This is a genomic window from Streptomyces sp. NBC_00259 (genome assembly GCF_036181745.1).
GTDB lineage: Bacteria > Actinomycetota > Actinomycetes > Streptomycetales > Streptomycetaceae > Streptomyces > Streptomyces pratisoli.
Window position 1 is genome coordinate 2,915,489 of the sequence record NZ_CP108080.1, and the last position, 230,686, is coordinate 3,146,174.

Consider the following 230,686-nt stretch of genomic DNA (forward strand, 5'->3'; position numbering starts at 1 on the left):
GTCCTCCCCCGCGCACCGGCGTTCCGCGGACCAAAGGATGTGGGGTGATCCGCGCGCGGCAGCGCGTCACAAGTGACGACATTCGACCGGAGTTGGCGGAGAAAAGACAGACCTTGACTTGAACACAGCAACTGCACTATGCAGGAGCGCAGTTCCGGATATCGGACGCGCCACTCACGCGCGGCCCGGGAGGTCACAGGCGTCCCGGGCGAGCCTCCCAGGCCCCCCGCCGGCCGGTCAACAGGCGCACCGGCCGGACCGGTTGGCGAGACGAGTGACTCCATGCGCCCCCAGTGCACCGGTACCGTGGGTTAGGTCACGCTTACTACCGGTTCCGCTCGGGCATCCACCGTCGTAGGGTCGCCGGAGAGTGCGACCCGTTGCGACACACCACCGACATCGATGCTCCGAGGGACGGAAACCGTCATGCCGCGTCCGACTGCCGCACAGCTCGCCTACGGTTCGGCCACCGTCGTCATCTCGACCGTCGCCATGCTCCTCCTCTCCCGTACGACGACGGGGATCGGCGTCGCGGTCATCGGGGTCGCCGCGCTCGCCCTGGGCCTGCTCGTCGCCGTGACCGTGCCCGCGCCCGCGAAGGCCGGGACGACGGCGAGGGCGGCACGCACGGTCCAGGTGAACCGTACGGCCGCCCTCGCGGATCACGCCCTGCCCGGGGACACCCCCGCCGGATCCTCCGCCCGGCTGCCGGTCGCCCACGCGGGCGCCGAGCCCCGCGTCGGCCAGCACTCACTGCGCCGCTGACACCACCACCGTCTTGGCCGCCTTGTCGTGCAGACCCTGCTTGTACGGCTTGTCCACCAGGATCATGATCGCCAGGATCAGCGGCCACAGGCACGGGCAGCAGATCAGCTGCGGCAGCCAGAGCACGGCGGCCCGCATGAGGGAAGCGCCGGTGTCCGGCGTGCTGCCGTCATTGAGCATCGCCACGCGCATCTTCATCAGCTTCTTGCCGATGGTCCGGCCGGAGCTGCGCACCATCAGGGTGTCGTACCCGACGAAGGCCACGATCGAGATGAGCTGGAACACCCACTGAACGCCGGTGTTCGCGCCCGTGACGAACTCGTCGAAGTCGCCGCCCCTGGTCCCCACCCGGTCGTAGATCCCGAACGGGATGCCGATGAGCGCGAGCGGGATGGTGACGATCAGCCAGTCGATGAAGCGCGCGAGGAACCGCTTCGGGGTGTCCGCGAGGGGCGGCATCCCGTGGAGCGGATCGCTCCCCCCGTACGGATCGCCGCCGTAGGCGTGCGCATCGTACGGCGGAGGCGGGGCGCCGCCGCCGTACGGTGAGCCGTAGGGGGAGCCGGCCCCGGGCGGTGGCGTGCCGTACGGGCCCTCACCCGGCGGCGGCCCGCCGGGCGGTGGCTGCGCGCCCGGCGGTGGACCACCCGGCGGCATGGGCTCCTGAGGCCCCTGCGGCTCCTGGGGCCTCTTGCGGAACGGGTCGTCCTCGGGCGGCGGAGGTCCGGGCGGCTGATCGTTGCTCATGGGGGCCAGTGCACCCCGCCGGACCGGGCCCCGCAACGGCTCGCATGCCGTTCGGGGGACGACGGGACCGTCAGGGCCGACGGGACCTGAAGGACCGAGCGGTCCGGCCACCGGGAACCGGCGGGCCGGACGTCAGCCGGCGACGAACGTGCGCGCCGCCTTGTCGTGCCAGCACTGCCGCCACGGGCGGTCGAAGACACACCACAGCACGTTCACGACGCCGATGAGCAGCACGCCGAGTACCCCGTGCACCAGCCAGCGGCGCAGCGCGCCGGCGAACGACGGGGGCGCGTGCGACTCGATGTCCCGCACCTCCAGGCCCAGCAGCTTCTTGCCGAGCGTACGGCCCCACTTGGCGGTCGGCAGTGCCTCGTACAGCGTGCCGAGCACCAGGAGCGCGGCCAGCACGATGCCGAACTGGGTGGCGGTCGTCCCGTCGAGGAGCCAGACGGTGACCGTCTCGCCGGACATCTTCGCCGCCTGGATCTTGCCGTCGATGTGCGTCAGCGCCTTGGAGACGAACGGGAAGGACACGGCGCCGACGAGGGCGCCCAGCACGACGGTGTCGATCAGCCGTGCCACGAGGCGCTTGCCGAGACCGGCCGGGCGGGCCGAGGCCTGCGCGCGGGCGGCCAGCAGGAACGGGTCGTCGACCGGCGGCTTCCACGGAACGACCGGCGGCTCCTCGGCCTGCGCCTGCGCCAGCTGGTGCACCTGCTGGGCCCAGGACGCGGCCCCGCCGCCGACTCCGGCGGACAGGGGCTGCTGCCCGAGCTGCTGCTGGTGCTGCTGCTCTTGCTGCGTCTGCTGTTGCTGTTGTTGCTGCTGCTGTTGCTGCTGTGCGGGGACCTGCGGCTGCGGTGCCTGCTGCGGCTGAGCCGTGGGCTGTGCCTGCTGCCCGGCAGGCTGCTGCGTCTGCGGGCGCGGCGTCATCGTACGGATCGTCATGGTGCCCTCGGCGGGCGGCGTACCGCCCTGGGAGCGGACCGTGGCGCCGCCTTCCGAGCCGGTCTGCGGGAGCGCCTGCTCGTCCGCGGCTCCGCCGACGCTGCGTACACCGGGCAGGGCACCACCGGTCGGGTCCCCGGCGCCGGCCGCCGGCCGTCCGGGCTCGCGGTCGAACCGGACGCCGGAGGGCGCCGCGCCCTCGGCCGCGCCGGCCGTGCGCGGGTCCCGCACCGCGGCGGCGGGCCGGTCCCACGCCTGGCCGGGGACGGGGGCCGAGGTGTCCGCGCCGGTGCCCTGCGCGCCGCCCGCATAGGGGTCCTGGTCGGCAGAGCCCCAGGAGACACGGCGGTCGCGGTCGCCGCCGAACCCGGTCTGGCGGGAGGCGTCGGCCTGCCAGGCGGTGGAAGGCTCGGGGCGGGCCCCGGCGGCCGGGTCCGGATCCTCGTCCAGGAAGACGGGGCCGGTCTCCTCGACCGAGGGGACGGCAGGGGCGGGCGGTGTGGCGGCCGGGGCCGCGGTCGCGGTGGCCGAGGGCGGTGACGACGGCATCGCCTCACCGTCCTTGGGCGCCGGACGGCTCGTACCCGGCACCCAGGCGGTTCCGTTCCAGTACCGGACGTAACCGGGGATGGACGGGTCGGGGTAGTAGCCGGGCGTGGGGCTGCCGTCGCCGGTTGCCGGGGTTGGGGCGCTCATCACCGTGGTCCCGTATCTCCTGGAAGGCATCGAGGTTCGTCGAGGACATCGACTCAAGGGTCCACATCTATCAGACCCTCGCACCGCCCTGGGCCCGTCCCGCCTTAAGGACCACTTTCCGGTACCGCTGTGCCCCACCACCACGGCCGTGTGCCGAGTCACTGAGAAGTTGTTGCCCGAAGTCGCGTAATGGATGGCGGGGATGGCGCTCTCTCCCTGCGTGGCCCGCTCCAGGGCCCCGTACCAGGAAAGGAAGACGCACTCTCATGCACACCGTGGTGGAACGCGAGCTGGAGCTCAAGCTGGTCCTGTCGCCGGAGCGCAGCGTCCCCGTGCCGGCCAGGCTCGGCTATCGCACGGAGGACCCGTACGCCGTGCACATCACCTTTCACATCGGTTCCGAGCACCCCGTGCACTGGACCTTCGCCCGCGAGCTGCTGGTCGAGGGGATCTTCCGGCCGTGCGGGCACGGAGATGTCCGTATCTGGCCGACCAAGGTGGACCGGCGCAGCGTCATTCTGATAGCGCTGTCGTCGCCGGACGGCGAGGCCCTGCTGGAGGCGCCCTCCGCGCAGGTGTCCGCATGGCTGGAGCGGACACTGCGGGTCGTGCCCCCGGGATCCGAGCGGGAGCACCTCGGGATCGACGAGGAACTGGCCGAACTCCTCGCGCCGACCCCGGCGGACGATCTGTATCTGAGCGACCGGTGGCTCTCGGACGAATCGACGGACGGTGAGGCGTAGGCGGGCGGGCCCGTGACCGGGTGGTCACACGTAGGTATGGGTGATGAACTCGATGGAGTGGCCGTCGGGGTCGTCGATGTAGACCCCGCGGCCGCCGAAGTGATGATTGATCCGCTGCGGCTCGGCGTGCATGGGGTCGGCCCAGTACGCGAGCTCCCGCTCCTTTATCCGGCCGAAGATCTCGTCGAACTCCTCCTCGGAGACGAGGAAGGCCAGATGCTGGGACACGATCGCCGAGTCCGTCTGCCCGTCGAGGTAGTCGAGCGTGACCCCGTTGGCGAGCGGGACGCCGGCGAACGGGCCGAAGGGCTTCGGCTCCGGCGCGCCGATCAGCTCGGTGAGGAAGCGGGCCGAGGCGAACCGGTCGCTGCTGTGGACGATGGTGTGGTCAAGACGTGCGGGCACGGCTCCTCCTTCTTCATCGTGTGCTTTCACGCTATGCGGGGAGCCGTGTCCGTACCATCCGGCTTTGGTCCTGGTCCTGAAGACCTAGAACAGTTTGCCCGGGTTGAGGATGCCGAGCGGGTCGAAGGTCTGCTTGATGCCGCGCTGCAACTCGATGCCCACAGGACCGAGTTCGCGGGCGAGCCACTCCTTCTTCAGTACGCCCACGCCGTGTTCGCCGGTGATCGTGCCGCCGAGCTCCAGGCCGAGGGCCATGATCTCGTCGAACGACTCGCGGGCACGCCGGGATTCGTCGGGGTCGGCGTGGTCGAAGCAGACGACGGGGTGGGTGTTGCCGTCCCCCGCGTGCGCGCAGACACCGATGGTGAGGTCGTACTTCTCCGCGATGGCCGCGGTGCCGTCGAGCATCGCGCCCAGCCTGGACCGCGGTACGCAGACGTCGTCGATCATCGTCGCGGTCTTCACGGCCTCCAGGGCGGTGAGCGAGAGCCGGCGCGCCTGGAGCAGCATCTCGGACTCGGCGGCGTCCTCGGCGGGGACGACCTGGGTGGCTCCCGCCGCCGTGCACAGTTCGCCGACGGCGGCCAGGTCGGGGGCTGGGTCGGGGGTGTCGAAGGCGGCCAGCAGCAGCGCTTCGGTGGTGTCCGGGAGGCCCATCTGCGCCATCGTGTTGACGGCCCTGATGGTCGTACGGTCCATGATCTCCAGGAGCGAGGGCGTGTGCCCGCGCTCCATGATCGCGCAGACGGCTTCGCAGGCGGTGGCGGCCGAGGGGAACTCGGCGGCGAGGACGAGCTGCTGCGGGGGCTTGGGCCGGAGCGCGAGGACCGCTTTGACAACGATGCCGAGGCTGCCTTCCGAGCCGACGAAGAGACGGGTGAGGTCGTAGCCGGCGACGCCCTTGGCCGTGCGGCGGCCGGTGCTGAGAAGCCGGCCGTCGGCCAGGACGACTTCGAGGCCGAGGACGTACTCGGCGGTGACGCCGTACTTGACGCAGCACAGCCCGCCGGAGGCGGTGCCGATGTTGCCGCCGATGGTGCACATCTCCCAGCTGGACGGGTCCGGCGGGTAGTACAGACCGTGCTCGCCCACGGCGCGTGACAGCACGGCGTTGATGACGCCGGGCTCGACGACCGCGATCCGGTCCACCGGGCTGATCTCCAGGATGCGGTCCATCTTGGTCAGCGAGAGGACGATGCAGCCGTCCGAGGCGTTGGCGGCCCCCGACAGCCCGGTGCGGGCGCCCTGGGGCACGACGGGGACGCGCAGTGCGGTCGCGGTCCGCATGACGTGCTGGACCTGCTCGACCGTGCGCGGCAGTACGACGACGGCGGGAGTGCCCGCGTCGCAGAAGCTCGCCATGTCATTGGCGTAGGAGGCCGTGACGTCGGGATCAATGATCAGGGCTTCGGCCGGCAGGCCCTCGCGGAGCCGTGAGAGGAGATCGTCCATGATCCCAGATTCGCACCGGGGGCCATCGGTGTGAACCCGTCTGCGATCCGCGTCGCTCCGCCGGGTGTGCTCTTCGTATGGATCGACGGTTGGCGCACAGTGATCGCCATGACGCCGCGATACGCGCCCAATGTCAGGAATGCCGCGATTGCCTCGGTGGTCGCCGGGGCACTGGCCGCCGCGATCGTTCTCTTCGGCCCGGCCACGGACGACGGTCCGCCGCCGCCCTCACCGGGCCCCGAGGCCCGGGCGATGCTCGCGGGTGGCCCGGGGGCGCCGCTGTCGCCGATGGAGCTGTCGGCGCTGATCAAGGGCCAGGAGAGGCGGCTGCAACGGTACCCGGACGACCATGTCTCCTGGGCGGTGCTCGGCTCGGCGTACGTGGCGCAGGCGTCGATGCTCGGTGACCGTTCGGACTACCGGAGGGCGGAGAAGGCCCTGAAGCGGTCGCTGGGGACGCTGCCGGGCGAGAAGGGCAACGCCGACGCGCAGCTGGGGATGGCGGCGCTGGCCAACGCGCGGCGGGACTTCGCCACGGCCAAGCGGTGGGGCGAGAGCGTCAAGGCCCGGTCGCCCGAGCAGTGGACGGCGTATCCGGTGCTGATCGACGCGTACAGCGGGCTCGGCTCGTACGCTGCGGCCGCGAAGGCCCTGCTGACACTGGAGAAACTGCGGCCGCGCACCGTCCAGACCCTGCTGCGGGCCGCGCAGGTGCACCGCGACCGCGGCCGGCTCGATGACGCCGAGGCGATGACGGACGAGGCGACGGCGCTCGCCCACGGCAGGGCGGAGAAGGCTGCCGCCCTGCACCGGCTGGGCGAGCTGGCGTGGGACCGGGGCGAGCCGGCCGCCGCGGTGGCGAACTTCGACGCGGCGCTGCAGCTGGAGCCCGGCCACCATCCCTCGCTCGCCGGGCGTGCGCGGGCGCTGGCGGCGCTGGGGCGTACGGACGACGCGTTCCGCGACTACCGGGCGGCGATCGAACGGGCGCCGCTGCCGCAGTACGCGCTGGAGGCGGGCGAGCTGTACCAGTCACTGGGGCTCACCGGGGAGTCACGAGCGCACTTCGAGAAGCTGCGCAGGCTGGTGGCCAAGGCCCGGAAGCTGGGGGTGAGCGATGAGCTGACGCTCGCCCGGTACGAGGCGGACCACGGCCTGGCCAAGGCGGCGGTGCAGCGGCTCGCCCAGGAGTGGAAGCGCGGGCACCGCAGCGTGTACGTGGCGGACGCCCTCGGGTGGGCGCTGTTCCGGGCGGGACGGGCCGAGGAGGGGCTGAAGTACGTGAAGCGGGCCACGGCGTTGGGGCTGCGGAACGCGCTGTTCACGTACCACCAGGGCGAGATCGAGCGCTCGCTCGGCAAGGACGGCCCGGCCCGCCGGCATCTGCGGGAGGCGCTGCGCCTCAACCCGTACTTCTCGCCGCTGCTCGTGGCCCCGGCGAAGCGGGCCGTCTCGGCACTCGGCAACCCGCCGCCGGGCGGCCCGGTGGACGTCGAGGGCGAGCCCTGGACGGACGAGCCGCTTCCGGAGGAGGAGGACGAGGAGACGACGGAGGAGGAAGGGGACGAGGAGCCGTCGGAAGGGCCGTCGCGAGAGGCGAGCGGGGCAGCGGACGAGGAGGACGAGCCGTCCAGGAGCGCTTCGGACTCCCCGTCCCCGTCGTCCTTGTCGGCCGTGCCCTCGTCCTCGTCCTCGTCAGGGTCCCGGTCAGGCGGCTGACGCGCCGCCCCGGCCCCTCACAGCACGGCCGTCCCGATGAGCGCGTCGCGCCGGACCAGCCCCGCGAGGGCGGCCTCGTCGAGATGTTCCGTTCCGGCGGGCCGCATGGGGAGCACCAGGTAGCGGGTCTCCGAGGTGGAGTCCCAGACCGTGATGCGGGTGGTGTCCGGGAGGCGGACGCCGAACTCCTCCAGGACCGCGCGCGGTTCGCGGACGACGCGGGAGCGGTAGGCCTCGCTCTTGTACCAGCCGGGGGACGGGCCCAGCAGCCGTACGGGGTAGCACGAGCAGAGCGTGCAGACGACGACGTTGTGCGTGTCGGGGGTGTTCTCGACGACGCGCAGCCGCTGCGGCTGGACGCCGCCGGCGGAGTAGCCGAGCTCGGCGACGGCGGAGGTGCCGTCGGCGAGGAGCCTGGCCCGGAAGTCCGGGTCGGTCCAGGCCCGGGCGACGATCTTCGCGCCGTTCACCGGCGACGCGCCCGACAGGAACGCGTCGAGGGCCTCGTCGAGTGCGGTGTCCGCGATGAGGCCGCGGTCCTCCAGGAGGGTTTCGAGACGCCGTACCCGTCGGGAGATCTCGGCGTCGGTGTGCTGACCGGTCATGACTGGTCGTCCTCCAGATAGCTCTCGAACAGGTCGAGGACCACGTGGTGGTCGCCCTCGCCCCACAGCTCACGGGCCGCGAAACGCACCGCGTAGACCTGCTCCAGCGGGGCGTCGCCGCGCCCCTGGGCGTTCCGGTCGGCCAGGAGCGCGCGGCCCTCGGGTTCGACGACGGTCCCGCGCTTGCCCCGGGCGTACCGCGGCAGCCGGGTGTGGTGCGTCGGATCGTGGTGCACGGTGCGCACCCGCGCCCCGGCCCGGAAGGGGTCAGTCATCGAGCTCGCCCGCCTCGATCACGCCCTTGCGCTCCAGGAGCGTACGGATCGCGAAGAACCAGCGTTCGTAGTACGACGCCGCGAGGTATTCGGCCGGCGCCATGGACTCGATCGCGTCGCGGAACTCGTCGAGGTTGTAGACCTTGCCCGCGATCAGCGTGCAGTTGAGCGCGAAGACCCGGGCCTCCCAGTCGGCATGGAAGGGCTCGCTCTCGTCCGCGGTGTCGATGGGCCCGAAGCCCTGCATTCCGCCGACGTCGTTGATCCTGGCCATACGACGACGATATCCCCGTACGGCAACGCCGCGCGGCCCCACGGTTCAGGGCCGTGGGGCCGCGGGCGGACCGGACCGGAGCCGGTGCGGTGTACAGGTTTCAACCGGTGCTGCTTACAGGTTTCCGCGCTTCTCCTGCTCGCGCTCGATCGCCTCGAAGAGCGCCTTGAAGTTGCCCTTGCCGAAGCCCATCGACCCGTGCCGCTCGATGATCTCGAAGAAGACGGTCGGCCGGTCCTGGACCGGCTTGGTGAAGATCTGCAGCAGATAGCCGTCCTCGTCGCGGTCCGCGAGGATCTTCAGCTCACGCAGGGTCTCGATCGGCACCCGTGTGTCGCCGACCCACTCGCCGAGCGTGTCGTAGTACGAGTCCGGCGTGTCCAGGAAGCGCACCCCGGCCGCGCGCATGGTGCGCACGGTGGCGACGATGTCGTTCGTGGCGAGCGCGATGTGCTGGACGCCGGCGCCGCCGTAGAACTCCAGGTACTCGTCGATCTGCGACTTCTTCTTCGCGATCGCCGGCTCGTTGATCGGGAACTTCACCTTCAGCGTGCCGTCCGCGACGACCTTCGACATCAGCGCCGAGTACTCGGTCGCGATGTCGTCGCCGACGAACTCCTTCATGTTGGTGAAGCCCATGACCTTGTTGTAGAAGGCCACCCACTCGTTCATCCTGCCGAGTTCGACATTGCCGACGCAGTGGTCGATGGCCTGGAAGGTCCGCTTGGCCGGGGGCTCGACGATCGGGTCGGCGGCGACGAAGCCGGGCAGGTACGGGCCGTCGTAACCGGACCGGTCCACGAGGGTGTGGCGGGTCTTGCCGTACGTGGCGATGGCGGCGAGGACGACGGTGCCGTGCTCGTCCTTGACCTCGTACGGCTCCTCGATGCCGCGGGCGCCGTGCTCGGTCGCGTAGGCGTAGGCGGCGCGGGCGTCCGGCACCTCGATGGCCAGGTCGACGACGCCGTCGCCGTGCTCGGCGACGTGCTCGGCCAGGAAGCGGCCCCGGTCGGTGGCCTGCTTGATGACGGAGGTGAACACGAAGCGGGCGGCGCCGTTGGTGAGGACGTACGAGGCGGTCTCACGGCTGCCGGTCTCGGGGCCCGCGTAGGCGACGAGCTTCATGCCGAAGGCCGTGGAGTAGTAGTGCGCGGCCTGCTTGGCATTGCCGACGGCGAAGACGACCGCGTCCATTCCCTTCACCGGGAAGAGGTCGGCCTGCCGGGCGGTGTCGGGGGTGTGTCCCAGGGTCTCAGTCATGGCGGCAGACTCCCGCCGATCCACAAGCTGCGCAATAGTTTGTGTATCGGCTGGGCAATGTGCTCGGTCGCAGTCCGATTTGTTCGGGCGATCTGTACAGGATGACTACTGGGGAGGCTGCTGTGGCGATCGATCATCTGGACGGCCGGCTCATCGTGCTGCTCGCACGGGAGCCGAGGATCGGGGTGCTGGAGGCCTCCCGCAGGCTCGGGGTGGCGCGCGGCACCGTCCAGGCGCGGCTGGACCGGCTTCAGTCGAACGGAGTCATCCGCGGATTCGGGCCCGACGTCGACCCGTCGGCCCTCGGCTATCCCGTCACCGCGTTCGCGACGCTGGAGATCAAGCAGGGTCAAGGCGCCGACGTACGAGCCCACTTGGCCTCCGTCCCCGAGGTGCTGGAGCTGCACACGACGACGGGTCACGGCGACATGCTCTGCCGGCTCGTCGCCCGCTCCAACGCCGACCTTCAGCGGGTGATCGACCGGGTTGTCGGTTTTGATGGCATCGTGCGGGCGTCGACGGCGATCGTGATGGAGAACCCCGTGCCCCTGCGGATCATCCCGCTGGTGGAACAGGCCGCGCAGGACGCCGGCTGACGCGAGCAGGGACCGAGGTGACGGCGGATGAGCTTCTGGGAGTACCTGGTCACGGCCCACCAGCAGCTGCTCACCGACACCTACCAGCACGCCAGCGTCGTCTTCCAGTGCATGGTGATCGCCACCGTGCTGGGCGTCCTGATCGGCCTGGTCACGTACCACAGCGGCTGGGGCGGGAATCTCGCCATGACCACGACGGCGATGATCCTCACCATCCCCTCGCTCGCCCTGATCGGTCTGCTGATCCCGGTGGTGGGCCTGGGCGTGCCGCCGACCGTGATCACGCTGACGCTGTACGGGCTGCTGCCCATCGTCCGCAACTCGATCGTCGGGCTGCGGGGCGTGGACCCCTCGCTGGTGGACGCGGCCAAGGGCATCGGGATGTCCCCCATGGGCCGACTGCTGCGGATCGAGCTGCCGCTCGCGTGGCCGCCCATCCTCACCGGCATCAGGGTCTCCACCCAGATGCTGATGGGCATCGCCGCGATCGCCGCGTACGCCTCGGGGCCGGGGCTCGGCAACGAGATCTTCCGCGGGATCGCCTCGCTGGGCAGCGCCAACGCGCTGAACCAGGTGCTCGCGGGCACGCTCGGCATCGTCATCCTCGCCCTGCTCTTCGACGCCGCGTACGTCGGGCTCGGCAGGCTCACCATTGCGAGGGGGATCCGTGCCTGAGTCCTCCGGAGCCGCGATCGAGCTGCACGAGCTGACCAAGCGCTACCCGGGCAACCCCAACCCGGCCGTCGACAACGTCTCGATGGAGATCAAGGCCGGTGAGACGGTCATCTTCGTCGGGCCCTCGGGCTGCGGGAAGTCCACCACACTGAAGATGATCAACCGGCTGATCGAGCCGACGTCCGGACGGATCAGGATCGGCGACGAGGACGTCACCGACATGGACCCGGTGAAGCTGCGCCGCAACATCGGGTACGCGATCCAGGCCTCGGGCCTCTTCCCGCACATGACGGTCGCGGAGAACATCGCCCTCGTACCGAAGATGGCCGGCTGGTCGAAGCCGAGGGTGCGGGAGCGGGTCGAGGAGATGCTCGATCTGGTGGGGCTCGATCCGCGCGAGTTCCACGGGCGCTATCCGCGGCAGCTGTCGGGCGGGCAGCAGCAGCGGGTGGGCGTGGCACGGGCGCTCGCGGCCGATCCGCCCGTGCTGCTGATGGACGAGCCGTTCGGGGCCGTCGACCCGATCACCCGGGACCACCTCCAGGACGAGCTGATCCGGCTGCAGCACGAACTGCACAAGACGATCGTGTTCGTCACCCACGACTTCGACGAGGCGATCAAACTCGGCGACCGGATCGCGGTGCTGCGGGAACGCTCGCACATCGCCCAGTTCGACACCCCGGAGGCGATCCTCACCAACCCGGCCGACGACTTCGTCTCCGGGTTCGTGGGCGCGGGAGCCGCCTTGAAACGGCTCAATCTGACCCGGGTACGGGACGTCGAGGTGGCGGACTTCCCGACGGTCGGCGTGGACGACCCGCTCCAGTCGATCTTCAACAAGCTGCGGCTGAGCACCCACAACGAGCTGCTGATGCTGGACCGGCGCGGCCGGCCGTACAAATGGCTGCGGCGCGGCGACCTGATGCGGGCCAAGGGTTCACTGGCGCGCGCGGGCCAGCTGGTGCACGACACCGTCACCCGGGACGCCACGCTGCACGACGCGCTGGAGGCGGTGCTCATCGACAGCGGCGGGCGGGTCGCGGTGACCGGCCGGCGCGGCGAGTACATCGGCGTCGTCGACATGGAGACGCTGATGAACTCGGTGCACGAGATGCTGGAGGCGGACCGGCTGGCCGCCATCGAGCACCAGCACCAGCTGGAGGAGCTGCGCCACCACAGGACCGAGCAGGAGCTGGAGGGTGGTGGGTGAGCACGTGAACACCGCGTCCCCCGAGCGCCCTCCCGGAGAGCACGACGTCAAGGGCCATGCCTTCCGCGACGAGGAGGAGGAGCCGGCACCGCCGCCGCGGGTGCCCGCGCGCCGGATCACCTGGCGCAAGCTGGTGGTGATGCCGGCCGTCCTCGTCCTCGTGCTGCTGGCCACGTATCTGTGGATCAGCAACGTCCAGCTCGACACGATCGCCCAGAACTCCCTGGCCGGCGGCAACGTACCGCTCCGCACCTGGCAGAGCGTCAAGCTCACCGCGATCTCCACCTTCTGGGTGCTGATCATCGCCATTCCCCTGGGCATCGCGCTGACCAGGCCCGGACTCTCCCGGGCCGCACCGCTGTTCACCGCGCTCGCCAACATCGGCCAGGCGACCCCGGCGATCGGGCTGCTCGCGCTGCTGGTGATCTGGCTGGGCATCGGCCCGTCCACCGCGATCATCGGCATGGTCGTCTACGCCGTGCTGCCGGTGCTCGCCAACACGGTGGCCGGTCTGAAGGCGATCGATCCCCAGCTGGTGGAGGCCTCGCGCGGGATCGGCATGTCCGCGGCGGGGACGCTGACCAGGGTCGAACTTCCGCTGGCCGTACCGCTGATCCTCGCGGGGGTGCGGACGGCGCTCGTGCTGAACGTGGGCACGTCGACGCTGGCCACGTTCGTCGGTGGCGGGGGCCTCGGCGACCTCATCACCTCGGGGATCCAGACCCAGCGGATGCCGGTGCTGATCCTCGGCTCGGTGCTGACGGTGGCCCTCGCCCTGCTGGTGGACTGGCTGGCCTCGCTGGTCGAGCTGATGCTGACGCCACGCGGACTGGAGGCGGGCTAGATGCGCGGGCGCGGACGGTCGCTGCGGACCGCGCTGGCCGGCTGCGCGCTGCTGCTGCTGGCCGCGCCGGCGGGACTCGCGGGCTGCGGGCTCAAGAGCGGTTCGCCGCTGGTGGACGACGTGAAGCCGGGATCGGTCGGCCAGGGGCAGCCGCTCAAGGGCGCCTCGCTGACGGTCACGTCGAAGAACTTCAGCGAGAACATCATCCTGGGCTCGATGATCGGGCTGATCTTCAAGGCGGCGGGCGCGGAGGTCCTGGACCGTACGAACCTGCCGGGGTCGATCAGCGCGCGCGAGGCGATCGTCAACGGCGACGCGGACGCGATGTACGACTACACGGGCACGGCCTGGATCACGTACCTGGGCCATCAGGAGCCGATCGTGGACCCGTACCAGCAGTGGCTGGCGGTACGTGACGCGGACCGCGGGCACGGCGTCGTCTGGCTGCCCGCCTCCACCCTCGACAACACCTACGCGCTGGCGATCAGTCAGAAGAACAACGCGAAGTACGGGCTGAAGACGCTGTCCGACGTGGCGGCCCTGTCGCACAAGGACCCGTCGGCGGTGACGCTCTGCGTGGAGAACGAGTTCGCCTCGCGCGAGGACGGACTGCCGGGCATGGAGAAGGCGTACGGCATGAACATCCCGGCCGCCAACATCCGGAAGATGGACGCCGGGATCATCTACACCCAGGTGTCGGCGTCGGATTCATGCCTGCTCGGCGAGGTGTACACGACCGACGGCCGGATCAAGGCGATGAACCTGATCACCCTGGAGGACGACAAGCACTTCTTCCCCAACTACAACGCGGCGCCGGTGCTGCACCGGGCGACGTACGAGAAGTACCCCGACATCGCGAAGCTGCTGGACCCGCTCAGCAAGAAGCTCAACACCGAGGTCGCGCAGGACCTCAACGCGAAGGTGGACGTGGCGGGGCAGGATCCGCACACGGTGGCGAAGGAGTGGCTGATCCAGGAGGGGTTCATCAAGGAGGGCTGAGCGTGAGGGACACGTCCCCGGACCCGCGAGTCAGCACTGCGGGACCTGTCCGACCGGGAGTCAGCACTGCGGGACCTGTCCGACCGCGAGTCAGCACTGCGGGACCTGTCCGCCCTTCTCCAGCGCCCTGAGCGAGGACACCGCGTCCTTCAGCTCCGTGACCGGGATCAGCCGCAGCCCGTCGGGGAGTTCGGCCTCGGCGGCGTCGCACTCGGCCTTCGGGACCAGGAACACGGTCGCTCCGTCGCGGGCCGCGGCCTGGGTCTTCAGGGCCACACCGCCGACCGCGCCCACCTTGCCGTCGGCGTCGATCGTTCCCGTACCGGCGACGGTGCGGCCGCCGGTGAGATCGCCGCCCGCGCCGTCGCCGTCGAGCTTGTCCACGATGCCGAGCGAGAAGAGCAGCCCGGCGCTGGGGCCGCCCACGTCGGCGAGGTTCAGGCCGACCTTCACGGTGTCCGGGTCCTTCTTGAGGTAGCCCAGGGCAGCCTGCACCGCGCTGTTCTGGGACTTCACCATCTCCGCGGTGTTGTGCTTCTCGATCTGCTCGTCGGACTGCCCGGAGGGGTAGACGACGTCGTGCGGGAGCACGGCGCGGTCGGCACGGATCCACGCGTCCAGGACGTCCCCGAAGTCGACGTCGACCGACGGCCCGGTCGCCACGATCGTCGTCATCCGCAGCTGTCCGTCGGTCTTCCGCACGGGCGCCCCGGAGATCGTGATCACCGGTTTCCCCTTGTCCGCCCCCAGCACATTGGTGGTCTGCCCGGGCTGGGCCACGGTGAACGGCAGCGGCGCGAGACCCGCGACCGCGAGCAGCGCGACGACCGGCACGGCGCAGACGGCGAGAGCCCAGGGGCGCGAGAGACGAGAGAGGCGTGAGAACACGGTGTCAATGTATCGGTCCGCCCGGGAGGCCAGGACCGGGGTCACGCGTGGGGGTCGCGGGCGAGGATCACGGGCGGGGATCACGGGCGAGGGTCACGGGCGGGGGGAGCCTTCGTGGGTCAGAGGGGAGCCTTCGTGGGTCAGCGGAGGGCGTCCGCGACCTCGCGGGCCGCGTCGACGACGCGGGGGCCCACGCGTTCCGGCACGGAGTCGGCCAGCATGACGACACCGACGCTGCCCTCTATGCCGGTCACGCCGATCAGCGGTGCGGCCGCGCCGCTCGCGCCCGCCTCGAGTTCGCCGTGGGTGAGGGTGTACGCGGGCTCGGTCAGACCGCCCTGCCGGGCGGCGAGGATGGCCTTGCCCGCGGCGCCGCGGTCCAGCGGGTGGCGGAACCCGGCCCGGTACGCCACGTGGTAGTCCGTCCAGGTCGGCTCCACGACCGCGACCGCGAGCGCCTCCGCGCCGTCGACCAGCGTCAGATGGGCCGTCGCGCCGATGTCCTCGGCGAGCGAACGCAGCGCGGGCAGCGCCGCCTCCCGTACGAGCGGATGCACCTGCCGTCCGAGGCGGAGCACGCCGAGCCCGACCCTGGCCCGGCCACCCAGGTCACGGCGGACCAGGGCGTGCTGCTCCAGGGTGGCGAGCAGACGGTAGACGACGGTCCGGTTGACGCCGAGCCGGTTGGACAACTCGGTGACGGTGAGCCCGTGGTCGGTGTCGGCGAGCAGCTTGAGGACACGCAGTCCCCGGTCGAGCGTCTGGGAGGTCTCCGCGGTCACGACGCCCTCTCCTTCGAGGTGAGTGACGGCGACGCTCTCAGGAGGCCAGCGGCACCGGTCCCATCGGCGACGCACGGAGAGGCCGCCGGCAGGCCATGGCACACCGGCTGCGCTCCGCGGCGGCGCTGCCACGGGGCGTTTCATTGCGGTGGAATTTAGCGACCTGGTCCGCTCAGCGGAAGACCTCGTCCAGAATCCGGGCGTCACGGGCGCGAGGCACCCGCCATCGGGATGCATGTCCGGACGACAGGCGATCTGGGCCGATACGTACCTCTTCAGCCTCTGCCGAAGAGGTGTTCCTGGACCGGTCGGTACGGCGGGAAGGCCGGTACGGAAGCACCGGTACCGGTAGGTAGGGCGAGAAGGCACCTGGGCGCGGGCGGCCCGCGCTCAGGGTCTGACGGGCCGTGGGCTCAGGATCTGGCGGGCCGTCAGCTCACGCCGCGTCAGGCGCTCAGCGCATGCGCGTGGCCCACTCCTGCACCTTCTTGATCCGCTCCCGGATCTGCCCCGCCGTCGCCTCCGCGCTCGGCGGCCCTCCGCAGACGCGCCGCAGCTCGGTGTGGATCACGCCGTGCGGCTTGCCGCTCTGATGGACGTATGCGCCGACCATCGTGTTCAGCTGCTTCCTCAGCTCCAGCAGCTCCTTGTGCGAGACCACCGGACGCCGCTCCGCGGGCAGCTCCAGCAGGTCCGCCTCCTCGTCCGGCTTCTTGCGGCTGTGCGCGATCTGACGCGCCTGCCGCTTCTGGAGGAGCATCTGCACCTGGTCCGGTTCCAGCAGCCCGGGGATGCCGAGGTAGTCCTGCTCCTCCTCGCTGCCCGGGTGCGCCTGCATGCCGAACTCGGCGCCGTTGTACATCACCCGGTCGAAGACGGCGTCGGACTCCAGCGCCTCGAAGGGCAGCATGTCCTGTTCGCCGGTGTCCTCGTCCTCCTGCTTGTTCGCCTCGTCCATCTCCTTCTCGGACTCGGCGTAGGGGTCCTCCTCCCCCTCCTTCTTCGGCCGGTCGAGCACATGATCACGCTCGACCTCCATCTCGTTCGCGAAGCCGAGCAGCATCGGGATCGTCGGCAGGAACACGGACGCGGTCTCGCCGCGCCGCCTCGACCGTACGAAACGGCCCACCGCCTGGGCGAAGAAGAGCGGCGTCGAGATGGTCGTGGCGTACACGCCCACCGAGAGCCGCGGGACGTCGACGCCTTCGGACACCATCCGGACGGCGACCATCCAGCGGTCCTCGTTCTCGCTGAACTCGTCGATCCGCTTCGACGCGCCCGCGTCGTCGGACAGCACGACGGTCGCCTTCGTGCCGGTGATCTCCCGGATGAGCTTGGCGTACGAGCGCGCCGAGTCCTGGTCGGAGGCGATGACGAGGCCGCCCGCGTCCGGAATGGCCTTCCTGACCTCGGTCAGCCGCTGGTCGGCGGCGCGCAGCACGTTCGGCATCCAGTCGCCGCGCGGGTCGAGCGCGGTCCGCCACGCCTGCGAGATCGCGTCCTTGGTCATCGGCTCGCCGAGCCGCGCGGCGATCTCGTCCCCGGCCTTGGTGCGCCAGCGCATGTTGCCGCTGTAGGACAGGAAGATCACGGGCCGGACGACGCCGTCGCCGAGGGCGTTCCCGTAGCCGTACGTGTAGTCGGCGGAGGACCGCCGGATCCCGTCGTTGCCCTCCTCGTACGTGACGAAGGGGATGGGGTTCGTGTCGGAGCGGAAGGGCGTACCGGTGAGCGCGAGCCGACGCGTGGCCGGTTCGAACGCCTCCAGGCACGCCTCGCCCCACGACTTGGAGTCACCGGCGTGGTGGATCTCGTCGAGGATGACGAGGGTCTTGCGCTGCTCGCTGCGGTTGCGGTGCAGCATCGGACGTACGCCGACACCGGCGTACGTGACGGCGACGCCGTCGTACTCCTTGCTCAGCGGACCGGCGCTGTAGTCCGGATCCAGCTTGATGCCTATCCGCGCCGCCGCGGCGGCCCACTGCTTCTTCAGATGCTCGGTCGGCGCGACCACGGTGATCTGCTGCACGACATGGTGGTGCAGCAGCCAGGACGCGAGGGTCAGCGCGAACGTCGTCTTGCCGGCCCCGGGGGTCGCGACCGCGAGGAAGTCACGGGGCTGCTCCTGGATGTACTTCTCCATCGCGCCCTGCTGCCAGGCGCGCAGCTTGCCGGCCGTACCCCAGGGGGCCCGGCCGGGAAAGGCAGGTGAGAGGTGGTGGGAGGCGGTAGTAGTCACGGTCTCCGGTTCGAGGCAGGGGCTACGGCGTTACGTACGACAACCGGGCCACCCTACCGGTGCGACCGCTCCGGGACGGGCGTCATCGGGCCATGGCGGACGGGGTTGAGACCCGGCTCACAGCCCGCGCCGTCGGCTCACAGCGTGCGCAGTACCGCCCGGCTCACAGCGTGCGCAGCACCGCCCGACTCACAGCGTGCGCAGTACCGCCCGGCTCACAGCGTGCGCAGCACCGCCCGACTCACAGCGTGCGCAGTACCGCCCGGCTCACAGCGTGCGCAGCACCGCCCCGATCGTCGCCGGATCGGTCAGCTCGCCCGCGGCCACGGAGACGACCAGGTCGTACGCCCGGTCCTGGTCGATGCCCGCGGGATCGGAGCCGTTGAGGGCGAGGAAGACGGCGGTCGACAGCCAGGCCGTGCGCTTGTTGCCGTCGACGAACGGGTGGTTCGCGGCGATGGCGTGCAGCAGCGCGCCGGCCTGCTCGTACAGGTCCGGGTACGCGGCGACTCCGTACATCCGCGAGCGCGGCCGGTGCACCGCGGACTCCAGCAGACCGCCCGCGCGCAGCTCCGGCGGATGACCGCCGAAGGCGATCCGGGCGATGCCGGTCACCTCGCTCACGGTGAGATGACGCGTCTGGGTGGTGGTCTGGTGGGTCATTCGCCGAGCCTCCTCAGCAGCCCCGCGTGCTGCTGCGCCAACCGTCCGGCCAGCGCCTCCAGCCGGTCGTTCTGCACCCGCAGATAGTGGTGCACCGCATCGTGCGCGAGCTCCTCCGCGGCCCGGTCCTGTGCGTCCGCGAGATCGTGCAGCGCGTCGCGTTCGGCGTCGGTGAGGATGATCGTGAGCTCATGCATGGCCCGATGCTAAGCGCGCCCCCGCCGCACCGCGCGGCGAATTCCACGCGATCCGCGCTACGCCGGACGGCGGGCGTGGAGGCGGGTCGCGACCCACGCGCCGAGCAGCGCCACGACCGCCATGGGCAGGAACACGGCGGTGAAGGCGGCCGGGTGCGCACCGTCCGCGCCCGCCGCCATGTGCGCGCCCGCCGCACCGCCGCCGAGCGCCGCGAAGGCCGCGCCGCCCGCGGCCAGCAGGAGGACGTTCGACAGGCCGTCGGAGATCTGGAGGGCGGCGGAGTTGGCGCCCGCCGCCTCGGGTGCCGACAGCTTCAGCAGCAGAACACTGGTCGACGAGATGACCAGGCCCATGCCAAAGCAGCCCCAGCCCCATGCGGCGGCGACGATCCACACCGGCACGGACGCGATCAGCACGCTCGGCGCGGCCGCGATCGCCGCCGCCACGAGCACCATCCCGGCCACCATCAGCCGCTCCCGGTACGGCTCCACGCCCGGCCGGGACTGGACGAACGACCCCAGCGCCCAGGTCGCCCCGCCCACCGCGAGCGACATTCCCGCGAGCGTCGGCGACAGCCCGCGCTGGGTGACCAGCATCAGCGGTACGAAGGACTCGGCCGCGATGAACGATCCGGCGGCCACACCGCGCAGCAGGACCACCGACGGCAGCCCGCGCGCGGAACGCAGCGTCCCGGGCGGCAGCAGGCCGAGCGCGGAGGGCACCAGGAGCGCGGCGCCCGCCATGGCCGGGACCAGCGACAGCGGCCTGAGGTCCTGGCCCGCGTACTGCAGCAGGCCCGCGCCCAGCGAGATCCCGAGCGCCAGCCGGATCCTGCGCCGGTCGAACGCCGCGACCGGCGCCGCCGGGTCCAGCGGCCCGGACGCCCGCTGCCGTATCGCGGGCAGCGCGAGCGCGAGCGGTACGACGACCAGGGCCGGGATGCCGATGAACACCCAGCGCCAGCCGAGCTGTTCGGTGACCGTCCCGGAGGCGAGCGGCCCCACGACGGACGGGACCACCCAGCTCGCGGCGAACGCCGCCATGATCGTCGGCCGCATCCGCTCCGAGTAGGCCCGGCCGACGACGACGTACAACGCGACGATCACCAGCCCGCCGCCCAGCCCCTGGACGGCCCGGCCGCCGATGAACTGCCACATCGAGGTGGCGGCCCCGGACAGCAGCAGCCCGGCCCCGAAGCAGGTGATCCCGGCGGTCAGCGGCCCGAGCGGCCCGCTGCGGTCGGCCCACTGCCCCGACAGCACCATCCCGAACAGACTGGTGGTGAAGTACGCGGAGAAGGCGAACGCGTACAGCGGCACCCCGTCCAGCTCCCGCGCGGCCACGGGCATCGCGGTCCCGACGGCGGTCGCCTCGAACGCGATCAGCAGCACGACGGACACGATCCCGATGCTGAGCGCACGGTGACTGCGCCCGAGGACACCACCTCGGTCATCGAGGTCGGCGTCTCTGCCGGCGGTGTCATCGGTGTCATCGGTGTCGCGTGCGTCGAGGGCGGCCATGCGCCCCAGGGTAAGGGGCATCGTTTCGACTCGCCCCTGTCGCAGGACGGGGCTCGTCCTCATCCCTTGGTCCTAGTCCGCCGCCCCGCCACAGACCGCCGGCGCTCCGCCGCAGACCGCCGGCGCCCCGACCGTGAACGGCGTATGGCAGTCGTATTGCGGCCCCGCCGAAGTCCTTGAGCGCCGCTCGGCCCCGCCCGTAAGTTCGACGCATCGAGAAGCACACGACCGTGTGCCCGAGTGGTTCAGGGGCTCGCCTGCAAAGCGAGTTACGTGGGTTCGAATCCCGCCACGGTCTCCACTGCCTTCAGCAGGCAGAGCGAGTGGGCGGCACCCCGGAGGGTGCCGCCCTTTTGGTCGTCCGTCTCAGTCTCCGTCTCGTCCCCGTCTCAGCTGCGACCACGCGCTGCGGGAATGACGGGAAGCCGGACCGTGACGAGGAGACCGCCGGCGGGGCGGGGGGCGAGGTCGAGGGTCCCGTCGTGGGCGCGGACGATGCTGTGCACGATGGCCAGGCCGAGGCCGACGCCTGCGTGCTCGTCGGTGCGTACGCGTTCCGTTCCGCGCTGGAAGGGTTCGGTGAGGGTCGGGACCAGTTCCGGTGGGAGCCGACGGCCCGTGTTCTCGACCCGCAGCACGCTCGTGTCGCCGTGCGCCTCGGTGTGGACCGTCACGGTGCCGCCGGCGGGGAGGTTGTGGACGACGGCGTTCTGGACGAGGTTCGTCACCATCCGCAGCAGGAGCTCCGCGGAGCCGCTGGTCCGGGCCGCCCCGCCGGTGACGTCGAGCGAGATCCGGCGCTGTTCGGCGAGGGGCAGCAGCGTTTCGGCGGCTTCCTCGGCGATGAGGGAGAGGTCGACGCTCTCGCGGGTGAAGTGTCCGCGCTCGCCGCGGCTGAGCAGCAGCAGGGCCTCGGTGAGGTCGATCGCCCGCGTATTGACAGCGTGCAGGCGTTCGATGAGTTCGCCCCGGTCCCGCGTGGGGTCCTTGCGGGCGACGTCGAGGAGGGTGCGCGAGATCGCCAGCGGGGTGCGCAGTTCGTGGGAGGCGTTCGCGGCGAACCTCTGCTGCTCGGCGACGTGGGACTCGAGTTGTCGGAGCATCGAGTCGAACGCGTCGGAGAGTTCACGGAATTCGTCCTGGCGGCCCTTCATGCGGATCCGGTGGGACAGCGACCCGTTCCCGGCCATCCGTGCCGCATCCGTGATCTGTGTGAGGGGTGCGAGCATCCGGCCGGCGAGGATCCAACCTCCCAGGACGCCGAACACGAGCAGGCAGACCATCGCCACGGCCGCGGCGGGGGCGAAGGTGCGCACCAGGAGGTAGCGGTTGGGCGCGATCCCGAGAAGGCCCCGGGGGTTGTCGGGTACGTAGCGCAGCAGGAACACCCACACCACGGCCAGCAGGAGAGCGCCGGCGACGGCGAGGAACCCGGCATAGCTGAGGGTGAGTTTCATGCGGGCGCTGAGCCCCGGGCGTCTAGGCACGCGTAGAGCCGGGGTCGGTGGTGTCCCTGGCGGGGCCGGTGGTGTCCGTGCCGAGGCCGGTGGTGTCCGTACCGGTGTCGATCCGATAGCCGACGCCGGGCACCGTCGCGATGATCCATGGCTCGCCGAGCCGTTTGCGCAGTGCGGAGACGGTGATGCGCACGGCGTTGGTGAGGGGGTCGGCGTTCACGTCCCAGGCCCGTTCCAGCAGCTCTTCGGCACTGACGACCCCACCCTCGGCGGCGACGAGGACTTCCAGCACGGCGAACTGTTTGCGGGTGAGCGCGACGTAGCGTCCGTCGCGGAAGACCTCCCGGCGGAAGGGGTCGAGCCGCAGGCCCGCGATCTCCCGGACCGGGGGCCGGGCGTACGCGCGTCTGCGGTCGAGCGCCCTCAGCCGCAGGACGAGCTCCCGCAGCTCGAACGGTTTGGTGAGGTAGTCGTCGGCGCCGAGCCCGAACCCGGAAGCCTTGTCGTCGATCCGGTCGGCGGCGGTGAGCATGAGGATCGGCATGCCGCTGCCGGAGGCGACGATGCGCCGGGCGACCTCGTCGCCGGAGGGACCGGGGATGTCGCGGTCGAGGACCGCGAGGTCGTAGGAGTGGACGCTGAGCAGTTCCAGGGCGGAGTCGCCGTCACCGGCGATGTCGGCGGCGATCGCCTCCAGCCGCAGACCGTCACGGACGGCCTCGGCCAGGTAGGGCTCGTCCTCCACGATCAGTACGCGCATGTCCGAAGCCTAAGCAGCACTGCGTATCGCCGACGTATGCGAAGACCTGCACACACCGGACCCGCGACTCAGCCTGCCGGTGCCGGTGCCGGTGCCGGCGCGGGGCGCGGCCGGTCCGACGGCGCATCCGCCGTACTGCGCCACCAGCGGCGCGACGCCAGCGCGGCCAGGACGGCGCCGGCGGCGTTGACCAGTACGTCGTCCACGGAGGACACCCGGTCCAGCCGCAGGACGTACTGTGCGGTTTCGACCAGGACCGAGCAGCCCGCCCCGAGCGCCAGGATCCGCGGCACGGACGCCGCCGCCCGGAAGCGCATCGGGGCGAAGAACCCCAGCGCCGCGAAGACCAGCAGGTTGCCGACGATCCCGAGCGGCCCCATCGTGACCAGGTCCCGCAGCGGCACCAGGCTCAGCCGGGCGGGGACGGTACCGGCCCCGGCGCCCGGCATCATGGTCATCCACACGAACGGCACGGTCCCGTGGACCATGCCCACCTCGGCCAGCGACATCCGCCACGCCCATGTGACGCCGGCGGCACGCCGACGGCGCGCCAGAGCCCACACCACCAGCACGGCCAACGGCAGCGCGACCAGCGTCATGAGCACCACACCGTTGAACGTGTCGAAGCAGCCGTGCCACCGCCCGGCCATGCACCTCGGAGCGGACATCATGAGCGGCCGCCGCACGACGAACACGGCGCTCGCCAAGCCGAGGATCGCCAGGCCGAGGATCACGATCCTGCGCGTACGGCGGGGCGGCGCCGACGGGGACGCGTAGTGGTTCATGCCCTCATTGGAGACGGAGGCCCGTTGCGGTGGCGTATGCGATTTTCGATACACCCGCGATACACGGAGCCTCCGGCGGGCCTTCTCCACGGCCGGGTCGTCGTAGCCGGACATGCGCCGGCTCAGCGGGGCTCTTCCTGCTGCAGAACGGGACCGTGACGGCGGTGTCGGGCTGCGTCGCGTAGAGCTTAGTGGTAGCGGGGCCAGTTCGCCTCGGCGACCTGTGGAGCAGTCTTCGGAAGGTTGGTGTCGTTGGTGCAACCCGCCTGGCCCGCGACCTTGTGGGCGACCTCCAGGACCATGTCGAGGCCCACTTGGCGGGCCTGCTTCGCGGTGAGACGAGCGGAGTCCATCGGGTACGCCAGGACGTCCACCCTTACGTACTTGTCGTTCCGGATGTGTTCCGGAGCGTCCTTCGGCTGATCCACATCGCACCGGAAGTAGAGCCGGTTCGTGGCCCGCAGGTAGTAGGCGTGCACCCCAGCGTCGAACGTCTTCGCCTTGTCACCGCGGAGGGCGCCGGCAGCCTGGAAGTCGTTCGCCTTGGGAGGATCGCTGTCCCAACTGAGGTTCAGCGACAGCACTGTGTCCACCCCGCCGTCGCCCTGAGCCTCGTAACCGCAGTGGCTCGGCCAGTGATCCTTGATCACCTCGTAAGAGGACTTCCTGGGGATCAACTCCTTGCCCGGCCCGAGCAGCTTCTGCAACGACTCCCGGCTCGGCGTACCGTCCCAACACGGCTTCGCGGGTGCGCTCAGCGGCTTGGCCTCATTCTCGCCGCCGCCCGCCCAGAGCCACACTCCTACACCCGCGGCCGCGAGAACCAATGCCCCGACGAGAACAAGGATCTTGCTCCATGCGGATTTCATCGTCGCCATGCTCTACTCCGGAGGTTTGCGCTGGTAGAAGTCTTTCGCTTCTCTGTGCATCTGTTCGCCGTGGTCGTAGCCCGCCTCGGTCTGAGTGTGCACAGTCCCGCGCAGATCCCTATCGTTGACACCTGCCGGGCTACCGGCCACGGACAGGCCGTTGAGCGCCTGCTCGGTGGCGTTCCGCCGGCTGTCGAACGACGACTTGCCGGCGTCGTCCGCCGTCTGGGCCGCGGTGTTGCGCTCCGCCCCCTCGACCACCTCGCCGACCACCATCTCGGTGACGCCGTTGATGATCTCCCCCGCCACGGGAACCCGCTCGGTGGCCAGGCCGACCGTCGAGCCGAAGACCGAGTTGAACATGTCGGCACGCTTCTGCAGCTGTTCGTTGTAGTCCTTGTCGCTCAACTGCCCGGCAGTGACGATCTCGTCGTGCCGCGCGCCGCCCAGGATGCCTTCGACGGTTCCCGTGCCGTAGGCGACGTTCTGCAGGTTCACGGCCGGCGTGCCGGAGAACCTGTCCGGGTGCTTCACGACGTCGTTCATCAATGTCGCCGAATAGTTCTCCGCCCCGAGGGTCGCCTCTGCGTACGACTCCGGGTTCCGGCCCAGCACGTCCAGGAACTCGACGGTCGCCATGGCGTCGAAATTCTGCGGATGCCCGTACAGGTCCGCGAAGGTATCGCCCTGCCGCAGCGTGTTGTTGATCTCCGGCATGTACTCGCCCGCCATGCGCCCCATGCTGTCGGCCATCTTGTCGTCCATCAGCTTGGGGTCCCCCGCCAGCGAGTTGACCACCTTCTCCATGATGGCCAGGCGCTCCGGCGTGTGCTCCGGGTGCGGGGAGACCGGTCCGTGGTCGAACGGCATGCCCGTCGTCGCCGCCTCCAGCGCGTGCCCGAGCGCGTCCTTGCCGAACACCTTGTCCTCGCCCGCGGTCATCGGTGAGGTCGCGTCGGGGATCCAGGTGCGGGCGCCCTCGCCCTTGCCGTCGGAGCCCATGCCCATCAGGTAGTCGAGGTTGGTCATGCGCTCGCCGGGGCCCGCGACGTTCGCCTGCAGGAAGGCGGTGGAGGCGTCGGGGTTGCGGCCGTACGCCTCCAGGAGGCCCGTGAGCGGATCCCAGCCGCCTCCGCCGGTCGCGTCGGCGTTGAGGCCGAAGCCCTCCATGCCCGCGTAGCTGCCGTCCGGGCGGGACCAGGCGCCGCCGTCCATCTCCCGCTCGTACGCGATCATGTCGTTGCCGACCTTGTCGAGAAAGTCCTTCTCGTACGTGCCGTGGCGCAGCAGGGTGCCGAGGACCTGGTAGCCCTTGGGCTCGATGCGGTTGCCCAGCATCTCCAGGTCGAGGTTGCTGCGCCCCAGCTTCATCAGCTCCTGGGTGTACTCGTCGCCGAGCTTCGGCTGCGCGGTGGCGAGGGCGACGCCCATGCTGTCCTGGATGCTGCGCGCGAGCTGGAGCTGTGTGCCGCCCTCGGCGGTGCCGTCGAGGGAGATCTGAGCCTGGAACCTGAGGGCGCCCTCGGGGCCGAGGTCGCGGTAGAGCTTGGTGGCGAAGGGCTGGTCGTCGGCGTTGTACCTGAGGATCGTGCGGAGCTCCTTGAGCTCCTCCTCCGACAGTTCCTTGCCCTCCTTGTAGAGCTTCAGGCTCTTCTGGGCGAGTTCGGCGGCGCGCTCCTCCTGGGCCGCGTCGAGCGAGTCGTAGTTCGTGTGCCCGAAGTTGTTCGGGTCGTTGCCGTGCGACTTGCCGAGCGCCCGCGACACGGAGGCGTCGATCTCCGTCGCGTGCCCGATCAGCCCGGTCACGCGGTCGGCCAGGGCCTGGGCCGCGCCCTTCTCTGCGTCAGTGCGGTCGCCGGAGTCGCCCCGTACGCGCGGGAAGAACCAGCGGACGGCTCCGCCGCCGATGTCCTCGATCCGGCAGCCGAGATTGGCCGCGTCCGTGCCGACCGCGGTCTGCACCTTCTTCTGGATGCCGACGAGTTCGGTGTGGGCGTCCTCAAGAAGCTGGTACGTCGTCTGGGCCTGCGCCTGCGCGTCGGCGAACTCCTTCTTCGTCTTGCGGACGAAGTCACGGGTCACCGTGGCGTTGTCACCGCGCCAGCGCGCACGCTCCGACTTGGCGTACATGCCGCTGTCTGCGCTGCTCGCCAGCTTCTTGAGGTTGTCGGCGGCCTTCTTCCAGTCCGCGACGGCCGTGCCCAGCTTGCCGAGATCGACCTCGACGAGGTCTGTGAGAGTGAGGCTGCCCACCGCTGTACCCCTGTTCCGCCCGTTTCCCCGCGTTTACTTGAAGTACTCGTTGATCTTCGACCAGGACTCCGCGCTGCCGTCCCGGTGCCGCAGCGAAGCGGCGATCTGCGCGTCGTCGTTCGCGTGCTGCGCCTTGCTGTAGTCGAGGTGGTTGGAGATGTGCGCGCAGGCCTGCAGCAGGGTCTTCAGGGAGGTGTCCCACACGCTCAAGGCGGTTCCGAGGGCCGGGCCCAGGGCGAAGTGGTTCCGTGAGAGCTCCGAAGAGGCCTGCATCGTCGACCCCGCCCCGCTCTTGTCCGCCCCCATCCCGGCGAGGTCCGCCCCTTTGCTCAGCTCGCCGTGCAGAATGAACGCCTCGTGCCCGACGGCTCCCAGGTCGTCCTGGTTCACGACGAGCCCGCCCGGACCAGAACCGCCCGTACCGGAACCGCCGGTGCCAGAACCGCCCGGATCCGCGGGCACCTGATTGAGCTGCATGCCGGTCGGCTGTCTCTCGCCCGCCGCGCTCTTGAGCTGCTCCCACTCGTCCCAGGCCATGAAGGTTCCTTCCCCCGTGTGTCCCGTCGTCCGGGCACACTGCGATCGAACCTAGTGAACGGCTTCACACACTCGCAAGAGCTATCGGTGATGTCACGTTCACCTGGCCGCTCCCAGCACGGTCGACACGGGTCGACGATCCCAACTCCCGTTCACCGTCCCGGAGTTCAGGCGGAGGAGGCCACCGCCGCCTGGGGCCGGATCGGGAGGCGGTTGACCGGGCGGCCCGTTGCCGCGCGGACCGCGGAGGCGACGGCGGCCGGGGAGGTGACGACCGGGACCGCGCTGGCGGCCTTGGCGCCGAAGGGGGCCACCACGTCACGTTCCTCGATGAGCTTGACGATGCGGACGTCCGGGGCGTCGAGGGCCGTCGGCAGGGCGTAGCCCGTGAGGTCGGGGTGGCGGACGAGGCCGCGGGCGGTGCGGAGGTTCTCGGTGAGGGCGGCGCCGACGCCCTGGGTGACGCCCGCTTCGATGCGGGTGGCGAGCTGGGCGGGGTTGAGGACGCGGCCGACGTCCTGGGCCACGGCCATCTCGACGACGCGTACGGAGCCGAGTTCGATGTCGACGTCGACGACCGCGCGGATCGCGCAGAAGGCGAGGCCGACGAAGGCGTCGCCCTGGCCGTGGTCGTCGAGGGGCTCGGTGGGGTGGGGGCGGCACTGGGCGGTGGCCCAGAGTTCCTTGCCGTCCATGGCCTCGGTGACCGTCGTGGAGAGGACGCCGTCGTACGACGTGATCTTGCCGTCGGTGATCTGGAGCAGTTCGGTGGACATGCCGAACTTGTGGGCCAGGGGCTGCAGGAGCTGGGTGCGGACCATCTTGGCCGCGCGCTCGACCGCGCCGCCGGAGACCCAGGTGTGCCGGCCGTGGGCGGCCGGGCCGGCCGGGGGCTGGTCGGTGTCGACGGAGGCGACGTGGACCTCGTCGATGCCGAGGGTCTCCTGCACGATCTGGCGGGCCAGGGTGGCGAAGCCCTGTCCGGTCTCGACGGCCGCGCAGATGACCGTGGCGATGCCGTCCTGGACCTTCACGGTGGCCGTGGAGACCTCGTCGGCGCCTTCCGCGCCGAGCATGTGGACCATGCCGAGGGCGTAGCCGACGCCGCGCCGCACCGCGCCGGGCTCGCCGGCGCCCTCGGGTCCGCCGGGCAGCAGCCAGGCCTCCTCGGGGGTGTCCATCGGCAGCGTGGGCAGCGGGAAGTCGCGGACGGCCTGGAGGAGTTCGGCGACCGGGGCGGGGCAGGTCACGGTCTGGCCGGTGGGGAGGATGTCGCCGGTCGCGAGGACGTTGCGGAGACGGATCTCCGTGGGGTCCAGACCCAGTTTCGCGGCCAGCTTGTCCATCTGGGCCTCGTACGCCGCGCACACCTGCAGCGCCCCCTCTCCGCGCACATGGCCGGAGGGCGGGTTGTTGGTGCGGACGGCCCAGCCCTCGATGAAGGCGTGGGGGACGACGTACGGGCCGCAGGCGAAGGCGACGGCGGCGGCGAGGGACTCTGAGGAGGCGTCGGCGTACGCGCCCGCGTCCAGCAGGATCTGCGCCTCCACCTTGACCAGCTTGCCCTCGGCGTCCGCGTGGTGGCGGTAGCGCAGCAGGGTGGGGTGGCGGTGGGCGTGGCCGAGGAAGGACTCCTCGCGGGTGGCGGCGAGCTTGACCGGGCAGCCGGTCTTCAGGGCCAGCAGGCCGAGCGGGATCTGGAAGCCCGGGTCCTCGCGGTCGCCGGTCGCGCCGGGGACGCCGGTGACGACGACCTTGACGCGTTCCTGGTCCAGGCCGAAGCAGGCGGCGGCCAGGTCGCGGTCGGTGTGCGGGTCGGTGGAGGCGGTGTAGAGCTCGACGCCGCCGTCGGGGCGCGGCACGGCGAGGCCGGCCTCGGCGCCGATGGGCGCCGGGTCCTGGCGGCCGATGCGGTAGAGCCCCTCGACGACGGTCTCTCCGCTCGCCTCCGGGTCGCCGAAGCTCAGCGGGATGTGGCGGATCAGATTGCCGTCGGGGTGGAGCGGCTCGGCGGCGAAGGCCTTCTCGGGGTCGGTGACCGGTTCGAGGACCTCGTACTCGACCGAGATCGCCGCCGCGGCGAGCCGGGCCGTGTCCGGGTGGTCCGCGGCGACCGCCGCGATGGCCTCCCCGTGGTGGCGCACGACGTCGGAGGCGAAGACGGGGCGGTCGGCGATCCGGCGCCCGTAGGCGGCGTCGCCCGGCACGTCGGCGTGGGTGATGACGGCCCGTACGCCGGGCATCTCGGCCGCGGCGGAGGTGTCGATCGCCGTGATACGGGCATGAGGGTGCGGGGAGCGCAGGATCGCCGCCCACAGCAGCCCCTCGGCCCAGAGGTCCGAGGCGTACGGGAAGGTGCCCTCGGTCTTGGCGCGGGCGTCGGCCGGGGGAAGGGATGCACCGAGGCCGTGAGCGGGCAGTTCCTGCTGGGGACCGTCGACCGCCGGGGCCGCGATGGCCGCGTCGTTGCTCACACCATGCCTCCGTCGTGCGGGTGGGGCTGCACACTACCGGCGCCGGGGGGTGCCTGGTGAGGGATGCGGGCCCCTTCATGGATCCCCTCGTGGGTCCCGTCATGGGCACCGTCGCGGTTCCCCCCGCGGGCCTCTTCGACGGCCTCGGCCGCCGCCGCGGCGCTCGCCTCGCGCTCGGCGACGACCTCATTCACGGCGTCGATGACGCCGCGGTAGCCGGAGCAGCGGCAGAGGTTCCCGCAGAGCGCCTGACGGGTCTCGAGCTCCGTCGGGGCGTGGTTGCCCGCCAGCAGATCGTGGACGGTCATGGCCATGCCGGGGATGCAGAAGCCGCACTGGACGGCTCCGCACTTGGCGAGGGCGCGCTGGACGTCGGACGGTTCGCCGTCGGCGGCCAGGCCCTCGACCGTACGGACCTCGGAGCCGGCCGCCGTGGCCGCGGGCACCAGGCAGGAGGCCACGAGCCGGCCGTCGACCTGGACGTTGCACGCGCCGCACTCGCCCTGCGAGCAGCCGTCCTTGGCGCCGGCGAGGCCGAGGCGCTCGCGCAGCACGTACAGGAGCGATTCGCCGATCCAGGCGTCCGTGACGGGGCGGTCGGCGCCGTTCACGCGCAGGATGTACGAGCTGTGGGGGTGTTCGTCGCTCTGGGCCCCGGAGGGTTCGGCGGAGGTGTCCGCGCCTTCGTCGGCCACCGCGCCCGCGTCGGGCACCACGGCTTCCGCGGACACCGACTCCACCGACTCCGCGTGCTCCACGGGATCGGTCGGCCGGGTGGCCTCAGAGGTGTCGGGCCTGGGCTCCCCGGAGCGGGCGTCGGGTACGGCCGGCTCGCCCTGCTGCTCGGGAGCGGGTACGGCGTCACCTCCGACAGGCCGCTGCGTCGCCCAGGGCGCGGGCGCACCGCCGGGCAGGGTCGCCGGGTACGACACCTCGGGCACCGGCTCGGGCAGCGGAGTACCGGCGGCGGGCGTGCCGTCCGGGGTCGTGGCCCAGGGGGCCGCCGCGCCGCCCGGCAGGGTGGCCGGCGGGGTGCCGCCGCCCCACTGGGACGCGAGGGCGGACGTGGTGAACTCGCCCGATTCCTCCGGGATGTCCCCTTGGGCGACCGGAATCGTCCACTGCCCCGTGAGGTCGCTCCCCGCTTCCGGGGACGGTTCCGCGGGGCCCGCCGACGGGTCCACGGCTTCCGGGAACGTCCACTGGCCCGTGGCCCGCGGATCGTGGGCTCGGGGATCGTGGGCTCGGGGATCGTGGGCTCGGGGATCGTGGGCTCGGGGATCGTGGGCTCGGGGATCGTGAACGCGCGGGTCGTGGGAGGCCTGCGGCGCCCCCTGCTGCGACACGGTCCAGGCGCCCGTCGCCGCCGGATCGGCCGCCGCCTCGGGCGTCACGGGCGGGATCTGCGGCGGCACGTACCCGTGCCCGGGGGCGGCGAGCGGAATGTCCATCTCGGCCTCGGGCGGCAGCTGGACGAACGCCGTGGCCTCGGCGTCGTACTCGCCGCCCTGCGGGATCGGCTGCCAGCCGCCGCCGTGCGGGGCGCGGTTGCGCGACGTGTTCTCTTCGGAGCTCATGACAGCGCCCTCCCCAGTGCTCGTCGGGCCAGCGCGGCGACCACCCGCCGCAGATGCAGGACGGCCGGCGGCAGCTGCTCCTCGCCCTGCGGGTCCGGGATGCAGGCGGCCGCCACGTACTCGCCGAACGCCGCCAGCGCCTCCGGGGCGAGCCCGCGCTCACCGTCCCAGTCGATCAGCGAGGCGATCCAGCGCTCCGCCTCCAGCGGGCGCAGCGGCATGGGGGCGATCGCGCCGACCGCGCAACGCACGCCGCGCCGCGCCGGGTCGAGGACGACGGCGACCGCAGCCGTGGCCCGGCCGGGGCCGGTGCGCCCGGTGGCCTTGAGGAACACCTGCGGGGCGTGCAGCAGCGGTACGCGGACGAAGCCGATCAGCTCGGCGGGGCCGAGCATCTCGCGGCCGGCGAGCAGATGGGAGACGGGGATCTCCCTCGTCGCGCCGCCGGGTCCCGCGATCACCAGGTCCGCCTCCAGGGCGGCCAGTACGGGCAGGGTGTCTCCGGTGGGGGCGGCGGTGACGATGTTGCCGCCGAGCGTGCCGGCGTTACGGATCTGCGGGGGCCCGGCGGCGCGCGCGGACGCGGCGAGCGCGGGGATGAGCGCGGCGAAGTCGGGACGGCCCATCCGGGCGTGGGTGAGGCCGGCGCCGAGGAGCGCGTGCCCGTCCTGGTACTGCCAGCCGCGGATCTCGCTGATACGGCCGAGTCCGACGAGGCCCGCGGGCCGCAGTCGGCCCTTGTTGACGGCCGCCATCAGGTCCGTACCACCGGCGACCGGCACGGCGGCGGGCATGGCGGTGAGCGCCGCCACGGCCTCGTCGAGCGAGGCCGGCAGCGTCACGGACTGCGCCGTCTGCGGTGCGTGCGTGGTCAACCCAGCTGCCCCTTCCCGGTGTCCCGGCTGTCCGCCTGTGTTGCCGTACCGTACGTGCTCACAGCCCGGACGTGGCAACTCTGGCACATCTTCCGAGCGGTCCGACGCGAGGGTCCGCGAAGGACGCATCCGCCCCGGACCTCCCCGGGCAAGAGAAATGCCCGTTTTGATACGGCATTGCCGTCACATGCGGATTGCCGGTTCAAGGCATTCCTTGTACGACTTTTTCCCCGTGGCCCACCACGGTCCCAGGGACTCGCACACGGGACACCCCGTTGAGGCAGGGCTCACACGTTTGGGGGCGCCCCCTCGATCTGGCGTCCGAGCACACCCGGTCGCTTCTGCCACGGCAACGGGCCGCCGGGCGGCCGGTAGCCGACACCGAGCGCGTCAAGGCGCCGGTAGTGGGCGGACATTCGCCGCTCGAAGTCCGCGACGTCACGGTCGGCGGGCGCGGGCAGCGCGGACCAGGCGACCTCGGCGAAGGCGGCGAGACGCGGGAAGGTCTGGTAGTCGACGCGGGAGCGGTCCTGCATCACCTCGGTCCAGACATTGGCCTGGGTGCCGAGGACGTGCGCGGCCTCGGGAGTGCCGGCCAGCTCCGGCGGAACGGGTTCGAAGCGGTAGACGTCCTCCAGGGTGCGCACGTACCCGATGGGCATGGGCTCGTCCTCGCCGGGCGCCTGGCGGTGGTCGAGATAGACCTGCTGCTCGGGGCACATGACGACGTCGTGCCCCGCGCGGGCGGCGGCGATCCCGCCGGCGTAGCCGCGCCAGGACGACACCGCCGCGCCGTCGGCGAGACCGCCTTCGAGGATCTCGTCCCAGCCGATGAGGCGGCGGCCGCGGGCACTCAGCCAGCTGTCGAAGTGGCGGATGAACCAGGACTGCAGCTCGTCCTCGTCGGCGAGGCCCAGTTCCTCGATGCGGGCCTGGGCGGTGGGCGAGACCTTCCACTGGTCCTTGAGGCACTCGTCGCCGCCGATGTGGACGAAGGGCGAGACGGTGGCGGGGAAGAGGTCGAGGATCTCCTCGAAGACCCCTTCGTAGAAGCGGAGGACGGCGTCGGTGGGGGCGAGGACGTTCGGGTTGATGCCCCAGTCGTCCCAGACGGAAAGGGCGGTCGTGTCGACGACGTCGGTGTTGCCCAGTTCCGGATACGCGGCGATGGCGGCCTGCGAGTGGCCGGGGATGTCGATCTCCGGGACGACGGAGATGTGCCGCTCGGCGGCGTAGGCGACGATTTCGCGGATGTCGTCCTGCGTGTAGTAACCGCCGTGCGGATTCTCGTCCCAGCGGTCCGACGCCCGGTGCCCCCATCTCGTACGCGAACGCCAGGCGCCGACCTCGGTGAGGCGGGGAGAGCGCTTGATCTCGACGCGCCAGCCCTGGTCGTCGGTCAGGTGGAAGTGGAACACGTTGAGTTTGTGGGCGGCCAGGAGATCGAGGTAGCGCAGGACGTCGTCCTTGGGGAGGAAGTGCCGGGCGACGTCGAGCATGAGACCGCGCCAGCGGAAGCGGGGCGCGTCCTCGACGAACGTTCCGGGCACGACCCAGCGCCGGCCGGCGGCGACCGGGGCGCGGCGGAAGGCGTCCGGGCCGAGCAGCTGCCGCAGCGTCTGAACGCCCCGGAAGACCCCGGCGGCTCCCCCGCCGTGCACGGTGACGCCGTTGCCGTCGACGCCCAGCCGGTAGCCCTCGGGGCCCAGGTGACCGGCCTCGTCCGGTTGGACACGCAGCCGAATCGTCGTGCCGTCCTCGCCGGACCCGGCCTCCAGCGGCAGTCCGGTGGCGGCGCCGAGAGTGCCGCGCAGCCAGCGCGCGGCCCCCTCCGTCCCGGGGCCGGCGTCCACGACGGTCGCCCCGTCGAGAACGAAGTCGCCCGCCTCCGGTACGGAACGCACGGTGTTCGGAGCGGGGATCAGTTCATCGAAGGTCATGACGTCAGTCCTTCACCGCTCCGCCCAGCCCGGAAACCAGACGTCGCTGTACGAGGACGAAGAAGACGAGTACCGGAATCGTCATCACGGTCGACGCCGCCATGATCCCGCCCCAGTCGTTCTCGTCCGGTTTGAAGAACACCAGCAGTGCCATCGGCAGCGTGGACTGCGAGGTGTCGCTGATGATGAAGGACTTCGCGAACAGGAAGTCGTTCCAGGTCGAGATGAACGAGAAGACGCTCGTCGCCACGAGGCCCGGGAACACCAGCGGGAACAGGATCTGCCACAGGAAGCGGGTCCGGCTCGCACCGTCGATGCAGGCGGCCTCCTCCAGTGCCTCCGGGACCGCCTTGACGAATCCCCGCAGCATCCAGATCGCGAACGGCAGCGAGAAGGCGATGTGCGGAAGGATCAGCGCCCCGAGGGTGTTGAGCTGACCGAAGTCCCGCATCAGGAAGAACAGCGGGATGGTGAGCGCCTCGATCGGCACCATCTGTGCGACGAGGAACATGATCAGCAGGGTGGTACGGAACCGGAAGCGGAACCGGGTCACGGCGGTCGCCGCGAGAAACGCGATCAGCGCGGAGGCGATCACGACGGCACCCGCCACGAAGAGGCTGTTGAGGAAGTACCGGCCGAATTCCTGCTGTTCGAAGACGCGGCGGAAGGAGTCGAGGGACGGGGAGAGGGTCCAGGGGCGTGCCTCGGTGGACTGGATCTCACCTGCGGGTTTGAAGGCGGAGAGGACCATCCAGTAGAGCGGGAAGGCCACTACGGCGGCCACGACCAGGGCGGTCGCCTCGGCCGCGAGCCGCCATGGCCTGCGGATGCGGACGCGGATACGCGTGGAGAGCGCGCTCACAGTTCCTCCCCCTGGCGGCGCAGCAACCGCAGATAGACCAGCGTGACCGCGAGCAGGATCAGCAGCATCACGACGCCGATCGCCGAGCCGAGGCTGTACTGCGAGGACGCGAAGGCCTTTTGGTAGGCGTAGACGTTGAGGACGAGATTCTGGCCGGCGATTCCGCCGCCGTTCGTCATGACGTAGATCTGGGTGAAGACCTTGAAGTCCCAGATGATGGACTGGATGGTCACCACGACGAGGATCGGCCGGAGCATCGGCGCCATGACGGAGCGCCAGATCCGCCACTGCGAGGCGCCGTCGAGCGAGGCCGCTTCGAGTACCTCGCCCGGGATGGCCTTGATGCCGGCGTAGACGGTCACCATCACGAACGGGAACGAGCACCAGACGACCTCGAACAGGACGAGGGCGAAGGCGCTGTAGCGGCCGTACGTCCAGGAGAGGTCGCCGAGCCCGAGGACCTTGTTGACCGGGCCGAAGTCCGGGTCGAAGAGGAAGACCCAGACCGTCGAACCGGTGACGGCGGGCGTCGCCCAGGCACCGAGCGCGGCGAGCATCAGCGCGAGCCGCGGCACGGCGCGGATCCGGGTGAGCAGTACGGCGAGGGCACACCCGACGGCGAGGGTGGCGACGACGCAGGCCGCGGCGAAGACGACGGTGGCGAGGAGGACCTGCCAGAACTGTCCGTCGCGGAACAGGGCTCTGTAGTTGCCCAGGCCCTGGAAGGAGGTGGGCTCGCCGCCGCTGACCTGTGCCTGGGTGTACTCCAGGAACGAGATGAGCCCGAGCTGGTAGATCGGGTAGACGAGCAGCCCGCCCAGCACGACGAGCGCGGGCGCGAGATAGATCCACGGGGTCGGGCCCCCCTGGCGCCCCGGTGCCCCCGGCCGCCGGGCACCGCGGGCGGAGCGGGGGCCGGGGGGTGCGGACTCCGGCCGCTCCTTCGTCCCGCCGGGGACGACCGACGCCTCGCCGGCCGAGCTCGCGGACGCGGGAGAGCCGGGTGGGGCGGGCTCCGGCCGCGGGGCCGACGTCTCGTCGGCCGGGCTCGTGGACGGTCCGGCGGGCGTTGCCGGTTCCGGCCGTGGGCCGGGCACGGCCCCGCTGTGCGGGCCGGCGGGCACGCCCCCCGGCGTACGGTTCGTCATTCGCTCAGCCCGCGGACGCGAACGCCGCGTCCATCTTCTTCGCCGCGTCGTCCGAGGCCGATGCCACGTTCTTCTTGCCGCTGACGATCTCCTGGAACATCGTCGGCAGGACCAGCGACGCGTCGATCTGGCCCCAGCCGGGAGAGGCCGGGACGAACTTGGTGTCGCCGGCGAGCGTGTCGATGAACGGCTTCACGAAGGGCTCCTTCGTCGCCGCCTGTGCCCGGACGTCCGTGTACGTCGGGAGGAAGCCCATCGCGTCGAAGAGCTTGCCCTGCGTCTCCTTGCCGGTGAGGGACTTCATCAGCTCGACCGCCAGCGTGCGGTGCGAACTGCTCTTGAGCACGCCGATGTTGTTGCCGCCCGCGAAGGCCGGGGCGATGGACCCGGCGGTGACGCCCGGCAGCGGGACGACCGCGTACTTGCCCTTCACCGTGCCCGCCTCGACCGCCGCGTGGCTGAAGTCGCCGCCGATCGCCATCGCCGCCTTCCCGGAGGCGAAGGCCGTCACCGTCGCGTTGCCGCCCATCGACGCGCACTTCGCGGCCGGGCAGTTGTCGTCGCCGAAGAGCGAGGTGTAGGACTCGATGCCCTTGCGCGCCGCCGGGCTGTTGACGGCCGCCTTGTACGTGCCGCCGCTCTCCGTCGCCAGTTCGCCGCCGTTCGCCCAGAGGAAGGGCATCGCGCCGTACGTGTACGCCCCGCCGACGGCGATCCCGTACAGCTCCGGCTTCGCCTTGTGGACCTTCTTCGCGGTGGAGAGGAGTTCCGCCTGGGTCTTGGGGGGCTGGATGCCGAGGTCCTTGAAGACGTCGGTGCGGTAGTACAGGGCGCGGACACCGACGAAGAGCGGGGCGCCGTACACCTTTCCGTCCACCGTGACCGACTGCTTCGCGGTCGGGTCGGTGTCCTTCGCCTCCGCCCAGGCGCCGAACTCCTCGCTGATGTCGGCGAGGCCGCCGTCCTTGACGTACCCGGCGGTGTCCGTGTTGCCGTACTCGATCAGATCGGGCGCGCTCGCGGGGTCGTTGAACGCCGCCTTGATCCGCTGGGCGCGGGTGTCGACGGGGATGTACTCGACCTCGACCTTCGCGTCCTTGTGCGTGGCGCGGAAGGAGGCGACCGCCGCGTCGACGACCTGCTCCTTCGGCTTGTTGCTGACCTCCTGGAAGAGCCAGACACGCAGCGTGCCGCTCTTCTCGTCGGTCTTGGCGCTGTTGTCGGAGGTCTGCGGGGCGCACGCGGTGGCGGTGAGGCCGGCCAGGGCAAGTGCGGTGACCGGGGCGGCTATTCGGGCAGGAAGCTTCACAGTGGGGTCCCCTCCGACAGCGTTGCAACATACGCAACGTTCGTTTCGTACTGCACAACAGGCAGGAGGTTAGGGCGACCCCAACAGCCCGACAAGAGGTCTCAACCACTCTGTGACCAGTGGACGCACTCCGTGCAACGCGAACGGCCCCTCGGGGCGCGCTCAAGCGCGCCCCGAGGGGCCGTACTCCGACGGAAGGACCCGCCTACTTCTTGTCCTTGCCGCTCTTGTCCTTGTCCTTGTCCCCGCCGGCGCCCATGGACTCGTAGATCTCCTTGCACATCGGGCAGACCGGGTACTTCTTGGGGTCGCGCCCCGGCACCCAGACCTTGCCGCACAGTGCCACCACGGGAGTGCCGTCGAGGGCGCTCGCCATGATCTTGTCCTTCTGGACGTAATGGGCGAAGCGCTCGTGGTCGCCGTCGCCGTGCGACACCTGGGGTGTCGGCTCCACGAGGGTGCCCGTACCTGCCCCGCGCTCGGGCTCGAGAGTGCTCATAGGTGCCAAGGGTACTCAAGCCCCGCCGATTCAGTTCAGCGACGGGTCGTCCGGATACGTGGCCACCATCGCGAGCTCGTTGCGCTGCCGGCGCAGCACCGACCGCCACAGCGACTCGGGCTGCGGCGAGGACACGTCACCGGGCTCCGACTCGACCACGTACCAGGCCCCCTCCGTCAGCTCGTCCTCCAGCTGACCGGGGCCCCAGCCCGCGTATCCCGCGAAGATCCGCAGCGAGCCGAGGGCGGCCGCGAGCAGCTCGGGCGGCGCCTCCAGGTCGACGAGCCCGATCGCCCCGTGCACCCGCCGCCAGCCGAGCGGGCCCTCGTCACCGGGGATGACGGCGAGCCCGAGCGCCGAGTCGAGCGAGACGGGACCGCCCTGGAAGACCACACCCGGCTCGCCGGCCAGCCGCGCCCAGGGCTCCAGGATGTCGCCCACGCCGACCGGGGTGGGCCGGTTGAGGACCACGCCGAGGGAACCCTCCTCGTCATGGTCGAGCAGGAGCACCACCGCGCGGTCGAAGTTCGGGTCCGCAAGGGCCGGAGTGGCGACGAGCAGCCGCCCTGTGAGGGAGGACACCTCGGTCATGCGACACATGATCCCGCATCTTCGCCCTCCAGGGGGAGCAGGCGTCCGAGTGCGAGCCGACGCAGCTCAGGGCGCACCGCGGCAGCGGGAGCGCGCGCCCGTGCGGACAAGGCGGACGGTCACCCTCCGCAGGCGCACCGAAACGGTGCGTATTGTGCCGAATTCATTACACCTGTGGGGTGCCCTTGGCCTTACGACACAGGGGTAGGTGGGCCTTAACCTTTTCTCTGGCCCCCTGCCCGCCCTCCCCCTCGCTCCGCTGGGGGGACCCTCCGGAACGCGAGATTCATGACCGGCACAGACGATGTACTGCTTGTCCACGGCGGAACCCCGCTGGAGGGCGAGATCCGCGTCCGCGGCGCCAAGAACCTGGTGCCGAAGGCTATGGTCGCCGCGCTGCTCGGCAGCGAGCCGAGCCGACTGCGCAATGTGCCCGACATCCGCGACGTGCGGGTGGTGCGCGGGCTGCTGCAGCTGCACGGTGTGACGGTGCGACCGGGTGACGAGCCCGGCGAGCTGGTGCTCGACCCGACGCACGTCGAGAGCGCCAACGTCGCCGACATCGATGCCCACGCGGGTTCCTCGCGGATCCCGATCCTGTTCTGCGGCCCGCTGCTGCACCGGCTCGGCCACGCCTTCATCCCCGGTCTGGGCGGCTGCGACATCGGCGGCCGGCCGATCGACTTCCACTTCGACGTGCTCCGACAGTTCGGCGCGAAGATCGAGAAGCGGGCGGACGGGCAGTACCTGGAGGCTCCGCAGAGGCTTCGCGGTTGCAAGATCCGGCTGCCGTACCCGTCCGTGGGCTCCACCGAGCAGGTGCTGCTGACGGCGGTGCTGGCGGAGGGCGTCACGGAGCTGTCGAACGCGGCGGTGGAGCCGGAGATCGAGGACCTCATCTGCGTACTGCAGAAGATGGGCGCGATCATTTCCATGGACACCGACCGGACGATCCGGATCACCGGTGTCGACCGCCTCGGCGGCTACACCCACCGGGCGCTCCCGGACCGGCTGGAGGCCGCGTCCTGGGCGTCGGCCGCGCTCGCGACCGAGGGCAACATCTATGTGCGCGGTGCTCAGCAGCGCTCGATGATGACCTTCCTGAACACGTACCGCAAGGTCGGCGGCGCCTTCGAGATCGACGACGAGGGCATCCGCTTCTGGCACCCGGGCGGCTCGCTCAACGCCATCGCGCTGGAGACGGACGTGCACCCCGGCTTCCAGACCGACTGGCAGCAGCCGCTGGTGGTGGCGCTCACGCAGGCGGCGGGGCTTTCGATCGTCCACGAGACGGTGTACGAGTCGCGCCTCGGCTTCACGTCCGCGCTCAACCAGATGGGTGCGCACATCCAGCTGTACCGGGAGTGCCTGGGCGGCTCGGACTGCCGCTTCGGCCAGCGGAACTTCCTGCACTCGGCCGTCGTGTCCGGCCCGACGAAGCTCCAGGGCGCCGATCTGGTGATTCCCGACCTGCGCGGCGGCTTCTCGTACCTGATCGCGGCGCTGGCGGCGCAGGGGACGTCCCGGGTGCACGGGATCGAGCTGATCAACCGTGGCTACGAGAACTTCATGGAGAAGCTCGTCGAGCTGGGCGCGAAGGTCGAGCTGCCCCGCGGCGCGATCGTCTGACGCCTCCCGCACGCAGCGACGTGGGCCCACCGGACACCGTCCGGTGGGCCCACGCGTATGAGGATCGCCCCGCGTCGGCCCGTACCGGCCCGTACCGGCCCGTACCGGCCTCAGGACTCCACGGCGGCCTCAGAACACCACAGCGACCTCAGGACACCACAAGGGCGGTGCACCCCGTACGGGGTGCACCGCCCTTGAGTGCAGGGGCTTACTTGCCCTTGGCGGCTTCCTTGAGCTTGGAGCCCGCGGAGACCTTCACGCTGTAGCCGGCCGGGATCTGGATCGGGTCGCCGGTCTGCGGGTTACGAGCGGTGCGAGCGGCACGGTGGGTGCGCTCGAAGGTCAGGAAACCGGGGATGGTGACCTTCTCGTCGCCCTTGGCGACGATCTCGCCGACGGTCTCGGCGAGAGCGGCCAGCACAGCGTCGGCGTCCTTGCGGGTCACCTCGGCACGGTCGGCCAGCGCGGCCACCAGCTCACTGCGGTTCATGTTCTTACTCCCGTGTTCTTCTTGCTTGTGAGGCGTGCCACGCGGCGGAAGCCGCATGTCGGGTACAGCGAAGCCGATGCTGCCAGGGCCCTCGGACAATCCCCGGACCCGGGTCTGCCGTCAGACCCTCGCGCCCAATTGAGCATCCTGCCCCCACCAGCGGCGGGAAAGCCAATCCGGCACCCTCCGGAGTCACACGAAAAGCGCCACAGGCTCGTTCCGGTGACGTTCCGTCGACTCCGTGCGGACTCCACGGAGCCGACGCGACTCGGACAGAGCCTGCCGGCCCTACGGAGCCAACGCGGCCCTGGGGCCTGATGGAGCCGTGCGGCCGTCGCGGGCTCATGGTCCGCCACCCTAAGGGCGCTTTCCTGACCCCGCGACTCGCGACGCGCCGTGCTCAGCCGGACACCGCCGCGCCCGCGGCCTTCGCGGCGTCCCGAACCGCTCCCGCGACCGCTCCCGCGACCTTGTCGTTGAAGACGGACGGGATGATGTAGTTCGGGTTGAGCTCGGCCTCGGTGACGACGTCCGCCAGGGCGGTGGCCGCGGCGAGCATCATCTCCGTGTTCACCGTACGGGACTGTGCGTCCAGGAGCCCGCGGAAGACGCCCGGGAAGACCAGCACGTTGTTGATCTGGTTCGGGAAGTCGGAGCGGCCGGTGGCGACAACTGCCGCCGTCTGGCGGGCGATTGCCGGGTCCACCTCGGGGTCGGGGTTCGCAAGCGCGAACACGATGGCGCCGTCGGCCATCGCCGCGACGTCCTCCGCGCCCAGCACGTTCGGCGCGGAGACACCGATGAAGACGTCGGCGCCCCGGACCGCCTCCTTCAGCGTGCCGGTGACGCCCTCGGGGTTGGTGTTGTCGGCGATCCAGCGCAGCGGCGTGCCGGGCGCGGCATCGACCAGGTCCTCGCGGTCGGCGTGCACGACGCCGTGGATGTCGGCGACGACGGCGTGCTTCACACCCGCCGCGATGAGCAGCTTCAGGATGGCCGTACCGGCCGCCCCGGCGCCCGACATGACGACCCGTACGTCCCCAACCGCCTTGCCCACCACGCGCAGTGCGTTGGTGAGGGCGGCGAGCACGACGATCGCGGTGCCGTGCTGGTCGTCGTGGAAGACGGGGATGTCGAGGGCCTCGCGCAGCCGCGCCTCGATCTCGAAGCAGCGGGGCGCGGAGATGTCCTCGAGGTTGATGCCGGCGAAGCCGGGGGCGATCGCCTTGACGATCTCGACGATCGCGTCGGTGTCCTGGGTGTCCAGACACAGCGGCCAGGCGTCGATGCCCGCGAAGCGCTTGAAGAGGGCCGCCTTGCCCTCCATGACGGGCAGGGCGGCCTTCGGGCCGATGTTGCCGAGGCCGAGGACGGCCGAGCCGTCCGTCACGACTGCGACGGAGTTGCGCTTGATGGTGAGGCGGCGGGCGTCCTCGGGGTTCTCGGCGATCGCCATGCAGACGCGCGCCACACCCGGCGTGTAGATCATGGAGAGATCGTCACGGTTGCGGATGGGGTGCTTGGACTGCATCTCGATCTTGCCGCCGAGGTGCATGAGGAACGTACGGTCGGAGACCTTGCCGAGGACGACGCCCTCGATGCCGCTCAGCTTCTCGACGATCTCGTCGGCGTGGGTGGTGGAGGTCGCCGCGATGGTGACGTCGATACGAAGCTTCTCGTGGCCGGAAGCAGTGACGTCGAGGCCGGAGACCGAGCCGCCGGAGGACTCCACGGCCGTGGTGAGCTGCGAGACGGCGGTTCCGCTCGCGGGCACCTCCAGCCGGACCGTCATCGAGTACGAGACGCTGGGCGCCGTTGCCATGGCCGAGTTCCTCTGCTTTCCCTAGCTTCATTGCTGCATCGCCCGGCGGGGGCCGGGCGGGGCCATCCGATGGTCGCACCTACCAGCGAGTAGCAGGTAATACTGGTCGTTTTGGTTTCGGAAAACCTTTTCCACCATACGAGAACCCTCAACGAAACAGAAGAGGATCACGGGAAACAGAAGAGGTCCGCGTCACTCACGGCGACGCGGACCTCTTCCTGATGCGTTTGAGCGACACCGACCCGCCATGCTCGCCTCGCGGCAAGTGGTCCCTCTGAGGGACGAAGGTTGGGCCCGGGGGCTTGGATCGAGCCGGTGTCACAGACAGGCTAACAAAGACTCCCAGAAGGTGATTCCCTCTGCGCCGAGTTGACCCCCGAACGGCTCCGCGACGCCCGCGGCGCGGACGCCGCGGGCGTCATCACCGGCGCCGCGGCTCAGTCCCTGAGCAGGTCCGGGACCCCGTCCGCGTCCGGTTCGTCACGCTTGCCCGACACCACGGTCAGCTGCTGGGTGGCGCGGGTCAGCGCCACGTACAGCACCCTCAGGCCGGCCGGGGACTCGTCGGCGATTTCCGCGGGCGAGACGACCACGGTCGCGTCGTACTCCAGCCCCTTGGCCTCCAGCGAACCGAGAGCCACCGCCCGGTCACCGAGGCCGGCGAGCCAGCGCGCGGCCTCCTCGCGCCGGTTCATCGCGACCACGACGCCCACGGTGCCGTCGACCTCGTCCAGGAGCCGCTCGGCCTCCTGCCGTACGGTCCGCTCCAGATCGTCGCGGGCGACGGTGAAGCGGGGCGTGAGGCCGGTCGAGCGAACGGCGCGCGGGGCCTCCATCCCGGGCATCGCGAGGGCCAGCACCCGCGCGGCGAGCTCGGCGATCTCGGAGGGGTTGCGGTAGTTGACGGTGAGGTCGAAGCGGCGGCGCGGCCGGGTGCCGAGGGCCTCGTCGCGGGCCTCGGCCGCCTCGTCCGGGTCCGACCAGGAGGACTGCGCCGGGTCGCCCACGACCGTCCAGGTGGCGTGCCGGCCGCGACGGCCGACCATGCGCCACTGCATGGGCGTGAGGTCCTGGGCCTCGTCGACGATGACATGGGCGTACTCGGTGCGCTCCTCCGCCAGCCGCTCGGCCCGCTCGCGCTGGGTCTCCTCGCGCTGCGGCATCAGCTCCTCCAGACCGGTGAGCTGGTCCAGCGGATCGAGTTCGCGCCTCCTCCTGGGGCGGGCCGGGACGCCGAGCAGGGACTGCAGCTCGTCCAGGATCGCCACGTCGTGCACGGAGTACGCCTCGCGTCTCAGACTGCGGGCGAGTCTGCGCACCTCGCCGGGGTTGAGGATGCGCCGCGCCCAGCGGCCGAGCCGCCGCTCGTCGGCCATCGCGGCGAGCACACCGCGCGGCGTCAGCTCGGGCCACCAGGCGTCCAGGAACGCCAGGAACGTGTCCTCGGAGGTGATGTCCTCGTCGAAGGACGCCCGCAGCTCGGCGGCGAGCTCCGGGTCCGTGTGCCGCGTCCCGGCGCCGGACCGCGCGTACAGCGCGTCCAGCAGCAGCCGGCGGGCGCGCGGCCGCAGCAGATTCACCGGCGCGGTGCCGCCCAGCACGTTGTGGCGGATGCGCCGCAGCTCCTCGGCCTCCAGCTCCAGGCGCCGCCCGAAGGCCACGACCCGCAGCCGGTCGGGGGCGCTGCCCAGTTCGAGCGCTCCCCGCGCCGCCTTGCGCAGCACCTTCAGCATCCGCGAGGAGCCCTTGACGCGGGCGACCGCCGGATCGTCGTACGTCGTCGCCTCCACGCCGTCCACCAGGGAGCCGACCGCGCGGATCGCGACCTGGCCCTCCTCACCCAGCGAGGGCAGCACGCCCTCGGTGTACGCCACGAGCAGCGGGGTCGGCGAGACGACGAGGATGCCGCCCGCGTACCGCCGCCGGTCCTGGTAGAGGAGATACGCGGCGCGGTGCAGCGCGACCGCCGTCTTGCCCGTGCCGGGGCCGCCGGCGACCTCGGTGACGGAGGCGGCGGGGGCCCGGATGACCAGGTCCTGCTCGGCCTGGATGGAGGCCACGATGTCCCGCATGGTGTGGCTGCGGGCCTGGCCGAGCGCGGCCATCAGCGCGCCGTCGCCGATGACGGGCAGCTCGGCGCCGCCGAGACGCGCGGTCAGTTCGGGGCGCATGAGGTCGTCCTCGACGCCGAGGACCTTGCGGCCCTTGGAGCGGATGACCCGTCGGCGTACGACACGGCCCGGGTCGACCGGCGTGGAGCGGTAGAAGGGCGCGGCGGCCGGGGCCCGCCAGTCGATGACCAGCGGCGCGTAGTCGGAGTCGAGGACTCCGATACGGCCGATGTGCAGCGTCTCGGCGATGTCGGCGTACTGCCCGGACTCGTCGGTCCGTACGGCGTCCTCGGCCGGCTCGACCGAGGTGTAGGCGCCGTCGGGCCCCTTCTTGCCGTGCTTGCCGCGCAGCAGGTCGATGCGGCCGAAGAGGAAGTCCTCGAACTCGCTGTTGAGCCGATTGAGGTGGATCCCGGCCCGGAACACCTGGGCGTCGCGCTCGGCGAGCGCGCCGGGTGTGCCGACCTGGCCGCGTTTGGCGGCGTCGTTCATCAGGAACTCCGCCTCGTGGATCTTCTCCTCGAGCCTGCGGTACACCTGGTCCAGATGTTCCTGTTCGACACCGATCTCGCGGTCCCGGACCGTGTCGACAGCGGCTTCCTGCGCGGCCACCGAGGCCCCCTTCTGACGTGCACTGGGCAGCCGTCAACCGTACGCGAAGGGGGCCGGTCTGTCAGGCGGCGGGACCGGCGTCGTGGCTCAGGCCTCGGCGCCGACCTCCACCAGACGCTTTCCGTCGAAGGTACGGACCTCGAAGTGATCGATCTCGTTGCGGTCCATGGCGGCTCCGCCGTGGACGTACAGCGGGTTCTTCGCCATCTTGTGCGTGCTGTCCGGGATGCCGTAACCCCACTTCGGGACCGACCAGGACGTGACGACCTCTTCCTCACCGGTCTTGGAGACGGCGACGAGGCTGCACTTCAGCGGGCCCTTGACGTTCTTGAGCTCCAGGACCGTGTGGGTGCCCCAGGCCTTCTTCTCCATGCCGACGGTGGCGCTGACCTTGGTGATCGCGTCCGTGGCCTGGACCTTCTCCTCCATGTGGTTGAAGAAGGCGTCCTCGGCGGGGCTGGTGGGGTGAGGTGCCGCGACATTGCCCGCCGTGGCGTCGTCCTGGGTGACGACCACCGCGACGGCCGGACCGCCGATGATCAGGACCGCCGACGCCGCGATCATGTACATGCTGCGGCGGCGCTTCCGGGACCGTTTGACCGCGACCTCGTCGACGAGCCGGTTCAGCAGCTGCGGGCTCGGCGCCGTCGGGATCGAGCCGAACGAACCGGCCTGTCCTGCCGAAGCCGCCGGCCGGGGCGGGGGCTCCATGATCCTGCTGTCGAACGGCAGGACATTCGGCTGCGGGGGCACGGCCGGGCGGGCCGGGGCCTCCGCGAGCATCGCCAGCATCGGCTCCATGCCCGAGAACTCCTCGAGGTGGGCGGCACAGATGTCGCAGCCCGCGAGATGCGCCTCGAAGGCGGTGGCTTCCGCGTCGTCCAGAATGCCGAGGACGTACGCCCCGGCGGTTTCATGGACCGAGCCCTCTTCGGACTGTCCGAACTGTCCGAACTGGTCCTGCCTGTTCATGCCGTGACCCCCCTCTCCTCCAGAGCGAGCTTCATGGAACGCAGTGCGTAGAAAACACGGGACCGGACGGTCCCACTGGGTATGCCGAGTGTCTCGGCCGCCTCATTGACCGTACGCCCCTTGAAATACGTCTCGACGAGTACTTCCCTGTGCGCAGGGGTCAAATCATCGAGCGCATCGGATAGCGTCATCAGCCACAACGCCTTGTCGATCTCGTCCTCCGCGGGCATGACCTCCAGCGGCGACGGATCGACCTCCTGCGGCCGGGCCTGCCGGCTGCGGTGACCGTCGATGACGATGCGCCTTGCGACCGTCACCAGCCAGGGTCGGACAGAGCCGGTGGCCCGATTGAGCTGACCGGCGTTCTTCCAGGCACGGATGAGCGTCTCCTGAACCACGTCCTCGGCTCGCTGGCGGTCGCCGGCGACGAGGCGCAGTACGTAGGCAAGGAGGGGGCCGGCGTGCTCCTGATACAGCGCGCGCATCAGTTCCTCGTCCGGGACGGAGGTGCTGGTGCGCGACGAGTCGGCGCGATGCCGGGCCCTGCCTGAACGGTCATCGGCCACGGCGGCATCCTTGCGCACCTGAACCTCCCGGTCGAGACCTTGTCTGATGTGTGGCTGCTTGTCTGTCCTCCATCACTACGGAAGAGCCCGCCGATCCACTCAACGCGAGCGGAAAAACTTTTCAAGATCTTTTACGGGGTGGTCCCCGGGCCTGCCTCCGGACGGGAACCGGACCCCGGTTGAGCCGCCGTCAGACCCGGGCGACGGCGGTCCTGCGGCGGTGCCTGGCGACCCGCTCCCGGTTCCCGCAGACCTCGCTCGCGCACCAGCGGCGGCGCCGCCCACGGGAGGTGTCGAGGTAGACGCGGCGGCAGTTGTCGCCCTCGCAGCGGCGCAGCCGGGCGCGGGCGACGGGGTCGGTGAGCAGTTCCACGGCGTCCCGGGCGACGGCGGCGAGCAGCGCGGCGCATTCGGGGCGGGCGAGCGGGGCGCGGACGAGGATGCCCTCGTCGTCGCGTACGGCTGTGACGGCGGGCGGGGCGGAGTCGGCGGCGAACGCGTTCAGCCGCGCGAGAGCGGGGCCCGCGGCGCCGGGCCCGGCCGGTCCGTGGTCGATCTCCGCGTCGACCAGGCCCGCCACACAGTCGCGGAGTTCGAGGAACGGCGCGACCCAGTGCCCGGTCACCGGGCCCAACGGCGTCCCGGGTGGCAGCAGTCCGGCCGCCACCAGCCAACGCCCGAGCCCCTCCGGCCCGTCCGGCGCCACTGCCACGAGATCCAGGCAGACGCGCCCGGAATCGAACCGCCACTCGTACGAGCCGTTGCCCATGACTTCAGGGTGCCCGTGCGAAGGCCCCGCGGGAACCCCTCCTGCGGGGCCGGGGCGCCGGTCGTCCCGAAACGTGCGCCGTCGCTCACGCGTCCGCGTACTTCGTGTCCACCGCCGGGTCCAGTGCCAGGCGGTAGCCGCGCTTCACGACCGTCTGGATGAGGTTCGGGGCGCCGAGGGCCGTACGGAGGCGGGCCATTGCCGTCTCGACGGCGTGCTCGTCACGGCCCGTGCCGGGGAGGGCGCGAAGGAGGTCGGCACGGGAGACCACCCAGCCGGGGCGGCGGGCAAGGGTGTTCAGAAGCGACATTCCGGCCGGTGGGACGGGGCGGACGTCGCCGTCGACGAGGACCGCGTGGCCACGGATCTCCACCCGGCGCCCCGCGACCGGCAAGGTCCTGGCCCGCGAGGGCAGTTCGACACAGAGCAGCTGGACGAGCGGGCCGAGGCGGAAGCGCTCCGGCTGGACGGTGTCGAGACCGCGGCTCTGCAGCGGTACGGCCGTGACCGGCCCCACGCAGGCCGGCAGGACGTCGTGCCCGAGCGCGTCGAGGAGTTCCGGGAGCAGCCCGCGGGCCTCGGCGCGCGAGAAGAGCGATGCCGCGGCCGGCGCGCTCGTGAACGTCACCGCGTCCAGCGACCGCGCCACCGTGGCGTCGAGCAGCCGGTCCAGCGGACCGAGGTCCTCCGGCGGCATCCACCGGTACACGGGTACGACCACGACCTCCGCGCCCCCGGCCCGCAGGGCCTCCACGAAGCCGGGCAGCGGCTCGCCGTGCAGTTGCAGCGCCACCCGCCGGCCCGCGACGCCCTCACCGAGGAGCCGGTCGAGCACCTCGGCCATCGACTCGGACGTCGGCGACCACTCCTCGGTCAGCCCGGCGGCCCGGATCGCGCCCTTCACCTTCGGCCCGCGGGCGAGGAGTTCCACGCCGCGCAGACAGGCGAGCAGTTCCTCGCCGCAGCCCCAGCCGTCCGCCGCCTCCACCCAGCCGCGAAAGCCGATCGCGGTCGTGGCGACCACCACGTCCGGCGCGTGGTCGATGAGTTCCTTCGTGGCGGCGAGCAACTCGCCGTCGTCCGCCAGCGGCACGATCCGCAGCGCGGGGGCGTGCAGCACCGTCGCGCCGCGGCGTCGCAGCAGCGCTCCCAGTTCGTCGGCGCGCCGGGCCGCCGTGACACCGACCGTGAAGCCCGAGAGCGGGGCGACCGCCGGAGCGACGTGCTGTTCGTGGTACATGCCGGCCGAGCCTGGCAAGGGAGCGTGACAGGCTCGGTTCGGCTGCGTTTCCCCGTGGTTACGAGGCACTCCGGCTCACACCTCGGCGTAGCTGAGCTGCGGCTTCGTCTCGGCTGTGGCGGTCGGCACACGGCCGGCCACCGGTCGGCGAAGGTATACCGCCCAGGTGACCACGAAGCACACCCCGTAGCAGGCGAGGAAGGCGACGAACGCGCCCGTCCCCGTCCCGGCCGTCAGGAACGACTGCCGGAAGGCGAGGTTGATGGCGAGCCCGCCGAGCGCGCCCACCGCACCGATCAGCCCCATCGACGCCCCGGAGAGCCTGCGCCCGTACGTCTCCGCCGCCTCGCCCGTCATGCCCTTGGCCAGTGCCTTGGCCTGGAAGATGCCGGGGATCATCTTGTACGTGGAGCCGTTGCCGAGCCCGGTGAGGACGAACAGGGCGATGAAGCCGACGAGGAACACGGGCAGCGACGCGGCCATGGACGCGTACACCACGACCCCCGTCGCCCCGGCCATCGCGGCGAACGTCCACAGCGTGATCCTGGCCCCGCCGAAGCGGTCCGCGAGCGATCCGCCGACCGGCCTGATGAGCGAGCCGAGCAGCGGCCCGACGAAGGTCAACGACGCGGCCTGCAGCGGGGTGCGTCCGAACTGGGTCTGCAGCACGAGTCCGAAGGCGAAGCTGTAGCCGATGAAGGACCCGAACGTCCCGATGTAGAGGAACGCCATGATCCAGGTGTGGGCGTCCTTCACCGCCTCCTTCGCGGCGCCGGTGTCGTTCTTCACGGGCGCCAGGTTGTCCATGAACAGCGCGGCGCACAGCGCGGCGATCGCGATCAGCGGGATGTAGAGGCCGAGCACGAGCCTCGGGTGCGCGGCCCCGGCCGTCCCGATGACGAGCAGTCCGACGAGCTGCACCACGGGGACGCCGATGTTCCCGCCGCCCGCGTTGAGCCCGAGCGCCCAGCCCTTCTTCCGCAGCGGGAAGAAGGAGTTGATGTTGGTCATGGAGGAGGCGAAGTTGCCGCCGCCGACCCCGGTCAGGGCCGCGACCGCCAGGAAGGTCCCGTACGACGTGCCCGGCTCCATCACCACATAGGCGGCGCCGGTCGGCACCAGCAGCATCAGGGCGCTGAAGACGGTCCAGTTGCGGCCGCCGAAGCGGGCCACCGCGAAGGTGTACGGCACCCGGATCACGGCCCCGACCAGGGTCGCGGTCCCGATCAGGAAGAACTTCCCGGCCGGGTCGACCCCGTACTCGGGCCCCATGAACAGGACCATCACGGACCACAGGGTCCAGATGGAGAACCCGATGTGCTCGGACAGCACGGAGAAGACGAGATTGCGCCGGGCGATCCTCTCCCCCTCCTCCTTCCAGAAGGTCTCGTCCTCCGGGTCCCACCGTTCGATCCACCTGCCGGCCATGGCGCGCCTCCACTGCTGCTCCGGGTAGTGGATCCGACGCTAGGGACGGCGGGTTTCACCCCCGTGGCGCGAGGTGACCGGTGCGCAACCTTGCTCTCACCCGGGGCTCAGGCGCGGTGTGAGCGCCGCTTTCCGCGCCGGGCGCCGCTCTCCTGCCGGGCACCGTTCGGCCACAGCCGGGGGCGCCGCTTGGCGGCGACGTCCTCGGCCCACCCGAAGAGCACGATGCACACGGCGATCAGGGCCCAGGTGAGGAGCAGCACCGGCACCCAGCTGTCGAGCAGCCACTCGGCGTGCTCTTCCAGGAAGCCGATGTCCCACAACTGGTCCCACATGGTGCTCGCCACGAGGATGCACACGTTGCTCCACAGATAGACCGTGACGGCCCGCGAGTTGAGCAGGGTGACCGTGCTGTCCCAGCCGCGCAGTCTCGGCGGCCACTCGGACCACGAGGGGCTGATGTGCAGGAGCAGCAGCACCGATCCGAAGGACCAGAGGGCCTGTGCCGGCGGGATGCTGTCGAGGTCGAAGTCCGTACGGAAGCCCTGGCGCAGTGCCCACCACAGGCCGACGGCCATGATCACGGGCGCGACGGACGGCACGACGTAGCGCGGCAGTCTGCGCAGCAGCCCCTCCTGGTGGGCCATGCCGAGGATCCAGCAGGCTCCGAAGGTGCTGAAGTCGGTGAGCGCGGAGTCGATCCGTTCGGGCAGCGAGACGTACCCGGCGGTGAGGACGGCGGACAGCGCGAGCGGTGCGAGCAGCGTCGGCCAGGGCACCTTCCGCAGGGCCCACAGCAGCAGCGGCGACAGCATGACGTACCAGAGGTACGCCCTGATGTACCAGAGCGGGCCCGCGAGGTCCTCGGCCCAGGACCGGCCGAGGAGGCCGGGGACGCCCGCGAGCTCCCCGGCGAACGGCGGGTCGCTGACCGGCACGATCCAGAACAGCAGATGGGTCCACCACCAGCCCGGGTGCCCCTCGGAGTCGGGTCCCCAGCCCTGGAGCACCATGCCGGTCACACCGACCGCGCCCAGCACCCACAGCGGTGGCAGCAGCCGTCTCATCCGGCCACGGATCACCTGGACCGCCGGCCGCTTGAGGGAGCGCGCCATCAGGCTGCCGGCGAGCGCGAACATCACGCCCATGGACGGGAAGACGAGCGGCAGCCAGGCCCAGCCGACCAGGTGGTAGAGGACGACCCGGAAGAGCGCGAGCGCGCGCAGCAGGTCGAAGTACCGGTCGCGGCCCTGCGCGGCGGACCCGGGCGCGGCGTCGGCCTCCGGCCTGCGGTGCCGTGCCTGTTCGAACGTGGTCGTCGCGACGGTCATGCGACCGGCCACCGTTCTTCACTGGCCTTCCGCGGGCTCGGTATCGAGCCGGGCGCCTCCACCGCTCCCGTACGGCGCAGCTTCTGCCAGCGGAGCCGGCCGCCGGTGAGGGCGGTGATCCACGACTGCAGCAGCACGACGTACATGAGCTGCCGGTACAGCAGTTGCTGGAGGGGCAGCGAGATCAGATGCACCATGCGTTCCTTGTCGAGCCGGAACGCGTACGCGGCGCACACGGCCTGGATGGCGAGCACGGCGAGCCAGGCGACGATGGTCTTCTGGGTCGGCCCGAAGACCAGCCCGTACAGCAGGAAGACGTCGATCAGCGGGGCGAGCAGCGGGAACAGCACCATGAAGAGCGAGACCAGCGGCAGGCCGACCCGGCCGAAGCGGCCGGAGGGGCCGCTCTCGATCACGGCGTGGCGGTGCTTCCAGATCGCCTGCATCGTGCCGTACGACCAGCGGTAGCGCTGGGACCACAGCTGCTGGACGGACTCCGGGGCCTCGGTCCAGGCGCGGGCCCGCTCCGCGTAGACGACGCGCCAGCCGTCGCGGTGCATCGCCATGGTGATGTCGGTGTCCTCGGCGAGGGTGTCCTCGCTCATGCCGCCGACCCGTTCGAGGGCCTGGCGGCGGAAGGCGCCGACCGCGCCCGGGATGGTCGGCATGCAGCGCAGCACGTCGTACATCCGGCGGTCCAGGTTGAAGCCCATCACGTACTCGATGTGCTGCCAGGCGCCGATGAGCGTGTCCCGGTTGCCGACCTTGGCGTTGCCCGCGACCGCGCCGACCCGTGGGTCGCCGAAGGGCTGCACCAGTTCGCGGACGGTGGACGGCTCGAAGACGGTGTCGCCGTCCATCATCACGATCAGGTCGTGACGGGCGTTGCGGATACCGTTGTTGAGGGCTTCCGGTTTGCCCGAGTTGACCTGCCGGACGACCCGGACGTTGGGCAGCCACATGTCGTCGACGAGGTCGGCGGTGCCGTCCGTGGAGCCGTCGTCGATGACGATGACCTCGATCGGATGGTCGCTCTCCATCAGAGAGCGCACCGTGTTCTCGATGCACTCCTTCTCGTTGTACGCGGGAACCAGCACCGTCACGGGCTCCGTGACGGCCGGGCCCCAGCGGAAGCGGCGGCGGCGCACCTTGCGGGCGTGTCCGAAGGAGAGCACCAGCATGAGGCCGAAGCGGGCGAGGACGAGCCCGCCGATCAGGGCGAGGCCGACGGTCAGCACCGAGGTCGTCTCCTCCGAGACGGCGACGGCCGCGACCCACGCCTTGCCCTTCCACAGCTCCGGACCGGTGACGGGGGTGTGCGCGGTGGGCGCCCCGAGAGCCTCGGTGAGGTGGGTGAACCGGTAGCCGCGCTGCTTCATGTCGGGCAGGAAGCGGTCGAGGGCGGCCACGGTCTGGGAGCGGTCGCCGCCGGAGTCGTGCATCAGCACGATGGAGCCCTTGGTGCCCTGGGGCGTCGCGCGCTTGATGATCGCGTCGACGCCGGGGCGCTTCCAGTCCTCGCTGTCCGTGTCGTTGAAGGCGGTGATGTAGCCGCGGCTGCCGATGTACTCGGTGACCGGCCAGGACTTGTCGTCCAGGGCGTCCGAGAACGAGGAGTACGGCGGCCGGAAGAGCGAGGTGCGGATGCCGGCGGCGCCGGCGAGCGCGAGCTGGTTCTGGGAGAGCTCCCAGTCGATACGGCTCTGCGTCTGGAGCGCCAGATCGGGGTGGTTGAAGGTGTGCAGCCCGATCTCGTGGCCCTCGGCGACCATCCGCTCGACCAGTTCGGGGTGGCGGGAGGCCATCGTGCCGGTCACGAAGAAGACGGCGTGCGCGTCGTACTCCTTCAGTTTGTCGAGGACCTTCGGCGTCCAGACCGGGTCGGGTCCGTCGTCGAAGGTCAGCACCAGGTTCTTGTCCGGTATCCGCAGCGCCTCGGGCGCGCCGGGGACGCGGGCGTCGATGACCGGGCCGCCGCCCAGGATCTGCTCGGGCACCTGGCCGCTGGAGGCCGGGGGGCGTACGCGATGGTCGGCGAGGATCTCGCTGTGCACGTACCCGCGCAGCATGAGCATCGCGAGCAGCGCGACGAGGAAGAGCGAGGGCAGCAGATAGCGCATGGGCATTCTGCGCCGCACGGCGGACCTCTTACCGGCTGCCTGCCGGGCGGTCCGTCTGTCGGAGGAGGCCATCTAGAGTGCGCCTTCCGCTGCGAGCTGCCGGCTTCCCTGCTCCATCGCCTGGCCCACCGGCTGGCCGGAGGGCTCCGTCGACGCCGAGGTGCTCGGCGAGGGATCGGGATCGTCCGGCGTCGGCTCCTCGCCGCCGGAACCTCCGCTGCCCGAGCCGCCCGCCGGCAGGGACGGGCTGGGCTTCGGGTCGGGCGACGTGCCGACGGGGCCACCGGCGCCGCCGGTGCTGACCTGCGCACTGGTGCCCGGATCGGCCGAGGGACTGGGCTGCAGCCCGCCGCCGGCCGGGTCGCCGGCCGCGCCGCTGGGCTGCTGCGGCAGGGCGGCCGGGGTGTCGCTGGGAGACGGGCCGCCGGCGGCGTCCGCGGGAGCGGCCGGGTCGGACGGCGCGTCGGTGGGACCGGGGGTCACCCCGGCGGAATCGTCCTTGTCGTCCGCGACGCCGGGGATGAGCAGCGACGGCGCATCCGAGTTGCCGCCGATGAGGGCGACGACGAGGGTCACGGCGTATCCGGCACAGATCAGTGCCAGGACCCAGCCGACGCGCCGGAACTTCTTGCTCCGACGTCCGCTCTCGTCCACGAACACCGGCCCGTCGGAGCCCTCTTGAGGGGGCGGCTCGGTAGCCCTGAGTTCCGAGAGCTGACGGCCGAGACCGTCGAGCTGAACGGTGACTTCATTGGGCTCATGGGTATGCCCTATACGGGAGTTTTCTCGCCAATTTTCCACTGCTGTACGCACTTCCCCCACTGAACGGAGAGGAGGGAGCGCAGGCGAGACCGGACGCTTGCCGTCGGACCGGGCCCCCTAAACCCGGACCGAGCGCCCCCAACCACGTTGCACCCGGACCATGAATGTAGCGCACACCGTCGACGGGCGGCCCGGCTATCGGCAGTTGCTCCCCATGAGTGACCGGTCGGTTTCGGGCAGCCAGCTACCTGCGGGGATTTTCAGCCAATCTTCAGCTGTGGCGAGTTGCGCCGCCGCCGTGCGCAGGGCGTCCAGACCGGGATGCGTGATGCCCCGGCGCCACACCAACGAGATGGGCGACAACGGTACGGGGTCGACCAGCGGGCGTACGACCATCCCCGGCACCGTCAGGAACTCCGTGCTCGCCAGCACCGACCACCCCTGTTTGCGCACCACACGGACGAACTCCTCCTGCCCGGCGATCTCCGGGAAGGGGTCGGCCATGACGATGCCGCGGCCCGTGAAGAGCCGGGCGGCCAGGTCCGTCCACTCGGCGGTGGCCGCGTTGCCCGCGCCCGCGTAGAGGGTCTCGCCCGCCAGGGCGTCCAGCGGCACCTCCGTCAGCGATGCGAGCGGATGGTCGTCCCGCAGCAGTACGGCCATGCGTTCGTACCGCACAGGCTGATGAGCCAGATCGGCGCGGAGCGACGGATCGAGCCCGGCCACTCTGCCGCAGGACACATCGAGCCGCCCTGCGACCATCTCCGCGGCCGCGCCGGTGAGACCGCTGAGGTAGCGGGCGACGAACTCCAGGCCGGGGGCGGCCTGCCGGACGTGGTTCAGCACCCGGTAGGCCGTCCCCACCGGCGCGCCGACATCGAAGAGCAGCGGCCGGTCCGTCTCCGCGAAGGCCGCGGCGAGCGCGTCCTGGGCGTCGAGGATCCGGCGCGCGTGCGGCAGCAGCCGTTCGCCGTCGGCCGTGAGCGTCACCTGCCGGGTGGTCCTTACGAACAGCTCGGTGCCCAACTCCCGCTCCAGCCGACGGATGTCACGGCTGAGCGCCTGCTGGGCCACGTACAGCCGGGCGGCGGCGCGGGTGAAGTGCAGCTCGGCGGCGACGGCGGCGAAGGCGCGGAGCAGCCGGGGTTCGAGGTCCTGGGGCACGCACGAGAATTTACAACAGAGGTGTGTCAATGGGCTCCGAACAGGTGTTGGACCGCTGTGGGTGCGCGCGGCGAGCCTTGGTCCATGCCGCAATCGACCTCACCACGGATGACCACGTCGGGCGGGACGCTGGTCCTGGCCCCCGCACACCAGGAGCCCGGATCCGGGCGCCCGCCGGGCCCGTACGCCCGCCTCTTCCACATCCCCGGCGCCCGCGCCTTCACCGCGGGGAACCTCATCGCCCGTCTTCCCATGGGCATGTTCAGCGTGAGCGCCGTGATCATGATCGCCGGGGAGCGCGGCTCGTACGCCCTCGCCGGGGCCGTCACCGCGACCGGGCTGGCCGCGACCGCCGTCGTCGCCCCCTGGACCGCGCGGCTCGTCGACCGGTACGGCCAGGCCCGGGTCGCCGTCCCCGCGACCGTGCTCGCGGTGCTCGGCTCGCTCGCGCTGCTGCTGTGCGTCCGGCACGGGGCGCCGGACTGGACGCTGTTCGCCGCGTACGCCGCGACCGCCACCACCCCCAACACGGGCGGGATGTCTCGGGCCCGCTGGGCCCATCTGCTGAAGGACGACCCCGCGGCCCGGCACACCGCGAACTCCTTCGAGCAGGCCGCCGACGAGCTGTGTTTCATGCTGGGCCCGGTGCTCGCGGCCGTGCTCTGCGCGGCGTTCTTCCCGGAGGCCGGCACGCTGGCCGGTGCGGCGCTGCTGCTGACGGGGGTGCTGCTGTTCGCGGCCCAGCGCTCCACCGAGCCGCCGGTCTCCTCCCGCGCGTCCCGGGGACGCTCCCCGCTGCGCACCCCCACAATGGCCGCGATGCTCGCCGTCTTCCTGGCCACCGGCGCGGTCTTCGGCTCGATGGAGGTCGTCACCATCGCCTACGCGGACGGCCCGGAGGCCGGTGTCGTGCTGGCCCTGCAGGCCGCCGGATCCTGCCTGGCGGGCCTCGCGTACGGCAGGGCCCACCGCACCGCCCGGCTGCGCACCTGTCTGGCCGCGATGACGGCCCTGATGACCCTGCCGTTCCTGGCGGCGACCATCACGGGCTCCCTGCTCGCCGTCGCGGGCGCCCTGCTGGTCGCGGGCATGGCGACGGCCCCGACGATGGTGACGGGCATGACCACGATCCAGCGCCTCACCCCCGAGGGCCGGCTGAACGAGGGCATGACCCTGGCCGTCACCGCACTGCTCGGCGGCATCGCGGCGGGCTCGGCGACGGGCGGCTGGACGGTCGAGCACGCGGGCCCGGCCCTCGGCTACGCGATCCCGGCCGCCGCGGCGGGCCTGGCGCTGCTGCTGTCGCTGGTGCCGGCCCGGGTGGGGGCAGGCATGACGAAGGCCCGGCTGTCGTGACAGCCGGGCCTTCGCCCACATGGGGTTTCGGTGATCCCGGGGCATGCCCCGGGGTCTCCGGTGGTGGAGATGGCGGGAATCGAACCCGCGTCCAACGGTGCGGAATCAGGGCTTCTCCGTGTGCAGTCCGCTGCGATTTTCTCGGCCCCGGAGATCACGCGGACAAGTCTCCGACGGGCTCAGTCACTGTTTGATTTCCCTCCAGGCCCCGTGACCGGGTCTAGAGGTTTAGTTCCCTAGCTGATGCCAGGATCCGGGTCGGGAACAGCCCCGGGCTGACACTTCGCAAGTCGCTACTTAGGCAGCGAGGGCGAAGGAATCGCGCTTGGTATTGGCGATTATTGGTTGCGACATATGGTTTACGAGATCATTGCCGCTTCCTCGACACGCTTCCCCTGCTTCGACAGCCGTTGTCGAAACCGATCATCCCCATGTTGTGTTTTCAATCGTGCGTGCCCCCTCTGGGAGGGCAAGTGCCATCGTACGTGACGGACGCACGCGCGTGCCAGCCTATTACCCCGGACGCAGGGGCAGGTCAGGCGCGCTGGCGGCGGCGGACCGCCGACATCGCGCGGTCCGTCTCGCGGCGGTCCTGCTTCTCCCGCAGGGTCTGACGCTTGTCGTACTCCTTCTTGCCCTTGGCGAGCGCGATCTCCACCTTGGCCCGGCCGTCCTTGAAGTACAGCGCCAGGGGCACGATCGTGTGGCCGGTCTCCTGGGACTTGGACTCCAGCTTGTCGATCTCCTCCCGGTGCATGAGGAGCTTCCGCTTGCGCCGGGCGCTGTGGTTGGTCCAGGTGCCCTGGCTGTACTCCGGTACGTGCACGTTGTGCAGCCAGGCCTCGTGGTCGTCGATCTGGACGAACCCGTCCGCGAGCGACGCCCGCCCCTGGCGCAGCGACTTCACCTCGGTGCCCATCAGCACGAGCCCGCACTCGTAGGTGTCGAGGATGTGGTAGTCGTGCCGCGCCTTCTTGTTCTGCGCGATCAGCTTGCGCCCTTTTTCCTTAGCCATAGTGCGGCCATTTTCGCACTACGACCCGGTGCCGAGGCCACTCAATACTGTCTGGGCCCGTTCCTCGGCCCGCCCGCTCACCGCGAGGTCCGGTGTGATGCCCCGACCGTCGACGTCATGCCCCGACGGGGTGCGGTAGTGACCGACGGTGAGCTCCGCCACGGAGCCGTCGGGCAGCCGCTCCGGCATCTGCACCGAGCCCTTGCCGAAGGTGCGCGCACCCACCGTGATCGCGCGGCCACGGTCCTTGAGGGCGCCGGTGACCAGCTCGGCCGCGCTCATCGTGCCGCCGTCGACCAGGGCCACGACGGGCCGCTCGGTGTCCCCGCCCGGCCGTGCGTACAGGGCCTTCTGCTCCCCGCGCACGTCGTACGTGGCGACCAGTCCGCCGTCCAGGAAGGCGGAGGCCGTGGTCACGGCCTCGGAGACCAGTCCGCCACTGTTGCCCCGCAGGTCCAGCAGGACCCCGGCGCCCGCCGGGGCCGCCTGCACCGCCTGCCTCACCCGCTCTCCGGTGCCCTTGGTGAAGGCGGCGACCTTGATCATCACTGCCGGGCCGGCGAGGTCACGTACGGTGACGACCTCGGTGGCGAGCCGGGCCCTGCGCACGGTCTCGTTCCAGGCGCGGTCGCCGCGCTGCAGCCCCAGCACGACGGACGAGCCGGTCGTGGCGCCCTTGCCGTCGCCGCGCAGCAGCGCGACGACCTCGCTGACCGGGCGGCCGTCTATGGCGGCGCCGTCGATGGTCCGCAGCTGGTCGCCGGGCCGGATGCCGGCCCTGTCGGCGGGCCCGCCGCGCTGCACCCGGGACACCTCGGCCCGGCCGTCCGCGCCGCGCTTCGCCCACAGCCCGACGCCCGTGTACGAGCCGTCGAGGGCACGCTCGAACTCCTCGTACTCACTCGCGTCGTACACGGCGCCCCAGCGGTCCCCGCTGCGGCTCACGACCTCCTCGGCCGCCTTGGCGCCGGACTTGCCGTCGGCCATGGCCTCGGCGGCGGCCCGGGCGACCTCGTCGCGGTCGACGGTCGCGGCCGCCGCGCGCACCCGGGGCGCGGCCGGCTCGTCCTCCCCCCGGGGCAGCAGCCCGGTGGCGGAGGCGGTGGCGAGGACGCCCGCGAACACCAAGGTGAGGGCCGCCCCGTGGCGGAGTCCACGGGACATCATGGGTGGTTCGGGGCCCAACATGGCGCCCACTCTAGGACAAGCGAAGGGCGCCGTAGGGCTGTTGACCCGTACGGCGCCCGGGGCGCTCGTCACACCTTCAGGTACTTGCGCAATGCGATGAAAGCGGCCAAGGAGGGCATCAGCAGCCCGATCACCAGGACCAGGGGAAGTACCGCTATCACGGCGTCCCAGCCGATGAAGTTGACCAACGGCATCTTCTCTGCCAGCGCGAGACCGCCGTCGACGAGGAAGTACCGGCCGATCAGCAGCAGCACACAGGCGACCGCGCCACCCAGCAGACCGGCGAAGGCGGCCTCCATGATGAACGGCATCTGGATGTAGAAGCTGGACGCGCCGACGAGCCGCATGATGCCCGTCTCACGCCGACGGCTGAACGCCGAGACGCGCACCGTGTTGACGATCAGCATCAGCGCGATGACCAGCATGAGTCCCATGATGAAGAGCGCGGCGATGTTCATGCCCCGCATCATGTTGAACAGGTTCTCCAGGATGCCGCGCTGGTCCTGGACGGACTGCACCCCGTCACGACCGGCGAAGGCGGTCGCCACGACCTGGTACTTCTCCGGATCCTTCAGCTTGACCCGGAACGACTCCTGCATCTGGTCCGGCGTGATCACCGTGGCGATGGCGGTGTCGCTGTACTGCTCGCGGTAGTGCTTGTAGGCCTCGTCGGCCGACTCGTGATGGACCTTCTCGACGATGTCCATCTTGCCGAGATCGGCCTCGATCTCTTCCTTCTGCTGCGCGGTGACAGCGCCCTTCGAGCACTTGTCGTCCGTCTCCGCGTCGTTCTTGTTGCAGAGGTAGATGGAGACGTTGACCTTGTCGTACCAGAAGTCCTTCATCGTGCTGACCTGTTCACGCATGAGCAGGGCGCCACCGAAGAGGGCGAGCGACAGGGCCACGGAGACGATGACCGCGAAGGTCATCGTCAGATTGCGGCGGAGACCGACTCCGATCTCCGACAGTACGAACTGGGCGCGCATGGCGAGTGTTTCAGCCTTTCCTGTGCCTGCCTGTAGCTGCTGCCTGTGCGCCGGGCGGCTGCCGAGAGCCGGCCGCCCGGCGCCCGGCCGCTCAGTGCTGGTAGCCGTAGACGCCGCGCGCCTGGTCGCGTACGAGCCGGCCCTGTTCGAGCTCGATGACGCGCTTGCGCATCTGGTCGACGATGTTCTGGTCGTGGGTCGCCATCACCACCGTGGTGCCGGTCCTGTTGATCCGGTCCAGCAGCTTCATGATGCCGACGGAGGTCTGCGGGTCGAGGTTTCCGGTCGGCTCGTCCGCGATCAGCAGCATCGGGCGGTTGACGAACGCACGGGCGATCGCCACACGCTGCTGCTCACCACCGGACAGCTCACCGGGCATCCGGTCCTCCTTGCCGCCGAGACCGACGAGGTCGAGGACCTGGGGAACCGCCTTGCGGATCTCGCCGCGCGGCTTGCCGATGACCTCCTGCGCGAAGGCCACGTTCTCGGCGACGGTCTTGTTGGGCAGCAGACGGAAGTCCTGGAAGACGGTTCCGAGCTGCCGGCGCATCTGCGGCACCTTCCAGTTGGACAGGCGCGCGAGGTCCTTGCCCAGGACGTGCACCATGCCATGGCTGGCGCGCTCCTCGCGCAGGAGCAGCCGCAGGAAGGTCGACTTGCCGGAACCGGACGAGCCCACGAGGAAGACGAACTCCCCCTTCTCGATCTCCAGGGAGACGTCACGCAGGGCTGGGCGGTTCTGCTTGGGATAGCTCTTGGAGACGTTGTCGAATCGGATCACGGGTGCACCACGGTCGGCCGGGAGTATGTGTGCGTGACCTTACGCGAATGGGCATGGCGCGTGCAGTCGCCGCCCGGAGTTGCGCAATTTGTCCGATTGGCGTTCGGCTCGTAAGCCTCTCGGAACGGGCGTAATCCGACGGGGCGCGCCGAAACGCGCGAGAACTGGCACAGTGGTATCGGGAACGGATGCGTTTCCTGGAGCGTTGCGCGGAGAGAACGGACTGTGCCGGCGACTCCGCCGCGCGGGAGGAGGAGAGCGCATGACCTATGACCGACTGGTGTGCGCCAACTGCGCGGCTCCGGTCGCCCAGGGCCGCTGTCCCGTCTGCCGGGCGAATCGCGAGCGCCTGCAGCAGGAGGGCCCCTTCGCGGGCCTGAACCCGGCGATGCTGGTGGCACTGCTGGTGGTCCTCGTGGCGGCGCTGGCGCTGCTGGCGCACCAGACCGCGTAGGTCCGAGCGATCCGGCCTGGATTCCCGCACGAACGGAGCACAAGGGCCCGGGATGCCGTGAGGCAGCCCGGGCCCTTGTCACATGCTGTTACGCGCTGATCACACCGCGGCGCGGCCGCCGCCGACGAGGCGCGGCAGCATCCGGAAGCCGATACCACCGGCGATCATCGTCGCGGCACCGAGCAGCAGGAACGTGGTCTCGGCGGCGCCGGTCTCAGCCAGCTCCTCCTTGGCCTGACCCTGCTCGACCGGCTTCGAGCCGGCGGCGTCGGTGTCCGTGTTGTCGGCGCACTCGGCACCGTCGACGTCGACGGTGCAACCACCGGCGTCGCCGCCGGTCGATCCACCGGTCGAACCGCCGGTCGCCGCGGCGCCACCGGTGGTGGAGCCACCCTGGTCGCCGCCGGTGTTGCCACCGTTGCCGTTGCCGTTGTTGCCGTTACCGCCGGTGTTGCCACCGTTGCCGTTGCCGCCGTTGTTGCCGTTACCGCCGGTGGTCGTGGTGCCACCGTCGGTCGTGGTGCCACCGTCGGTCGTGGTCCCGCCGTCGGTCGTCGTGCCACCGTCGGTCGTCGTGCCACCGTCCGTGGTGGTCCCGCCGTCGGTCGTGGTGCCACCGTCGGTCGTGGTGCCACCGTCCGTGGTGGTCCCGCCGTCGGTCGTGGTGCCACCGTCGGTCGTGGTCCCGCCGTCGGTCGTGGTGCCACCGTCCGTGGTGGTCCCGCCGTCCGTGGTCGTGCCACCATCGGTCGAGCCAAGGATGGTGGTGCCACCATCGTCCTCGCCCTCACGGATCCCGAGGCCGACATCGACCCCGTTCTCGTCGACCTCGGCGCTCGCGCTGACGCCGCCAACACCAACATCAATACCGACGGCCTGGGCGGCGCCCGCGGCGGTCAGGGACGCGCCGGCGACGATCACCGCGCTGGCGGCTATCCGCACGACGCGAACACGCGTCTTCTTGGTCATCTGCTGCTACCCCCAGTAGCTAATTCGTCTGTAGTGCAGCGTCCGGGGCTGCAGCCACCGAGGGTCGCGCTTCCGCTTGCCCCGTTGCTCACACGCGCCCCATAGATACGCATGCCGCGCGCCAGCCTTCCCACTTTCCACGGACACGTCAAGGTCGTTGCGCGTGCGATGCCCGAAATAAGGGCAGTTGACCGAGGTACGGGCATGCAACTGTGACGTAAACCCGGAACTGGCGCCCCACCAGCGGCAGTTCCCTTGTCGACAAAGCGAGCTGGCACCCGGCATTCCGCTTGCGTCAGCGAATCGACAAGGGCTGTCGTCGCGCTCCGCAAAGCCTCCATGGACCGGAGACCTACGTGACTCCGCACTTCCTCTGGGCGTCGATCTGATCGCGCGTCATGACCTTGCCCTCCCACGTCACGTACTCATCGTCGGCGAGTTGAGCACCCCGCACCTCGGCGAGATCGATGGGACTGTCGCGCGCATCCTCGGCATGGCCATCCACGACCACTTGGGCATCGACGAAGAACTCGTCAGGCAGTCGGCCGACGAGGGGCTTCTCCACGTCCGTGAAGCTCCGGGCGCTTCCTATGAAGAACACGCCGTCCCTCACCTCGGCGGAGGCGGGACGCCTGGCACTCCACTTCGTCTCGAAGAAGTCGTCGACTCCGTCGGCCTGCCCCTCTCCTTCGGAACTCACGTAAACGGTGGCGCCGACCACCTCTTCGGACGGGCACCTCGGGTAGGAGATCACCACTTCCCCGCCCTCCAACCGGGCACCAAAATCCGGCGGGTCGGGCGCTTGCAGCGTGCACGCCGAGACCTCGACTGCCATGGCCAACGCGCAGGCCGTCGGTACCGCGCCGTCTCGCCTCAACGAGAACCCCCATCCGCACAACTGGGGCATCTTCGTGCTTTTTCTCGCACCGCGACCGCCCCACCCGGAAAGGCATCCTTGTGCATCTCGCCCAGCACTTCACCCCGGAAGGCCGGATCGTTGGGCGACTGAGACCGCGCCGGGCCGAGCACGCGAACGGCGCCGGACCCCGAAGGGCCCGGCGCCGTCGTGTGCGCGAAATGCGGGTTACTTCTCCTGCTGCTTGCGCCAGCGGATGCCCGCCTCGAGGAAGCCGTCGATCTCGCCGTCCAGCACCGACTGCGGGTTGCCGACCTCGAACTCCGTACGGAGGTCCTTGACCATCTGGTACGGGTGGAGGACGTACGAACGCATCTGGTTGCCCCAGGAGCTGCCGCCGTCGCCCTTGAGGGCGTCCATCCTGGCCCGCTCCTCCTGGCGCTGACGCTCCAGGAGCTTCGCCTGGAGGACGTTCATCGCGCTCGCCTTGTTCTGGATCTGGGAGCGCTCGTTCTGGCAGGAGACCACGATGCCGGTCGGAACGTGGGTGATACGGACCGCGGAGTCCGTCGTGTTGACACCCTGGCCGCCCGGGCCCGACGCGCGGTAGACGTCCACACGCAGATCGGACTCGTCGATCTCGACGTGGTCGGACTGCTCGACGACCGGGAGGATCTCGACGCCCGCGAAGGACGTCTGGCGACGGCCCTGGTTGTCGAAGGGGGAGATGCGGACCAGGCGGTGCGTGCCCTGCTCCACCGAGAGCGTGCCGTAGGCGTACGGCGCCTTGACGACGAAGGTGGTCGACTTGATGCCGGCCTCCTCCGCGTACGACGTCTCGTAGATCTCCGTGCCGTAGCCGTGCCGCTCGGCCCAGCGCAGATACATGCGCTGGAGCTGCTCGGCGAAGTCGGCGGCGTCGACGCCACCGGCCTCGGCCCGGATGTTGACCAGCGCCTCGCGCTCGTCGTACTCGCCGGAGAGGAGGGTGCGGACCTCCATCTCGTCCAGCGCCTTCCGGACGGACTGCAGCTCGGCCTCGGCCTCGACGCGGGTGTCCGGGTCGTCCTCGGCCTCGGCGAGCTCGAAGAGCACTTCGAGGTCGTCGATCCGCCCGCGCAGCGCCTCCGCCTTGCGGACCTCGGCCTGCAGGTGCGAGAGCTTGCTGGTGATCTTCTGCGCCGCCTCGGGGTCGTCCCACAGGGACGGCGCGGCCGCCTGCTCCTCGAGCACGGCGATGTCTGCCCTCAGCCTGTCGAGGTCCAGGACGGCCTCGATCGACCCCATGGTCGAGGAGAGGGACTTCAGCTCTTCGGATACATCGACGACTGCCACGCGTCCAAGGGTAACGGCATCACGCGACACGCCCTCGCGCCTGTGGACGACCAGGAGGGCACCGAGGGGTGCCCGGAGGGCTCCCAGGGAGCTCCTAGGGCTGTGCGGGGGCCGACTGCTTGGAGTCCTGGGGCGGTACGGAGCCGTCGTCGCCGCTCGTCGCGAGCCAGCCGCCGACGCCCACCGCCGCGGCCAGTACCAGACCCGCGACACCGAACGTGATGCGGCGTCTGCGGACCGCGTCGGCCTTGTGGCGGGCCGAGCCGGGGCGGCGCTGGCCGGGGCTGCGCGGGGCGCGGGCCGTGCCGCGCGCGCCGCCCGCGAGCTCGTCGGGGCCCGGGACGCGCATGGAGGTGTGGGTGTCCCGGTTGGAGTCCGTGGCGGAGCCGCGGACTAGCGGGACGGCGCCGCGGCGGCGCGGTTCCTCGGGCAGCGTGGCGTACTCGGGCTCCTCGTACGCCTCCGAGGTCTCCCCGGCGTCCGGCTCGTCCACGTCGAGCGGGGGCAGCCCCGCGAGCAGCGGCAGCAGGTCGTGCAGCCGGGCGGCGAGTTCGGAGGCGCGCAGCCGGGACGCGGGCGCCTTGGCCAGGCACTGGACGATCAGCTGCCACAGCTCGTCCGGGATGCCGGGGAGCGGGACGACGGTCTCGGTGACATGGCGGCGCAGTACGGCGCCGGGGTGGCCGCCGCCGAACGGGGTGAAGCCGGCGAGCAGCTCGTACAGCACCGTCGCGAGGGCGTAGATGTCGACGGCGGCGCGCGGCGGGAGGCCCTCGACGATCTCCGGGGCCAGGTAGTCCGGCGTACCGATGATCTTGGTGGCCCGGGTGCGGCGCGGCGTGTCGATCAGCTTGGCGACGCCGAAGTCGGTCAGCAGGGCCGGGTGGGCTCCGCCGGGGCCGAGCGGGCCCTCCATGTCCAGGAGGATGTTCTCCGGCTTGACGTCGCGGTGGACGACGCCGGCGGCATGGGCCGCGGCGAGTCCCTCGGCGACATCCGCGACGACCGCGACGGCGGCCTCGGGGGCGAGCCGGCGCTCGCGGTCGAGGCGGGTGCGCAGGTCGGTGCCGCGGACCAGGTCCATGACCAGGGCGAGGTCGTTGCCGTCCACGACGAGGTCACGGACGCCGACGACCCGGGGGTGGTCGAGTCCGAGGAGGGCCGTGCGCTCCTGGACGAAACGTCCGACCAGTTCCTGGTCGGAGGCGAGGTCCTCGCGCAACAGCTTGATGGCGACGGGGCCTTCCGGCCCTTCTCCGAGCCACACAGTGCCCGCGCTGCCCCGGCCCAGGATCTGGTGGGCCGAGTACCGGCTGCCGATATTCCGTGCCAAGACTGCTCCCTCAGCGGCTGGCGTTGCGCATCAAACTACGCGGCTGTCGGGGTGCCTCGTGCCCCGGATGGCGCCAACCGTCACTTCTGCGGGGCTTTTTCCCCCGCAGAAGTCGACATAACGACAGAGTGATCGCCCGTGGTGGGCGATCGGCTCCTACTGACCCGTGCCGGTACCGGCACCCGCACCGGTTCCGGTACCCGGGTCGGGGGTGCTGCCACCGATCTCCGAGATCCAGTTGCTCACGCTCGACACCGCGTCGCCGATGGCCTGCCAGTAGCTCTTGCCCTGGGCGATCCAGTCCTGGAGCGGCGTCAGCTCCCAGACCAGCCAGCCCGCGACGAACAGCAGGACCAGCGTGAAGAGACAGCCCTTGAGGCAGCCGAGACCCGGAATCCGCATCCGGTTGGCGCTCCGCTGCCGCGGCTCGCGCTGCGGACGCGGCGCCGGCTGCTGGGGCGGCGGCTGCGGCGGGGCGTACTGCTGGCGCTGGGGCGGCTGGGGCGCGTACTGCTGCTGCTGCGGCGGTGCGTACGGCTGGGGCTGGCGTCCCTGCGGCGGCTGCTGACGCTGCTGGGGGTGGGGCTGCTGGTACGGAGCCTGCGGCGCCGGCCGGCGCTGCGGACGGCGCCGCAGCGGGTCCTGGCCAGGGTCGAGGTACTGCACCTGCGTCTGCTCGTTGCGGTCGCGGGCCGCCTGCAGCTGGGACTGCCACGGGTGCGGGCCCTCGGGCTGCGGCTGACCGTCCGGACGCGGCGGTACGGGCGGCATGACCGCGGTCGGGTCGGCGGCGCCGGGGCCGGGGCCGCCGGACTGCTGCATCACGCTGGTCGCCGCGTTCGGGTCGTAGCCGCCGATGCCCGCGCCCGCACCGTACGAGGTGGCGCCGCTCGGCAGCACCTGGGTGGGGTCGGCCGCGCCGGGCATGCCGGGAACGGTGGCGGGCGACGGATCGGGCGCGAGGAGCGCGCCGACGCCCTCCGCCGCCTCGATCTGCGCGGGCGTGGAGTGGACCCCGATGCCGGCGGCGACGACACGCAGGCCGCGGGCGAGGTTCTCGGCGCTCGGCCGGTCGCTCGGCTCCTTGCGCAGACAGCGCTCGATGACCGTCCACAGCGGGCCGGGGACGGTCGAGGGGCGGCGGGGCTCCTCGCTGAGGTGCCGGTGGAGCACTTCGAGTGCGGTACCGCCGGCGAACGGCGGACGGCCGGTGACCAGCTCGTACAGCATGATCCCGGCGCCGTAGACATCGACGGCCGAGGTCTGCGGACGGCCCTCGGCGGACTCGGGCGCGACATAGGCGGGGGTGCCGACGAACTCGTGCGTACGGGTCAGGCCCGGGGAGTCGGCGAGGCGCGCGATACCGAAGTCGGTGAGCATCGGGTGCATCTCGCCGTCGCGCTCGGCCAGCAGCACGTTGGCGGGCTTGAGGTCGCGGTGGACCACGCCGTCGGCGTGGCTGGCGGCGAGCGCATCCGCGATCTGGGCGGTGAGGAGGGAGGCCGCGACCGGGCTGAAGGGCCCGTTGTCCCGGATGTAGCGGTGCAGGTCGGGGCCGTCGACGAGATCCATGACGAGGGCGAGGACGTCGCCCTCGACGACCAGGTCGCGGGTGCGCACGATGTTCGGGTGAGTGAGGCGGAGCAGGACGGACCGCTCGCGCAGGAAGCGCATCACGATGTCCGCGTCGTTCGCGAGCTCCTCCTTGAGGACCTTGATCGCGACGGTCTCGCCGGGCTGGCCGGGCACGGCTGCCTCGGCGCCCGCGGTCTCACGCTGGCGGGCTCGCCAGACGGTGCCCGTGGCGCCGCGCCCGAGCGGCTCCTCGAGCAGGTATTTGCTGCCTACCGGCCGCACGTCATGCGCTCCCTGCTGATCGTGTCGGATCGTCGTTCGGTCGTCGTTTCCGGTGATGGTCGTCGTGGTCGTCCCGGTGGTCCCGTCTCCGGTACATGGTTGGGCCCGCGCGGGTGTCCGACCCACTGTAGTGCCGCCGATCGGGTCACCGGGCTGACCTCCGGACTGGCCGGTAAGACGTTCTCGGCGGGCCGATGGTTGCCGAACTGCCGTGCGGTGGGCGGCGGTGACGATCCCAACCAGGAACTTTTACGTCCAGAGCCGACCATTCAAGATCACTTCTTGCCGGGCCCCGGGCGCGTTGTCGGCGGCGGATGCGAGGATGCCTCCAGCACGGAGTTGTGGGGTCGGGAGAGCCCTGCGGCCGTGCCGACCTGCCGGGTGGGGGGAATCACAGGGCGGCTCCCCTGCCGGGCACCCCGCGCAGAAGGGACCGCTGACGGCGATGCAGATCCGGCTGACCGTCCTCGCGCCGCGCAGCGGCCAGTCCACGCAGGGCGCCGAGCGCGCCTGCGACGTGCTCGTCACCGCCCCCGCGGGCACGGCGCTGGCGGCGGTCGCCTCCGGGCTGGCCGCGGCCGTGTCGGGCCCCGACGCGCCACCGTCCGGGACCGTCGTGCTCTATGCGGGCCGGGAGCGGCTCGACGCCCAGCGGTGCGCGCTGGGCGAGCCGCCGCTCGTGGACGGCGCCGTGCTGTCGCTCCAGGCGCCCGGCGAGGACGAGACGGCCGACGCCGAGGGGGCCGCGCGTACGCAGCTCCAGGTCGTCGCGGGTCCGGACGCGGGCGGGGTCCATCTGCTGCACGACGGCCGTATCAGGATCGGGCGCGCGGCGGAGGCGGATGTTCCGCTCGATGATCCGGATGTCTCGCGGCTGCACTGTGAGGTGACGGTCGCGGAGGACGGCGCGGTCACGGTGGCGGACCTCGGCTCGACGAACGGCACGACGCTGGACGGCGCCGAGGTCGGCCCGCGGCCGGTGCGGCTCGCCCCCGGCGCGCTGCTCCGTATCGGTGAGTCGACCCTCCGGCTGGCCACCTCGCCTCCGGCTCTTGCCGACCGCCCGGCGACGACCCCGGACGGGGAGGGCCATCTGCGGGTGCGCCGCCCCTCCCCCGAGCCCGACGACGACCACATCCGCCAGGCGGGCCGGATCCCGTCCTGGGCCCGCGAGCGCGAGGCGGCCGAGCGCGGTGCGACGGCGCCCGGCGGCGCTCCCGCCCGGCCCGGCGACGACACCCCGGCCCATGGCCGTGCGGACGCGTACGGCCATGAGGCCCGCGGAGGCCACGGCGGCGTGGCCGCTCCCGGCCACCATGCTGCGTCCGGCGGCGGTGCGGGTTCCGACGGCGGTACGGGTTCCGGCGGCGCCCAGCAGGCCCGTGGCACCACTACCCACGGAAGCGGAACGGGCCACGGCGTCGGGCACCCGGGCGGTGCGCCCGGTGGCCGGAGCACCCCCGGCACTCCCTGCCGGACCCTGGACGCGCCCGCACCCCGGCGCAGCGCGCCCGGCGGCAGCGACGAGCCCCGGAGCGGCACCCGCCCGGTCGCACCCGACGGACAGAGCGCCCCCGGCACCCCCGGCCGGACCCCGGGCGTCCCCGCACCCCGACCCGGCGGCACATCCCACGGCAGCGACGAGACCCGGAGCAGCACCCGACCGGCGGCACCCGGTGGACAGAGCGCCCCCGGCGGCGAGGCCGGTGGACGGAGCGGGAGCGACCAGGGCGGTGCCGGTATGCGGCGCAGGCGCGGGATAGGGGCCTGGGCCCGGCGGCTCGCCGGCGGGCGGGACGAGGCCGATGGCGCCGAGGCGGCCGGCGGACGGCCGATGGCCGCCTCCACGCCGCCCGCCGTGGAGACCTGGCCCGATCCCGCCACCGTACTGCTCACCGCGCTCGGCCCGGGGCCCCGGCTGTGGGAGCGGGAGCCCGGCCATCCCGAGGCCCTCGTCGTCCGGCTCGGCACGGTCGACCGGGCGGAGACACCCGCCGTCCCCGTCACGGTGGGGCTGCGCGAGGCCGGGTCGCTCGGGCTCGCGGGACCGCGACCGCGGCTCGTCGGGCTCGCCCGGTCCGTCGTCGCGCAGCTCGCCGCGCTGCACTCGCCCGCGGACCTGGAGATCGTGCTGATCAGCACGGACCGGGCCAGACCGCTGGAGGAGCGCAAGCACACATGGGGCTGGCTCGGCTGGCTGCCGCATCTGCGGCCCGCGCACGGCCAGGACTGCCGGCTCCTCCTCGCCTACGACCGGGACCAGGCGGCCGCCAGGACCGCCGAGCTGACCCGGCGGCTGGACGACGGTCCGCTCGGGCCGGGCTGGCCGAGCGCCGAGCGCCGCGCGGTCGAGCAGGCGGCGGCCCGGTACGCGGGGCCGCGGACGCTCGTCGTCCTCGACGGCGATCCCGGTTCCGCCACGCTGCGCGAGACCACGGCGCGGCTCGCCGGGGCCGGAGCTGCCGCCGGTGTCCATGTCGTCTGTCTTGCCGAGACCCCGCCCGCCTCCCCGCTCTCCCCGGTGGCGGCGACGTACGAGGAGGCCTGCGCGGCGTCGCTGGCCTTCCGGGAGTGCGGCGCGGTCGGGCTGCTCAGCGGCGATGTGGCCACGGCGCTGCGGCTGCTGCGTACGGCGGCGGGACAGCCCGCCGGCCATGGCACGGTCGCCGCGGTCGACGCGGTGTCCGCGGCCTGGGCCGAGCGGTTCGGCCGGGCGCTCGCACCGCTGCGCTCGGACGGGGACGCGCACGCGTCGTACGGCCGGGTGGTGACGGCTCCGCTGCCGCAGTCGGCTCGGCTGCTGGACGAGCTGGGTCTGGCCCGGGCCACCCCTGCCTCGCTGATGGCCCGGTGGGCGTCCGCCGCGGACGGTACGGGCGTGCTGGGCGCGGGACCGGGTGGCCCGGTCGCCGTCGACCTCGCCGCGGACGGCCCGCATCTGCTGATCGAGGGCCCTGCGGGCAGCGGTCGTACGGAGCTGCTCCGCGCGATCGCCGCGTCGCTGGCCGCGGGAGGCCGGCCGGACCGGCTCGGGCTGCTGCTGGTCGACGGCGCGGGCGGAGAGCGCGGAGAGGGCCTCGCGGCGCTGACCGAACTCCCGCATGTCACCGAGCATCTGGTCGCCTCGGACCCGGTACGGATGCGGGAGTTCGCCCAGGCGCTCGGCGCGGAGCTGAAGCGGCGGGCCGAGCTGCTCGGCCGGGAGAGCTTCACGGATCGGCACACACGGCGCGAGGTCTCCGAGCGGCTCGTCGGGCAGCGCCCGACGAGCCCCGCCGAGTCCCGCCCGGACTCACTCCCCTCACCTCGCCAGGAGTCGGTTCCTGCGCCCCGCCAAGAGTCACGGGGCGATTCCCGCGACGAACCACGCGGCGATTCACGGGGCGATTCCCGCGGCGATCTGGACTCGCCGACCGGCGGCACGCTCAGGCTCCGCCCCGCGGCCGCGCGTGCCCAGGCGGAGGCACACGCGCCGCTGCCACGGCTCGTCGTCCTCGTCGACGACTACGACGCGCTGGTCGCACCGGCGCTCGGCAGCCCGGGACGGCCCGCGGCCGGTTCCGTCGTCCGGGCTCTGGAGGCGGTGGCCAGGGACGGCGAGCGGCTCGGTGTCCATCTGGTCGCCACGTCCGCCCGGCCCGACCGCACGGCGGACACGGAACTGGCGCACAGCGCACGGCTGAGGGTCGTCCTGGACGCGCCGCCCGTCTCCGCCGGCCCGGACGACCCGGCCCCGGGGCGCGGCAGGCTCGGGCATCCGGACGGCCGGGTGACGCCGTTCCAGGGCGGCCGGGTGACGGGCCGTATTCCGCGTACGGCGACCCTGCGGCCCACGGTGGTGGAGCTGGCGTGGGAGCGGATGGGCGATCCACCGGCCCGTCGGCCCGTGCGCGAGCTGGGCAACGGTCCGACGGATCTTGCCCTGCTGGCCAGCGCCCTGGACCGCGCCGCCCGCTCGGTCGACGCCGCCCCGCTCCCGCCCCTGACACCGGCGCGCCCCTGACACCGGCCCGTCCCTGACCCGCCGGGACCGGGGCGGGGCCCTGACCGGACGCGCCAAGGCAGGCCCCCGACCGGAGCGGCCCCGGCGCGGCAGCGCAGGGCCCCTGACCGTGCCCCGAGCCCACCCACGTACCTGACGCAACGTCACGACCCCATCACGATCACCCAGTTGACAGTGAAGGCGGTATTGCCTCGCCCCTCCCCCGGGCGTAGACCTGATCGCACGGGACGGGAGCGGCGTTGCCTTACGTCACGGCTTCGCCCTCCGCACGCGCGGAAGAGACGGGGCAGTGATGCGCACAACACGCAAAGCTCGTACGGCTCGCGGCACCACCGTCGTGGCGCTCGCCGCGCTGGGCGCGCTCGCCCTCGCGGGCTGCGGCGACGACGGCAAGGCCGGCGACGGAGGCGCGGCGGACGCGACGAAGGGCACGGAGTCCGCACAGACGGTCCGGCTGCCGAAGCTGGACGGTCAGAAGATCGAGGTGGCCGCGGTCTGGACGGGCCCCGAGCAGGAGAACTTCACCAAGGTTCTCAAGGAGTTCGAGAAGCGCACCGGAGCGACGGTCACGTTCGTTCCCGCGCAGGACCCGATCGTGAACTTCCTCGGAACGAAGATCGCCGGCGGCAGCCCGCCCGATGTCGCGATGCTGCCCCAGGTCGGTGCCGTCGAGCAGGCCGTGGCGCAGAAGTGGGCCAAGCCCCTGGGCCCGGAGGCCAAGGCCGAGCTCGCCAAGAACTACGGCAAGGGCTGGCAGGACCTCGGCTCCGTCGACGGCACCCCGTACGGCGTGTACTTCAAGGCCGCCAACAAGTCCCTCGTCTGGTACAACACGGCGGTCTTCGAGAACGCCGGTGTCGCCGAGCCCAAGACCTGGAAGGACTTCCTGAAGACGGCGGAGACCATCTCGGCGTCCGGCGTCACTCCGGTCTCGGTCGGCGGCGCGGACGGCTGGACGCTCACCGACTGGTTCGAGAACGTGTATCTCTCGCAGGCCGGGCCGGAGAAGTACGACCAGCTCGCCAAGCACGAGATCAAGTGGACAGACCCGTCCGTCAAGCAGGCCCTGACGACCCTCGCCGAGCTGTTCGGCAAACCCGATCTGATCGCGGGCGGCGCGGACGGGGCCCTGCAGACGGAGTTCCCCAAGTCCGTCACCCAGACCTTCACCGGCGGCGACCAGCCCAAGGGCGCGATGGTGTTCGAGGGCGACTTCGTCTCCGTCAACATCGCCCAGACCGAGGCGAAGGTCGGTACGGACGCGAAGGTGTTCCCGTTCCCGGCGGTCGGCGCCGAACCGCCGGTGGTGACCGGTGGCGACGCGGCGGTGGCCCTGAAGGACTCCAAGGGCGCACAGGCGCTGCTGACCTTCCTCGCCTCGCCGGACGCGGCGAGGATCTGGGCCGAGTCCGGCGGCTTCATCTCCCCGAACAAGTCCCTGGATGTCGCCGCGTACCCGAACGACGTCCAGCGCGACATCGCCAAGGCGCTCATCGCCGCGGGCGACGACTTCCGCTTCGACATGTCGGACCAGATGCCGCAGTCGTTCGGCGGCACCCCCGGCAAGGGCGAGTGGAAGGCGCTCCAGGACTTCCTGAAGAACCCGAAGGACGTCGCCGGCACCCAGCAGCGGCTGGAGGCCGACGCGGCCAAGGCGTACAAGAGCTGACGCCGCCATGACGTCCCCCGAGACGTCCACCGGAGCGGCGGAGGGCACCAGCGCGCCCGCCGCCGCCGGGGGCGTACGCAAGAGCGTGACCGGAACGAAGGGCCTGGTGGCGGCCGGCTTTCTGCTGCCCGCACTGGTGCTGCTCGGCGCGCTCGTGGTCTACCCGATCGGGTACTCGCTGTACCGGTCCTTCTTCGACCGGTCCGGCAGCGGCTTCGCCGGATTCGACAACTACGTGGAGATCTTCACCGACGACACCATCTTCACCGCGGTCAAGAACAACGCGATCTGGGTGGTCGTGGCACCGGCCGTCGCGACGGCGCTCGGGCTGATGTTCGCGGTGCTGACGGAGCGGGTGCGCTGGGGCACGGCGTTCAAGCTGATCGTCTTCATGCCGATGGCGATCTCGATGCTCGCCGCGGGCATCATCTTCCGGCTGGTGTACGAGCAGGACCCGGAGCGCGGTGTCGCCAACGCGGTCTGGGTGGGGGTGCACGACACGTTCTCCGAGTCGGCGGGCTTCCCCAAGGCGCGGCCCCTGCCCGCGCATCCGCTGAAACCGGCCGGCGGCGGGGCGTTCGTCACCGAGCAGCCGGTCACGGCGGGCAGCCCGGTCGAGCTGCCGCTCGTCGGCGTACCGGCCGACACGATGCCGTCCGACGCCCGCCCGGCGAAGGCCGCACCACCGGACGACGGCCGGATCACCGGCACCGCCTGGCTCGACTTCACCCGGGGCGGCGGCGGGACGGTGAACGCCATCGACGCCAAGGAGCTGGGGCTCAAGGGCCTCGAGGTCGAGGCGGTCAAGGACGGCAAGGTGGTCGCCACGGCCACCGCGGCCGCCGACGGGACCTTCTCGCTCCCGAAGGAGGCCGACGGCGCCGTGCTGCGGCTCCCCGACAGCAACTTCCGGGAGCCGTACAACGGGGTCGACTGGCTGGGTCCTTCGCTGGTGACCCCGGCCATCATCGGCAGTTACGTGTGGATGTGGGCGGGCTTCGCGATGGTGCTGATCGCCGCGGGCCTCGCGGCCGTGCCGCGTGAACTCCTCGAAGCGGCACGGGTGGACGGTGCCAACGAGTGGCAGGTCTTCCGGAAGGTGACCGTTCCGCTGCTCGCGCCGGTCCTCGCGGTCGTCCTCGTCACGCTGATGATCAACGTACTGAAGATCTTCGACCTGGTGTTCATCATCGCGCCCGGCTCGGCGCAGGACGACGCGAACGTCCTGGCGCTCCAGCTGTACCGCTCGTCGTTCGGCACGGACGCGGACCTGGGTGTGGGCAGTGCCATCGCCGTCCTTCTCCTGCTCCTGGTGATCCCGGTGATGGCGTTCAACATCCGCCGGATGCGAAGGGAGTCACGCCGATGACGACGTCCGACGGCGTGGTGAAGGCGAAGCCGTCGCTCGCGGCCCGGATCGCCGCCCGCACCGGCGGCGGGGCGATGCGGGTCCTCCTCGTGCTGGTCGGGCTGTTCTGGCTGATGCCGACGATCGGGCTGCTGCTGTCCTCGCTGCGCTCGCCCACCGACATCAACGCGAGCGGCTGGTGGAAGGTGTTCACCGCACCCGCGCAGCTCACCACCGCGAACTACTCCCGGCTGCTCGAGAACGACACGATCACCGGCTCACTGCTGTCCACGGTCGCGATCACCGTGCCGGCGACGGTCCTGGTCGTCGTGATCGGCTCGCTCGCCGGATACGCCTTCGCCTGGATGGAGTTCCCGGGCCGCGACTGGTGGTTCCTGGCCGTGGTCGGGCTGCTCGTCGTACCCGTACAGGTCGCGCTCGTCCCGGTGTCGAAGCTGTTCGGGAGCATCGGGCTCTTCGAGACGACGGCCGGTGTGGTGGTCTTCCATGTCGCCTTCGGCCTGCCCTTCGCGATCTTCCTCCTCCGGAACTTCTTCGCGGAGATCCCCAGGGAGCTGCTGGAGGCGGCGCGGCTGGACGGCGCGGGCGAGATCCGGCTGTTCACCCGGGTCGTGCTGCCGCTCGGCGGGCCGGCGATCGCCTCGCTCGGCATCTTCCAGTTCCTCTGGGTCTGGAACGACATGCTGATCGCGCTGATCTTCGCGGACTCTCAGTCGCCGCCGATCACGGTCGCGCTCCAGCAGCAGGTACGGCAGTTCGGGAACAACATCGACGTCCTGGCACCCGGTGCGTTCGTGTCGATGGTGATCCCGCTCGCCGTGTTCTTCGCGTTCCAGCGACAGTTCGTGTCCGGGGTGATGGCAGGCGCCGTGAAGTAGCACGGACCGCCTCATTCCGGCGGCGCGAGGCCCGTCCGCACGACCCGATGCCCGTACACATGATCGACTTCGCGGTCGTGTGTACGGGCTCTTTCACGGCCGCCTCCGGGGCAACATCCGCTCCACACCCGACCGCAAACCCCCCGACACCTTCGGCCACTACGACCGGGGCATGGCCTTCGCCGACCCCAGAGAGAAGACTCCGATGTCGCAGACGAGTGCACAGGTGCAGTCCCCCGCCGAGGCCGCGGCGCCCACCGGGGAGGAGCTGCCCAGGCCCACCCGGTTCGACGATGTGAAGGGGTGGTTCCGGCCGGTCGACCAGCTGCTCTTCGACTGGTTCCTGACCCATCAGCGCGACCAGGGCCACGCGGGTGATCTGCTCGAACTCGGTGCGTACATGGGCAAGAGCGCGATCTTCGTGGGCTCGTACCGGCGGGAGGGCGAGGAGTTCACCGTCTGCGACCTGTGGGACTCGCCCGCTCCGGACGACTCCAACAGCGCCGAGATGGACCGCTCGTACTCGACGCTCACCCGCCGCGCGTTCGAGGTCAACTACCTCTCCTTCCACGAGGAGCTGCCGACCCTCGTCCAGGCGCCGACGTCGGTGATCTCCTCGCGGGTACGGACGGGCAGCTGCCGCTTCGTCCACATCGACGCCTCGCATCTGTACGAGCACGTCCACGGCGACATCGAGGCCGCGGAGCAGCTCCTCACGCCCGAGGGCATCGTGGTCTTCGACGACTTCCGGGCCGAGCACTGCCCCGGCGTCGCGGCGGCCGTGTGGGGCGCGGTCGCGACCGTACGGCTGCGGCCGATCTGTATCACCGGCACCAAGATGTACGCGACCTGGGGCGACGCGGAGAAGGTGCGCGAGACGCTGCTCGGCTGGCTGGAGACGCGGACGGACATGTGGCACGGGGTCGAGGAGGTGGCGGGGGCGCCCATGATCCGGATCGACGGCAGGAAGGCGAAGGCGCCGGCGCACCCGCGCTCCCGCCACGAGGCGAAGGCGACCGCTCCCGAGGCTGCCCCCGCACCTGCCGCTGCCACCGCGCAGGCTTCGGCCTCCGCTCCCGCCTCCGCCGGAGCGGTACGAGGACGGCGCGCCCCGCGCACCCGCAAGCTCGTCCGTGACCTGCTGCCGCCGCTGCTGACCCGCGCCCTGGTGCGCGCGTTCCGCTAGGCCCGCCTAGGGGCGGGGAGTGCGGCGCAGCCCGACCGGGGCCACGGCGACGACGAGTCCGCGGGTGCCGTCGGGGGCCACGTTCAGCCGGTACGGCCGCAGGCCCCGCAGCCCGTGGGCCCGGCGGGGCGGGGCCCCGGGCGCCACGGTGGCGGGGTGCTCGGTGCCGACGAGCGCGGTGTGCAGCCCGACCCTTGTCCGGCCGGGCGGAAAGGCGTCGGCGGGGATCTGTACCTCGATCTCCGTACCGGCGCCGTCCGCGGCGGGCCGCAGCAGGATGCGGCCGGTCTCCGGGCAGCCCGTGAGCCGGACGGGGGCCACGTCGAGGGCCGCGAGGCCGGGCAGCGGGGTGCGGGCGGTGACGACGAGGGTGTGGCGGGCGGGGCCGGTGCGCCGCCAGTCCGCGGAGACGAGGTCGGTGCGCAGCGGCGGTACGCCGTGCCCGGCCTCGTAGCGGATCACCGAGTCCAGCCCGGCCGGGTCACCCGCGCGTACGTAGGACAGCCGGAGCCGCAGTCCCGGCCGCAGCCGGGCGAGCACGGCGTCGCTGAGATGGTCGGCGACCAGTCTGCGCAGTCCGGCGAACACGCGGCGCCGCACCGGCTCCGACGCCGAGAGGAGGGCGGGGCCGGTCAGCAGGTCGGCCTCCTCGGCGAAGTGGCGGTGGTGGAATCCGTCACGGAGCGGGCCGGGTGGCGTGAAGCGGGCGGTGACGGCCATCACCGCTGCCGTCCCGCGCAACACGTCCTCGATCCCGATGCCCTCGCCGGTGTAGGGCCCAAGGCCGCGTCCGGGTCGGGTGCGGGGCACGGTGCGGGGCCCGATGTCGGGTCCGGTGCGGGGCCCGATGTCGCGCCCGGGTCCGGGCCCGGGTCGGGTGCGGGTGCTGGGCGCGCCGCCGCCCGGTTCGCCGCCGAAGCGGTAGTCGTAGTCGGCCAGCACGGAGATGCCCTGCGACAGGAAGAGCGCTTCGAGGGTGAACGCCTGCTCCGCCAGGCCGGCCGGGATGTCCTCCGCGAACCGCAGCCCGTGGCGCGCGATCGGCTCACGCCGGAACAGCTTGGTGCTGGACAGCTCCCAGGACAGCCCGGGGGTGCCGAGCGGCACCCCGTGCCGGGTTCGCCCGAACACGGTGCTGTCCGAGCCGACGGCCTTGGCATAGACGACGTCGGCACCGCGGCTGTCCGCCGCGTCGACGAGCCGGGCCAGCGCCTCCCGCCCGAGGAAGTCACCCGCGTCGAGGAAGAACAGATAGCGGCCGCGGGCACGTTCCAGGGCCTGGTTGACGGTGCCGGAGCGGCCGACGGAGAACCGTTCCGGCAGCCGACTGCCGCCGTCGTCGGCGACGAACACCTCGACGCGGTCCTCCCCGATGGTCTGGCCCGCGAGCGCGTCCAGACACCGGATGAGCAGCGAAGCCGCCGCGCGGACCGTGACGACGACGGTGACGTCGGGAACACCGACCGGGTCGCCCGGGTCGCCCGGGTCATCGAGGTCGTACGGAACGACCGGGATGCCTGCCGTGCTCGATGAGCTCATGGCGTGCCTTCCACTCACCCGCGGGCTCTCCGCGCCCGCCCGAGACGGCAACGACCTTCCACCGGCGCGGGCTACGCACCGGTGAAGCGCGTTCACCCATCCGGCTGAACGCGCACCGGCCGGCCGCCGTCGGCCGCGCCGCCGTCGGTCACGGGTGAGCGCCGCCAGTCGCAGTCCGCCGCCAGCCGTCAGCCGCGGCCCGACGTCAGTCGCGGGTGAGCGCCGCCACCGCCGAGGCCGCCAGGTCGTCCAGATAGCCCTTCGGCAGGCCGCTGCGCACGACCACGAGCCGCCAGTACAACGGGCCGATGATCAGGTCCAGGGCGCGGTCCGGGTCGGCCGTCTCCGGGAGTTCACCGCGGGCGACCGCGTCGCGGACCACGAGCGCGGCCACGCCCTGCTGGCTGTCGAGCAGGGCGGCCTTGATCGCGTCCGCGATCTCCGGATGGCGGGCGGCCTCGACCAGCAGGTCGGGGATGACCTGCGAGGCGACGGGGTGACGCAGGGCGTGCGAGGCGACTTCGAGAAGCGCGCGGACGTCCCCGTACAGCGAACCGGTGGCGGGCGCCGGCAGGCCCTTCGCGGCGAAGGCCGAGACCAGGTCGAGGACGAGCGAGAGCTTGGACTTCCAACGCCGGTAGACCGCGGTCTTGCCGACGCCGGCGCGACGGGCGATGCCCTCGATCGACATCCGCGCGAAACCGACCGCCGCCAGTTCCTCGAAGACGGCGACGCGGATCGCTTCGGTCACGTCCTCCCGGAGCACTGCGGCTCCCGCGGGGGCGCGTCGTGGGGTTCGGGGGTCCGTGGGCATGCCGAGGAGCATACCCGTGACGACGAGACGGTTGCGTTGCGACGTAGATCCGCCCTACTCTCCCCGTAGCGACGATACGGGTCCGTCCCAACGCCAGCGTTCCATCGACCACCCCCGGCGAAAGCGAGCGAGTGACCAGCGTGAGCAGCCAGACGATCACCCCGCCCACACCGCCGCCGGTGGAAGACCTCGGCGCGCTGGCCGCCCGCCACGGCCTGACCGTGAGCGGAGCGCGACCGCCCCTCGGCGCGTACGTCGGACAGCTGTGGTCCCGCCGCCACTTCATCACCGCGTTCGCGACCGCCCGGCTGACCTCGCAGTACAGCCAGGCGAAGCTCGGCCAGGTCTGGCAGCTGATGACGCCGCTGCTGAACGCGGCGGTCTACTACTTCATCTTCGGGATCCTGCTCGACACCGCCCGTCACGTCCCGGACTTCGTCCCGTTCCTGGTGACGGGCGTGTTCATCTGGACGTTCACGGCCAACTCGATCACCGCCGGCACCCGCGCGATCTCGGGCAACATCGGGCTCGTACGGGCCCTGCACTTCCCGCGCGCCGCCCTTCCCATCGGCCTCGCCCTGCAACAGCTCCAGCAGCTGCTGTTCTCCCTGGGCGCACTGGTCGTGATCCTGATGTGCTTCGGGGAGTTCCCGAAGGCGTCCTGGCTGCTGGCGATCCCCGCCCTGGCGCTCCAGGCGGTCTTCAGCACGGGCATCTCGATGGTCGTCGCCCGCCTCGCCGCGGCCACGCCGGACATCGCCCAGCTGATGCCCTTCCTGCTGCGCACCTGGATGTACGTGTCCGGGGTGATGTGGAGCATCCCGGTGGTGCTCAAGAAGGCGGAGCTGCCGCACGCCGTGGTCCTGGCGCTGCAGTGCAACCCGGTCGCCGTCTACATCGACCTCGTGCGCTTCGCGCTCATCGACAGCTACACCTCGGCCCAGCTGCCGCCGCACGTGTGGGCGGTCGCCCTCGGCTGGGCCGTGCTCTTCGGGGTGGGCGGATTCCTGTACTTCTGGAAGGCGGAGGAGCAGTACGGCCGTGGCTGAGACAACGACAACGATCCCGACGACAGCGACAGCGACAGCGACCGGGACCGGGACCGGGACCGGGACCGGGACAGCGGAAGCGACCGAACGGACGCCGACCGTCGTGGTCGACGACGTCCACATCACCTACAAGGTCAACGGCGCGAAGACCGGCCGCGGCGCCGCCACGGCGGCACTCAGCCGCATCCTGTCGCGCAGGTCCGACAAGAGCGGCGGCGGTCGCGAGGTCCACGCGGTCAAGGGCGTCAGCTTCGCCGCGTACAAGGGTGAGGCGATCGGGCTGATCGGCTCCAACGGCTCGGGCAAGTCCACCCTGCTGAAGGCGGTCGCGGGCCTGCTCCCGACGGCCAAGGGCAGGATCTACACCCATGGCCAGCCCTCCCTGCTCGGCGTCAACGCGGCGCTCATGGGCGATCTGACCGGCGAGCGCAACGTGATCCTCGGCGGGCTCGCGATGGGCATGACCCGCGAGGAGATCAGCGAGCGCTACCAGGAGATCGTCGACTTCTCCGGGATCAACGAGAAGGGCGACTTCATCTCCCTGCCGATGCGGACCTACTCCTCCGGCATGGGGGCCCGGCTCCGCTTCTCCATCGCCGCCGCCAAGAGCCATGACGTCCTGCTCATCGACGAAGCGCTGGCGACGGGCGACGCGAGGTTCCAGCGGCGCAGCCAGGAGCGGATCGCCGAGCTGCGCAAGGAGGCCGGCACGGTCTTCCTGGTCAGCCACAGCAACTCCGCGATCACGACGACCTGCGACCGCGCGCTCTGGCTGGAGTCCGGGACGCTGCGGATGGACGGTCCGGCGAGGGACGTCGTGGCGGCGTACGAGGCCTTCACCAAGAAGAAATAGCGAACGGAAGAGAACGGAAGAAATAGCGGGAAAGAGGCACAAAACAGACTAGGGTGCGGGTCGATGACGACCCCGCAGGCCCGCACCCTCGTCACGGCAGGCTCCCGCGTCGCCGTACTCCCCCTCCTCGCTCTCGGCGCCGTCTGGGCCGCGACCCGTCTCGGAATGCTCGTCCTGCTCGTACGGGACGACATCGGCTTCGGAGGCGTCTCCCGCGAGGTCTACCTCACCTACGCGCACTGGTACGGGGAGCTCACCCGGGGCACCTTCCCGGTGGACGACCCGACCTGGCAGTACCCGCCCGGCGCCGGGGCGTTGTTCCTCGCTCCCGCTCTCGTCCCGGCGCTGACCTACTTCCAGGCCTTCGTGGCGCTGGCGCTGCTCGCCGACGCCGCCGTCACCGTGGCCCTCGCCCGGGCCGGCGGCATCCGCGGCGGCGGGGTCTGGATGTGGACGGGCGGCCTGCCGCTGCTGCTGCACATCCCGTTCGCCCGCTACGACGTCCAGGTCACCGCTCTCGCCGTCCTCGCGCTCCTCTCGCTGCACCGCCGCCCCTGGCTCGGCGGCGTACTCGCCGGACTCGGCGCGACGGTCAAGCTCTGGCCCGCCCTCGCACTGCTGGGCACGCCCCGGGGCCACAGCACCCGGGCAGCGTGGGCGTCGGCGGCGGGCGCCGTCCTCGCGCTGCTCGCCGTCCTCTCACTCGGCCTCTCCCACCCGCTGGACTTCCTGCGTCAGCAGGGCGGCCGCGGCATCCAGATCGAGTCACTGGGCGGCACCGCGCTCGCCCTGATCCGGCTGTCCGGCGGGGAGGGCCGGGTCGAATTCCGTTACGGCGCCTTCGAGTTCACCGGCCCCCATGTGGCGGCCGTGGCCGGCGTGTCCTTCCTGCTCACCGCGGCCGCCCTGGTCTTCCTGCTGCTGTGGCGGGTGCGGGCGAAACGCTGGACCACGGCCACGCCGTTCGACGCCGCGCTCTGCGCCGTCCTCCTCCTCACCGTCACCAGCCGCGTCATCAGCCCGCAGTACCTGATCTGGCTGCTCGGCCTGGCCGCGGTCTGCCTCACCTCCCCGCACACCGGCCAGCGGCCCGTCGCACTCCTGCTGCTGCCCGCGGCGGCCTTGAGTTCCCTCGCCTACCCGTTGCTGTACGACGACGTCATCGCGGTCACCCCGCTCGGCTGCGCGGTCGTCCTCGTACGGAACGCTCTGCTGCTCACCGCGGCGCTGCTGTCGGCGCGCAGGCTGTGGACGGCCACGACATGACGAGGGCGGGGGGCGCCCACCATGGTGGTGGGCGCCCCCCGCGCGTCTCGGAGCCGCGTCCGTCGTCGAGACGACCGTCGCGTCAGCCGTGGGTGACAGCCGTCGCGTCAGCCGTGGTGACGGCCGTCGCGTCAGCTGTGCGTACGCAGCAGCTGGCGCATCGTCCGCATCGCGACCGAAAGGTTGGCCAGGTCGAAGGTGTCCGACCCCTGGATCTCCTCCAGAGTCGTCCGCGCCCGGCCCAGGATCGCCGCGTTCTTCTCCTCCCACGCCTTGAAGCGCTGCTCCGGCGTCGAGGCGCCGTTGCCGACCGACAGCACGTCCGCGGTGAGCGCGGCGTGCGCGGCGTACAGGTCCTCGCGGATGGAGGCGCGGGCCATGGACTGCCAGCGGTCGGCCCGCGGCAGTTCGATGATCCGGTCCATCAGTTCGGTGATCCGCAGCCGGTCGGCCAGGTCGTAGTAGATCTCGGCGACGGACAGCGCGTCCTTGTCCGTACGGTCCGCGATCGCGACGATGTCCAGCGTCGGGAAGGCGGACGAGAATCCGGCGACCCGCGTGGCCAGGTCCTCCGGGACGCCCGCGGCCATGAACTTCTCCAGCAGGCCCTGGTACCACTCCAGGTCGGCACCGCGGAGCATCTTCGGCAGCTCGGCCCACACCTGCTCGACCCGGGTCGAGAAGAACCCGATCGTCTCCGTCAGCTCCAGCGGCTGCGGCCGGTTGCCGAGCAGCCAGCGGGTGCCGCGCTCGACGAGCCGGCGCGAGTGCAGTCGCATACGGGTCTGGACGTCGGCGTTGACCTCGTTGTCGAGCGCCTCGACGGCGTCCCACACCTCGCCGAGACCGAAGATCGCGCGGGCCGCGGTCTGCGCCCTGACGATCTCCTCGATCGACGCCCCGGTCTCTTCGCGGAGCCGGTGCAGGAACGTCGAACCACCGGTGTTGACGGTGTCGTTGACCAGGACGGTCGTGACGATCTCGCGGCGCAGCGCGTGTCCGTCGACCGCCTCGGTGAAGTTCTCCCGCAGCGGCTTCGGGAAGTACGCGTGCAGCAGCCCGCGCAGATACGGGTCGTCCGGCAGCGAGGTCCCGATCAGCTCGTCCGCCACCGTGATCTTGGTGTAGGCGAGCAGCACGGCCAGCTCGGGCTGCGACAGGCCGTGCCGGTTGTTGAGCAGTTCACGGATCTGCCGGTCGTTCGGCAGGAACTCCAGCGCCCGGTCCAGCGCGCCCTCGCGGCCCAGCCTGCGCATGAAGCGCTGGTGGGCGTGGAGGAGGCTCGGCGACTGGGCGACGGCGTTGGCCAGGGCCACGTTCTGCGCGTAGTTGTTGCGCAGCACCAGCCGGCCGACCTCGTCGGTCATCTCGGCGAGCAGCTTGTTGCGCTGCTTGACGGTCATGTCGCCCTCGGTGACGAGGCCGTTCAGCAGGATCTTGATGTTCACCTCGTGGTCGGAGGTGTCCACGCCCGCGCTGTTGTCGATGGCGTCGGTGTTGATCCTGCCGCCGTCCCGGGCGAACTCGATACGGCCCAGCTGGGTCAGGCCCAGGTTGCCGCCCTCGCCGACGACCTTGACCCGCAGCTCGTTGCCGTTGACGCGGATGGCGTCGTTCGCCTTGTCGCCGACGTCGGCGTTCGACTCGGTCGACGCCTTGACGTACGTACCGATACCGCCGTTCCACAGCAGGTCCACCGGAGCCTGCAGGATCGCCTTCATCAGCTCGGCGGGAGTCAGCTTCGTGACCCCCGGCTCGATGCCGAGAGCCTCGCGCACATGGGCGTTGACGGGGATCGACTTGGCGGTCCTCGGGTGGATGCCGCCGCCCGGGGACAGCAGCTCCGTGTTGTAGTCCGCCCACGACGAACGGGGCAGCTCGAAGAGCCGGCGGCGCTCGGCGTACGAGACGGCCGCGTCGGGCTCCGGGTCGATGAAGATGTGACGGTGGTCGAAGGCCGCGACCAGCCGGATGTGCTCGGAGAGCAGCATGCCGTTGCCGAACACGTCACCCGACATGTCGCCGACACCGACCGTGGTGAAGTCCTGGGTCTGGGTGTCGTGGCCGAGCTCGCGGAAGTGCCGCTTCACGGACTCCCAGGCGCCGCGGGCCGTGATGCCCATGCCCTTGTGGTCGTAACCGGCGGAGCCGCCGGAGGCGAAGGCGTCGCCGAGCCAGAAGTTGTAGGAGATCGCGACGTCGTTGGCGATGTCGGAGAACGTCGCCGTGCCCTTGTCGGCGGCGACGACGAGGTAGGTGTCGTCCTCGTCGTGGCGCACCACGTCGTGCGGCGGCACGACCTCGCCGCCCACCAGGTTGTCGGTGATGTCGAGCAGCGCCGAGATGAAGGTCTTGTAGCAGGAGATGCCCTCCGCCAGCCACGCGTCACGGTCCACGGACGGGTCCGGGAGCTGCTTGGCGACGAATCCGCCCTTGGCGCCGACCGGCACGATGACGGTGTTCTTCACCATCTGTGCCTTGACCAGGCCGAGGATCTCCGTACGGAAGTCCTCACGCCGGTCGGACCAGCGCAGACCACCGCGCGCGACCTTGCCGAAGCGCAGGTGCACGCCCTCGACCCGCGGCGAGTACACCCAGATCTCGTACGCCGGGCGCGGGGCCGGCAGATCCGGGATGGCTTGCGGGTCGAACTTCATCGACACGTAGCCGTGCCACTGTCCGCCCTCCGCCTCCTGGAAGAAGTTCGTCCGGAGGGTGGCCTTGATGACGGTGAGGAAGGAGCGCAGGATCCGGTCCTCGTCGAGCGAGGCGACCTGGTCCAGGGCGGCGTCCAGCTCCTCCAGCAGGGCGTCGGTCAGCTCGGTGCCGGCGCGCTGGCGGTCCGGCGCCATCCGGGCCTCGAAGAGGTTGATCAGCAGCCGGGTGGTGTGGACGTTGTTGAGGAGGGTGTCCTCCATGTAGTCCTGGCTGAAGGTCGATCCGGCCTGCCGCAGGTACTTCGCGTACGCGCGCAGCACCATGGCCTCGCGCCAGGTGAGCCCGGCCCGGAGCACCAGCGAGTTGAACGTGTCGTTCTCCGCGGCGCCGGTCCACACGGCGGAGAAGGCCGCCTGGAAACGCTCACGGGCATCGTCGCCGAAGTACTCCCCGCCGTTGCCCGTGGTGGCCGGCACCCGCAGACCGAAGTCGTAGACCCAGGCGTGCGTACGGTCCGTGCAGCGCAGCTCGTACGGCCGCTCGTCGATGACCTCGACGCCGAGCCGGTTGAGGACGGGCAGCACGGAGGAGAGGGAGACCTGCTCCCCGAAGCGGTAGATCTTGAAGCGGCGCTCACCGGGAAGGGCGCCCACCGGCTCGTAGAGGGAGAGCGAGAAGTCCTTGCCGGACTCGGTGAGCTGCTCCAGGTGGACCAGGTCGGCGACCGCCGCACGCGGCGAGTGGTCGGCCTTGTAGCCCTCCGGGAAGGCGTTGGCGTACTTGCGCAGCAGCTCGGCGGCGCGCTCCTCGCCCATCTCGGCGTTGAGCGCCTCGGCGAATCCGTCGGCCCAGGACCGGGCGGCCTCCGCCAGCCGGGCCTCCAGGCGCTCCTTGTCGGCGTCGGTGAGGTGCGTCAGCTCGGTACCGGACGGGACACGGACGACGAAGTGGAGGCGGGTGAGCACGGACTCGGTGCTCATCAGGGTGAAGTCGACGCTGGTGCCGCCGAGCTCCTCCTTGAGGATGCCGGTCAGCCGCTCACGGACGGTCGTGTTGAAGCGGTCGCGCGGCAGGTAGACGAGGGCCGAGTAGTACCGGCCGTACTCCTCCTGGCGCAGGTACAGCCGCAGCCGGCGGCGCTCCTGCAGGTACAGGACGCTCGTCGCGATCGACCGGAGCTCGTCGACGGGCGTCTGGAACAGCTCGTCGCGCGGGTACGTCTCCAGGATCTGGAGGAGGTCACGGCCGTCGTGGCTGTGGGGCGAGAAGCCGGCGCCTTCGAGGACCTCCGCGACCTTGCGGCGGATCACCGGGACACGGCGCACGGACTCGGTGTACGCGGCCGAGGAGAACAGGCCCAGGAAGCGACGCTCACCGACGACGTTGCCCTCGGCGTCGAACTTCTTCACGCCGACGTAGTCGAGGTAGCTCGGGCGGTGCACGGTGGCGCGGCTGTTGGCCTTGGTGAGGATCAGCAGCTTGTGCTCGCGCGCCTTGGCGCGGGCGTCCGCGGGCAGCCGGTTGAACGAGGGGCTCACGGGGTGGCCGTGCGCGTCGTCGCCGGTGTGGTGCGGGTCGGAGCGGAGGATGCCGAGACCGGTGCCGGGGACCGCGGCCAGCGCGTCGCCGTCGACCAGGTTGTACTCGCGGTAGCCGAGGAAGGTGAAGTGGTCGTCGGACAGCCAGCGCAGCAGCTCGCGGGCCTCGCCGACCTCGTCCTCGCTGAGATCGTCGGCGACGGGCTCGCCGGGCAGCTCGTCGGCGATGCGCAGCGCCGCGTCGCGCATCTTCTCCCAGTCCTCGACGGCCTCGCGGACGTCGGACAGCACGCTCAGCAGGTCGGAGGTGATCTGCTTCAGATCGGAGCGGTCGGTCTCGCGGTCGATCTCGACATGGATCCAGGACTCGACGAGGGCGTCGTGCGGCAGCTTGGCGCCGTTCGGCTCGCCGCAGAGCACCTCGATCAGCTTGCCGGTGACATCACGGCGCACGACGATCTGCGGGTGGATCACGACGTGGATGCCGCGGCCCTGGCGGGACAGCTCGTTGGTGACGGAGTCGACGAGGAAGGGCATGTCGTCGGTGACGACCTCGACGACGGAGTGGCTGGACGTCCAGCCGTTCTCCTCGACGGTCGGGGTGTGCACCCGGACGTTGGCCGTGCCCTGCGGACGGTTCTCGGCGAGACGGTAGTGCGAGACGGCTGCGCCGTAGACGTCGACGGGGTCGCGGTCGGCGAGGTCCTCGGGGGCGGTGTGCAGGTAGTAGCGCTGGAGGAACGCGAGGAGGTGGCCCTGGTCAGGACGCTCCCCGCCGTCGGACCCAGTCGGAAGTTGCCCCCCGCCCGGGCTGTGCTCAGCTACCCGAGCGGCCCTTTCGAGCAGCTCGGCCTTGGCTTCGTCCAGCTTGGTCTGCATGTCCTCTGGCTCCTGTCGCGCGCCGTTGCGTGACGTAGGGGGAAAAGATGGCACGACGCCACGACGCGGAGTGTCCGGTCGGGGTCGGCGTCATGCCTGGGTGAGAGAAGTCCGGACCGTGACCGGCCCGTGCGGGCCGGTGGCCCGGAAGGTGACCGCAGCGCGGTCCACGCGCTCTTCGCGCTCCGTGCGGGCCGGTCCGTCCTCGAAAGGACCCGACCTCGCGGGGAAGATCAGCTCGCACCCGGCCGCTGTGGCGTACCGGGCGCAGTCCCCCAGCTACCGCTGGGCGGGGCCCGCAGGAGGCACCGCTGCCCCCTCGGCGTATCGCGCTGATCACGGGTCAAGGCTATCGCCCCGCACCCCTGACCCGTCATGAGCCGTATGTGTACAAAAGCGGGGCCGGAAGTTTGACAGTCTGGACAGCGACACGTTGGCCTCTTGGCAAATCGGCGTCGGGGAGGCAGGTTGACGGTGGGACCGAAGCCCGACAAATCGATACAGCCGTATCGATACAGCCATATCGATACAGGGGAGCAGGAGCCATGAGTGTGAAGATCCTGATCGTCACCGGCGACGCAGCCGAGTCCCTGGAGGTCCTCTACCCGTACCAGCGGCTGCTCGAAGAGGGCTACGAGGTCCATATCGCGGCCCCCGCCCGCAAGCAGCTCCGGTTCGTCGTCCATGACTTCGAGCCCGGCTTCGACACGTACACGGAGAAGCCCGGCTACACGTGGCCCGCCGACCTGGCCTTCTCGGAGGTCGACCCGGGGGAATACGCCGCGATCGTCATCCCGGGCGGCCGCGCCCCGGAGTACCTCCGCAACGACCCGGAGCTCCGCAAGATCCTCAAGTCGTTCTTCGATGCCGACAAGCCCGTGGCCCAGATCTGCCACGGCCCCCTGCTGACGGCCGCCACCGGCAGCCTCACGGGCCCGCAGGGTCACGGCCTATCCCGCCCTGGAGCTCGACATGCAGGCGGCGGGCGCGTCCTTCCAGGACACCGAGGCCGTGGTCGACGGCACCCTGATCTCCTCCCGCGCCTGGCCGGACCACCCTGCGTGGATGCGCGAGTTCCTCACGGTGCTGAGGTCGAAGGCTCCGCTGAGCTGACGGGCCCAGGAGTGACGGGGCTGTACGTGCGGTGACGGGCTGTACGTGCGTCCTGAGAGGCCTCTGTACGGGCGGGGTGCGGTGCCGGCGGGCGCTGGGCGGGGCGGGGGCTACGCCAGCTCCTCCGCGACCGTCACCGCCTCCGCCAGGCTGTCCACCACCGGCACCCCTGCGGCCTCCAGGCTCGCCCGGCTGTGCGAGCCCCCGGTGTAGAGCACGGCCTTCGCGCCGACGTGCGCCGCGGCGACCGCGTCGTCCACCGCGTCGCCGACGACCACGATCCGCTCCGGCGGCACCCCTTCCAGCGCGGCCAGATGCCGCACCATGTGCTCCGTCTTGCCCGTGTGCGACGCGCCGATCCGCCCGTCGACCCGTACGAAGCGCGCCTCGATGCCGTGCCGCCGCACGATCGGTATCAGATGCTCGTGCGGGGCCAGCGACAGCAGCGACTGCGTACGCCCCGCCTCCTGGCGCTCGGCGAGCAGCTCCGCGGCCCCGGCCGTGAGCACACAGGCGTCGGCCCGCTGCCAGTAGTGCTTGTGGAACACCGCGTCCATGACGGCCCACTCGTCGTCCGTGGGCAGCCGGCCCATCAGCCGCTCGTAGAACAGCGGCACCGGCACGCAGTACAGCTCGCGATAGCGCTCGAGCGTGATCGGTCCGAGCCCTATCTCCGCGAACGACGCGTTCGTCGCCTCGATGACCGTGTGGATGTCGTCGAGCAGTGTGCCGTTCCAGTCCCAGACCAGATGCGCGGTGTGCTTCCCCATGTCGAGCAACGGTACCGGCCGGGTACGACAACGACCGAGACGGCCGAAAGGGAACCGGGGCGGGGCAGCCGGGGCGGCCGGGCCGGGCGGGGCGGGCCCGGCGGGCCGCGTCAGCCGATGAGCCCGGGGATCTCCTGCACTCCGTACCAGAGCAGCTCGTGGTCCTCGGCGCCGTCCACGATGAACTGCGCGTCGTCGTCCCCGTGGTCCGCGGCGCCGAGCGCGCCGGCCGCCGCGGCCACATCGCTCTCCGCCTCGCCGGAGTCCACATGCACCGACGCCGCCTTCACCAGCGGCACCGCGGCCGCGATCCGCACCTCACCGAGCGACGCGGACCCCAGCGCCTGACCCGGATCCGCGGTCGCCGCGCCGTCCGGTACGTCGACGGCGACGACGACCCGCCGCCGCGCCACACCCGGGTCGCCCGCCAGCTGGCGCAGCGACGCCGCCGCGGCCCTGTTCAGCGCCGCGTACTCGAGCTCCTCGATGTCGTCGGACACGTACCACTCGCGCAGCGCGGGCGTCACGGCGTAGGCGATCAGCGGACCGGGCCCGAGCTCGCCCGCCTTGTGCGCCTCTGCGAGACCGGGGAGGGTCAGGGGGACGTAGACGCGCATGACTGGCCGCTTTCGTAGTCGGGTGAGCACTTAAGGATACGTGTGAAGTCCCCCTTCGGGCTGCCCCGGAGGCCCCTCCCGGCGTCGCCCCGGAGCACCCGCGGTCCGCGCGGTTCCCGGCCGTCAGAGCCCGCCCGTCACCCTGATAGGTGAATGTCGGCGCCCCTGTCCGCGCGGTCCCGCGGTCGTTGCGGCGGCCGCTTCCCGGCCCGTACAAGATCCTCACCGGAAAGTTACTTGTGAGTATCGAAGGGGCGACCGCCATGCACCACACCTCGGCCAGGACGCGGACGAAGCCCGGGGACCGCCATGACAGCCGCGGCCCCGGCCGCGCCTCACGGCGCCCCGCAACGCCGCCCGTGGCGCCCGTGGCGCCCGGTCCAGGGCCCGCCGTCGGCGGCCGCTCCCGTCTTCCGCGCTACTGGTTCGCCGAACGGCTGCTCTCGGTCCTCAGCGGGCACCGCCCCGTGCACTGGATGCTCGGCCACACCATCGGCGACGCCTACGAGCAGCTCGTCCGCCTCGCCCCCGGCGCTCCGCTCCGTACGAACGGCCTGCGGCCCGCGGTCCGCCACTGCGACGAGTACGTACCGCGGCCAGGAGTCATCGAGGCCTTCGCCCGCATCGCCGCGGGCGAGCAGGTCCGCGCCATGGCCTTCCGCCTCGAACAGGGCCCCGACCTCCGCTGGCGCTGCGCAGCCGTGGAACTCGGCGGCGAACGCGTCACCGCCGGCGTCTGACACCCGAGCAGTCGCCGACTGTCACTGCCGGGGGAACAGCGAGGCACAGCCGACGCTGACCCGCCGCCGGTGGCCGACCACCGCGGCCCACGGCGGAGAACCGCCCGGGCCGCCCCTGACGGCCCGGCGGTCTCGCCGGCCGCGGCCAGGGAACCCCAGCCGCGCCGACGCCCCTGTGAATGCCCGCGGGGCCGGACACCTTCCGGTGTCCGGCCCCGCGGTTCTCACGCCTTCGGCGTCACTTCTTGCGGCGGCGCCCCGCGCTCTTCTGCGCCTTGCGGCGCTCCGCGCGCGTCATCCCGTCGGACTCCGAGCGGGGCGAGTCGCCGTTCGTGAAGTCGCCCTCGACCACACCGCCCTCGCCGTCGACCGTCGGCGCCGAGAAGTGCAGCCGGTCCGGACGCTGCGGTGCGTCCAGCCCCTTCGCGCGGATCTCGGGACGGCCCGCGCCCGCCGGCACCGCGTCCTCCTTGGCCAGGGACTTCTTCTCGGCCGCGTCCTGCACCGGGATCTCCTCGACCTGCTGCTCGACCTGGACCTCCAGGTTGAACAGGTAGCCGACGGACTCCTCCTTGATGCCGTCCATCATCGCGGTGAACATGTCGAAGCCCTCGCGCTGGTACTCCACGAGCGGGTCCTTCTGCGCCATCGCGCGAAGGCCGATGCCCTCCTGGAGGTAGTCCATCTCGTAGAGGTGCTCACGCCACTTGCGGTCCAGGACGGACAGCACCACACGCCGCTCCAGCTCACGCATGATGTCCGAGCCGAGCTGCTTCTCGCGCTCGTCGTACTGCTCGTGGATGTCGTCCTTGATGGTCTCGCCGATGAACTCGGCCGTGATCCCGGCCCGGTCACCCGCCGCGTCCTCGAGCTCGTCCACGGTCACCTTCACCGGATAGAGCTGCTTGAACGCGCCCCACAGCCGGTCGAGGTCCCACTCCTCGGCGAAGCCCTCGACGGTCTCCGCCTGGATGTACGCGTCGATCGTGTCGTCCATGAAGTGGCGGATCTGCTCGTGCAGGTCCTCGCCCTCCAGGACGCGACGGCGCTCGCCGTAGATGACCTTGCGCTGCCGGTTGAGCACGTCGTCGTACTTCAGGACGTTCTTCCGCGTCTCGAAGTTCTGCTGCTCGACCTGCGACTGGGCGGACGCGATCGCGCGCGTCACCATCTTGTTCTCGATCGGGACGTCGTCCGGCACATTGGCCATGGCCATGACCCGCTCGACCATCTGCGCCTTGAACAGCCGCATGAGGTCGTCGCCGAGGGAGAGGTAGAAGCGGGACTCGCCCGGGTCGCCCTGACGGCCGGAACGACCGCGCAGCTGGTTGTCGATACGCCGCGACTCATGGCGCTCGGTGCCCAGGACGTACAGCCCGCCGAGGGACTTGACCTCTTCGAACTCCGCCTTCACGGCCGCCTCGGCGCGCTCCAGCGCCTGCGGCAGGGCCGCGGCCCACTCCTCGACGTGCTCGACCGGGTCCAGGCCGCGCTGGCGCAGCTCCGCCTCGGCCAGGTCGTCCGGGTTTCCGCCGAGCTTGATGTCCGTGCCACGGCCGGCCATGTTCGTCGCGACGGTGACGGCGCCCTTGCGGCCCGCCTGGGCGACGATGATGGCCTCGCGGTCGTGCTGCTTGGCGTTGAGGACTTCGTGCTGGATGCCGCGCTTGTTGAGCTGCTGGGAGAGGTACTCGGACTTCTCGACCGACGTCGTACCGACGAGGATCGGCTGGCCCTTGCGGTGCTTCTCCTCGATGTCGTCGACCACGGCCGCGAACTTGGCGACCTCGGTGCGGTAGATGAGGTCCGACTGGTCCTTGCGGACCATGGGACGGTTCGTCGGGATCGGGACGACACCCAGCTTGTAGATCTGGTGGAACTCGGCGGCCTCGGTCATGGCCGTACCGGTCATTCCGGAGAGCTTCCCGTAGAGGAGGAAGAAGTTCTGCAGGGTGATCGTGGCGAGCGTCTGGTTCTCGTCCTTGATGTCCACCCCTTCCTTCGCCTCGATCGCCTGGTGCATGCCCTCGTTGTAGCGGCGGCCGGCGAGGATACGGCCGGTGTGCTCGTCGACGATCATGACCTCGCCGTCGATGACGACGTAGTCCTTGTCGTTCTTGAAGAGCTCCTTGGCCTTGATGGCGTTGTTCAGGTAGCCCACCAGCGGGGTGTTCACCGACTCGTAGAGGTTGTCGATGCCCAGCCAGTCCTCGACCTTCGCGACACCCGACTCATGGATGGCGACGGTCCGCTTCTTCTCGTCGACCTCGTAGTCGCCGGTCTCCTCGATACCCTTGAGCGGATTGCCCGGCTCGCCCCGGTTCAGCCGCTTCACCAGCTTGGCGAAGTCGCCGTACCACTTGGTGGCCTGGTCGGCGGGGCCGGAGATGATCAGCGGCGTACGCGCCTCGTCCACGAGGATCGAGTCGACCTCGTCGACGATCGCGAAGTTGTGGCCGCGCTGGACGAGCTCCTCCTGCGACCACGCCATGTTGTCGCGCAGATAGTCGAAGCCGAACTCGTTGTTCGTGCCGTACGTGATGTCGCACGCGTACTGCTCGCGGCGCTGCGCGGGCGTCATGTTGGCGAGGATGCAGCCGACGTCGAGGCCGAGGAACTTGTGGACCCGGCCCATCATCTCGGAGTCGCGCTCGGCCAGGTAGTCGTTGACCGTGATCAGGTGGACGCCCTTGCCGGAGAGCGCGTTGAGATACGCCGGGAGCGTGCCGACGAGGGTCTTGCCCTCACCGGTCTTCATCTCGGCGACATAGCCGAGGTGCAGCGCGGCGCCACCCATCATCTGGACGTCGTAGTGACGCTGGCCGAGGACGCGCTTGGCGGCCTCACGGACGGTGGCGAACGCCTCGGGCAGCAGGTCGTCGAGGCTCTCGCCGTCGGCGAAGCGCTCCTTGTACTCGTCCGTGAGGGCCCGCAACTCGGCGTCGGAGAGGGAGACGAAGTCCTCCTCGATGGAGTTGACCTGGTCCGCGATGCGGTGCAGTTTGCGCAGGATCTTGCCTTCGCCTGCACGCATGAGCTTGTTGAAGACGGACACTGAGGCGGGTCTCCTTGCCGGTCGGGCCTGGCACTGGGTCGTTTATGGACACTGGCGCGGGCACGGCAGGTGGACCCCACCGCAACGGCCATCGTAAGCGAGGACCCCGCCACGCCGGGAGAGCCGCCGTCACCCGTGGCCGACTGCCGCGCACCAGGAGAACGTGCGGAGGGCTCGGAAGGTGCCGCAGATCTCGAAAAGTGTTCGCGCCACCGACGCAGAGTGACCAGAATTCCGTCATGGAGCCCATCACCCTCACCACCGACCGTCTGCTGCTGAACCCCTTCACGCCCGGTGACGCCGACGAGGTCCACGCGGCCTGTCAGGACCCCGACATCCAGCGCTGGATCCCGGTCCCCTCTCCGTACGAACTGCGGCACGCGGAGGAATTCGTCGAGGTGACCGTGCCGGACGGCTGGCGCAACGACTCGGAGTACACCCTCTCCGTACGCCTGCGGGAGAGCGGTCAGCTCATCGCGTCGTCGGGCCTGCACCACCCGCGCTCGGGCGCCTGGGAGATCGGCTTCTGGATGGCCAAGGAGCACCGTGGCCGCGGCTATGCGACCGAGATGGTGCTCGCCATGGCCCGCTGGGCCTTCACGGACCTCGCCTGCACCCGGCTGGAGTGGCGCGCGGAGGTGGGCAACACGGCCTCGCGCGGCGTCGCCGAGAAGGCCGGCTTCACCGTCGAGGGCGTCCAGCGGTCGGGCTTCCACGGCCGGGGCACGCTCCGTGACTGCTGGGTCGCCTCGCTGCTCCCGTCCGATCTCGGGCTGCCGTGCCCGGTCCCCTATCTGCCGTCGAACACCTGACGGGCGGGCGGGCGCGACCGCCGAGGACCGCATGCCGACCTGGACGGAAAGATGCCGAGGACCGATTGTCAGTGCCGCCCTCTAAGGTGCGGAACATGAAGACCGCACCGCCTGCCGCCGAGCTGTCCGCCGACGACGCCCGCCGCCTCGCGCTGCGCGCCCAGGGGTTCCTGGGCGCGCCCGACCGCCGCGGCGGCGCGCGGGGGGTGCTGCGCCATCTCGGCGCCGTGCAGCTGGACACGATCTCGGTGCTGGCGCGCTCGCACGAGCTGATTCCCTACGCCAGGCTCGGCGCGATCGGCCGCAAGGCCGTCGAGACCGCGTACTGGACGGAGGGACACGCCTTCGAGTACTGGTCGCACGCGGCCTGCATACTCCCCGTCGAGGAGTGGCCGCACTTCGCCTTCCGCCGGCGCGCCTACCGCTCCCGCCCGCACTGGTACCACGAGCTGGCGGACGGGGCCTATGACACGGTGATCAAGCAGCTGCGCACCGAAGGCCCCCTCACCGCCACGGAACTGGGCGGCGCGAAGAACGGCGGCCCCTGGTGGGACTGGTCGGAGGCCAAGGTCGCCGTCGAGCGGGCGCTGATGTACGGCGAGGTGGTGTGCACCGAGCGGCGCGGCTGGAAGAGGGTGTACGACCTGGCCGAGCGCGCCATCCCGGACGCACTGCTCCATGACGACATGGCCGACGAGGAGTGCCTGCGCCGTCTGGTGCGGCTTGCCGGCCAGTCGCTGGGCGTGGGCACGCGCGCGGACATCGCGGACTACCACCGTCTCAAGGGCGAGCAGTTCGATGCCGTGGTCGCCGACTCGGGACTCGTGCCGGTTCGCGTGGAGGGCTGGGACAAGCCCGCGTGGGCGGACCCCGAGGCGCTGGCGACCGAGCCGCGCGGCCGTCACCGTACGACGCTGCTGTCGCCCTTCGACTCACTGATCTGGGAGCGGGCACGCACGGAGCGGATCTTCGGCTTCACACACCGCCTGGAGGCGTATGTCCCCAAGCCCAAGCGGGTGTACGGCTACTTCGCGATGCCGCTGCTGTCGGGCGGCCGACTGCTGGGCCGGGTCGATCCTGCTCGTGAGGGCACCACTCTGGTCGCCAGGCAGGTCTCGCTGGACACGCCGAAGGCGGTGCGGCCCATGGCCCAGGCGTTGCTGGAGGCGGCGCGGTGGGTCGGCTGCGACTCGGTCCGCGTCGAGCGGGTGGACAGCCCGGAGCTGGCGGCGCCCCTGGTCGCCGCCCTCGCCTGAGCCGGAAGCGCTGTGCCCTGCGGGCCTGGGCCGTGCTGCCTAGCGGATCTCGAGGATCTTCTCCCGCATCGCATAGACCACCGCTTCCATCCTGGAGTGCAGCTGGAGCTTCTCCAGGATGTTGCGCACGTGGTTCTTCACCGTGTTCTCCGAGATGAACAACTCCTTGGCGATGTCCCGGTTGTTCATCCCCGTCGCCACCAGCTTGAGCACCTCGAGCTCCCGGTCGGTCAGCCGGGGAGCGGGCACCAGACGGCGCTCGTCGGTGCGCTGGATCATGGACTTGAACTCGGTGAGCAGTTTGGACGCCATCGACGGGCTGATCTGCGACTGCCCGTCGGCGACCGCGCGGATCGCCGTGGCCACCTCGTCCGTGGAGATCTCCTTGAGGAGGTATCCGGTGGCGCCGGCCTTGATCGCTTCGTAGAGGTCGGCCTCCTCGTCGCTGATCGTCAGCATGATGATCTTCGCGCTGGGTGCGACCTCCTTGATGGAGGTGCAGGCCTCGATGCCGCCGCGCTTCGGCATTCGTACATCCATGAGCACGATGTCGGGCAGCAGATCGGCCGCCTTGTCGACGGCCTCCGCGCCGTCCCCGGCCTCGCCGACGACCTGGATGTCCTCTTCCTGGGCGAGGACGATCTCCAGTCCGCGACGGAAGAGAGCATGGTCGTCCACGACAAGCACCCTGATCGGCTCCTTGCGGGACGCACCGGTCTCCGTGCCGTCCCCACCGTCCGGACCATCGGCGTGTTCCGCGTCGCGCACCGGGCCGAAGCTGTCCGCCATCGTTCCTCCCCCTGAGGCCGTGGCCTGCATCAATCTGCGGTCTGCCAACCGCAGTCCACAGCGCACCGGTTGGCTCGGGTCGCCATGATTTCATGCCTGACCGACAGTGGTGTGATCCTGTGGCGGCACGAGGATGCCCCTGGGGGCGCACAGGGCGCTCCAGGGGCACCACCGAAGGACGGGATCAGCCGCCGAGCGCACCACCGGCGCCGCCCGCCTCGCTCCCGGCGAGGGGGTCGGTCCTCAGGTGGATGACGCCGTAGTCGTAGGCGTGTCGCCGGTAGACGACACTGGGCTCCTTGGTCTCGGAGTCGACGAACAGATAGAAGTCGTGCCCGACCAACTCCATCTCGTAGAGCGCCTGGTCGAGCGTCATCGGGGCAGCGACGTGGGTCTTCTCCCGGACCACCAGCGGGCCTTCGCCCTGCACTTCGAGCGAGCCGATCCTGGTGGTGGGAATGGACTCCGGAGCCTCCTCGATGATGGGCTCACCGGTTCCGTTCAACTGGGCCACGCCAGGGACGACATCGGCGACCTCCGCTGCCGACAGCCGCCCGTTGCCCCTGCGTGTGTGGCGCTTGTCGTGCTGCTTGCGCAGCCGAGCCTCCAGCTTGGCCGTAGCCAGGTCGAGCGCTGCGTACGGGTCGCCTGCCGCTGCTTCCGCCCGGATCACCGGGCCGCGTGAAAGAAGTGTGATCTCCACGCGGTCGGAACGGTCGGCCTGCCGCGGGTTGTGCTCCTTGGACACCTCGACGTCGAGGCTGATCACCTTGCCGTCGAGCTTCTGGATCTTCTCCAGCTTCAGCTTCTCGGCCACGTGCTTGCGGAACCGCTCGGGCACCTCGGTCTTGCGGCCCTTGACGACGATGTCCACGCAGAACTCCGTTCCCGGATCGCTCCGCATTCAACGCGGAGCTTCTCCCTTTTGCACCAGGCCCCGGTGTGCTCCGGAGCCTCGGACTTGGCGACTTTCACCTCCTCCTCCCCCACCGGCAAGATCGCCACCCCACCGAAGTCGAAGATCTGGGCCACTTCGGGAACACCTGGCCGTAACCCGGCCATGTATTCGACGAAGCAGGGCATTCACCATTCGTTACCACCGAACATAGCTCGCCCGGACCTCTGTCGGCACCCGCTACCAGCGCGTACGTCCATTCAGGGCCTGCCCCCTCTCACTACCTGCAACGTTGCAACTCACCTGTCAGTTCCGGTTCGTTTCGAACGACAGCGGCGGTGCGGCGACCACGGCAGCACTCATCCGGGTGTATCTCGAGGAACGTCCCCCGGATGCGGCACGCAGTGCCCTGGCCGCCTCGGCGAGAGAGGCACCCGTGGTCATCACATCGTCCACCAGCACCGCTGCATGGGCTGCCAGAAGGCGCTCCGCGCCGGAGGCCACCTCCAGCGCCCCCGCCATGTTCGCCAGCCGTCTCCGCGCCGTCAGGCCCGACTGGTCGGCCACCGTCCGGCGCTGCCGCAGCACCGGAAGCGCTCGCGCGTACGTCCCCGTGCGCCGCAGTGCCACGGCGGCCGCGACGGCGATACGACGGGCCGGATCATGCCCTCGCGCTCGCACCGCCCGGGGCGCCGACGGCACGGGCACCAGCAGCAGCGGCTCCCGCTCGTCCGGCGCCTGTGGCATCGCGGCGCGCACCGCCCCCGCCAGCGCCGCGCCGCTCGGCCCGGCCAGGCCGAGCGCCCCGCGTTCCTTGTGGGCCAGCAGCACCGCCCGTACCGCGTCCTCGTACCGTGCGGCGGCGAACACGACGGGCAGGCCCCTGGGCTCGGGGCACGGCCTCGCCCGTGCCGGCGGGCCCTCCAGCCGTCCTCCGCACTCCTCGCACAGCGGCGTACGAGGACGCCCGCATCCGCCGCAGGCGACGGGCAGCACCAGCCCTGCGATCTCGCGCCACCACCACCGCATGACCACCACTGTGCCCCTGCCCGGAGACCGGGGCCACCCCTGTGGACAACTCCGCCGCAGGCCGGAACGGGCTAGCCCGGATAGACCGGCGACGAGCCCTTCTCGATCATGGTCTGCCAGTTGGCGTTGGGCACGAGCCGCACGAGACCATCGTCGGAGACCGCGACCAGGTACTGCTCCTCGTCCTCCGTGGCGGCGACCGCCGACACCTTGTTCAGGCCCGGCAGACCGCCGGCAGGCGTAAGGGAGCCGTCCGTCTCGATGTAGCGCACCTGCTGGACCCCGCCGGCCTCCTTGCCGACGACGACCAGCCTGCTCGGTCCCGCCCAGGAGAGCGCGGTCACCGTCTCCAGCCGGGGCGCCGCGGCCTGCAGGTCCACCACGGACACCGTGAGCTCACCGCCGGCCTCGGCGCGCCGCTCGATCCGGCCGATCTTCAGCGTGTTCTTGCCGTCCTTGGACAGCAGCAGCGCCATCCGCACACCGTCGGCCGACACCCGCATCGACTCGATCCGCGCGCCGTCGAGCCCGTCGACCTTGACCTCCTGCGCCTCGCCCTGGCCGTCCGCGAAGCGCAGCAGCCGCGGCTTGGCCGGATCACGGTCGGCGACCCACAGGTCGTTCCGGTCCCAGCTGGGTGCCGAAAGCCGGTCCTTGACCAGCGGCGCACCACTCTGGACCAACGGATCGGGCAGTGCCTCGTCGGAGACGATCGAGGCCACGTAAAGGGACTTGCCGTCCTGCGACACCGACGCCGCCCGGTGCAGACTGCGCGCGACGGCGACCGTGCCGACCTTCAGCTGTCCGTTGCCGAAGGGGCCGCGCACCATCGACGTGTCGACGCTCTTGGCCTTGCTCGCCCCGACCACGGCCATCCGGCTGTCGCGGTCGACGAAGTACACGTTGTCCGAGCTCGGCCGCTCCAGGGCGTACGCGTCCGCCTGGTCGGAGGTCAGCACACACAGCGGCGAGCGGTCGGACCGCTGGAGCTCCACCTGCTCGACACGCGGCGACGCCAGATCACGCAGGGTGAGCAGAAGCTGGGTCGCCATCCGCTTGCACACCGCTCCCCCGACGTTCGACGCCTTGTCGTTGAGCGGCACCTTCAGGACGTTCTGATCGTCGGGCGTCAAGGACGTGACGCCCTTCTTCAGCCCCGCGCCGGTCGGGAAGGGCGAGTCCACCACGGGCGTCAGCCAGCGTGCCGGGCCTTCGAACAGCGCCGACACGGTCTGTGCGACCGGGTCCATCCGGGTCACCGGATCCTGCCGCTGCCGGATGTAGACCGGATCCGCGACCACCGTGTTCTGCCCGGACGCCCAGTAGTACTTGTTGACCGGCAGGTAGTTGCGCAGGAAGTCGCTCTCGCCGAGCACCAGGCCCCGGGGGGCGGAGGCGATGCGCCATTCCTTGCCCTTGCCGTCCGGTCCGCTCTGCCGCACCAGCCGCAGCGACCCGCCGTACTGGGTGGGCACGACCGACTTGTACGCATGCCGGTCGACCGTCGCGATCAGCTCACCGGACAGCGCATAGGTCAGGCTGTCGGCCTCCTCGCCGGACCGCGCCTCGGAGGCGGGAGCCTCGGATTCGGGCGCCTCGGTCAGCACGGTCGTCAGCGAGTCGGGCCGCCATTCCTTCGACTCCTGCTTCGTCAGATACTTGCGTGCCGTCGCGAAGCTCGGGTCGTCACTGGTCATGGCCTCCAGGAAGCCGTCGACGATCTCGTCCGGCCTGGCCCCGTCACGGGGCGGCACGGCATAGACCCGCACCTGGGAGTCCGCGCCCTTGGTGGCCTTCACCTGCTCCACGTCGCCGCTGTCCGGCATCGACGCACATCCGGCCAGCAGAACGCCCGAGCAGGCGAACACGGCCCACCCCCGTGTGGCGCGTCCATGGCCGTACCGACGACGCTCAGCGCCCACGAGTCGTGTCCTCCCGCTCCGCAACCTGTCCGGGTACCGATCCCATCGTTCCGCCGTCGCCCGGCCGCTCGGCGGCGGGGCGGGCCACCACACGGGCACCGTTGCCCGGCAGGGCAGCCGGATCCACCGCCGCCGACGGGGCGTGCGGCGGCGCCGGGGGCCCGACCGGGATCGGCAGACCCGACCGGTTCGCGCCGGGCTGCGCCGGGACGGTCGACAGCCGTAGCGCATGCTCGTTCGCCTCGTCCGCCGCGGCACGCTCACGTGCCCGCCGGGAGTCCTGGGGCTCCAGCGGTATCGGCGATCCCCGCAGCGGCTCGTCGGCGGTACGCGGCAGGGTCAGGCGGAACTGGGAGCCGCCGCCCGGCTCGCCCCAGGCCTGCAGCCAGCCGCCGTGCAGCCGTGCGTCCTCGACCGCGATGGACAGACCGAGTCCCGTACCCCCGGTGGTGCGCGCACGCGCCGGATCGGCCCGCCAGAAGCGGTTGAACACCCGGGTCGCCTCCCCCGGCTTGAGCCCCACACCGTAGTCGCGCACGGCCACCGCGACCGCCCCGCCCGCCGCCGCCAGCCGCACGACCACATCGCGTCCCTCGCCGTGCTCGACGGCGTTGACCACGAGGTTGCGCAGGACGCGCTCGATGCGCCGGGCGTCGGCCTCGGCCACCACGGGCTGCTCGTCCCCGACCACGCGGATACGGGTGCCCTTGCGCTCGGCCAGCGGCTCGGCGCCGCCGATCACGCGGCGTACGACCTCGCGCAGGTCTATCGGCTCGGCCTCGAGCGCCGCCGCTCCGGCGTCGAACCGGCTGATCTCCAGCAGGTCGGCCAGCAGCGACTCGAACCGGTCCAGCTGATCCCCGAGCAGTTCCGCGGAGCGCGCCGTCACCGGGTCGAAGTCTTGGCGTGCCTCATGGATGACGTCCGCGGCCATCCGCACGGTCGTCAGCGGCGTACGCAGCTCGTGCGAGACGTCCGAGACGAAGCGGCGCTGCATCCGGGAGAGCTCCTCCAGCTGCTGGATCTTGTGCTGGAGGTTCTGCGCCATCTTGTTGAAGGCTTCACCGAGCCGGGCGATGTCGTCCTCGCCGGTGACCTTCATACGTTCCTGGAGCCGCCCGGCGGACAGCCGCTCGGCGATCCCCGCGGCCATCCGGACCGGGGTGACGACCTGCCGCACGACCAGCCACGCGATGGCACCGAGCAGGACGACCACGAACAGTCCGGCCGTCGCCAGCGTGCCCTTGACCAGGCTCAGCGACTCCTCTTCCTGCGTCAGCGGAAAGAGGTAGTACAGCTCGTAGGAGCTGCCCGCGACATCGTTGAGCCGCTTGCCGACGACCAGCCCCGCCTCCGGCTCCTTCTGAACCGAGTACTTGATCTTGACGTACGTCTGGAACGTGCCCGTCCCCTGCGCGACCGAACCGCGCAGGCTCTCGGGAACGCTCGTGACATCCACATCGCCGGACGCCCGCGGGGCCCGGCTCGTCCCGGCATCGTCGGAATCGGGACTGAGCGCCACCACGTGGTACGCGCCCTGGCCACCGCTGGCCAGCTGCTTCACCAGCTCGGACCGCCAGTTCACGGAGCCACGGCCGGGCCTGCCGTCCGTGGCGTCGCCGTCCTGGCCACCGAGCGCGGCCACTCCGGCCGCCTTCTCCTGCGCCGCGGCGAAACCGCCGGCGGCCTGGCTCAGCGCGGCCTGTTCCTTGGCGTCCAGCAGTCCGTTGCGGACCTGGCCGATGACGACGAGACCGAGCAGCAGCACCACACCGAGCGACATCAGCAGCGTGCCGGCGACGACCCGGAGCTGAATGTTGCGTCGCCACAGCCGCAGGGCGGGCAGCAGCGGACGCCTCACCCAGCGCACGACGAACCGGAGCACCGGCCCACCCGGCGCCCCGTCCTGCAGCAGCCGTCCGCTCTGGAAGAGACGGCCGAAACGTGAAGACCCGTGCCCGGGCCCGGCAGCCCGCCCCGTACGGACTCCCGGCCCCCCGGGCTTCGGAGCAGTGCTGCCCACGGCCATGTCAGCTCGGTCCGGCCTTGTAACCGACACCGCGGACGGTCACGACGATCTCCGGCCGCTCCGGGTCCTTCTCGACCTTGGAGCGGAGCCGCTGGACATGCACGTTCACCAGACGGGTGTCTGCAGCGTGCCGGTACCCCCACACCTGTTCGAGCAGGACCTCACGGGTGAAGACCTGCCACGGCTTACGGGCCAGCGCGACCAGCAGGTCGAACTCGAGCGGGGTCAGTGCGATCGACTGCCCGTCCCGCTTCACGGAGTGGCCGGCCACGTCGATGACCAGGTCCCCGATCGCGAGCTGCTCCGGCGCCGGCTCCTCCGACCTGCGAAGCCGTGCCCTGATCCGGGCCACCAGCTCCTTCGGCTTGAACGGCTTCACGATGTAGTCGTCGGCGCCGGACTCCAGCCCGACCACCACATCGACGGTGTCGCTCTTGGCCGTGAGCATCACGATCGGCACACCCGACTCGGCCCGGATCAGCCGGCACACCTCGATGCCGTCCCTACCGGGCAGCATGAGATCCAGCAGTACCAGGTCCGGTTTGGCCTCGCGGAAAGCAGCGAGTGCCTTGTCGCCGTCCGCTACGAACGACGGCTCGAACCCTTCACCACGCAGCACAATGCCGAGCATCTCGGCCAGTGCGGTGTCGTCGTCGACGACAAGGACGCGTCCCTTCATAATCGACATCATCCCATTCTCGTAACGGTTGCCCACGCGCAGGTGAGAAGGCTCACTGGCCTGTGACGATAGTCGTACCCGACCGTCACTGTCTGCCCTGGTCCGCCGACGTTGATATCGGTAGCGGATGTCAGGGGGGAGCTTCCGGGTGCCTCTCGTGCTCGCGGCGACATGCATCACGCGCTCCTCCACTGGGACAGCCCCTTCATCAACTTCAACGACTTCGCATTCCCAGAGGGGCGAGGACACGGGTACCGGTGGGTTCATACCAAGCGCTGCCATCTGCCGGATGACGCCTCGGACGACCGGGCCCTGCGGTTCATCATCGAGGCGCGGAGTCGAGGTCGGCGAGGTAACTCTCGGGCGTCTTGTCGAAGCGTGTGGCGACACCGCGCCCTTGCGATTGGGCTCATGATCGCGCGGCGCCGTGTGTGGCCGGCTGCGGACACAGGCGCGCTGGATGTTCGCCGCGTCGGACCTGCCACGCCCACCTGCTGCTGCGGCTCTGCGTCCGGCGCTTCGGCGGGGTGACGGGCCACGTCCTCGGGGCGGTGGCGGAGACCGCGTGGACGGTCACGCCGGTCGCGCTGTTGCCGGGGTGACGTGCTCGATCCGTTACCGGGATCCGTACAACGATCCGTACATGCGCCGGTCGTACTCGTGTGATCAATTCTGCTTCACGCACCGTTTCCGCCCTCGCCGTCGCTTCACTGCTGCTGACCGCCTGCAGCGGGAGCGTCGGCGAGGGTGCTGCGCCGCCGGCCAAGCACCCTGTGTTCTCTCTGCCGTTGGGCGAGCAGCCGTACCAGACCGTGCGAGAGACCCAGCAGGCCGGCAGCGCCGCCTTCCACCAGGTACTGACGTTCACGTCGAAGCAAGGCGACGCCGTCCTCACCACCGCAGGGCGGCTCGACTTCAGTGGTGGCCGGGCGGACGGCACGCACACCTGGAAGATTCCGAACGGCTTCCCCGCGACGACCAAGGACTACCTCCTGGGCGCGACGTTGGGCGAGGGCAGCGCGGCTGCCTCCGCACGTATCGCGCTCACCCCGGAGTCCGTCCTTCATCGGTCAGGCAAGGGCAACTACCGGCTGCGCTACGACCTCGACGAGCCGATCGACGAGGTGGACTCGATCACCTGGCTCCACGGCATCGAGTCGCCCTTCGGAGGCACACTGCTCGAAGTGATCTCGGCTCTCCACAGCATCAAGGGGCAGCCGGTGGCCGGAGGGGGCCGCCGCTTCACCGCCCACATCGTGCCGAGCGGCGCCACGGGGAGCCTGCTGCCCGGCGACCTGCGCCGCCGTATGCAGGTGGTGGTACCCGCGGAGTCCGTCGGGACACCCGTTCCACTGACCCTGACCACAGACGCGAAGGGCCTGATCACTCAGGCCGAAGCCGATCTCTCCGCCCTGCTGAAGGAGGGTGACAGCGGGCTGCCGGGTGTGACCGCGCTACGGGCCCGGCTCGTCCTCACGGGGCACGGGCGGACGAAACCGGCCCTGCCACCCGTGTCCGACGCCGTCCTCGACGCGGGCAAGGCGGTACTGCCCCGCTATGCCGCGGCAGCCGGTGACTGTGTGGACTTCACCACCGGTACGCGCAGCGCCCCCCTGGTCGTCAACGTTTCCTGCACCGGACCTCACGACGCGCGGATCTACGCGCAGGTCACGCTGAAGGGCGCGTACTCCGGTGAGAAGGGCGCGAAGAGACGGGCGATTGACGCCTGCGGGAGCGCCTACCACAGTGCTCGGCCCGCGTGGACGTCGGACTCCGTGGACCCCGACACGTACATGAGCGTCTGGCCGACGGAGGAACACGGGGACAGTCCCCGCAAGCAGGTCGTGACCTGTTTCGTCCTGTCCCGCTAGCACGGCTGTGACACGCGGAGATCGATCATTCGCAACCGTGCGGCTCCTTGAGCACGAGCTCGGAAGACCCCGTATGCGGGTGCCCGCTGAGTTGGAATGCCGCTGACCTGCGGGGAAGTGGTCGTCTCGCCCTGGTTCCCCGTGGTTCCCCGCTCGTTCCCTCGTGATCGGGCACGCGGCGGGCGGGGCGGTGCTCATGCTGTCCTGCAGCTGATCAACGATGGAGCCCGAGGTGTCCCGTCGGTGCGCTACCGCCGCAGCCTGGCACACAGCTCGGCTATCCCGGCCCCCGTGACCGGCGAAACCGTCCCCTCTTCCGTGACGATCGCCGTCACCAGTTCCGGTGGTGTGACATCGAACGCAGGGTTGTACGCCTGCGTCCCCAGGGGCGCCAGCGGCAGGCCCCCGGCTTCGGCTTCCTGCTCCGCCGCCCGCGACACCGGCATCTCGGTCACCTCCCGCCCCGACCGTTGTTCCACCTCGATGGACGCACCGTGGGCCGTCCCGAGATCCACGGTGGTGGTCGGCGCCACCACGATGAACGGCACATGGTGGTACTTGGCGAGCACCGCGAGCGGATAGCTTCCCACCTTGTTCGCCACGGAGCCGTCCGCCGCTATCCGGTCCGCCCCGATCAGCACGGCGTCGACCTCCCCGGCAACGAACAGCGATCCTGCCGCATTGTCGGTGAGCAGTGTGTACGACATCCCGCTCCGTGCCGCCTCGTACGCGGTGAGCCGGGCACCCTGCAGCAGCGGCCTGGTCTCGTCCACCCACAGCTTGCGGAGCCGGCCCGTCCGGTGCGCGGCGAGCGCCACCGCGAACGCCGTCCCTTCCCCGCCGGAGACCAGCCGCCCGGTGTTGCAGTGCGTCAGGATCCGGTGACTGCCGCCCGGCAGCAGCTCATCGAGCAGAACGAGGCCGTGCTGCGCCATCCGCTCGCTGGCCTCGGCATCCTCCCGGTGCAGCTCCCGCGCCACGGCCAGCACGGCGGCGGCCGCCTCCTGCGCGTCGGCACCCTTGCCGACCGCTTCCTCGTACGCACCGGCCGCGCGCCGCACGCCGTAGCCGAGGTTGACGGCGGTGGGCCGCGCCGTCTCCAGCAGGGCTGCCGCCTCCGCGACGTCGTAACCGCGGGCCGCCGCCAGCGCCACTCCATAGGCGCCGGCGATCCCGAGCAGCGGTGCCCCCCGCACGGCGAGCGTCCGGATCGCCTGCACCAGCGCCGGAACGTCGGTGCACACCAACTCGGCCTCTTCGGCGGGCAGCCTTCTCTGGTCCAGGAGAACCAGCACAGGACCTTCCGGAAGCTCGTCCCAGCGCAGTGAGGCGAGCCGCGGCGACTCCTCGCCGTCGCGGGTTTGTACGTACTGATCAGCCATCCGCCCAGTCTGCCCGCTGACGCACGCACAATGAAGGTGAGAAGGAGATCCATCGCCCGGCCCACCGGCGGGCGGCGCGTGGCACGATGGGCTGCCGGCCTCCGCCGTGACGTGCGGGGCAGGCGCCAATTTCCGGCCGGTTCGCCGAGCCGGCCCCACGACAGATCCATGAGGTGGACGACCGTGAACGACACTCCGGGCTGGGCCTCGCCCGGATCCTCCCCCTCCGACGGCCGGGACTCCGGAACACCCGGGCCCGCCGACGCTCCCGACGCCTCCTCGAAGTGGTCCAAGGAGCAGCCGCCCGCCGGCCGGTGGGCTCCGCCGACCGCTCAGGGCGGCGGGCCCGTGCCGCCGGCCGGCGGGCCGGGCTGGGGCAGCGGTCCGCAGCGCGGCGGCTGGGGGCAGCCGCCCGCCGCGAAGCCCGGGGTCATCCCGCTGCGCCCCCTGGGCGTCGGCGAGATCCTGGACGGCGCGGTGTCGACGCTGCGCGCCCATTGGCGCACGGTGCTGGGCATCACGATCACCGTCTCGGTCATCACCCAGATCTGCGACATCCTCATCCAGCGCTATCTCCTGCCGCAGCCGCCCGCGACGAACCCGGACGCCAGCCCCGAGGAAGCCCTCAGGCAGGCCATGGACCAGCTCAACGCGACGGTCATCGGGCTGGCGCCCGTCACGGCGATCACCTTGATCGCCACGCTCTTCACCACCGCGCTGCTGACCGTGGTGATCAGCCGCTCGGTCCTCGGCCGCCCCGTCACCCTCTCCGAGGCCTGGCGCGAGGCACGGCCCCGGCTGCTGCAACTCCTCGGCCTGACCCTGCTGCTGCCTCTGATCGCCGCGGTCGTGATGACCGTGGGGATGCTGCCGGGCCTGCTCCTGGGCTCCGGGGGCGGCGTCGCCCTCGCCGTTCTGGGCGGCTTCGCCGGTGCCGTCGTCACGCTCTGGCTGATGGTCCAGTTCGCCCTCGCGTCCCCCGCGCTCATGCTGGAGCGGCAGGGAGTGATCCAGTCGATGCGCCGCTCGGCCAAGCTGGTCCGCGGGGCGTGGTGGCGGACGTTCGGCATCCTGACGCTGACGCTGCTGCTGACGTTCCTCGTCTCGATGATCATCGCCATCCCGTTCAGCCTGATCGCCTACGCGGTCGACGGTGACGGCATCAGCGGGCTCTTCTCCGGCTCCGTCCCCGAGTTCGGCTGGCCGTTCCTGATCATCACCGGCATCGGTGCCGTGATCGCCTCGTCCATCACCTACCCGATCTCGGCCGGCGTCACGGTCCTCCTCTACGTGGACCAGCGCATCCGCCGCGAGGCTCTCGACCTCGAACTGGCCAGGGCGGCAGGCGTTCCCGGCTACGGCTCCACGTCCGCGGGCGCCGACACCTCCAGGAGCTGATGCGGTGTCCATCACGGGGGGCACGACCACGGCGCGAGTGATGTTCCGCGCGAATGACGACGTACCGGTGGACATCCCTCGCGTACCCGCCAGGGAGGCGGCGGAGCGCGAGCTGTCCAAGCCGATGTACCACGAGAACGACCCGAACCTCGTGGAACGGGGTCTCGACCGGTTCTGGGAGTGGCTCGGCGGCATCTTCGACGCCGCGGCGGGCGCCGCCCCCGGAGGTCCGCTCGGCCTCGTCGTCATCGTCCTGATCGTCATCGCCCTGGTCGCCGCCCTCTGGTGGCGGCTCGGCACCCCGCACCGCACCCTCACCACCGGCGACGCTCTCTTCGACGACCGCCCCCGAAGCGCCGCCCAGCACCGCGAGACCGCGGAGTCCCATGCAGCCGCCGGCAGATGGAGCCAGGCCGTCCAGGAACGGATGCGTGCCATCGTCCGCTCCCTGGAAGAGCGCGCTCTCCTCGACCCGCGCCCTGGCCGCACCGCCGACGAAGCCGCCGCGGACGCCGGCCGCCCCTTGCCCGCCCATGCGGACGCGCTCCGCGCGGCAGCCCGCACGTTCGACGATGTGACATACGGCGGACGCACGGCCGACCAGCAGGCGTATCTGCGTCTGCGGGATCTCGACGCCGATCTGGAGCGTGCCAAACCCCAGCTGAGCACCACGGCCCAAGGAGCCGCCGAATGACCGGGGCCATGGCCGGCGCCACTTCGGTGTCCCCGACCTCCCGCCAGATCTGGACGCGCAGCCGTGGCGTCCTGCTCGTGCTCGGCATCCTCATCGTGGCCGGATTCGTCATCGCCGTCGTCCGCTCCGGGGACGAGCACGGGCGCCTCGACCCGCGGTCCGCCGACCCCAACGGCAGCCGCGCCGTCGCCGAACTGCTCAAGGCCCGAGGTGTCAGCACGCGCGTGGTCACCACCCTCGACGAGGCCACCGCCGCCGCGGGTCCCGACACCACGCTGCTGGTCGTCACCCCCGACTTGCTGACCGGCCGTCAACAGGACGCCCTGCGCACGGCGATGGATTCCTCCGGCGGCCGTACCATGCTCGTCGCACCCGGCCCGCCCTCCGTCGGCACGCTCGCCCCCGGAGTAACGGCGGACAGGCCCGCGCCCGTCTCCGCCCGCGACCCGCAATGCGCCTTCCCGGCCGCCCGGCGTGCCGGAAGCGTCGACATCGGCGGTGAGCGCTACGCCACCGACGAGACCGCCGGCACCGACGCCTGCTACCTCAGCGACGGCCTCCCCAGCCTGCTCAGGATCAACGACGCGGCAGACGGCGACACCGTCCTGCTCGGCTCCCCCGACCTCCTCTACAACGAGCGGCTCGCCAAGGAAGGCAACGCCTCGCTCGCCCTTCAACTGCTCGGTTCCCGGCCTCATCTCGTCTGGTACCTCCCCTCTCCCAGTGATGGATCCGCCGCCGGCGACGACGCCACCGGCGACGACCGCGGTGAAGCGGCCGGCGAGAGCGGCATCGGTGGACTGATCCCTTCCGGATGGCTCTGGGGCACGCTCCAGCTCGCCTTCGCCGCCGTGCTCGCCGCCGTCTGGCGTGCACGCCGGCTCGGGCCGCTGGTGACCGAACGGCTCCCCGTCGCCGTCCGCGCCTCCGAGTCCACGGAAGGCCGGGCCCGCCTCTACCGCAAGGCCAACGCCCGCGACCGCGCCGCCTCCGCCCTCCGCCAGGCCACCCGGACCCGGCTCGCCCCTCTCCTGGGTGTCAGCGCCGCTGACGCCCACTCACCCGATGCCCTCCTGCCGGCCGTCTCCGCGCATCTTCACGACGGCGACCGCGACCTGCGGGCTCTGCTCTTCGGCCCGGCACCCGCCGACGACGCCGCCCTCATCCGCCTGGCAGACCAACTCGACGCCCTCGAAAGAGAGGTACGCACTTCATGAGCGCCCCGACCCCCGAGACCGCTGATCACTCGGACGACGCACGCGCCTCCCTGGAGGCCCTGCGCACCGAGATCGCGAAGGCCGTGGTCGGCCAGGACTCCGCAGTCACCGGACTTGTCGTCGCCCTGCTCTGTCGTGGCCACGTCCTCCTCGAAGGAGTCCCCGGCGTCGCCAAGACGCTCCTGGTCCGTGCTCTGGCCGCATCCCTCGAACTCGACACCAAGCGCGTCCAGTTCACCCCCGACCTCATGCCCAGCGATGTCACCGGCTCGCTGATCTACGACGCGCGGACCGCCGAGTTCTCCTTCCAGCCGGGTCCCGTCTTCACCAATCTGCTGCTCGCCGACGAGATCAACAGGACGCCGCCGAAGACCCAGTCCTCGCTCCTGGAGGCGATGGAGGAGCGCCAGGTCACCGTCGACGGCACTCCGCGCCTGCTCCCGGAGCCCTTCCTGGTCGCCGCTACGCAGAACCCCGTCGAGTACGAAGGCACATACCCCCTGCCCGAGGCACAGCTCGACCGCTTCCTTCTCAAGCTGACCGTGCCGCTGCCGTCGCGCGAGGACGAGATCAACGTCCTCGCCAGGCATGCCGAAGGCTTCAATCCGCGCGACCTGCGGGCCGCAGGCATCCGCCCGGTCGCCACATCCGCCGACCTCGAGGCCGCCCGAGCAGCCGTCGCCAAGACCTCGGTCTCCGCCGAGATCGCGGGCTATGTCGTCGATATCTGCCGTGCCACCCGTGAATCCCCCTCGCTCACTCTCGGCGTCTCCCCCCGAGGCGCCACCGCCCTGCTCTCCACCGCCCGGGCCTGGGCCTGGCTGACCGGCCGCGACTATGTCATCCCGGACGATGTGAAGGCCCTGGCCCTCCCCACCCTCCGGCATCGCATCCAGCTCCGCCCCGAGGCCGAGATGGAAGGAGTCACCGCAGACTCCGTCATCACCGCGATCCTCGCCCATGTCCCCGTCCCCCGCTGAGGCAGTGAACACATGGCCCTCACCGGACGAACGGCTCTCCTCGCCGCCCTCGGATCGATCCCCGTCGGCGTACTCGAACCCAGCTGGGCAGGGATTCTCGCCGTCAACGCACCGCTCGTAGGAGCAATTCTGTGCGACTACGCCCTGGCCGCACCAGTACGAACGCTCCAATTCACCCGAACCGGTGACACATCAGTTCGACTCGGCGAGAGCGCGGAAGTCCAGCTCACCGTCACGAACCCGTCCCCACGGCGCCTGCGCGCCCAACTCCGGGACGCCTGGCCCCCCAGCAGCTGGATCCCGGGCACCGAACAGGCCGCGTCCCGCCACACGGTGACGATCCCCGCGGGCGAGCGACGACGCATCGCCACGATGCTGCGCCCCACCCGCCGCGGCGACCGCCACGCGGAACTGGTCACCGTCCGCTCCTACGGCCCGCTCGGCCTCGCCGCACGCCAGGGAAACCACCGTGTGCCCTGGACGGTCCGCGTCCTGCCGCCCTTCACCAGCCGCAAGCACCTGCCGTCCCGACTGGCCCGACTGCGCGAACTCGACGGCCGCACCAGCGTGCTCACCCGCGGCCAAGGCACCGAGTTCGACAGCCTCCGCGAGTACGTACCCGGCGACGACACCCGTTCCATCGACTGGCGCGCCACCGCCCGCCAGACAACGGTCGCCGTACGCACCTGGCGACCCGAGCGGGACCGGCACATCCTCATCGTCCTGGACACCGGACGCACGTCGGCCGGTCGCGTGGGTGACGTCCCCCGCCTGGACGCCGCCATGGACTCCGCGCTGCTGCTCACCGCGCTCGCCACGCGCGCCGGTGACCGTGTGGACCTCCTCGCCTATGACCGGCGCATCCGGGCACAGGTCCAGGGCCGGGCGGCCGGGGACGTCCTGCCGGCGATGGTCAACGCCTTGGCCCCGCTCGAACCCGAACTGGTGGAGACGGACGCCCGCGGCCTCAGCGCGGCAGCGCTCAAGCACGCCCCACGCAGGTCTCTCATCGTGCTGCTGACCAGCCTGGACGCCGCTCCGATCGAGGAGGGCCTTCTGCCCGTCCTCTCGCAGCTCACACAGCGGCACACCGTACTGGTCGCCTCCGTGGCCGACCCTCACGTGGAGCAAATGGCCGACAGTCGCGGCACCTTGGACGCGGTGTACGAAGCCGCGGCCGGCACCCAGGCCCAGATCCAGCGCCGCCGTACGGCGGAACAACTCCAGCGGCACGGCGTGACGGTCGTGGATGCCACGCCGGAGAATCTGGCCCCGGCTGTGGCTGACGCCTACTTGGCGTTGAAGGCGGCGGGACGCCTCTGAATCAGTTCGCGACCGATGTCGATGTCTGAATGCGAGCCTCAAGGAAGGCACGCGCCTTGCCCTGAAACGCAGAAAAGCCCCGGACCAGTACCTGGTCCGGGGCTTTCCCCACAATTTGTTCGGCGGTGTCCTACTCTCCCACAGGGTCCCCCCTGCAGTACCATCGGCGCTGAAAGGCTTAGCTTCCGGGTTCGGAATGTAACCGGGCGTTTCCCTAACGCTATGACCACCGAAACTCTATGAAGATGTGAACTGGCCGACCACGGGGTGGTCTCGGCGTGTTCGTTACTTCAGAACTAACACAGTGGACGCGAGCAACTGAGGACAAGCCCTCGGCCTATTAGTACCGGTCAACTCCACCCATTACTGGGCTTCCATATCCGGCCTATCAACCCAGTCGTCTACTGGGAGCCTTACCCTCTCTAGGAGGTGGGAGTCCTCATCTCGAAGCAGGCTTCCCGCTTAGATGCTTTCAGCGGTTATCCCTCCCGAACGTAGCCAACCAGCCATGCCCTTGGCAGGACAACTGGCACACCAGAGGTTCGTCCGTCCCGGTCCTCTCGTACTAGGGACAGCCCTTCTCAAGACTCCTACGCGCACAGCGGATAGGGACCGAACTGTCTCACGACGTTCTAAACCCAGCTCGCGTACCGCTTTAATGGGCGAACAGCCCAACCCTTGGGACCGACTCCAGCCCCAGGATGCGACGAGCCGACATCGAGGTGCCAAACCATCCCGTCGATATGGACTCTTGGGGAAGATCAGCCTGTTATCCCCGGGGTACCTTTTATCCGTTGAGCGACGGCGCTTCCACAAGCCACCGCCGGATCACTAGTCCCGACTTTCGTCCCTGCTCGACCCGTCGGTCTCACAGTCAAGCTCCCTTGTGCACTTACACTCAACACCTGATTACCAACCAGGCTGAGGGAACCTTTGGGCGCCTCCGTTACTCTTTAGGAGGCAACCGCCCCAGTTAAACTACCCATCAGACACTGTCCCTGATCCGGATCACGGACCCAGGTTAGACATCCAGCACGACCAGAGTGGTATTTCAACGACGACTCCACAACCACTGGCGTGGCCGCTTCACAGTCTCCCACCTATCCTACACAAGCCGAACCGAACACCAATATCAAACTGTAGTAAAGGTCCCGGGGTCTTTCCGTCCTGCTGCGCGAAACGAGCATCTTTACTCGTAGTGCAATTTCACCGGGCCTATGGTTGAGACAGTCGAGAAGTCGTTACGCCATTCGTGCAGGTCGGAACTTACCCGACAAGGAATTTCGCTACCTTAGGATGGTTATAGTTACCACCGCCGTTTACTGGCGCTTAAGTTCTCAGCTTCGCCCCACCGAAATGGAGCTAACCGGTCCCCTTAACGTTCCAGCACCGGGCAGGCGTCAGTCCGTATACATCGCCTTACGGCTTCGCACGGACCTGTGTTTTTAGTAAACAGTCGCTTCTCGCTGGTCTCTGCGGCCACCCCCAGCTCAGAGTGCAAGACTCATCACCGGACATGGCCCCCTTCTCCCGAAGTTACGGGGGCATTTTGCCGAGTTCCTTAACCATAGTTCACCCGAACGCCTCGGTATTCTCTACCTGACCACCTGAGTCGGTTTAGGGTACGGGCCGCCATGAAACTCGCTAGAGGCTTTTCTCGACAGCATAGGATCATCCACTTCACCACAATCGGCTCGGCATCAGGTCTCAGACTATATGCACGACGGATTTGCCTACCGTGCGTCCTACACCCTTACCCCGGGACAACCACCGCCCGGGCTGGACTACCTTCCTGCGTCACCCCATCACTTACCTACTACAGATCTGGACCGGCGGCTCCACCACTCCCCCTCACTCCGAAGAGATCAGGGGCGGCTTCACGGCCTTAGCATCGTCTGATTCGATATTGGGCGTTTCAAAGCGGGTACCGGAATATCAACCGGTTGTCCATCGACTACGCCTGTCGGCCTCGCCTTAGGTCCCGACTTACCCTGGGCAGATCAGCTTGACCCAGGAACCCTTAGTCAATCGGCGCACACGTTTCCCACGTGTGTATCGCTACTCATGCCTGCATTCTCACTCGTGAACCGTCCACAACTCGCTTCCGCGGCTGCTTCACCCGGCACACGACGCTCCCCTACCCATCACGATCCCCGTTGGGGGTATATATCGCAATGACACGACTTCGGCGGTACGCTTGAGCCCCGCTACATTGTCGGCGCGGAATCACTTGACCAGTGAGCTATTACGCACTCTTTCAAGGGTGGCTGCTTCTAAGCCAACCTCCTGGTTGTCTCTGCGACTCCACATCCTTTCCCACTTAGCGTACGCTTAGGGGCCTTAGTCGATGCTCTGGGCTGTTTCCCTCTCGACCATGGAGCTTATCCCCCACAGTCTCACTGCCGCGCTCTCACTTACCGGCATTCGGAGTTTGGCTAAGGTCAGTAACCCGGTAGGGCCCATCGCCTATCCAGTGCTCTACCTCCGGCAAGAAACACACGACGCTGCACCTAAATGCATTTCGGGGAGAACCAGCTATCACGGAGTTTGATTGGCCTTTCACCCCTAACCACAGGTCATCCCCCAGGTTTTCAACCCTGGTGGGTTCGGTCCTCCACGAAGTCTTACCTCCGCTTCAACCTGCCCATGGCTAGATCACTCCGCTTCGGGTCTAGAGCGTGCAACTCAATCGCCCTGTTCGGACTCGCTTTCGCTACGGCTTCCCCACACGGGTTAACCTCGCTACACACCGCTAACTCGCAGGCTCATTCTTCAAAAGGCACGCAGTCACGACGCACCGAGTAAACTCGATGCGCGACGCTCCCACGGCTTGTAGGCACACGGTTTCAGGTACTATTTCACTCCGCTCCCGCGGTACTTTTCACCATTCCCTCACGGTACTATCCGCTATCGGTCACCAGGGAATATTTAGGCTTAGCGGGTGGTCCCGCCAGATTCACACGGGATTTCTCGGGCCCCGTGCTACTTGGGAATAACTCAAACGAGCCGTTGATGTTTCAGCTACGGGGGTCTTACCCTCTACGCCGGACCTTTCGCATGTCCTTCGCCTACATCAACGGTTTCTGACTCGTCTCATCGCCGGCAGACGATGAAAGAGATATCCCACAACCCCGCATGCGCAACCCCTGCCGGGTCTCACACACATACGGTTTGGCCTCATCCGGTTTCGCTCGCCACTACTCCCGGAATCACGGTTGTTTTCTCTTCCTGAGGGTACTGAGATGTTTCACTTCCCCTCGTTCCCTCCACACTGCCTATGTGTTCAGCAGCGGGTGACAGCCCATGACGACTGCCGGGTTTCCCCATTCGGAAACCCCCGGATCAAAGCCTGGTTGACGGCTCCCCGGGGACTATCGTGGCCTCCCACGTCCTTCATCGGTTCCTGGTGCCAAGGCATCCACCGTGCGCCCTTAAAAACTTGGCCACAGATGCTCGCGTCCACTGTGCAGTTCTCAAGCAACGACCAGCCACCCACCACCCCGCCCTTCTGGGCGAGTTCACTGGGGCCGGCATCGCGAAGGGCGAGCTCACGCTCGCACCCTCAGACACCCAACAGCGCGCCCGGCACAACCAGTCGATGTGTGTCACGTTCCACGCCGAAGCAGTACTAGTGAACCCATCCAACCGATCGTGCCGAATAATCAACGTTCCACCCTTGAGCAAACCACCGTCGGACATTCGCCGACGTAGTGGCTCTGGACCCCGGGCAAGCCCGGCGGCCTAGAAGCTCCTTAGAAAGGAGGTGATCCAGCCGCACCTTCCGGTACGGCTACCTTGTTACGACTTCGTCCCAATCGCCAGTCCCACCTTCGACAGCTCCCTCCCACAAGGGGTTGGGCCACCGGCTTCGGGTGTTACCGACTTTCGTGACGTGACGGGCGGTGTGTACAAGGCCCGGGAACGTATTCACCGCAGCAATGCTGATCTGCGATTACTAGCAACTCCGACTTCATGGGGTCGAGTTGCAGACCCCAATCCGAACTGAGACCGGCTTTTTGAGATTCGCTCCGCCTCGCGGCATCGCAGCTCTTTGTACCGGCCATTGTAGCACGTGTGCAGCCCAAGACATAAGGGGCATGATGACTTGACGTCGTCCCCACCTTCCTCCGAGTTGACCCCGGCGGTCTCCTGTGAGTCCCCATCACCCCGAAGGGCATGCTGGCAACACAGGACAAGGGTTGCGCTCGTTGCGGGACTTAACCCAACATCTCACGACACGAGCTGACGACAGCCATGCACCACCTGTACACCGACCACAAGGGGGCGACCATCTCTGGCCGTTTCCGGTGTATGTCAAGCCTTGGTAAGGTTCTTCGCGTTGCGTCGAATTAAGCCACATGCTCCGCTGCTTGTGCGGGCCCCCGTCAATTCCTTTGAGTTTTAGCCTTGCGGCCGTACTCCCCAGGCGGGGAACTTAATGCGTTAGCTGCGGCACCGACGACGTGGAATGTCGCCAACACCTAGTTCCCAACGTTTACGGCGTGGACTACCAGGGTATCTAATCCTGTTCGCTCCCCACGCTTTCGCTCCTCAGCGTCAGTAATGGCCCAGAGATCCGCCTTCGCCACCGGTGTTCCTCCTGATATCTGCGCATTTCACCGCTACACCAGGAATTCCGATCTCCCCTACCACACTCTAGCCTGCCCGTATCGAATGCAGACCCGGGGTTAAGCCCCGGGCTTTCACATCCGACGTGACAAGCCGCCTACGAGCTCTTTACGCCCAATAATTCCGGACAACGCTTGCGCCCTACGTATTACCGCGGCTGCTGGCACGTAGTTAGCCGGCGCTTCTTCTGCAGGTACCGTCACTTTCGCTTCTTCCCTGCTGAAAGAGGTTTACAACCCGAAGGCCGTCATCCCTCACGCGGCGTCGCTGCATCAGGCTTTCGCCCATTGTGCAATATTCCCCACTGCTGCCTCCCGTAGGAGTCTGGGCCGTGTCTCAGTCCCAGTGTGGCCGGTCGCCCTCTCAGGCCGGCTACCCGTCGTCGCCTTGGTGGGCCATCACCCCACCAACAAGCTGATAGGCCGCGGGCTCATCCTTCACCGCCGGAGCTTTCAACCCTCTCCCATGCGGAAGAGAGTGGTATCCGGTATTAGACCCCGTTTCCAGGGCTTGTCCCAGAGTGAAGGGCAGATTGCCCACGTGTTACTCACCCGTTCGCCACTAATCCACCCCGAAGGGCTTCATCGTTCGACTTGCATGTGTTAAGCACGCCGCCAGCGTTCGTCCTGAGCCAGGATCAAACTCTCCGTGAATGCTTCCCGGTAATCCGGGCGAACACCACGAGAGCGGTGCGACCAAGAGGAATAGTCCCGGTCGCACACAGCGTCCTCGCTGTGTCGCCTACCCGCCACAAGGGCCGGTAGGACTTTTCAAAGGAACCTCATCTCCACGATGGGAGACGGGGTATCAACTAATCTGGCGTTGATTTTTGGCACGCTGTTGAGTTCTCAAGGAACGGACGCTTCCTTCGTACTCACCCTCTCGGGCTTTCCTCCGGGCGCTTCCCTTCGCGTTTCCAACCCTACCAGATTCTTTTTCCGTTCCGTTCCCGGTTCGGATTTCGTTTCCAGTGGCCGTTGGAGGGCCTTTTCGTCTTTCGACTTCTCGACTTTATCAGAACCTTTGTCGGCCGAGCTAATCGGCTTCGCGATCCGGATAAGGATTCGAGTGGCTCTCCCGGAAATCCAATTCCCGGCGAGAGCGAGAGAGACTCTAGTTGATGGCTCTCGGAGATGTCCACTCCGAGGCAACCGTTAAAATCTACCTCCCCACCCGGGCCATGTCAATGGTCCTGGCGGGCGAAGAGGAGACTAGCAGGTCACAGGCACCGCTTGCACATCAGGCGGCGGTGGGGAGCTCGGCACTCCGCTCCGAGGCGTCGATGTCGCCCGTGTCGCCGGCGCGGACCGCGCGGCCGCCCAGGACGTAGACGTACGCGAGGAAGGCGAGCTCAGCGACGATTCCGATGGTGATGCGCGCCCAGGTCGGCAGGCCCGAGGGAGTCACGAAGCCTTCGATCAGGCCTGACACGAAGAGGACCAGTGCGAGACCTATGGCCATACCGAGGGCCGCTCGGCCTTGCTGGGCGAGGGCCGTGCGGCGGGACAGCGGGCCAGGGTCGATGAGGGTCCAGCCGAGACGGAGTCCGGTGCCCGCGGCGACGAAGACGGCGGTGAGTTCGAGGAGGCCGTGCGGGAGGACGAGACCGAGGAACGTGTCGAGGCGGCCGGCCGAGGACATCAGGCCGATACCGATGCCGAGGTTGGCCATGTTCAGGAAGAGGATCCAGAGCACCGGGAAGCAGAGGAAGGCTCCCAGGACCAGGCACATGGCGGCTGCCTGGGCGTTGTTCGTCCACACCTGGGCGGCGAACGAGGCCGCCGGATGGCTCGAGTAGTACGTCTCGTACTGCCCGCCGGGGCGGGTGAGCTCGCGCAGGTCGTCGGGGGCCGCGATGGCCGACTGGACCTCGGGGTGGGTGCCGATCCACCAGCCGATGACGGCGGCGAGGAGTACGGAGAGGACGGCGGTGGGGATCCACCAGTGCCGCGAGCGGTAGACCGCCGCGGGGAAGCCGGCGGTCAGGAAGCGGACGGCGTCCCGCCAGGAGGCGCGACGGGTGCCGGTGACCGTGGAGCGGGCGCGGGCGACGAGTTGCGTGAGCCGGGCCGTGATCATGGGGTCCGGGGCGCTGGACTGGATGAGCGAGAGATGCGTGGCCGTGCGCTGGTAGAGCGCGACGAGTTCGTCCGCCTCGGCGCCTGTGAGGTGGCGCCCGCGGCGCAGGAGCTGGTCCAGGCGGTCCCACTCCGCGCGGTGGGTCATGACGAAGACGTCGAGGTCCATGGTCGGCTGCTGCTCCAGGCACTGGTCCGGGTCCGCCCGTGCGGACGGTGCGTGACATCTGCTCGTACAACTGCTCGCACGATGCTCGTACTACTGCGGCGCGCTGCGGGTCAGCTTGGCAGACTTGCGTACTGAGGGGTCGGGAAGGTCGACGAACGGTTCGAACGGTTCGATGGCAGTGGAGAGGGGTGGGCGACTGTGAGCGGGGTTGTGACGGGGGATGCCGTCGTACTGGGACTTCGTCCTGCGAGGCTGCCCAGCCGGGCGCTGGCGCTGGTGATCGATCTTGCCCTCGTGTGGGCGGCGTATCTGCTGATATCCATCGGCCTCGCGGTGGCGACGGCGTCGCTGGACGAGGCGGCGGTCATGGCGGTGTCGATCGCGACGTTCATTCTGGTGCTCGTGGGTGCGCCGATCGCGGTGGAGACGCTCAGTCATGGGCGTTCGCTGGGGAAGATGGCGTGCGGTCTGCGGGTGGTGCGGGACGACGGGGGCCCGATCCGGTTCCGGCACGCGCTGGTGCGCGGCGCGATCGGGGTGGTGGAGATCCTCATGACCTTCGGGGTCATCGCGTGCATCGCCTCCCTGGTGTCGGAGCGCGGACGGCGGATCGGCGACGTCTTCGCGGGGACCCTGGTCGTACGGGAGCGGGTACCGACGGCCCGGGCCGTGCCGGTGCCTCCACCGCCGCCGTGGCTGGTGGGCCGGTTCACGGAACTGGATCTGTCCGGTGTGCCGGACGATCTGTGGCTGGCGATACGGCAGTACTTGACGCGGATGAACCAGCTCGACGGGGAAGTGAACCGTTCGCTGGCGGAGCGGTTGGCCGGTGATCTGGTGGCGTGCACCGGGACGCCCGCGCCGCACGGGGTGCCTGCTGGGGCGTTCCTGGCGGCCGTGGTGAACGAGCGGCAGACACGGGACACGCGACGTGCCTACGCCGCCGCGTCGGCGTCCGCCGCGTCCGTGGCGCGCTCGTCGCCCTTCGCGCCCCCGGCACCTTCGGCGTACGCGCCGCCTCCCCCCGGGCAGCCCGGACACGGCGCGCCTTCGGCGCCGCCTGTGGTCACCGGGGTGGTGGGTGAACGGGCCGAGGCCGAGGGCACGAGCGCGGCGGGGGCTCCCCGGCCGCCCGCGACGGGGTTCGCGCCGCCCGCGTAGGTCCGGCGCACCCAGGCCGAGGATCGCGGCTCTCTTGGCTCTCTCTCCTCGCCGGGTCTCGTGGCTTTCTCGGCTCTCCCTGCTTTCCCGGGTCTCTCGGCTCTCCCGATTCAGGGGATGTCGGGGAAGACGGACGGCGGGGATTCCAGGTCTTCGAGCTCGATGCCCGGGGCCGAGAGGACCACGTCGCCGGCGATGTGGATCGTGTGCTGTTCGCCCGTGTCCAGGGCGCTGACCTGGTACTCGTCCACGGTCAGGGGGCCGTTGTCAGTGGCGTGCGTTTCACTGATCACCAGGGCCCAGGACTGGTCGACGGTGCGGGGGGCGAGGACCGGGTCCGTGAAGGCGAGCAGACGGACTCGGGTCGCGGGGGCGCCGGGTGCGAGGCCGAGCAGTCGGGCCGTCGCGACGAGGAAGGCGGGGGAGGTTCCGGTGAAGGCATGGGCGCGGACATTGCCTTCGGTGGCGTGCGTGCCGGTGGGGTCGGTGCGGACCCAGGTGACGCCGTCGAGAGCGGCGCCGCGGACCTGCCAGCTCGCGGCGTGGAGTTCGAGGCGGATGGGCCGGCCGAGTTCGTCGAGGGCCAGGTCGACGGAGCCCGCGTGGTCCCCGGAGGGGGTGGTCAGCTGGGAGACGTAGCGCCAGCCGGATGGACCGGGTGCGCAGTGGAAGTGCTCGTCACCGAGGGGGGTGTGATCGTGCGGATCGTGAAGCGAATAGCGGCCGCGGGGCATGAGGGTGCCTGACTTTTCTCCGGGTACGGGGCAGGCCCCCGGCACGGGGGTGCGGGGGCCTGCCTGGTGCGCTGGTACTGCCGCGGGTGGTCAACTCCTGGTCGGCTGCTCGGCTGTTGAGCTGCTCAGGGGTCGGCCCGGCGGTTGATCAGTAGCGGTAGTGGTCCGGCTTGTACGGGCCCTCGACCTCGACACCGATGTACGCGGCCTGCTCGGGGCGGAGCGTCGTGAGCTTCACGCCGAGCGAGTCGAGGTGGAGGCGGGCGACCTTCTCGTCGAGGTGCTTCGGCAGCACGTAGACGTCGGTCGGGTACTCCTCCGGCTTGGTGAACAGCTCGATCTGGGCCAGCGTCTGGTCCGCGAACGAGTTGGACATGACGAAGGACGGGTGGCCGGTCGCGTTGCCGAGGTTCAGCAGACGTCCCTCGGACAGCACGATGATCACCTTGCCGTCGGGGAAGGTCCAGGTGTGGACCTGCGGCTTGACCTCGTCCTTGACGATGCCGTCGATCTTCGCCAGACCGGCCATGTCGATCTCGTTGTCGAAGTGGCCGATGTTCCCGACGATCGCCTGGTGCTTCATCTTGGCCATGTCCGCGGCCATGATGATGTCCTTGTTGCCCGTCGTGGTGATGAACAGGTCGGCCGTGCCGATGACCTCGTCGAGGGTCGTGACCTGGTAGCCGTCCATCGCCGCCTGGAGCGCGCAGATCGGGTCGATCTCGGTGATGATCACTCGGGCGCCCTGGCCGCGCAGGGACTCCGCGCAGCCCTTGCCGACGTCGCCGTAGCCGCAGATGACCGCGACCTTGCCGCCGATGAGGACGTCGGTGGCGCGGTTGATGCCGTCGACCAGGGAGTGGCGGCAGCCGTACTTGTTGTCGAACTTCGACTTGGTGACCGCGTCGTTGACGTTGATCGCCGGGAAGAGGAGGTTGCCGTCGCGCTGCATCTCGTAGAGACGGTGAACGCCGGTCGTGGTCTCCTCGGTCACGCCGCGGATCTCGGACGCCAGGAGGGTCCACTTCTGCGGGTTCTCGGAGAGGGTGCGGTTCAGCAGGGTGAGGATGTGGCCGTACTCCTCGCTGTCCGCGGTTGACGGGTCCGGAGCCTCGCCGGCCTTCTCGAACTCGACACCCTTGTGGACCAGGAGCGTGGCGTCACCGCCGTCGTCCAGAATCATGTTCGGGCCGCCGGTGGACGAGTTCGGCCAGGTCAGCGCCTGCTCCGTGCACCACCAGTACTCCTCCAGGGTCTCGCCCTTCCAGGCGAAGACCGGGACGCCCTGGGGGTTGTCCGGCGTGCCGTTCGGACCCACGGCGATGGCGGCCGCGGCGTGGTCCTGGGTGGAGAAGATGTTGCAGGACGCCCAGCGGACCTCGGCACCGAGGGCGGCCAGGGTCTCGATCAGTACGGCGGTCTGCACGGTCATGTGCAGGGAGCCGGTGATGCGGGCGCCGGCGAGCGGCTGCGACTCGGCGTACTCCCTGCGGATCGACATCAGGCCGGGCATCTCGTGCTCGGCGAGGGTGATCTCCTTGCGGCCGAAGGCGGCGAGGGAAAGGTCGGCGACCTTGAAGTCCTGACCGGCGGCGACAGTCGTCATTGCGAGCTGCTCCTCAAGTGGGTCGAGGGATGGGTGGGGCGGGATGGCTCTGCGGCCGCTGCCACGACATACGGACGCGCACATGCCTGCACACCGGTGCTGCACATGCGTACCCGGACGTCGGCAGACGTCCACAGCGCAGTCCGTCGGAGGCCCTCTCTCCCTCGGCCGGTCCGCAGTGGCGAACCGCCCGACCGCCATCAGCAGCGACGTCTGGCACTGGTCACGAATCTACACCGATCGCCCCGGCCGCCCACAGCCCGCCCATGCGCCGTTTCCGGCCGGCGCGGGGATCGGGGAGGGTGCTGGCGCCCTGCGGACCGAGGCCCTCCGCACTTTTGATGTGGCGTTCATCTGTTGCACGATGCTCGTCGCGGATCGGGAAAGCGGATCGGGAAGACCCGCGCGATCCGCGCCGTAAAGCGTGCCGCCGGCGTTAGGAGAACACCCTCGTGACCAGTCCAGGGAACGGGCAGCGGAGGACGAAGCTGCTCGCGGTGACCGCCTGCCCCACAGGCATCGCCCACACGTACATGGCCGCGGAGAAGCTCGCCCAGGCCGCGGACACTCTCGGCATCGAGATGAAGGTCGAGACGCAGGGATCCATCGGGGCCGAGAATGTGCTCACTGACAACGATGTCAGGGATGCGGACGGCATCATCGTCGCGGCCGACAAGGACGTCGACCTCAGCCGGTTCGCGGGCAAGAGGGTGCTGAAGGTCGGCGTGGCCGAAGGCATCCGCCATCCCGAGCAGCTGATCGAGCGGGTGCGGAACGCGCCGGCGCTCGGGGCGGACGGCGGCGGCACCGGTACCGGTGGTGCGCCGGCCGCGGGCGCCGAAGCCGACGGCGGCGGCAAGGAGCGGAGCGTCGCGTACAAGGCGCTGATGAACGGTGTCTCGTACATGATCCCGTTCGTCGTGGTCGGCGGTCTGCTGATCGCGATCTCGCTCGCGCTCGGCGGACATGCGACGCCGCAGGGCTACGCCATCCCGGAGGGCTCGTTCTGGGAGAGCGTCTTCAAGATCGGTGAGATCGGGTTCCAGCTGATGGTGCCGATCCTGTCCGGTTACATCGCGTACGCCATCGCGGACCGGCCGGCGCTCGTACCCGGCATGATCGGCGGCTGGATCGCGAACACGGGCGCGCTGTACGACTCCGAGGCGGGCGCCGGGTTCATCGGGGCGATCGTGACCGGTTTCCTGGCCGGATATCTGGTGCTGTGGATCAAGAAGGTCAAGGTCCCGAGGTTCGCCCAGCCGATCATGCCGATCATCGTGATCCCGATCGTGGCGACCTCGGCGCTCGGGCTGTTCTTCATCTACGTCATCGGCAAGCCGATCGCCTGGGTCTTCGAGCATCTGACGAGCCGGCTGAGCGGGATGACCGGCACCAGCGCGATCCTGCTGGGCGCGATTCTCGGTCTGATGATCGCGTTCGACATGGGCGGGCCGGTCAACAAGACCGCGTTCCTCTTCGGTGCGGGGCTCATCGCCTCCGGCAACCAGACGGTGATGGGCATGTGCGCCGCGGCGATCCCGGTCATGCCGCTCGGTCAGGGCCTCGCGACGCTGGTCCGGCGCAAGCTCTACTCGGAGCAGGAGCGCGAGACCGGTATGGCGGCCCTGTTCATGGGCTTCTTCGGGATCTCCGAGGGTGCGATCCCGTTCGCGGCGGCGCGTCCGGCGCAGGTCATCCCGGCGAACATGCTGGGTGGTGCGGTGGCGGGTGCCCTGGCGGGACTCGCGGGCGTGAAGGACGCGGTGCCGCACGGCGGGCCGATCGTGGCCGTGCTGGGTGCGGTCGGCGGCGTACCGATGTTCTTCCTGGCCGTCGTGGCCGGCACCGTGGTCACGGCGCTCACCACGAACGCGCTGATCAGCATCAAGGAGCACAAGGCGGGCCGCGTCTCTGAGGCCGCCCTCGTTCCGGCCCAGGCCGGCGCACCGGTTTCGGCGACGGTCGCAACGGCGGTGGAGGAGAAGGAGGAGCCGGCGCTGGTGGGCGCGGGGTCCGGTGGCTCCCGTAGCCGCGTACCGGCGGAGCCCGCACGGCCGGAGGCCTCCGCCGAGGAGGCCACGAACGAAGCCGGGACCGACGCCGCGAAGCAGGCGGCAACGAAGGAAGCGGCAACGAAGGAAGCGGCCGCGGAGGACGAGGCCCTGCCCGAGGTGCTCTCCGGGTACCTCACCGCGCAGACGATGAAGGTGAGTCTCGACGCCGACGGCAAGGACGCCGCCATCCGTGAGATGGCCGCGATGCTCGCGTCGACCGGCAAGGTCACGGATCCCGAGGAGCTGGTGCGCGCCGCGTTCGCCCGCGAGGAGCAGGGCACGACGGGCCTCGGCGAGGAGATCGCGATCCCGCACGCCAAGACCGACGCGGTCACGGCTCCGGTCGTCGGCTTCGCGCGTTCCACGGAGGGTGTGGAGTGGGGGTCGCTCGACGGTACGAAGGCCCGGCTGATCTTCATGATCACGGTGCCGGAGGCGGCCGCGGGCGATGAGCATCTGCGGATCCTGGCGCTGCTCTCGCGGAAGCTGATGGACCCGGCGTTCCGCGAGCGGCTCATGGCCGCGCCGGACGAGTCGTCGGTTCTGACGGTGCTCGCGGAGATCGAGTAGGACGGCGAGCAGTACGTGGAGCAGGACGCAGAGGAGTGCGTCGGGCAGCACGTCGGGCGGGAGATCGACCGGCCCTGCGCGTACCGCTGATGCGTCACGAGAAAGGGCCCCGGACCGCGACAGCGGTCCGGGGCCCTTCACATGTCCGTCAGTGAGCCGCTTCGGGGCCGGGGCCGCCCGGGGACTTGGCCGGGTTCGTGCCCGCCGCGGCCGCTTCCTCGCTGTAGATGTCCGGCTCCAGGTAGATCACGCGCGCGATCGGAACGGCGGTGCGGATGCGTTCCTCGGCGGCGTTGATCGCGTCCGCGACCTGGGCCGCCGTGTTGTCGTGCTGGACCGCGACCTTGGCGGCGACCAGCAGCTCCTCCGGGCCGAGGTGGAGCGTGCGCATGTGGATGATGCGGGTGACGGTGGTGTCGTCGACGATCGACGCCTTGATCTTCTCGACGTCCTCCGTGCCGGCCGCCTCGCCGAGCAGCAGGGACTTCGTCTCGGCCGCGAGCACCAGCGCGATCAGGATGAGCAGGACACCGATGCAGAGCGTGCCGATGCCGTCCCAGACGCCGTTGCCGGTGAGCAGGGCGAGTCCGACGCCGCCGAGCGCGAGGATCAGACCGACGAGCGCGCCGAGGTCCTCCAGGAGGACGACCGGGAGCTCGGGGGCCTTGGCGTGGCGGACGAACTCCTTCCAGGAGCGCCTGCCCCGCAGGACGTTGGACTCCTTGATGGCCGTGCGGAAGGAGAAGGTCTCGGCGATGATCGCGAAGACGAGCACGCCGATCGGCCAGTACCAGTCCTCGATGGCGTGCGGGTGGTTGATCTTCTCGTAGCCCTCGTAGATCGCGAACATGCCGCCGACCGAGAAGAGCACGATGGAGACGAGGAAGGCGTAGATGTAGCGCTCGCGCCCGTATCCGAAGGGGTGCTCCGGGGTGGCCTCGCGCTTGGCCTTCTTGCCGCCGAGCAGCAGCAGGCCCTGGTTGCCCGAGTCGGCGAGCGAGTGCACGCTCTCCGCGAGCATCGACGAGGAGCCGCTGAAGAGGAACGCCACGAACTTGGCTACTGCGATCGCCACGTTCGCGACGAGTGCCGCGACGATCGCTTTGGTTCCGCCTGACGCGCTCATGGGTGCAGGGTGTCCCTTCGTTCCTCGGGTGATGCTCCTGGGCTACGGCGGGACATTGTTGCAGCAGCCCGCGCGGACGCCGCGTCAGGCCACCACGGTGGCACGGAAGACGGCGCCCGAACCGGACAGTTCAACCTTTTCACCCGCAGGAACGAAGACCGACTCCCCTGGCGCGAGGGCGAGTTCGCCCGCCTTCGGCCGGCCGGCCGTCGCCAGCAGGATCTGGGGGGTGCCGGCGGTGACGTCCGTGGGCGCCGCGCCTTCCGACCGTACGTAGCGGGAGAGCCGGAACTCGTCGATCGGCGTGTCGTACAGCTCCTCGCCGGAGGGCGATGCCTCGGGCCGCAGTACGCCGGGGTCGCCGGCCTCGAAGCGGACGACACGGAGGAGTTCGGGGACGTCGACGTGCTTGGGGGTCAGCCCGCAGCGCAGCACGTTGTCGGACGTCGCCATGATCTCGACGCCGAGGCCGGCCAGGTAGGCGTGCGGGACTCCCGCGCCGAGGAAGAGGGCCTCGCCGGGCTGCAGCTGGACGTGGTTGAGCAGCATGGCCGCGATGACGCCCGGGTCGCCGGGGAAGTGGTGGGCGATGCCGGCGAACGCGGCGTAGGGGCCGCCGAGGCGTTCCGCGGCTGCCGCGGCCTCGCCGACGGTGTGTGCCATCTCCTCCGGGTCGGCGGAGAGGACGGCGGTCAGGACCTCGCGGAGGGCGGCTTCCTCGGGGTGGGCGTGGAGGAGATCGACGTACGGCTTGAGGGAGTCGACGCCCAGACCGGCGATGAAGTCGGCCGCCTCGACCGGCGGGCGGAAGCCGCACAGCCCGTCGAACGGGGTGAGCGCGCAGATCATCTCGGGCTTGTGGTTGTCGTCCCTGTAGTTGCGGTGGGGCGCGTCGAGGGGGATCCCCGCACGCTCCTCGGCGGCGAACCCCTCCTGTGCCTGGGCCCGGTCCGGGTGGACCTGGAGGGAGAGCGGAGCGCCGGCGGCGAGCAGCTTGAGGAGGAAGGGCAGGCGGGGGCCGAAGGCGTCGACGACGGGCGCGCCGAGTTCGCCCGCCGGGTCGGCGGCGATGACGTCGTTCAGGGCGCCGCGGTCCGTCTGCGAGGGGCCCCTGGGTGGGCGCCCATCCACATCTCGGCCTGTGGCTCGCCGGTGGGGGCGGTGCCGAGCAGTTCCGGGATGAGGGTCGTGGACCCCCAGGCGTAGGGGCGCACGGTATTGGTGAGGCGGTCCATGAGGGGTGATCCTCGACTCGGTACGTAACGGATGCGTGGCTGGGGCGTGGCTGATGTATGACCGGTGAGCTGCTGCGCGACCGGCGGAACGGCCCGACCGGCGTGACCGGACTGACCGGCCTGACCGGCCCAACCGGCCCGACCGGCCCGACCGGCCCGACGGGCGAGCTGATGCCCGACCGGTGAGCTGCTGCGTGACCGTCAAGCCTGTCAGGCGTGGCCGCTGGTCGCGAGGGCCAGGTACCCGGCGGCGAAGTCGGTCACGGCGAGGAGTTCCGCGAGGGTCTCCAGCGCGCTGCCCTCCTCCGGTTCCAGCTCGCTGATGGCCGTGTCGTGGCTGAGCGCGAGTTCACGCGCGGCCGGGGCGGCGGTGAAGCCGTTGTCCACGCTGTCCCTCAGCAGCAGGACGCGCGCCCGCAGCGCCTGCGGCTCCTCCACCCGGTCCCGGAAGAAGTCCTCCGGATCGGCTCCCGCCGCGAAGTCGCCCGCGAGGAGCACGCCGTGGGCCGGCAGTGCCTCGGGGAGCTCGGCCGCGATGGCGGGGCGGCCGGCGAGTTCGGCCAGTACGGCGGCGAAGCGGCGGCCGACGGGGCCTGCCGAACCCTCTGTCCAGATGAGCGGGAGCGTGTCGGCGAGCTCCGCGGCGAGCGTCTTGGCGGGGTTGCTGTACGTCGCGATCGCCGGGCCGCAGCGTTCGGCGATGCGGTCGAGCCGGTCGGCGACGCTCTGGAGGACGTCCGGTGTCGCGGAGATCAGCCCGACGCGGTCGAGGAGCGCGAGCAGCGGCGTGAACAGGGCCCAGAACGCGCCGGGGCTGGCCGCCGCCTGCGTCTCCTCGTACAGCTCGTACGGGGCCGTCGCCATGGGTACGACCATGCCGTGGACGCCGTTGACCGCTTCGGAGAGCGGGGAGCTCTGCGGGGCGACGGCGACGACGGTGCAGCCGCGGCGGTACGCCTGCTCGGCGAGGACGGCGAGGCCGGGCTCGCTGCCGTCGGTGGTGGCGATGAGGAGGAGGTCCACGGAGCCGGCCCAGCCGGGGAGCGCCCAGCGCAGGGCGCCGGCGGCGGGTGCGACACCGGTGGGGTGGAGACGGGTGACCGGGGCGGTGGGGCCGGTGAGCTCGGCGATGAGGTCCGCCACGCCGATGGCCGCGGTGCCGGGGCCCGCGATGAGGACGGCCCGGGGGCGGCCCTCGGGGTTCAGCTCGGCGATCCCCGCCTCCGCGGCGTGCCGGGCGGCGGTGCGTACCCGCGCCCCGGACTCCGCCGCGCCGCGGAGCAGACCGCGGCGATCGGCGCGGGCGAGGGCTTCCGGGGCGTCGAGGAGTGACTCGTCGAGCATGAGGTGGGGCCTCCGATTCGCCGAACAGCCGAACAGGTGGGGATTGCGCGACAGGTGGGGCTTGCGCGGGCGGGCGCGGGCACGGGCCTGCGCGGGACGGCGGCTTACGCGGGACGGCGGGCCTCGTCGACGAGCAGGACGGGGATGCCGTCCCGCACGGGGTAGGCCAGGCCGCAGTCCTTGCCGGTGCAGATCAGCTCGGGGGCTTCGGCCGCCGTCGCGTCGCTGAGCGGGGCGTGGCAGACCGGGCAGGCGAGGATCTCCAGAAGGCCGGCTTCGAGCGGCATGTGAATGTCCCTTCGAACATGCGGTTTGGGCCACGTCAGCCTACCGCTGGGGGGCGGCGCGCGCGGCTCGGCGTGCGGGCGTACGGGTGCCCCCGGGCGTCCGGCCGGGCGGGGGACGAGGGCTCTCCCCCGCAACCGCCCGGACCGGTGTGGCGCGGCGCCGTGGTCAGGCGCCTCGGACCAGTGCCAGGACCTCGTCGCGGACGGCCTTCATGGTCGCCTCGTCGCGGGCCTCGACGTTGAGTCGCAGGAGGGGCTCGGTGTTGGAGGGGCGGAGGTTGAACCACCAGGCGGCGTCGGACACCGTGAGGCCGTCGAGGGTGTCGACGGTGATGCCCTCGCGGGCGGCGAACACCTCACGGACGGCGGCCGTGCGGGCTGTCTGGTCCGCGACCGTGGAGTTGATCTCGCCGGAGCCGGCGTAGCGGTCGTACCGGGCGACCAGGTCGGACAGCGGCTTGTCGTGGGTGCCGAGAGCGGCCAGGACGTGGAGGGCGGCGAGCATGCCCGTGTCGGCGTTCCAGAAGTCCCGGAAGTAGTAGTGGGCCGAGTGCTCGCCGCCGAAGATGGCGCCGGTGCGGGCCATCTCCTCCTTGATGAACGAGTGGCCGACGCGGGTGCGGACGGGGGCGCCGCCGTGCTCGCGTACGACCTCCGGCACCGACCACGAGGTGATCAGGTTGTGGATGACCGTCCCGCCGGGGTGCTTGGCCAGCTCGCGTGCCGCGACCAGGGCCGTGATCGCCGAGGGCGAGACCCCTTCGCCCCTCTCGTCGACGACGAAGCAGCGGTCGGCGTCGCCGTCGAAGGCGAGGCCGATGTCGGCGCCCTCGGCTCGGACCCGGGCCTGGAGGTCCACGATGTTCTTCGGGTCGAGGGGGTTGGCCTCGTGGTTGGGGAACGTGCCGTCCAGCTCGAAGTACATCGGGACGAGCTCGATCGGCAGCGCGGCGAACACCGTCGGGACGGTGTGGCCGCCCATGCCGTTGCCCGCGTCCACGACGACCTTCAGCGGGCGGATCGTCGAGAGGTCCACGAGGGACAGCAGATGGGCCGCGTACTCGTCGAGGGTGTCGCGCTCGGTGACCGAGCCCGCGGTGGGTACGGGGGCGGGGGCGCCCGACGCGATCCAGGACTCCACCAGCGCGCGGATCTCCCCGAGACCGGTGTCCTGACCGACCGGGGCGGCGCCCGCGCGGCACATCTTGATGCCGTTGTACTGGGCGGGGTTGTGGGACGCGGTGAACATCGCGCCCGGGAGCCCGAGGTGCCCCGACGCGAAGTACAGCTGGTCCGTGGAGCAGAGCCCGATCAGGGTCACGTCCGCGCCGCGGCCGGTAGCGCCCCGGGCGAAGGCCGCGGAGAGGCCGGGCGACGACGGCCGCATGTCGTGGCCGACGACGATCGCGTCCGCGCCCGTCACCTGGACGAAGGCGGCGCCCAGGAGCTCGGCCAGCGACTCGTCCCACTGGTCCGGCACCACTCCGCGGACGTCGTACGCCTTCACGATCTGCGACAGATCAGCAGCAGCGGATGCAGCCACGGCCCAACCTTCCTGAAGTCTCTGTGGTCACCCCAAAACTACCCGCAGGGGGACGGGAGCCTTCCTGCGCCTCGTGCAGGCGGAGCTCGCAGGGGCCGGGGCTCGGTCGGGAGCGGGGGACGTACTCGGGAACGGGGCCCGTTCGGGAGCCGGCCGGGTGCTCAGGACCCGGGGCCCGCTCGGGGGGGTGCGCTCAGGACCCGGGGCCCGCTCGGGGGGCGAGTGGTGCGCTCAGGAGTCGGGGGAACGCAGCACCCGCAGATGGCCGCGACGCCCGACCTCCATGGGGTTCGACCTGCGGGCACCGGAGCCGCCGCCCGCCTGGGCGGCGCGTTCCTGGGGGCGGGCCGCCTCCCTGACCGCGTTCGCCAGCGCTTCGAGGTCGTCACCGCTGGGCCTGGCCGGGCCGGAGGCGTCGGCGAGACGGACGACCTCCCAGCCACGGGGCGCGGTCAGCCGCTCGCTGTGCTCGGCACAGAGGTCGTAGCAGTGGGGCTCGGCGTAGGTGGCGAGGGGGCCGAGGACCGCGGTCGAGTCGGCATAGACGTACGTCAGTGTCGCGACGGCAGGACGGCCGCACGCGGTGCGCGAACAGCGACGTACAGGGCTCACGACGTTGGACGGTACCGCACTCTTGAGCGGGCCGCGACGACTCTCCACCACGTCACTCCACCGTGTCGTGCTGTGAGGCCCCGCACAGGGGCCTTCGGAGCAACTGCCCTGACCTGCACGGGAAGAGAAGCCCGCGAACGAGGAGCGTATGCGATCCGGTCACCCCTCGACACAAATCGAGTCAATCACGGCGAGTGCGGCGATCGACGGGAGGCATCGAATCGAGCCCAAGCTTGGCTGGAATGTTCAATAAGCGACATGCCGTGGGGATTCGCCGGGGCCCGTCAGGGACATGCCGCCCGCGCGGTCCGGGGGATGCCACGCCCCGGCCGGTGAAACGTCACGCTTCCGGGCGGTGGCACGTCACTCCCCAGGGCGGCGACATCCTGGTCGGCGTGCGTACGGCCGCGATGCGGGCGGGCCCGGGAGAGCTACCCTGCGTCAGTGATGGACAGTCCCGTACCGCCCCGCCCCACCGAGCCCAGGCCGCGCCGCCGCGACCGTCACGGCCGAGGTATGCGTGGGCCGGTCGCCCCGCCCCAGGTACCGCTCTCCGCCAGCCGTGCGGAGTCGTTCCGCGACCTCGTGCAGGATTCGGTGGAGCGGCTGGAGCGGCGCTGGCCGCAGCTGGCCGAGGTGGAGTTCCTGGTGCTGGACGTGCCGGAGGCGCCGGACGAGACCGTGCCGCTGGGCAGCTCCCTGCCGGCGGAGAAGGGGAACCCCGCGCGGATCGTCGTGTACCGGCGGCCGGTCGAGATCCGCACGAAGAACCGTGACGAGCGGGCGCTGCTGGTGCACGAGGTGGTCGTGGAACAGGTGGCGGACCTGCTCGGCCTCGCGCCGGAGTCGGTGGACCCCCGGTACGGGCAGGACTGAGCGAGCCGGCCCCACCTGTGACGGGCCGGCCGGCCTCCTGACGGAACCGCACGTCCCCGACAGGGCACCCGCCGCACGGCAGGGCCCCAGCGCACGGCAGGGGCCCCGACCTCCCGGCAGGGGCCCGTGCCTGCGGTGCCCCGTCAGTCGTCGAGGACCGAGAGGTCCTGCTCCGCCGACGGGACCGTGACCAGGCCGCGGTCGTCGGGGAGGGTCTGGACGGTGAACATCTCGATGCCGTCCTGCGGAAGCAGCAGCGTGCGGGCCGCGTGGACCGGGCCGCCGGACTGCGGCTCGACGGTCAGGGCGTACGAGCCCTTGAGACCGGCCGGGACGGGCGGGTCGGTGATCGCGAGGGTCGTGCCGGCCTTGACCGTGTACGTCTTGACGGCCTGCTCGCCGGCCTCCGTACCGGCCGAGGCCGTGACCTTGACCTGAGCGGTCTCGCCGGGCGCGGTGAGGGAGAGCACCGAGCCCTTGGCCCGGTTGTCGGCGGCGGTGGCCCGCTCCCCCACCGGTGCGGTCGCGGGGATGAAGGCGATCTCCTGCTTGTCGCCCTTGCCCCGGGTGACCTGGAGCGCCGCGACCACGGGAATCGGCCTGGCGCCCTCGGAGGGGCTGAGGATGAGCGAGCCCGGCTCGCCCTTGGTGACGTCCTTCAGGTCGAGGGACGCGGTCATGCCCGACTTGACCCTGAGATTCTCCGCGCCCGCCGGGGTGATCGTCCCGGACGCGCTCGCCAGCCGCAGCTTGAGGTCGGCGTCGTCCTCGCCCGGCGCGAACGCCACCAGCCGTACGGACGTCGCGTCCGCCGGGATGCCGGGGAGCACCAGCGTGCCGGACGGGTCCGTGGACGCCGGGAGCCAGTCGCTGCCGGTCTCGTCCCCGGCGCCGCGCACCACCGCGCCGACCCGTCCCGTACGCGTCGTGACGTGCACGGTCACGTCCTCCGCGGGATCGGTCGTCAGAGTGGAGAGCAGTACGGGAACGCTCGCGCCCGCGGGCACCGGGATGCCGTCGGTCAGCTGGGACTTGAGGGCGCCGTTCTTGCCGTAGAGCTCGATGTCGACGACGGCGCCGGTGTCGTCCGGGTTGGTCAGGTGGACGTAGTCCTGGCGGTCCTTGGCCAGGCCGGCGCCCGGGAACCAGAGATCGGTGTCGGGCGCGGTGCAGCTGACGCCGAGCACGCCACGACCGCTGCCCGCGCTGACCGTGGTGGTCTGCTGGGTGGTCCAGCCGGGGGCGAGGCTGCCGGTGGCGGAGCCGATGAGTGCGGGGGCGGCGCCGCCGCTCGCCTCGGCGCCGACGGGCTTGCCGGGCTGCTTGAGGGTGACGACGGCCTTGTCCGGCGCGGGCTTCTTGGCCGCGTCCTCGGCGGCCTTGTCCTTGTCCTTCTCGTCCTTGTCCGCGCCGTCGTCAGGGTCCCTCAACGTGGCGACGGACGGCTTCAGTTCGGCCGTGGAGGCCCCGCCGCCGCTCGCCTTCGTCCGCGGGGTGAACGACGTGTACACCGTCTCCGCGATGTCGGACTGCGAGGGCGCCGGGCACAGCAGGCTGGAGCGCTCGACCGGCAGCCGGGACGGCGCCTTCGCCTCCGCGGGCGCCCCGCCGTCCGGTGCGGTGAGAGCGGCGAATCCGGTCACGGCGGCGAGGGAGGTCGCGGCCGCGAGGAGCGAGAGGGTCGTGCGGTTCACTGGTTGCTGCTCCCGTCGGGACGCTGCTCGGTCTCGTAGCCGTAAGGGTCGTACTGGCCCTGGCCGTGGCCGTGGCTCTGGCTCTGGCTCTGGCCCGCCTGGTACGGGTCCTCGGGGTACTGCCCGTACTGCTGTTGCCCGTGCTGCTCGTCGTACTGCTGCTGCCCGTACTGCTGCGGGTCGTACTGCGGCTGCTGGTCGTACTGCTGCGGTGCGACGTACTGCTGCGGTTCTCCGTACGCGTACTGCTGCTGGGCGTCCTGGTACTGCCCCGTGTACGGGTCGGCGTACTGGCCACCGCCCGGGTAGGCACCCGCCTCGTCCGGGTAGGTCCGGCCGTCCCACTCCCCGCCGTACTGCTGCTGGTGCGGCACCGCCGCGTACGGGTCCTGGCCGGCGCCCGGCTGCGGCCCGGCGCCGGAGGCCGCGTCCACCTCCACGTCCGCGCCCGGGTCCATGGCCGGATCCGCGTCCGCCTCCAGCTCCGCCTCGGCCTGTGCCGCACGGAGCCGGCGGGCCCGGCGGCCCTCGCCCTCGACGGGCTGGGCCGGGATCGCGGCCTCCTCCTCCGGCAGGTCGTCGTCGATCTCGCGGCGCCGGCCGGGCAGGGCCAGGACGAGCAGGACGACGGCGAGCGCGCCCTGCGTCCAGATCCACGCGGTGTGGGTCGTCGGGTCCTCGAAGGTGAGCGCCAGCCGGCCGCCCTCCGCGGGCAGTTCGAAGCCCTGGGCCCAGCCGTCGACGGTGGTCTTCTTCAGCACCCGGCCGTCGAGCGTGGCCTGCCAGCCGTCGTCCGCGCGGTCCGCGATGCGCAGCACGCGTCCGTCGGCGCCCTTCGGGATGTCCGTGTGGGCCTCGACGGGGCCGGAGGCCACCGGCAGCGGCTCCGCCTTGCCGTTGACGATGACCGCGCGGGCGACCTGGCGGTCGACGCGCCACAGCGCGCTTCCGTCGAGCTGGCTGAGCCGGGACAGTCCGGGGGTGGCGTCGAGGACGCGGCCCAACTGGCGCGGTGCGCCGTCCCGTACGAGCACGTAGCGGATCGCGAAGCCGCTGAGCTGGCTGGTCTGGTCGGCGCCCGAACCGGCGACGAGGTTGGCGACGACCTTGTCCAGGCGGGCGTCGCTGCCGCCGCTCTCGCTCAGCTCGGCGTCGCCGAGACGCCCGCCCGAGCCCCGTACCAGCGTGTACGGCACCTTGGCCGGTGACGAGCCGCCGAGGACGAGGGTGCGTGCCTGGTCCCGGGTGCCGCTCTCCTCCGCGACGAACGCCGGGACCTGCACCGGGTCGCGGCGCTCCAGCGGGCCCGCCGCTCCGGTCGTCATCCAGTTGACGGCTGCGATCAGCGGGGCCGTCCCGGCGGCGAGGGCGATGAGCGCGGCGACGGGCTGGCGCCAGCCGAAGCTCTCCGCGGCGACGCGTTCGCGGGCGCCCTCCGCGCCGAGGACGGCGGCGGCGATCAGCGCGATGCCGTAGACGAGCGTGGCGGGTCCCGCCCAGCCCGAGCCGTTGGCCAGGGCGGCGAACACGAGGGCGGCGACGGCGACGACCCAGGCGGTGCGGATCGCGAACTGCCGCTCGCCGCGCAGCAGGGCCGCGAGCGCGGCGAGGACGACGCCGATGAGCAGCAGTCCGCCGAGGGTCTTGGGCCCGCCGGGGCTGATGCCGAGCAGGTCGAGCGGGCCGGCCGCGCCCGTGCCGAACTCCAGGCCCGCCTCGCGCAGGAAGCCGGACGGTGCGGTCAGCAGCGACAGCGACCAGGGGGCGAGGATCAGCAGCGGGGTGCCCGCCGAGACGACGAAGCGCAGCCCGTAGGCGGTGATGTCGTCGCGGCGCAGGGCGAGCGCGGCGAGTCCGAGGACGACGGCGAGCGGCCACACGATCGGGGTGAAAGCCATCGCGAAGGTCAGCAGCAGCGCGTACGCCCAGGTGGCGCGCCAGCTGCCGCGCGCTCCGTCCCGGCGGGTCAGTCCGTAGGCCGCGACCGCCGCGCGGGCGATCAGCGGCAGCACGATGGCGAGCACGGCGGTGCCGAGGCGCCCGGTGGCGAGGGCGCCCGTCGCGGCGGGCAGGAAGGCGTAGGCGACGCTCGCCCAGGCCCGCAGCAGCCGGGACTCGATCAGCGGGCGGGAGGCGAAGTACGCGGTGATTCCGGCGAGCGGCACCGAGCAGACGAGCAGCAGGGTGAGCGCGAAGCCGGTGGAGCCGAGGAAGAGCCCGGAGAGGACGGCGAGGACCGCGAGATAGGGCGGCGCGGTCTGGGTCCCGCCGGTGCCGAGGGGATGCCAGGCGTCCGCGTACCTGCCCCACAGCTCGGAGACGTCACCCGGCGCCGGCAGCAGCGCGCCGCCGGAGAGCGCGCCGCCGCCGAAGAGACCGCGGCAGGCGACGAGGGAGACGATCAGCAGGACCGCGAACAGGACGGGTCCGGGCTTGCGGGCGATCTTCTTGAGCCGGGCGAACTGCTCGATCTCCAGGAAGTCGGCGTCGTCGCCACCGGGGCCGGACTCGACGACTCCGTGCCGTGAGCCTCCGGAGTCGGAGTCGCGGCCCGCGCCGAGGCTGCTCGCGACCTGTTCGACGGTGGCGCGGATGGTGGCGCCGGGCGGCGGGAAGAGGGGCCGCAACTCGGCCGCCTCGACGGCGGGCCTTCCGCGCCTGCGGCGGGCGGCGAGGATCTTCTCCGGCCGCAGGAGTGTGCCGAAGAGGCCCATGACCTCGTCGACGGCCTGGCCGGGTGCCTTGCCGACGAGATAGGCGAGGGTGCGCAGCAGGGTGCCGAAGACGAGCCTGAGCAGGACGAAGGGGAGGGCGATGCCGCGCGCGTTGGCGAGCAGCGTGTAGACGGCGCCGGCCTTGTCGACGCGGTGGGGGCTGGCCACGGAGCGTCCGGCGCAGTCGACGGTGCGGCGCTCGCGGGCGGCGGCCTCCGCGTGGCGCAGGACGGCGTCGGGCGCGATGACGACCCGGTGGCCCGCGGCGTGGGCGCGCCAGCACAGGTCGACGTCGTCGCGCATGAGGGGCAGTCGCCGGTCGAAGCCGCCGAGTTCCTCGAAGACGTCACGGCGGACGAGCATGCCCGCGGAGGAGACGGACAGGACCGCGCGGATCTGGTCGTGCTGGCCCTGGTCCTGCTCGCGGCGGTCGAGTCCCGTCCAGCGGCGGCCGCTGTTGGCGATGGAGACGCCTGCTTCGAGGAGCTGCTTGCGGTCGTACCAGCCGCGGAGCTTGGGGCCGATGATCGTGGCGTACTCGTCGGAGTCCGCGACGCGGAGCAGTTCGGCGAGGGCGTCGGGGGCGGGTGCGCAGTCGTCGTGGAGGAGCCAGAGCCACTGGACCGGTTCGCCGTACGGCAGGTCCGGCATGTCGTACGCCTCGTCGCGCCAGGTCCTGCTGACCGGGTCCCAGCCGCTCGGCCGCTTCAGATAGGGCAGGTCGTCCGGGGTGAGCACGGGAGCGGTGCGCACGGCCTCCTCGACCGCGGTGCCGAAGCCCGTGCGGCGGGCGAGATGCAGGACCCTGTCCGCGCCGAGCGCCTCGGTGACCAGCCGCGCGGAGTCGTCGGCGCTGCCGGTGTCGGCCGCGAGGACGTTCTGCACGGGGCGTTCCTGGCCGAGCAGCCCGGCGAGCGCGTCGGGCAGCCAGCGGGCACCGTCGTGGGAGACGAGTACGGCGGTGACGACGTGCCGCGGGAACTCGGGCGGGGTGGCGGGAACAAACTCCGCAGGGGTGGCGGACATTGAGGTACGGGCCCTCCGGCCGGGTCGCCCCGCGAGGGGGCGCTGGAGCGTCTGGGACGGGGCCCCACACTAACGGCTGGCAGGGAGACGGTCCGCCGCCTGTGGACAGAGCCGGGGCCGCGGACCGTTCTTACGTACGCATGTGTGCTGTTTGGCCGGACAGACCGGACATCTGGCCACGCTTGGCCGGATGCGCGGATCCGGCCGGACGAGTTCACCGGGCCCTGGTCGGACCGGGCCCTGGTTCACCGGGCCCTGGTCGGACCGGGCCCTGGTTCACCGGGCCCTGGTCGGACCGGGCCCTGGTTCACCGGGCCCTGGTCGGACCGGCGTGCCTGATCACGTCCGGGCCTGATCACGTCCGGGCGGGACGTACGCGTCCGCTCAGACCGCGGCCTTCTTCAGCCGGCGGCGCTCCCGCTCGGACAGGCCGCCCCAGATGCCGAATCGCTCGTCGTTGGCGAGGGCGTACTCAAGGCACTCGGAGCGGACCTCGCAGGCGAGGCAGACCTTCTTGGCCTCACGCGTGGAACCGCCCTTCTCGGGGAAGAAGGACTCGGGGTCGGTCTGGGCGCACAGCGCGCGCTCCTGCCAGCCGAGTTCCTCGTCCGCGTCCTCGACCAGCAGTTGCTGGAACAGCTCGGTCATGTGCGCCCCTCGTCGTCTTTGCGTCCCCGTGATCCGGCCGTGAGCCGTACCGATTTCGGCCGAACGACACGAGTGAAATTACAAGTGTGTGGATCCGGGCCAGTCAAGCCGAGATCTGCTATTGAGCCCCGTATTCACTCTGCGGAACCAAGCGTATGCGGAAAGTGTTCAAATCACCAAAAATCCTGACACTTGCCACTGACCTGCCCGCACCCCCTCCGCCCCTCGCTCCACACCGGCGTTCACCGGTCCTCACGAAGGAAGGACGTCGCACCGTTCGATCTTGTTGCGATCCGGCCACACAAGCGATCCGGATCACAGTCCGATCACAAGAGTTCCACGACGTTTGAGAGCACGGTTGCTGCGCGATGTCTCCGGCCCTGTCGCCGCACAAACCTTTCTCCGACCGGAGTAACCGGATGAGGTGAAACATTGCCGCCAAATCGGTCATTGAGTTGACATCCGGGTTCGCGTTGGTCACCTTTGGATGCATGCCAGCGACCACAGCGCCCTCCGCGACCCACGCGATCCGTGGGTTCCGCAGCGCTGTCCAGGCGCGCTGTTGCTGTTCCAGCTGTTGATGCCGTAGCGCTCCAGCTCCCCCGCCCGCCCTTGCCGCGGGCATCGCGACACCCCTGCACTGACCTTCCGTTTCTGCCGAGGAACCACCGCACCCCTATGAACAGCGACAGCGACCTCCAGATCGCCGGCGACATCCTCGAGGTCCAGCACCTCCTCCAGCCCGCCAGGGAGCACCCCGCGACCGTGGCCGAGTTCGCCGGGCTCGCCCGCACCATCGCCGCCGACCGCACCCAGTGGGCCCCGCTCGTCCAGTACGACGCCACCACCCGCTGGTACCACCGGCTGCGCACCGGCCCCGGCTACGAGGTCTGGCTGCTCTCCTGGGTGCCGGGCCAGGGCAGCGGACTCCACGACCACGGCCCGTCCTCCGGTGTGCTGACCGTCCTGGACGGCGAGTTGACCGAACGTACGGCCACCGGCGCCGAACGCGCGCTCGCCCCCGGCGCGCAGCGGGTCTTCGCACCCGGATATGTGCACGAAGTGGTCAACGACTCGCTCGAACCGGCCGTCAGCCTGCACATCTACTTCCCGGGCCTGACGGAGATGCCGATGCACACGGCGCACTGCTCCCCGGTCCGCCGGGACGCCGTCGTCGCCTGACGCTCCTCACCCGCCGCCGACCACCGGCCGTCGTCGCCCGACCACCGGCCCTCAAACGATCAGCCTCCGGCTGACAGTCCCACCCGTCGCCCGACCACCGCCCCTCAAACGATCAGCCTCCGGCTGACAGACTGTCCTTATGCGCATTGTGGTTCTGGCCGGTGGCATCGGCGGTGCTCGTTTCCTTCGTGGCCTCAAGGCGGCCGCCCCCGAAGCCGACATCACCGTCATCGGCAACACCGGTGACGACATCCATCTGTTCGGGCTGAAGGTCTGCCCGGACCTCGACACGGTGATGTACACGCTCGGCGGCGGCATCAACGAGGAGCAGGGCTGGGGACGTACCGACGAGACCTTCCAGGTCAAGAACGAACTCGCGGCCTACGGGGTGGGGCCCGAGTGGTTCGGGCTCGGTGACCGCGACTTCGCCACCCACATCGTCCGTACGCAGATGCTCGGCGCGGGCTATCCGCTGAGCGCCGTCACCGAGGCCCTGTGCGCACGGTGGCAGCCCGGGGTGCGGCTGCTGCCGATGTCCGACGACCGGATCGAGACCCATGTCGCCGTCGACATCGACGGCGAGCGCAAGGCCATCCACTTCCAGGAGTACTGGGTCAAGCTGCGGGCCTCCGTCGACGCACAGGCCGTCGTGCCCGTCGGCGCCGAACAGGCCAAGCCCGCCCCCGGTGTGCTGGAGGCGATCGCCGCCGCCGACGTCATCCTCTTCCCGCCGTCCAACCCCGTGGTGAGCGTGGGGACGATCCTGGCCGTGCCGGGAATCCGCGAGGCCATCGCGGAGGCTGGCGTTCCGGTCGTGGGCCTCTCCCCCATCGTCGGGAACGCGCCGGTGCGCGGCATGGCCGACAAGGTGCTGGCGGCGGTCGGCGTCGAGTCGACGGCGGCCGCGGTCGCCGCGCACTACGGCTCGGGACTGCTGGACGGCTGGCTCGTGGACACGGTGGACGCGGGCGCGGTGGCGGAGGTCGAGGGGGCGGGGATCCGCTGCAGGGCCGTGCCGCTGATGATGACCGACCTGGAGTCGGCCGCGGCGATGGCGCGTGAGGCGCTGACGCTCGCGGAAGAGGTACGCGCATGACGTCGCCGCGCATGACGCCGCCGTCCTACCGGGTGTGGGCGCTGCCGGGGCTCCCCGAGGTCCGGCCCGGCGACGACATCGCGAAGCTGATCGCGGCCACCGAGCCGGGGCTGGTGGACGGTGACGTCCTGCTGGTCACGTCGAAGATCGTCAGCAAGGCGGAGCGGCGGCTCGTCGAGGCCGGGGACCGTGAGGAGGCCATCGACGCGGAGACGGTACGGGTCGTGGCCCGGCGCGGCGCGCTCCGTATCGTCGAGAACCGGCAGGGTCTGGTCATGGCGGCGGCCGGGGTGGACGCCTCCAACACCCCTGCCGGGACGGTGCTGTTGCTGCCCGAGGACCCGGACGCCTCGGCCGTACGCATCCGGGACGGGCTGCGGGACACCCTCGGGGTCGAGGTGGGCGTCGTGATCACGGACACCTTCGGGAGGCCCTGGCGGACCGGGCTCACGGATGTCGCCATCGGGGCGGCCGGGGTGCGGGTGCTGGACGATCTGCGCGGCGGCGTCGACGCGCACGGCAATCCGCTGAGCGCGACCGTCGTCGCCACCGCCGACGAGTTGGCCGCGGCCGGAGACCTGGTCAAGGGCAAGGCGGCGGGGCTGCCGGTGGCGGTGGTGCGCGGCCTGCCCCACGTCGTCGGCGAACCGACGGAGGCGGCCGTGGGCGCGCGGGCTCTGGTCCGTACCGCCGCCGACGACATGTTCCGCCTCGGCACGTCCGAGGCCGTACGGGAGGCGGTGACCCAGCGCCGTACGGTGCGGGCGTTCACCGACGAGCCGGTCGACCCGGGCGCGGTCCGCCGCGCGGTCGCCGCCGCGGTGACGGCACCGGCACCGCACCACACGACCCCCTGGCGCTTCGTACTCCTTGAGTCCGAGGCGTCACGGACCCGGCTGCTCGACGCGATGCGCGACGCCTGGATCGCGGATCTGCGCCGCGACGGCAAGTCGGAGGAGTCCATCGCCAAGCGCGTCCGCCGCGGCGACGTCCTGCGCAACGCGCCGTACCTGGCGGTGCCGTGCATGGTCATGGACGGCTCGCACCACTACGGCGATCCGCGCCGCGACGCGGCGGAGCGCGAGATGTTCGTCGTCGCGACGGGCGCGGGCGTCCAGAACTTCCTCATCGCGCTGGCCGGCGAACGGCTCGGGTCGGCGTGGGTGTCCTCGACGATGTTCTGCCGCGACGTGGTGCGCGAGGTGCTGGAGCTTCCGGCGAACTGGGACCCGATGGGCGCGGTCGCGATCGGCCACGCGGCGGAGGCGCCGCGCGAGCGCCCGGCGCGGGACGCGGGGGCGTTCATCGAGGCGCGGTGACCGATCCTCACGCAGCGAGGCCCCGGCCGGTGATCGGCCCGGGCCTCATTGCGTGGTGCTCAGCGGGCCGGTGGTGCGGCGTTCCAGTCGTGCGGGACCGTCATGCCCCAGTTCGCACAGGCGCGGATCATGGTGGCGCGGACGGCGGGCCCCGCGTGGGCGTAGGACAACGGCCCGTCCCGGCCGATCAGATAGTCGCCGGTCAGCCCCTCGAGGAAGTCCAGGTTGACGGGCTCGGGTGAGACGGCGACCCGCTCCAGGAAGGAGAAGGTCCGCCGCAGCACCTCGTCCCGCTCGCGGCCCGGATCCGCCGCGAGTGCCGGCATCAGAACCTCGTTGAACAGGTCCCAGAGCAGTCCGTAGACATCCGTCCGGCACGCGTTGACATCGGCCTGGTCGTACGCGATACCGATCGCCGACCGGACCTTCCGCGCGACCGGCTCACGCATCTCGGGGAAGCAGTCCAGCATCTGCCCGAGAAACGTGTGCGTCCGGATCGGTTCCGCCGGCATCGGTTCCGCCGGCGGCGCGCCGACGACGTGGCTCACAGCTTGCCGATGTCGCCGCGCGGCATCTTCGGCTTCCGTCGGGCCGGGACGCGGCCGCTCAGGAGGATCAGGCGGGCGGCGCGGTGGCGTTGGCCGGCGTAGGGGGCGAGGAGTTCGAGCATCGTCGCGTCGTCCGCGTCGCGGTCGTCGGCGAGGGCGTGGCCGACGATGCCGGGGAGGTGGAGGTCGCCGACCGTGATGGCGTCGGGGGCGCCGTTGCTGCGCTGGACGGTCTCGGCGGAGGTCCAGGGGCCGATGCCGGGGATCAGTTCGAGGCGGGCCATGGCCGCCTCGGGCGTCATGGCCGCGGCCTCCTCCATGCGGCGGGCGACGCGGACCGCGCGCAGGATCGTGGCGGCGCGCTTGTCGTCGACGCCCGCGCGGTGCCACTCCCAGGACGGGATCATCGCCCAGGTGCGGGCGTCCGGCATGACGGACATGCGGTCGGGGCACGGGCCGGGGGCCGGCTCGCCGTACTTGCGTACGAGGAGACGCCAGGCGCGGTACGCCTCGTCCGTGGTGACCTTCTGTTCCAGGATCGACGGGATCAGGGACTCAAGGACCAGTCCCGTGCGGGTGAGGCGCAGGCCGGGGCGGCGGCGGTGGGTGGCCGCGACGAGGCGGTGGCGGGGCTCGAAGGCGTCCGGGTCGTCCGACTCGCCGAGCAGCGCGGGCAGTTGGTCCAGCAGCCAGCCCGCTCCGGGACCCCAGGCCTCGGCGTGCACGGCGCCGTCGCGTGCCGCCACGCGGAGGGTGCCCGCGCCGGCCGGGGTGCGGGTGGCGCGCCACACCGAGCCGTCCGGTGTCGTACGGAACATCGGGTCGGCCGGCCCGCGCCGCAGTGGCCCCAGCACCAGCCCCAGGTCGAGCGGACCCGGCGGGACGTACCGCCGCTCCCGGCCGCCACCGGGGGCCGCCGCGGGCCTGGGCGCGGGTACGGCGACCTCGCCGCCGCGCACGGTGGTGCGGGTGACGGCGGGACGGGGGTCGAAGCGGCCTGCCACGGGTGGGGTCCTGGGTGTCGTTCGGGGTGCCCTGGAGCGTTCGGGTCCCTTTGAGCGTAGGGGGTCGTGCCGTGCCCGCGCAGCGGGACCGTGCCGCCCGCCCGCTCGCCGGTCCGCGAAGACGCCCGCCCGCCGGTCCGGGGAGACGCCCGCCTACTGGTCCGAGGAGAAGCGGATCGCCCCGGCCGGAAGCGTGGCGTCGCACCAGACCCGGACGCCGTCCCGCAGCTCGTTGTCGGGGCCGATGACCGCGCCGTCGCCGATGACCGCGCCCGCGAGAACCGTGCGGGCACCCACGCGGGCACGGGCGCCGATCAGCGAGTCCGTGATCACCGCTCCCGCTTCGACGACCGCGCCGTCCAGGACCGTGCTGCCGCTGATGCGGGCGCCCTCGCCGATGCTCGCGCCGTCGCCGACGACCGTGCCGCCTGTGAGCTTGGCGTCGGGAGCGACCGTGGCGGTCGGCAGGACCAGACGGTCACCGCAGCGCCCCGGCACCGCCGGTGACGGGGCCCGGCCGAGGACCAGGTCGGCGGAGCCGCGGACGAAGGCCTGCGGGGTGCCGAGGTCCAGCCAGTACGTGGAGTCGACCATGCCCTGCAGATGGGCCCCGGAGGCGAGCAGTTCGGGGAAGGTCTCGCGCTCGACCGACACCGGCCGGCCCGCCGGGATGCTGTCGATGACGGAGCGGCGGAAGACGTACGCACCGGCGTTGATCTGGTCGGTGACGATCTCCTCCGGGGTCTGCGGCTTCTCCAGGAAGTCCGTGACCCGGCCCGTCGCGTCCGTCGGCACGAGTCCGAAGGCGCGCGGGTCCTCGACCCTGGTGAGGTGGAGCGAGACGTCCGCGCCCGAGGACCGGTGGGTGTCGACGAGGGCGCGGATGTCCAGCCCGGTCAGGATGTCGCCGTTGAAGATCAGCACCGGTTCGTCCGGCCCCGACCGCAGTCTGGACGCGACGTTCCGGATCGCCCCGCCCGTGCCGAGCGGCTCCTCCTCGGTGACGTATTCCAGGTGCAGACCCAGCGACGAGCCGTCACCGAAGTACGGCTCGAAGACCTCCGCGAGGTACGACGTCGCGAGCACGATGTGCTCGACGCCCGCGGCGCGCGCCCGCGCCAGCTGGTGCGTGAGGAACGGCACCCCGGCCGCGGGGACCATCGGCTTCGGTGTGTTCATGGTGAGCGGGCGCAGCCGGGTGCCCTTGCCGCCGACCAGGAGGATCGCTTCTTGGGCCTGAGTCAATGCCTTCTCTGCTTCCTTCTGGGGCCGGGCAATTCGTGCGTATGACCGGCCAGTGTATGCAGCCTGTTCGTACGTACGTATGCAGCACCGGGAGTACCGCGTCCGGCGCTCGGCGGCCGGTGCCCGTCAGCGTCCCTGGAGCTTGGCCGACAGCGTTCGGACCGCGGGGAGTTGGCCGTAGAGGCGGGCTCCCGGGCAGTCGGTCGCGAAGCCGTCCCGGTGCCCCGAGATGACGTTGAGCTTGGCCTGGGTGCCCAGCTTGAACTTGTTGCCTCCGGCGGATGTCAGAAATGTCGTGGACTTCGGGTTCATCCCGAAGAGGCCCAGCTTCCATGCGGTCAGTTTGGCGATCGCCTGGACCGCGGCCGCCGGCGGAGTGGTCGAACTGTACGTTCCGAGCACGGCGATGCCCATGCTGTTCGAGTTGAAACCGCGTGTGTGCGCGCCGAGCACCGCCTTGGCCACGCCTCCCGCACGCCCTTCGTAGATGTTTCCGCACTTGTCGACCGCGAAGTTGTAGCCGATGTCCCGCCAGCCGCTGCTCTCCACGTGGTAGCGGTAGATACTGCGGAGAACGGAGGCCGACTGCGCGCAGGTGAACCGGTTGCCGCTGGCGGTGTGATGGACGAAGGCGGCCTTGACCGACTTCGTGTAGACGAACTGCTTCTCGCGCAGCGACTCGTCGGCGCCCCAGCCCTTGCGGGTGACGATGCCCGGCCGCGGCCCCACGTAGGGCTTCGCGACGCCGTACGGGGCGGCCTCCGCCACCGTCTCCGCCTTGGTCTGCGGGGTGATCATGTCGGCGCCGAGCGGCGCGAGCTCCGCGTTGACGGCCGAGGCCGCGGCGGACTCGGCGGTGAGCGACGCGGTGAGGGCGGCGTCGGGCAGGGTACCCGGCAGTTCCTCGACCTCACCGGGCTGAGGGGTCTCGGGCTGCGGGTTCCCGGGCAGGGCGTTGCCAGGCAGGGGGTTGCCAGGCAGCGGGTTGCCAGGCAGAGGGTTGCCAGGCAGGGGGTTGCCGGGCTGCGCGTTCTCGCCCTCGCCGGGCAGGGGGCTCCCGGGCTGCAGCGTCACGGGCTGCGCGGTCCCGGGCTGCGGGGCCTCGGGCTGCGGGGTTTCGGGGACCTCGCCCGGGTCGACGAGCTCCAGCCGCAGACCCCCCGGAAGCGGCGGCGCGGTGGCGCGCGCGGCCCCGGGGGCCGGCTCCGGCCGTACGCGGACCTCGACGCCGTCCGAGTCGCCGACCCACAGCGGCGCGGTCGAGCCGCGCACCGTGCCCGCGGCGCGCTCCGGCGAACCGGGGTCCGGGGCGTGCTCGAAGTTGTGGGTCTCCACGTCCTGCCAGGCGGACCAGTCGTCGGAGCCGGTGGCACGGGTGCGGACCTCGACCGCGCCCTGGAGTTCGCTGTCCGGGTCGTCCCAGACGACGCCGACGAGCGAGAACGGGTCGACGTCGCGCTGTGGCAGACCTTGGGCGCCGGCCCCGCCGCCCGCCCGTTCGAGGCCGGGCAGCGGGACCAGTGGCAGCGACTGCGTGGAGCCATGCAGGTCCGGCGCGGACGGCGTCGCGGCGGCGGCGGCCGTCGGCGCGAGTGCGGGTAGGGCGAGAGCGGCGGCACAGGCGACACCGATGGAAGATGCAAGGAAGGCACGCATGGGACGATCCTCGGCCCGCGGCGAGGGGATCCGCCTTCCGGAGATCTGACGGATCGTCGCTCCGTACGGGGGACGCCGTCACCGGGACGGACCCGCCCGCTCGATCGGCGCGGCGTACCCTTGCGCGGGTGAACGCCAGCGACCGCACCCCCGCCGACCTGCTGCGATCCGCGCTCGCCGCGGACCCCGCACGCCCTTTGGTCACCTTCTACGACGACGCCACCGGTGAGCGCGTGGAATTGTCCGTCGCCACCTTCGCCAATTGGGTGGCCAAGACGGCGAATCTCCTCCAGGACGGACTGTCCGCGGAGCCGGGCGACCGGCTGGCGCTGCTGCTGCCCGCGCACTGGCAGACCGCGGTGTGGCTGCTCGCCTGTTCCTCGGTGGGTGTCGTCGCGGACGTCGGCGGCGACCCGGCGGGCGCGGACCTGGTCGTGAGCGGCCCGGACGGCCTGGCGGCGGCGCGCGCCTGCTCCGGCGAGCGGATCGCGCTCGCGCTGCGCCCGCTCGGCGGCCGGTTCCCGCAGGCGCCGGAGGGCTTCGCCGACTACGCCGTGGAGGTCCCGAGCCAGGGCGACCGGTTCGTACCGTACGTACCCGTCGATCCGGACGCTCCCGCGCTCGCCGTCGCCGGTACGGAGCTGACCGGCACCCAGCTCGTGGAGCGCGCCCGCGCGGACGCCGCGGAGCTGGGGCTCACCGCCGGATCGCGGCTGCTGTCGGGACGTCCGTACGACACCTGGGACGGCCTCTCCGCCGGTCTGTACGCGCCCCTCGCGGCCGGCGGCTCTGTCGTGCTCTGCCGGAACCTGGACCAGCTGTCCCCGGAGGGCCTGACGAAGCGGATCGACAGCGAACGGGTCACCGGCACCGCGGCCTGACCGACAGGGCGGTCTGGCCGCACTGCGGATTGACCGCCGACACGGGCGTGCGGGCACGGCGGTTCAGCTGGCACGGCCCGACGGGCACGGCGGTCCAGCCGACACCACGGCCCGGGCGGGCGCGGCGCCGGCCGGCAACTGCCCGGCGGTCTGCCCCGCGAGGCGGCACGCCCGCAGGCCCGTGTCACGGCCCGACCGGCACAACGGCCTGACCGACACAGCATCCGACCGACACCACAGCCCTGCAGGCGTCGCGCCTGTCGGCACGGCCCGGCGTCCCGCCAGCGCGCCCGTGGCGGCGTCCGGCCGACAGAGCGGCCCGACCGACACAGGTGTCCGGCCCACACAACGGCCCCACCGGCACAACGGCCCCCCGGGCGTCGCGCCTGTCGGCATGCCCCGGCGCCACGCCCAGGCGGCGGCATGCCAGCGCGCCCGCGGCGGCGGTCCAGCCGACACAGGTGTCCGACCGGCACAACGGCCCCGCGGCTGCCGGCACGGCCCGGCGCCCCGCCTGCCCGGCGCCCTGCCCGCGCGGCGGAACGCCCGCGCGCCCGCGTCACGGCCCGACCCGCACAACGGCCTGGCCGGGGCCGCGAAGTGCACTCGTACGGCTCATTACGTGCCGAGCCCACGCGCCTGAGCGTCGGCTCCGGGACATCATCGGCGGTGCGTACTCAGACAAACCACCGCAAGGACGGACGCAACCGTGACCGACAGCGCCGGCCCGCCCGCCGAACCGGACGACCCCGCGACGGGGCACGTCACGGTCAGGAGGTCGCGCCGTCGCCTCCGGTGGATCGCGCTCTGCGTGTCGTTCCTCGTCCTCGCCCTCTCGGGCGTCGGCTGGTGGCTCTACCGGAAGCTCGAGGGCAACATCGGGACGGACCTCACCGCCGCCGAGGAGCTGGAACGGTACGACAAGGAGCGCCCGCTGCCCTCGCCCAACGGCGCGGAGAACATCCTGCTGATCGGCTCCGACAGCCGCGCCGGCGCGGGCAACGACGCGTACGGCCGCGACAAGGGCATCCAGCGATCCGACACCACGATCCTGCTGCACCTGGCGGGCGACCGCCGCAGCGTGACGGCGGTCTCCGTCCCGCGCGACCTGCTGGTCGGCATCCCGAGCTGCCGCACCGCGAACGGCACCCGCACGCGGACGCAGTACACCCAGTTCAACTCCGCCTTCGCGGTCGGCGGCGCCGCGTGCACGATCCGTACCGTCGAGCGGCTCACCGGCGTCCGGATCGACCACCACATGGTGGTCGACTTCCGTGGCTTCAAGAGCATGGTCGACGCCGTGGGCGGGGTCACGGTCTGCCTGGCCAAGCCGATCGACGACCCCGAGGCCCATCTGCGGCTGAAGGCCGGGAAGCAGAACCTGAACGGCGAGAAGGCCCTCGGCTACGTCCGCGCCCGGAAGACCCTCGGCAACGGCAGCGACACCGACCGCATGGACCGGCAGCAGCAGTTCCTCGGCGCACTCTTCAACAAGGTGCAGAGCAACGGGGTGCTGCTCAATCCGACCCGCCTCTACCCCGTGCTGGACGCGGCGACCAAGTCGCTCACCACCGACCCCGGCCTGGACTCCCTCAAGGCCCTCTTCGACGTCGCCCGCTCACTGCGGGGCGTGCCGACGAACCGCGTGCAGTTCCTCACGGTGCCGCGCCGGTCGTATCCGTACGACCCGAACCGCGACGTGCTCGCCCAGCCGGCCGCGAGCAAGCTCTTCGAGCGGCTGCGCAAGGACGAACCGGTGAAGGTGGTGCCGAAAGGCAAGACGCCGAGCAACAGCACCGATACGGAGAGCGACAGCGGTACGGGCTCCGAGAACCCGTCGGCGACACCCACGTTTTCCGGCACCAACGCCACTTCGGGCATGTGCAAGTAAAGCGCTCACCAAGGACTCGTCGGCGGTCCATGACGATTGGGTGGATTGCCCAGTTGTAAGCGGCGTGGAATTTGTCACGGACGTCGCCCGGCGCTGAACTGGGCGGATAGTGTGACGCGATCCGGTACTTCCGGCCATCCGGCCATCCGGCCATCCGGCCGCGGGTCTCACACAACCGGATCGACGAACCGCGCGTCTCCCGGGGGGAGGGACGCCGCGCGTGGCACCGACGGAGGACTCAAGCAACCGTGGATGCGCAGAGCCGTGGGCAGGCGGACGACATCGATCCCGCCGACCAGTGGGTACTCAACCCGCAGACGGGCAATTACGAGCTGCGACTGGACCGTTCCTCTCGGCAGTCGACCGGCTCCCGCTCCACCGGCGCCGCCTCCTCCAGAAGTACCGGCCGTCGGCGCGGTCCCTCTGGTGACGCGGCACCGGCGACGGACGTCCCGGAGCAGCGCGCGCGCCGCGCGGCACGGGCAGGCGGCGCGGCAGGCGGCGCGGGCGGCCGAGGCACGCCGCCCCCCACCGGTCCCGGCCGGCGCAAGCGCAAGCCGCAGAAGAGCCGCAAGAAGAAGGCGATGCTGTGGACCGGAGGCATCCTGGCCTGCGTCCTCGTCGTCGGCTCCGGTCTCGCCTACTACGTGTACGAGCGGCTCAACGGAAACCTCAACACGGTGGACGTCGGTGACGCGGGCTCCAAGGGCATCACGAAGGACGGGCCGGTCAACATCCTGCTACTGGGCACGGACAAGCGCACCGGCTCGGGCAACGAGGGCTACGGCGACAAGGGCAGCTCGGGCCACGCGGACACGACGTTCCTCTTCCATGTCTCCGAGGACCGGACCAACGCGACCGCGCTGAGCATCCCGCGCGACCTGATCACCGACATCCCCGACTGTCCCACGAAGAAGGCGGACGGCTCGACCGAGATAGTCAGGGGCTCGGACGGCGTCCGCTTCAACGAGAGCTTCGGTGTGGGCGGACGCGACCCGGGCTGCACGATGCGCACGATCAAGCAGATCACCGGTGTGCCGGTCGACCACTTCATGATGGCCGACTTCAACGCGGTGAAGACCCTCTCGACCGCCGTCGGCGGCGTGGAGATCTGCCTGGCGAAGCCCATCAAGGACAAGGAATCCAAGCTGGATCTGCCGGCCGGTCCGCAGAAGGTCGAGGGGGAGGACGCCCTCGCGTTCGTCCGCAACCGGCACGGCCTGGGCAACGAGAGCGACCTGGACCGCATCAAGCAGCAGCAGCAGTTCATCGCGTCGATGATCCGGCAGATGAAGGAAGACACGCTGGGCAACCCGAAGAAGATGTTCGCGCTCGCGGACGCGGCGACCCAGGCGCTCACCGTCGACAGCGCGATCGGCGACATCCCGAAGCTGACGGCGCTCGCCGAGGAACTCGGGAAGATCGACATCAAGCACATCAGCTTCATGACGGTGCCGGTGGTCGACAACACCGACGGGGCGACCGTCATCCTGGACAAGGTCAAGGCCCCGCAGGTCTTCAGCATGATCCAGAACGACGTCTCCTTCACCGAGGTGAAGAAGAAGGAGTCGGCGGCGAAGAGCAAGCAGGCCGCGCTGCTGAAGGGCCCGCGGGCCGACGCGTCCGACGTCCGCGTCGACGTCTACAACGGCAGCGACACCCAGGGGGCCGCGCAGAAGACCCTCGACTGGCTGCAGAACAACCAGGGCGTGCTCAAGTCGACGAACAAGAGCAACGCGCCCGAGAAGATCGCCACGACGACGCTGGAGTACGCACCGAACCAGGCCGACCAGGCACGCAAACTCGCGGACCTGATGGGTCTGCCCGCCGCGGCGCTCAAGCCCGGCACCGAGAACGCCGAGGGCACGCAAGCGATGGTGCTGACCCTCGGAGCCGACTTCAAGGGCGCGGGGGTGCCCATCACGGGCCCGGCGAAGGTGCCGGACGTGGACAAGGTGGAAGCCGACAAGCAGGTGTGCGCCAAGTGACCCCGGTTCACCGGGGCATGTGGCGCGCCTGAACGACAGGGGGACCTGGGGTGGGACAGAGCAGCGTGCAAGGGGAGGGGACGCGGCGACGCGTCCGGCACGCCGGCGAACGGGGCTGGGACGACAGCCTCTACGAGGAGAAGCCGCTGGGCAAGGGGGCCACGGGCGGCGGCGACGCGGACGGTACACCGCCGGCCGGTCTGACGCCGGGCGGCGGAAGCGGTGGAGGCGACGGCCGACGCCGGCGCGGCGCCCGCCGCGAGGCAGGCAGACGTGGCAAACGCCGGATACTGCGCTGGGTCGCCTCCGTGCTGTCGCTGCTGATACTCGGCACGGCCGCCGCCGGATACCTCTACTACGAGCACCTCAACAACAACATCCGCAAGGGCGAACGCAGCGCCGGTGACAGCAAGGCGCAGAAGCCGGAGCCGAACGCCGCGGGACAGACACCGCTGAACGTCCTGCTGATCGGCTCCGACAGCCGCAGCTCCAAGGCGAACCAGCAGCTCGGCGGGTCCAGGGACAAGGCCGACGCCCCTCCGCTCGCCGACGTGCAGATGCTGCTGCACGTCTCCGCCGACCGGAAGAACGCCTCGGTCGTGTCGATCCCGCGCGACACCCGGGTCCAGGTGCCCGAGTGCGTGGATCCCGCCACCAAGAAGACGTACAAGGCGACCAGGACGCTGATCAACGAGACCCTGGCGCGGGGTGGTCCCGGCTGCACCCTGCTCACCTGGGAGAGCCTCACCGGGGTCTACATCGACCACTGGATGACGGTCGACTTCGCCGGTGTGGTGGCCATGTCCGACGCGGTCGGCGGCGCCGACGTGTGCGTCGAGCAGAACGTCTGGGACAGGCCCACGGCGATGGTGAAGGGCGGCTCCGGCCTCAAGCTGAAGGCGGGCCCGCAGACCGTCGAGGGCGAGCAGGCCCTGCAGTGGCTGCGCACCCGGCACGCCTTCTACAACGACATGGGCCGGTCCAAGGCCCAGCACATGTACATGAACTCGGTGATCCGCAAGCTGAAGAAGCAGAACGCGTTCACCGACACCGGGCAGCTCATGGACCTCGCGGAGACGGCCACCAAGTCGCTCCAGGTCTCCGAGGAGATCGGCACGGTCAAGAAGCTGTTCGACCTGGGCATGCAGCTCAAGGACGTACCGATGGAGCGCATCGAGATGCTGACGATGCCGTGGATCCAGGACCCGTACGACCAGAACCGGGTGCTGCCCGCCCCCGAGAAGGCGGACAACGTGTGGCGCATGGTCCGCGACGACATCCCGCTGGACGGCAAGGGCCCCACCTCCAAGCCGAAGCCCGCCGCGGCTCCCAAGGATCCCGCGGCCCCGGCCGCCGAGATCGGGGTGCTGGTGCAGAACGGCACCCACACCGCCCAGGAGGGATCGGTGCGGGGCCGCGCGACCGATGTCGCGGGCGTGCTGAAGGACAAGGGCTACGCCCGGGCCTCCCAGGACAGCACGAGCAACCCGATGGCGAAGACGGTCGTCCGCTACCCCAGTGCCGAGCTGGAGGGGGACGCTTACGCGGTCGCCAAGTCGCTGGGAATCCCGGCGGGTTCGGTGAAGAAGTCCACGGACGTGTCGGGCGTGACCGTCGTCGTGGGTGCCGACTGGCGCACCGGTGACACCTTCCCGAAGTCGGCGGCGCCGACGCTGTCCAGGGAGGACACCGACGCGCTCAACGGTGCGAACGAGACGGAATGCATGGACGTCTACGCGCCCTACCGCTGGTAGGGACCGAAGCGAAGCGGCCGGGCCGTTCCCCGAGGGGAACGGCCCGGCCGCTTCGTCGCTGTTCGGGGCGCGGTCAGGGCCGCGCCGACGCCGTCGTCAGGCCTGGGTGGAGGCCATGACCGCCGGGCGGCGGCTCGCGATGACCTTCTGCGCCAGCGAGCGGGGGCTCGTCAGGAAGCCGAAGCCCCACGACATGTGCATCGTGGCCAGCGCCACCGGGATCTGGAGGCGGGCCTTCAGCGACAGGCCCTTGCCCGCGGGGACCGAGCCCGCGGCGATCGCCGCGAGATAGCCGGCCGGGATCACGAAGCCGAGCGGATGGACCGCCGCGCCCACCACCAGGCCCGCGGCGATCGCACAGACGGCGGTCGGCGGGGCGAGGTAGCGCAGGTTGATCGAACCGGAGTGGTAGCGGGCGACGACGTGACGCCAGCGGCCGTAGTCCTTGTACTGCTTGGCGAGCGCCCGGACCGAGGGCCGCGGCCGGTACTGGACCTTCAGCTCCGGTGAGAACCAGATCAGTCCCCCGGCTTCACGGATCCGGAAGTTCAGCTCCCAGTCCTGGGCACGGATGAACTCCTCGTTGTAGCCGCCCTGCTGCTCCAGCGCCTCACGGCGGAAGACGCCCAGGTACACGGTGTCCGCGGGGCCCGCCTCGCCGCCGGTGTGGAAGGCGGCGTTGCCGACTCCTATCCGCGACGTCATCGCGGCGGCGACGGCGTGCTCCCAGTCGTTCTCGCCCTCGGCGTGCATGATGCCGCCGACGTTCTGCGCGCCGGTCTCCTCCAGGAGGCGGACGGCGGTCGCGATGTAGTTCGGCGAGAGCATGCCGTGGCCGTCGACCCGGACGACGATCGGGTGGCGGGACGCCTTGATCGCGGCGTTGAGCGCCGCCGGCGTGCGCCCGGTGGGGTTGGGCACCGTGTGCACCCGGGGGTCTTCCCGTACCAGCTCGGCGGCGATCTCGTCGGTACGGTCCGAGGACGGGCCGAGCGCGATCACCACCTCCATCTCGCCCGCGTACTCCTGCTCCAGGATGTGGCGGACGGAGTCGCGCAGATGCCGCTCCTCATCGAGGACCGGCATGATCACGGAGACGGCGGGCGGGGCGGCGGGCATCGGCTTCCTTCGGTCCGGGGGCGGGCCCCGGGAGACGGCGGCATCGCCCGCCACGTTACCGCGAACGGGGGACACCCATGCGCGCCTGCCCGCGCCTCCCGCTGCCGCAGATCGTATGGGCCTACGGTTCACAGGATCACCGGTCTGCTGCCCCGCGGAGGTGCCCCTCGTGCCCACACCGCCCCGCTCGCCCCGTCCGCGAACGGCGGCGGCCCGCCCGAGGCCGGTCCCGAGGCCGACGGCGGGCCGCCCCCGGCCGGCGGCGCAACGTCAGGGGCCGGCGGCGAACCGCCGGGGATCCGGCGGCCGGCCTCCGCGGCCGCGCGACGCACGGCAGGGCGAGCGGCCCCGCTGGGGTATGAGGATGGTCACGACGCTGTCGGTGCTGGTGCTGGGCATCGGTGGGATCGGTCACGCGCTGGTGACGGGGCTGGACAGCGGGATCGGCCGGATCGACCCGTTCAAGGACATGAAGAACCGGCCGGAGTCGGGCCACGGGACGAACATCCTGCTCGTCGGCACCGACGGCCGGGACAGGATCACCAAGCAGGAACGCCACAAGTACCGGCTCGGCGGCGCACCCTGCCGCTGCACCGACACGATCATGCTGGTGCACATCTCGGCGGACCGGGAGCGGGCGAGCATCGTGAGCCTGCCCCGGGACTCGTACGCGGAGATCCCCGCCCACACCGACATGACCAGCGGGCTGAAGCACGGCCGGCACGCGGTGAAGCTGAACGCGGCGTACGCGGAGGGCGGTCCGGCGCTGACCGTGCGGACCGTCGAGGACCTGACGAAGGTGAAGGTCGACCACTACCTGGAGGTCGACTTCACCAGCTTCATGAAGACGGTGGACGCGGTCGGCGGGGTGGAGATCTGCACGGCCCGGCCGATGAAGGACACCCACTCGGGTCTCGACCTGCCGGCGGGCACCCACCGGCTGGACGGCGGGAAGGCGCTGCAGTACGTGCGCGCCCGCCATGTCGACGGGGCGGCCGACCTGGGGCGGATGCAGCGCCAGCAGCGCTTCATGGCGGCGCTCGTCGAGCAGGCGACGGGCAGCGGGGTGCTGCTGAACCCGGTGAAGCTGCGCCAGGTCAGCACCACGGCGCTCAATTCCGTCCGGGCCGACAAGGGCTTCGGCACCGACCAGATGCTGACGCTCGGGAGGACGATGCGCGGCTTCGGCCCGGCATCGACCGAGTTCACGTCCGTGCCCGTAAAGGACCCGAGCTTCCCGGTGCGGGGCGTGGGCTCGACGGTGAAGTGGGACACGGCGAAGGCGGACCGGCTCTTCCGGGCGCTGCGCGAGGACAAGCCGCTGACGCCGCAGGGTGTGGAGAAGGCGCCGTCGAAGGCGAAGGTCGTCGACGTGGCGCCGAAGCAGATCCGGGTGCAGGTCTACAACGGGACGCAGTTGGACGGCCTCGGCTCGCGGGTGGACAACGCCCTGAAGGCGACCGGCTTCGACACGACCCGGGCCCCGCGGAACGCCGCCCACCGCAATGTGAAGCGCACCTTCATCTCGTACGACCCGCGCTGGGACCGCTCGGCGAGGTCCCTGGCCGTGGCGCTGCCGGGCGCCGAACTCCGCCCGGTGCCGGGCCAGGGCCCGACGCTGAAGGTCACGGCGGGCTCCGGCTACACCTCGGTGACCCCGGTCCGCGCGGAGACCCCGCGCGCACGGGGCGCGTTCGAGGCGGTCACGGGCGACGAGGTGCTCTGCCGCTGACGCGCGGACGAGGGAGAGGGAGAGGGAGAGGGAGAGGGAGAGGGAGAGGCGTCAGTCCTCGTAGCCCTCCGCCGCGCGGCGCTCGCGCAGCTCCTTGATCGCGCGGCGCCGGGCCAGCCGGTGGGTGCGGCGGATCTGCGCCTCCTGGTAGCGGCGCTTGTCCTTCTCCGTCTCCGGGACCACTTGCGGGACGGGCCGCGGCTTCCCGTCCGCGTCGACCGCCGCGAAGACCAGATACGCGGAGCCGACCTGCGTCGCGGGCGTCGACTCGTTCCAGCGTTCGGCCAGCACCCGTACGCCGACCTCCATGGAGGACCGGCCGGTCCAGTTCACCTGGGCCTTCACATGGACCAGGTCACCGACCCTGACGGGCTCCAGGAAGACCATCTCGTCCATGGAGGCGGTCACGGCCGGTCCGCCGGAGTGCCGGCCGGCCACCGCGCCCGCCGCGTCGTCCACCAGTTTCATGATCACGCCGCCGTGCACCGTCCCGAGGAGGTTGGTGTCGCTGTGGGTCATGATGTGGCTGAGGGTGGTACGCGAAGCCGATGTGGGCTTTCCCGGAATATCGCCCTCCGGGTGCTGGGCCTGGTCTGTCATGCCCTCCACCCTATGCGGGGACCTGGACGGCGATGCATTGCATCAGGTTCGCAACAGCCCCGGTGCGATTCGTCACCCGCCCTGTCAGCCGCTCGGTCCGGGCCTGCACACTGTTCCGCATGAATGATTGGCCCGATGGATACGGACGCGGCGGCCGGGGCTCCGAGCCCGAGGGCGCACGCGTGATGCGTCATGTGCAGCGACGAGCCGTCCCACAGCAGCCGTCGCAGGGGTACGACGAGTACGGCACCCCGTACGACAGCGGCTACAACACGGGCCAGGTCTACGGTTCGCCGTCCGGCGGCGGTCACGGTGGCCAGGGCGGTCACGGTGGCCCCGGCGGGTACGGTGAGCCGCCCACGTACGGCCGTCCGGCGCCCGACTGGCGACGCCGTCTCAAGGTCGGCTCGATCGTCGTGGTCGTCGCGGTGCTCGGCGTCTCCATAGGCACGTACTTCTGGGCCGACTCCAAGATGCGCCGTGAGGTCGACCTCGCCAAGGTCATAGACCGGCCCGAAGAGGGCGACTGCACGACCTACCTGATCGTCGGCTCGGACAGCCGTGAAGGCATGACCGCCGAGGAGAAGAAGAAGCTCCACACCGGCTCGGCCGACGGCAAGCGCACCGACTCGATGATGATCCTCGCCGCCTGTGGCAGCGGGAACACCATGATCTCGCTCCCCCGCGACTCGGACGTGGAGATACCGTCCTTCGTGGGCTCGGAGTCCGGCAAGACCTTCCCGGCCGAGGGCCGCCGGGTCAAGCTCAACGCGGCGTACGCGGAGGACGGCCCCGAACTGCTGGTCCGTACCGTCGAGCACAACACCGGCCTGCGGATCGACCACTACGCGGAGATCGGCTTCGCCGGCTTCGCCGGCATCGTGGACTCCCTCGGCGGTGTCGAGATGGACATCCCGAAGGCCTTCAAGGACAAGAAGTCCGGCGCCGACTTCCAGGCCGGCAAGCAGACCCTGAACGGCGAGCAGGCTCTCGCCTTCGTCCGCACCCGCTACGCCTTCGCGGGAAGCGACCTGGACCGTACGAAGAACCAGCAGAAGTTCCTCGCGGCCCTCGCCAACCAGGCCGCCACCCCCGGCACGATCCTCAACCCGTTCAAGCTCTACCCGACACTCGGCTCGGGCCTGGACACCCTGATCGTCGACAAGGACATGTCGCTGTTCGACCTGGGTGAGATGTTCTTCGCGATGAAGGGCATCAGCGGCGGCGACGGCACGTCGATGAACATGCCGATCTCCGGCAGCCGCGGCGGAAACCTGGTCTGGGACAAGGAGAAGGTCCGCCAACTGGTGAACCAGATCCAGAACGACGAGAAGGTCACCGTCACCGGGAACTGACCGCCGCTGCCGGCCACCACCGTCCGCCACCCGCCCGCCTCGCGGCCCTGCCACACCCGCCCTACCCTGCCAAGTACGGCGATCATGGGAGGCGGGCGGTGAGCGCGATGGCGGACGCGGCGGACGGCAGCCGGTACTGGGCCTCGGGCAACTGGCGGGTGGCCGAGGGGAACGCCGACGAGTTCCTGGAGCGCTGGACGGAGTTCCTGACCTGGACCAAGGAGTCGGTCGACGGCTTCCTCTGGGCGAGGCTCATCCGCGACCGCCACGAGCCCACCCACTTCGTCTCGTTCTCCTCCTGGCGCGACCTCGACTCCCTCAAGTCCTGGCGGAGCCACCCGGAGTTCGAAAGCCTCTTCGCCGCCTGCCGCGCCCTCTGCACCGACTCGACCACGGGAAGCTTCGAACTGGCCCGCGCGGTCTGACGCGATGGCCCGGGCCGGTAACGGCACGAGGCACCCCGCTCAGCGGGGTGCCTCGTGTCGCGGTACCGGGGGGCTTACGACAGGTTGCGGGCCATGACGATGCGCTGGACCTGGTTCGTGCCCTCATAAATTTGCGTGATCTTGGCGTCGCGCATCATGCGCTCCACCGGGTAGTCGCGGGTGTAGCCGTAGCCGCCGAGGAGCTGGACCGCGTCCGTGGTGACCTCCATGGCGACGTCGGAGGCGAAGCACTTGGCCGCGGCGCCGAAGAAGGTGAGGTCGCCGTCGACGCGCTCGGACTTGGCGGCGGCCGCGTACGTGAGCTGGCGGGCGGCCTCCAGCTTCATCGCCATGTCGGCGAGCATGAACTGGACGCCCTGGAAGTCGGCGATCGGCTTGCCGAACTGCTTGCGCTCCTGGACGTAGCCCTTGGCGTAGTCGAGAGCGCCCTGGGCGATGCCGAGAGCCTGGGCCGCGATGGTGATGCGGGTGTGGTCCAGGGTCTTCATGGCCGTCGCGAAGCCCGTGCCCTCCGCGCCGATCATGCGGTCGGCGGGGATGCGGACGTTGTCGAGGTAGACCTCGCGGGTCGGGGAGCCCTTGATGCCGAGCTTCTTCTCCGGGGCGCCGAAGGAGACGCCCTCGTCGGACTTCTCGACGACGAAGGCCGAGATGCCCTTGGAGCGCTTCTCGGGGTCCGTCACGGCCATCACCGTGTAGTACTCGGAGACGCCGGCGTTGGTGATCCAGCGCTTCACGCCGTTGAGGACCCAGAAGTCGCCGTCGCGGACGGCCTTCGTCTTCATGCCGGCGGCGTCGGAGCCCGCGTCCGGCTCGGAGAGGCAGTACGAGAACATCGCGTCGCCCTTGGCGAGCGGGCCCAGGTACTTCTTCTTCAGCTCCTCGGATCCGGAGAGGATCACCGGCAGCGAGCCCAGCTTGTTCACCGCGGGGATCAGCGAGGACGAGGCGCAGGCGCGGGCGACCTCCTCGATGACGATCACGGTCGCGAGCGCGTCGGCGCCCGCGCCGCCGTACTCCTCCGGTACGTGCACGGCGTGCAGGTCGGAGGCGACCAGTGCGTCCAGGGCCTCCTGCGGGAAGCGGGCCTCTTCGTCGACCGCGGCCGCGAACGGCGCGATCTTCGCCTCGGCGAGCGAGCGGATCGTCTCGCGGAGCATGTCGTGCTCTTCGGACGGGCGGTACAGATCGAAATCGGCCGATCCTGCCAAGGTCTCTCACTCCCCAACAACGCTAACTACCGTTAAGTAACTCAAATTTTAGAGGTCCGGCCCTGACCTGGGATACGTGAGCTTGCCGACAGCGGAAAAAAGCCCTCGCGCCCGCCCGGTTATGCTCGGGCCCGCAGTCCCTCCCGTACCCCTCAGGAGCATCTCGATGGCCCTCAAGATCACCGTGATCGGCACCGGATACCTCGGCGCCACCCACGCAGCGGCCATGGCGGAGCTGGGCTTCGAGGTCCTGGGCCTCGATGTGGTGCCGGAGAAGATCGAACTGCTGGCCACCGGCCGGGTCCCGATGTACGAGCCGGGGCTGGAGGAGCTGCTCACCCAGCACGTGGCCGGGGCCGAGGGCTCCAGCGGACGGCTGCGCTTCACGACGTCGTGGGACGAGCTGGAGGCCTTCGGCGGCGACGTCCACTTCGTCTGTGTGAACACCCCACAGAAGCACGGCGAGTACGCCTGTGACATGTCGTACGTCGACGCCGCCTTCACCTCGCTCGCGCCGCGGCTGAAGGGCGGCGCGCTGGTCGTCGGCAAGTCGACGGTGCCGGTGGGATCGGCCGACCGGCTGGCCGCGCTGCTCGCGGAGCAGGCGCCGGAGGGTGTCGAGCTGGCCTGGAACCCGGAGTTCCTGCGCGAGGGCTTCGCCGTCCAGGACACCCTGCACCCGGACCGCATCGTGGTGGGCGTGGACAGCGAGCGCGCCGAGAAGCTGCTGCGCGAGGTGTACGCGACGCCGGTCGGCGAGGGCTCGCCGTTCGTCGTGACGGACTTCCCGACGGCGGAGCTGGTGAAGACCTCCGCGAACTCGTTCCTGGCGACGAAGATCTCGTTCATCAACGCCATGGCCGAGGTGTGCGAGGCGGCCGGCGGCGATGTGGCGAAGCTCGCGGAGGCGATCGGCCACGACGAGCGGATCGGAAAGAAGTTCCTGCGGGCCGGGATCGGCTTCGGCGGCGGCTGTCTGCCGAAGGACATCCGGGCGTTCATGGCGCGCGCCGGCGAGCTGGGCGCGGACCAGGCGCTGACGTTCCTGCGCGAGGTCGACTCGATCAACATGCGCCGCCGCGGGCACATGGTGGAGCTCGCGCGCGAGGCCGTGGGCGGCGGGTCCTTCCTGGGCACGCGGGTCGCGGTGCTGGGTGCGACCTTCAAGCCGGACTCGGACGACGTACGGGACTCGCCGGCGCTGAACGTCGCCGGGCAGATCCACCTCCAGGGCGGCCAGGTCACGGTGTACGACCCGAAGGGCATGGACAACGCGCGCCGCGTCTTCCCGACGCTCGGGTACGCGGACACCGCGCTGGAGGCGGTGCGCGGCGCGGATGTGGTGCTGCACCTGACGGAGTGGCGCGAGTTCCGTGAGCTGGACCCGGCGGAGCTGGGGGCGGTGGCGTCCCGCCGGATCGTGCTGGACGGGCGGAACGCGCTGGACGGCGCGAAGTGGCGCGAGGCCGGCTGGACGTACCGCGCGATGGGCCGGCCCCGCGCCTGAGGCGCCGGAGGCGCCCGGCGGATCTCGGCGGGTCTCAGCAGGCGCAGAGACAGAACGGGTGGCCGGCCGGGTCCGCGTAGACCCGCCAGCTGCGGGCGTGGTCCTCGGCGTCCAGTGGCGTGGCGCCGAGTGCCAGCACCTGGGCCTCCGCCGCGTCCAGGTCCTCGACGGTCAGGTCGAGGTGGAACTGCTGCGAGGTCTCGGCGGACGGCCACTTCGGCGGTACGTGGCCGGGAGCGGCCTGGAAGGCCAGCGGTGTGCCCTCGTATCCCTTGAGGGTGAACCAGTCCTCGCCGTCGGCCTCCGCCCGCCCGCCCAGGATCCCGGCGTAGAAGGCGGCGAGCGCGCGTGGGTCGGGGCAGTCCAGGACGACGGTGCCCATCGTGGCGATGGCCATGTGTTCTTCCTCTCGTACGGCTTCTCGTACAGCGTCGGTCGGCGTGACCGACGCCGTTACCGGCATGAGCAGATTACCGGTAACGCGTTACCCCATGGTGGCGCCCGGGAGGTAACGTCGCAACCATGAACGACAGGGCGCCCGCACCCGGAGGACTCGCGCTGATCGAGTCCCTGGTCAACACATTGGACATCGAGACGGGCGCCGACTCCCTCGACACGGCGGACGGCCGGGACGCGTTCGGGCTGACGGTGGAGGACGTCGCCGCGGCGAAGGAACTGCGCGAGGCGCTGCGTGCCGCGTGCCTGGCGCACGGCGGGCACGCCGGGCATGGCGTGGCGCCGGACGGAGCGGGTGCGCTGGACCGGCTGCTCGCGCACGCACCGCTGCTGGTGGGCGTGGACTCGGCGGGTACGGCCACGCTGCGACCTGCGGACCCGGCGGCTCTCGCGTCCCGGGTGGCGGCGGCGATCGCCGCGGCGGTGGCGGAGGGGACGTGGCTGCGGCTGAAGGCGTGCGAGGCCGCGGACTGCCGGTGGGCGTACTACGACCGGAGCCCGGCCGGCCGCAGCCGGTGGTGCACGATGGCGGTCTGCGGCAGCCGCGCGAAGATGCGGGCGTACCGGGCGAGACGCACGGTGTAGCGAGGCGGCCCCCACCACGGAGCGGCCCCTTCACGGCGGCCGGCCCCGATCCCGGTCCCGGTCCCGGTCCCGCTCCCGGTCCCAGCGGGACGTTGCCCGTCGGCACGGGCGAGGCCCCCCGTAACGGGGCGGGCCCGCCGCCCAACAGGGCCGATCCCGTCGTCAGGCCGGTAGTGGGGTGTGCAGGGTCGCGTTCGAGGGGGCGCGGTGGGACTGGAGGTCGCGGGCCGTGGATTCGGCGTCGCGCAGTGCCCGTACGGCGTTCTGCCAGGTCAGCTTGGCGAGGTCCGGCTGGGACCAGCCGCGGCGCAGCAGTTCCGCGATCAGGTTGGGGTAGCCCGCGACGTCCTCCAGCCCGGCCGGGGTGAACGCCGTGCCGTCGTAGTCGCCGCCGATGCCGATGTGGTCGATGCCGGCCGCCTCGCGCATGTGGTCCAGGTGGTCGGCGACCGTCGACGCCGTCGCCATCGGGCGCGGGTTCGCGGCCTCGTACGCCCGCTGGACCTTCATGCCCGCCTCGGTCGTGTCCAGCGGGTGCAGCCCGTGCGCCCGCATGTTCTCGTCCGCCGCCAGGGTCCAGGCCACCGCCTCCGGCAGGACGAACTTCGGGACGAACGTGGCCATCGCCACGCCGCCGTTCGCCGCGAGCCGTTCCAGCACGTCGTCCGGGATGTTCCGCGGATGGTCGCAGATCGCCCGCGCCGAGGAGTGGGAGAAGATCACCGGCGCCACGGAGGTGTCGAGCGCGTCCCGCATCGTCGTCGGGGCGACGTGCGAGAGGTCGACCAGCATGCCGGTGCGGTTCATCTCGCGTACGACCTCACGGCCGAAGTCCGACAGACCACCGACCCCCGGCTCGTCGGTCGCCGAGTCCGCCCAGTCGTTGTTGTCGTTGTGCGTCAGCGTCATGTAGCGGACGCCCAGCGCGTGCAGCGCCCGCAGCGTGGCGAGCGAGTTGTTGATGGAGTGGCCGCCCTCCGCGCCCATCAGCGAGGCGATACGGCCCTCCTTGCGCGCCGCCTCCATGTCGTCGGCGGTCAGGGCGCGCGCCAGGTCGGCCGGGTAGCGGGCGAGCAACTGGCCGACGACGTCGATCTGCTCCAGCGTGGCGCTGACCGCCTCGTCACCGGCCATGTCGCTGCGTACGTACACGGACCAGAACTGCGCGCCGACGCCGCCGGCCCTCAGCCGGGGGATGTCGGTGTGCAGGCTGCCGCTCTGGTCGCCCGCGATGTCGAGGCGGTCCAGGTCGTAGCGGACCTGCTCCCGCAGCGCCCACGGCAGATCGTTGTGGCCGTCGACGACGGGAAAGGAATCGAGCAGGGAACGGGCCTCGGCGAGAAAATCCACGGCCGCAGCCTACTTGCCGTGTCCTACTTGCCGAAGCCGAAGCCCGCCGCCCCCTCGACCTTGGCGCGCAGCCGCTTGCCCTTCTCGGTCGCCTGCTCGTTCAGCTCCTGCTGGAAGTCCCGCATGCGGGCGAGCAGTTCGCTGTCGTGGGTGGCGAGGATGCGGGCCGCCAGCAGGCCCGCGTTGCGTGCGCCGCCCACCGACACCGTCGCGACCGGTACCCCCGCCGGCATCTGCACGATCGACAGCAGCGAGTCCATGCCGTCGAGGTACTTGAGCGGCACGGGGACGCCGATCACCGGAAGCGGGGTGACCGAGGCGAGCATGCCCGGCAGATGGGCCGCACCGCCCGCGCCCGCGATGATCGCCTTCAGACCCCGCCCGGCGGCCTGCTCGCCGTACGCGACCATCTCGCGCGGCATCCGGTGCGCGGAGACGACGTCGACCTCGTACGGGATCTCGAACTCGTCCAGGGCCTGCGCGGCGTTCTCCATGACGGGCCAGTCGGAGTCCGAGCCCATGACGATGCCGACGAGAGGGGCCGAATCGGAAGCGGTGGTCATTCGGTGATCGTTCCTCTGAGGTAGTCGGCTGCGTGACGGGCGCGCTCCAGCACGTCGTCGAGGTCGTCGCCGTAGGTGTTGACGTGTCCTACCTTGCGGCCGGGCTTCACGTCCTTGCCGTACATATGGATCTTCAGCCGGGGGTCCCTGGCCATGCAGTGCAGATAGGCCGCGTACATGTCGGGATAGTCCCCGCCGAGGACGTTCGCCATGACCGTCCACGTGGCGCGGGGGCGCGGGTCGCCGAGCGGCAGGTCGAGCACGGCCCGTACGTGGTTGGCGAACTGGGACGTGATCGCGCCGTCCTGGGTCCAGTGTCCGGAGTTGTGCGGCCGCATGGCCAGCTCGTTGACGAGAATGCGTCCGTCCGTGGTCTCGAACAGCTCGACCGCCAGATGGCCGACGACGCCGAGTTCCTGGGCGATGCGCAGGGCGAGCTGCTGGGCCTGGCCGGCCAGCTCCTCGTCGAGGTCGGGCGCGGGGGCGATCACGGTGTCGCAGACGCCGTCGACCTGCCGGGACTCCACGACGGGGTAGGCGACGGCCTGGCCGTGCGGCGAACGGACGATGTTCGCCGCCAGCTCCCGGCGGTAGTCGACCTTCTCCTCGGCGAGGACCGGGACACCCGCGCGGAACGGCTCCTCGGCGTCCTTGTCGCTTCGTACGAACCACACGCCCTTGCCGTCGTAGCCGCCGCGCACGGTCTTGAGGATCACCGGGTAACCGCCGACCTCCGCCGCGAAGGCCGCCGCGTCCGCCGGGTCGGCGACGATGCGGTGGCGGGGGCCGGGCGCGCCGATCTCGTCGAGCTTCGCCCGCATCACCCCCTTGTCCTGGGCGTGCACGAGCGCGGCGCGACCCGGGCGGATCACGACGCCGTCCGCTTCCAGGGCCGCCAGGTGATCGGCCGGCACATGCTCGTGATCGAAGGTGATCACGTCGCAGCCGCGCGCGAAGGAGCGCAGCGTGTCCAGGTCGCGATAGTCGCCGATGACGACATCACTGACCACCTGGGCCGCCGAGTCCTGGGGGGTGTCACTGAGGAGCTTGAACTTGATGCCGAGGGGGATGCCCGCCTCGTGGGTCATACGGGCGAGCTGACCGCCGCCGACCATGCCGACTACCGGGAACGTCACTCTCCCAGGGTATCCGGAGCTCCGTACGGTCCTGTCCGGTGCCTGGTTTCGTACGATGGCACAACAACACCTTCGCAGTTGTCCACAGGCAACTCGGGTGGGTGCTGGTTAGAGTGGTCGGGTTGATGTACACCGACCGGACGGGGCCAGCGATCACCATGAGCGAACGGGGCGCGCTGCGTGAGCGACTGAACCGGCTCGCGCGCGAGGTCGCCAAGTTCGGCGCCGTCGGCGCCATGGGTCTGCTCGTCAACATGGTCGTGTTCAACCTGTTGCGTCACACCACCGACATCCCGGTGGTGCGGGCCAGCCTTCTGGCGACGTTCATCGCGATCCTGTTCAACTACGTCGGCTTCCGCTACTTCACGTACCGGGACCGCGACAAGAGCGGCCGTACGAAGGAACTGACGCTGTTCCTGCTGTTCAGCGCCGTCGGAGCGGTGATCGAGAACGGTGTGCTCTACACCGCCACGTACGGCTTCGACTGGGACAGCCCGCTGCAGAGCAACTTCTTCAAGTTCTTCGGGATCGGTGTGGCGACGCTGTTCCGCTTCTGGTCGTACCGCACGTGGGTGTTCCGTGCGCTGCCCGCCCGGGAGGCCGTGCAGACGGCGGAGTCGTTCCTGGAGCAGCGGCGGACCGAGCAGCCCGACCGGGTCGGCAGCTAGCCCGAACGGGCGGCGGCTAGCCCGGGACCGGGCCGGCAGGTGGCGCGACCGTGTGGCGGCTGAGCGGAGCCCGACCGTCAGCGCACCGTGTGCTCCGGCTCGGCCTTCTTGCGCGGCTTGGCCTCCCGGCTCAGGAACAGCGCGAACACCGCCGGCTGCTGCTGCAGCAGCTCCAGCCGTCCGCCGTCCGCCTCCGCCAGATCGCGGGCCACGGCGAGACCGATGCCCGTCGAGTTCCGGCCGCTGATGGTGCGCTCGAAGATCCGCGCCCCGAGGTCCGCCGGTACGCCCGGGCCCTCGTCGGTCACCTCGACGACGGCCTGGTTGCCCGTGACCCGGCTGCGCAGGGCGACGGTGCCGCCCCCGTGCATCAGCGAGTTCTCGATCAGCGCGGCCAGCACCTGCGCCACGGCGCCCGGTGTACCCACGGCCCGCAGCGGCTGCTTCCCGGAACAGACGATCGCGCGGCCCGCGCTGCGGTAGGCAGGGCGCCACTCCTCGATCTGCTGCTTGACGACCTCGTCGAGGTCGAAGGCGACCGCGGACCCGGTCCGGGGGTCCCGTGCGTTGGTGAGCAGCCGCTGCACCACGTCGGTGAGCCGTTCCACCTGGGTGAGCGCGATGGTCGCCTCCTCCTTGACCGTGTCCGGGTCGTCGGTGACGGAGATCTCCTCCAGCCGCATGGAGAGCGCGGTCAGCGGCGTACGGAGCTGATGGGACGCGTCCGCGGCGAGCCGTCGCTCGGCGGTGAGCATGCGCGCGATCCGCTCGGCGCTGGAGTCCAGGACGTCGGCGACCCGGTCGAGCTCGGGCACCCCGTACCGCTTGTGGCGCGGCCTCGGGTCCCCGGAGCCGAGGCGCTCAGCGGTCTCCGCGAGGTCGGTCAGCGGTGAGGCGAGCTTGTTGGCCTGCCGTACGGCGAGCAGGACGGCGGCGACGACGGCGAGCAGCGCGACGGCACCGATGATCATCAGGGTGCGGCCGACCTCACGGGTCACGGTGGAGCGGGACTCCTCGACGACGACCGTCTCGCCCTGCTCACCGGTGGCGATGCCGCGGATCACGCTTCCGTCCGGCCGGGGCCCGATCTCCACCGGCGGGCTGCCGGGGATGTCGATCCGCGCGAACCGCTCGGGCCCGATCTGCTCGGCGAGCGCCCCGCCGTCGACCCGCTCGCGCTCCAGCACCTTGGCCTCGATGACACTGACCAGCCGCAGCGCCTCGGAGTCGACGCTCTCCTGCGCGCTGTTGCTGATGGTCCGGGTCTCGACGATGACGAGGGAGACACCGAAGACGGCGATGACGACGAGCACCACGGCGAGGGTGGAGTTGATGAGTCGGCGGCGCACGGTGCCCTCCGGGCGGGTCTACGCGATGAGGTGATGCTCACGAGCGTAAGCGGGCGCGGGAACACCGCGCGTCGCCCGGACGCGGCTGCCCGACGCGGCCTCCGGCATACCGGGCCCCGGGCCCGTGCGGGCTTCGGCCCGTAGCCGGGGTCCGGGGGCAGGGTCCGGGGGCAGGGTCCGGGGGCAGGGTCCGGGGGCAGGGTCCGGGGGCAGGGTCCGGGGGCAGGTCCCTGGTGGGAGTCCGGCCGGTGCCCCGGGGGCCCTCAGCTCTTCTCGAAGCGGAAGCCGACGCCCCGGACCGTCGCGATGTACCGCGGGTTCGCCGCGTCGTCGCCGAGCTTCTTGCGGAGCCAGGAGATGTGCATGTCGAGGGTCTTCGTCGACGACCACCACGTGGTGTCCCAGACCTCGCGCATCAGCTGGTCGCGGGTGACGACCCGGCCGGCGTCCCGCACCAGGACCCGGAGCAGGTCGAACTCCTTCGCCGTGAGCTGGAGCTCCTCGTCACCCATCCAGGCGCGGTGCGACTCGACGTCGATCCGCACTCCGTGGGTCGCGGGGGCCACGGCCGGCTCCGTGGCGCCGCGCCGGAGCAGCGCCCGGACCCGGGCCAGCAGCTCCGCGAGCCGGAACGGCTTGGTCACGTAGTCGTCGGCGCCCGCGTCCAGGCCCACCACCGTGTCCACCTCGTCGGCGCGGGCGGTCAGCACCAGGATCGGCACGCTGTGCCCGTCGGCACGGAGCCGCCGGGCCACTTCGAGCCCGTCCATCCCGGGCAGCCCGAGGTCCAGCACGACCAGATCGACCCCGCCCTGGAGCCCGGCGTCGAGTGCGGTCGGACCGTCCTCCCGGACCTCGACCTCGTACCCCTCCCGGCGCAGCGCGCGCGCCAGCGGCTCGGAGATGGATGCGTCGTCCTCGGCGAGCAGTACTCGGGTCATGGGGTGATGGTAGTCCGCGGCACGGACGCATCGGGGGGTGCACCGCAGGCCCTGGGTACATGGGATGCGATCCTGGTTGGCGCCTTCGAATGTGGGCAGACGGTTCCACGAACGCCTGTGATCCCTGTCTCACACCCTCCATTTGGGGCGGTGTCGTGACGTATGGTGGCAAGACGCCTGTAGCACTACTCGGGGACCTTTGGCGGCTTTGCGCCAAGGGTCTCTTTTCTGCGCGGAATCGGTGACAGCCGGCTCCGAGTCAGTGAATGACCTGGGCCGGGCTCCGTGTGCGACGCCGCGCACGGGGTGTGGATCCCGGTGAGGACTGTCCCTCGTCCCCGTCACCCACGGGGCGGGCCCCTCGGGCGTGGGGCGGGACCGCTCCTTTGCCGGTGCCGGCCGCCCCCCACCGGGCGCGGAAACCGCTCACCCCATGCGGCGCGTCCCGAGCAGCAAGGATCGACATGGCGTCCAGCCTGACGAAGGACTCGGCTCCCAGCACCGCTGGCTCAGCGAAGACCTTCTTCGGCCACCCTCGCGGCCTGGCCACCCTCTTCATGACCGAGATGTGGGAGCGCTTCTCCTACTACGGCATGCGTGCGCTTCTGGTTCTGTACCTGGTCTCCGGCGGCGCCGATGCCGCGACGGGCAGCCAGGGCGGCGGCCTTGCGATGACCGCGGTCACGGCCACGGCCATCTACTCCGTCTACGTCTCGATGGTCTACCTCATGGCCATGCCGGGCGGCTGGTTCGGCGACCGCGTCTGGGGCGCCCGCAAGACCGTCGCCATCGCGGGCTTCGTGATCATGGCAGGCCATGTCTCCCTCGCCGTTCCCGGACAGGCGATGTTCTTCGTCGGTCTCGCGCTCGTCGCGGTCGGCTCGGGTCTGCTGAAGGCCAACATCTCCACGATGGTGGGCCACCTCTACGACGGTCCGGACGACCCGCGTCGTGACGGCGGCTTCACGATCTTCTACATCGGCATCAACCTCGGTGCCTTCGCCGCGCCGCTGATCATCGGCACCGTCGGTGAGAAGCACAACTGGCACTACGGCTTCCTGCTCGCCGCGGTCGGCATGGCGCTGGGTCTGGCCCAGTTCCTGATCGGTACGCGCAGCCTGAGCCCGAAGAGCAGTGTCGTCCCGAACCCGCTCACCGCACCCGAGCGCCGGGCCATCCTCACCAAGGTCGGCATAGGCACCGTCCTCGTCGCCGCCTTCTACGGTGTCGTCGCCGCCGCCGGGATGTACACGCTCAACTGGGCGCTGGTCCCGATCACGCTCGCCGGTCTGATCATTCCGGTCGCCGTGCTGGTCCGCATCAAGCGCGACAAGGACCTGGACCGGGTCGAGCAGTCGAAGGTCTCCGGATACATCTGGTTCTTCGTCGCCGCGGCCGTCTTCTGGATGATCTACGACCAGGGTGGTTCGACCCTGGCGCTCTTCGCCGACGGCAAGACCGCGGACACCCTGCTGGGCTTCGCCTTCCCGGCCACCTGGTTCCAGTCGCTGAACCCGCTGTTCATCATGGCGCTGGCCCCGCTCTTCGCCTGGATGTGGCTGGCGCTGGCTCGCCGCAACTCGGAGCCCAACACCATCGTGAAGTTCGCGATGGCGCTGGTCCTGGTCGGTGGCTCGTTCTTCGTCTTCATCGTGCCGATGGGCATGGCGGGCGACGGCACCAAGGTCAGCCCGATGTGGCTGGTCTCGATCTACATGATCCAGACGATCGCCGAGCTGTGCCTGTCCCCGGTGGGTCTGTCGGTGACCACGAAGATGGCCCCGCAGAAGTACTCCAGCCAGATGCTGGGCGTGTGGTTCCTCGCCGTCACGGCCGGCGACTGCACCACGGGCCTGCTCTCCCTGGCCGGCGTCGACCTGAACGGTACGGGCATCATCGCCCTGCAGGCCGCGCTCGCCGCGGTCGCGGGTGGGGCGATCTGGATGTACCGCAAGAAGGTCCAGGAGCTCATGGGCAACGTCCACTGACGCAGCCCGCGCACGCTCCGCGCACGGAGGGCCGCCGCACCGGTAACGGTGCGGCGGCCCTCCGCCGTTCTCAGCGCGTGAGACCTCGCAGCCGCCGCCACGGTGTGAACGTGAACACCGCGCCGCCCAGCAGGATCACCGTGCCGGCCACCAGGGCGAGGGCGCGCAGGGCGCCGTCCTCGGTGCTGCCGGTGTCGGCGAGGCCGCCGCCCGAGGCGTCGCCGCCACCCGCGGAGCCGGAGGCCGAGCCGCCGCCGCTGGCGCCGCCCGGCTGGGCGGAGGTGTCGAGCTCCAGGGAGGCCGCGACGTTCGCCGGCGGCGTGCACGTCGTCGTCGTGCCCAGCGCCTTGACCGTGAGGACGCCCGGGCTGAGCGTCGACTTACCGCTGGCGCCCGGCTTGTACGTCCCGGTCAGATCGGGGATCTCGATCGGGTCGCCGGACTTGATCTCCTCCTTGTTCGTGGGGCCCTCGACATGGACGAAGCCCTTGTCCACGCCGCCCAGCTTGACCTCCATGGAGGGCTTGACCGAGTCGGGCGGGATGGTCGCCGGGCTGTCCATGACGGACTTGGAGAACTTCACGGTGAGGTCGAAGTCGCCGCCGTTCTTCTTGGCGTTGATCTTCACCGGGGAGACGGCCTCCTTGTCGCCGATCGGCGTCTTGCAGGAGTAGGCGACCTGGATCTCCTTGCCCTCGAAGTCGGTCGGGCCGCCGCCACCGCCGGTGGTGCCGCCGTCGGCTCCGCCCGAGGTGGTCCCGCCGGAGCTGGTCGTCCCGCCGGAACTGGTCGTACCCCCGGAGTCGCTGCCGCCGGAGTCGCCTCCGCCGGTGATCAGGCCGCCCGTGGTGGGCAGACCGCCCGTCGTCCCGCCGGTCGTCGGGATGCCCCCGGTCGTCCCGCCCGTCGTCGGCAGTCCGCCCGTCGTGCCGCCCGAAGTGCCGCCCGCCTCCGTCACGTTGATCGTCGCGGCCGGCTGCACCGTCTCCTTCGGCGAGCACTTGGTGTCCGTCGAGATCGGCTGGGAGACGTTGATGTCGTACCCGGCCGGCGCCAGCTTGATCTCACCGGGTGCCGTCAGCTTCAGCTTGCCCTTCATGTCGGGCAGCACCATCGGGCTGTTCTTGGGGATCGGCGGGTTCTGTCGCGGCCCGTCCATCGCCAGGTCGCCGGTCTGCGCCCCGGTGACCTTGACGGTGCCGGTCGGTTTCACCGTGTCCTTCTGCAGGTCCAGGACGTCGGGGTTCTTGGACGCGGCCTCGACCGTCTTCCACACCACCTCGATCTCGTCCCCGACCTTCGCCTCGGCGGGCGCGGTGATCTGCACCTTGGTGGTGCCCTGGACGGGCGGCAGGCCGGAGATGGCCGGGGGGATGCACTCCGTCGCGTACGACACCTCCGCGGCGTGGGCCGGTCCCGCGGTCAGCAGGATCCCCGCGCCGCAGAGCATCAGCGCGACCCCTGCCGCGCTCATCCTCCGTTGCGTGCTCACGTGTGTCCCTTCGTCGTGGGTCGGTTCTCTGACGGTGCGGAGTCCGGGGTGAACCACGGCAGCGCCGCGGTCGTGGTGGTGCCGGCGGCGGTGGACGGGGCCGCCGCACGGTCCGGGCGGGGTGCGTCCCGGTGGCGGCCGGGCCGCCTGGGGGCGCCGCGGTGCGGCCGTACGCGGTCCACGACCGCCATCCCGATCCGGAACAGCGCGGCCGGGACGACCACGGCCAGCAGCACCCAGAAGAGCGTCACGCCCCAGGGCCTGCCCACGCCCCACGGCTGCTCGACGAGCACCTTCGCGCCGTACTTCACGGAGACCTGGTAGCCGCCGTGTGCCCCCGCAGACAGCTGCACAGGCAGCTTGACCTGCGCTTTCTTGCCCGGCTGGATGGTGCCGCGCCACTGTCGCTCCTCCCACTGCGGGGAGAAGACGCCATGGGCGGTGCCGACCTGGAAGACGGGGTCCTTGACCGGGGCGGAGCCGAGATTGCCGACGGTGAAGACGAGCTCCCGGCTCGGCGGGGCGCCGAACCAGACGAGCAGTCCGCTCGATCCGCGCAGATCGGCGGCCGCGAGCACGGCGAGCCTTCCGTCGCCCGTCTGCTGCGGCAGCGGGGCGGTGGGGTGTCCTGCGACGGTGAACGGGGCGTCCACAAGGGCCTGTTCACCGGTGACGGTGGCCACGTGCACCACGCACGGGCACGGTGTGGGCGGCTCCGCGACCGGCATCTTCTTGCTGAAGGCGCCCTTGGCGTCGGTGGTGACGGCGCGACCGTCGGCGTTGGCGCACGAGTTGGTGCCGCCGATCACGCCCCGGGCGGGGGTGGACTGCCCGCAGATCAGCATCATCAGCAGGGCGCCGGGGCGCCAGCCGGTGCCGCTGACGGTGATGTCGCCGCCCTTGCCCGCCTGCTCGGCGGAGAGGCCGACCTTCGGTTCGGCGTCCGCGGCGGCGGCGAGCCGTGCGGCGGGGCCCACCACGGCGAGCGGTCCGGCGAGCAGGACGCCGACCAGCACGGCGAGCAGCGCGGCGAGGCGCGGGCCTGGGCGCGGACCCAGGCCTGGGCGCGGACCCGGGCTCGGGCGTGGGCGTGTGCGTGCGCGTCGCCTGCGGCGGGCTTCTCCCGGCCCGGCTCTCAGGCGTCGCAAGGACGGAAGTGCCGGGCCTCGCGCCTCGGACGCGGGCGAGGCTCCTTCGGCGCGGGGGTCGGGGTGCTGGAGGGGGCTGCCGGGGTTCACCGTTGTACTCCCGCCTGTGCCAAGTGCCGTTCGGGGCTGGTCGGTTCGTGCGGTGCGGGTCGTGCGCGGGCGCGCCAGAGCGCCAGGCAGCCGGCCGCCGCGCCGAGCCCGAGTACGCCGGCGATCACCGGGCCCCACCGGACGTACAGCGCGGAGACCGTCGCCTCCGCGGGCTCGGCTCCGGGGGCGGTGGCGCGCAGGGTGATGTCGACGGAGTCGAGGGCGGGACGATCCGGCCAGGGTTCGGTCAGGTCCAGCCGGCGGCCGGGGCCCAGTTCGACGGACAGTGCGCGGGCGGGGCGCCGCAGGAGTTCGCCGGTGAGCCCGTCGGCGCGTACGGACAGGCGGGGCGTGAGGACGGTGTTGCCGCGGTTGACCAGGGTGTAGCGGATGAGATCGCCGTCGACGCGGACATCCTCGACGGTGAGCGCGGCGAGTTCGGGGCCGCCGACCCGCACATGGACGGGTACGGCCACCTCGCGCCCGTCCGCCGAGGCGACGATGCGCGCCGAGCGGTCGCCGGGCGCCGCGGACGCCGGAACGGTCATGGCGAACGGCACGTCGGCCCGGGTGCGGGCGGGGACGGTCACCGGGTTCTGGGCGAAGGCGAGCCACTGCGTACCGGTGGTGCTCAGCCGCACCGTCAGCGGCCGGGCACCCCGGTTGGTCACGGACACCCTGTCCTCCAGCACCGTGCCCGGCAGTCCCTCCAGGTAGACGTACGGTCGGCCGCCCACCGCGGGCTCCGCCGTCCACTCCTGCTCCGCGGCCGCGGCCGTGGGTGCCTGGGCGGACGGCCAGAGCGCGTACAGCAGGGCGGCGACCGCGGCGACCAGTGGCGCGCGCGGCAGCACGGTCAGCTCGCGGACCGCGGCCCGCGGCGGGTCAGCCACAGGACTCCGGCCGCCCCGGTGAGCAGCACCGTGCCACCGAGCGTCCCGAGCGCGAGCGCGGAGTCGAGCGGGCCGGTCTTCGGCAGTTCGCCGGCCCCGGAGGCCGGCTGGGTGCCGCCGCCGGAGCCCTGGACGTCCAGTTCGAGGGACGGCTCGGGGCTGTTCTTCGGTGTGCAGGTGGTGGTCGTACCGAGCGCCTTGATGGTGAGCACCCCGGCGGTGAAGGTGACCTTGCCGCTCTTGCCCGGGGTGTACGTACCCGTCAAGTCATTGATCTTGATGGGGGTGTTGGCGGGGATGGCCTCGGCGTTCGGCGGTCCGGTCACCGGGACCTTGCCCTTCTCGGCGCCGCCGAGCTCGATGACCGCGCTCGGGTTCATGGCCCCTTTGCCGAGTTCCACCGGGCTGGAGGAGACGCCCTTCTCGAAGGACATCGTGAGTTTGTAGCCGCTGCCGCTCTTGGCGGCCTTGATGTCGATCGGGGACACGGCGCCCTTGGGCCCGATCGGCGTCTGGCACTGGTAGTCCACGTCCACGACATCGGCATGGGCGGTGGGTGCGGCCATCAGCACCACCGAGCCCGCCACCGCCGCTGCCAGCGTGAGAGCTGTCCGCTTCTGGTTCGCCACCTCGAGTTCCCCTCATGCCGGAAGTCGCCGAATGTAACTGACGACACATCAGATCGGGCGCTCAAGGTACGCCTGGGCCCTGATGGAGGGAAGACAAAGAGCACGGCGGATCGCCGTGCTCCACAACAGCTTCAAATCACCGGGGCCGCCGGACCGCGCTAAGAGGGAGCCGCGAGCTCCGCCCACACCGTCTTGCCCGGCATTCCGGGTGTCCGCACGACGCCCCAGTCGAGGCAGAGCCGCTGCACGATGAACATGCCGTGACCGCCGGGCCGGCCGGCCCGGTGCGGGGTGCGCGGCGCCGGCTGGCCGGCACCGAGGTCGGAGACCTCCAGCCGGATGGCCTTCGCGTCGGTGGAGACCCGCAGCCGGTCCGGGCCCTCGGCGTGCAGACAGGCGTTGGTGACGAGCTCCGAGACGACGAGGAGGACGTCCTCGGCGGCCGCGCGGCGGTCGGCGGACGCGGCGGGCAGCCAGCCCCAGTCGTAGAGGGCCTGCCGGGTGAAGTCACGGGCAAGCGGAACGATCCCGCTGGCGCTCCCCAGCGCCAGGGTGCGCACCCGGCTCTCGGGCTCGGCGGTGTCGGGTCCACCGCCGACTCCGGCGCGGGCGCCGTCGGACTCGGGGCCGCGGTCGCCCGGCGGATGCTGCCGGGTGGTGCTCATCAGCGCTTCACCTCACCGATTCACCAGTTCGCGATTGGTTCGATACAGAGCGTGCGGGGTTCCGCACAGCCTGCGGGGGGTTCCTGGAGGAGTCCCGCGGGGGTCCTGCGGTGGTCTTCTGCCCGGCCGGATCGTGACAACACCCACTTGGCCGGTCATGCGGCGGGAGTCACTCGGCCAGCGCCGCTGCGAGCGAGTCGTGGACGGTGAAGACGGCCTCCGCGCCGGTGATCTCGAAGACCCTGGCCACGACGGGCAGCATCCCGGCCAGATGGACCCCTCCCCCGGCCGCCTCGGCTCTGAGCCGGGCGCCGAGCAGCACATTGAGGCCCGTCGAATCACAGAATTCGAGGTGTGAGCAGTCGACCACCAAGCGCACACGGCCTTGATCCAGAGCGTCTTCGAGTGGCGCACGCAACAAATCGGCGGTGTGGTGATCCAGCTCACCCGCCGGTGTCACGACTTCACTCTGGCCCTCGGTCCTGACCTCGACCTGAAGGCGGCCTCGATTCGCACTGCCGACCGTCACGCGGTCCATGCCCGTCCTCTTCGCCGATGACGTTGACGTCCGCAGAACATTACGCCTTCCGTACGCCGATCGGTAGCCGAACTCCCCACCAAATCAGACATATATGACATTCGACACTTGCGAGGTGAGGCAAAGAGCGGGTAGGGCTAGTAGGGACACCGACGAACACGGCCGGCTTTGGAGGCGCCGAACACCGCAGCACCAGGAAAGGGCATCGGCAGCCATACGCCGAGAACGATGGAGGAGACCATGTCACCCCGGCTCGACGAAACGCGGACCCCGCACGCGCCGTCGACAGCTCAGCACGATCACCTCGAGTCCCCCGAGTTCGTCGGGCGCCCCGCGCACGGCGACGACACGCACGACGGGTACGACCCGCACCACCCGCATCCCGGGCGGCCCGACGACCTCGAACTCCCGGCGATCCCGCCGTTCGACGAGGTCGGACCGGTGGACGCACGGGCTCTGTCGAAGACGCTCTTCGCCCGCCTCGAGGTCCTCGAGGAAGGCACCCACGAGTACGCGTACGTGCGCAACACCCTGGTCGAACTCAACCTGGCTCTGGTCAAGTTCGCCGCTTCCCGGTTCCGCTCCCGCAGCGAACCGATGGAGGACATCATCCAGGTGGGCACGATCGGCCTCATCAAGGCCATCGACCGCTTCGAACTCAGCCGAGGCGTCGAGTTCCCCACCTTCGCGATGCCGACGATCGTCGGCGAGATCAAGCGCTTCTTCCGCGACACGTCCTGGTCCGTGCGCGTCCCGCGGCGCCTCCAGGAACTCCGGCTCGACCTCGCCAAGGCCGGCGACGAGCTGGCCCAGAAGCTCGACCGCTCGCCCACGGTGGCCGAACTCGCCGAGCGCCTCGGCATCAGCAACGACGAGGTCGTCGAGGGCATGGCCGCGAGCAACGCGTACACCGCCAGCTCGCTCGACGCGCAGCCCGAGGAGGACGAGACCGAGGGCGCCCTCGCCGACCGCATCGGCTACGAGGACCACGGGCTCGAGGGCATCGAGTACATCGAGTCGCTGAAGCCGCTCATCGCCTCGCTGCCGCCGCGCGACCGCCAGATCCTGTCCTTGCGCTTCGTCGCGGGCATGACCCAGTCGGAGATCGGGGACGAGCTCGGCATCTCGCAGATGCATGTGTCCCGGCTGCTCGCCCGCACCCTGAACAGACTCAGGAAGGGGCTCACCGTCGAGGAGTGACCCCGCACCACCCGCACGAAGGCATCGGCCCCGAGGCCGTCTGAAGGGCCCGTTCCGTCAAGGGATGGGCCCTTCCGCCGTATTGACGGTGCGGTCCGGTATGGGCCACATTGAGCCCGGGGATCCGGGGGGGGACGGTGTGGTCATGGGGGAGGCGCTGGAAGCGCGGATGCGCGACCGCCTCGGCAGGGAATGCCTGTACGTGCCGTCGTGCCGGCTCGGGCTGTACGTGGCGCTGCGCCACTGGTGCAGGCCGGGCGGCCGGGTGCTGATGTCGCCGGTCAACGACGACGTCATCCTCTTCGTGGTGCTCGCCGCCGGACTCCGTCCCGTCCAGGCGCCGCTCGACCGGCGGGACGGCTCCCTCGACACGGCGGCCGTTCCCGCCTCGGTGTGGCCGGGCCTGTCCGCCGTCATCACGACGAATCTGTACGGCAACCCCGACCCGGCACCCGAACTGCGCGCCCGCTGCGACGCGTTGGGCATCCCGCTGCTCGAGGACGCGGCGCACGCGATCGGCTCCCGGGTGGACGGACGCCCGGTCGGTTCGTACGGCGACGCGTCCGTGTTCAGCCTGTCCAAACACACGGCCGCGAAGACCGGCGGCTTCCTCACGGTCGCCGACCCGGCGCTGCGGCGCCCGCTCGCGGAGGCCCGCGACGATCTCCTCGTCCCGTCGCGGCTGTCCTCCGAACTCGCCTACTCCTTACGGCCGTACGCGGAGGCCGGTGTGCGCGGGCTGCGGCTCGTGCGGGCGGCGCGGGCCGTGATGCGGCTGCTCGGCATGGAGGAGCGCGAGGAGATCCGGATGCCGCTGCGCGCGGACGAGCTGAAGCAGGCGCTGGCGGCGGCGCCCGCGCTGCGGCCGTTCAACTCCTGGGTGAGGGTCGACATGCACGACTACCGGATCACCCCGGGGCGGGCCCGGCTCAGACGCACCGGCCGTCTCCTGGACCGCCTCGACGACCGCCTGGACGCGCATCTCGACGGCACCCGGCGGCTGCTGTCGAGCCCCTGGGGCGCGCCGGGCCCGGGCCCCCTCCAGCCGCTGTTCCGCGTTCCGCTCCTGGTCGCCGACCGCGACGCGGCGATCGCCGCACTGGCCCGGCACCGCATCACCACCGGCTATCTCTACGATCCGCCGCTCGACGACTACGCCTCCGAGCTGTTCACCGACGTCTCCCCCTCTCCCGAACCGGCGCGCTGGTTCGCCCGCCACGCCCTCCCGGCGGACCCGCTCAAGGCCGACCGGATCATCACGGTCCTGCGGGAGTCGGGCGTGCGCCCGGCAAAGGCGCCGCACGGTGGCTGATACGACACGTATGCGCAAGACCGGCACCGACGGCGAGGGGACACCCGAGGACGCGGTGCCGCGGATCGGCGGACAGGGGCAGCCGGAACCGGCGGATTCCGCGGGCGGGGACTCCATGTTCCGCAACGCCTATGCCCTGATGCTGTCCACCGGCGTCTCCGCCGCACTCGGGCTCGGCTTCTGGCTCGTGGCCGCGCGGTACTACACGGAGGAGGCCGTGGGACAGGGGTCGGCCGCGATCGCCGCGATGCGGCTGCTCGCGTCGATCACCGCGACCACGATGATCGGCGCGGTGGTGCGGTACGTGCCGAGGGCCGGACGGGCCACGGGGCCGCTGGTGTGGCGGGCGTACGCGGTGAGTTCGGCCGTCGTGTGCGTGGCCTGCGCGGGCTTCCTGGTCACGCTCGATCTGTGGGGGCCCTCCTACGCCCCGCTGCAGGGCCTGACCGCCGGGCTCGTCTTCACCGCCGCCTGTGTCGCCTGGGCGCTGCTCACCCTCCAGGACGGGGTGCTGACCGGGCTGCGCAAGGCGGTGTGGGTGCCCGTCGGCAACGCCGTGTTCTCCATCGGCAAGCTCCTTCTGCTCGTCGTGTTCGCCACCGCCCTGCCCGTGCTCGGCGTCTTCGTGTCATGGGCGGCGGCGATCGCCCTGTCCGTACTGCCCCTCGGCTGGCTGGTGTTCCGCCGGCTGATCCCCCGCCAGGCCGCCGCCGACCGCGACCGCGAACCGCCGCGCATGCGGGAGATCGGGCGGTTCCTGGCCGGGGACTCCGTCGGTGCGCTGTTCTCCCTCGCGATGATCAATCTGCTGCCGGTGATGGTCGCCGTCCGCTTCGACGCGGCGCACAACGGCTTCTTCTACATCGCGTACACCGTGGGCGGCACGATGGAGTTCATGGCCATCAACATGGCCTCGTCGCTCACCGCGCACGCCTCGCACAGCCCGGACAGCCTCGCCGAAGGGGTGCGCGGGGCGCTTCGGCGGATGGCGGTCCTGCTCGTCCCGGTCGTCGCCGTCCTCGTCGTCTTCGCCCCGCAGATCCTCGTCCCGTTCGGCTCCGACTACGCGGAGCACGGCACGACCGTGCTGCGGCTGCTGGCCGCCGCCGCGCTGCCCCGGGTCGTCGTCGAGCTGTACATCGGCGTGCTGCGCGTCCAGGGGCGTACCGGCGTGCTCGCGGTGCTCCAGGGCGCCATGTGCACGCTGGTGCTGGGCAGTGCGGCCGTGCTGCTCGGCCTGGTCGGGATCTCCGGCGCCGGCCTGGCGATGCTGCTGTCCATGGCGCTGATGGCGCTCGTCTCGGCGCCGGGGATCCGGGCGGCGCTGTCGGGACGGGAGCCGGGGCCGCCCCGGGCGGCCCGGCGGCTTCGGCGCCGGAGCCGGGCCGTCGCCGAGGAGTTCGGCACCAACTGGGCGCGCACGGCGGCCGAGCGGAGGCGGACCGCGGCGGCGTCGCAGGACCCCGACTGGACGCGGGAGACCGTGTATCTGCGGGGCGTCCACGAGGCGGCGACCCCGGCGTTCGGGATCTCCGTGTACGCGGCGGCGGAGCCGCCCCGGGGCGGGCGGCGCGACGAGTCCTGGGCGGTCACCTGGCTGTGGCTGCTGCTCGGCCTCGCCGCCGGGCTGTTCTGGATCCCGCTGTCCCGGGCCCAGGGCGTCCCGGCCGGACATCTGTCGGGCACGGAGCTGCTGCGCGCCCTTCCACCGGTCACGGTGACGGCCGGCGTGCTGCTGGTGGTCGTGTGCAGCGCGGCCGTGTCGCTGCGGCGCCTGCGGCCCGGGCTGCTCACGGCCGGGCTGCTCACCACCGTCGCCGCGCTGCACACCGCGCCGCTGCTGCTGGGCGTCCGGCCGCACCCCGCCGCCGGCCCCGGGCACGCGGCGCTCGCGGATCTGTTCGCGGGGGCGGCCGGGCTGGACGGCACGGCCGGCGTCCTCGCGGTCCTCCCGGCCGTGCTCCAACTCCTCTGCCTGGCCCTGGCCGCCACCGCGCTCCGTGCCCTCGCCGCGCCCGACCGGGTCACGGCGGGCGCGGTGTGGGTGCTGGCGGTGGCGGGCTGGGCCGCCCAGGACGCCTTCGCCGCGGCCGCGCTGCCCGTGCTCACGGGCTTCTTCGCGGCGGCGGTGGCGGCGCTGGCGTACCGACGTGTCATCGGTTCGGGACGGGCTGCTTGAAGTAGTCGTCCTGGCCGGCGATCCGGTAACCCTCCAGTCCCGGGCCGTCGTTGACGGTCAGGTCACAGCCCTCGCCCGGTACCGCACGGTTCCAGTGGACCATCGCCTTCACCTTCGGCATGGTGCGGACGACCTCGGGGACGGCGGTGTACCAGTCGCGCTGCCGGTCGGGGTCGGCCGGATCGGGGACGGTCGCGAACTCCGCCATCATCAGAGGCTTCTCGTCGGAGATGTTCGCGATCAGCCAGTCGTGGCTGGGTCGCTGGCTGCGGTCGAAGTCCTTCCAGTCCGTGGTGTTGTGGCAGGTGAAGTAGTTGTACTGGTCCATGGCGAGCCAGTCGACGTAGTCGTCCCCCGGATAGAGCCGCTTCATCTCCTGCGCGCTGCCCAGATAGCCGGAGACCGTCCACACCCACACGACGTTGCGGGCGCCGAGCTTCTCGAAGCGGTCCCGCAGATGGCGGTAGGCGGCGACGTACTCCTCGGGGGTTCCCGCGCCTTCCTTGATGCGGGCGTCGACCTCCTGGTCGAAGGAGAGGAAGACCCGCTTCCCGTACGCCTTGATGCGACGGATCTGCGGGTCGATGATCTCGGTGTCGTGGCGCCCCGACGCGATGTTCCGCCAGCCGAGCTGGGTCTCGGTCCAGTTCGCGTGGTGCGGTTCCTTCCACACGGTGGACTCCCAGGCGAGCATCAGCAGCCGGTCCCTGCCGAGTTCCTGCTCGTCGGGGGTGAGCAACTGGCCGTCGAGCGTGTTCCCCGACATGTCGTGGTACGTGTACACGAGGTCGAGCCTGCGCCCGATCTTCTTCTCGAACGCGTACACCGGTGCGGTGAGCGAGCTGTTCCCGTCGTACGGGATGTACGCGCCCCACCAGGCGCCGCAGCGCGGGACGAGCGCGGCGTCCGGCGCGCACGGCCCGGTGAGGGGTTCGCCCGAGACGGCGTTGTCCGGCAGGCCCTCGTCCGCGGTGCCGTCGCCCGCGGTGGCCCAGATCCCGAGTCCGGCGAGCAGGGCGGCGACCGCGGCGAGTACGACGCCGGCGTAGGCGCGCCGCTGCGGGCCGGGGTGGCGCGCGTTCATAGGCCACCGGCCCTGGGTTTATGGCGTTCGACCGCTCCTCGTGTCGCGGCCGGCAGCGGCAGTCCGGGGAGTGCGGACACGATCGTCGCGAAGGCGGCGAGCGGCAGCAGGAAGGCGGTCGCCGAGAAGCCCTCGACCAGGAACAGCGAGGTCGCGGTGAGCACGCCGAGGGCGAGGCTGATCGGTGCGGCGAGCGCGAACGCCTCCAGTCGGGCGGCGGGGCGCAGACCGCCCGGCTGTGGATGGAGCAGCGCGAGGCCCGGCCCGAAGCACACGAACAGGAGCACCGGTATCCATCTCAGTGGCGATCCGCCGGGCAGCAGGGTGGCCGCGAGCGCCACCCAGCCGGACAGCGCCATGGCGGCTCTGAGCTGGATCTCTTTCGGCTTCGGCATCAGATCTCACCTCACTGGTGATCGGTACGGCTGTCGATGTCGGTGTCGCCGTCGCTGTCCGTGTCGCTGTCGCTGTCAGGACCGCGGCCGGTAGGCGAGGACGACGCCGTACGGGTGTTCCTCGACGACGGTGAAGAGCGGCGACGCGGACAGCCTGCTGCGCAGCGCGGAGAAGCCGCCCGGCGGCAGGAGGCCCTCGCCCGCCGTGTAGATGTCCTGGGTGCGGGTGAGGACGACGTACGCCCGTGTGCCCGGCGGGATGCCGTCGGCCAGATAGCGGGCCGGGTCGGCGAGCATCTTCTCGTTCTCCGGGAGTTCCTGCTCGGCGAAGAACCAGTGCTCGAGCTGGTCGTAGCGGTGCAGGGCGCGCGGGAAGGACCCGGTGGCGGCGAGGATCAGCGCGCCGTCCGGGGCCCGGTCGATGGCCCGGGTGACCATCGCGGTCTCGACGGGCGCGGTGTAGTACATCTTCTCCTTGCCGTAGTACGAGGGCAGGAACCCGGCGGCGAGGGCGACCAGTGCCACGGGCAGGGCGACCGCGGCGATGCGCCGCCGCACGGCCTTCGCCCGCACCGAGGTTCCCTTGGTGCCCTTGGTGCCGCGGAGGGCGCCCGTGGCGGGGACGAGAGCGGCGGCGGCGAAGAACGCGGCTCCGGGCAGCCCGAACAGATAGACGCGGAAGAGCATTTCGCCGCCGTAGTCGTTGACGGCGAACAGCGGCAGCGGCGCCACCGACACCAGCAGCAGCGGCAGCGCGCTGCGGGTGAGCCGCCTGCGGGCGAACACGGCGACCGCGGCCAGCACGGCGATCGCGAGCACCATCACCACGCTTGCCTGGCCGCCGAGTTCGGGGCCGGGACCGGTGAGCTGCCCCGCGTATCCGGCACGGGAGTTCCGGGTCAGTTCGCCGATCGACTCGCGCAGGGTGCTGAGCGTCTCGGTGAACAGCGGCCGCCCCATGGTCAGGTCCCAGGTCAGCATCAGCAGCCCGGCGACGACGAGGAGCCCGTAGTTGCGGTAGCGGCGGGTGAGGGAGAGCGCGAACAGCGACGCGCACAGCATGACCGGCGTGAGCTGGTGCGCGGCGTTGATCGCGACGATCAGCGGGGCGAGGATCAGCACACAGACCGCCCGCTGGCGCCGTCCGGTGGGCGGCGGCACGGTGGCCGCGGCCGGATCGAGCCACGTACGGTCGCGCAGTCTTCCGGCCGAGCCGGGCAGCACGAAATGGCGCAGCACCACGGCCAGTACGGTCAGATGCAGGATGTACGCGAATCCCTGCGGGGCCAGATAGTCCTGGCCGACCCAGTTGGCGAGCTGGAAGATCCAGACGGCGGTCCACACCAGCCGCCAGTCCTCGGTGAAGGTCCGGTAGAGCAGGACGAGGACCGGCATCAGCAGCAGACCGAGCACGACCGGCGCCCAGTTGAGGTACGAGGCCGCGCTGTCGACGCCGAAGGCGCGCACGAGGGCGGCGTTGAGGCTGAAGAAGCCGGGCCACTGGTCGTACGCCGACATGTTGCCGGACAGGGCGGCGTTCGGCCGCAGTTCGCCGTTGGCGAGGAGCATGTCGATGACGGCGTCGTGCTTGGAGGCCCACGGGTAGCGCACCGAGTCGTACAGCACGGCGGGCGGGGCCTTGAGGGCGCACAGCAGCCCCACGCAGTACGCGGCGGGCCACCAGGGCGCGGTGCCCGCGCGCCGCAGACCGAGCAGGAAGCCACCGGTCAGGACCAGCAGCGAGACGTAGTAGACGGCGGGCAGCCGGTCGAGGAGGCCGTGGTCGCCCATGGTGCGGAAGCCGATGCGCGGCAGCGCGTACGCCCACAGGCCGAGGCCGAGGAGCAGCGGCAGCCACGTGAGGTCGGGCAGGGAGAGCCGTCTTCGCGGCCGGGCGGTGTCGTCGGCCGGTGGTTCGTGGTCCGCGGCAGGCTTCACGGGCGGCAGCGTGCTGCTCCCGGCGACCGGTGTGGGCACGCGTTGCTGCACCGTGCGACTCCCCCCACAGAGGTGGGCGCGGCCGTCACGCCGCTGTCCCCATCAGCGAAGTATAGGAACCTGATTCGTTTTTGGGCGGCTCTCGACCATATTCACCCGTCGTCCCGCCCCGTGGCCCACGGCCCTCACCCGGCGAACTCCGGGCCCTTCACGACCGCCCGCGCTCGTCGGTAGAGCCGCCAGCCCATCGTGGGCAGCGAGTCCGGGTAGGGCGCGGCCCGCGCGCCGGTGCCGTCCATCCACGCCTCGATGTCGGCGACCGTGTGGCTGCGGCGCAGGATGAGCCGGGCGATCCGGTACGCCTCGTCCGTCTCCGAGCTGAGCGCGTGGCGTACGGCCACGGCGGACTCGTAGCCGGCGGCGTGCGCGGCACGGCGGACGGCGCGGCTGTTGTAGCCGTGCGGATAGGCGAGATGACGCACCTCATGGCCGAGGGCGTCCTCCAGGACCGCCTTGGAGTGGCGCAGTTCGTAGCGCAGTCGGCGCGCGCCGAGCGTGTCCAGCTGCGGATGGGTGACGGTGTGCGCGCCGACCTCCATGCCGGACCGCTCCAGGAGCGGCGCCTGCGCGAGCGTCATCATCGGGGCGGGCGGCAGCAGGCTGCGCAGGCCCGGTGTGATGGCGCCGGTGGTGAGATACGCGGTGGCGGGAAGGCCGCGGGAGGCGAGCGCCTCGGCGGTGGGTCCCGGCAGATCGGCGAAGCCGTCGTCGAAGGTGAGGACGACGGGCCGGGGCGGCAGGGGCGCGCCCCGGCCGGCGAGGTGGTCGGCGAGGTCGCTGATCCTGACCGGTGTACGGCCGCTGGCGGCGACGGCGTCGAGCTGGGCGCCGAACTCCTTGGGCGTGACGGTGAATTCGGCGATCCAGTCGGGCGGGTCGTCCATGACCGCGTGGTAGAGCAGAACGGGAATGAGCGGTGGCGTCCGGGGAGACGTCCGTGGTGTCGTCATCTGTTCTCCCAGGGGAGCGGCAGTCCGCGTACGCGTCTGCGGGCCTTGGCGTACCCGATCGGGCCTGCCAGCATGCCGCGCCGCTCCAGCCTGGAGAGACTGCGCGGCCAGGGGTGGCTGTCGGTGCCGTGCCCGCCGGGCACACCGTCGGGGCCGCCGTCCCGGTGGGCGGTCATCGCGCGGGCGTGGGCGAGGCCGCGGGGCAGCCGGGCGAGCAGCGCCGGGAGGAGGTCCGGGCGGCGGGCGATCAGCGCGGTGAGGTACGCGGTGAGGCCGGCGCCGTAGCCGTACGCCTGGTTGCGCAGGTCCTGCGGGGTCTCGCGGTGGTGGTGCCAGACCAGCGCGTCGGGTGTGTACCGCAGCCGGTGGCCGTCGGCGAGGATCCGCACGAACGCGTACAGGTCGTCACCACCGCGGGCCGCGGTGCCGGTGCCGGTCGCCGGGTCGAAGCCGCCGACGGCCTTCAGCGCACGGGCACGGAACGCCATGTTGGCGCCGGAGCCGAACCGGCCCGCGGTGAACGGGAACAGCGGCTCGTCGGCGGGCGGCCGTGCGGGGTCGTACGTGCGGGGCGCGAAGCCCTTGGCGAAGCCGCCGTGGCTCTCCAGCAGGATCTGCGCGGGGGTGCCGAGCCGCGCGGGGAGGATGAGCCCCGTGACGCAGCCGACGCGCGGGTCACCGGCGAACGGCGCGGTGAGCGCGGTGAGCCAGTGCGGGTCGGCGACGACGTCGTCGTCGGTGAAGGCGATCACGGCACCGTCCGCGGCGGCGACACCGCGGTTGTGGGCGACGGCCAGTCCGGGCACGGGCTCGTGCACGTACCGGACGCGGTCGGAGCGGTCGGAGTACTTGTGCTCGACCAGTTCGCGGGTGGCGTCGGTGACCGGAGCGTTGTCGACGACGACGATCTCGAAGTCCGGGTGGTCCTGCGCGAGCAGCGAGTCCAGCGCGCGGGCGAGCAGGTCGGCGCGCTCCCGGCTGGCGACGACGACGCTGGTGCGGGGCAGGTCGCCGTGGGGTTCGGGCTCGGGCGCCGGGACCGGGCCGAGCCGCTCCCGGGCGAGCGCGGCGAGCGTCCCGGCCGGGTCGGCGCCCTCGGGCACGGTCGCGGTGATGGTGCCGACGGGCCGGCCACGGTGCCGTACGAGCACGAACACCTCGCCGGGCCCGACGGGCGCCCCGCCGGGACCGGGCCGCAGCGCGAGCACGCCGTGGCCGGACCGGGGGCCGGGGCCGGCGGCGCCGGTGGTCTCGATGGTCTCGAGGTCGGGCGGGGCGAGGGCGTCGAGGTCCAGCTCGGCGACCTGCATGGCGCGGATCGGTCGCGGTGTGCGCGGCATGGGTGTCGTCCCCCCGGGAGTGGTGTCGTTCCGAGCTGTCCGGCAGGTCATTCGCCCCGGAGCCGGCCTATCCGGTTGAGCGTCTTCTGCGCGTATCCGGCGAGCCGTGGCCGGCTGCGTACGTAGCTGTGCGCGCGTCGGGCGGGCTCACGGCCGAGCCAGTAGAGCGCGGCACGGGCCCCGGGCCGGGTCGACGAGCCTTCGTGGACGTGGAGTTCGCCGGTCTTGAGGGCGTCCTTGTACTCGGCGGCGCCGCGGCCGAGGTCGAGCATGCCGATGCCTTCGGCGGCCGCGGCCTCGGCCATCCGCAGATGGAGGACCAGCCCTGGCGAGTACTTCGCGTAGGCGGTGTCGTACGCCGGGAACCAGCAGGACAGCACGGTGCGCGAGCGCAGTCCGAAGTGAGCGGCGACGGGCCGGTCCGCTGCGTACAGCACGGAGAGCACGCCGGAGCAGCCGGGCGCACGGGTGTCGTGCAGCCGGCGCACGAGCGTGCTGATCCAGTCCTGGGCGAAGCGGTCGCGGCGGCCGGTCCTGCGGTACTGGGCGGACTTCCAGTCCATGAGCGTCCGCAGCGCCTCGGGGTCGCGTTCGTCGAAGACGAACCTCACCTCGCCCGCCTGACGGGCCAGTTTGCGCTCCTTGGCCATGGTGGTGCGGAAGAACTTGGGAGAGCGCTCGCGCAGCCGTTCCTCGTAGACGGCGTAGCCCTCGCCGACGTCGATCACGGGCGAGGCGAACTCCTCGGCGCTGTCCTGGGCGAAGAGGCCCTGCCCGTCCTCCAGGTTGTCGAACTCCCAGGCCGACAGCGAACAGGCCCGCAGCAGTTCGCGCGCACCGAGGCGCAGCCCCGGCCGCAGCACGGCCCCCTGGCAGTCGGACACTCCGAGCCCGACGGCCCGGCCGTGCCCGAACGGCCCCTTCTCGTACGGGAAGAATCCGGCCGGGACCCCGTCCTCCTCGATGACCGCGACCCTGGCGCCCGGCCGCACCCCGGCGACGGCCAGGGTGAACTCGGGTTCCATGAAGGGGCTGGCCGGCGATCCGGACTTGGCGCGCAGTTCGCGCCAGGACTCGGTCTCCCCCTCGTCCAGCTCCCCGGGCTTCACGACACGAATGCGCACACCGCTCAACTCGACCCCCCGGTCTCCCCCTTGAGCTTCCCCGGGACAGGACGGTACCGGCCGAAATCCCCCTGGGACAGGGCGCGAAGGTCAAGCTGTGACCAATACGTGAAGAAGCGTGAAGCCCTGTGAAGGGTGGGGCGAATGGGACGTGGTACGGCCGCCGTCGGGCGGGGGTGGTCCGGCGCCGTCCCTCCCGTGCGGGAGGTCGGATGGACGGCGTGGCCCCCGCCCGGCGGCGGCCGGGTCGGTGCGCCCCGGACCGGTGGTGCGGCTCAGGGCAGCGAGCGGTTCAGCGCTCGCGGTTCAGCACGTGCGGTTCAGCACTCGGAAGTCAGCCGATGCAGCCGGGCACGGCTCCGGCCGGGGCGCAGTTGTTGACCTCGTTGTCCTTGACCTTCGTCCGGATGAGGTCGACGGTGCTGCCGGGCTCTTCGAAGATGCCGCCGCCGTCCGCGGCCTCGTTCCGGACGACCTTGGAGTCGGTCAGCGTCGCGGTGCCGTCGTCGTTGTAGAGGCCGCCGCCCTGGGAGTTCGCGGCGGTGGCCTTGTTCTCCTTGATGACGGTGTTCTCGACGTTGAGGGTCGCGAGGTTGACGATGCCGCCGCCCACGCCTCCGTCGTCGTTGGCCGTGTTCTTGGTGATGCTGCTGTTCTCGATGGTGGTGATGCCGCTGGTGACGAGACCGCCCGCATTGGCGGCGACGTTCCCCTTCACCTCGACGCGGTCGAAGTTCGTGACGATGCCGGGGTCGGCGACGATGAACAGGCCGCCGGCTTCGCCGACAGCGACGTTCTCGTTGATCTCACTGCGGATGAACGTCGCCGGGGTGTTGTTGGTGAAGACGCCGCCCACGTCGTCGGTCGACCTGTTCTTGTTCACGGTGGTGGAGCGGAGGGAGAGCGTTCCCCCCTCGGTGGCGATGCCTCCGCCGAGCTCGCCGTTGTTCCTGTCCACGCTGCTGGAGTTCAGCCGGACCTCGGTCTCCGACGCGGCGATGCCCCCGCCCGCTCCGTCGGCGGTGTTCTTGTCCACGCTGCTGCGGGAGACGACGACGGTCGAGCCGTCGGCGGCGAAGACCGCGCCACCGGCGTCGTCGGCGTGATTGCGCGTCAGAACGGTCGACTTGAGGGTGAGGCTGCGGCCTTCGCCGACGAACACGGCACCCCCCTCATCGGTCGTGGAGCCGTTGCGGACGATGAGTTCGGAATCCCCGCGGCCCCGGTCGATGCCGTGCTGGGCGAGGACTTCGTTCGCCATGGCCGCCGTGCCCCAGCCGTCGCCCCCGCGTCCTTCGCCGTCGAGGGTGAGGGCCCCGGCCGGGTCCGCGACCTCGAAGATGCGGAAGTCGGGGACGCCCACGGCAGTGGAGCGTTCGATGACGCTGTCCTTGCCGCCCTTGATGGTGATGGGCGTGATGATGACGGGCAGGCCGTTGGCGTCCCCGCTGGGGCCGACGTTGTTCACCTCGACCAGCCGGTAGACGCACTTGCGGGCCAGCTGGATCGTCCCGCCGCCCGCGGCGTTGGCCGCGTCGATGGCGTCGATCAGTGCGTCGACGGAGCAGGGGATGGCGGACGGCGAGTCGGACGCGTCCGCCTGGACGGGCACGGTCGGGACGAGGGCGAGGCCCAGGGCGGCCAGGGCGGTGACGCCGCCGGCTCTCGGGACGAACCTCATGGCAGCTCCAGGAGTGAGGGAGGACCGGCCCACCGCAAAGTAGGCACCCCTGGAGCAGGACGAGGCGCAACACACCCCTGAAGGACGGGCGCCACACCGATGCCGCCCTCACACCAGCCGTAAGGCCCTGGCCCAGCACCCGGACGCGTCACCGGAGCGCCACTGAGGCGCCGCCGGTGACCGCCTCAGACCAGCTGGGTGCCCCGGCGCCACACGGCGGAGACCAGCGGTACGCCCGGGCGGTACGCCAGGTGGACGTGCGACGGGGCGTCGAGGACGGCGAGATCGGCACGGGCGCCGGGAGCGAGGCGGCCGATGTCGGTACGGCGCAGGGCTGCCGCACCGCCCGCCGTGGCGGACCAGAGGGCCTCGTCCGGCGTCATTCCCATGTCACGCACGGCGAGCGCGATGCAGAACGGCACGGAGGAGGTGAACGACGAGCCCGGGTTGCAGTCCGTGGACAGCGCGACCGTCACACCCGCGTCGATCAGGCGGCGGGCGTCGGGCCACTGGGCGCGGGTGGAGAACTCGGCGCCGGGCAGCAGGGTCGCGACGGTGTTGCCGCTCGCGAGGGCGTCGACGTCCGCGTCCGTGAGGTGGGTGCAGTGGTCGGCGGACGCCGCGTCCAGCTCGACGGCGAGCTGGACACCCGGGCCGTAGGTCAGCTGGTTGGCGTGGACACGCGGGGTGAGGCCTTTCGCCATGCCGGCGGTGAGGACCGCACGGGCCTGGTCCCCGTCGAACGCCCCCTTCTCGCAGAAGACGTCGACCCAGCGCGCGTGCGGCGCGCAGGCGTCGAGCATCTCGCCGGTGACGAGGGCGACGTAGGCGGCGGGGTCGTCGGCGAAGTCCGGGGACACGACGTGCGCGCCGAGGTAGGTGACCTCGTCCGTGTGCCGCGCGGCGATCCGCAGCGCCCGCTCCTCGTCGCGGGTGGTCAGGCCGTACCCGGACTTCGTCTCGAAGGTCGTCGTGCCCTGGCGGAGCGCCTCGTCCAGATAGCGGGTGAGGTTCGCCTCCAGCTCGTCGTCCGTGGCGGCGCGGGTCGCGGCGACGGTGGTCCGGATACCGCCCGCGGAGTAGGCACGACCCGACATGCGGGCGTTGAACTCGGCGGTACGGTCACCGGCGAAGACCAGGTGCGAGTGCGAGTCCACGAACCCGGGGATGACGGCCCGGCCGCCGGCGTCGTGCACCTCGTCGGCGGCGGACGCGTCCGCCGACCGGCCGGTCCAGGCGACGGTGTCGCCGTCGAGGACGAGCGCGGCGCCCTCGATCAGTCCGAGGGGGCCGTCACCTGCGGCGGGGTCGTTGGTGACGAGGCTGCCGATGTTGGTGATGAGGGTCGTGGTACTCATGCTTCCTCATGTTTCCACAGCGGCCCACGGGCGCCCGCCCGCCCCTGCTGCTGGTACGTCGCTACCAGCGGCGGTACTACTCGGAGGCGTACACGAGGAAGCCGGCCCAGGCGGCGGGGCCGACGGTGAGCCGGGGGCCGTCGGGGTTCTTGGAGTCGCGGATGTGGACGGTGGGGCAGGAGGGGCTGGAGGCGACCTCGACGCAGTCGTCACCTTCGCTGCTGCTGCTGTAGCTGCTCTTGGTCCAGGCGACCTCGACGCAGTCATTACCGTTGCTGCTATTGCTGTAGCTGCTCTTGAACCAGTCCAGCCCGGGACCGTTCTCGGCAGAGGGCTTGATGGTCATATCTCTCCCAGCACTTGCTCGATGAAGGCCAGCGACTCCCGTGGCGAGAGAGCCTGGGCCCGGATGATGCCATACCGCAGTTCGATGATCCGCAACTGTTTCGGCTCGGAAACCGGACGGCTGTTGAACTCGCCCTCGCAGCGCCCCACAGCCGTACCGTCCCCGAACTTCAGCATCTCGATCGTGCCGCCCATCCCTGCGTGACCGTCGTGGTCCGTCGGCATCACCTGGATCTCGACGCTACGCAACTGCCCTACCTCCAAGAGGCGTTCGAGCTGACGGCGCAACACCATCTTGCCCCCGATCGGGCGGCGCAGCGTCACCTCTTCCTGGACGAAGCTGAGCTCAGGAGCCGACGAGCGCTCGAAGATCGAATGGCGAGCGATACGCGCTGCCACCATCCGCTCCACTTCATCCGACGAGTAGGCAGGACGTCGCGTTTCGATCAACGCCCGTGCGTACTCCTCCGTCTGCAACAGCCCGTGAAGGTTGTGACTACCGTACGCCGAACGTTCGACCGCCTGCGCCTCCAGCTTCGCCAGCTCCCTAACCTTCTTCGGGTACCGCGCCTCCGCCAGCATCTTCTTCATGGCCGCGACCTTGCCGCCCGCCCCCAGCACCTGGTCCACCTTGTCCAGGTACTCCGGCCGGGGAATCCGCGCCCCGCGCTCCACCTTGCGGATCAGGTCCTCGCTGTACCCGATGCGCTGCCCGAACTCCGCGACCCGCAGCCCCGCGCCCTCGCGCCAGAGCCGGAGCTGGCCGCCCGCCATTTCCACCACCGGCGCGATCTCGTCGTCCGGATCGACGTCCCAGCCGGGCTCGTCGACCCCGCCGTTCACGTCCGTCACCCTGTCCATCCCGCACCCCCGTCTTCGCCGCGCCGGTCGTGTCCAACGCCCGCCGTACCCGCCCGTCACGCGATACAGCCGGGACAAGACAGGACAGCGCCGGGACAGTCACCGTACGTACAGGCCGCATCACTGTTCAGAGTAGGCACGCCTCGCCACGCTGAGTGACATGAATCAGCAGATCGCCCAACCCCTTGCCGCTGCGGCCCAGTTCAGCGTCCGGCTCTCCTCCACCCGCCGCGGTGCACGCCTCGCCCGGCTCCTCGCCGCGGAGCAGCTGCGTTCCTGGGGTGTGAGCGGTGCGGCCTCGGACGCCGCCGCCCACGTCATCGCCGAACTGGCCGCCAACGCGGCGCTCCACGGCCGCGTTTCCGGCCGCGACTTCCGCCTGAGGCTGTCCGCGACGCCGCACACGCTCCGTATCGAGGTGACGGACACACGCGGTGACCGCCTCCCCGCTCCCCAACCCGCGACGCCCGACCGCGAGTCGGGCCGCGGGCTGCTCCTCGTCGAGGCGCTCGCCACCCGCTGGGGCACCCGCTCCGGCCCGGTCCCGTGCAAGACGGTCTGGGCGGAGATCGACCTCGTACGGCCCACACAGCCCGTACGGCCGGAGTGACCGGCGGGTCTCACCGCTGGGCGGTCCGCGCCCTCAGGTCCGGTTCACGCTCAGCCCCGACGGCGTTGCCGCCAGGGCTTCGGAGAGGGTGGCGTGGACCGGGATCACGTCGATCAGGCCGGTGATCCGCAGCAGATACGTGATCATCCCGTCCGGGCACACGAGGCGCAGCTCGCCGCAGCGTCGGCGGGCGGCGTCATGGGCATCCACCAGTACGCGCAGACCGCTCGCGTCACAGAAAGCCAGCACGGACAGGTCCACGATGAGCCTGACCGGGTCGTGAGCCGAGCCGACGTCCTCAAGGTGGTTACCCAGCAAGCCGGCGCTCGCGATGTCCAGCTCGCCCGCAACCGTGACGACCGACCAGCCGTCTCGGCGATGGGAGGAAACCGTCAGGTGCATCATCGTGCTCGACCCCTCGGAGAAGGACCCCTCTTCATCAGAGGATGACTCTAGCGAAGAGAGTACTGCTTCATCCTCAAGAGGCAAACTACTCTCAGTGGAGCGGCTCGCTACATTCGGCTCCATGGCATCGGCGGGTGTGCCGCAGGGCGCCAGAATCGGCGCATGCTGAGAATCGGATCCGTGGTGCTGGGCGTCTCGGATGTGCCGCGTGCTGCCGCGTTCTGGATGAAGGCGCTGCGATACGTCCCGCGCGAGGAGATGGAAGAGGACTGGGTGGTGCTCGTACCGGCGGAAGGGGCCGGGGTCCAGCTGTCGCTCGGCCTGAGCGAGACGCCGGCACAGGAGCGTCCGCGGATCCATCTGGACCTGTACGCGGGGGACGCGGCCGATCAGGCCGCCGAGGTCGAGCGGCTGGTGTCCCTGGGCGCTCGGCGCGTCGACTGGGACCTCTACCCGGCCGACGCCGACTTCGTCGTACTCGCCGATCCCGACGGCAACCGCTTCTGCGTCATCGACACCGGCCACGGCTGACCGAAGGCTGGAACCCGTGTCCCGGAGGCCCGGCGGGCGGCCGCCGACCTGTTCATCGGCCTGCCGTCAGAGCCCCGGCTCCGGCCACCATGGCCGGATCATTCGTCACCGGTGAGGGCGTCGGCGTTGAAGTGGTGAACACGCAAGATCAACACCACGTCGTCGCGGTAGTCCTCCTGGTACCAGAGCATCACTGGCCCGTCCCCATGGCTGAGGACGCCGGAGGCGGATTCGGTGATGTCGAAAGGGCGGCCGATGCGGCGTACACCGACTGCTTCGGAGATGCGCTGTGCGACGTTCTCGATGTCGCGGCGTTGCTCCGCGGTGAGTCCCCCGACAACGTGCTCGGCGTCGGGAAGGTACTCCCAGGTCCAGTCACTCACGCGGCGGCCGCCTCCGCGTCGGCGAGGATGCGGCCGATCTCGGCGGCGGCGGCGCGGCGGGCGGCGCGGTCGTCGGAGGTGGCGACGATGTGTTCGCACTCGCGGAGTCGACCGGCGCGGGCGGGCCAACGGGTAACGGCCACCCAGGCCCACCAGTGTTCTGTGAAGTGACGTCCGGGGAGAAGGCTGTATTCGTCGCGAGCCTGGTCCATGGCGGTGGCCCAGTCGGCATCGAAGCGCGGGAGCACATCGGGGTCGATTCGCGCGACAGCGACACGCAGGGCTGCCGGGGTCTTCGCGGGCATGCGGATGAGCGGTTCGCCGGCCGGCTCAGTGGGCTGTGAGGTCATCTCGGGCTCCTGAAAGGGGAATTGACTCGGTCAGGCGGCGCTCGCCGCTTCGCCCTTCTCCCGGTTCGCACGACCCTCGTGGTCTCGATGCCGTCGGCGCAGAGTGTCGCGGTTCATGCCAGTGATGCGAGTCGCCGCTGCCTGTGCGCCTCGGGGGCCGTGCTCAAGGAGGTCGAGCAGCGCCGCCTCGAACTCCGTCTCTGCGTCGGCCAGGCGCTTCGTGGCGCGCTCCAGGCGGCGAATGCGGGGATCCTCGGGCGTGGCAGTTCGGGGCATGGGCCCCATGATTGCCGAAATGATCGGCCGAATGCAACGGCCGATTCATTCGGCATCTTGTCTCACCCCCGCAGCGCCGCGATCGCCTCCGTCAGGGCCGACGGGACGTCCTGGACCAGGGTGTGCACCCCGTCCCGCACGACGTGCCGGCCTGCGACGACCGTGTGGCGGATGTCCGCCGACGTGGCCGCGAAGACCGCCGTCTCCGCGCCCAGCCTCGGCAGCGGGCCCGCCGTGCGGACCGTGTCGAGGGCCACCGTGGTGAAGTCGGCGAGGGCGCCCGCTTCCAGGCGGCCCGCGTCGGGCCAGCCCAGGGACGCGTGGCCGTCCTCCGTGGCGGCGCGCAGCAGTGCCGCCGCCGTCCAGTGGCCGCGGGTGCGGCTGCGCAGGCGCTCGTTCAGTTCCATCGCGCGCGCCTCCTCCAGGAGGTCGATCACCGCGTGGCTGTCGCTGCCGAGGGAGAGCGGGGAACCCGCGCGCTGGAGGGCGTGCGCGGGGCCGATGCCGTCGGCCAGGTCCCGTTCGGTCGTGGGGCACATACAGGTGCCGGTCGTGCTGCCGCCGAGCAGCGCGATGTCGTCGTCCGTGAGATGCGTGTTGTGGACGCCGGTCGTGCGCGGGCCCAGCACACCGTTGTCGGCGAGCAGCCGTGCCGGGGTGCAGCCGTGGGCGGCGAGGCAGGCGTCGTTCTCGGCGGTCTGCTCGGAGAGGTGCACATGGAGGGGCGCCTCACGGGACGCCGCCCACTCGGCCACCGTCGACAGCTGCGCCGCCGGGACGGCCCGTACGGAGTGGATCGCCGCACCGATGCGCGCCCACTCCTGGTCCTTGAGGAGCGACACCCGCTGCGCCCACGCGTCGGCCGTGCCGTCGGAGAAGCGGCGCTGGTGCGCCGTGGGAGGTTCGCCGAAGCCCGCCGACAGATACGCCGTGTCGAGCAGCGTGATCCGGATGCCCGCGTCCGCCGCCGCGGCGATCAGCGCCTCGCCCATGGCGTTGGGGTCGGCGTACGGCGTGCCGTCCGGGGCGTGGTGGACGTAGTGGAACTCGCCCACCGCCGTGATCCCGGCCAGCGCCATCTCCGCGTACACCGCCCGCGCCAGCGCGTGGTACGACTCCGGCGTCAGCCGCGCAGCCACCTTGTACATGAAGTCGCGCCAGGTCCAGAACGTCCCCGAGCCGACCTGGACGAGGCCGCGCAGGGCCCGGTGGAAGGCGTGGCTGTGGGCGTTCGCGAGACCGGGGACGGTGAGACCGCGCAGCACCTCGGCGCCAGGCGGCGGGGTCTCGGCCCCGGTCCGGACCGCCGTGATCCGGCCGTCGCGCACGTCCAGCGCCACTCCGGGCTCGACATGGGTGCCGAGCCAGGCGTGTTCCAGCCAGTACGTCGTCAGCTGCACGCGAGTCCCTCCAGTACGTCGGCCAGTGCGATGACCCCGGCGAGGCAGTCGTCCTCGGCCGCGTACTCGGCCGGGGAGTGCGAGACACCCGTCGGATTCCGTACGAACAGCATGGCGGTCGGGATGGACTCCGAGAGGATTCCCGCGTCGTGTCCCGCGCCGGTGCCGAGCAGCGGGGCCCGTCCGCCGAGGATCTTGCCGAGCTCGTCGCGCAGCGCGTGCTCGAACTCGACGACGGGCGTGAACGACTCCCGTACGACGGTGAGGTCGATGCCGTTGCGTTCGGCGTGCTCGCGGGCGGCCGCCTCGATCGCGGCCGTGACGACGTCCAGGGCCGACTGTTCCGGCGCGCGCGAGTCGAGCCAGCCGCGGACGAGCGACGGGATGGCGTTGACGCCGTTCGGCTCGACGGAGACCTTGCCGAAGGTCGCGACGGCGCCCGCCAGCTCCGCCTCGCGGCGGGCGGCGAGGACGGTCTCGGCGTACGTCAGCATCGGGTCGCGGCGGTCCGCGAGACGGGTGGTGCCGGCGTGGTTGGCCTCGCCGCGGAAGTCGAACCGCCAGCGGCCGTGGGGCCAGATGGCGCTCGCGATGCCGACGGGGTCGCCGGACAGGTCGAGGGCACGGCCCTGTTCGACGTGGAGTTCGACGAACGCGCCGATGCGGGCGAGGCGTTCGGGGTCGGGGCCGATGGCGTCGGGGTCGTAGCCGGTCGCCTCCATGGCCTGGGGGAGGCTCACACCGTCCCCGTCCCGGAGTTCGTACGCCTGCGCCTTGGTCAGCCGGCCGGCGGTGAGCCGGGAGCCGACGCAGGCGAGGCCGAAGCGTGCGCCCTCCTCGTCGCCGAAGTTGGTGATGGCGATGGGCTTGGTGAACGTCGCTCCCCTGCGGCGGAGTTCGTCGAGCGCGGCGAAGGAGGACACGACGCCGAGGGGGCCGTCGAAGGCGCCGCCGTCGGGCACGGAGTCCAGGTGGGAGCCGGTGACGACGGCGTCACCTGCCGAAGGGTCGCCGAGCCAGGCCCACTGGTTGCCGTTGCGGTCGGTCTCGCAGGTGAGGCCGCGGGCCGCGGCCTGCTCCTGGAACCAGGTGCGGCAGTCGGCGTCGGCGCCGGTCCAGGCATAGCGGCGGTAGCCGCCCGAGTCGGCGTTGCGCCCGATGGTCGCGAGGTCCGCCCACATCTCGTGGAACGAGAGGGGTGTGGGCGGACGTTCCGCCGCGGCAAAACGGGCGGGCACAACCCGGTCGGGGTCGCTCACGAGTCCTCCCGCATCGGGATGCGGACGCCGCGGTCCCCGGCGACCGACTCCGCGATGTCGTAGCCCGCGTCCACGTGACGGATCACGCCCATGCCCGGGTCGTTCGTCAGCACGCGGCGGATCTTCTCGCCCGCGAGCTTCGTGCCGTCGGCGACCGTGACCTGGCCGGCGTGGAGGGAGCGGCCCATGCCGACGCCGCCGCCGTGGTGGATGGACACCCACGAGGCGCCGGAGGCGACATTGACCATGGCGTTGAGCAGCGGCCAGTCGGCGATCGCGTCCGAGCCGTCGAGCATCGCCTCGGTCTCGCGGTACGGGGACGCGACCGATCCGCAGTCGAGGTGGTCGCGGCCGATGGCCAGCGGGGCCGCCAGCTCGCCGCTGGCCACCATGTCGTTGAAGCGCTCGCCCGCGCGGTCGCGCTCGCCGTAGCCCAGCCAGCAGATGCGCGCCGGGAGGCCCTGGAAGTGGACGCGCTCGCCGGCCAGCTTGATCCAGCGGGCCAGGGACTCGTTCTCGGGGAAGAGGTCCAGCATCGCCTTGTCGGTCTTCGCGATGTCCGACGCCTCGCCCGACAGCGCCGCCCAGCGGAAGGGGCCCTTGCCCTCGCAGAAGAGGGGCCGGATGTACGCCGGTACGAAGCCGGGGAACGCGAACGCCCGGTCGTAGCCGGCCAGCTGCGCCTCGCCGCGGATGGAGTTGCCGTAGTCGAAGACCTCGGCGCCCGCGTCCATGAAGCCGACCATGGCTTCCACATGGCGGGCCATCGACTCGCGGGCCCGGGTCGTGAACCCGGCCGGGTCCTTCGCCGCGTAGGACGCCATGTCGTCGAAGTCGACGCCCACCGGGAGGTAGGACAGCGGGTCGTGGGCCGACGTCTGGTCGGTCACGATGTCGATCGGGGCGCTTTCCGCCAGCATCTGCGGCAGCAGCTCCGCCGCGTTGCCGAGCAGGCCGATCGACAGCGGGCGGCGGGCGTCCCGGGCCTCCACCGCGAGCTGGAGGGCGTGGGCGAGGTTGTCGGCCTTCACGTCCAGGTAGCGGTGCTCGATCCGGCGCTCGATCGCGCGCGGGTCGACGTCGATGCAGATCGCGACGCCGTCGTTCATGGTCACGGCGAGCGGCTGGGCGCCGCCCATTCCGCCGAGACCGGCCGTGAGCGTGATCGTCCCGGCCAGGGTGCCGTCGAACTTCTTCGCCGCCACGGCCGCGAAGGTCTCGTACGTGCCCTGGAGGATGCCCTGGGTGCCGATGTAGATCCAGGAGCCGGCGGTCATCTGGCCGTACATGGTGAGGCCGAGGGCCTCCAGGCGCCGGAACTCCTCCCAGTTCGCCCAGTCGCCGACCAGGTTGGAGTTGGCGATGAGCACGCGCGGCGCCCACTCGTGGGTCTGCATGACGCCGACGGGGCGGCCGGACTGGACGAGCATCGTCTCGTCCTGCTTCAGGGTCCGCAGCGTGCGCACCATCGCGTCGAAGGAGCGCCAGTCGCGGGCGGCCTTTCCGGTGCCGCCGTAGACGACGAGCTTGTCGGGGTGCTCGGCGACCTCCGGGTCGAGGTTGTTCTGGAGCATGCGCAGCGCGGCTTCCTGCTGCCATCCAAGGGCGCTCAGTTCCGTACCACGCGGTGCCCTGACCGGGCGGGGTCCAGACATGCCGATGCCTCCTCGCGACAGTGACTCTTCTATTCACATCCTGGCCTCCTGAATAATTCCAGTCAACAGGGCGGCACGGGACGGGCCCGGATGATTGACTGGTACACATGGCTCATCTGGCTTCAGACCGTCGTGATCAGGCCGTCCGAGCGGCCGTGGAACAAGGCCTTCTCAACGGGAGCGAGCCCGTCACCGCCCTGCTCGACATCGCCGGGATCCGCGCCTCCGCCGCCGCGCTCACGGCCGCCTTCGCCGAGATCACCGACGCCCCCGTCCTGCACGCCTTCGCCGTCAAGGCCGGCCCGCTGGTGCCGGTGCTGCGCCTGCTGGACTCGGAGGGCATCGGCGCGGAGGTCGCCAGCCCAGGCGAGCTGGCACTGGCCCGCGCCGCCGGCATCCGGCCGGAGAACATCGTCCTCGACTCCCCCGCCAAGACCCTCCCCGAACTGCGTGAGGCACTCGGCCTCGGGATCGCCGTCAACGCCGACAACCTCCAGGAACTCGACCGGATCGACGACCTGGTCGGCCGGGAACCCAGTCGCTCCCCGCTCGGTCTGCGGGTCAACGCCCAGATCGGCGCGGGCGCGATCGGGGCGCTGTCGACCGCCACGAAGACCTCGAAGTTCGGCGTCGCGCTGCGCGACGAGGGCGCCCGCGAGCGGGTCGTCCGGGCCTGTCTCGACCGGCCGTGGCTGACCCGGCTGCACACCCACTCCGGCTCGCAGGGACTGACCCTGGAACTGATGGCCAAGGGCGTACGGGCCGTGTACGAGCTGGCCGAGGAGATCAACGCGGCCGCCGGGCGGCAGCAGATCGACACGATCGACATCGGCGGCGGGCTTTCGGTCAACTTCACCTCCGACGAGGAGACCCCGACCTTCGCCATGTACGCCCGGACCCTGCGGGAGGAGGTCCCCGGACTGTTCGACGGGCGGTACGGGCTGGTCACCGAGTTCGGCAGGTCGCTGCTGGCCAAGCACGGCACGGTCCTCACCCGGGTCGAGTACACGAAGACCACCGGCGCCCGGCCCATCGCCGTCACCCATGCGGGCGTCCAGATCGCCACCCGCACCATCTACGACCCCGTCTCATGGCCGCTGCGGATCGCGGTGTACGACGCGAAGGGCGTGCCCAGGACCGGTGACGCCGTCGTGCAGGACATCGCGGGTCCTGCCTGCTTCGCGGGCGACCTGCTGGCCGAGGCGCGGGCGCTGCCGCTGCTGGAGCCGGGCGACGTGGTCCCGGCACTGGACACCGGCGCGTACTACTTCAGCAGCCACTACGCGTACAACAGCCTCGCCAGGCCCGGGATCCACGGCTTCCGGGCCGACGGGGACGGGATCGGGTTCGTGACGGTCCGGGCCGCGCAGAGCCTGGAGGAGATCGTCACGGAGGCGGGCGGCGGCTCGGCGGACGCGCTGCTGTAGCGGGCGGTTGTCGTACCCCGGTGGTTCCATGGAGCCATGACCAGCAGCAGCGTCGTCGTCGAGCGCCGCGTCGCCGCGCCCGCCGGGCGGATCTGGGAGGCCCTGACCGACCTGGAGGGCTCGCAGCGCGTGCTCAGCGGGGTGGAGCGGATCGAGGTCCTCACGGAGGGCGGCTTCGGCGTCGGCACCCGGTGGCGCGAGACCAGACGGATGCTCGGCAAGGAAGCCACCGAGGAGATGTACGTGACGGTGAGCGAGCCGCCGGAGCGCTTCGTCGTCGAGGCCGACAACCACGGCGCCCACTATGTGTCCGAGTTCGCGCTGCGCGCCGACGGGCCCGAGACGACCACGGTGCGGATGACGTTCTCCGCCACGCCTCCCGGGGGCTTCATGGGCCTGCTCACCAAGGTGCTCGGGCCGCTCGGCGAGCGTGCCGTGGCCAAGGCCATCGCGCGGGACCTCGCCGATGTCGCGGCCGCCGTGGAGGGCCGCGGCGGCTGACGCGCGCGCCGGGCCGCCCGGTGCGCCCCGCGGCCACGGCCACCGCCGGGGCCGGCCCCGTACGGCCCAACCACTCGCACCGCACGCATCACGGGCATCCCGACGGGCAGGAACCTTCCCACCGCCGAACGGGAACGGGAGAGGTGTCTCATGGCCACATCCACTTCCACGGAACCACCCGAGCAGCAGCCTTCACTCAAACGCGCCATCGGCCCGAAGCTGCTGATCCTCTTCGTGATCGGCGACATCCTCGGTACGGGCATCTACGCCACGACCGGGAAGGTCGCGGGCAAGGTGGGCGGCGCGCTGTGGCTGCCGTTCCTGATCGGCTTCATCGTGGCGGTCATGACGGCGGCGTCGTACGTGGAGCTCGTCGGCAAGTACCCCAAGGCCGCAGGCGCCGCCCTCTACACCCAGAAGGCGTTCCGGCTGCCCTTCCTGACCTTCATCGTCGCCTTCATGGTGATGTGCTCCGGGCTGTCGTCCGCGAGCGCCGCCGCCCGCGCCTTCAGCGGCGACTACTTCCAGGAGTTCACGGACGCCGTCCCTTCCACCCTCATCGCGATCCTCTTCATCCTGGCGCTGGCCGCGCTCGCGCTGCGCGGTGTGTCGGAGTCCGTGAAGACCAACGTGGTGCTGACCATCGTCGAGCTCACCGGTCTGGTGATCATCCTCGCGATCGGGGCGTCGGCGATCTTCACCGGCTCCGGTGAGCCGTCCCGGCTGGGCGAGTTCCAGGCCTCCGGCACCGGATTCGCGCTGATGACGAGCATTCTGGGCGCCACGGCGCTGGGCTTCTTCGCGTTCGTCGGCTTCGAGGACTCGGTCAACATGGCGGAGGAGACGAAGGATCCGGTCCGCACCTTCCCGCGTGCGATCTTCCTCGGCGTCGGCGTGACCGGCACGATCTACGTGCTGGTCGCGCTGGTGTCCTCGCTGCTCGTGGACTACCGGGTGCTGGAGACGTCGAGCGGCCCGCTGCTGGAGGTCGTCAAGGCCGGCGGGGTCGACTTCCCGCCGAAGCTCTTCGCGCTGATCGCGCTCTTCGCGGTCACCAACTCCGCGCTGATCAACATCATGATGGCCTCGCGGCTCTGCTACGGACTCGCCAACGAGAAGGTGCTGCCGCGCGGCATGGGCCGGGTGCTCCCCAAGCGCCGTACGCCCGTCAACGGCATCATCTTCGTCACCGTGATCGCCATCGGCCTCGTCTCCACGGGAGAGATCGAAGGACTCGGCGACACCACCGCGTTCCTGCTGCTCTGCGTCTTCACGGTGGTCAACGTGGCGGTGCTGGTGCTCCGCAAGGACCACGTCGAGCACAGCCACTTCCGTACGCCGACGATCCTGCCGGTGCTGGGCGCGATCACCTCGGTCATCCTGGCCAGCCCGCTCTCGGAGCGTGGGTCGGACGTCTACATCAGGGCCGGCGTGCTGGTCGCCATCGGGATCGTCCTGTGGGCCGTCAACAAGGCGTGGATGAAGGTACGGCACGAGGAAGAGGCAGCCAGGCGCTGAGAACAGGCAGCCGAGGGCCGAATGGGGTGGGGCGGACCTTATCGGACCGGCTGCATGTTCCGATGGAAAATGCCAGAACTCCCACCTGCCCACACTCCGTTGCGTAACGTCATGGCTACGGACGTACGTCCGAGCCGTTCGCACACGTGCTGGAGGGGGATTTCCGCGTGCCCGGAATCGACGAGTGTCTGCTGCACGCCATGCGGCTGCCCGGAGTGCGCGGCGCCGCCCTCGTCGACTGGACCAGCGGACTCGCCCTCGGCACGGTCGGGGACGCGGCGGGCGCCGACCACGAGACGGCGGCGGCGGAGACCGCGGAGTTGGCGCGCATGGCGGCGGAGCACCCCACCTTCGCCCCCGTGGGGCTCGCCGACGGCCCGGACACGGACCTCGGCAAGAACCCTCCGGTCGAGGACCTCGTCGTCACCACCCGTACCTGCTATCACGTCCTGCGCTTCGTCGAGACGAGTTTCGACAGCAGCGTCCTGCTCCACCTCTGGCTCGACCGCGCCGAGGGCAATCTCGCCCTCGCCAGGCTGCGGATGAGAGACCTGACCGAGCGGCTGGTGCTGGAGTGACCGTCTCACCGATGCTGCTGCGGCTCGCCGCGGAGCGGGCCACGGGCGCGCTGTTACGCGACCGGGGAACGCTCTACCTCGTCGACGGCCAGGTGGTGCACGCCGAGAGCCCCGCCGCGCCCGGTATCGAGGTCCTGCTGACCGCCGGCGGGCGGCTGCGCGCCGACGGCTGGCAGGAGGCGCTCCGTGAGGCCGGGGCGCAGGGCCGGGTGGGCCGCCATCTCGTCGACAGCGGCCGGCTCAGCGGCGGCGAGCTGGAGATCTGCCACCTCGGAGCGCTGTACGACGCCGCGTACTTCGCGCTCGCGCCCAGCAGCGGCCCCTCCCGCTTCCGCTACGGGGTGGCGCACTGGATAGGCCCCGTACGGCCCGTGGCGGCCGAGGCCGTCGAACGGGAGACCTTACGGCGCAGAACACTGCTCGACCGGCTCTGGGCGCACCCCGAGACGGACACCTCGCCCGTCGTGCCCGTGCGCCGCTCCGCCGGGTCACGGACCGCCCCGCGCCAGCGCGCCGTGCTCGACCTGGCCGACGGGGTGCGCACCCCCGCCGACATCGCCCGGGCCCTCGGCCGCCCCGCGTTCCACACGCTGGTCGATGTGCGCCGGCTGGCCGCGGCCGGGCTCGTCGAGACCCCGCGAACCGACACCGGCGCCATCGCGCCGCTACCGCCACCCGATGTCGCCCGTGTGATGGGCACGTCCGCCGATCCGGACGTCGCCCTGCTCCGCCGGCTCCGTGACGCCCTGGAGGCAACGCTGTGATGCGCGCGATGAGACAGCGCGCCGAGAGGAGACAGCTGATGACCGCGAGTACCGGAGTCCTCGACGAACTCCACCGGTTGAGGACCCGGTTACCGCAGCTCACCGGCGCCCTCGCGGCCAGCGTGGACGGTCTCGTACTGGCCAGGGACACCCCGGACACGGAGGCGGAGACGGTCGCCGCGCTGACCGCCGCGGCACTCGGCGTGGCGGTGCGGCTCACCGAGGCGACCGGCCAAGGAGGCTTCCGCGAACTGCTCGTACGCGGTGAGAGCGGCTATGTGGCGACCTACGCGGCGGGGTCGGCCGCCGTGCTCACCGTCACCGCCGAGCCGCGCGTCAACGTCGGGCGGCTGCACCTCGAAGCCCGCAGGGCCGGGGCCCGCATCGCCGAACTCGTCGACGGCGCACTCGAACGTCCCTGACCGACCAGCACACCAACCCCGTGAGTTCCACGACTAGGAAAGGCATCACCATGGCGAACACCGAGACCGCTCTCAAGGAAGCGATGGCCACGATCGACGGCGCGATCGGCGTCGCGCTCGTCGACTACACCAGCGGCATGGCGCTCGGCACGATGGGCGGCGGCAAGCAGCTCGACCTGAACGTCGCGGCCGCGGGCAACACCGACGTGGTGCGGGCGAAGCTCCGCACCATGGAAATGCTCGGCCTCCAGGACGACATCGAGGACATCCTCATCACCCTGGGGTCGCAGTACCACCTGATCCGCCTCCTCAAGGCACGAGGCGGCAACGGGCTGTTCCTGTACATGGCCCTGGACACCAAGCGCGCCAACCTGGCGATGGCCCGGCACCAGCTGCGCAAGATCGAGGCGGGACTGGAGGTCTGACCCTCGCCGGCGCCCCGCCGACCGCTCAGCGGCGCCGCGCCCCGCCCGGGGCGGCGTCCCCGGCGGCGGGGCCGGTCGTGCGGTAGCCCAGCACCTCGGCGCCGGCGGGCGTGCCGCTCGCCACCCAGTCGGTGCGTACCCACTGCAGGGTCTGTGCCGCGCTCTCCCGCCGGCCCAGGGCACATGCCTTGAGCCACAGCCCGGTTCCGGCGCCCGCGAGCAGCAGCCCGCCCGCCGCCGGGACGGCGAACGCGCTCCCCACGGCGCCGGCGAACGCCGCCAGCAGCCACCAGCGGTGCGCGCGCCGCCAGTTCCGTGCCGTCACGGCCCGGTCCTGGAGGACGTCGCCTCGGGCGGCCCGGGCGGCAGCGAGCTCCAGCGCCCGGTAGCGGCCCCTGCGGACCGATGCCACGACGGCCGCCGCGAGGAGGAACAGCGCGGCTCCGCCGTACAGTCCGATCCTGCGCCCGGTCAGTCCCTCCGGCACCAGCCCGACGGCCGCCGCCAGGGCGCCGAGCCACACCATCGGGGCCGCCCCGGCCCGTACGATCACCGCGACCCGCGCCAGTGTGTGACCTCCGCGCCCCACGCCCCAGCTCCCTTCACGCACCCGGCATGTCCGGGCAGGGAGGCTAACCCGGCTTTCTGAGGAACGGCTGAGAGGCGGCGGAACGGCGGGGCGGCGGTATCAATCCGTGAACAGCCCGCGCTCCGCGGCCCGGGTGTCGAACTCCTCCAACCGGGCCTGCGCGTCCGGCAGATCGTCGCACATCGCCTCCAGCAGCACCCGGCCCAGCATCATCGGCGCGCACGCCGTGTCGAAGGCCAGGCCCGTGCCGACCGCGGCCGGGATCAGCAGATCGCTGTGGGCGGCGACGGGCGCGAACGCCGAATCGGCGACCGTCACGACGCTCAGCCCGGCCGACCGGGCGTACGCCAGCGCTTCCACGACCTCCTTGGGATGGCGCGGCAGGGCGAAGCAGAGCAGTGCGCTCGCGCCCGCACGGCGGGCGGCGTCGATCCGGTCGGCGAGCATCGTGCCGCCCTCGTCGAGGAGACGTACGTCCGGGTGGACCTTCGCCGCGAAGTACGCGAAGCCGCGGGCCTGGGAGGAGGCTGCGCGCAGGCCGAGCACGAGGAGGGGGCGGGAGGCGGCGAGCAGCCGGCCGGCCCGTTCGACGGGTGCCGGGTCGGCGAGCATCCCGGCAAGATGCCGCAGATTCTCGATCTCGGCGTGCACGGCCTGCTGGTACTCGGTGAACCCGTCGTCGTCACCGGCCGGTTCGGTGGGCGCGACCTCGCGCAGGTGTCTGCGCAGCGCCGGGTACCCGTCGAAGCCGAGCGCGACGGCGAAGCGGGTCACGGAGGGCTGGCTGACCCCGGCGAGTTCGGCCAGTTCGACGCTGGACAGGAAGGGCACGTCGGCGGCCCGGCGCACCATGCAGTGGGCGATACGGCGCTGGGTGGGGGTGAGCCGGTGCCCCTCGAAGAGCTGCTGCAGTCGTGCGGCAGGGCTGCTGTCGTTCATACCGTCCCCCAGGTCGTCTCACCGAACGTGCCGGATGCGCCGGTCGTCCCGGTCGTGCTGTCGGTCGTGCCGGTCATGGTGCTGGTCGTGCCGCCGGTCATGGTGCCGCTCGCGCCGCTGGTCATGGTGCCGCTCGCGCCGAAGGTGTCGAGCAGTGCGGCCGCCGCGGTCACGTCGTCGGTCAGCGGCCGGTCGGTGTGCTCCTCGTCGAGCACCGCCTCGGCCAGCGCGAACGCCCGCCCGACCGGCAGATCCGGGTCGGGGCGCAGCCCTCGCTGGCGCAGGGCCCGTACGGCGGCGACGAGTTCACAGCCGACGACGAGCCGGTACGGGCCGCTCGCCCGAAGGGTCTGGCGGGCGGCGAGCGAGGCGAAGCTGGCCTGCTCCTCGACGCCCCGGGACAGTACCGCGTGGCCGAGGGACGCGGGGGCGGAACAGGCACGAAGATCACCGAGGGCGGCCCCGGCCGCGTACTCGAGGATCATCACGCCCGACGACGCGGGCTCGGTGTCCGCGAGGAACGGCCGCAGCCTGGTGTAGGCGGGCTCGTTGAGCGCGGAGAGCCGGGAGGTGGAGAGCCGGGCGACCTGGGTGAGCGAGAGCCTGAAGTGGTCGAGGTCCAGGGCGAGTCCGGCGAGGTAGAAGCCGCCGTGGTGGTAGGCGGCGTGCTCCTCGGGGCGGATCAGCGGGTTCTCGGCGGCGGCGTTGATCTCGACGGTGAGGGCCCGCTCCAGCGCGTCCGCCGCGTCGTGCGCGGGCCCGTGGATCTGCGGCACACAGCGGAAGCCGTACGGGTCCTGGATCCGGCCGAGCGGAGGCGTCGGACGGGCGGGCGCGCCCAGCACCCCGCGCATCCGCGCGGCGACGGTGGTGGACCCGGGGTGCGGGCGGGCCGCGTGGACGGGTTCTGCGTACGCCTCGTAGGAGCCGTCGACGGCGAGCAGGGAGAGCGCGGCGACGAGTTCGGTGGCGGTGACCAGCCGGCGCAGTTCGTCCAGGGCGAGCGCGGACTGGCCGAGGGTGAGCGCGTTGCTGCTGATCAGGGCGAGGGCGTCGTTGTTGTCGAGGGGCTGGGCGGCGGGGGCGGGGCCGGGCCCCTGCCAGGGGTGCTCACCGGCCAGGGCGAGGCCCATCTGCGCGAGCGCCGCGATGTCGCCGGTGCCGACGGAGCCGTACTCGTGGACGACGGGGTGCGCGCCTGTCTCCAGCGCCTCGCACAGCGCGGTGATCACGGTGGGGCGCAGTCCGGCGCCGCCGGCGAGGAGCTGGTTGGCGCGGACGGCGAGCATGGCGCGGACCTCGCGGGCCGGCAGCGGCTCGCCGATGGCACCGGCGTGGCTGCGCAGCAGCCGCAGGCCGTGGTCGGCGGCCGCCTCGGTGGGGATGTCCTCGCTGCGGTTGGCGCCGACGCCCGTGGAACGGCCGTACACCCGGCCCGAGGCGGCGAGTTCGCGGGCGGTGTCCCAGGCGTACTCGACGCGTTTCATGGCCTCGGTGCCGGGCACGGGGCGGACGGCGCCGTCGGCGAGCCGGACGATGTCGGCGACCGGAAGGCTCTGTCCGTCGAGGACGACGATGTCGGCCGGACCGTCCACCATGTGGGACGACATCATGCGCGTACGCCTCCTTTTCCGGACAGCTCGTCTTGTCGTACGAGCATTCGTCACCAGGGATTTACCCGAGGGCATTGACAACTTATTCAGTCACCCAGAACTGTGCATGACCATATGCAGGCCGGGCAAGGGACGACTGATGATCAGATTCGACGCAGTGGACAAGCGCTTCCCCAACGGCACGACGGCGGTCAGCCGGCTCACCATGGAGATGCCGGAGGGCGGGATCACCGTCCTCGTCGGCTCCTCGGGATGCGGCAAGACCACCACCCTCCGCATGATCAACCGAATGGTGGAACCGACGTCCGGCACGATCCACGTCGGCGGCACGGACATACGGTCCCAGGACGCGGCCGAGCTGCGGCGCTCCATCGGCTACGTGATCCAGCAGGCGGGCCTCTTCCCGCACCGCACGATCCTCGACAACGTCGCCACCGTGCCGCTGCTGCTCGGCTGGGGCCGCCGCAAGGCCAGGGCGCGGGCGGCGGAGCTGCTGGAGACCGTCGGCCTCGCCGCCGACACCGGCAGGCGCTACCCGCACCAGCTCTCCGGCGGTCAGCAGCAGCGGGTCGGGGTGGCGCGGGCGCTGGCCGCGGATCCGCCGGTGCTGCTGATGGACGAGCCGTTCGGCGCGGTCGACCCGGTCGTCAGGACCCAGCTCCAGGACGAACTGCTGCGCCTGCAGCGCGAGCTCAACAAGACGATCGTCTTCGTCACCCACGACGTCGACGAGGCCGTACGCCTCGGCGACCGCATCGCCGTGTTCCGCACCGGCGGCCATCTCGTCCAGTACGCCGAGCCCGCGGAGCTGCTGGCCCGCCCGGCGGACGGGTTCGTCGCGGACTTCCTCGGCGCGGAGCGGGGCCTGAAGCTGCTGTCGCTGAGCACCCTGGCCGGTGTGCCGCAGGCTACGGCCCCCGAAGGCGGCCGCTGGCGGCTCGTCCTGGACGGGTCGCGCAGCCCGCTCGGCTGGCGCGACAACGATGCCACGGACGACGCCCCGCTGCTGCCGGTCCGTGCGCTGCGCGACACGGACTCCCTCCTCGCGGCCCTCGACGAGTCGGTCGCCTCGCCGACCGGCGTCGTGGCCCGCGTCGACGCGGACGGCGTCCTCACCGGCGTCTCGTCCCGCGACGACATCCACGACCACGCCGCCGCGGCCCACCGTGCGGCGGGCACCGCCCTCGGCGTCCCGGCGACCGGGGCCACCGGAAGCCCCGCCGCGGACGCCGCACCGGACGCCGCACCGGACTCCGCGTCGGAAGCCGTGTCGGCCGACGCCGTCGCGCCGGCGAAGCACGCCGGGCAGGCCGGAGGCGGGGCCTCGTGACCATCGACTGGAGCTGGCTCGCCGACCACACCGGCGATCTCACCGCGCTCACCGTCTCGCACCTTCAAGCCGCCCTGTCCGCCGTGCTGTTCGGACTGCTGATCTCGCTTCCGCTCGCCGTCGTGGCGCACCGGATACGGCCGCTGCGCGGATTCCTGCTCGGGATGTCGAACGTCCTGTTCACCATCCCCTCGATCGCCGTGTTCGTGCTGCTGCTCCCGGTCTCCGGGCTCACCCGCACCACCACCGTCATCGGGCTGACGATCTACACCCTGGTCGTGCTGCTGCGGAACACCGTCGAGGGCCTCGACTCGGTCCCGGCGAGGACCAAGGAGGCGGCCAAGGCGATGGGGACGCGCCCGCTGCGCACCCTGCTCACCGTGGAGCTGCCGCTCGCCCTGCCCGTGATCATGGCGGGGGTGCGGATCGCGACGGTCATGTCCATCTCGCTCGTCAGCGTCGCCACGTACATCGGCGACGGCGGCCTCGGACAGCTCTTCACCGACGGCTTCCAGCGCGGCTTCCCGACGCCCGTCGTCGCCGGGATCGTCCTCACCCTGCTCCTCGCGCTGGCCGCGGACGCGCTGCTGGTCGCCGTGCAGTACGTGCTCACCCCCTGGCGAAGGAAGCGGGCCTGACATGTACGAGCTCTTCAAGGACCTCGGTGGCTGGCTCGTCAGCGGCGCCCAGTGGTCGGGCCCGGACGGCATCGGGCACCGGCTCGCCGAGCACCTCCAGTACTCGCTGCTCGCCACCCTCATCGCGGCGGCGATCGCCCTGCCCGTCGGGCTGCTCATCGGGCACACCGGGCGCGGCGCCTTCCTCGCCATCAACCTCTCCTCCTTCGGCCGCGCACTGCCCACCGTCGGACTGGTCGTCCTCGTCTTCCTGGCCGGCGGACTGTCCATGACCCCGGTGTACGTGGCGCTGGTGGCCCTCGCCGTCCCGGCGATCGTCACCAACACCTACGCGGGCATGACCGCCGTGGACCCGGAGGTGAAGGACGCCGCCCGCGGCCAGGGCATGCGCGGCCACCAGGTCCTCCTCCAGGTCGAGATCCCGCTCGCGATGCCGCTGATCATGACCGGGCTGCGACTCGCGCTCATCCAGGTCGTGGCCACGGCCACCATCGCCGCGTACGTCAGCTTCGGCGGCCTCGGCCGGTACGTCTTCGACGGCCTCGCCCAGCGCGATCTCGTCCAGGTGCTCGGTGGTGCCGTCCTCGTCGCGGTCGTCGCCGTCGTACTCGACCTGGCGCTCGCCGCCCTGCACCGCGTCCTCTTCCCCCTGCGCCCCGCGGGGCGTGGGGCGACCCCCCGACCGCCCCGCACAACCGCGTAAGGACACCCCATGAACCGACGCACCCTGCTCGGCGGACTGCTCGCCGCCGCGGCCGTCCCCGCGCTCGCCGCCTGCAGCAGCGGCATCACCTCCCTCGAAGGCGAGGGCGGCTCCCTCGGCGGCGGCGGGTCCAGCAAGGACGGACTCACCATCGGCACCGCCAACTTCACCGAGAACCAGATACTCGGCTTCCTCTACGCCGCCGTGCTCGGTGCGGCCGGGGTGAAGACGACCGTCCGCCCCAACCTCGGCACCCGCGAGATCCTCATCCCCGCCCTCAAGGGCGGGGACATCGACCTGCTGCCCGAGTACCAGGGCGCCCTGCTCCACTACCTCGACCCGAAGGCCGAGGCCACCGAGGAAGGCGAGATGCAGAACGCCCTCGCCGCTGCCCTGCCCGCGGGCCTCCAGGTCCTCCCGTACGGCGCCGCGGAGGACTCCGACGCCTTCGCCGTCACCCGTGAGACAGCCGCCAGGTACGGCCTGAAGACCCTCGGCGACCTGGCCAAGCAGAACGGCAGACTGGTCATCGGCGCCGCACCCGAGGTGAAGAAGCGCGTCGTCGGCGTGATCGGGCTGAAGGACGTGTACGGCGTCGAGTTCCGGGAGTTCAAGTCCCTGGACTCCTCCGGACCGCTGGTCAAGGGCGCGTTGAAGAAGGGCGACGTGGACGTGGCGAACCTCTTCACCACCGACACCGACATCAAGGCCGAGGGCTGGGTCGTCCTGGAGGACCCCAAGAATCTCGTCCCCGGCCAGCACGTCGTCCCGCTGATCGCCGACCGCAAGGCCGACTCCACCGTACGCAAGGCCCTCGCCCGGCTCGGCAACGCGCTCACCACCGAGGCCCTCACCGAGCTCAACCGCCAGGTCGACAAGGACAAGAAGGACCCGGAGGACGTCGCGAACGCCTGGGCCGCGGCCAACGGACTGACGAAGAAGGGGGCCTGACGCCGTGCCAGGACTCGTCGAGCTGCGCTCCATCGACGTCGTACCGGACAGCGAACGGCACGGCACCGCCTTCTCCCAGTTCACGCTGTGGCTGGGCGCGAACCTCCAGATCACCGCCGTCGTCACCGGCGCCCTCGCCGTGGTCTTCGGCGGCGGCGCCTTCTGGTCGCTCCTCGGCCTGGCGCTCGGCAATGTGCTCGGCGGCGCGGTCATGGCCCTGCACTCCGCGCAGGGCCCGCGCCTCGGGCTGCCGCAGATGATCTCCTCACGCGCCCAGTTCGGGGTGAAGGGCGCGGTCGTCCCGCTGCTGCTGGTGATCGTGATGTACGTCGGCTTCTTCGCCAGCGGCAGCGTGCTCGCGGGACAGGCCGTCGGTGAACTCACCCACCTCGGCGAGACTCCCGGCATCATCATCTTCGCCCTGGTCACCGGGGGCGACGGCGACGGTCGGCTATCGCGTCATCCACGCCCTCGGCCGGGTCGCGAGCGTGGTGTGCGCGCTCGCGTTCGTCTACCTCGGCGTCCGGCTGCTGGACCGCGCCGACCTGGGCGCCATCCTCGCCGACCGCGCCTTCGACCTGCCGATGTTCCTGCTCGCCGTGTCCCTGTCGGCGTCCTGGCAGCTGGCCTTCGGCCCGTACGTCGCCGACTACTCGCGCTATCTGCCCCGTACGACCAGCGCCCGCGCCACCTTCTGGTGGACCCTCGCGGGCTCGGCGCTCGGGTCCCAGTGGTCGATGGCCTTCGGCGTGCTGGTCGCCGCGACCGCCGGGGAGGTGTTCCTTTCGGGCCAGGTCGGCTACGTCGTCGCCCTCGGCGGCACCGGGCTGATCGCGTCGTTCCTCTACTTCGTGATCGCGCTGGGCAAGCTGACCGTGAACGTGCTCAACACCTACGGCGGCTTCATGTCGATGGTCACCAGCGTCAGCGGGTTCCGCGGGCAGCGGACCCTCTCGCCGCGCGGACGGGCCCTCTACATCGCGGCCATCATGATCGCCGGCACCGCCGTGGCCCTGCTCGGCAAGGACAGCTTCCTCACCTCGTTCAAGGACTTCCTGCTCTTCCTGCTGACGTTCTTCACGCCCTGGTCGGCGATCAACCTGGTCGACTACTACCTGATCTCGCGCGAGCGCTACGACATCCCGGCGCTCTCCGATCCGCACGGGCGCTACGGCGGCTGGCGCTGGGACGCACTCGCCGTCTACGGCATCGGGCTGCTGGCCCAGCTGCCGTTCCTGGTGACGCACTTCTACACCGGGCCGCTCGTGGCACCGCTGGGCGGCGCCGACATCTCCTGGATCGTCGGTCTCGCCGTACCCGCGCTGCTGTACCGGCTGCTCGCGCGGAACTCCCGGGACACGGGGGTTAGCCCCACTGACACCCCGGTGCCCGCTCCCTACGCTGTGGAGCATGGAAGCCCGTGACCATGAGCTCACGAAGGAGCTCGACGCCACCCTTCACGCCCGCCGCGAGCTGGGTGCGGAGTACGAGCCGGCGCTGATCGAGTCGTTCCTGGAGAAGGTCGAGCAGCGCATGGACGCCACGGTCGACCGCCGGGTCCGGCGGCATCTGGCCGAGCAGCGGATGACCGTCGCCCGGGGAGCACGCCCCGGGCGCTCCGCGGAGAACTTCGGCGAGCGCTTCGGCCTCGGGATCATCACGCTGGTCCTCGCGATCCCGCTCTCGGCGATCGGCGCGGTGAACGCCGGCATCGAGGGCCTGTTCGTCACCTGGGCCGGCATCGTCGGCGTCAACGCCGTGTACGCCTTCCGCGGCCGGGGTCTCCTCGGCCGCCGCGAGAAGGCGGAGTCCGACTGGGAGGAGTGAGCCCTCCCGAACGGCCCGGAACCGCGGCGCCGCCACCCGGCCCGTGGCCACACCTCCCGTGACCACACCGCCCGTCGCCACCTCGTCCGTGCCTTCACGACCGTGGCTTCGCAGAAGTGGTACGAGCGCGACACGTTGGCGCAGCACTCGCTTAACACGCGTCCGGCACATTGAGGGGTGTCGGCGTCAAGGACCTCCGGAGCGGCTCCCGGACCTCCATGGACGCCCGGACGCGAGCCCGGCCCTGACCCGGAACGCGTCCCTCGCGGGGACCGCCGTCGTCCCGCCCCCCGGTCACCGGGGGTGCGGCGGTCCCCGCGCACCGCACCCCATATTCCGTAAGGGCCCCCTCAGGTCCGTGTCGGACACGGCCCAGGGGGCCCGTACCGCTACTTGCCGTCGGCCCTGGCCAGGAACGACAGCAGGTCCTGGCGGCTCACCACACCCGTGGGCTTGCCCTCGACCAGCACGATCGCCGCGTCCGCCGTGCCGAGCACGGACATCAGGTCGCCGACCGGCTCACCGGAACCGACCTGCGGCAGCGGTGCGCTCATGTGCTTCTCCAGCGGGTCGCCCAGCGACGCCCGCTGGGTGAAGAGCGCGTCCAGCAGCTCCCGCTCCACGACCGAGCCGATGACCTCGGCGGCCATGACGTCCGGGTGTCCGGCGCCCGGCTTGACGATCGGCATCTGGGAGACGCCGTACTCACGCAGGACGTCGATGGCCTGACCGACCGTCTCCTCGGGGTGCATGTGCACGAGCGAGGGCAGCGCGCCCTCCTTGTGCTGCAGCACATCGGCGACCCGCGGTGCGTCGCCCGCCTGCTCCAGGAAGCCGTAGTCGTTCATCCACTCGTCGTTGAAGATCTTCGAGAGGTAGCCGCGCCCGCTGTCCGGGAGCAGCACGACGACGACATCGTCCGGGCCGAGACCCTCGGCCACGCGCAGCGCCGCGACGACGGCCATGCCGCAGGAACCGCCGACCAGGAGGCCCTCCTCCTTGGCGAGGCGGCGCGTCATCTGGAAGGCGTCCTTGTCGGACACCGCGACGATCTCGTCGGTGACGTTCGGGTCGTAGGCGGTGGGCCAGAAGTCCTCACCGACACCCTCGATGAGGTAGGGCCGGCCGGAGCCGCCGGAGTACACGGAGCCCTCGGGGTCCGCGCCGACGATCCGGACCTTGCCGTCGCTGATCTCCTTCAGATAGCGACCGGTGCCGGAAATCGTGCCGCCGGTACCGACGCCCGCGACGAAATGGGTGATCTTTCCCTCGGTCTGTTCCCACAGCTCGGGACCGGTCGTCTCGTAATGCGAACGCGGGTTGTTCGGGTTGGAGTACTGGTCGGGCTTCCAGGCGCCCGGCGTCTCCCGCACCAGCCGGTCCGAGACGTTGTAGTACGAGTCCGGGTGATCGGGGTCGACCGCGGTCGGGCAGACGACGACCTCGGCCCCGTAGGCGCGCAGCACATTGATCTTGTCCGTGGACACCTTGTCAGGGCAGACGAAGATGCACTTGTAGCCCTTCCGCTGGGCCACGATCGCAAGGCCGACGCCGGTGTTGCCGCTGGTCGGCTCGACGATCGTGCCGCCCGGCTTGAGCGCCCCGCTCTCCTCGGCGGCCTCGATCATGCGTACGGCGATACGGTCCTTCACCGATCCGCCGGGGTTGAAGTACTCGACCTTGGCGAGAACCGTCGCCTGAATGCCCGCCGTAACGCTGTTCAGCTTCACCAGCGGGGTATTGCCAACCAGACTGATCATCGAGTCGTGGAATTGCACCGTAAGTCTCCGGGATCTCCGTAGTGGTTCCGTCAGCGTATGCGCATCCGGGGCGAGATTGGGCGACGGCGGTTACGGGGCAGTTAGCTCTAGTACGGCTGCACGGCTACGAGGAGGTGGCTGGGACTGTGTCGAGGGCGAGCGTGGCGCGGCGCATCGCGGCAGGCGCGGCATACGGCGGCGGGAGCATCGGCCTGCTGGGAGCCGCGGCGGTGACGGTCCTGCTGGCCGAGGTGCAGCTGGCGAAGAGATCGGTGGGGGGCGGCACGGCGCCCTATCCGCCCGGCGCGGACGGACTGTACGGCACGGCCTTCGGGCTCTCGGGCCCGCTGCGGCTGGTGCTCCTGGGCGACTCGACGGCGGCCGGCCAGGGCGTGCGCCGCGCGGGCCAGACCCCGGGGGCGCTACTGGCCTCGGGACTCGCGGCGGTGGCCGAGCGCCCGGTGGAGCTGCGGAACGTGGCACAGCCCGGCGCGATGTCCGACGACCTGGAACGGCAGGTCGGCCAGGCGCTGCGGGACCCGGACCAGCCCCCGGACGTCTGCGTGATCATGATCGGTGCGAACGATGTGACGCGCCGGCTGCCGCCGACCCAGTCGGTGCGCTATCTGTCGGCCGCGGTGCGCCGGCTGCGTACGGCGGGCGCCGAGGTGGTGGTGGGCACGTGCCCGGATCTCGGCACCATCGAGCCGGTCTACCAGCCGCTGCGCTGGCTCGCCCGCCGGGTCTCACGGCAGCTCGCGGCGGCGCAGACGATCGGCGCGGTGGAGCAGGGCGGCCGCACGGTCTCGCTGGGTGACCTGCTGGGGCCGGAGTTCGAGGCGAACCCGCGCGAGATGTTCGGCGCGGACAACTACCACCCCTCGGCGGAGGGGTACGCGACGGCGGCGATGGCCATGCTGCCGACCCTGTGCGCGGTGCTGGGCCTGTGGCCGGAGACGGACCGGCTGGACGCGGACCGGCGCGAGGGCATGCTGCCGGTCGCCAAGGCGGCGGTGGAGGCCGCGAGCGAGGCCGGTACGGAGGTCACGGGCGCCCGTGCCCCGTGGGCCCTGCTCAAGCACCGCAGGCGGCGGCGGCTGCCGGTGCCGACGGCCCCTGAGCCCACGGCGGCGACGGCGGGGGAGCGGGCCGAGGTGCACCGGCCGGACCGGGCGGACCGGCCGTAAGCGAGCGCTTAGAAAAGAGGCCCGCATCACACGGTCCGTACGGTGACCCGCGCGATACGTAGGGGTAACTTCCCAACAGACGCCCCGCGCACCCTTCTGTCTGGAGCCGTGATGCCCGAAGCCGTAATCGTCTCTGCCGCCCGCTCCCCCATCGGACGGGCCTTCAAGGGCTCGCTGAAGGACCTGCGGCCGGACGACCTGACCGCGACGATCATCCAGGCCGCGCTCGCCAAGGTCCCCGAGCTGGACCCGAAGGACATCGACGACCTGATGCTCGGCTGCGGCCTCCCCGGCGGCGAGCAGGGCCACAACCTGGGCCGGATCGTCGCCGTGCAGATGGGGATGGACCACCTCCCCGGCTGCACCATCACCCGCTACTGCTCGTCCTCGCTGCAGACCTCCCGCATGGCGCTGCACGCCATCAAGGCCGGTGAGGGCGATGTCTTCATCTCGGCCGGTGTCGAGATGGTCTCCCGTTCCGTGAAGGGCACCTCCGACGGTCTGCCCGACACCCACAACCCGCTCTTCGCCGAGGCCGAGGCCCGCACCGCGGCCGTCGCCGCGAGCGAGGGCGCGAGCTGGCACGACCCGCGCGAGGACGGGCTGGTCCCCGACGCGTACATCTCGATGGGGCAGACCGCGGAGAACCTGGCGCGCCTCAAGGGCGTCACCCGCCAGGACATGGACGAGTTCGGCGTCCGCTCCCAGAACCTCGCCGAGGAAGCCATCAAGAACGGCTTCTGGGAGCGCGAGATCACCCCGGTGACGACCCCCGACGGCACGGTCGTGAGCAAGGACGACGGCCCGCGGGCCGGAGTGACCCTGGAGGGCGTCCAGGGCCTGAAGCCGGTCTTCCGCCCCGACGGCCTGGTGACGGCGGGCAACTGCTGCCCGCTGAACGACGGCGCCGCGGCGCTGGTGATCATGTCCGACACCAAGGCGCGCGAGCTGGGCCTGACCCCGCTCGCCCGGATCGTCTCCACCGGCGTCTCCGGCCTCTCCCCCGAGATCATGGGCTACGGCCCGGTCGAGGCGAGCCGGCAGGCGCTCGGGCGCGCGGGGCTGACCATCGACGACATCGACCTGGTCGAGATCAACGAGGCCTTCGCGGCCCAGGTCATCCCGTCCTACCGGGACCTGGGCATCCCGCTGGAGAAGCTGAACGTCAACGGCGGCGCGATCGCGGTGGGCCACCCCTTCGGCATGACCGGCGCGCGCATCACCGGCACGCTGATCAACTCGCTCCAGTTCCACGACAAGCAGTTCGGTCTGGAGACGATGTGCGTGGGCGGCGGCCAGGGCATGGCCATGGTCATCGAGCGCCTGAGCTGACCCGACGCCGCCCGGGAGGGGCCCTGAAGGGCTCCTCCCCCTCCCTCGGCAAGGGCTTTCCCAACCGCGTCGCGTCCGAGCCGTGACCGAATCTCCCCCAGGATGTGACCAATCTCCTGGGGGAGATACATTTCCCCAGGTCAGGTGCATCACGCACCGAAACATCCGGCCCAAAGTCCTGTCCATTTCGTGACGTAATGCACTGACAGCAGGCGTCGACCCACGCCAAGCTGATGTAGTAAGTCGGGGAATCCTCAGAAACCGGGAGTCTGTCAGTGAGCGCCATGTCCCTCGCCCTGCTGCTGACCACGGCCGCCGCCACGGCCGTGGGCGCCGCTGCCCTGCACACCACTCTTGGGCTGCGCAAGCAGGTCACCGCCCTGCGCACGGAGCTGGCCGCCGCGAGCCGTCACGGCAGCGGCCCCTTCGGATCCGTGCCGCAGGCACGCACCGCACCCGCCACCGAGATACGCGCCGCCGTCGCCGAGGCCCTCGCCGAGGAGCGCGAGCGCGAGCTGGCCGAGGCGCGGGCCTTCTGGGCCGCACAGGAGGCCCGTGAGGCCGCCGACGCCCCGCACTACGCCGGTGAGTCGCCGATGACGATGCTCGGCGGGCTGGCCGGCCTCGGCGAGGACGGCCCGCTCTACGTGCCCCGCCAGGCCGACTTCGTCGGGCTGGAGGCCATGGACCTGGAGGCGGCCGAGGCGCTCGACGAGCTCGCGGAACTCGCGGAGACGGCCGGACTCACCGAGTCGCCCGCCGAGTTCGCCGACGACTCCCCCGAACTCGCCGCGGCCCGCCGCAGGCACCCCTCCCACCCCGACTTCGTCCCGGTCCAGACACCCGTCGTCACCGACCATGAGCGCACCGTGGCCCGCCTGGAGGAGCTCGCCGAGACGGCGACCGCCCTCACCGACGTCCGCCCCGGCCCGCTGGGCACCCTCGACGTGTACGTCTTCGCCGACGGCACGACGCTCTGCATGACCCCCGGCCACCGGGAGACCGCGGAGCGGCTCGGCGAGGCGCTGCGCACCGGCGAGACGCCGGTCCTGCTCGGCGGCTCCGGTGTCTCCGGCGCGTACGCCCTGACCTTCTCCTGCGGCGGCGGGGAGAACGTCTACATCCTCGCGGACCGCGTCATCGCCTCGCTCTGAAGCCCCCGGCGGGCGTGCTCAGAGCAGCGCCCGCCGAGCCGCCCCCTCGACACATTCCACGGCCTCGCCCAGTTCCTCCGGCGAGGCCGTTCCCGTGCGCATGGCTTCGGCCAAATCCGACCCCGCGACCGACAATTGGTCCGCGACCGCGAAGATGCCCGCGTCCGGCATGATCCTCGGCTCCGCTCCCGGGGTCTCGATCAGCTGCGCGCGCCTGGCCAACTCCCTGGCCAGCGCGAGCCCTTCGGCCGCTGCGCCACGCTGGAGCCGGCTCTGCGGGGCGGCCCTCAACCGGTCGGCGAATCGCTCCACGGCTGCCGTCAGAGGTGTCGTATCAAGCACAACACGACCCTATGCGCCGGTGCGGGACTGTTGCCAATACGCGAACACTGAGGCACGGTGACGTGAAGGACCACACGCGCAAAGCGTCCGGAGGCGCCGATGTCCCAAGTCTTCTCCGAAGAGACCCACCGCAATCTGCTCTCCCGCATCCCCCACTGCACCGGTCGTGAAGTCTCCGACTGGTTGCGCACCGTTGAGGATGGCCCCTCCCTCTTCCGATTCGAGGAGAAGGTCAGCTGGCTCCGGAGCGAACACAACCTCGCGTACGGACATGCGAAAGCGATCATTCATGAGTACGACCTGAGGCGGGCAGCGCGGAAGCTGCTCTAGGACGAAAGGCTCTGGGACGACCGAAGGGCCCGCCCGGCGGATGCCGGAACGGGCCCTTCGTCGTGACCGCGTGAGCACGCGGTCACGGATGTCAGTCGTCGCCCTGCAGGATCGACAGCAGACGCAGCATCTCCAGGTAGATCCACACCAGGGTCAGGGTGAGGCCGAAGGCCGCCAGCCAGGACTCCTCGCGCGGAGCGCCGTAGGTGATGCCGTCCTCGACCTGCTTGAAGTCCAGGGCGAGGAAGCAGGCACCGAGGATGATGCCGATGACGCCGAACAGGATGCCGAGGCCGCCGCTGCGGAAGCCGAGACCGTCACCGCCGCCGAAGACGGCGAACAGCAGGTTGGCCGCCATCAGGAGCAGGAAGCCCATCGCGGCCGCCATCACGAAGCCGTAGAAACGGCGGGTGACGCGGATCCAGCGCATCTTGTACGCGATCAGCACACCGGCGAAGACCGCCATCGTGCCGAGCACGGCCTGGGCGACCACGCCGTTCGCGATGTACGTGGAGACGGCGCTGGAGATCACGCCGAGGAAGACGCCCTCGAACGCGGCGTACGACAGGATCAGCGCGGGCGACGCCTTGCGCTTGAAGGACTGGACCAGCGCCAGCACCATGGCCACCAGCGCGGCGCCGATGGCGATGCCGTACGACTTGCCGATGTTGGCCTGGTCGACCGGCAGCAGCACCCAGGACAGGACCGCGGTGAGCACGACCGTACCGAGCGTCATGGCGGTGCGCGCCACGACGTCGTCGATCGTCATCACGTTGGTGCGGGCGGGTGCCTGCGGCGGGGCGCCCAGCTGGGCGTCCGCCGGCGCGTAGGGGTTGGTGGCGTACGGGTTGCCGGTGCCCTGGGCGTAGGGGTTGCCTCCGACGGCGGGGCCCCCGGCCTGCGGCGCGGTGTTGAAGCCCGCGTAGCCGTTGTCGCGGCTGAACCCCCGTCGCGAGAAGACCGGGTTGCTGCTCCTCATCTCACTCCTCCATGGCCACCCTGCGTGGCCTTGACACAAGAGTAATGCGGGGGCAAAGACATCGGCCTAGTGCTGAGGGAGGATCTTTCCTCGATCGTGACGGATCGGTCACTCCGCCTGGCCTCGCCTTTGCCCCTCATTCCCTGACTACAGTCCGGGAACGGACTCATTTGTTCCCGAGCTGCGCCGGTTCAACCGGACGGTGCCGGGTCAGGTGGCCGGCAGCCGGGGCAGGTCGTCGGGAACCGTACCCGGGTCTCCCCGATGGTGCGAGCGTCGACGGTCAGCACATACGTCTGCTGCGCTTCGCCCGGCGTCATGCCGGGAGGGGTGCAGGGGACGTAGACCGCCGAGGAGCCCTCCAGGGTCAGCGCCGCGCCGACGGCAGTGCTTGCGCCGCCGTCGCCCTGTCCACCGCACCCTCGCAGGGCCTGGCCGGCAGCCGGTCGATCCCCTTGGTGAAGACCTCCAGGTACCCGAAGACCGCGCAGGCCACCACCAGGCAACCGGGGCCCACGGTCATGGCGCGCTTCTTCCGACCTGCCTGCATCCGTTTGCTCACATCTACTTGGACCGCAGTACGGGCCAACACCAGTGCGACGGTGGCGACGTTGACGCCGGCGGCAAGGAAGGGTCACTCTGAAGACGCGGTAAGCATTCAAGAGTTCAACGATTCCCCGCTCGCGCGCGGACGGCGTGACGTGCCCGGAGCCGGACTCGAACCGGCACGGCCCGAAGGCCAGCGAGGTTTAAGCTCGCCGTGTCTGCATTCCACCATCCGGGCGGGGTACGCGGTCCTGCGTACGCGGCTCTGCGTTTGCACATGAGCCTATCCGGACGGGTCCCTCCAACAGCGGAACACCGACCCGATGTTGTCTTATTTTATTGACGCTTGATGGTGTGTCAGCACTGGTGGGCGGCTGTTTGCACCTGCCCCGCCCCGGCCCTTGCGCACGCGGCCCCGTCCAAGGGAATGACGGAAAGTCGCCGCCCCGGTACCGGTGCGGGCGGCCCACGGGTACGGCGTAGGAGACCCGGAGGAGAACCCCGGGACACCGTCATACCAAAGGAGGACGGGCGAGCCTCGCCGTCAGACCCGAGACGGCCCCGGGAACGGGCATCGGGACGGACGATCCGGCAGGGCCCCGGGCCGCACGATGGTGTGGTCCTCGAAACGCCCTGACAGGAGAGTCCTCTCGTGACCACCACACCCACCGCCGCCCGCGCCACCGCGGTGGCAGCCCGCGCCCTGGATCTGTCCAAGGTCTACGGACAGGGCGAGACCCAGGTGGTCGCCCTCGACCAGGTCTCCGTGGACTTCCGCCAGGGGGAGTTCACCGCGATCATGGGCCCGTCCGGCTCGGGCAAGTCGACGCTGATGCACTGTGTCGCCGGCCTCGACAGCTTCAGCGGCGGCTCCGTGCGGATCGGCGAGACCGAGCTCGGCTCGCTCAAGGACAAGCAGCTGACCCAGCTGCGCCGCGACAAGATCGGCTTCATCTTCCAGGCATTCAACCTGCTGCCGACGCTGACGGCGCTGGAGAACATCACGCTCCCGATGGACATCGCGGGCCGCAAGCCCGACAAGCAGTGGCTCCAGCTGGTCATCGACATGCTGGGGCTCTCCGGCCGCCTCGGCCACCGCCCGGCCCAGCTGTCCGGCGGTCAGCAGCAGCGCGTCGCCGTCGGCCGGGCGCTCGCCTCCCGGCCCGAGATCATCTTCGGCGACGAGCCGACCGGAAACCTCGACTCCCGCTCCGGCGCCGAGGTCCTGGGCTTCCTGCGCAACTCGGTGCGGGAACTGGGCCAGACCGTCGTCATGGTGACGCACGACCCGGTGGCGGCCTCGTACGCGGACCGCGTCGTCTTCCTCGCGGACGGGCGGGTCGTGGACGAGATGATCGCCCCGACCGCCGACGGCGTGCTGGACCGCATGAAGGAGTTCGACGCCAAGGGCCGGACCAGCTGACCCGACGGCTCCACCGCAGACTTCCGGCCCTCACCTCAGGACTGACTCACACCATGTTCCGTACCGCCTTGCGCAATGTGCTCGCGCACAAGGCCAGGCTGCTGATGACCGTACTCGCCGTGATGCTCGGCGTGGCGTTCGTCTCCGGCACCCTGGTCTTCGCCGACACCCTCTCCAACGCCTTCCGCAACCAGTCCGCCAAGAGCTACGACAACGTCGCCGTCGCCGTCACCTCGTACGCGGACGAGAACGACGCCGAGCAGGAGCCCGGCCTCTCGACGAAGACCCTCGACAAGGTCGGCGCTCTGGACGGCGTCGCCGCCGTGTACGGCCGGGTCAACGGCTTCGCCGGGGTCGCCGACCCCGACGGCAAGCTGATCGGCGTCGGCTGGTCCAACAAGGGCTCCAACTTCGCCCCCGGCAAGGACGGCAGGGACCCCGCGTACACCTTCGTCGACGGCAGCGGCCCGCAGAAGAACGATCAGATCGCCCTGGACCGGGACAGCGCCGAGCAGGGCAGGTACAAGGTCGGCGACCGGGTCAGGGTCGCCACCAACGGACCGGTGAAGGAGTACACCCTCAGCGGTGTCTTCAGCACCAAGGACGGCGCCGTGAACGCCGGCGGCAGCCTCGTCCTCTTCGACACCGCGGCCGCCCAGAAGCTCTACCTCGCCCCGGGCTACTTCGAGGGCCTCACCGTCACCGCCAAGCCCGGCGCGGACGCCGCGAAGATCCTCGACGCGATCAAGCCGCTGCTCCCGGAGCACGCCGAGGCACAGACCGGCCAGGCGCTCGCCGACGAGCAGGCCCGGCAGATCGAGGAGGGCCTCGGCGCCCTCAAGCAGGTCCTGCTGGGCTTCGCCGGCATCGCGCTCTTCGTCGGCATCTTCCTGATCTCCAACACCTTCACGATGCTGGTCGCCCAGCGCACGAGGGAACTCGCGCTGATGCGCGCCGTCGGCGCCTCCCGCAGGCAGATCACCCGCTCGGTGCTCATCGAGGCCGCGGTCGTCGGCGCGGTCGCCTCCGCGGTCGGCTTCGTCCTCGGCATCGGACTCACCATCGGACTGCGCTCGGGGATGGCCGCGTTCGGGATGAAGGTGCCCGACGGCCCGCTGGTGATCTCGGCGACGCCGGTCGTGGCCGCGTTCGCCGTCGGTGTCCTCGTCACCATGTTCGCCGCCTGGCTGCCCGGCCGCCGGGCCGCCAAGATCCCGCCGGTCGCGGCGATGAGCAGCGTCCACGCGGTGGCCACCACCAAGTCGCTGGTGCTGCGCAACTCCATCGGCGGCGTCCTCACCGGCCTCGGCGCGGCCGGCATCGTGTGGGGCGCCGGCACCGCCGGTGACACGGGGCGGATGCTGATCGGCGCGGGCGCGTTCCTCGCGCTGATCGGTGTGATCGTCCTGATCCCGCAGCTCTCCCGGCCCGTCATCGCGCTCGTACGTCCGCTGCTCGTCGGTGTCTTCGCGGTGGCCGGCAAGCTCGCCGGGCAGAACGCGGTCCGCAATCCTCGCCGTACCGGCGCCACGGCCTCGGCGCTGGCGATCGGGCTGACGCTGGTGACCGGTCTGTCGGTGCTCGGTGTCACGGTCGGCACGGCCATCGACAAGATGACCACGGACAACATCAAGGCCGACTACATGGTCACGATGGCGAACGGCGGGGACCTCGACCAGTCCGCGCTGGCCGCGCTGGAGAAGGCACCGGGCGTCTCCGCGGTGTCGCCCCAGCAGTCCGTCTACTTCCAGGTCAAGGGCGACTTCGCGTCCGCCTCGGCGGTGACGCCGGGCGCGATCGAGAAGGTCCTGACCGTCGACGTCGTGTCCGGCAGCCTGGACACCCTCGCCGAAGGGCGGATCGCGGTCGCCGAGAACTCGGCGAAGAAGAAGGGCTGGAAGGTCGGCGACAGCCTCCCCGTCACCTTCAGCGACAAGAAGAAGGGCACCCTGACGGTCGGCGCCGTCTACAAGGACAGCGAGTTCCTCTCGCCCGTGATCGTGAGCACGAAGGTCGCGAACGCCCACGAGACGAAGCCGTACATCCCGCAGATCTTCGTGAAGGCGGACGGCGGTCAGACCTCGGCGAACGAGCAGGCGCTGATCGACGCCCTGGGCGACAACCCCGCCATCAAGGTGATGGACCGCCAGGACATCCGTGACGAGTTCGGCGGCGTGATCAACACCATGCTGAACATCATGTACGGCCTGCTCGCGATGGCCCTGATCATCGCGGTGCTGGGTGTGGTCAACACCCTCGCGATGTCCGTCTTCGAACGGCAGCAGGAGATCGGCATGCTGCGCGCGATCGGTCTCGACCGGCGCCGGGTGAAGCGGATGGTGCGGCTGGAGGCCGTCGTCATCTCCCTCTTCGGCGCGGTGGTCGGCATCGGCCTCGGCTCCTTCCTCGGCTGGGCGATCGGCGAGACCTTCCGGGACAAGATCCCCGGGTACGCGCTGGTCCTGCCCTGGGACCGGATCGGGATCTTCCTGGCGCTCGCCGGACTGGTCGGCGTGCTCGCCTCGCTGTGGCCGGCCCGCAGCGCCGCGAGGCTCAACATGCTGAACGCCATCAAGACCGAGTAGCCGCGCCGCGGACACACGCAGAGGCCGGGTTCCCCAGGACGGGGAGCCCGGCCTCGTGCGTACGGATCAACCCCGTTCGGGCTCGATCCATGTGCGCGCCCTCAGCGACAACCCCGAGGCGCCGCCTTCGGGGGTCTTCACGGCGAGGATCTGGTTGACCCCGATCCTGTTGCGCTCGAAGGCGAGCGCGCACGCGGCCATGTAGAGCCGCCAGATCCGTGCCCGGCCCGGTGAGGTGCGGCGTACCGCCCGCTTCCAGTCCGCCTCCAGGTTCGCCACCCAGACCCGCAGGGTGCGGGCGTAGTGCTCGCGGATCGACTCGACGTCCCGGGCCTCGAAGCCGGCCTCCTCCAGGATCGACAGGGTCGCCCCGAGCGGCGCCAGCTCCCCGTCGGGGAAGACGTAGGCGTCGATGAAGTCGTCCACCCGGTAGGCCGTCTCGTCCTGCTCCGGGCGGCGTGCGATCTGGTGGTTGAGCAGCCTGCCGCCGGGCTTCAGCAGTCTGTACAGCACATCGGCGTACTCCCGGTAGCGCACGGCACCGACGTGCTCGGCCATGCCGATGGACGAGATCGCGTCGTACGGGCCGTCCTTGACGTCCCGGTAGTCCTGGACGCGGATCTCGATCCGGTCCGTCAGACCCTCCTCGGCGATCCGCTTACGGGCGAACGCGGCCTGCTCGCGCGAGAGCGTGACCCCGGTGACCTGGGCGCCGTACTCCCTGGCCGCGTGGATCGCCATCGAGCCCCAGCCGCAGCCCACGTCCAGCAGCCGGTCGCCGGCCCTCAGGGCGAGCTTGCGGCAGACCAGATCGAGCTTGTCGCGCTGGGCGTCCTCCAGGGTCCCGTCGTCCTCCCAGTAGGCGCACGAGTAGACCATGGACGGGCCGAGCACCTGCTGGTAGAAGTCGTTTCCGACGTCGTAGTGATGGCTGATCGCCTGCCGGTCGCGCACCTTGGTGTGCAGCGGGCCGTGACGTCTGCGGACCTCCTCGGCGGGCGGCGGCGGCGCCAGCCAGGCACGGGAGCCGGCGAGCCGGAGCAGGTCCCGGGCGGCCGCGCGCAGCCGCGGGTCCCGGACCCAGTGGCCGCCGGACCCGGAGCCGTCGCGGGGGCGCTCCCAGAGGAGCCCCGCGAGCCGGCCGAGGGCCTCGTACAGATCCCCCTCGACGTCGATCTCCCCGGCCACCCAGGCACGGGCCAGCCCGAGTTCGCCCGGTTTCCAGAGCAGCCTGCGCAGGGCACGGCGGTGCCGGACGACGAGGACGGGCCCGTCGGGAGGACCCGACTCGCTTCCGTCCCAGGCCCGGAGACGGACCGGAGGCGGAGCCCCCAGCAGTTCCTCGGCAAGAGTGGTGAGCCGCGTAGCGGCATCGGCCATGGCGCACACCTCCGTGATCACGGTTTGACGGAAATGCCCAACACCACGTAAACATCCTCGGCGTCCGGAAGCAGTCCCCTGAACACGCAAATGGACGGCAAAACAGATACTTTCGCCGTCGTCCGGCGGCAGCGGGTACGTCGAAGGGGCCGTCCGCACCACGGATGGCGGACGGCCCCTTCGGGGGTACTGCGGGTACTGCGGGTACTACGGCGAGGTCAGGACGCCTTGGCCTTCTCCGGGGCGGGCGCGGCCGCCGCCGGGGCCGGCTTGGCGGCCTCGTAGAACTCCTCGCGCGGCGACTCGATCGCGCCGAGCGAGACGACCTCGCGCTTGAGGAACATCGCGAGCGTCCAGTCGGCGAAGACCCGGATCTTGCGGTTCCAGGTCGGCATGGCCATGCCGTGGTAGCTACGGTGCATGTACCAGGCGAGCCGGCCCTTGAGCTTGATCTTGACCTTGCCCATGACGATCATCGCGACGCCCTTGTGCAGGCCGAGACCGGCGACCGCACCCTTGTTCGCGTGCTCGTAGTTCTTCTGCGGGAAGCCGCGCATCCCGGAGATGACGTTGTCGCCGAGGAGCTTGGCCTGGCGCAGCGCGTGCTGGGCGTTCGGCGGGCACCAGGCGTTCTCGACGCCGGCCTTGCGCGCGGCGAGGTCCGGCACCTGGGCGTTGTCGCCGGCGGCCCAGATGTAGTCCGTGCCCTGGACCTGGAGGGTCGGCTGGGTGTCCACGTGGCCGCGCGGGCCGAGCGGCAGACCGTAGCGGGCGAGCGCCGGGTTCGGCTTCACGCCGGCGGTCCACACGATGGTGTTGGAGTCGACCTCCAGGCCGTTCTTCAGCACCACGTGGCCGTCGACGCAGGAGTCCATCGAGGTGTTGAGGTAGATCTCGATACCCCGGGCCTCGAGGTGCTCCTTGCCGTACTTGCCGAGCTTCGGGCCGACCTCGGGAAGGATCTTGTCGGCGGCGTCGACGAGGACGAAGCGCATGTCCTCGCGCTTGACGCTCTTGTAGTACTTGACCGCGTCACGGGCCAGGTCCTCGACCTCGCCTATGGTCTCCGCGCCGGCGAAGCCGCCGCCCACGAAGACGAAGGTCAGCGCCTTGCGGCGGACCTCCTCGTCGGTCGTCGAGTCAGCCTTGTCCAGCTGCTCGAGAACGTGGTTGCGCAGGCCGATGGCCTCCTCGATGCCCTTCATGCCGATGCCCTGTTCGGCGAGGCCGGGGATCGGGAAGGTGCGGGAGACCGCGCCGAGCGCGATGACCAGGTAGTCGAAGGGCAGCTCGTAGGCCTCGCCGACGAGCGGCGCGACCGTGGCGACCTTGCGGTCCTGATCGATGGTGGTGACCCGGCCGGTGAGTACCTCGGCCTTGGGCAGCACGCGTCGCAGCGGGACGACGACGTGCCGCGGCGAGATGCTGCCGGCGGCGGCTTCGGGGAGGAAGGGCTGGTACGTCATGTACGACCGCGGGTCGACGACCGTGACGGTCGCCTCCCCGTACCGCATCTTCTTCAGAATGCGACGAGCTGCGTACAGGCCTACGTACCCACCGCCTACTACGAGGATCCTGGGACGCTCCGTGGTGCTCATGCCATCGAGTATCCACCCCCCTCAGGGGGGTCGCTCGTGAGCCCCTTCACAAGCACCTACGGACCCTCTGCTACACTCCGCGGCCCACGTGACCCAGGTCATGGCACACACAGGGAACCACCGTGTGACGGGAGACGTTGTCAAGGCCTCCTGAGCTGGCCCCACGCTGCATCGGAAAGATGAACCACCGACCCGATTCACATGGCCGTAACGCGACGGGAACCTGCCGGAGTGCGGATGCACAGGCCGAGTTGGGCAGGAAAACAGGCCCGGAGGGCCGTCTGAGAGCAGTTTCGACGGCCGACCGGGCCCAAATCCTTGTGAAGAACTTCACGAAGTTTCTCGCGGCGCACCCTCAGCGGGGTGCTCCAGGGACGATTCGGGGGCGCTCCAGGGGTGCTTCAGGGGTGCTTCAGACCAGGGAGAGGGCGATCCCGTCGAGGATGTCGTGCTCCGAGACGACGACCTCCTCGACCCCGGCGCGCTCCATGATCGCCAGCAGCACCAGGGCACCGGCGGTGATCACGTCCACCCGTCCCGGATGCATCACCGGGATCGCCGCGCGCTCGTCGTGCGTCGAGGCGAGCAGCCGCCGGGTGATCCCGGCGACCTGGTCGCGGGAGATCCGGGAGTGGTGGATGGCCTCGGAGTCGTACGCGTCGAGACCGAGCGCGATCCCGGCGACGGTGGTCACCGAGCCGGCCAGGCCGACCAGAGTGCTCGCCTCGCGGATCGGCACCGTCTCCTCGGCGAGGTCCAGCGCGGCCTCGACGTCCGCGCGGATCGCCGCGATCTCGTCCGACGACGGCGGATCCTGGCGGACGTGCCGCTCGGTCAGCCGTACGCAGCCGATGTCGACCGACCGGGCCGCCTCGACCTGCCCACGGCCGATGACGAACTCGGTCGAGCCGCCGCCGATGTCCACGACCAGCCGCTCCTCGTGGCCGGGCAGTTCCTTGGTGGCGCCGTTGAAGGAGAACTCGGCCTCCTGGTCCCCGCTGATCACCTCGGGCTCGACGCCGAGGATGCCGACCACGCCGTTCACGAAGTCGTCGCGGTTCTCGGCGTCCCGGGAGGCGGAGGTGGCCACGAAGCGGATCCTCTCCACACCGTGGGACTTCATGATCTCCGCGTACTCCCGGCAGGCGGCGAAGGTGCGCTCCAGCGCCTCGGGGGCGAGGCGGCCGGTGCGGTCGACGCCCTGACCGAGCCGGACGATGGTCATCCGCCGGTCCAGCTCCGTCAGTTCACCGGTGGACGGGTCGATGTCGGCGATCAGCAGACGGATCGAGTTCGTACCGCAGTCGACGGCGGCGACCCGGGTCACTGCTCGTCCCCCCGGACGTCGCCGGAGCCGCCGTCGGCACCGGACTCCCGCGTCCCGTCCGTCACCGGGCTCACACAGGGGCCCTTCGCCCACCACTCCGGCAGCATCGCGATCGCCTCGTCGCCCAGCGGGTTCACCCCGGGGCCGGCCGCCAGCGAGTGGCCGACCAGGACGTGCAGGCACTTCACCCGGTCCGGCATCCCGCCGGCGCTCGGGAAGCCCTTCAGCTCCTCGATCGCGTCACGGCGCGCGATGTAGTCCTCGTGCGCCGCCCGGTACGCCGCCGCCAGCTCGGGGTCGGCCGCCAGGCGCTCGGTCATCTCCTTCATGACGCCGTTCGCCTCCAGCGTGCCGATGGCCGAGGCCGCACGCGGGCACGTCAGGTAGTACAGCGTCGGGAACGGCGTACCGTCCTCCAGCCGCGGCGCCGTCTCCACCACGTCCGGATTGCCGCACGGGCAGCGGTGGGCGATCGCGCGCAGACCGCGCGGCGGGCGGCCGAGCTGCTCCTGGAACGCGGCGATGTCCGCCGCGGTGGGCGGGGTGTGCTCGGTGGTCGGCGGGGGCGTTTGCATGGATGTGTCTGTCTCTTCGTTCGGTCTGTGGCTTGGCCGGGGCTGGGCTAGCGGGGCGCGTCGGCCCGGTCGACACCGTCCCAGACGTTCGAGTACCAGGGCCTGCTGACCCCGTCCTCGTCGGTCCGGGGCTTCTGGCCGGCCCGCGGATCGACCACGATGTAGCCGGTCTCGCCCGGCCTGACCATGTGCAGGTGCTCGCGGGCCAGCCGCATGACGTACGCGTCGTCCCTCAGACGGGCCCTCTCGTCGCGCAGCCGTTCCACGCGCTCCCGGGCCGCGGCCGCGAGCCGCTCCTGCTCGGCGATCTCGTTCTGCTGCGACACGTACTGCCGCATCGGATACGCGAGCGCGACGATCATCGAGCAGACGACGAGCGCGAGGAAGGCCGCCCGGCCGGTGAGCCGCGAGCGCCGGGCCTGGCGACGGGTCTGCGAGCGGTAGACGCGGGCGGCGGTCTGCTCGCCGAGCAGCCGCAGCCTGGTCGCGGTGGAGAACCGGTCCCGGGCCATGTGTGCGCCTCCCCATTACGTGCGTACGTCCCCGCACACGGTACGGGACCGCGTGCGGGGACGTACGTATCTACCGGTGTGCGGGCTCAGCCCTTGAAGCGCGGGAACGCGCTGCGGCCGGCGTACTCCGCCGCGTCGTCGAGGATCTCCTCGATGCGCAGCAGCTGGTTGTACTTGGCGACGCGCTCGGAGCGGGCCGGGGCGCCGGTCTTGATCTGGCCGCAGTTGGTGGCGACGGCCAGGTCGGCGATGGTGACGTCCTCGGTCTCGCCGGAGCGGTGGGACATCATGCACTTGAAGCCGCTGCGCTGGGCCAGCTCGACGGCGTCCAGGGTCTCGGTCAGCGAACCGATCTGGTTGACCTTGACCAGGAGCGCGTTGGCGGCGCCGTCCTCGATGCCGCGGGCGAGGCGCTCCGGGTTGGTGACGAACAGGTCGTCGCCGACCAGCTGCACCTTGGAGCCGAGCTTGTCGGTGATGACCTTCCAGCCGGCCCAGTCGTCCTCGAACAGCGGGTCCTCGATGGAGACCAGCGGGTAGGCGGCGACGAGCTCCTCGTAGTACTCGGTCATCTCGGCGGCCGAGCGGGACTTGCCCTCGAACTCGTAGGAGCCGTCCTTGTAGAACTCGGAGGCGGCGACGTCGAGCGCGAGCGCGATGTCCTTGCCGGGCGCGTAGCCGGCCTGCTTGATGGCCTCGAGGATGAGGTCGAGGGCCTCACGGTTGGAGCCGAGGTTCGGGGCGAAGCCGCCCTCGTCGCCGAGGCCGGTCGACAGGCCCTTCTCCTTCAGCACCTTCTTGAGGGTGTGGTAGACCTCGGTGCCCCAGCGCAGGGCCTCGGAGAAGGACTCCGCGCCGACGGGCGCGATCATGAACTCCTGGATGTCCACGTTGGAGTCGGCGTGCGAGCCGCCGTTCAGGATGTTCATCATCGGAACGGGCAGCAGGTGCGCGTTCGGGCCGCCGAGGTAGCGGAACAGCGGGAGGTCGGAGGCCTCGGACGCGGCGTGCGCGACGGCGAGGGAGACACCGAGGATGGCGTTGGCGCCGAGGGAGGACTTGTCCGGGGTGGCGTCCAGGTCGAACATCGCCTGGTCGATCAGGCGCTGCTCGGTGGCGTCGTACCCGACGAGCTCCGGGCCGATCTGCTCGATGACGGCGAGGACGGCCTTCTCGACACCCTTGCCCATGTAGCGGTTCTGGTCACCGTCGCGGAGCTCGAGGGCCTCGAACGCACCGGTGGACGCACCGGACGGAACGGCAGCACGGCCGGTGCTGCCGTCGTCGAGGCCGACCTCGACCTCGACCGTGGGGTTGCCTCGGGAGTCCAGGATTTCCCGGGCTACGACGACGTCGATGGACGGCACGAGCATCTCCTTCTGGGATGTGACGCTGAATGTGACGCAAGCGGAGCAGGGTCAGTGCAGGGTCTCTTTGGCCTTGCGACAAGAGCCTAACCGCCCTACGGGCATCGGCCTGCCGCTGCCCGCCCCGTGGGACGAAAAAGGGGAACAAAGAGACAGAAACCCCGGCCCGGCGCGTACGGGGGATGGCGCGCCGGGCCGGGGAGCCGGGGGACGGGGGTGCGGACCCGTCAGCTCAGGTGGAGCTTCTGGCCGGGGTGAATGACGTTCGCGTCCTCGACGATGTCCTTGTTCAGCGCGAACAGCTTCTGCCAGCCGCCCTTGACCTTCTCGGCCTCGGCGATCTTGCTGAGGGTGTCGCCGGCCTTGACCGTGTACTCGCC

General features: G+C 70.9%; 192 protein-coding genes, 2 tRNA genes, 3 rRNA genes, 1 other RNA gene and 4 pseudogenes (1 of these 202 only partly in view). 72 read left to right on the forward strand and 130 right to left on the reverse strand.

From position 1 onward, the window contains the following. Window positions 1–426 precede the first annotated feature (426 nt). A complete protein-coding gene (locus tag OG766_RS13055) occupies window positions 427–765 on the forward strand; it encodes a hypothetical protein (protein ID WP_266373786.1) in 339 nt (112 codons plus the stop codon). On the opposite strand, the gene OG766_RS13060 is transcribed toward OG766_RS13055, so the two are convergent. Beyond that, complete coding sequence (locus OG766_RS13060) at window positions 751–1,512, reverse strand: RDD family protein (RefSeq protein ID WP_266373784.1); 762 nt, start codon at window positions 1,510–1,512, stop codon at window positions 751–753. The two genes, OG766_RS13055 and OG766_RS13060, sit on opposite strands and share 15 nt — an antisense overlap. A gap of 132 nt (window positions 1,513–1,644) precedes the next feature. Beyond that, window positions 1,645–3,156 (reverse strand): RDD family protein, encoded by a 1,512-nt coding sequence (locus OG766_RS13065; protein WP_266373782.1) that lies wholly within the window; start codon window positions 3,154–3,156, stop codon window positions 1,645–1,647. A gap of 266 nt (window positions 3,157–3,422) precedes the next feature. Between OG766_RS13065 and OG766_RS13070 the strand changes: the two genes are divergently transcribed. After that, window positions 3,423–3,899 carry an SsgA family sporulation/cell division regulator gene (locus OG766_RS13070; protein WP_266373781.1) on the forward strand — a complete coding sequence of 159 codons (477 nt, stop codon included), beginning with the start codon at window positions 3,423–3,425 and terminating at the stop codon, window positions 3,897–3,899. A 24-nt stretch (window positions 3,900–3,923) separates the two neighbouring features. Here the strand turns inward: OG766_RS13070 and OG766_RS13075 are convergent, their stop codons facing one another. Together OG766_RS13075 and OG766_RS13080 are read right to left on the reverse strand one after the other, a co-directional pair. After that, complete coding sequence (locus tag OG766_RS13075; protein WP_266373780.1) at window positions 3,924–4,304, reverse strand: VOC family protein; 381 nt, start codon at window positions 4,302–4,304, stop codon at window positions 3,924–3,926. An 84-nt stretch (window positions 4,305–4,388) separates the two neighbouring features. Continuing rightward, window positions 4,389–5,756, reverse strand: coding sequence for an FAD-binding oxidoreductase (locus tag OG766_RS13080; protein WP_266373779.1), 1,368 nt, complete (start codon window positions 5,754–5,756; stop codon window positions 4,389–4,391). A 108-nt stretch (window positions 5,757–5,864) separates the two neighbouring features. Between OG766_RS13080 and OG766_RS13085 the strand changes: the two genes are divergently transcribed. Continuing rightward, window positions 5,865–7,475 carry a tetratricopeptide repeat protein gene (locus tag OG766_RS13085; RefSeq protein ID WP_266373778.1) on the forward strand — a complete coding sequence of 537 codons (1,611 nt, stop codon included), beginning with the start codon at window positions 5,865–5,867 and terminating at the stop codon, window positions 7,473–7,475. A 17-nt stretch (window positions 7,476–7,492) separates the two neighbouring features. On the opposite strand, the gene nthA is transcribed toward OG766_RS13085, so the two are convergent. The 4 genes from nthA to hppD all read right to left on the reverse strand — a co-directional run bounded on the left by nthA (window position 7,493) and on the right by hppD (window position 9,889). After that, window positions 7,493–8,080, reverse strand: coding sequence for a nitrile hydratase subunit alpha (nthA, locus tag OG766_RS13090; protein WP_266373777.1), 588 nt, complete (start codon window positions 8,078–8,080; stop codon window positions 7,493–7,495). After that, window positions 8,077–8,355, reverse strand: coding sequence for an SH3-like domain-containing protein (locus OG766_RS13095; protein ID WP_323137236.1), 279 nt, complete (start codon window positions 8,353–8,355; stop codon window positions 8,077–8,079). Before OG766_RS13095 ends, nthA begins: the two co-directional genes overlap by 4 nt. Further along, window positions 8,348–8,629, reverse strand: a complete 282-nt coding sequence (locus tag OG766_RS13100; RefSeq protein WP_323137235.1) for a hypothetical protein — start codon at window positions 8,627–8,629, stop codon at window positions 8,348–8,350. Before OG766_RS13100 ends, OG766_RS13095 begins: the two co-directional genes overlap by 8 nt. Before the next feature lie 114 nt (window positions 8,630–8,743). Next, window positions 8,744–9,889, reverse strand: a complete 1,146-nt coding sequence (hppD, locus tag OG766_RS13105) for a 4-hydroxyphenylpyruvate dioxygenase (protein WP_266373776.1) — start codon at window positions 9,887–9,889, stop codon at window positions 8,744–8,746. 122 nt (window positions 9,890–10,011) lie between these two features. Between hppD and OG766_RS13110 the strand changes: the two genes are divergently transcribed. Genes OG766_RS13110 through OG766_RS13130 form a run of 5 tightly spaced genes read left to right on the forward strand, consistent with a single transcriptional unit; the run spans window position 10,012 to window position 14,213 of the window. Next, window positions 10,012–10,485, forward strand: a complete 474-nt coding sequence (locus OG766_RS13110; protein ID WP_266373775.1) for an Lrp/AsnC family transcriptional regulator — start codon at window positions 10,012–10,014, stop codon at window positions 10,483–10,485. 27 nt (window positions 10,486–10,512) lie between these two features. Then, window positions 10,513–11,160 carry an ABC transporter permease gene (locus OG766_RS13115; RefSeq protein ID WP_266373774.1) on the forward strand — a complete coding sequence of 216 codons (648 nt, stop codon included), beginning with the start codon at window positions 10,513–10,515 and terminating at the stop codon, window positions 11,158–11,160. Continuing rightward, window positions 11,138–12,370, forward strand: a complete 1,233-nt coding sequence (locus OG766_RS13120; RefSeq protein WP_323137234.1) for a betaine/proline/choline family ABC transporter ATP-binding protein — start codon at window positions 11,138–11,140, stop codon at window positions 12,368–12,370. The genes OG766_RS13115 and OG766_RS13120 overlap by 23 nt, the downstream gene beginning before the upstream one ends. Continuing rightward, entirely contained in the window at window positions 12,360–13,214 is an 855-nt protein-coding gene (locus tag OG766_RS13125; protein ID WP_443045487.1) for an ABC transporter permease, read from the forward strand. The genes OG766_RS13120 and OG766_RS13125 overlap by 11 nt, the downstream gene beginning before the upstream one ends. Further along, window positions 13,215–14,213, forward strand: a complete 999-nt coding sequence (locus OG766_RS13130) for a glycine betaine ABC transporter substrate-binding protein (RefSeq protein ID WP_266373772.1) — start codon at window positions 13,215–13,217, stop codon at window positions 14,211–14,213. A gap of 90 nt (window positions 14,214–14,303) precedes the next feature. Here OG766_RS13130 and OG766_RS13135 read toward each other — a convergent pair whose 3' ends face one another. The 6 genes from OG766_RS13135 to OG766_RS13160 all read right to left on the reverse strand — a co-directional run bounded on the left by OG766_RS13135 (window position 14,304) and on the right by OG766_RS13160 (window position 20,503). Further along, complete coding sequence (locus tag OG766_RS13135; RefSeq protein WP_266373771.1) at window positions 14,304–15,101, reverse strand: S16 family serine protease; 798 nt, start codon at window positions 15,099–15,101, stop codon at window positions 14,304–14,306. Window positions 15,102–15,241: 140 nt separating this feature from the next. After that, complete coding sequence (locus OG766_RS13140; protein ID WP_266373770.1) at window positions 15,242–15,883, reverse strand: IclR family transcriptional regulator; 642 nt, start codon at window positions 15,881–15,883, stop codon at window positions 15,242–15,244. A gap of 454 nt (window positions 15,884–16,337) precedes the next feature. After that, window positions 16,338–18,122 (reverse strand): DEAD/DEAH box helicase, encoded by a 1,785-nt coding sequence (locus OG766_RS13145; RefSeq protein ID WP_266373769.1) that lies wholly within the window; start codon window positions 18,120–18,122, stop codon window positions 16,338–16,340. Window positions 18,123–18,389: 267 nt separating this feature from the next. Continuing rightward, window positions 18,390–18,785, reverse strand: a complete 396-nt coding sequence (locus OG766_RS13150) for a type II toxin-antitoxin system death-on-curing family toxin (RefSeq protein WP_266373767.1) — start codon at window positions 18,783–18,785, stop codon at window positions 18,390–18,392. Next, a complete protein-coding gene (locus OG766_RS13155; protein WP_266373766.1) occupies window positions 18,782–18,982 on the reverse strand; it encodes a hypothetical protein in 201 nt (66 codons plus the stop codon). Before OG766_RS13155 ends, OG766_RS13150 begins: the two co-directional genes overlap by 4 nt. A 57-nt stretch (window positions 18,983–19,039) precedes the next feature. Further along, entirely contained in the window at window positions 19,040–20,503 is a 1,464-nt protein-coding gene (locus OG766_RS13160) for an MFS transporter (protein ID WP_266373765.1), read from the reverse strand. 226 nt (window positions 20,504–20,729) lie between these two features. Between OG766_RS13160 and OG766_RS13165 the strand changes: the two genes are divergently transcribed. Next, window positions 20,730–20,804, forward strand: a tRNA-Cys gene (locus OG766_RS13165). An 88-nt stretch (window positions 20,805–20,892) separates the two neighbouring features. Here the strand turns inward: OG766_RS13165 and OG766_RS13170 are convergent. From OG766_RS13170 to OG766_RS13240, 15 genes are all read right to left on the reverse strand, one after another. Continuing rightward, the gene (locus OG766_RS13170; protein ID WP_328725389.1) at window positions 20,893–21,990 is read right to left on the reverse strand and encodes a sensor histidine kinase; all 1,098 of its coding nucleotides are present in this window, start codon (window positions 21,988–21,990) and stop codon (window positions 20,893–20,895) included. Further along, on the reverse strand, window positions 21,983–22,720 hold the full coding sequence (locus OG766_RS13175) for a response regulator transcription factor (protein ID WP_328725390.1): 738 nt from the start codon (window positions 22,718–22,720) through the stop codon (window positions 21,983–21,985). Before OG766_RS13175 ends, OG766_RS13170 begins: the two co-directional genes overlap by 8 nt. Window positions 22,721–22,788: 68 nt before the next feature. Beyond that, window positions 22,789–23,505: a VanZ family protein gene (locus OG766_RS13180; RefSeq protein ID WP_328725391.1), complete on the reverse strand. Its 717-nt coding sequence runs from the start codon at window positions 23,503–23,505 to the stop codon at window positions 22,789–22,791. A 188-nt stretch (window positions 23,506–23,693) separates the two neighbouring features. After that, entirely contained in the window at window positions 23,694–24,383 is a 690-nt protein-coding gene (locus OG766_RS13185) for a hypothetical protein (protein WP_328725392.1), read from the reverse strand. A gap of 3 nt (window positions 24,384–24,386) precedes the next feature. After that, window positions 24,387–26,627, reverse strand: a complete 2,241-nt coding sequence (locus OG766_RS13190; protein WP_328725393.1) for a DUF6571 family protein — start codon at window positions 26,625–26,627, stop codon at window positions 24,387–24,389. Window positions 26,628–26,660: 33 nt separating this feature from the next. Next, the gene (locus tag OG766_RS13195; RefSeq protein ID WP_328725394.1) at window positions 26,661–27,164 is read right to left on the reverse strand and encodes a hypothetical protein; all 504 of its coding nucleotides are present in this window, start codon (window positions 27,162–27,164) and stop codon (window positions 26,661–26,663) included. A gap of 167 nt (window positions 27,165–27,331) precedes the next feature. Then, window positions 27,332–29,638 carry a xanthine dehydrogenase family protein molybdopterin-binding subunit gene (locus OG766_RS13200; RefSeq protein WP_266373756.1) on the reverse strand — a complete coding sequence of 769 codons (2,307 nt, stop codon included), beginning with the start codon at window positions 29,636–29,638 and terminating at the stop codon, window positions 27,332–27,334. Beyond that, window positions 29,635–31,215 carry a 2Fe-2S iron-sulfur cluster-binding protein gene (locus OG766_RS13205; RefSeq protein WP_328725395.1) on the reverse strand — a complete coding sequence of 527 codons (1,581 nt, stop codon included), beginning with the start codon at window positions 31,213–31,215 and terminating at the stop codon, window positions 29,635–29,637. Before OG766_RS13205 ends, OG766_RS13200 begins: the two co-directional genes overlap by 4 nt. Beyond that, complete coding sequence (locus tag OG766_RS13210; RefSeq protein WP_266373754.1) at window positions 31,212–32,090, reverse strand: FAD binding domain-containing protein; 879 nt, start codon at window positions 32,088–32,090, stop codon at window positions 31,212–31,214. The genes OG766_RS13205 and OG766_RS13210 overlap by 4 nt, the downstream gene beginning before the upstream one ends. Before the next feature lie 287 nt (window positions 32,091–32,377). Further along, window positions 32,378–34,030, reverse strand: coding sequence for a beta-N-acetylhexosaminidase (locus OG766_RS13215; RefSeq protein WP_328725396.1), 1,653 nt, complete (start codon window positions 34,028–34,030; stop codon window positions 32,378–32,380). 4 nt (window positions 34,031–34,034) lie between these two features. Then, entirely contained in the window at window positions 34,035–34,892 is an 858-nt protein-coding gene (locus OG766_RS13220; RefSeq protein WP_266373751.1) for a carbohydrate ABC transporter permease, read from the reverse strand. After that, window positions 34,889–36,040: a carbohydrate ABC transporter permease gene (locus tag OG766_RS13225; RefSeq protein WP_266373750.1), complete on the reverse strand. Its 1,152-nt coding sequence runs from the start codon at window positions 36,038–36,040 to the stop codon at window positions 34,889–34,891. Before OG766_RS13225 ends, OG766_RS13220 begins: the two co-directional genes overlap by 4 nt. Window positions 36,041–36,044: 4 nt before the next feature. Continuing rightward, on the reverse strand, window positions 36,045–37,349 hold the full coding sequence (locus OG766_RS13230) for an extracellular solute-binding protein (protein WP_266373749.1): 1,305 nt from the start codon (window positions 37,347–37,349) through the stop codon (window positions 36,045–36,047). A gap of 205 nt (window positions 37,350–37,554) precedes the next feature. Beyond that, window positions 37,555–37,848 (reverse strand): DUF3039 domain-containing protein, encoded by a 294-nt coding sequence (locus tag OG766_RS13235; protein WP_266373747.1) that lies wholly within the window; start codon window positions 37,846–37,848, stop codon window positions 37,555–37,557. Between the two features lie 30 nt (window positions 37,849–37,878). Beyond that, window positions 37,879–38,439: a YqgE/AlgH family protein gene (locus OG766_RS13240; RefSeq protein WP_266373746.1), complete on the reverse strand. Its 561-nt coding sequence runs from the start codon at window positions 38,437–38,439 to the stop codon at window positions 37,879–37,881. 288 nt (window positions 38,440–38,727) lie between these two features. On the opposite strand from OG766_RS13240, the gene murA reads away from it, so the two are divergent. After that, window positions 38,728–40,068 (forward strand): UDP-N-acetylglucosamine 1-carboxyvinyltransferase, encoded by a 1,341-nt coding sequence (gene murA / locus OG766_RS13245; protein ID WP_266373745.1) that lies wholly within the window; start codon window positions 38,728–38,730, stop codon window positions 40,066–40,068. Window positions 40,069–40,276: 208 nt separating this feature from the next. Here murA and OG766_RS13250 read toward each other — a convergent pair whose 3' ends face one another. From OG766_RS13250 to OG766_RS13305, 12 genes are all read right to left on the reverse strand, one after another. Then, the gene (locus tag OG766_RS13250) at window positions 40,277–40,558 is read right to left on the reverse strand and encodes an HU family DNA-binding protein (protein ID WP_003954777.1); all 282 of its coding nucleotides are present in this window, start codon (window positions 40,556–40,558) and stop codon (window positions 40,277–40,279) included. 400 nt (window positions 40,559–40,958) lie between these two features. Further along, a complete protein-coding gene (locus OG766_RS13255; RefSeq protein ID WP_266373744.1) occupies window positions 40,959–42,380 on the reverse strand; it encodes an NAD-dependent malic enzyme in 1,422 nt (473 codons plus the stop codon). Window positions 42,381–42,817: 437 nt separating this feature from the next. Then, window positions 42,818–45,103, reverse strand: coding sequence for a HelD family protein (locus OG766_RS13260; RefSeq protein WP_266373743.1), 2,286 nt, complete (start codon window positions 45,101–45,103; stop codon window positions 42,818–42,820). An 87-nt stretch (window positions 45,104–45,190) separates the two neighbouring features. Next, window positions 45,191–46,075, reverse strand: a complete 885-nt coding sequence (locus tag OG766_RS13265) for an anti-sigma factor family protein (protein WP_266373742.1) — start codon at window positions 46,073–46,075, stop codon at window positions 45,191–45,193. Further along, a complete protein-coding gene (locus OG766_RS13270) occupies window positions 46,072–46,659 on the reverse strand; it encodes a sigma-70 family RNA polymerase sigma factor (RefSeq protein WP_266373741.1) in 588 nt (195 codons plus the stop codon). The genes OG766_RS13265 and OG766_RS13270 overlap by 4 nt, the downstream gene beginning before the upstream one ends. A 172-nt stretch (window positions 46,660–46,831) precedes the next feature. Beyond that, complete coding sequence (locus OG766_RS13275) at window positions 46,832–47,410, reverse strand: CGNR zinc finger domain-containing protein (RefSeq protein ID WP_266373740.1); 579 nt, start codon at window positions 47,408–47,410, stop codon at window positions 46,832–46,834. 85 nt (window positions 47,411–47,495) lie between these two features. Continuing rightward, window positions 47,496–48,650, reverse strand: coding sequence for a uroporphyrinogen-III synthase (locus OG766_RS13280; RefSeq protein ID WP_266373738.1), 1,155 nt, complete (start codon window positions 48,648–48,650; stop codon window positions 47,496–47,498). Between the two features lie 75 nt (window positions 48,651–48,725). After that, on the reverse strand, window positions 48,726–50,078 hold the full coding sequence (locus tag OG766_RS13285) for a nitrate/nitrite transporter (RefSeq protein WP_266373736.1): 1,353 nt from the start codon (window positions 50,076–50,078) through the stop codon (window positions 48,726–48,728). Between the two features lie 107 nt (window positions 50,079–50,185). Continuing rightward, window positions 50,186–51,409: an acyltransferase family protein gene (locus OG766_RS13290; protein WP_328725407.1), complete on the reverse strand. Its 1,224-nt coding sequence runs from the start codon at window positions 51,407–51,409 to the stop codon at window positions 50,186–50,188. Continuing rightward, on the reverse strand, window positions 51,406–53,601 hold the full coding sequence (locus tag OG766_RS13295) for a glycosyltransferase (RefSeq protein ID WP_328725408.1): 2,196 nt from the start codon (window positions 53,599–53,601) through the stop codon (window positions 51,406–51,408). The genes OG766_RS13290 and OG766_RS13295 overlap by 4 nt, the downstream gene beginning before the upstream one ends. Further along, a complete protein-coding gene (locus OG766_RS13300; RefSeq protein WP_266373730.1) occupies window positions 53,602–54,183 on the reverse strand; it encodes a hypothetical protein in 582 nt (193 codons plus the stop codon). A 303-nt stretch (window positions 54,184–54,486) separates the two neighbouring features. Further along, window positions 54,487–55,455, reverse strand: coding sequence for a LysR family transcriptional regulator (locus OG766_RS13305; protein ID WP_266373728.1), 969 nt, complete (start codon window positions 55,453–55,455; stop codon window positions 54,487–54,489). Between the two features lie 108 nt (window positions 55,456–55,563). On the opposite strand from OG766_RS13305, the gene OG766_RS13310 reads away from it, so the two are divergent. Further along, window positions 55,564–56,811, forward strand: coding sequence for an MFS transporter (locus OG766_RS13310; RefSeq protein ID WP_266377947.1), 1,248 nt, complete (start codon window positions 55,564–55,566; stop codon window positions 56,809–56,811). 61 nt (window positions 56,812–56,872) lie between these two features. Here OG766_RS13310 and ssrA read toward each other — a convergent pair. The 5 genes from ssrA to ftsE form a co-directional block, all read right to left on the reverse strand. Then, window positions 56,873–57,242, reverse strand: a transfer-messenger RNA (tmRNA) gene (gene ssrA, locus OG766_RS13315). Between the two features lie 104 nt (window positions 57,243–57,346). Further along, window positions 57,347–57,826 carry an SsrA-binding protein SmpB gene (gene smpB, locus OG766_RS13320; protein WP_266373726.1) on the reverse strand — a complete coding sequence of 160 codons (480 nt, stop codon included), beginning with the start codon at window positions 57,824–57,826 and terminating at the stop codon, window positions 57,347–57,349. An 18-nt stretch (window positions 57,827–57,844) separates the two neighbouring features. Beyond that, window positions 57,845–59,014 (reverse strand): S41 family peptidase, encoded by a 1,170-nt coding sequence (locus OG766_RS13325; protein ID WP_328725409.1) that lies wholly within the window; start codon window positions 59,012–59,014, stop codon window positions 57,845–57,847. Window positions 59,015–59,082: 68 nt separating this feature from the next. Further along, on the reverse strand, window positions 59,083–60,000 hold the full coding sequence (ftsX, locus tag OG766_RS13330; protein WP_266373720.1) for a permease-like cell division protein FtsX: 918 nt from the start codon (window positions 59,998–60,000) through the stop codon (window positions 59,083–59,085). Between the two features lie 91 nt (window positions 60,001–60,091). Then, window positions 60,092–60,781 (reverse strand): cell division ATP-binding protein FtsE, encoded by a 690-nt coding sequence (gene ftsE, locus OG766_RS13335; protein WP_266373717.1) that lies wholly within the window; start codon window positions 60,779–60,781, stop codon window positions 60,092–60,094. Between the two features lie 262 nt (window positions 60,782–61,043). On the opposite strand from ftsE, the gene OG766_RS13340 reads away from it, so the two are divergent. Further along, window positions 61,044–61,235 (forward strand): hypothetical protein, encoded by a 192-nt coding sequence (locus tag OG766_RS13340; protein WP_266373714.1) that lies wholly within the window; start codon window positions 61,044–61,046, stop codon window positions 61,233–61,235. A gap of 99 nt (window positions 61,236–61,334) precedes the next feature. On the opposite strand, the gene OG766_RS13345 is transcribed toward OG766_RS13340, so the two are convergent. From OG766_RS13345 to OG766_RS13365, 5 genes are all read right to left on the reverse strand, one after another. Further along, complete coding sequence (locus OG766_RS13345; RefSeq protein WP_328725411.1) at window positions 61,335–62,204, reverse strand: hypothetical protein; 870 nt, start codon at window positions 62,202–62,204, stop codon at window positions 61,335–61,337. A 352-nt stretch (window positions 62,205–62,556) separates the two neighbouring features. Continuing rightward, window positions 62,557–63,039, reverse strand: a complete 483-nt coding sequence (locus tag OG766_RS13350; protein ID WP_328725412.1) for a hypothetical protein — start codon at window positions 63,037–63,039, stop codon at window positions 62,557–62,559. Window positions 63,040–63,288: 249 nt separating this feature from the next. Then, complete coding sequence (prfB, locus tag OG766_RS13355) at window positions 63,289–64,395, reverse strand: peptide chain release factor 2 (RefSeq protein WP_266373708.1); 1,107 nt, start codon at window positions 64,393–64,395, stop codon at window positions 63,289–63,291. A gap of 94 nt (window positions 64,396–64,489) precedes the next feature. Further along, complete coding sequence (locus OG766_RS13360) at window positions 64,490–65,728, reverse strand: serine/threonine-protein kinase (protein ID WP_266373706.1); 1,239 nt, start codon at window positions 65,726–65,728, stop codon at window positions 64,490–64,492. Window positions 65,729–65,884: 156 nt separating this feature from the next. Further along, window positions 65,885–67,585, reverse strand: coding sequence for a serine/threonine-protein kinase (locus tag OG766_RS13365; protein WP_328725413.1), 1,701 nt, complete (start codon window positions 67,583–67,585; stop codon window positions 65,885–65,887). A 445-nt stretch (window positions 67,586–68,030) separates the two neighbouring features. On the opposite strand from OG766_RS13365, the gene OG766_RS13370 reads away from it, so the two are divergent. From OG766_RS13370 to OG766_RS13390, 5 genes are all read left to right on the forward strand, one after another. Further along, window positions 68,031–71,588, forward strand: coding sequence for an FHA domain-containing protein (locus tag OG766_RS13370; protein ID WP_328725414.1), 3,558 nt, complete (start codon window positions 68,031–68,033; stop codon window positions 71,586–71,588). Between the two features lie 292 nt (window positions 71,589–71,880). Next, window positions 71,881–73,257, forward strand: a complete 1,377-nt coding sequence (locus tag OG766_RS13375; protein WP_266373698.1) for an ABC transporter substrate-binding protein — start codon at window positions 71,881–71,883, stop codon at window positions 73,255–73,257. A gap of 7 nt (window positions 73,258–73,264) precedes the next feature. Further along, a complete protein-coding gene (locus tag OG766_RS13380) occupies window positions 73,265–74,626 on the forward strand; it encodes a carbohydrate ABC transporter permease (protein WP_266373695.1) in 1,362 nt (453 codons plus the stop codon). Further along, entirely contained in the window at window positions 74,623–75,504 is an 882-nt protein-coding gene (locus tag OG766_RS13385) for a carbohydrate ABC transporter permease (RefSeq protein WP_266373693.1), read from the forward strand. Before OG766_RS13380 ends, OG766_RS13385 begins: the two co-directional genes overlap by 4 nt. A gap of 205 nt (window positions 75,505–75,709) precedes the next feature. Then, window positions 75,710–76,690 carry a class I SAM-dependent methyltransferase gene (locus OG766_RS13390; RefSeq protein ID WP_266373692.1) on the forward strand — a complete coding sequence of 327 codons (981 nt, stop codon included), beginning with the start codon at window positions 75,710–75,712 and terminating at the stop codon, window positions 76,688–76,690. Between the two features lie 6 nt (window positions 76,691–76,696). On the opposite strand, the gene OG766_RS13395 is transcribed toward OG766_RS13390, so the two are convergent. Both OG766_RS13395 and OG766_RS13400 read right to left on the reverse strand, forming a co-directional pair. Next, window positions 76,697–78,229, reverse strand: a complete 1,533-nt coding sequence (locus tag OG766_RS13395; RefSeq protein WP_328725416.1) for a glycosyltransferase family 2 protein — start codon at window positions 78,227–78,229, stop codon at window positions 76,697–76,699. 205 nt (window positions 78,230–78,434) lie between these two features. Then, entirely contained in the window at window positions 78,435–79,055 is a 621-nt protein-coding gene (locus OG766_RS13400) for a TetR/AcrR family transcriptional regulator (RefSeq protein WP_266373687.1), read from the reverse strand. Between the two features lie 128 nt (window positions 79,056–79,183). Between OG766_RS13400 and OG766_RS13405 the strand changes: the two genes are divergently transcribed. The 3 genes from OG766_RS13405 to OG766_RS13415 all read left to right on the forward strand — a co-directional run bounded on the left by OG766_RS13405 (window position 79,184) and on the right by OG766_RS13415 (window position 82,211). Continuing rightward, a complete protein-coding gene (locus tag OG766_RS13405) occupies window positions 79,184–80,092 on the forward strand; it encodes an ABC transporter permease (RefSeq protein ID WP_443045489.1) in 909 nt (302 codons plus the stop codon). Window positions 80,093–80,195: 103 nt separating this feature from the next. Next, a complete protein-coding gene (locus OG766_RS13410; protein WP_328727473.1) occupies window positions 80,196–80,945 on the forward strand; it encodes an ABC transporter ATP-binding protein in 750 nt (249 codons plus the stop codon). Window positions 80,946–81,008: 63 nt separating this feature from the next. After that, window positions 81,009–82,211 (forward strand): glycosyltransferase 87 family protein, encoded by a 1,203-nt coding sequence (locus tag OG766_RS13415; RefSeq protein ID WP_328725417.1) that lies wholly within the window; start codon window positions 81,009–81,011, stop codon window positions 82,209–82,211. Window positions 82,212–82,342: 131 nt separating this feature from the next. Here the strand turns inward: OG766_RS13415 and OG766_RS13420 are convergent, their stop codons facing one another. Beyond that, a complete protein-coding gene (locus tag OG766_RS13420; RefSeq protein ID WP_266373681.1) occupies window positions 82,343–87,286 on the reverse strand; it encodes an NAD-glutamate dehydrogenase in 4,944 nt (1,647 codons plus the stop codon). A gap of 545 nt (window positions 87,287–87,831) precedes the next feature. Between OG766_RS13420 and OG766_RS13425 the strand changes: the two are divergent. Continuing rightward, window positions 87,832–88,399, forward strand: a pseudogene (locus OG766_RS13425) (DJ-1/PfpI family protein). Between the two features lie 110 nt (window positions 88,400–88,509). Here the strand turns inward: OG766_RS13425 and OG766_RS13430 are convergent. After that, entirely contained in the window at window positions 88,510–89,169 is a 660-nt protein-coding gene (locus OG766_RS13430) for an HAD family hydrolase (protein ID WP_266373677.1), read from the reverse strand. Between the two features lie 110 nt (window positions 89,170–89,279). Continuing rightward, window positions 89,280–89,786, reverse strand: coding sequence for a DUF6912 family protein (locus OG766_RS13435; RefSeq protein ID WP_328725418.1), 507 nt, complete (start codon window positions 89,784–89,786; stop codon window positions 89,280–89,282). Window positions 89,787–90,049: 263 nt separating this feature from the next. Here OG766_RS13435 and OG766_RS13440 point away from each other — a divergent pair, with 263 nt between their 5' ends. Further along, a complete protein-coding gene (locus OG766_RS13440; protein WP_266373674.1) occupies window positions 90,050–90,526 on the forward strand; it encodes an Rv3235 family protein in 477 nt (158 codons plus the stop codon). A gap of 238 nt (window positions 90,527–90,764) precedes the next feature. Here OG766_RS13440 and secA read toward each other — a convergent pair whose 3' ends face one another. Next, window positions 90,765–93,581, reverse strand: a complete 2,817-nt coding sequence (gene secA, locus OG766_RS13445; protein ID WP_266373672.1) for a preprotein translocase subunit SecA — start codon at window positions 93,579–93,581, stop codon at window positions 90,765–90,767. 239 nt (window positions 93,582–93,820) lie between these two features. Here secA and OG766_RS13450 point away from each other — a divergent pair, with 239 nt between their 5' ends. Beyond that, window positions 93,821–94,393, forward strand: a complete 573-nt coding sequence (locus OG766_RS13450) for a GNAT family N-acetyltransferase (protein WP_266373671.1) — start codon at window positions 93,821–93,823, stop codon at window positions 94,391–94,393. A gap of 95 nt (window positions 94,394–94,488) precedes the next feature. After that, complete coding sequence (locus tag OG766_RS13455; RefSeq protein WP_266373670.1) at window positions 94,489–95,649, forward strand: winged helix-turn-helix domain-containing protein; 1,161 nt, start codon at window positions 94,489–94,491, stop codon at window positions 95,647–95,649. Between the two features lie 39 nt (window positions 95,650–95,688). On the opposite strand, the gene OG766_RS13460 is transcribed toward OG766_RS13455, so the two are convergent. From OG766_RS13460 to mtrA, 6 genes are all read right to left on the reverse strand, one after another. Further along, the gene (locus tag OG766_RS13460; RefSeq protein WP_266373669.1) at window positions 95,689–96,438 is read right to left on the reverse strand and encodes a response regulator; all 750 of its coding nucleotides are present in this window, start codon (window positions 96,436–96,438) and stop codon (window positions 95,689–95,691) included. Between the two features lie 184 nt (window positions 96,439–96,622). Continuing rightward, entirely contained in the window at window positions 96,623–97,312 is a 690-nt protein-coding gene (gene hpf, locus OG766_RS13465) for a ribosome hibernation-promoting factor, HPF/YfiA family (RefSeq protein WP_266373667.1), read from the reverse strand. 327 nt (window positions 97,313–97,639) lie between these two features. Then, window positions 97,640–98,362, reverse strand: coding sequence for a ComF family protein (locus OG766_RS13470; RefSeq protein ID WP_328725420.1), 723 nt, complete (start codon window positions 98,360–98,362; stop codon window positions 97,640–97,642). Between the two features lie 71 nt (window positions 98,363–98,433). Next, window positions 98,434–100,284, reverse strand: coding sequence for an LpqB family beta-propeller domain-containing protein (locus tag OG766_RS13475; RefSeq protein WP_266373663.1), 1,851 nt, complete (start codon window positions 100,282–100,284; stop codon window positions 98,434–98,436). After that, window positions 100,274–102,313, reverse strand: a complete 2,040-nt coding sequence (mtrB, locus tag OG766_RS13480) for an MtrAB system histidine kinase MtrB (RefSeq protein WP_266373661.1) — start codon at window positions 102,311–102,313, stop codon at window positions 100,274–100,276. Before mtrB ends, OG766_RS13475 begins: the two co-directional genes overlap by 11 nt. A 1-nt stretch (window position 102,314) precedes the next feature. After that, window positions 102,315–103,004 (reverse strand): MtrAB system response regulator MtrA, encoded by a 690-nt coding sequence (mtrA, locus tag OG766_RS13485; RefSeq protein ID WP_205375139.1) that lies wholly within the window; start codon window positions 103,002–103,004, stop codon window positions 102,315–102,317. A 776-nt stretch (window positions 103,005–103,780) separates the two neighbouring features. Between mtrA and OG766_RS13495 the strand changes: the two genes are divergently transcribed. Further along, a complete protein-coding gene (locus tag OG766_RS13495; RefSeq protein WP_328725421.1) occupies window positions 103,781–104,863 on the forward strand; it encodes a hypothetical protein in 1,083 nt (360 codons plus the stop codon). A 248-nt stretch (window positions 104,864–105,111) separates the two neighbouring features. Here the strand turns inward: OG766_RS13495 and mtnA are convergent, their stop codons facing one another. Next, a complete protein-coding gene (gene mtnA / locus OG766_RS13500; RefSeq protein WP_266373655.1) occupies window positions 105,112–106,245 on the reverse strand; it encodes an S-methyl-5-thioribose-1-phosphate isomerase in 1,134 nt (377 codons plus the stop codon). Between the two features lie 183 nt (window positions 106,246–106,428). On the opposite strand from mtnA, the gene OG766_RS13505 reads away from it, so the two are divergent. The 5 genes from OG766_RS13505 to OG766_RS13525 are packed head-to-tail and all read left to right on the forward strand — an operon-like array spanning window position 106,429 to window position 111,857. Further along, complete coding sequence (locus OG766_RS13505) at window positions 106,429–107,643, forward strand: DUF7544 domain-containing protein (protein WP_328725422.1); 1,215 nt, start codon at window positions 106,429–106,431, stop codon at window positions 107,641–107,643. Between the two features lie 4 nt (window positions 107,644–107,647). Next, window positions 107,648–108,337 (forward strand): DUF4129 domain-containing protein, encoded by a 690-nt coding sequence (locus OG766_RS13510; RefSeq protein WP_266373652.1) that lies wholly within the window; start codon window positions 107,648–107,650, stop codon window positions 108,335–108,337. Then, on the forward strand, window positions 108,334–109,554 hold the full coding sequence (locus OG766_RS13515) for a DUF4350 domain-containing protein (protein ID WP_266373651.1): 1,221 nt from the start codon (window positions 108,334–108,336) through the stop codon (window positions 109,552–109,554). The genes OG766_RS13510 and OG766_RS13515 overlap by 4 nt, the downstream gene beginning before the upstream one ends. Further along, a complete protein-coding gene (locus OG766_RS13520) occupies window positions 109,551–110,534 on the forward strand; it encodes an AAA family ATPase (protein ID WP_266373650.1) in 984 nt (327 codons plus the stop codon). Before OG766_RS13515 ends, OG766_RS13520 begins: the two co-directional genes overlap by 4 nt. 12 nt (window positions 110,535–110,546) lie before the next feature. Beyond that, the gene (locus OG766_RS13525) at window positions 110,547–111,857 is read left to right on the forward strand and encodes a DUF58 domain-containing protein (protein WP_266373648.1); all 1,311 of its coding nucleotides are present in this window, start codon (window positions 110,547–110,549) and stop codon (window positions 111,855–111,857) included. Between the two features lie 117 nt (window positions 111,858–111,974). Here OG766_RS13525 and rrf read toward each other — a convergent pair. From rrf to OG766_RS13545, 4 genes are all read right to left on the reverse strand, one after another. Beyond that, window positions 111,975–112,091: ribosomal RNA gene (gene rrf / locus OG766_RS13530) — 5S ribosomal RNA — on the reverse strand. Window positions 112,092–112,177: 86 nt separating this feature from the next. Then, a 23S ribosomal RNA gene (locus OG766_RS13535) occupies window positions 112,178–115,302 on the reverse strand. A 311-nt stretch (window positions 115,303–115,613) separates the two neighbouring features. Further along, a 16S ribosomal RNA gene (locus OG766_RS13540) occupies window positions 115,614–117,139 on the reverse strand. Together the 16S, 23S and 5S rRNA genes form the textbook arrangement of a ribosomal RNA operon. Before the next feature lie 586 nt (window positions 117,140–117,725). Then, the gene (locus OG766_RS13545) at window positions 117,726–118,733 is read right to left on the reverse strand and encodes a stage II sporulation protein M (protein WP_266378419.1); all 1,008 of its coding nucleotides are present in this window, start codon (window positions 118,731–118,733) and stop codon (window positions 117,726–117,728) included. A gap of 198 nt (window positions 118,734–118,931) precedes the next feature. On the opposite strand from OG766_RS13545, the gene OG766_RS13550 reads away from it, so the two are divergent. Beyond that, window positions 118,932–119,894 (forward strand): RDD family protein, encoded by a 963-nt coding sequence (locus tag OG766_RS13550; RefSeq protein WP_266378424.1) that lies wholly within the window; start codon window positions 118,932–118,934, stop codon window positions 119,892–119,894. Between the two features lie 110 nt (window positions 119,895–120,004). On the opposite strand, the gene OG766_RS13555 is transcribed toward OG766_RS13550, so the two are convergent. Continuing rightward, the gene (locus tag OG766_RS13555) at window positions 120,005–120,628 is read right to left on the reverse strand and encodes a hypothetical protein (protein WP_266378427.1); all 624 of its coding nucleotides are present in this window, start codon (window positions 120,626–120,628) and stop codon (window positions 120,005–120,007) included. A 148-nt stretch (window positions 120,629–120,776) separates the two neighbouring features. Then, window positions 120,777–122,234: an adenosylhomocysteinase gene (ahcY, locus tag OG766_RS13560; protein ID WP_266378430.1), complete on the reverse strand. Its 1,458-nt coding sequence runs from the start codon at window positions 122,232–122,234 to the stop codon at window positions 120,777–120,779. Window positions 122,235–122,731: 497 nt separating this feature from the next. Here ahcY and OG766_RS13565 point away from each other — a divergent pair, with 497 nt between their 5' ends. Beyond that, the gene (locus OG766_RS13565; RefSeq protein ID WP_443045604.1) at window positions 122,732–124,858 is read left to right on the forward strand and encodes a fructose-specific PTS transporter subunit EIIC; all 2,127 of its coding nucleotides are present in this window, start codon (window positions 122,732–122,734) and stop codon (window positions 124,856–124,858) included. A gap of 148 nt (window positions 124,859–125,006) precedes the next feature. Here the strand turns inward: OG766_RS13565 and OG766_RS13570 are convergent, their stop codons facing one another. Then, window positions 125,007–125,984, reverse strand: a complete 978-nt coding sequence (locus OG766_RS13570; RefSeq protein ID WP_266378436.1) for a cation diffusion facilitator family transporter — start codon at window positions 125,982–125,984, stop codon at window positions 125,007–125,009. Window positions 125,985–126,068: 84 nt separating this feature from the next. Further along, window positions 126,069–127,219: pseudogene (gene manA, locus OG766_RS13575) on the reverse strand (mannose-6-phosphate isomerase, class I). A gap of 57 nt (window positions 127,220–127,276) precedes the next feature. On the opposite strand from manA, the gene OG766_RS13580 reads away from it, so the two are divergent. Next, window positions 127,277–127,405 carry a hypothetical protein gene (locus OG766_RS13580; protein WP_328725427.1) on the forward strand — a complete coding sequence of 43 codons (129 nt, stop codon included), beginning with the start codon at window positions 127,277–127,279 and terminating at the stop codon, window positions 127,403–127,405. Window positions 127,406–127,429: 24 nt separating this feature from the next. Here the strand turns inward: OG766_RS13580 and OG766_RS13585 are convergent, their stop codons facing one another. The 4 genes from OG766_RS13585 to OG766_RS13600 form a co-directional block, all read right to left on the reverse strand. Further along, window positions 127,430–128,563, reverse strand: coding sequence for an SIS domain-containing protein (locus tag OG766_RS13585; protein ID WP_328725428.1), 1,134 nt, complete (start codon window positions 128,561–128,563; stop codon window positions 127,430–127,432). A gap of 104 nt (window positions 128,564–128,667) precedes the next feature. Then, complete coding sequence (locus tag OG766_RS13590; protein WP_266378444.1) at window positions 128,668–128,850, reverse strand: Trm112 family protein; 183 nt, start codon at window positions 128,848–128,850, stop codon at window positions 128,668–128,670. A gap of 166 nt (window positions 128,851–129,016) precedes the next feature. Further along, window positions 129,017–130,393 carry a phosphomannomutase/phosphoglucomutase gene (locus tag OG766_RS13595; protein WP_328725429.1) on the reverse strand — a complete coding sequence of 459 codons (1,377 nt, stop codon included), beginning with the start codon at window positions 130,391–130,393 and terminating at the stop codon, window positions 129,017–129,019. Window positions 130,394–130,624: 231 nt separating this feature from the next. After that, window positions 130,625–131,053, reverse strand: coding sequence for a DUF3499 domain-containing protein (locus OG766_RS13600; RefSeq protein WP_266378449.1), 429 nt, complete (start codon window positions 131,051–131,053; stop codon window positions 130,625–130,627). A gap of 399 nt (window positions 131,054–131,452) precedes the next feature. Here OG766_RS13600 and OG766_RS13605 point away from each other — a divergent pair, with 399 nt between their 5' ends. Then, a complete protein-coding gene (locus OG766_RS13605) occupies window positions 131,453–131,881 on the forward strand; it encodes a metallopeptidase family protein (protein WP_266378452.1) in 429 nt (142 codons plus the stop codon). Window positions 131,882–132,024: 143 nt separating this feature from the next. On the opposite strand, the gene OG766_RS13610 is transcribed toward OG766_RS13605, so the two are convergent. From OG766_RS13610 to OG766_RS13620, 3 genes are all read right to left on the reverse strand, one after another. Beyond that, window positions 132,025–133,575, reverse strand: a complete 1,551-nt coding sequence (locus OG766_RS13610; RefSeq protein WP_266378455.1) for a DUF5719 family protein — start codon at window positions 133,573–133,575, stop codon at window positions 132,025–132,027. Next, window positions 133,572–137,315, reverse strand: coding sequence for a glycosyltransferase family 2 protein (locus OG766_RS13615; RefSeq protein WP_328725430.1), 3,744 nt, complete (start codon window positions 137,313–137,315; stop codon window positions 133,572–133,574). The genes OG766_RS13610 and OG766_RS13615 overlap by 4 nt, the downstream gene beginning before the upstream one ends. A gap of 384 nt (window positions 137,316–137,699) precedes the next feature. Next, window positions 137,700–137,963, reverse strand: a complete 264-nt coding sequence (locus OG766_RS13620) for a WhiB family transcriptional regulator (protein ID WP_017945871.1) — start codon at window positions 137,961–137,963, stop codon at window positions 137,700–137,702. 678 nt (window positions 137,964–138,641) lie between these two features. On the opposite strand from OG766_RS13620, the gene OG766_RS13625 reads away from it, so the two are divergent. From OG766_RS13625 to OG766_RS13635, 3 genes are all read left to right on the forward strand, one after another. Then, window positions 138,642–139,145 carry a cysteine dioxygenase gene (locus tag OG766_RS13625; protein ID WP_266378459.1) on the forward strand — a complete coding sequence of 168 codons (504 nt, stop codon included), beginning with the start codon at window positions 138,642–138,644 and terminating at the stop codon, window positions 139,143–139,145. Between the two features lie 139 nt (window positions 139,146–139,284). Then, the gene (cofD, locus tag OG766_RS13630; protein ID WP_266378461.1) at window positions 139,285–140,241 is read left to right on the forward strand and encodes a 2-phospho-L-lactate transferase; all 957 of its coding nucleotides are present in this window, start codon (window positions 139,285–139,287) and stop codon (window positions 140,239–140,241) included. An 11-nt stretch (window positions 140,242–140,252) separates the two neighbouring features. Beyond that, entirely contained in the window at window positions 140,253–141,560 is a 1,308-nt protein-coding gene (locus OG766_RS13635; protein WP_266384088.1) for a coenzyme F420-0:L-glutamate ligase, read from the forward strand. Window positions 141,561–141,619: 59 nt separating this feature from the next. Here OG766_RS13635 and OG766_RS13640 read toward each other — a convergent pair whose 3' ends face one another. The 4 genes from OG766_RS13640 to OG766_RS13655 all read right to left on the reverse strand — a co-directional run bounded on the left by OG766_RS13640 (window position 141,620) and on the right by OG766_RS13655 (window position 146,013). Beyond that, window positions 141,620–142,072 carry a hypothetical protein gene (locus OG766_RS13640; protein ID WP_328725433.1) on the reverse strand — a complete coding sequence of 151 codons (453 nt, stop codon included), beginning with the start codon at window positions 142,070–142,072 and terminating at the stop codon, window positions 141,620–141,622. A gap of 32 nt (window positions 142,073–142,104) precedes the next feature. Continuing rightward, window positions 142,105–143,112, reverse strand: coding sequence for a DNA-3-methyladenine glycosylase family protein (locus OG766_RS13645; RefSeq protein WP_266378466.1), 1,008 nt, complete (start codon window positions 143,110–143,112; stop codon window positions 142,105–142,107). A 153-nt stretch (window positions 143,113–143,265) separates the two neighbouring features. Beyond that, entirely contained in the window at window positions 143,266–144,357 is a 1,092-nt protein-coding gene (locus tag OG766_RS13650) for a nucleotidyltransferase family protein (RefSeq protein WP_266378469.1), read from the reverse strand. Between the two features lie 126 nt (window positions 144,358–144,483). After that, window positions 144,484–146,013 carry a peptidoglycan recognition protein family protein gene (locus OG766_RS13655; RefSeq protein ID WP_328725434.1) on the reverse strand — a complete coding sequence of 510 codons (1,530 nt, stop codon included), beginning with the start codon at window positions 146,011–146,013 and terminating at the stop codon, window positions 144,484–144,486. A gap of 128 nt (window positions 146,014–146,141) precedes the next feature. Here OG766_RS13655 and OG766_RS13660 point away from each other — a divergent pair, with 128 nt between their 5' ends. The 4 genes from OG766_RS13660 to OG766_RS13675 all read left to right on the forward strand — a co-directional run bounded on the left by OG766_RS13660 (window position 146,142) and on the right by OG766_RS13675 (window position 152,527). After that, window positions 146,142–146,894, forward strand: coding sequence for a TIGR03089 family protein (locus OG766_RS13660; RefSeq protein WP_328725435.1), 753 nt, complete (start codon window positions 146,142–146,144; stop codon window positions 146,892–146,894). Between the two features lie 709 nt (window positions 146,895–147,603). Beyond that, a complete protein-coding gene (locus OG766_RS13665; RefSeq protein ID WP_266378477.1) occupies window positions 147,604–148,785 on the forward strand; it encodes an LCP family protein in 1,182 nt (393 codons plus the stop codon). 248 nt (window positions 148,786–149,033) lie between these two features. Further along, window positions 149,034–150,773, forward strand: coding sequence for an LCP family protein (locus tag OG766_RS13670; RefSeq protein ID WP_266378480.1), 1,740 nt, complete (start codon window positions 149,034–149,036; stop codon window positions 150,771–150,773). A gap of 50 nt (window positions 150,774–150,823) precedes the next feature. Next, window positions 150,824–152,527: an LCP family protein gene (locus tag OG766_RS13675; RefSeq protein ID WP_266378483.1), complete on the forward strand. Its 1,704-nt coding sequence runs from the start codon at window positions 150,824–150,826 to the stop codon at window positions 152,525–152,527. 96 nt (window positions 152,528–152,623) lie between these two features. Here the strand turns inward: OG766_RS13675 and OG766_RS13680 are convergent, their stop codons facing one another. Beyond that, on the reverse strand, window positions 152,624–153,646 hold the full coding sequence (locus OG766_RS13680) for a glycosyltransferase family 2 protein (protein ID WP_266378484.1): 1,023 nt from the start codon (window positions 153,644–153,646) through the stop codon (window positions 152,624–152,626). A 169-nt stretch (window positions 153,647–153,815) separates the two neighbouring features. Here OG766_RS13680 and OG766_RS13685 point away from each other — a divergent pair, with 169 nt between their 5' ends. After that, a complete protein-coding gene (locus OG766_RS13685) occupies window positions 153,816–155,378 on the forward strand; it encodes an LCP family protein (RefSeq protein ID WP_443045490.1) in 1,563 nt (520 codons plus the stop codon). Window positions 155,379–155,429: 51 nt separating this feature from the next. Here the strand turns inward: OG766_RS13685 and OG766_RS13690 are convergent, their stop codons facing one another. After that, the gene (locus OG766_RS13690) at window positions 155,430–155,978 is read right to left on the reverse strand and encodes an acyl-CoA thioesterase (protein WP_266378489.1); all 549 of its coding nucleotides are present in this window, start codon (window positions 155,976–155,978) and stop codon (window positions 155,430–155,432) included. A 119-nt stretch (window positions 155,979–156,097) separates the two neighbouring features. Here OG766_RS13690 and OG766_RS13695 point away from each other — a divergent pair, with 119 nt between their 5' ends. Together OG766_RS13695 and OG766_RS13700 are read left to right on the forward strand one after the other, a co-directional pair. Further along, entirely contained in the window at window positions 156,098–157,333 is a 1,236-nt protein-coding gene (locus tag OG766_RS13695; protein ID WP_266378492.1) for an LCP family protein, read from the forward strand. Window positions 157,334–157,440: 107 nt separating this feature from the next. Continuing rightward, the gene (locus OG766_RS13700) at window positions 157,441–157,758 is read left to right on the forward strand and encodes an antibiotic biosynthesis monooxygenase family protein (RefSeq protein WP_266384091.1); all 318 of its coding nucleotides are present in this window, start codon (window positions 157,441–157,443) and stop codon (window positions 157,756–157,758) included. 74 nt (window positions 157,759–157,832) lie between these two features. Here OG766_RS13700 and OG766_RS13705 read toward each other — a convergent pair whose 3' ends face one another. After that, on the reverse strand, window positions 157,833–158,990 hold the full coding sequence (locus tag OG766_RS13705; protein WP_266378495.1) for an acyl-CoA dehydrogenase family protein: 1,158 nt from the start codon (window positions 158,988–158,990) through the stop codon (window positions 157,833–157,835). A 166-nt stretch (window positions 158,991–159,156) separates the two neighbouring features. Here OG766_RS13705 and OG766_RS13710 point away from each other — a divergent pair, with 166 nt between their 5' ends. Beyond that, window positions 159,157–160,497, forward strand: coding sequence for a UDP-glucose dehydrogenase family protein (locus tag OG766_RS13710; RefSeq protein WP_266378498.1), 1,341 nt, complete (start codon window positions 159,157–159,159; stop codon window positions 160,495–160,497). 34 nt (window positions 160,498–160,531) lie between these two features. Here OG766_RS13710 and OG766_RS13715 read toward each other — a convergent pair whose 3' ends face one another. Then, complete coding sequence (locus OG766_RS13715; protein WP_266378501.1) at window positions 160,532–160,894, reverse strand: VOC family protein; 363 nt, start codon at window positions 160,892–160,894, stop codon at window positions 160,532–160,534. Window positions 160,895–161,019: 125 nt separating this feature from the next. Between OG766_RS13715 and OG766_RS13720 the strand changes: the two genes are divergently transcribed. Beyond that, on the forward strand, window positions 161,020–161,538 hold the full coding sequence (locus tag OG766_RS13720) for a CGNR zinc finger domain-containing protein (protein ID WP_266378505.1): 519 nt from the start codon (window positions 161,020–161,022) through the stop codon (window positions 161,536–161,538). A gap of 162 nt (window positions 161,539–161,700) precedes the next feature. Here OG766_RS13720 and OG766_RS13725 read toward each other — a convergent pair whose 3' ends face one another. The 3 genes from OG766_RS13725 to OG766_RS13735 are packed head-to-tail and all read right to left on the reverse strand — an operon-like array spanning window position 161,701 to window position 164,587. Continuing rightward, window positions 161,701–162,888, reverse strand: coding sequence for a dipeptidase (locus OG766_RS13725; RefSeq protein ID WP_266378507.1), 1,188 nt, complete (start codon window positions 162,886–162,888; stop codon window positions 161,701–161,703). A 23-nt stretch (window positions 162,889–162,911) separates the two neighbouring features. Then, window positions 162,912–163,451 carry a 5-(carboxyamino)imidazole ribonucleotide mutase gene (gene purE, locus OG766_RS13730; RefSeq protein ID WP_266378510.1) on the reverse strand — a complete coding sequence of 180 codons (540 nt, stop codon included), beginning with the start codon at window positions 163,449–163,451 and terminating at the stop codon, window positions 162,912–162,914. Next, complete coding sequence (locus OG766_RS13735; protein ID WP_328725438.1) at window positions 163,448–164,587, reverse strand: 5-(carboxyamino)imidazole ribonucleotide synthase; 1,140 nt, start codon at window positions 164,585–164,587, stop codon at window positions 163,448–163,450. The genes purE and OG766_RS13735 overlap by 4 nt, the downstream gene beginning before the upstream one ends. Before the next feature lie 158 nt (window positions 164,588–164,745). Between OG766_RS13735 and OG766_RS13740 the strand changes: the two genes are divergently transcribed. Beyond that, complete coding sequence (locus OG766_RS13740) at window positions 164,746–165,255, forward strand: GtrA family protein (RefSeq protein WP_266378511.1); 510 nt, start codon at window positions 164,746–164,748, stop codon at window positions 165,253–165,255. Window positions 165,256–165,332: 77 nt separating this feature from the next. Here the strand turns inward: OG766_RS13740 and OG766_RS13745 are convergent, their stop codons facing one another. Beyond that, window positions 165,333–166,604, reverse strand: coding sequence for an ATP-binding protein (locus OG766_RS13745; RefSeq protein ID WP_266378513.1), 1,272 nt, complete (start codon window positions 166,602–166,604; stop codon window positions 165,333–165,335). Between the two features lie 263 nt (window positions 166,605–166,867). Next, window positions 166,868–167,545 (reverse strand): response regulator transcription factor, encoded by a 678-nt coding sequence (locus tag OG766_RS13750; protein ID WP_266378515.1) that lies wholly within the window; start codon window positions 167,543–167,545, stop codon window positions 166,868–166,870. A 464-nt stretch (window positions 167,546–168,009) separates the two neighbouring features. Between OG766_RS13750 and OG766_RS13755 the strand changes: the two genes are divergently transcribed. Then, the gene (locus OG766_RS13755; RefSeq protein ID WP_328725439.1) at window positions 168,010–169,533 is read left to right on the forward strand and encodes a peptide MFS transporter; all 1,524 of its coding nucleotides are present in this window, start codon (window positions 168,010–168,012) and stop codon (window positions 169,531–169,533) included. Between the two features lie 70 nt (window positions 169,534–169,603). Here OG766_RS13755 and OG766_RS13760 read toward each other — a convergent pair whose 3' ends face one another. The 6 genes from OG766_RS13760 to OG766_RS13785 all read right to left on the reverse strand — a co-directional run bounded on the left by OG766_RS13760 (window position 169,604) and on the right by OG766_RS13785 (window position 174,988). Continuing rightward, window positions 169,604–171,007, reverse strand: a complete 1,404-nt coding sequence (locus tag OG766_RS13760) for a hypothetical protein (RefSeq protein WP_266378520.1) — start codon at window positions 171,005–171,007, stop codon at window positions 169,604–169,606. 14 nt (window positions 171,008–171,021) lie between these two features. Beyond that, window positions 171,022–172,083 (reverse strand): hypothetical protein, encoded by a 1,062-nt coding sequence (locus OG766_RS13765; protein WP_423247180.1) that lies wholly within the window; start codon window positions 172,081–172,083, stop codon window positions 171,022–171,024. 176 nt (window positions 172,084–172,259) lie between these two features. Next, complete coding sequence (locus OG766_RS13770) at window positions 172,260–173,156, reverse strand: COG1470 family protein (RefSeq protein ID WP_328725440.1); 897 nt, start codon at window positions 173,154–173,156, stop codon at window positions 172,260–172,262. Continuing rightward, window positions 173,120–173,785, reverse strand: coding sequence for a peptidase (locus OG766_RS13775; RefSeq protein ID WP_328725441.1), 666 nt, complete (start codon window positions 173,783–173,785; stop codon window positions 173,120–173,122). The genes OG766_RS13770 and OG766_RS13775 overlap by 37 nt, the downstream gene beginning before the upstream one ends. A gap of 158 nt (window positions 173,786–173,943) precedes the next feature. Further along, window positions 173,944–174,450 (reverse strand): ATP-binding protein, encoded by a 507-nt coding sequence (locus OG766_RS13780; protein WP_266378527.1) that lies wholly within the window; start codon window positions 174,448–174,450, stop codon window positions 173,944–173,946. A gap of 169 nt (window positions 174,451–174,619) precedes the next feature. Continuing rightward, complete coding sequence (locus OG766_RS13785) at window positions 174,620–174,988, reverse strand: STAS domain-containing protein (RefSeq protein WP_266378529.1); 369 nt, start codon at window positions 174,986–174,988, stop codon at window positions 174,620–174,622. A 240-nt stretch (window positions 174,989–175,228) separates the two neighbouring features. On the opposite strand from OG766_RS13785, the gene OG766_RS13790 reads away from it, so the two are divergent. The 3 genes from OG766_RS13790 to OG766_RS13800 all read left to right on the forward strand — a co-directional run bounded on the left by OG766_RS13790 (window position 175,229) and on the right by OG766_RS13800 (window position 179,679). Further along, the gene (locus OG766_RS13790; RefSeq protein WP_423247045.1) at window positions 175,229–176,188 is read left to right on the forward strand and encodes an RNA polymerase sigma factor SigF; all 960 of its coding nucleotides are present in this window, start codon (window positions 175,229–175,231) and stop codon (window positions 176,186–176,188) included. A gap of 145 nt (window positions 176,189–176,333) precedes the next feature. Further along, window positions 176,334–177,500 carry a DegT/DnrJ/EryC1/StrS family aminotransferase gene (locus OG766_RS13795; RefSeq protein ID WP_328725442.1) on the forward strand — a complete coding sequence of 389 codons (1,167 nt, stop codon included), beginning with the start codon at window positions 176,334–176,336 and terminating at the stop codon, window positions 177,498–177,500. After that, complete coding sequence (locus OG766_RS13800) at window positions 177,493–179,679, forward strand: lipopolysaccharide biosynthesis protein (RefSeq protein WP_443045491.1); 2,187 nt, start codon at window positions 177,493–177,495, stop codon at window positions 179,677–179,679. The genes OG766_RS13795 and OG766_RS13800 overlap by 8 nt, the downstream gene beginning before the upstream one ends. Here the strand turns inward: OG766_RS13800 and OG766_RS13805 are convergent. The 10 genes and pseudogenes from OG766_RS13805 to OG766_RS13850 all read right to left on the reverse strand — a co-directional run bounded on the left by OG766_RS13805 (window position 179,654) and on the right by OG766_RS13850 (window position 190,815). Further along, window positions 179,654–180,763, reverse strand: coding sequence for a glycosyl hydrolase (locus tag OG766_RS13805; RefSeq protein WP_328725444.1), 1,110 nt, complete (start codon window positions 180,761–180,763; stop codon window positions 179,654–179,656). The genes OG766_RS13800 and OG766_RS13805 overlap by 26 nt on opposite strands. Continuing rightward, a complete protein-coding gene (locus OG766_RS13810) occupies window positions 180,760–181,158 on the reverse strand; it encodes a hypothetical protein (protein WP_266378539.1) in 399 nt (132 codons plus the stop codon). The genes OG766_RS13805 and OG766_RS13810 overlap by 4 nt, the downstream gene beginning before the upstream one ends. A gap of 84 nt (window positions 181,159–181,242) precedes the next feature. Continuing rightward, window positions 181,243–183,135 (reverse strand): annotated as a pseudogene (locus OG766_RS13815) (hypothetical protein); the annotation flags it as partial. 146 nt (window positions 183,136–183,281) lie between these two features. After that, window positions 183,282–184,106 carry a polysaccharide deacetylase family protein gene (locus tag OG766_RS13820; protein ID WP_266378544.1) on the reverse strand — a complete coding sequence of 275 codons (825 nt, stop codon included), beginning with the start codon at window positions 184,104–184,106 and terminating at the stop codon, window positions 183,282–183,284. Then, on the reverse strand, window positions 184,103–185,416 hold the full coding sequence (locus OG766_RS13825; protein WP_266384101.1) for a glycosyltransferase: 1,314 nt from the start codon (window positions 185,414–185,416) through the stop codon (window positions 184,103–184,105). Before OG766_RS13825 ends, OG766_RS13820 begins: the two co-directional genes overlap by 4 nt. A 77-nt stretch (window positions 185,417–185,493) precedes the next feature. After that, a complete protein-coding gene (locus tag OG766_RS13830; protein ID WP_328725447.1) occupies window positions 185,494–186,570 on the reverse strand; it encodes a GNAT family N-acetyltransferase in 1,077 nt (358 codons plus the stop codon). A 334-nt stretch (window positions 186,571–186,904) separates the two neighbouring features. After that, window positions 186,905–188,251 (reverse strand): hypothetical protein, encoded by a 1,347-nt coding sequence (locus OG766_RS13835; protein ID WP_328725448.1) that lies wholly within the window; start codon window positions 188,249–188,251, stop codon window positions 186,905–186,907. A gap of 185 nt (window positions 188,252–188,436) precedes the next feature. Then, window positions 188,437–189,609, reverse strand: coding sequence for an imidazolonepropionase (gene hutI / locus OG766_RS13840; RefSeq protein ID WP_328725449.1), 1,173 nt, complete (start codon window positions 189,607–189,609; stop codon window positions 188,437–188,439). Between the two features lie 76 nt (window positions 189,610–189,685). Beyond that, a complete protein-coding gene (locus OG766_RS13845; RefSeq protein WP_328725450.1) occupies window positions 189,686–189,955 on the reverse strand; it encodes a DUF397 domain-containing protein in 270 nt (89 codons plus the stop codon). Further along, a complete protein-coding gene (locus tag OG766_RS13850; protein ID WP_328725451.1) occupies window positions 189,952–190,815 on the reverse strand; it encodes a helix-turn-helix domain-containing protein in 864 nt (287 codons plus the stop codon). Before OG766_RS13850 ends, OG766_RS13845 begins: the two co-directional genes overlap by 4 nt. Window positions 190,816–190,975: 160 nt before the next feature. Between OG766_RS13850 and OG766_RS13855 the strand changes: the two genes are divergently transcribed. Then, complete coding sequence (locus tag OG766_RS13855) at window positions 190,976–191,425, forward strand: ATP-binding protein (RefSeq protein ID WP_328725452.1); 450 nt, start codon at window positions 190,976–190,978, stop codon at window positions 191,423–191,425. Window positions 191,426–191,458: 33 nt separating this feature from the next. Here the strand turns inward: OG766_RS13855 and OG766_RS13860 are convergent, their stop codons facing one another. After that, window positions 191,459–191,830: an STAS domain-containing protein gene (locus OG766_RS13860; RefSeq protein ID WP_266378562.1), complete on the reverse strand. Its 372-nt coding sequence runs from the start codon at window positions 191,828–191,830 to the stop codon at window positions 191,459–191,461. Between the two features lie 162 nt (window positions 191,831–191,992). On the opposite strand from OG766_RS13860, the gene OG766_RS13865 reads away from it, so the two are divergent. Beyond that, a complete protein-coding gene (locus OG766_RS13865) occupies window positions 191,993–192,361 on the forward strand; it encodes a VOC family protein (RefSeq protein WP_266378565.1) in 369 nt (122 codons plus the stop codon). A 98-nt stretch (window positions 192,362–192,459) separates the two neighbouring features. Here the strand turns inward: OG766_RS13865 and OG766_RS13870 are convergent, their stop codons facing one another. From OG766_RS13870 to hutU, 6 genes are all read right to left on the reverse strand, one after another. Continuing rightward, window positions 192,460–192,744 (reverse strand): hypothetical protein, encoded by a 285-nt coding sequence (locus OG766_RS13870; protein ID WP_266378568.1) that lies wholly within the window; start codon window positions 192,742–192,744, stop codon window positions 192,460–192,462. After that, window positions 192,741–193,094: a DUF6247 family protein gene (locus OG766_RS13875; protein ID WP_266378571.1), complete on the reverse strand. Its 354-nt coding sequence runs from the start codon at window positions 193,092–193,094 to the stop codon at window positions 192,741–192,743. The genes OG766_RS13870 and OG766_RS13875 overlap by 4 nt, the downstream gene beginning before the upstream one ends. Window positions 193,095–193,124: 30 nt before the next feature. Continuing rightward, a complete protein-coding gene (locus OG766_RS13880) occupies window positions 193,125–193,370 on the reverse strand; it encodes a hypothetical protein (RefSeq protein ID WP_266378574.1) in 246 nt (81 codons plus the stop codon). 62 nt (window positions 193,371–193,432) lie between these two features. Beyond that, window positions 193,433–194,770, reverse strand: a complete 1,338-nt coding sequence (locus tag OG766_RS13885) for a formimidoylglutamate deiminase (RefSeq protein ID WP_266378576.1) — start codon at window positions 194,768–194,770, stop codon at window positions 193,433–193,435. After that, window positions 194,761–195,951, reverse strand: coding sequence for an allantoate amidohydrolase (locus OG766_RS13890; protein ID WP_266384104.1), 1,191 nt, complete (start codon window positions 195,949–195,951; stop codon window positions 194,761–194,763). The genes OG766_RS13885 and OG766_RS13890 overlap by 10 nt, the downstream gene beginning before the upstream one ends. 74 nt (window positions 195,952–196,025) lie before the next feature. Further along, window positions 196,026–197,684, reverse strand: a complete 1,659-nt coding sequence (gene hutU, locus OG766_RS13895; RefSeq protein WP_266378579.1) for a urocanate hydratase — start codon at window positions 197,682–197,684, stop codon at window positions 196,026–196,028. A gap of 107 nt (window positions 197,685–197,791) precedes the next feature. Here hutU and OG766_RS13900 point away from each other — a divergent pair, with 107 nt between their 5' ends. The 7 genes from OG766_RS13900 (at window position 197,792) to OG766_RS13930 (ending at window position 203,319) form a co-directional block, all read left to right on the forward strand. After that, window positions 197,792–199,111 carry a diaminopimelate decarboxylase gene (locus OG766_RS13900; RefSeq protein WP_328725453.1) on the forward strand — a complete coding sequence of 440 codons (1,320 nt, stop codon included), beginning with the start codon at window positions 197,792–197,794 and terminating at the stop codon, window positions 199,109–199,111. Window positions 199,112–199,147: 36 nt separating this feature from the next. Then, complete coding sequence (locus OG766_RS13905; RefSeq protein ID WP_266378584.1) at window positions 199,148–199,612, forward strand: SRPBCC family protein; 465 nt, start codon at window positions 199,148–199,150, stop codon at window positions 199,610–199,612. Window positions 199,613–199,762: 150 nt separating this feature from the next. Next, entirely contained in the window at window positions 199,763–201,130 is a 1,368-nt protein-coding gene (locus OG766_RS13910; RefSeq protein WP_266378587.1) for an APC family permease, read from the forward strand. 167 nt (window positions 201,131–201,297) lie between these two features. Continuing rightward, window positions 201,298–201,708: a hypothetical protein gene (locus OG766_RS13915; RefSeq protein ID WP_266378590.1), complete on the forward strand. Its 411-nt coding sequence runs from the start codon at window positions 201,298–201,300 to the stop codon at window positions 201,706–201,708. A gap of 11 nt (window positions 201,709–201,719) precedes the next feature. After that, on the forward strand, window positions 201,720–202,472 hold the full coding sequence (locus OG766_RS13920; protein ID WP_266384107.1) for a transcriptional regulator: 753 nt from the start codon (window positions 201,720–201,722) through the stop codon (window positions 202,470–202,472). Window positions 202,473–202,510: 38 nt separating this feature from the next. Then, entirely contained in the window at window positions 202,511–202,894 is a 384-nt protein-coding gene (locus OG766_RS13925) for a roadblock/LC7 domain-containing protein (protein ID WP_266378592.1), read from the forward strand. A 50-nt stretch (window positions 202,895–202,944) separates the two neighbouring features. Continuing rightward, window positions 202,945–203,319, forward strand: coding sequence for a hypothetical protein (locus OG766_RS13930; RefSeq protein WP_266378594.1), 375 nt, complete (start codon window positions 202,945–202,947; stop codon window positions 203,317–203,319). A 25-nt stretch (window positions 203,320–203,344) separates the two neighbouring features. On the opposite strand, the gene OG766_RS13935 is transcribed toward OG766_RS13930, so the two are convergent. The 3 genes from OG766_RS13935 to OG766_RS13945 all read right to left on the reverse strand — a co-directional run bounded on the left by OG766_RS13935 (window position 203,345) and on the right by OG766_RS13945 (window position 206,457). Next, complete coding sequence (locus tag OG766_RS13935) at window positions 203,345–203,908, reverse strand: hypothetical protein (protein ID WP_266378596.1); 564 nt, start codon at window positions 203,906–203,908, stop codon at window positions 203,345–203,347. A gap of 99 nt (window positions 203,909–204,007) precedes the next feature. Then, window positions 204,008–204,847 (reverse strand): MurR/RpiR family transcriptional regulator, encoded by an 840-nt coding sequence (locus OG766_RS13940; protein WP_323137282.1) that lies wholly within the window; start codon window positions 204,845–204,847, stop codon window positions 204,008–204,010. Beyond that, window positions 204,844–206,457, reverse strand: a complete 1,614-nt coding sequence (locus OG766_RS13945; RefSeq protein ID WP_266384112.1) for an aromatic amino acid ammonia-lyase — start codon at window positions 206,455–206,457, stop codon at window positions 204,844–204,846. The genes OG766_RS13940 and OG766_RS13945 overlap by 4 nt, the downstream gene beginning before the upstream one ends. A 142-nt stretch (window positions 206,458–206,599) precedes the next feature. Between OG766_RS13945 and OG766_RS13950 the strand changes: the two genes are divergently transcribed. The 6 genes and pseudogenes from OG766_RS13950 to OG766_RS13975 all read left to right on the forward strand — a co-directional run bounded on the left by OG766_RS13950 (window position 206,600) and on the right by OG766_RS13975 (window position 211,909). Continuing rightward, entirely contained in the window at window positions 206,600–207,790 is a 1,191-nt protein-coding gene (locus OG766_RS13950; protein WP_266378597.1) for an ABC transporter ATP-binding protein, read from the forward strand. Beyond that, window positions 207,787–208,428: an ABC transporter permease gene (locus tag OG766_RS13955; protein ID WP_266378600.1), complete on the forward strand. Its 642-nt coding sequence runs from the start codon at window positions 207,787–207,789 to the stop codon at window positions 208,426–208,428. Before OG766_RS13950 ends, OG766_RS13955 begins: the two co-directional genes overlap by 4 nt. A 1-nt stretch (window position 208,429) precedes the next feature. Next, entirely contained in the window at window positions 208,430–209,131 is a 702-nt protein-coding gene (locus OG766_RS13960; RefSeq protein WP_266378603.1) for an ABC transporter permease, read from the forward strand. Between the two features lie 9 nt (window positions 209,132–209,140). After that, entirely contained in the window at window positions 209,141–210,082 is a 942-nt protein-coding gene (locus tag OG766_RS13965) for an ABC transporter substrate-binding protein (RefSeq protein ID WP_266378605.1), read from the forward strand. A 4-nt stretch (window positions 210,083–210,086) separates the two neighbouring features. Continuing rightward, window positions 210,087–211,506: pseudogene (locus tag OG766_RS13970) on the forward strand (purine-cytosine permease family protein). After that, window positions 211,493–211,909, forward strand: a complete 417-nt coding sequence (locus OG766_RS13975) for a hypothetical protein (protein WP_328725456.1) — start codon at window positions 211,493–211,495, stop codon at window positions 211,907–211,909. Before OG766_RS13970 ends, OG766_RS13975 begins: the two are co-directional and overlap by 14 nt. A 389-nt stretch (window positions 211,910–212,298) precedes the next feature. Here OG766_RS13975 and OG766_RS13980 read toward each other — a convergent pair whose 3' ends face one another. After that, the gene (locus OG766_RS13980) at window positions 212,299–213,687 is read right to left on the reverse strand and encodes a cystathionine beta-synthase (RefSeq protein ID WP_266378615.1); all 1,389 of its coding nucleotides are present in this window, start codon (window positions 213,685–213,687) and stop codon (window positions 212,299–212,301) included. 143 nt (window positions 213,688–213,830) lie between these two features. Between OG766_RS13980 and OG766_RS13985 the strand changes: the two genes are divergently transcribed. The 3 genes from OG766_RS13985 (at window position 213,831) to OG766_RS13995 (ending at window position 217,342) form a co-directional block, all read left to right on the forward strand. Beyond that, entirely contained in the window at window positions 213,831–214,856 is a 1,026-nt protein-coding gene (locus tag OG766_RS13985) for an SGNH/GDSL hydrolase family protein (RefSeq protein ID WP_266384114.1), read from the forward strand. Between the two features lie 111 nt (window positions 214,857–214,967). After that, a complete protein-coding gene (locus tag OG766_RS13990) occupies window positions 214,968–216,188 on the forward strand; it encodes an acetyl-CoA C-acetyltransferase (protein WP_266378619.1) in 1,221 nt (406 codons plus the stop codon). Between the two features lie 284 nt (window positions 216,189–216,472). Continuing rightward, complete coding sequence (locus OG766_RS13995) at window positions 216,473–217,342, forward strand: hypothetical protein (protein ID WP_266384117.1); 870 nt, start codon at window positions 216,473–216,475, stop codon at window positions 217,340–217,342. 18 nt (window positions 217,343–217,360) lie between these two features. Here OG766_RS13995 and OG766_RS14000 read toward each other — a convergent pair whose 3' ends face one another. Further along, window positions 217,361–217,684 (reverse strand): hypothetical protein, encoded by a 324-nt coding sequence (locus OG766_RS14000; protein ID WP_266378622.1) that lies wholly within the window; start codon window positions 217,682–217,684, stop codon window positions 217,361–217,363. Between the two features lie 99 nt (window positions 217,685–217,783). On the opposite strand from OG766_RS14000, the gene OG766_RS14005 reads away from it, so the two are divergent. After that, window positions 217,784–218,014 (forward strand): DUF4287 domain-containing protein, encoded by a 231-nt coding sequence (locus OG766_RS14005; protein WP_266378625.1) that lies wholly within the window; start codon window positions 217,784–217,786, stop codon window positions 218,012–218,014. 91 nt (window positions 218,015–218,105) lie between these two features. On the opposite strand, the gene OG766_RS14010 is transcribed toward OG766_RS14005, so the two are convergent. The 3 genes from OG766_RS14010 to OG766_RS14020 all read right to left on the reverse strand — a co-directional run bounded on the left by OG766_RS14010 (window position 218,106) and on the right by OG766_RS14020 (window position 219,777). Further along, window positions 218,106–218,993 (reverse strand): Bax inhibitor-1/YccA family protein, encoded by an 888-nt coding sequence (locus OG766_RS14010; RefSeq protein WP_266378627.1) that lies wholly within the window; start codon window positions 218,991–218,993, stop codon window positions 218,106–218,108. Between the two features lie 367 nt (window positions 218,994–219,360). Continuing rightward, window positions 219,361–219,516: a hypothetical protein gene (locus OG766_RS14015; RefSeq protein WP_328725457.1), complete on the reverse strand. Its 156-nt coding sequence runs from the start codon at window positions 219,514–219,516 to the stop codon at window positions 219,361–219,363. A 179-nt stretch (window positions 219,517–219,695) separates the two neighbouring features. Beyond that, window positions 219,696–219,777 (reverse strand) — tRNA-Leu (locus tag OG766_RS14020). A gap of 414 nt (window positions 219,778–220,191) precedes the next feature. Here OG766_RS14020 and OG766_RS14025 point away from each other — a divergent pair. Then, complete coding sequence (locus tag OG766_RS14025) at window positions 220,192–220,962, forward strand: ABC transporter ATP-binding protein (protein ID WP_266378630.1); 771 nt, start codon at window positions 220,192–220,194, stop codon at window positions 220,960–220,962. A gap of 53 nt (window positions 220,963–221,015) precedes the next feature. Further along, window positions 221,016–223,547 carry an ABC transporter permease gene (locus OG766_RS14030; RefSeq protein ID WP_266378633.1) on the forward strand — a complete coding sequence of 844 codons (2,532 nt, stop codon included), beginning with the start codon at window positions 221,016–221,018 and terminating at the stop codon, window positions 223,545–223,547. A gap of 66 nt (window positions 223,548–223,613) precedes the next feature. On the opposite strand, the gene OG766_RS14035 is transcribed toward OG766_RS14030, so the two are convergent. The 7 genes from OG766_RS14035 to OG766_RS14065 form a co-directional block, all read right to left on the reverse strand. Then, complete coding sequence (locus OG766_RS14035; protein WP_266378637.1) at window positions 223,614–224,927, reverse strand: SAM-dependent methyltransferase; 1,314 nt, start codon at window positions 224,925–224,927, stop codon at window positions 223,614–223,616. Window positions 224,928–225,145: 218 nt separating this feature from the next. Then, entirely contained in the window at window positions 225,146–226,525 is a 1,380-nt protein-coding gene (locus OG766_RS14040; protein WP_266378640.1) for an NAD(P)/FAD-dependent oxidoreductase, read from the reverse strand. 412 nt (window positions 226,526–226,937) lie between these two features. After that, the gene (locus OG766_RS14045) at window positions 226,938–227,852 is read right to left on the reverse strand and encodes a Ppx/GppA phosphatase family protein (protein ID WP_266378642.1); all 915 of its coding nucleotides are present in this window, start codon (window positions 227,850–227,852) and stop codon (window positions 226,938–226,940) included. Beyond that, window positions 227,849–228,427 carry a DUF501 domain-containing protein gene (locus OG766_RS14050; RefSeq protein WP_266378645.1) on the reverse strand — a complete coding sequence of 193 codons (579 nt, stop codon included), beginning with the start codon at window positions 228,425–228,427 and terminating at the stop codon, window positions 227,849–227,851. The genes OG766_RS14045 and OG766_RS14050 overlap by 4 nt, the downstream gene beginning before the upstream one ends. A gap of 47 nt (window positions 228,428–228,474) precedes the next feature. Beyond that, entirely contained in the window at window positions 228,475–228,939 is a 465-nt protein-coding gene (locus OG766_RS14055; RefSeq protein ID WP_266378648.1) for an FtsB family cell division protein, read from the reverse strand. Window positions 228,940–229,025: 86 nt separating this feature from the next. Then, window positions 229,026–230,306, reverse strand: a complete 1,281-nt coding sequence (gene eno, locus OG766_RS14060; RefSeq protein ID WP_266378651.1) for a phosphopyruvate hydratase — start codon at window positions 230,304–230,306, stop codon at window positions 229,026–229,028. A 227-nt stretch (window positions 230,307–230,533) separates the two neighbouring features. Further along, a protein-coding gene (locus OG766_RS14065) for a LysM peptidoglycan-binding domain-containing protein (protein ID WP_266378654.1) crosses the window boundary here: on the reverse strand, window positions 230,534–230,686 show its final stretch. It continues 510 nt past the right edge of the window; the window shows 153 of its 663 coding nt (coding positions 511–663); its start codon lies off the right edge, out of view; the stop codon is at window positions 230,534–230,536.

Bases quoted from the DNA above. Each gene is read 5' to 3' on its own strand.
- OG766_RS13740 (WP_266378511.1), top strand. From the start codon at position 164,746: ATGAGCGAACGGGGCGCGCTGCGTGAGCGACTGAACCGGCTCGCGCGC.
- OG766_RS13285 (WP_266373736.1), bottom strand. From the start codon at position 50,078: ATGGCCGGCAGGTGGATCGAACGGTGGGACCCGGAGGACGAGACCTTC.
- OG766_RS14005 (WP_266378625.1), top strand. From the start codon at position 217,784: ATGTCCCAAGTCTTCTCCGAAGAGACCCACCGCAATCTGCTCTCCCGC.
- OG766_RS13400 (WP_266373687.1), bottom strand. From the start codon at position 79,055: ATGCTCCTCGGCATGCCCACGGACCCCCGAACCCCACGACGCGCCCCC.
- OG766_RS13805 (WP_328725444.1), bottom strand. From the start codon at position 180,763: ATGAACGCGCGCCACCCCGGCCCGCAGCGGCGCGCCTACGCCGGCGTC.
- OG766_RS13570 (WP_266378436.1), bottom strand. From the start codon at position 125,984: ATGAGCGCGTCAGGCGGAACCAAAGCGATCGTCGCGGCACTCGTCGCG.
- OG766_RS13130 (WP_266373772.1), top strand. From the start codon at position 13,215: ATGCGCGGGCGCGGACGGTCGCTGCGGACCGCGCTGGCCGGCTGCGCG.
- OG766_RS13520 (WP_266373650.1), top strand. From the start codon at position 109,551: ATGAGCGCCCCGACCCCCGAGACCGCTGATCACTCGGACGACGCACGC.
- OG766_RS13185 (WP_328725392.1), bottom strand. From the start codon at position 24,383: ATGGCGACGATGAAATCCGCATGGAGCAAGATCCTTGTTCTCGTCGGG.
- OG766_RS13820 (WP_266378544.1), bottom strand. From the start codon at position 184,106: ATGACGACACCACGGACGTCTCCCCGGACGCCACCGCTCATTCCCGTT.
- mtrB (WP_266373661.1), bottom strand. From the start codon at position 102,313: ATGGCCGTGGGCAGCACTGCTCCGAAGCCCGGGGGGCCGGGAGTCCGT.
- smpB (WP_266373726.1), bottom strand. From the start codon at position 57,826: ATGGCTAAGGAAAAAGGGCGCAAGCTGATCGCGCAGAACAAGAAGGCG.
- OG766_RS13290 (WP_328725407.1), bottom strand. From the start codon at position 51,409: ATGACCGTCGCGACGACCACGTTCGAACAGGCACGGCACCGCAGGCCG.
- OG766_RS13160 (WP_266373765.1), bottom strand. From the start codon at position 20,503: ATGGCCGCCCTCGACGCACGCGACACCGATGACACCGATGACACCGCC.
- OG766_RS13720 (WP_266378505.1), top strand. From the start codon at position 161,020: ATGAACGACAGGGCGCCCGCACCCGGAGGACTCGCGCTGATCGAGTCC.
- ftsX (WP_266373720.1), bottom strand. From the start codon at position 60,000: ATGCGCGCCCAGTTCGTACTGTCGGAGATCGGAGTCGGTCTCCGCCGC.
- nthA (WP_266373777.1), bottom strand. From the start codon at position 8,080: ATGACCGGTCAGCACACCGACGCCGAGATCTCCCGACGGGTACGGCGT.
- hutI (WP_328725449.1), bottom strand. From the start codon at position 189,609: ATGAGTACCACGACCCTCATCACCAACATCGGCAGCCTCGTCACCAAC.
- OG766_RS13295 (WP_328725408.1), bottom strand. From the start codon at position 53,601: ATGGCCTCCTCCGACAGACGGACCGCCCGGCAGGCAGCCGGTAAGAGG.
- OG766_RS13940 (WP_323137282.1), bottom strand. From the start codon at position 204,847: ATGAACGACAGCAGCCCTGCCGCACGACTGCAGCAGCTCTTCGAGGGG.
- OG766_RS13460 (WP_266373669.1), bottom strand. From the start codon at position 96,438: ATGGCGGACAGCTTCGGCCCGGTGCGCGACGCGGAACACGCCGATGGT.
- OG766_RS13435 (WP_328725418.1), bottom strand. From the start codon at position 89,786: ATGCGCGTCTACGTCCCCCTGACCCTCCCCGGTCTCGCAGAGGCGCAC.
- OG766_RS13780 (WP_266378527.1), bottom strand. From the start codon at position 174,450: ATGAGCACCACCCGGCAGCATCCGCCGGGCGACCGCGGCCCCGAGTCC.
- OG766_RS13860 (WP_266378562.1), bottom strand. From the start codon at position 191,830: ATGATGCACCTGACGGTTTCCTCCCATCGCCGAGACGGCTGGTCGGTC.
- OG766_RS13850 (WP_328725451.1), bottom strand. From the start codon at position 190,815: ATGGACAGGGTGACGGACGTGAACGGCGGGGTCGACGAGCCCGGCTGG.
- OG766_RS13760 (WP_266378520.1), bottom strand. From the start codon at position 171,007: ATGAGCGCGGCAGGGGTCGCGCTGATGCTCTGCGGCGCGGGGATCCTG.
- OG766_RS13890 (WP_266384104.1), bottom strand. From the start codon at position 195,951: ATGTGGGCGGACCTCGCGACCATCGGGCGCAACGCCGACTCGGGCGGC.
- OG766_RS13640 (WP_328725433.1), bottom strand. From the start codon at position 142,072: ATGCCGGCGGAACCGATCCGGACGCACACGTTTCTCGGGCAGATGCTG.
- OG766_RS13115 (WP_266373774.1), top strand. From the start codon at position 10,513: ATGAGCTTCTGGGAGTACCTGGTCACGGCCCACCAGCAGCTGCTCACC.
- OG766_RS13995 (WP_266384117.1), top strand. From the start codon at position 216,473: ATGTCCCTCGCCCTGCTGCTGACCACGGCCGCCGCCACGGCCGTGGGC.
- OG766_RS13810 (WP_266378539.1), bottom strand. From the start codon at position 181,158: ATGCCGAAGCCGAAAGAGATCCAGCTCAGAGCCGCCATGGCGCTGTCC.
- OG766_RS13395 (WP_328725416.1), bottom strand. From the start codon at position 78,229: ATGAGCTCATCGAGCACGGCAGGCATCCCGGTCGTTCCGTACGACCTC.
- purE (WP_266378510.1), bottom strand. From the start codon at position 163,451: ATGACCACCGCTTCCGATTCGGCCCCTCTCGTCGGCATCGTCATGGGC.
- OG766_RS13825 (WP_266384101.1), bottom strand. From the start codon at position 185,416: ATGCAGGTCGCCGAGCTGGACCTCGACGCCCTCGCCCCGCCCGACCTC.
- OG766_RS13065 (WP_266373782.1), bottom strand. From the start codon at position 3,156: ATGAGCGCCCCAACCCCGGCAACCGGCGACGGCAGCCCCACGCCCGGC.
- OG766_RS13195 (WP_328725394.1), bottom strand. From the start codon at position 27,164: ATGGCCTGGGACGAGTGGGAGCAGCTCAAGAGCGCGGCGGGCGAGAGA.
- OG766_RS13625 (WP_266378459.1), top strand. From the start codon at position 138,642: ATGAACAGCGACAGCGACCTCCAGATCGCCGGCGACATCCTCGAGGTC.
- OG766_RS13635 (WP_266384088.1), top strand. From the start codon at position 140,253: ATGACGCCGCCGTCCTACCGGGTGTGGGCGCTGCCGGGGCTCCCCGAG.
- murA (WP_266373745.1), top strand. From the start codon at position 38,728: ATGACCGGCACAGACGATGTACTGCTTGTCCACGGCGGAACCCCGCTG.
- OG766_RS13150 (WP_266373767.1), bottom strand. From the start codon at position 18,785: ATGACCCACCAGACCACCACCCAGACGCGTCATCTCACCGTGAGCGAG.
- OG766_RS13695 (WP_266378492.1), top strand. From the start codon at position 156,098: ATGAATGATTGGCCCGATGGATACGGACGCGGCGGCCGGGGCTCCGAG.
- hutU (WP_266378579.1), bottom strand. From the start codon at position 197,684: ATGTCTGGACCCCGCCCGGTCAGGGCACCGCGTGGTACGGAACTGAGC.
- OG766_RS13880 (WP_266378574.1), bottom strand. From the start codon at position 193,370: ATGCCCCGAACTGCCACGCCCGAGGATCCCCGCATTCGCCGCCTGGAG.
- OG766_RS13415 (WP_328725417.1), top strand. From the start codon at position 81,009: ATGACGACCCCGCAGGCCCGCACCCTCGTCACGGCAGGCTCCCGCGTC.
- OG766_RS13060 (WP_266373784.1), bottom strand. From the start codon at position 1,512: ATGAGCAACGATCAGCCGCCCGGACCTCCGCCGCCCGAGGACGACCCG.
- OG766_RS13175 (WP_328725390.1), bottom strand. From the start codon at position 22,720: ATGCGCGTACTGATCGTGGAGGACGAGCCCTACCTGGCCGAGGCCGTC.
- OG766_RS13085 (WP_266373778.1), top strand. From the start codon at position 5,865: ATGACGCCGCGATACGCGCCCAATGTCAGGAATGCCGCGATTGCCTCG.
- OG766_RS13715 (WP_266378501.1), bottom strand. From the start codon at position 160,894: ATGGCCATCGCCACGATGGGCACCGTCGTCCTGGACTGCCCCGACCCA.
- cofD (WP_266378461.1), top strand. From the start codon at position 139,285: ATGCGCATTGTGGTTCTGGCCGGTGGCATCGGCGGTGCTCGTTTCCTT.
- OG766_RS13310 (WP_266377947.1), top strand. From the start codon at position 55,564: ATGACCACGTCGGGCGGGACGCTGGTCCTGGCCCCCGCACACCAGGAG.
- OG766_RS13925 (WP_266378592.1), top strand. From the start codon at position 202,511: ATGACCGCGAGTACCGGAGTCCTCGACGAACTCCACCGGTTGAGGACC.
- OG766_RS13345 (WP_328725411.1), bottom strand. From the start codon at position 62,204: ATGACCAAGAAGACGCGTGTTCGCGTCGTGCGGATAGCCGCCAGCGCG.
- OG766_RS13950 (WP_266378597.1), top strand. From the start codon at position 206,600: ATGATCAGATTCGACGCAGTGGACAAGCGCTTCCCCAACGGCACGACG.
- hppD (WP_266373776.1), bottom strand. From the start codon at position 9,889: ATGACTGAGACCCTGGGACACACCCCCGACACCGCCCGGCAGGCCGAC.
- OG766_RS13580 (WP_328725427.1), top strand. From the start codon at position 127,277: ATGACCGGTGAGCTGCTGCGCGACCGGCGGAACGGCCCGACCGGCGTG.
- OG766_RS14050 (WP_266378645.1), bottom strand. From the start codon at position 228,427: ATGCAAACGCCCCCGCCGACCACCGAGCACACCCCGCCCACCGCGGCG.
- OG766_RS13655 (WP_328725434.1), bottom strand. From the start codon at position 146,013: ATGCGTGCCTTCCTTGCATCTTCCATCGGTGTCGCCTGTGCCGCCGCT.
- OG766_RS13205 (WP_328725395.1), bottom strand. From the start codon at position 31,215: ATGAGCTCCGAAGAGAACACGTCGCGCAACCGCGCCCCGCACGGCGGC.
- OG766_RS13095 (WP_323137236.1), bottom strand. From the start codon at position 8,355: ATGACTGACCCCTTCCGGGCCGGGGCGCGGGTGCGCACCGTGCACCAC.
- OG766_RS13900 (WP_328725453.1), top strand. From the start codon at position 197,792: ATGGCTCATCTGGCTTCAGACCGTCGTGATCAGGCCGTCCGAGCGGCC.
- OG766_RS13420 (WP_266373681.1), bottom strand. From the start codon at position 87,286: ATGCAGACCAAGCTGGACGAAGCCAAGGCCGAGCTGCTCGAAAGGGCC.
- OG766_RS13585 (WP_328725428.1), bottom strand. From the start codon at position 128,563: ATGCTCGACGAGTCACTCCTCGACGCCCCGGAAGCCCTCGCCCGCGCC.
- OG766_RS13280 (WP_266373738.1), bottom strand. From the start codon at position 48,650: ATGTACCACGAACAGCACGTCGCTCCGGCGGTCGCCCCGCTCTCGGGC.
- OG766_RS14030 (WP_266378633.1), top strand. From the start codon at position 221,016: ATGTTCCGTACCGCCTTGCGCAATGTGCTCGCGCACAAGGCCAGGCTG.
- OG766_RS13250 (WP_003954777.1), bottom strand. From the start codon at position 40,558: ATGAACCGCAGTGAGCTGGTGGCCGCGCTGGCCGACCGTGCCGAGGTG.
- OG766_RS13835 (WP_328725448.1), bottom strand. From the start codon at position 188,251: ATGAGGTTCGTCCCGAGAGCCGGCGGCGTCACCGCCCTGGCCGCCCTG.
- OG766_RS13710 (WP_266378498.1), top strand. From the start codon at position 159,157: ATGGCCCTCAAGATCACCGTGATCGGCACCGGATACCTCGGCGCCACC.
- OG766_RS13920 (WP_266384107.1), top strand. From the start codon at position 201,720: ATGCTGCTGCGGCTCGCCGCGGAGCGGGCCACGGGCGCGCTGTTACGC.
- OG766_RS13700 (WP_266384091.1), top strand. From the start codon at position 157,441: ATGGCGGACGCGGCGGACGGCAGCCGGTACTGGGCCTCGGGCAACTGG.
- OG766_RS13240 (WP_266373746.1), bottom strand. From the start codon at position 38,439: ATGACCGAGGTGTCCTCCCTCACAGGGCGGCTGCTCGTCGCCACTCCG.
- OG766_RS13875 (WP_266378571.1), bottom strand. From the start codon at position 193,094: ATGACCTCACAGCCCACTGAGCCGGCCGGCGAACCGCTCATCCGCATG.
- OG766_RS13790 (WP_423247045.1), top strand. From the start codon at position 175,229: ATGTCACCCCGGCTCGACGAAACGCGGACCCCGCACGCGCCGTCGACA.
- OG766_RS14055 (WP_266378648.1), bottom strand. From the start codon at position 228,939: ATGGCCCGGGACCGGTTCTCCACCGCGACCAGGCTGCGGCTGCTCGGC.
- OG766_RS13215 (WP_328725396.1), bottom strand. From the start codon at position 34,030: ATGACCTTCGATGAACTGATCCCCGCTCCGAACACCGTGCGTTCCGTA.
- OG766_RS13515 (WP_266373651.1), top strand. From the start codon at position 108,334: ATGACCGGGGCCATGGCCGGCGCCACTTCGGTGTCCCCGACCTCCCGC.
- OG766_RS14010 (WP_266378627.1), bottom strand. From the start codon at position 218,993: ATGAGGAGCAGCAACCCGGTCTTCTCGCGACGGGGGTTCAGCCGCGAC.
- OG766_RS13755 (WP_328725439.1), top strand. From the start codon at position 168,010: ATGGCGTCCAGCCTGACGAAGGACTCGGCTCCCAGCACCGCTGGCTCA.
- OG766_RS13965 (WP_266378605.1), top strand. From the start codon at position 209,141: ATGAACCGACGCACCCTGCTCGGCGGACTGCTCGCCGCCGCGGCCGTC.
- OG766_RS13100 (WP_323137235.1), bottom strand. From the start codon at position 8,629: ATGGCCAGGATCAACGACGTCGGCGGAATGCAGGGCTTCGGGCCCATC.
- OG766_RS13905 (WP_266378584.1), top strand. From the start codon at position 199,148: ATGACCAGCAGCAGCGTCGTCGTCGAGCGCCGCGTCGCCGCGCCCGCC.
- OG766_RS13555 (WP_266378427.1), bottom strand. From the start codon at position 120,628: ATGCCCCGCGGCCGCTATTCGCTTCACGATCCGCACGATCACACCCCC.
- OG766_RS13945 (WP_266384112.1), bottom strand. From the start codon at position 206,457: ATGTCGTCCCACATGGTGGACGGTCCGGCCGACATCGTCGTCCTCGAC.
- mtrA (WP_205375139.1), bottom strand. From the start codon at position 103,004: ATGATGTCGATTATGAAGGGACGCGTCCTTGTCGTCGACGACGACACC.
- OG766_RS13615 (WP_328725430.1), bottom strand. From the start codon at position 137,315: ATGTCCGCCACCCCTGCGGAGTTTGTTCCCGCCACCCCGCCCGAGTTC.
- OG766_RS13390 (WP_266373692.1), top strand. From the start codon at position 75,710: ATGTCGCAGACGAGTGCACAGGTGCAGTCCCCCGCCGAGGCCGCGGCG.
- OG766_RS13450 (WP_266373671.1), top strand. From the start codon at position 93,821: ATGGAGCCCATCACCCTCACCACCGACCGTCTGCTGCTGAACCCCTTC.
- OG766_RS14040 (WP_266378640.1), bottom strand. From the start codon at position 226,525: ATGAGCACCACGGAGCGTCCCAGGATCCTCGTAGTAGGCGGTGGGTAC.
- OG766_RS13255 (WP_266373744.1), bottom strand. From the start codon at position 42,380: ATGGCAACGGCGCCCAGCGTCTCGTACTCGATGACGGTCCGGCTGGAG.
- OG766_RS13680 (WP_266378484.1), bottom strand. From the start codon at position 153,646: ATGCCCGCCGCCCCGCCCGCCGTCTCCGTGATCATGCCGGTCCTCGAT.
- OG766_RS13525 (WP_266373648.1), top strand. From the start codon at position 110,547: ATGGCCCTCACCGGACGAACGGCTCTCCTCGCCGCCCTCGGATCGATC.
- OG766_RS13080 (WP_266373779.1), bottom strand. From the start codon at position 5,756: ATGGACGATCTCCTCTCACGGCTCCGCGAGGGCCTGCCGGCCGAAGCC.
- OG766_RS13990 (WP_266378619.1), top strand. From the start codon at position 214,968: ATGCCCGAAGCCGTAATCGTCTCTGCCGCCCGCTCCCCCATCGGACGG.
- OG766_RS13590 (WP_266378444.1), bottom strand. From the start codon at position 128,850: ATGCCGCTCGAAGCCGGCCTTCTGGAGATCCTCGCCTGCCCGGTCTGC.
- OG766_RS13155 (WP_266373766.1), bottom strand. From the start codon at position 18,982: ATGCATGAGCTCACGATCATCCTCACCGACGCCGAACGCGACGCGCTG.
- OG766_RS13180 (WP_328725391.1), bottom strand. From the start codon at position 23,505: ATGAACCACTACGCGTCCCCGTCGGCGCCGCCCCGCCGTACGCGCAGG.
- OG766_RS13960 (WP_266378603.1), top strand. From the start codon at position 208,430: ATGTACGAGCTCTTCAAGGACCTCGGTGGCTGGCTCGTCAGCGGCGCC.
- OG766_RS14035 (WP_266378637.1), bottom strand. From the start codon at position 224,927: ATGGCCGATGCCGCTACGCGGCTCACCACTCTTGCCGAGGAACTGCTG.
- OG766_RS14015 (WP_328725457.1), bottom strand. From the start codon at position 219,516: ATGACCGTGGGCCCCGGTTGCCTGGTGGTGGCCTGCGCGGTCTTCGGG.
- mtnA (WP_266373655.1), bottom strand. From the start codon at position 106,245: ATGGCTGATCAGTACGTACAAACCCGCGACGGCGAGGAGTCGCCGCGG.
- OG766_RS13910 (WP_266378587.1), top strand. From the start codon at position 199,763: ATGGCCACATCCACTTCCACGGAACCACCCGAGCAGCAGCCTTCACTC.
- OG766_RS13325 (WP_328725409.1), bottom strand. From the start codon at position 59,014: ATGTTGGGCCCCGAACCACCCATGATGTCCCGTGGACTCCGCCACGGG.
- OG766_RS13225 (WP_266373750.1), bottom strand. From the start codon at position 36,040: ATGACGAACCGTACGCCGGGGGGCGTGCCCGCCGGCCCGCACAGCGGG.
- OG766_RS13370 (WP_328725414.1), top strand. From the start codon at position 68,031: ATGCAGATCCGGCTGACCGTCCTCGCGCCGCGCAGCGGCCAGTCCACG.
- OG766_RS13235 (WP_266373747.1), bottom strand. From the start codon at position 37,848: ATGAGCACTCTCGAGCCCGAGCGCGGGGCAGGTACGGGCACCCTCGTG.
- OG766_RS13385 (WP_266373693.1), top strand. From the start codon at position 74,623: ATGACGACGTCCGACGGCGTGGTGAAGGCGAAGCCGTCGCTCGCGGCC.
- OG766_RS13340 (WP_266373714.1), top strand. From the start codon at position 61,044: ATGACCTATGACCGACTGGTGTGCGCCAACTGCGCGGCTCCGGTCGCC.
- OG766_RS13845 (WP_328725450.1), bottom strand. From the start codon at position 189,955: ATGACCATCAAGCCCTCTGCCGAGAACGGTCCCGGGCTGGACTGGTTC.
- OG766_RS13545 (WP_266378419.1), bottom strand. From the start codon at position 118,733: ATGGACCTCGACGTCTTCGTCATGACCCACCGCGCGGAGTGGGACCGC.
- OG766_RS13865 (WP_266378565.1), top strand. From the start codon at position 191,993: ATGCTGAGAATCGGATCCGTGGTGCTGGGCGTCTCGGATGTGCCGCGT.
- OG766_RS13975 (WP_328725456.1), top strand. From the start codon at position 211,493: ATGGAAGCCCGTGACCATGAGCTCACGAAGGAGCTCGACGCCACCCTT.
- OG766_RS13265 (WP_266373742.1), bottom strand. From the start codon at position 46,075: ATGAACAGGCAGGACCAGTTCGGACAGTTCGGACAGTCCGAAGAGGGC.
- OG766_RS13795 (WP_328725442.1), top strand. From the start codon at position 176,334: ATGGGGGAGGCGCTGGAAGCGCGGATGCGCGACCGCCTCGGCAGGGAA.
- OG766_RS13275 (WP_266373740.1), bottom strand. From the start codon at position 47,410: ATGGGCAACGGCTCGTACGAGTGGCGGTTCGATTCCGGGCGCGTCTGC.
- OG766_RS13690 (WP_266378489.1), bottom strand. From the start codon at position 155,978: ATGACAGACCAGGCCCAGCACCCGGAGGGCGATATTCCGGGAAAGCCC.
- OG766_RS13750 (WP_266378515.1), bottom strand. From the start codon at position 167,545: ATGACCCGAGTACTGCTCGCCGAGGACGACGCATCCATCTCCGAGCCG.
- ahcY (WP_266378430.1), bottom strand. From the start codon at position 122,234: ATGACGACTGTCGCCGCCGGTCAGGACTTCAAGGTCGCCGACCTTTCC.
- OG766_RS13605 (WP_266378452.1), top strand. From the start codon at position 131,453: ATGGACAGTCCCGTACCGCCCCGCCCCACCGAGCCCAGGCCGCGCCGC.
- OG766_RS13855 (WP_328725452.1), top strand. From the start codon at position 190,976: ATGAATCAGCAGATCGCCCAACCCCTTGCCGCTGCGGCCCAGTTCAGC.
- OG766_RS13375 (WP_266373698.1), top strand. From the start codon at position 71,881: ATGCGCACAACACGCAAAGCTCGTACGGCTCGCGGCACCACCGTCGTG.
- OG766_RS13350 (WP_328725412.1), bottom strand. From the start codon at position 63,039: ATGGCAGTCGAGGTCTCGGCGTGCACGCTGCAAGCGCCCGACCCGCCG.
- OG766_RS13430 (WP_266373677.1), bottom strand. From the start codon at position 89,169: ATGGGGAAGCACACCGCGCATCTGGTCTGGGACTGGAACGGCACACTG.
- OG766_RS13055 (WP_266373786.1), top strand. From the start codon at position 427: ATGCCGCGTCCGACTGCCGCACAGCTCGCCTACGGTTCGGCCACCGTC.
- OG766_RS13070 (WP_266373781.1), top strand. From the start codon at position 3,423: ATGCACACCGTGGTGGAACGCGAGCTGGAGCTCAAGCTGGTCCTGTCG.
- OG766_RS13470 (WP_328725420.1), bottom strand. From the start codon at position 98,362: ATGCGGTGGTGGTGGCGCGAGATCGCAGGGCTGGTGCTGCCCGTCGCC.
- OG766_RS13620 (WP_017945871.1), bottom strand. From the start codon at position 137,963: ATGACCGAGCTGTTCCAGCAACTGCTGGTCGAGGACGCGGACGAGGAA.
- OG766_RS13455 (WP_266373670.1), top strand. From the start codon at position 94,489: ATGAAGACCGCACCGCCTGCCGCCGAGCTGTCCGCCGACGACGCCCGC.
- OG766_RS13930 (WP_266378594.1), top strand. From the start codon at position 202,945: ATGGCGAACACCGAGACCGCTCTCAAGGAAGCGATGGCCACGATCGAC.
- OG766_RS13440 (WP_266373674.1), top strand. From the start codon at position 90,050: ATGCACCACACCTCGGCCAGGACGCGGACGAAGCCCGGGGACCGCCAT.
- OG766_RS13380 (WP_266373695.1), top strand. From the start codon at position 73,265: ATGACGTCCCCCGAGACGTCCACCGGAGCGGCGGAGGGCACCAGCGCG.
- OG766_RS13785 (WP_266378529.1), bottom strand. From the start codon at position 174,988: ATGGACCGCGTGACGGTCGGCAGTGCGAATCGAGGCCGCCTTCAGGTC.